Genomic DNA, 230,686 nt, shown 5'->3' on the forward strand with positions numbered 1-230,686 from the left:
TGATACGACCCGCAACAAGCTGGAAAGGGATTTTGATCTGGGTTTCTACCCACAGCAGCTTATTTCCTATGTCAAAGCCACAGAAGTACGCACTTTAGCAGGAATGCTTGAAGTTAAGCTCGAATTAAACTTTAAATAAGCTTTTGCCCACTTTCATTGTTCTGAACTTTTACGTGTACAAAACAAGAGACCCCGGGATATTCCCGAGGTCTTTATTATTGTAATAACGATAGGACTTTATAGCAAATCAGCTGCCAACTGCGCGAGCTTGGAGCGTTCTCCTTTTTCCAACATAATATGCCCGCTAATCCCTTCTTGCTTAAACCGCTCGACCACATAGGTTAAACCGTTGCTGGCTGCATCCAGATAAGGGTGATCAATCTGCTCCGGGTCTCCCATCAAAATGATCTTGCTTCCCTCACCCACCCGAGACACAATCGTTTTAATCTCATGTCGGGATAAATTCTGCGCCTCATCGACTATAATAAATTGCCCAGGTATCGAACGTCCGCGAATATAAGTAAGTGCCTCCACCTGAATACTGCCCAAGCCCATCAAAATTTTGTCGATATCACCTGATTTTTTGGCATCAAACAGATATTCCAGATTGTCGTAGATTGGTTGCATCCATGGACGAAGCTTTTCATCCTTTTCTCCTGGTAAATAACCAATATCCTTGCCCATAGGAACAACAGGTCGAGCAATCAGCAGTTTCTTGAAGCGATGTTCATCCTCTACTTTAAGCAAACCTGCCGCCAGCGCCAGCAACGTTTTGCCCGTACCCGCTTTTCCTGTAATGGTCACGAGAGGGATATCATCATTAAGCAAAAGCTCCAATGCCATCCTCTGTTGAGCATTGCGCGCGCTGATTCCCCATACTGATTCGTTACTTAAGTACAGCGGCTCTAATCGCTCTGCCTCCTGGTTAACTTTCAGCAATGCTGATTTTCCAGTTCCCATTTCATCTTTCAGAATGACAAATTCATGTGGATACAGTGTATAAGGTAGTTCCAGTGACTTGATTAGTAAAAAACGGTTAGAGTAAAATTCATCTATGATGGACGGGTGCACCTGTATTGCCGAGTATCCGGGGTATAGCTCACTTAAATCGCCTGTTCTATCGGAGAGGTAGTCTTCAGTCAGCAGTCCCAATACATCTGCTTTGATCCTGACCAGCACGTCTTTACTGACCAAAACGACCGAACGCGGCTCAGGCTGCTCCTGCTCTTCCAGATGATAATTCAAGGCGACCGCCAAAATCCGGTTATCGTTCGAAACCTCCCCGAACATCTCCTGAACTTTCAAAAAACTTCGGTGGTTCAACTCAACCTTAAGCCTTCCACCTTGGGGAAGTGGAACGCCACTATGCAGATGGCCCACTTCTCTCAACCCGTCCAACAATCGCGATACATTGCGGGCATTCCGTCCAATCTCATCCGCGTTGCGTTTTTTGGAGTCGATTTCTTCCAGAACTACAGCTGGAATAACAACTTCATGTTCTTTGAAGGTAAAAATGGCTTTCGGATCATGCAGCAGCACATTCGTATCCAGCACAAAAATTTTCTTCATTAAATCCCCTCCAAAGCGGCGTGGACAATCTCGTGTTTCATACCTATACCTATTCACCGGGTACCTAATACTTGCTGATTCCCTGAAAAAAGAACCCCAAAGCAGCATAAAACAACGAAAAGTTGTACTGAAGATAGCCTCTGAGCCTGTCCATTTTGAAATTAGACACAAAAGGCCCAGTGATTGCTCACTGGACCTAGACTTGGTTCACTATAACTTTAGACATACCTCAACCCCCTTATGTTATATAAGAGCTTTACTCGCTGCGAGTATAACATAAGCGGGAAGAAAGATACATACTCAGGAATTGGAAGAAGCTGCGGTATTGTCGCTTGCTTTTTTAGCTAACTCCTCTTGTAGCGCTTGTTTGGCCAAATCGAGCTGTTGCTCATCAATGTACACATACGGGCTACGCCATGTTCCTGCTACCGGATTGTATTTCACATTTTGCTTGGAAATATTCCAGTAGGTTTGTACGATATTTTTCATTTGCTGTGACTCAATATCTGTCATCATATTCTTATCAACCGATTTAATAATTGCACTAAACTTGGTCAAAGCGTTAAAGGATTGCATTTGGTCAATTAGAGAATGAAGCACCTGATTTTGTCGACGATTGCGATCAAAATCGTCAGATTCAGCTGTTCTCGGACGACAATTCGATTTGCGGTAGCGAACAAAATCAAGAGCCTGGTCACCGTTCAAATGCTTGGCTCCAGCTGTCAGATTAATATCGGTACCATCTGCACGGTCACGATAACACATGTTTTTATCAACCGTCACATCTACGCCACCCAAATTATCTACTACATCTCTAAAGCCCTGGAAGTTAATAACCGTCACATAATCGATATCAATGTTTAAATATTTGCCGATCATCTTCTTCATCTGTTCTTCAGCAACTTCACCAGATTCTTTTTCTCTAGCCTTAAACACCGGATAATACTCATTCAACTTGCGAGGTTTATATCCATCCATTTCTAGACGCGTATCGCGCGGTAGGGACACGATGGTAGACGATTTAGTATTGGGGTTCAATGTAGCTACCATAATAACGTCGGACAAATAAGTCGGATGATCAGGGCGGTAATCGGTTCCTAGCAATAAGATAGTCAAAGGCTTAGTTTCTGCCAATTGTGTTTTGGGTACTTCCTTGTTGATCCCCGTATTCAAAACTTCCTCTACCTGATTGTAAAGATAGTAGGTATAACCACCTGCTGCTAAAATACCTATAATGAGCAGAAACAAGACAAACTTCATAAACGATCTGAAAAAGCTTTTTTTCTTTTTCGTTTTTTTCGGTTTGGCGGATTTTTTCCCAGTTTGTGTCCGGGGAGGCAATCCGTTCGAAAGATTACTCATGCTTCAACACCTTTTCCTGCGTTTTGAGAAATATAGCTTTCTCCAAGTTTACAATCCTAAAACACACACAGCGGCGCATCCCGTTCCCGGGCGTCGCCGCTGTGGCCAAAGACCAATCCAATCAATTACATATTTGCTTGTGCTGTTTTACGTTGTTTCTCTGCACGCTCGCGTTCACCTTTGTTCAAAATCTTTTTACGCAAACGGATGGCATTAGGTGTAATTTCGCAATACTCGTCATCATTCAGGTATTCGAGCGCCTGCTCCAAAGAGAAGATTACAGGTGTTTTCAGTTTAACTGTATCGTCTTTTGTTGCTGAACGAACGTTTGTCAGTTGTTTTTCTTTACAAATGTTAACGACGATGTCGTTATCACGTGTGTGCTCTCCAACGATCATACCCTCATAGATTTCAGTACCTGGCTCTAGGAACAAAATACCGCGATCTTCTACGCCCAGCATACCATAAAATGTAGAGCTGCCGTTTTCTGTTGACACGAGTACACCCTGATGACGTCCACCTACTTGACCGCCAACAAATGGTCCATAGCTGTCAAACGCATGGTTCATTACGCCATAACCACGAGTCAAAGTCAGGAAGTTTGTAGTGTAGCCGATCAGACCACGTGCAGGGATCAGGAATTCCAAGCGAACTTGTCCGGTGCCGTTATTAATCATGTTAACCATTTCGGCTTTACGGGAGCCCAAACTTTCCATAACTGCGCCCATGCTTTCTTCCGGAATATCAATAAGGAGACGTTCGATTGGCTCCATTTTCTTACCATCAATTTCCTTGACGATAACTTCCGGTTTGGACACTTGCAGTTCGTAACCTTCACGACGCATGTTTTCAATCAGGATACCCAGATGCAACTCACCACGTCCGGATACAATAAAGGCGTCCGGGCTATCCGTTTCATCAACACGTAAGCTGACATCCGTTTCGAGTTCTTTCAGAAGACGCTCACGCAATTTACGGGATGTTACCCACTTACCATCGCGACCTGCGAATGGGCTGTTGTTAACCAAGAAGGTCATTTGCAGTGTCGGCTCATCAATCTTCAGTACAGGCAGCGCTTCAGGATGATTTGGATCAGCAATGGTTTCACCAATGTTGATATCTTTAATTCCCGCAATCGCTACAATGTCACCAGCGCCCGCTTGATCCGTTTCAATACGTTTCAGGCCTTGGAAGCCGAACAGCTTCTCAATACGCGCCGATTTACTACTACCATCACGTTGCATAACTGTGACTGCTTGCCCCTGCTTGATGATACCGCGGTTTACACGACCTACTGCAATTCGGCCAAGGTATTCGTTATAATCCATCAGTGTTACGAGGAATTGAAGAGGCTCATCTACATTCTCAGTTGGAGCCGGAATGTGCTCTACAACTGTTTCGTACAATGCTTGCATGTTATCGTCTTGCTTTTCAGCATCCATGCTGGATGTTCCGTTCAGCGCAGAAGCGTACACAACAGGGAACTCCAGTTGCTCATCATTCGCACCCAGCTCGATGAACAGATCCAGTACTTCGTCAATAACTTCTGCCGGACGAGCCGCCGGACGGTCAATTTTGTTCACTACAACGATAGGCGTCAGATTTTGTTCCAGCGCTTTACGCAGTACGAATTTCGTTTGCGGCATGCAACCTTCGTAAGCATCTACGACAAGCAAAACACCGTCAACCATTTTCATAATCCGTTCCACTTCGCCACCAAAGTCGGCGTGTCCTGGTGTATCTACAATGTTAATCAGATAATCTTTGTAAGTGATAGCTGTATTTTTAGCCAAAATCGTAATACCGCGTTCACGCTCCAGATCGTTGGAGTCCATGGCGCGCTCCTGAACAGCCTCGTGTTCTCTAAATGTTCCGGACTGTTGAAGCAGCTTGTCGACAAGCGTCGTTTTTCCGTGGTCGACGTGGGCAATAATCGCAATATTGCGAATGTTTTCTCTAGCATGCATGGTTTGTATCCATATCCTTTCCGTATATCAAAATAGTGTCTCTATCCTGAAGCAGTGCTGATTCAAGGCTAACAATCGTTCTTTAGGCCCACTCCCTGCCAGCCTTCTATATGTTTCAGGCTTTGTACAGACAGCTTCTCTCTCCGATTCGCGTGAAAACCTTAAAATAAGCGTCAGAAATCATTCCGACGCTCTTATCATATCCATTATATTATAGTTGAAATATGTCATAAAGCAAGACATTATTGCCTGTTCCGTAATTTACCGCCATAAAATCTCATTGCTTGTCGTTTACCATTTGCGTTTGCCACGGTTGTTTACGACCAACCAGATTCCAGCGCCGATCAGTAAAACTGCAATAACATATATGATACCCGTTCTTAACAGGGTAATGACCAATAAAAACACCGATACCAAGCCCAATATCACGCCCCCCGTATATACATTACGAGACAGCGAAATATCATTAATGGCGTACTCCCATAATCCAACCGCCACACCTAGAAGTAACAAAGGCCATAAATAGGCCATAAAATGCCAGCCCCAAATATTGCAGAGCAAAAATAAGAAGCCATAAACCGATAAAATCCCTGCTGGCAGCAACATAAAGGGTGAAACTTTACGCTTCATGTACATTGCATGCAGTACGATTCCAGGTATTAAAAACAGCAAAGGCCAAAAGTTTCGTCCCAAGAAGGAGAACGTCCCCAGTTTCCCCAACAAAATAATCAGTCCTACGGCAACAATGCCCACTCCGATCATACGCTCTTTTCCGGAATTCATCGTGGTCTCCTTTGTTTGCTGAATTTGTTTTTAGGTCGCTTAATGTGATTGTTTTTAAGTATATTTTAGCCGATGTTTTCCAAAAAAACTACGTTCAAATATGATGAGCACGTAGCTGACGATATATTCCTGCAATCACAACTGCTGAGGCTAAGAGTCCTGGTAACCATGCATGTATAAGCTCTCCCGTACCTGCTAACCATACACCCAATCGGGGATCACGCAGTAGCATTTCTCCTGCCGTAAAAGCCAGGATTGCAGATCCGAGCAAAACAAGTACAGGGAACCGGTGAAGCCAGATCGCAATTACGTTGCTGCCCCAGACAACTATCGGAATGCTAATCGCAATACCAATGACAATAATGGCGATATCCCCATCTGCTAGGGCTGCAATAGCTAATACGTTATCTAGACTCATCACAAAGTCCGCTACCAGAATCACCTGTATAGCCTTCCATATGGTTGTTTCTGCTCTGACTCCTACATGATCCTCACTCTCATAAAGCAGCTTAAACGCAATCCATAACAGAAGTAGACCGCCTGCCGCCTGAATAAAGGGTATGCCCAGCAAAATGACAGCTACAAAAGTCAAAACACAGCGCAGGAGGACTGCACCGACTGCCCCCCACCATATAGCTTGACTCCGCTGCCTTGCAGGCAAATTTTTGCTCGCCATGGCTATAACAACCGCATTATCACCGCTTAACACCAAATTAATCATTAATATTTTCAACAGCAAAATGATATGCTCCATGTGTACAAACACCCCCATCCTACTTGTATGCGAAATAGGACGAGGCTATGCTTATAAGCTTTGTCAAATAAGTCATCATTTATTAAAAAATGATGTCAAGTTCGTTGACTAAAGACCTTGAAATCAATAACAAACAGCAATATAATGAATCGTATTTCCGGAAAACGGGTATTAAAATAAACACATACAACGATTTTAGGATGTTTAATCAGGGAGATGAGAACGATTGATATGTCCGGACTTCAGTTCTTTTGGCTACTGCTTAATGTGATATTTATTGATCTTCTGCTCGCAGGGGATAATGCGATTGTAATTGGACTTGCCGCCAGAAAGCTGCCTCCTGCAACGCAAAAAAAAGCGATACTGTACGGCACCGGTGGTGCCCTGCTTATTCGCATAGCAGCCACCATTGTGGTACTCTGGCTGCTTCAAGTACCGTGGTTGTTACTCATCGGGGGGATTATGTTAGTCTGGATTGCGTATAAGTTGCTCGTAGACCAGGAGGACCATACCGAAGTCAAAGCGGGAACAACGTTATGGGGTGCTATCCGCACGATTGTTGTAGCCGATGCGGCTATGGGTCTGGACAATGTGATTGCTGTTGCTGGCGCTGCCCAACAGCATTTGCTACTTGTAGTGCTTGGCCTATTGATTAGCGTGCCGATCGTGGTATGGGGAAGCACTCTTTTTATCAAACTGATCAATAAATTCCCCTGGATTATCTATTTGGGATCGGCTGTACTTGGTTATACGGCCTCTAATATGATTACTGAAGAACGTAAGCTGGAACCTTACTTTACCGAGCACCCTGCGCTGCGCATCTTGTTTATTGCTACAGTTATGGCTGGTATTTTGCTCACGGGATATCTTCAAAATCGCAAAGCAGTGTCCAGTCGAGAAAAAGCTGTTTAAAACGATTCAAAAACTGTTTTAACTAAAATCAAAAAAGGCAGACCCCATAATAACAGTGGGTCTGCCTTTTTGTTTAAAACCAATCTTCCTGTATAACTTCCTCATTACGCCCCTCTATAGCTCCGCCTGCCTCCAGGACAAGCGTTTCCGTTGCAGCCACAGCCTGTTCAATCAAGGCATTTAAATCCCGAATAGAGGCTTCAATCTTTTGAACAACCCACAAATTTGGATTGGTCGTTGGGGATTTAGGAACAAACAATGTGCAGCAATCCTCATATGGAAGGATGGATAAATCGTAGGTGCCAATTTGCTTAGCGATTTCCGTGATCTCCTGCTTATCCATCATGACGAGAGGTCGCAGCAATGGTAATTCTGTTGAACGGCCAATCACATTCATGCTGGATAACGTTTGACTAGCAACTTGACCCAGACTGTCACCCGTCACGAGTGCCAGCGCTCCTTCACGCTCAGCCAGCATCGTTGCAATTCGCAGCATAGACCGTCTCATTAGCGTTATAATCAGATTGTCCTGTCCAGTGCGCGTAAAGGCCGTCTGCACCTCTGTAAACGGTACAAGGTGGATTTTGATCCGCCCTGCATAGCCTGCTAATACCCTTGCCAATTCAATAACCTTTTCTTTCGCACGCTCACTTGTAAACGGGTAGCTATAAAAATGTACACATTCAATTTCCAGTCCTCTACGCATGGAAGACCATCCTGCTACCGGACTGTCGATTCCACCAGACAACAGCAGCATAGCTTTACCGTTCGTTCCTAACGGAAAGCCCCCTACAGCCATAATAACATCGCTGAATATATAGGCCGCCTGCTCTCTGACCTCCACACGCAACTCAATATCTGGTTGATGCACATCGACCCTCAACGCTTGAAACTCTCGCAAAATAGGAGAACCAATTAAATGGTTCATCTCTTGTGAGGAATGAGCAAACTCCTTCCACACTCTGCGGGCATTTACCTTGAAAGTCGTTCCCTCGGCCACATTCAGCTCACGCATCAAAGCTACAGCGGTCTCAATTATAGCACCAAGCTCAACAGGAGCCATTTTGACAGGACTTATTGTCGTGATGCCAAACACTTTTTGTAACACTTGAATGATCTGTTCATAAGGTTCTCCTCCGAGTACCACATAAATCCGTCCAAATTCCTTCCGCAAAGAAGCGCCGGGAAACGGCTTGAGCAGCAGCTTCACGTGATTCAGTACTGCCTTTTCAAAACGAGTTCGATTCTTCCCTTTTAATGTAAATTCACCGAAGCGAAGTAACAGCATATCATAGTGCATTTAACGTTTCCACCTTTCAAGGGATTCCAGCTTGGCTACAGCCTGTTGCAGTGCAAGTATAAGCTCGTCGATATCCTGTTCCGTATGCTCGTCACCGAAGCTGATACGAATGCCGCCAGACGCTTCTGCTTCATTGCGGCCCATCGCCTGCAGCACCCGGCTGGGCTCGGCCAACTTCGAAGAACAAGCCGATTTGGTGGATACGGCCACACCTAGTTGCTCCAGCGTATGCAGCAGCACCTCGGCCTTCATACCCGGATATGAAAAGTGGACAATATGCGGTGCTTCCTCCCCGCTGTTTAGCCGCAGTTGAGGGATTGTCTGCACTTCTGCGACCACCCGTTCTCTCCACTCGGTCATACGTCGTGCTGTTTCTGCTTGTCGTTCGCCCGCTAGTCGTACCGCTTTGGACATACCAACAAGCAGTGGCACATTTTCCGTACCTGCACGAAAACCCTGCTCCTGAGAGCCGCCACTATGCAGTGGGAAAACCTCTACACCTTCCCGAACGAATAGTAGTCCAGCACCTTTAGGTCCACGCAGCTTATGCGCAGAGAGGCTGTACAGATCAGCCTGCCAGCCCAGGATATCAACCGGCAGCTTTCCAAACCCCTGTACACCGTCAATATGAAATAGAACACGGGGGAACTGTTTCTTCAGCGCAGCTCCGATATCATGCACCGGTTGCACCCTTCCCGTCTCATTATTGACATGCATAACACTGACTAAAATCGTATCTTTACGGACAGCGGCACAAACCTGTTCGGCGCTCACATGCCCTTCCGCATCGACAGGTAAAAATGTAACCTCAAAGCCCAGATTTGTCAGTTGTCTGCAAGCTTCATACACAGACGGGTGTTCTGTCGATACAGTAACAATATGCTTGCCTCTGGTCTGATATTGCAAAGCTACTCCCTTAATAGCAAGATTGTTGCTTTCCGTTGCCCCAGATGTGAAGACAATCTCTGATGGATACACTCCCAAAGCCGCAGCACATACTTCGCGCGAACGCTTAAGCAACTTATCCGCATCCTCTCCATACCGATGCATCGAAGATGGATTGCCATAGTGGCGTCTCATGATCTCGGCAACGGTTGTAATCACCTCTTCAAAAGGCGGAGTTGTCGCGGCATAATCAAAATATTTCATTAAACTCCCCTTTCTGCCCTACAACTGCTGCAACAAAAAAAGACCAAAACAGGGAAAGGCCGCTACATTATAGCGACACCCTTTCCCCATATTGACCCTGTTCTGCGGACCTAATCTAATTGAAATTACGCACTTTTTTCGTTATAAGCTATAGGGCTTAGATCGTATATTTTTCACGTGCATTTTGAATCTTGTTAATATATCTTTGCGTTTCCAGCGGAAGCTTATCCAGTACAGACATTAACTGTTCATCACTACTTACACCAAGCCGCTGCACCCGTCCGGGACCTGCATTATATGCAGCCAGCGCCATATTTTCTTGTCCGTTAAAACGTTTAATCTGATAAGACAAATAACGAACTCCAGCATCAATATTTTGTCCAGGATCATACGGGTCACTGACTCCCAGACCTTGAGCCGTAGCATCCATAAGTTGCATAAGCCCTTTGGCCCCGGCCGAAGAAGTGACCGACGGATTGAATGAAGATTCCGTATCAATAACTGCTTTAATCAACGCTGCTGGAACGCCGTATTTCTGACTAGCCTCGTTAATCAAATCATCATATGCCGTAGGTGTTGTAGGTCCGTCTGTTGCTGTGCTGGAAGGAGCGGGATACAATGACGAAGCCGTTCCCCTCGAAGGTCCCAATTGAAGCCAAAGCAAACCATTTTCGTCTCTGGTAACATCACTTGAATTTTCTCGAGTCACAGCACCATCTGTTTCCAACTGACCTACTTGTTCCAGTAATCCGGAAAAAGCGTCCGTTGTCCCCGTCTGGGTTGTAGCACTCATATTATTTAACAGCTGCATGTCTAACATGGACTTGGACACGCGCGGATCAATTTGCATGTGGTGTTCCCAACTTTCTATAGTTGTTATATCCCAAATAGCTTGTCGTTACTGCTATGATACAACTTTTTACTATGTACTTCCATACCTTTTAATGAAAAAAAGCTCCGTTTCTGTCGAAAAGACAGCGGAGCTTTATAGATCAGCTTAAATGTAATTATATCACTAAGATGATTTTTCTCGGATATACAAAAGAAAACTGTACTTTTTCCTCCAGCAAGGTCAGCGAACGAACGGGATAAAAGCAAAATAACTCAATGTCGCCAGCGCCCCAAGACCAATCGACCAAATGCCGGTCGTTTTGCTGCCATTCACATAAGCAAAAAAGCCTAAAACTGCAGCAATAGGCCCCAGTACAATGGACCACATAAACAATGAGGCAATTCCCGCAGCCAGACCAACATAGCCAGAAATACGACCACTATTGTTTATAACTTGCTCTTCACCCTTAACCTCATGTCGAGTCACAACTGAGCCGGGAGCAACCTCTGCTGCATATTCCTCACGATCATTACGGCGCTTGGCAGATCGTTCATGAATGTGACGGGGGTAATCTACACGTTTGCGGCTAACATGCTCTTCATTCTGATGCTTGTCGTTTTCATGATCTTCCATAATAAACTGCACCTCCAAATGCAAAATGAATCGCGTAATAAAATTTACACGGACTTCGGTTTAAAAGTGTGGCAACAGGTTGCGGCTGACGTGTCGGCCTTATCACGTTCTTCTGAACTGAAGCTTTCCCCCGCATATTCTTCTTTAAATTTCTTTCCGGCATGACCATCAACTTCAATCATGATCAAATCTGCCTTGCACAAGTTGTTTTCTCCCCAATAATGACAATTGGCTACGCTACACTTAACGATTGGCTTGGCCTCTTGGCTCATGATCATCACCTCGGATTCATTGTCCCCCCGCTATCCCGCACCTATGCGTTTATGGTATATGGCAGTTGGTGACATACGAAAAAAGCCGCTTCCTTCACCTCCTCCAAAATGGCAGGAAGCAAGTAGAAAACGGCTTGCTTGTCTTGTTTTAGTTTTTGATTAGAAATGATCTTCCCCGTTGAATGCTTTATGCATGAGTACGGCGAGTCTGCATCCGGCGCTGAGTCAAATAGTCACTTTCATAATAAGTCAGATCATCACGCAATTCTTCAAAATTTTTCGTAATGTCCATGATCACTTCGCGAGCGGCTGGCACTGGCGTTTTACGGAAGCGGATAGCATCTTGCCCCGTATACGCATAACGTCCATCCTCTGCGTAAGATTCATTTTTGGGATAAAAAAAGCTGTTCACGCAGTCATGGTAAACGTTATACAATGCCTTTTCCGCAAAATCGACGTCAAAATTGGCACGGCGTAAAGCCACACCCAACTTTTCATAAGATACTTCGGAAAAAACAAGGACATGACGGAGATCCGACAAAAAGCCTTTGTAAAAGAGCACGGACTCCTCATTGCCATCTGCAGCCAGTTGCGGCAGAGCATGCTCATTGAGGAATGTTTCCACCCGTTTCACGGCAGTTTTCAGTCTCTCCTGCGCCGACTCACATAATTTTTGTACGTTGACTGCTGACATCAAGGCAGCTCCCCCTTATTTGTTGCTTGTTCATCAATTTGGTTACCCGAAAATAGTCCCTTCTAACCGAAAGAGCTGTAATTTTCAGTATTTATCCTACCACAAATAAGCATTGAAAGGTATAAAAACATGCCAACCTCCTCACGCTAAACCATAAATTTATGAATACTCAAGGAGGACGGTCCCATGTCTCGGCGAAAATGGTTAAAACCCCTGCTAGGAGCAGCTGCCGGGGTGCTTCTCATCACACTGATGCTGCCTTCCCGTGATCACCGCCATACACCGCAGCCCGAATATACGGCCAAGATGGTGCCACAGCAAGAGAAGCAGCTCAAAAAAGGAATGTTGGCTTTGGACCTGTCCGCTACGGATACCCTCACACGCATGGATGCAAGGCAGGATATTCAGTACGTGATGCGGGAACTTGATGGTAAAACTGCTGATCAGAAAAGGCAATTTACCCGCACGCTACAGCAATCGCACAGTCATCTTCATACGTTACAGTGGATTCACACAAGCGACGGGAATACGAACACCTATACGGGCAGCAAAGCACAAACTCGTCTGCTCAGTCATCCTCAAATTAAAAGCAGCTTGGCTGCGGCTCGCCGTTCCGTCATGCAAAATAAATCCTACGAATCTGCTGCATTTCAGGCTGAAGGCGGTAAATATTTTGTCATGGCAGAACCATCGGCTGACGGAACATGCGGCGTTGCTGCTCTGGTCAGTCAGCAAGTATTGCGTGATGTGGAGAAGCACCAGCGGAAAAATTTGCGTTTGATTCCCTACCCAAAAGAAGGCAGCTACAAAATCGAATCCGTACATCCCGACACATTGCACGATATTACTGTCAAGACGGGCCACGACAACGAAAATGCAAGCCATTATTTTGAAAATGAAATTGTCGTTCGCTTCCGTCATAATCCTGATTCACGACAACTGCAGGAAATTGCAGCAGATTTACACTGTGCGCCAGGCCGCAAGCTTGGTTATACCTATGTATTTCATTCGGATAAGATGAACTTTAAGGAGCTAAAGCAATATTTTTCAAGAAAGTGGAACCCGCTTTATACGGAACCTCACTATATGTATCTAACCAATGAGAGCACACCTATCAAAGCGGACAGCTCTATTCCCAATGATTTGCTCTTTTCCCGCTATCAATGGAATCTGCCGGCAACTGAAACCAACCGAGGTTGGAAATTAAGCAAAGGCAGCAAGGACGTAATTGTCGCTGTCGTAGATACGGGAGTAGATTTGGATCACCCCGACCTAAAAGGTCAAATCCTTTCAGGTCATAACGTGGTAAACCCGTCTGAAAAGCCTTATGATGACGTAGGTCATGGAACGCACGTCGCCGGCATCATTTCTGCCCTCGTGAATAATGGTGAGGGGGTCGCTGGCATGACATGGTACAACAAAGTCATGCCGATCAAGGTACTTGACCAATCCGGCTCCGGTACGACTTACTCGGTTGCAGAAGGTATTATCTGGGCAGCTGATCACGGTGCCAAGGTTATCAATTTAAGTCTGGGCAATTACGCACAAGCTGAATTTTTGCATGATGCGATCAAATACGCCTATGATAAAGATGTCGTATTAATTGCAGCCACAGGCAATGACAATACGGAACGGCCTGGCTATCCAGCAGCGTATCCTGAAGTGTTTGCCGTTTCCGCTACAGATTCTTCTATGCACCGTGCATCCTTTTCTAACTATGGAGATTATGTAGACGTCATGGCTCCAGGTGCAAGTATTGCCAGTACGTACCCAGGGAATCAATATGCTGCACTGTCGGGCACTTCAATGGCCAGTCCCCATGTATCAGCACTTGCTGCCCTGATTCGATCCGTTAACCCCGATCTGACCAACAAAGAGGTTATGGATTTAATGAGAAGCAGCGTAATTGACTTGGGCACACCAGGGCATGACAAATATTTCGGGTATGGTCAAATTGATGTGTATAAAGCGTTGAAAGCAGCACAACGTCCATATGTTCCTTTGCAATTCTATCCACAGCATTTAAGTGACAAGTTAAAATCTATTTTAAAGAAACTGGAAACGTAAGATTCCTTATTGGAAAAAAGCAGCCATGTTGCTCCATGGCTGCTTTTTTGGGCTTTATTAACGCTTGGAACTGCTGCGAACAGGACGCTTGCTATGACTGCGAGTATGACAGCAAGGTTCTCCAGGATCCTTTATACTCACCGGAAATACGTGATGTGGTACAGGTACAATGTGCGTCTGATTAACAATTTCAATTGGATGAACCACAGGCACGACTTGTGGGAAAAATTGATGATTTACAAATTGGATCGGCGGGCACACGATCGGGTCGTAAGGGCAATGACTCATAATGTGCAACTCCTTTCGGTGAATTAGTACAGCATATTAAGAAGGCATGTGCTGCGCTTGGATGTTTACCCCCTAATACAAATATCCCTTATAAAATAGGCTTCCGTTCAACAATGACCGAATGATCAAGCAGTTCGCCCAACAAACGGCACAGTTTGTAAAGACCTGTTTTAAGTGTTTCCTTGTCCGCATACGAAAAGGAAATACGGATATGATTACTGTCCATACCACCTGCATAGCACACTGCACCAGGTAAAAAGGAAACGCCTTCTCGGTCAGCCAGCCGCTCCAATTCTGGAATATCAACATTAGGAGGAAGCTTAATCCACACATTTAAGCCGCCTTCGGGAGCATACCAGCTAACCTCTGGCGGAGCATAGCGCTGGAGCGTATACAATGCGACTGTCAACCGATCCCGCATTTGTTCCCGCAACCAGACAAGATGTCGATCAAGACGGTTCCTGATAAAGGGCAATAGCGCTTTTTGCGTTAATAGAGGGCTCCCCAAATCCGTAGTAGACTTGGCAGCCACCAAACGATCCATTACACTGCCAGTGGCCGCTACACAAGCTATACGGCAGCCGGGAGCAACGGTTTTGCTAAAGCTTTTGATATATATCACATGTCCGGATTGATCATGTGCCTTGATAGAGAGTGGCGGCTTTGTTTTATAGTAGAGGTCAGAAAATGGATCATCCTCAACAATGAGGCAATGATAACTTTGAGCTAGATCCAATAATTGTGTGCGTCTGGCCGTCGTTAAAGTTACTCCGGTAGGATTATGAAAGGTGGGTATCGTGTAGATCAGTTTTGGGGGATGAGTATCACAAAGACGCGTGAGGATATCAATCCGCATGCCCTGCTCATCCATCGGAATCATAATTACTTTGGCACCACGACTGGTAAATACATCAATGGCCCCCGTATATGTAGGAGCCTCCATGTAGACAACATCTCCAGAACCAACAAAAGTACGTGCCACCAGGTCAATGCCCTGTTGGGCACCACTGGTCACGAGCAGCTGTTCTGCAACAGTGCATAGGCCACGTTCGTTCAGGTGATCTACAAACACTTCCCTCAGCGCTAAATCACCTTCAAAAGTACCGTATGCTGCCATTGCATCAGGATTTCCAGAGGATAGACGTTGAGTATCAGCGATGATTTCGCGTGTAGGAAGAAGCTCCGGTTGAATTGCTGCTATATGAAAAGAATAGGGAAACTGTCTGCTATGGTTAAAGTTTCTCCATAACTGTGCGCGTGGCAAATAATCGATCAGCGACATTTGCCATGACAAATCCTGCGCTCCCTCACGTTGAACAGCTACCGAAGGCTCTGCTACATAGCAACCTTTTCCCTGTGTACAGGTAGCCAGATTAATAGACTCCAGCTCAGCATACGCCTTGCTTACAGTTACGGGACTTACCGCAAGCAAACTGGACAAATGACGGACAGAGGGAAGCTTTGTGCCCTGAGGCAACAGTCCAGACTGGATGCGATCTGCTAATGTTTTGGCAATCTGTAAATATAATTTAACACTGCTATTGCGGCTGAGATCAATATGCATCGGAACCGTCCCCTCCAAAAATCAACTGTTACATTTAGACGTTTACTGTTATACTTCATTATCGATATAATACAACAAATTTCATAGTACAGTATAGAACACAGGAGATGATTGGATTGGAACACAAATTTTCGGGTATGGCTCGTACTCAGGGCTCGTCCATGGTAAGGGACATTTTAAAGCTGACACAGGGAACAGATGTGTTATCTCTGGCAGGCGGCCTTCCTGCCGATGCCTTTTTCCCCATCGAAGCTGTTGCTAAAGCCTATGAGCAGGTATTTCGCCTCGGCGGTACTACCGCTCTTCAATACGGCCTAACCGAGGGCTACATTCCTCTACGGGAACGTCTTGCAGCAATCATGTCATCCCAAGGCATCTCCGTCACCAGAGATAACATCATCATGACGACGGGCTCACAGCAGACCATTGATCTGGTTTCGCGTGTATTGCTCGATCCGCAGGATACTGTATTGGTGGAGTCCCCTACTTATTTGGCAGCTCTTCAGGTATTTAATTCCTATGGTGCCAACATTGTAAGTGTAGATACAGACTCTAACGGTATGCGATTAGAAGATCTTGAAGCCAAGATCAAAAAACATCAGCCTAAATTCGTGTATGTCATCCCCACCTTCTCCAACCCGGCAGGAAGTGTTTGGAGTATGGAACGAAGAACAGGCGTTGTTGAACTATGCCGTAAATACGGCACTTTGATTTTTGAAGATGATCCTTACGGACGTCTTAAATTTGACGAAAACCTTAACTTTCCATCCCTTTTCTCAATCGATCAACAGCTAGGTGGAGACGGTCATGTGATGTACACTTCTACATTCTCCAAAACCGTCGCTCCTGGTGTTCGATCTGGTTGGCTGGTAGCTAATCAAGCGATTGTCGTTAAAGTCGCCAATGCCAAACAATCTGCCGATCTGCACTCCAGCAGTATTGATCAACGTGCTTTGAATGAGTTATTGGACTTTTTTGACTTGGACGGACATATTCGTACTGTGTCTGCTGAGTACCATACTCGTATGCTACGTCTCACGTCGCTGATGAAAGAACGCCAATGGGAAGGAATCACCTGGAATGATGCACTTGGCGGTATGTTTATGTGGGTTACTTTACCCGAGGGATTCCGTTCTGATCGGTTGCTGCAACTCGCAATTCAGGAAGGAGTGGCATTTGTGCCTGGACAAGTCTTCTATGCTGACCTAAGTGGCAGCAACCATATGCGAATCAACTTCACGCATACGGATCCTTCCTTGCTTCCAAAAGCAGTTGACCGATTGGATCGGGCACTGAAGATGTACACAGAGGAAAGTGTGGTAAACAGCGTGCGGTGATGGAGTTGGCAGGACACGTACGTGAGGCCGCTTCACGAATCATTTGATTTTCCGATCGCTGTTCCCTCTGATTCGTTTGGAATTTGAATAGTGAGAAGTAAAAATTAGAATGAAGCCCCCATAATTATGCTGGGGGCTTCATTCTAAGAATGCACTATATCTGCGTAAATACGGTATGTTAAAAAGGGTGTGCCATCATTCCCACAGGAATATGACACACCCTTTTTAATTCAATAAATACATTTGGATTAAAGGCTTTCATGCAAACAGGTCATTTACAAAAGTTAAATTCATACATTTTAAGGTGTTGCAGTGAGGAAAGTTTTCCGTAAGCCGGGTTCTGTGCTATTCGTGGTACAGACGGGAACTACCCTCCCACTACAAGCGACAATCATCTATCTAGGCCGAACATTGCTATCCAGCTCCAGCGACCAACCTAGACACGCCTCGGGCTAAGGCTGCTTCGCGAAGAAGCTGTGTCCCATTAGGTCTTGCTCCAGATGGGGTTTACCAGGAACGAAGTCACCAGCGTTCCTCGGGGTCTCTTACACCTCGGTTCCATCCTTGCCTGTGCCGCAAGCGGCCATCGGCGGTCCATTTCTGTGGCACTATCCTTCAACTCGCGCTGACTGGACGTTATCCAGCATCCTGCCCTATGGAGCCCGGACTTTCCTCTCGCGGCTTACGCCACCAGCGATTGTCTGTCAAACTTTCCGAACAACATTACATAGTATACAGGGAACGCGCGCATGATACAACCCTGAAAATATTGTAAAACGTATAGATCTCTGTTTACTTGCCCAAATAAAACGGATGTACCTTTCTCTGCAATGAATCATCCGCCACATAATAAGCAGACCTTCCCACGTATAGCGGGATAGAAAGCTTACTAAAATCAGGAACGTCCTCATCTAGGAACAGTTCATCATCTCGGTAGGTCTGCTGTATTTCACCGACGATCCAATCATGATCTCCATAGGTATGAATATCCACGACTTTACACTCATAAGCAAGATAAGCCTCCAGCAATATAGGCACATTGACTGAAATTCCATCCTCATATGCAATGCCAAACTGCTGAAACTTATCTACATCTTTACCACTAAAGGTACCTACAGCCTGAATCCATTCCGATCTGTGCGCAGGTAGAAACTGAATACCAAAGCCTCCGCTTTTCTCAATCAGTCCGTGAGAATATGTTTCCTTCCTCAGTGAAATGCCATACATGCCCGGTGATGCTCCGATATAGGTATGCCAGCCTGAGGCCATTACATTATTTTCCCCCTCATAGCGGGAAGTAACAACAGCGACCATACCTGGATAGGCATGAATTGCAGAATCAGCTATCAGCGTCCGCATAGAACCTCTCCCTACGAAAAAAATAATAGAACATCTTCATTTTCTCATAGATGTTGATATTTTACAAAAATTGAAAAGGCTCGGTTTCTACCTGAGATACATGTACTTCCGTTGAATAACGACCTTCTGTCAAGCGTTTGCGCATCCATTCTGCGGTTTTAGGCTTCATAATCTTTTCAGCATTATGTCCAGGGTCAATAATAGCAATCCCCGCCATCAGGGCATCGTGAGCCGTATGGTAGTCAATGTCCCCTGTGACCAATACATCAGCACCTTTGAAAAGCGACTTATTCACATAGCGGCTGCCTGAGCCCCCAAGCACGGCTGCCTTTTTGATCATACGGTCCAAGTCGCCCACCACACGTACATGCTCCACGTTGAGGCCATTTTTCACAACATCGACAAACTCCCGTAGCGTGCGAGTTTCCTTAAGCTTGCCCACCCGTCCCAAACCAAAGGAACGGCCCTGCAAATCCATGTGATACAGGTCATAAGCCACCTCTTCATAAGGATGAGCCTTCAGCATCGCTTGAATGACTTTGTTGCGTACAGCCTGCGGTACAATGGTTTCAATACGAACCTCTTCGCTACGTTCCATTTTGCCCGGCTCACCCAAAAACGGCTGTGTGCCTTCACCCGGCACAAAAGTTCCATAGCCGTCAATATTAAAGCTGCAATGGCTGTAGTTGCCGATATGTCCAGCTCCTGCCCCCAGTATGGCATCCAGTACCCGTTGATGATGTGTTTTGGGTACGAAAACAACAAGCTTGAATAATTGCTCGGTGTGAACATCCTCCAGCGTACCTTCACTTTGAATACCCAGTGCTTCTGCCATCCAGTCATTCATGCCGTCCTCAGCTGTATCCAGATTCGTATGACTGATGTAGACAGCAATATCATTCTTGATCAGTTTTTCATACAATCTACCCGCAGGCTGATCTGTGTTCAAAGCTTTAAGTGGGCGGAATATAATCGCATGATGTGCAATAATGAGGTCAGCTTTTATGCGGATTGCCTCTTCGACAACCTCATCATTAACATCCAGGGCTACTAATATGCTTTTGATTTCCTTTTGCAGACTACCCAGCTGAAGCCCGATTCTATCGTCCGGAACTGCCAAGTATTTCGGAGCCAGCTGCTCCATATAGCTAATTACTGTCTGTCCTTTGGCAAACATGCAAGTACCTCCTCTAGCTGTTCAATTTGCTTGCGCAATTGCTCCCGCTTATGCTGTGCGGATTCCTGATCTGACCGTGCCACTTGTGCCAGCACATCCTCAAGCTTGCGAATCTCCAATTTCCATTTATAAAAAAAGATTTCATTCGGTGCTTTGACCAATAGTGGTCCGAGTTGCATCAACAAATCCGGTGTCAGTACCAGCGAACTATCGGGAATTTTCCATGGTTGATACAGCGCATCCTGTTTCAGTGGGCTTACCGAATCAGGTACTGCCGTCAGAATCTCATATATTTTCCCATCTTCTTCCATAATATGTTCACTTGTTAGTACCCATTGATGTTCGATGAGCCAACGGCGTAAGATATCCTCGCCTACGTTAGGCTGTAGAACAAGTTGTTTCACTGAAACAAGCTTGTCTTTCCCTTGCTCTAAAATGGTAGCGATCAAGGCACCACCCATCCCGGCTATCGTAATAACATCAACTTCATCGACCTTAATTACAGCCAAGCCATCTCCCTTTCTAACCGCAATGCGATCCGTGAGACCTGCTTCGGCCACCTGCTTTTGAGCCGCACGCAACGGTCCATCATTGACTTCACCCGCCACAGCTTGCGGTACTCTGCCACTACGCACTGCGGCCACGGGGAGTAGTCCATGATCCGAGCCAATATCCGCAAGTCTGCTCCCGGCAGGAATTTGTTCCATAATATATTGTAATCGTTGAGAAAGTTTCATGACGTCACCCACGTAATCCATTTTTTTCGAGTCCAAAATAAAATTCCAACAACAAATGCTAACTTCAGTATACTGTAAAACACCACATCTCCCGCCGCTTGATGGCGCAGGATAAACGTGTCTGCTTCAGCCATGAATGCTAGCGTCATACCTATAGCGAAATAAACCAAAGCGAGACGCGGAAAGCGGCGATGTACCCACCAGCTTAACCAGATCAACAATACTGCGTGCAAAATCCAAAATGCCTCAAGCATCACTAAAGTTGCTGTAGGCCAGAAGCGGCCTATAAGGATCGCGTACACTAAAAGTAGCCCAGCAATGCCACAGTAATGAAGTAAGCTGTTGCGCAAAGTTAATCCCACAAGACACCATACCACACCGCATAGGCCTACGAGCAAAAGAAACCAAGCCTTAGCTTCACCTTGATGGAGCTGAATGATCCACACACCCGAACCCAGCATAATCGCACTGCCTAAAGTGCTCAACATCGCACTCATACTCTTTTCAGAAGACCGCCAAAATGCGGCCACTCCATAGCAAATCGTAGTAACTGCACTCGCCGAGAATATTTGCATTGCCAACGGAAAAGCGGTAAAATAAAAACCGATCAAACAAATGCAGGAAATAATGACAAAACCAAGAAGCCAGGCGATCCCATGCCCGTGTCTAAGATATGTAAGCAGCCCGGTGTTGTTACGGTTCTGGCTCTGCGACGGATCTTCGTCCTCCCGATACAGGTTAGACAAAAAATCGCAATATTGCTCAGGGAGCAGCCGACTTCGCCGCCAATGCTCAATTTCATGTAACAGTATTGCCCGCTTTTTCTCCTGGTCCAAGCTTCTTCCCCTCCACCAAGACTGCCATGAGATAAAAAAAGACCTCCTGCGCGCTTCAAGCCGCAGAAGGTCCGCAATGTAACGCTTCTATTCGAGGAAATCCTTCAGTCGCTTACTGCGGCTTGGATGGCGCAACTTACGTAGCGCTTTGGCCTCAATCTGACGAATACGTTCACGTGTAACACCAAACACTTTACCCACTTCTTCAAGGGTTCTGGTTCTTCCGTCGTCCAAACCAAAGCGGAGACGCAAAACATTCTCTTCCCGTTCGGTTAACGTATCCAGTACATCCTCGAGCTGTTCCTTCAGAAGTTCATAGGCAGCCGCATCTGCAGGCGCCAACGCTTCTTGATCCTCAATGAAATCCCCCAGATGTGAGTCATCCTCTTCACCAATTGGTGTTTCCAATGAAACCGGTTCTTGGGCAATTTTCATAATTTCCCGTACTTTTTCCACGCTCAGCTCCATCTCGGCAGCCACTTCCTCCGGCGTAGGTTCGCGCCCCAGCTCTTGCAACAGTTGACGCGATACGCGAATCAGCTTGTTGATCGTTTCCACCATATGCACCGGAATACGAATCGTTCTCGCCTGATCGGCTATTGCGCGCGTAATGGCCTGACGAATCCACCAGGTTGCATACGTACTGAATTTAAAGCCTTTTTCGTAATCAAATTTTTCTACTGCCTTAATCAAACCCATATTACCTTCCTGAATCAGATCCAGGAAAAGCATTCCGCGACCAACATAACGTTTGGCAATACTTACAACCAGACGCAAGTTCGCTTCTGCCAACCGGCGCTTAGCTTCTTCATCGCCGTTATTGATCCGTTTGGCAAGCTCCACCTCATCATCAGCAGAAAGCAACGGTACACGACCGATTTCTTTCAAGTACATCCGGACTGGGTCATTAATTTTAATACCGGGAGGCAGGCTCAGATCGTCATCGAAATTAAAATCATCCCCATCATTGTTTTCCGGGTCGTCATTTTGACGCAATCTGGTAACTTCTTCGTCGTTGTCATTCACAACCTCAATCCCCAAGTCACCCAGCTGCTCATAAAACTCATCCATTTGCTCGGGGTCCTGATCAAACGGCGATAGTTTTTCCATGATATCTTTGTAGTTCAGAGAAGAACTTTTTTTACCCAACTCAATCAGTTGATCTTTAACCTGATCCAGTGTTAGTTCTGTCTCCAGTTCAGTATGCTGATCATTCGCCATCTTTCGACTCCCTCCTCCCTAGAAACATCCGACCTCTGTGTGTTCATTGTCTCTCTAGGGCTATAATCTCACTTGCAATTTGTGCTGCGCGCAAAAAGTCACCTAAGCGCTCAGCGGCTCTCATTTCTTCCCTCTTCAAATCCAGTTGCTCCTGCAATGGAAATTTTCGCACTTGATGAATATAATCATCTAAAATGTGCGGTGCCCATACGCCTGGAGCATCCATCATCATGATCGAACTTACGTTCTTCTCCAGTCGGTCGTCTTGCAAAGATGAAATAAAACGGCTTGTATCCGGTAACTTCCCTTGCGCGTAATAGGCATATAGATAAGCAGCAATTGCTGCATGATCCTCAATATTAAAGGCGTCGCCCAGATGCTTTTCTACATACTCTGCAGCTTCTAAATCCTGCATCATCCAGTGAAGCAGTCTGCGTTCAGCCACATGGTAAGCCGGCAACAGATTAGGTGTGGAGACCTGCCCTTTTTTATGCCTACCATTATTCCACCCATTTTCGTTATTATCCCCAAAGTTCTGTTTTTTTTGCAGGGATTGACGTAGTAAATTGCATTCTTGCTTCAAGGTTTCAAAATCCACCTTGACTTCGGCTGACACTTCGCGCAGATACACTTCCCGCTCGGTCGGGGATGACAGAGGTGCAATGACATTTAATGCTTCGCGGGAATACGCGATTCTTCCTTCTTCCTCTTGCAGTATATGGTTTTTTTTCAGATATATAAGCTTAAATTTCACCGTTGAAACAGCACTTTCGATAATTTGGCGCTGGAATCGTTCGCCGCCGTATTGCCGGATAAAATCATCCGGGTCCATACCGTCACTGACCAGCGCTACTTTCACGTGAAGCCCCGCATTTTCCAACAGCGGAAAATTTTTAAGCGCAGCAGCTTGTCCTGCCCGGTCACCATCATAACAAATAATGACCTCGTCGCACAGTCCTTTTAACATCGTAGCATGGTGCTCTGTTAGAGCAGTGCCCATGGCGGCCACCCCATTTTGTACCCCAGCTTCCCATGCCGAGATGACATCACCGTAGCCTTCAAAAAGAACACTTTGGCGAAGCTTACGAATTGAGGTTTTAGCATGATGGAGATTGTACAGCGTTCGGCTCTTGTTGAATAGCTTGGTCTCCGGTGAATTCAAATACTTCGGCTGTCCCTCACCAAGTATACGGCCTGCAAAGGCAATAACTTTTCCGTTGCGATTCCAAATGGGAAACATGATACGATCTCTGAATCGATCCACATATCCATCACCCTCATGCCGGGGAGAAATAAGCCCTCCCTTTTCCATCTCCACGGGATCAAAAGAACGCTTATCCAGAAACTGAACGATCGTATCCCATCGGTTGGGTGCATAGCCAATTTGAAATTGATCAATGATCTTGTCACTGAATCCTCGTGAGCGCAAGTATTCCATAGCTGGTTTGCCGTGCTCCGTATTTTTAAGCAAAAAATGGTACATCTTAGAAGTTAACTCATACGCTTGCAACAGCCTGTCCAACTCAGGATGCTGATGCGATGAATCACGTCCCTGCCATTCGCCGAGCGGGATATGACTTTCTTCTGCCATTGTCCTGACAGCTTCGGGAAAGGATAGTCCTTCGATTTCCATCATAAACTTGATGGCATTGCCTCCCGCGCCGCAGCCGTAGCAGTAAAAAATCTGACGATCCGGTGTCACGGTGAATGAAGGGGTTTTTTCGGAATGAAAAGGACAGAGGCCTTTCATATATTTCCCCTGCTTGGTCAAATGCACGTACTTGCTTACCGTATCTACAATATCATGATGTTGTAAAACTGACTCAATGATATCGTCCGGTATGTTACCTTGTCCGGCACTCATATTAACCACCTTCATCTCTTTAGCACGTAAATATAATTCGATACCGTTACTCATTCTCCTGCAAGCGAAGTAAAAGTTTTGTCAGTTTATGTTGAAAAACTTCACGATCCTCTAATGAAAACGGTTTAGGACCTTTTCCATAACGTCCTTTTTTCCGTTCTTTGGCAGAAGTATGACGTCGGTCAAGCATGAAATCTATCGAATCGTTTCGATACATAGCTCCGCGAAAAGACATCACTTCACAACCTTTTGCCAAGGCAAGTGCAGCAAGACCATAATCATTGGTGGTTACAATATCTCCGCGGCGGATATGATTGGCAATATAGAGATCGGCACTTTGGTCGCTTCGGTCTACTTTAACGACGCTTACACCTTTGCTGCCCTGAATGAGATGATCATATGAAGATACCATAATAACCTCAATATGAAAACGGGAAGCTATCTCCGCAATTTCACTTTTAACAGGACAAGCGTCCCCGTCAACAACGATCCTCACACCCAGTAAAGTTCCGGTTCCCCCCATAAGCATCCCCCATCCGCATTCGAGTAAAATACGGAACGGCTGCAAGATTACTCTTACACCGTTCCGTATATTTATACCCATTTTTTCAAGTTGTTCATACTACCACAACTGACGTTTAAACTACAAGCTTGGAAAAATCGGCAAAACGCTTCAGTTCTGAGTCAATAACAGCCAGCAATGCCAAACGATTATTACGAACAGCGTCATCCTCAGCCATAACCATAACGGAATCAAAGAACGCCGTTACCGCAGGGGTAATGGATGAAACTAGCGCTAACGCCCGTGTCGCATCACCTTCCTGTAAAGCTACGCTGTAAGATTCATAAGCGCTATACCATGCTTCGTAAAGCGTTTTTTCGCCTTGTTCCGTAAACTCACCCGTATTAACTGACTTATGCACTGCTTTAGCAGCCAGATTACCTACACGATTAAAGGACTCAACTGTTGCTTTGAATACCTCACCTGTTTGTACGGCAGTCATTAACGCAGCTCCGCGGTTAACAACGGAAGCAACGTCGTCATATCCAGCTGCAAGCACAGCATCCACAACGTCATAACGAAGTGTCTCAGACAATAGTTTCTTCACGCGTAATCCAAAAAACTCATGTAATTCTTTACGTATTTCATCCGCGGAACGTTTCATATTTCCAAGGTTGCCGTGCACATCGAGCGCGATATTGAACACATCAGACAACGTAGCTGAAAGCTTACGATCCAACAAAATCTGCACAATACCTGCTGCCTGGCGACGAAGCGCGTAAGGGTCCTGTGAACCTGTTGGAATAATACCGATGGAGAAGCAGCCTGTAATAGTATCTATCTTGTCTGCGATACTTACAATCGCTCCAGCATTCGTTGAAGGAACCGTTTCTCCTGCATAACGCGGCTGGTAATGCTCAAACACCGCTCTTGCCACTTCTTCCTTCTCTCCAGCCTTACGAGCATAGTCCTCACCCATCACACCTTGCAGTTCCGGGAACTCATATACCATTTGTGTTACCAGGTCAAATTTACAAATATCCGCTGCTCGACTAACCGATTCCTGTGTATCTGGAGAAACGCGAAGCTTCTCTGCCAGAGCATCAGCAATACGGCGGATCCGGCGCACTTTGTCTCCAACCGTTCCCAGCTCTTCGTGGAAAACGATACTTTCCAGTTTGGAGAGTGCATCTTTAATTTCCAGCTTCTGATCTTCTTCATAAAAGAATTTGGCATCAGACAGCCGCGCACGTAATACTTTTTCATTCCCTTTAGCAATGACTTCCAGCGATTGACTTCCTCCGTTACGTACTGTAACAAAGTATGGCAGTAGCTCCCCTGAGCGATCCAGCACTGGGAAATAGCGTTGATGTTCACGCATGGAAGTAATGAGTACATCCTTCGGAATGTTCAGGAACGCAGGATCAAAACCTCCGAACAGTACTGTTGGGGTTTCCACCAAATACAGCACTTCTTCCAGCAAATCATCTTTTACCGCAATCGTCCAATCTTTTTCGGCAGCCAGCGCTTCAATCTGCTTCACGATAAGCGATTGACGTTCCTCAATGTCCACAATGACATGCTGCTTGCGAAGCACTTCAACATAGTCAGCGGGACTTTCTACTACGGCATCCTGTCCCAGGAAACGATGCCCTCTTGTCACATTTCCTGACTGCACGCCGGCAATCTCCAAATTAACAATATCGTTACCAAACAAGGCAATCAACCAGCGGATCGGACGAACAAATTTAAAGTCATAACTCGCCCAGCGCATAAATTTAGGGAATGTCATGGCATGTAAAATGTGCAATAAACCTTCGGACAGTACATCCGCCGTTGGAACACCTATGCTGCTCTTAGTTGCGTAAATATATTCCACGCCTCCAAGCTCCTTGAACGTAAACTGTTCAGGATCAACACCTTGGCTGCGAGCAAAGCCCAGTGCAGCCTTGCTCCAGTTACCAGCTTCGTCTAGTGCGATTTTGCGGGAAGGACCTTTAACCTCTTCGTTAATATCTTCTTGCTTCTCCGCTACTTCCTTCACAAGTACCGCCAAACGGCGAGGTGTAGCATAAGCCTCTACAGCACCATAAGCAATACGCGAGCTGTCAAGCCACGCCGTCATACGCTGCTTCAACTGCTGAATCGCATTCGGGATAAAACGTGCAGGGACTTCTTCCAATCCGATCTCAAACAATAAATCCTTAGACATTTGCCGTTCCTCCTTTCTTCAACAGCGGGAAGCCCAGCTTCTCGCGCTCCTCCAGATAGGTCGCAGCCACCTGACGCGCCAAATTACGCACTCGTATAATAAACCCAGTCCGTTCCGTCACACTGATCGCTCCGCGAGCGTCCAGCAAGTTGAACGCATGAGAACATTTCAGCACATAATCATAGGCTGGAAATACAAGATGCTGCGCCATCGCTTTATTTGCCTCTTCTTCGTACATATTAAAAAGAGTAAAGAGCATTTTGACGTCAGATACTTCGAACGTATACTTGGAATGCTCAAATTCAGGCTGGTGGAAGACATCTCCGTAGGTGATTCCGTTGACCCACTCCAAATCGAACACATTCTCCTTGTCCTGGATGTAGGAAGCAAGACGCTCCATACCGTACGTGATTTCTACGGCAACCGGACTGGCATCAATACCGCCCACTTGCTGGAAATAGGTGAACTGGGTAATTTCCATACCGTCCAGCCATACTTCCCAACCTAAACCCCACGCTCCCAGCGTCGGTGCTTCCCAGTTGTCTTCAACGAAACGAATATCGTGCTCCAGAGGGTTAATGCCTAAGCGACTCAAACTCTCCAAATACAATTCCTGAATGTTATCCGGTGAAGGCTTCAAAACTACTTGAAACTGATGATGCTGATACAGGCGATTTGGGTTCTCACCATAACGTCCGTCTGACGGACGACGAGAAGGTTCAACATAAGCTACATTCCACGGCTCAGGTCCGATCGAACGTAAATACGTCATCGGGTTCATCGTGCCTGCCCCTTTTTCCGTGTCATACGGCTGTACAATAATACAGTTGTGTTCAGCCCAAAATTGTTGCAGCGTTAAAATCATCTGCTGAAAATTCATTGGTACACACTCCCTTTCCAATTCCCTCAAATGTTGGTGATTTCTTCTCATTTAAGCTCGTATGTACAGGGCTATTTTATCTCAAGAGCCTTGTTAGAGACAGCAAAAAGCCCCCGCCTCTACGCCTGTACAGACGTAGGGACGAGAGCTGACTCCCGCGGTTCCACCCTACTTGATTGCGATCCTATATCACCAATCAGATCGTAATCCTCTTTTCCGTGTCCATTCAGACGCTCCCGAGTGCCTTGTTCACGAAGAATTCCCGCTGGGCTTACACCGTCCCCAACTCGCTATTTACAGAGAATACATCCCGCTACTTTCTCGTTCAATGCATCTGCTCCCGAAGGAGATATATAGTAGGATATTACACGGTTTCAGCAATACAGTCAAGAGAATAGGGCGTTTCACATATCGTACTTGTCGAGCTGATCCAAAAAATTGCGGGATTTTAGCTTGACCTCCAACTGCATATCCATGAACTGACGCATGACATGTTTGATCTCCAGCTTAGTGGAGTCCTTCACGTCAATGTTGCCGAGCCGATTCAAATCCATTCTGGCGAACAAGCGAAGCAACTTCAGTGTACGTGGAGTCACGCTCAATGCAGCTGGATCAAAATGCTTGTAGCTCCGACACAAAACTCCGCCCAGCCTCGGACTGACGAACATATCCTCATCAGCACATTGTTGACCACTTGAAATACATGCATCAAGCTGAGGAGCATATCCGGCCGCCTGCAATATTTTAAATTCATAAATACTCATGACAATCAGCGGATCTTTGCCACTCTCCAGCGCCTCCAAACATGCTTTAAGCTGCCTAAACCAGAATGCGCCTGTTTCCTCCTCCTGTAACACCCGATCGAGTAATTCACAAGCATAAGAAGCGTAAGCTGCCTTAGTAATATCCTCGCGTAATGTATGGTGGGATTGGATGATTTCACCGGCATTCAACGTGCCTAAGCCTGTGTTTCGAAAAAAAACGAATTCGCCGTACGTAAACGGCTGCGTTAAAGCAGCGTGACGGCTTTTGGACTTTTTTGCACCTCTGACCAGCACGCCTGCTTTGCCTCCGCTTTCGGTGCAAAGCGTAATAATTTTGTTCCCCTCACCGTAATCCATGCTGCGGATGACGATTCCTTCCACCCTGTAAAGCATGCCTCTTCCCCCAAACATTCGCGAAGAAGCCAGTGGCTTGTACTATTCACGGACTTCTTCATGCTCGTCCGACTCTCCTTCATCCGTATCTTGCTCCCTTGTCATGGCGCTTTCCCGGTATAACAGATACGCACCGACATCTCCAGTCATCGCAAAATACTTCCACGAAAAATCTCGCAATCGTATTCATCCTTTCTTCGGAAATGACGTTTGCATCTCAAAATTAGGATGATGCGAAGAGGGGGGAAGTATGCGATGAAATAAATGGATTGCTGTAAAAACGCTCCTTATTTCATCGCTGGAAGAAAAGGATAAAAAGAGCAAGAATTTAAGCGCCGCACATACGCGGCGCTTTAAGTGATCAGGAGACTGTTACTATCTCAGCCAAGAGATCGGAACGGCTTTTTTATGATGCTTACTACAACTATACATATTTATTTAATATCAATTTTTTTAGCCTCAATAAACCTTGAACTAAAGTGACATAGAATCGAGTTTTGTTTTTAAGCGTCGCGATGGAAGCCCAGGTCACGAAGAACGCGTTCCTGGTTCCGCCAGTCTTTTTTGACCTTAACCCACAGTTCCAAGAAAATTTTGGAGCCTAGCAGATTTTGGATGTCCTGGCGGGCCTGTTTGCCCACTTCTTTGAGCATGGCTCCCTGTTTGCCGATAATAATCCCCTTCTGGGAGTCACGTTCTACAAAAATAACAGCCATAATATGCACTACACCATTATCCTGCACTTTCATGTCTTCAATCATAACCGCAATAGAATGGGGTACTTCCTCACGTGTCATATGCAGAATTTTTTCCCGCACCAGCTCGGCAATGACAAACTGTTCTGGATGATCGGTAATTTGATCATCCGGATAATATTGCGGACCTTCTGGTAAGTATTTTTGCACCTGCTCCAGCAGGGTGTTTACATTGTTGCCCATTTTGGCCGAGATCGGTACGATTTCAGCAAAGTCGTACAACTTGCGATACTGCTCAATCAGGGGTAACAATGCTTCTGGCTCAATACGATCAATTTTATTCAGCACCAAAATAACTGGCGTTTTTACTTGTTTAAGCTGTTCCGCAATAAAACGGTCGCCACCGCCTAGACCTTCAGCAGCGTCAATAAGAAAAAGTACCGCTTCTACTTCACCCAACGTATTAAAAGCAGTCTGATTCATGTAATCGCCTAATTTTGACTGACGCTTATGAATCCCGGGTGTATCCAAAAATACAATTTGCGTGTCCTCTGTAGTAAATACGCCGTGAATTTTGTTGCGTGTAGTTTGTGGCTTGTCTGACATAATGGCGATCTTCTGCCCAATGACGTGGTTCATCAGTGTTGATTTTCCGACATTAGGTCTGCCAACAATTGCGACAAAGCCTGATTTAAAGTGTTTCTTAGCCATTTCATTTCCTCCAGCGCGATTAAGCACCTATTTTATTTTGGTTTTTCCATTAAAACAGTGAACTAATTAACGTCAACATAGGCCTATAAAACACAAAGATACCAATAATTACAGCAAAAACCGCTGCCAGGAGCACAGCTCCGGCGGCGGTGTCTTTAGCCGCTTTGGCCAGCGGATGAATATCAGGTGAGATGAGATCCACCGCTGCTTCAATAGCGGTGTTGAACAGTTCGGCTACAATGACTATAGCGATAGCCACGCAGACGAATAACCAGTCGAGCCGGGAGATGTGCAGAGTTAAGCCTGCTACAATGACAAGGAGCGCCACGGCCACATGTATCCGCATATTTACTTGCGTACGCAGAGCGTACATCACGCCTTCTGCCGCATAGCGAAAAGTCATTCTCCAAGGCTGACGTCTCATTACCTTGTCAACCCCGCTTGAGCCAGTACAGCTTCCTGTTTGCCCATCATTTCAGCTTCACTCACATCATCTTGATGATCATAGCCTAACAGATGAAGAAAGCCGTGAACAAACAAAAAACCGATTTCACGCTCAATCGAATGTCCGTATTCTTCACTCTGAGCTTGCGCTGTTTGTACAGAGATTATAATATCCCCCAGAACATCAGGTACATCATTCAATGAATTTTCATCATTCGGTTCGTAAATAATTTCAAGCTCTTCATCCAGTGTTTCCTTCATAGCAAAAGACAACACATCGGTGGGACGATCAATTCCCCGATAGTCCCTGTTCAACTCATGAATTTGCTCATCATTAACGAAGGTAAGGGCTACCTCACCGTCAGTGACTCCTTCCACTTTGCCTGCCTCCTCTAATAAGGTGTTCAGCAGCGTAATCAAGGATTCGTTAATTACCATATCGTTTTGTTCATTATTCCAAGCTAATTGAAGGCCCATGCCAACCGCTCCTTTTAATTCTAGTGCTCTAACCGTACTTCATGCACAAGTTATATTAAGCTTTTCCGTTTTCAGACTTGGGTCTTTCCTCCGGATACTCAATACGGGAATGAAAAATCCCCATTACTGTTTCCTTGAGGGTTTGAGCCACGATATCAAGCTCCCGCATGGTCAGCTCGCAGTCGTTAAATTGGTGATCATCAAGACGGCTCTTAATAATTTTCTCAATCATGGATTCAACCTGTTCCACCGTCGGCTTCCGTAAGGAACGAACTGCTGCCTCCACACTATCAGCAATTCCCACCACAGCAGACTCTTTAGACTGAGCCTTCGGTCCCGGATAACGGAAATCATCCTCCGTGAAGTCAGGCTCCACCCCCCGCTCTTCAGCTTCGCGCAACGCCTTGTGATAAAAATAGTGTAAGAATGTCGTTCCGTGGTGCTGCTCGGCAATATCGCGAATGGGCTTGGGCAGCTTGTAATCCAATTGCATTTCCACGCCGTCACGAGCATGGGCGATAATGATGGATTTGCTCAGCTTGGGCTCTATTGTATCATGTGGATTTTCCAACCCATTTTGATTTTCAATGAAGTACGAAGGCCTCTTGGTTTTACCAATATCATGATAATACGAACCAACCCGGCACAACAAGCCGTTTGCCCCTATAGCCTCCGCTGCGGCCTCTGACAGATTACCCACCATTACACTATGATGATACGTTCCCGGTGTCTCCGTAAGCAGCTTGCGGAGCAATGGATGGTTGGGATTCGACAGCTCAACAAGCTTCAGTGCCGACAAGATACCAAAAGTAGACTCAAAAAATGGCATTAGCCCAATAACAAGTATTGCTGTTATCAGACCGCCTGCAAAAGCAAAAGCTACCCCATAGAGCGTCGTCGTTTGAGTCCAATTCCCTTGGTCAATCAGTGCCAGAGAAAAAACAGACAGCGCACCGAACAGGCATACCATAATCGCCCCTTTGAACAGTGTTGAACGCTGGCTGGCTCGATGGGTAGAGAAAATCGCTGCCAGACAGACCACAATAGCAAAAAATCCAAAATTAAAGTCAAAAATTTGTCCCTGACGGACATTCAAAATAACACTTGCCAATATACTGAATATAACGGCACATACAAAAGCCAACGACATATCAAGCAACAGTGTTACGAGCATAGCTCCAAGCGCGATAGGCGCCAGATAGCCAAGATAGGAACGTTCACTGTTCTGCAGTATGGAAATTAACATCATTGCTCCTACTGTAATCACAAAGATTAATACTAGCATGAGCAACTGCGCATTATTATACTTGAAGTTTCGTGTTCGTGATTGAAATTGACGAATATACATAAACAGGCCCAATGCCAGCATCATAGACAACATCAGCAGTCCAAATTGTGGCCAATAATTGATTTTATCCGTGAGCAATTCATTTTCATCAAGCAGTGTATAGATTTCCTGGGTAATAATCTCACCCTTCTTGACGAGTACTTCACCCTGTTTAATGTAAACTGTCGGTGTATCTTCACGAGCCTGTACCTTTGCGTCCTTCGTAGCTGTATCATCATAAAACTTGTTGGCGGTAATCACAAGCCTTGCAAGTTCCTGAACAACCTCCCGTGAAGTACGCTTAGTAAGCGAGCTTGTACTAACCCGCTCAGCTACTTTCGCTCGGGCTGTCTGAGCATCCGTAATTTGATCATTCATCAACCCTGTCACAATCTCACGGGCAACAGGCCGCATTTCAGCAATATCCTCAGATGTAAGGCGCGGAATTTTAATGAATGTCTCCTCTGGAATTCGGTACGTTTGCTCTTTCGTTTTTTCCAGCACTTCATCCAGCAACTTATCTGGGTAGGCATCCGCATTACGGCTGTTATTCACAAAATTTTGTACAAATTCCCGTGCACGTTGCGGAATCTCATCCTTATAAATCGAAATCTTATCTGCTCTGGAGACCTGGTCATCCTGATTGAGCCGTTCAATTCGATCCAAAATACCAGTAATCAGGTTATCGTTGCGAACGGGCACAATGGTATACATGGGCTGCACACGTTCAGCTGATTCCTCTTGAGCCTTCAAAGTCGCCTTACTGTTAGGAAGCTGCATCGGGGCGACAATTTCCTTTTCACTCGGTTGATTTACCCGAATATCATAACGCTCGGGAAGCAGCTTGGACGCAAAGCCTACATAAAAAAGAACCACCAAAAATAAAAACAGAAGATAGCGTGTCGCCACGCTATACTTCCATCCATTCATTCTATGCTGGAACGTTTTCCCTTTAGATAATTCCTTCGAGGTCATCTAAAACAATCCCTCTCCATCATCTTTTTCAAGGCAGCTACACTGCTCATTTTATACTTTTTCTGGTCGTACACGACATACTCGTGATTGAATGACTATCCTTGATTTTCGGCAACTCGGTCATAAGCAACAATAATTTTCTGTACCAGGGAATGACGGACAACATCCTCTTCTGCAAACTGGACAAAGCCTATTTCCTCAATCCCTTGTAAAATCGCATTCGCTTCAATCAGACCGGATTTTTTGCCACGAGGCAAATCAATTTGCGTAACATCGCCGGTAATGACCATTTTGGAGCCGAAGCCAAGTCGAGTCAAAAACATTTTCATTTGCTCGGGTGTAGTGTTTTGCGCTTCGTCCAAAATAATAAAGGAGTCATCCAGCGTACGTCCCCGCATATAAGCCAAAGGTGCAATTTCTATTAATCCGCGCTCCAGTGCCTTTGCAGTCTGCTCTGGGCCCATCACATCGTATAGGGCATCATACAATGGGCGTAAATACGGATCAACCTTTTCCTGTAAATCCCCTGGTAAAAAACCTAAATTTTCACCTGCTTCCACCGCAGGACGAGTCAGTACAATGCGCTTGACTGAACCTTCCTTCAGGGCAGCTACGGCCAGCACTACAGCCAGATAGGTTTTACCAGTACCCGCCGGGCCAATTCCAAATACAATATCGCGTTTCTTAATCGTGGTTACATAGTGCTTTTGTCCAATAGTTTTGACGCGAATCGGTTTACCCCGGAACGTCGTCGTAATTTCACCCTTGAACAAATCGAGCAGCTGATCAGCGCGCAAATCTTTTGCCAGTTCAATCGCATAATGGACATCCCTTTCGGTCAGTATATACCCATTGCGAATTAACTGGAGTAATACGTCGAACAATTGTTCGAGCACTTCCACCTCGTGAGCATTACCAAAAACATTAACTTCTGCCTCACGAGATGCTATTTTTGCGGGAATAGCTGCTTCGATTAATTTCAAAAAGGAATCCTGCGGGCCAAATAACGCCTGTCCTTCTCCCGCATTGTTCAATGCAATTTGTATGCTGCGTTGTTGTTCTGCCAAATAGCCTCATTCTCCTTGGTTATGAACTAACGGAAGTTCTTCCGCAATATCCTGCTCCACTTCAAAAAGCACTTTCATATAAACTTTACCATTCTCTCTCTTCTCATGCAAAATTTTTTGGCTCATTATTTTCGTTCCTTTGCCGTATTTAGCTAAAATATCAGCTCGCGCGCCTTCTAAACCTGACATTTTCGCTTCTGCTTCCGTAAGCTTCTGCTCCTGTATCTTTGTCTCCCTCACACTTTCGGTCATCCAACCCATCGGAAGTTTGTAGGAACGCCATGTTAGCGGATCATGTTCAACTGTTGTTTTATGTGTAGAATAAGGTATTTTCCCATATCCCCACAATTGTATCGCACGGTTGCCTAGGACCAGATACAAGCGGTCATGACTGATACCTGTATACGTGCTGCTACGTTGCACCGTGGGACTGCTAATTTCGTATTCATGCCATACAAGACCCTTAACCTCTCCTTTGGCTACGACCTGCTGTTGGTTCTCCTCATCTCCAAGCGTTCCAGAGATGAGGATGGCTCCTTTTTTGACACGCGTATTTTTATGCACGACAGGACGACCCTGCTCGGCAAAAATTTCAGTGACCACCGCATCTGCCTTACTAATGATATGACGAGGGCTGTAGAGCGGCGCAGGGGTAGGCTGTGAAGCTTCAACAACCTGAATCGTCACCAAAGTACCCTGCTTTTCCACACCGATCCAGGATGCTTCTGGAAGCTTCTGCATGAGCGCACGTGAAAGCTTGTCTTGACTGGATAGACGAAAGCTCCATTGAAATGGATACAGGCCCTCCTGTCGAGCGGCTTTGAGAACGGATTCCGTCGATAGTTTATCATTCCCCTTTACTTCAATGTCCCAGATAAGCGAAGACATCAGCAGAAGACCTATCCAGAACAAAGCCAATCCAGCCAGGAAAAATTTACGTTTGGCAAGTCGTACAGCAGTAAAGGGAAGCCCTTGCCGCTTCAGAACATGCATTTTACAGCCTGTCCTTCTCAAAAGCGGGCGTAGGAGGAAGACGTGCGGCAGCAGAAGGTTCATTTCTGCATGTCTAGTACCCATCGGCCGCACGTTCCAAACAGGTATATGGTGATCGGTGAGTAAATTAATGAAAGCTTCCACACTTTCGCCCTTGATAGCAAGGGTAACCGTACCACGCAGCTTTGCTAAAGCAGGATGTTTCACGAGCCTTCCTCCGTTCCTTCCATTTGGATATCCGTTATATGTCCCTCCACACTTACCTGCTCTGGCAGAATAGACGTAATGACTAGATCATGGCCGGACACCCTCAGCCTGCCTTGCGCAAGTGCAAGTACGAGCTGATCCGGCGTGAAATCCACCACGCCCCGGTGATTCTCCACATAAAGCTGACGGCTGCCGATGAGGGTTAACCGCGGCAGGTCAAATAGAATGTCCTGCGGAAGCTCCAGCGTCTCGCTGGCCCACTTTCGCAGTTTGCGGCTCATCCTGCTCATACGGCGAAATCTCCCTTCCTGTCATCAAAATATTTGTTATCCAACGGCTTAGAGTTGTTTTGATGACAGCACGCTGCTATTTTTTCATCTTCTGTTATTGCCATCCGGTACCCATAGATGTTTCAAGGCAGCTACGCTGCTGGCTTTCCATCTTATATTCTTATTATCAGTGAACACCATTACACCAGCGCCACAGATATCTGTACTGTACATTTTATGATCCAGTCGCGGCATTTATGAGGCTAAACTTACAATTCGTAGTAGCTACTATATTGCAGAGGAACAAGATGTGTCCTTTCAAAATTCAACAAAAAAGACAACCTCGTTTTCATATTGAAAACAAAGGTTGTCTTTTTTTGAATTTCATTAAATGACACGGTTATTTTTCGGTATCTCGATTTAAAAGAGAATTTTTTCTAGAGTATAAGAAGTAAACAGCCATACCAATGACAAGCCAAATAATAAAGCGAATAAATGTCTGGCCATTCAAATTAAGAATGAGCACCCCACATGAAACGATAGCCAGGATCGGGATATACGGAACTCCAGGACATCGGAAGGCCCTTGGCAAATCAGGTTGTGTTTTTCTCATAACGATGACGGCGACCGAAATCAGAATAAATGCTGACAAGGTTCCAATGTTCACCAAACTTGCTAACTCATCCAGCGGAATCAGTCCACCCATTAATGCAGATAAAGTGCCGAAAAACAACGTGTTAATGTAGGGCGTTTTGTATTTGGAATGAACCTTGGATAATACTTTGGGAACTAAGCCGTCACGTGACATAGCAAACATAATACGAGTTTGACCATAGAGCATTACCAGCATGACCGTTGTCATCCCTAAGATGGCTCCTATATCTACAATACCTGCAACCCAGTTCTGGCCCGCAACCTGCAATACCAATGACACGGGGTGAGAGATACCTTCAAATTGCATAAACGGTACTATACCAGTCATAATCGCGCTAACAATGACATACAAAAACGTACAAATAATGAGTGAGAAAATAATGCCTCGCGGTAAATCAGTAGTGGGATTTTTAGTTTCTTCAGCCGCTGATGAAACAGCATCAAAACCAATAAAAGAAAAAAACACAAGAGCTGCGGCTCCAAACACCCCACTGAACCCAAACGGCATAAACGGTGTCCAGTTATCTGGCTTCACATATCTAAAAGCAACAATGATAAATAATAAAATAACAACAATTTTTACGATTACCATAATGTTGTTTATCCGTTTTGATTCTTTTATCCCTAAATAAAGCAAGAACGTAATACCCATCAAAATTAAAAAAGCTGGGAGATTAAAATAAGTGTTTGGTCTTTCAAAGCCCCCGGTGCGGCAGTGAATTCAAGCGGAATGTGAAGGCCAATTCCATTTAAAAATGATACAAAGTAACCCGACCAACCTGCGGAAACGGCGCTGGCTGCCAGCATGTATTCCAAAATTAAATCCCATCCAATAATAAAGGCCAATAGCTCCCCCATCGTAGCATATGTAAAAGTGTAAACAGAACCGGATACTGGAACGGTGGATGCAAACTCCGCATAAGCCAATGCTGCGAATAAACACGCGAGTCCCGCAATGACAAAAGAAAGAACCAAGCCTGGACCAGCCGTAACTGCTCCTGTACCTGTCAACACAAAAATTCCCGTTCCGATAATGGCTCCAATTCCAAGCATCGTTAAATCAAACGCACCCAGTTCCCTTTTGAGTGCTTTTTCCCCTCGCGTAGCGGCAATCAACTGATCAATGCTCTTCTTTCTAAACAAGCTATTTCCCATCGATCCCATCCTCCTAAAAATTAATTTTTCCATTTTTATGACCTTGTTGTATCACCTCGATATAAGCAAAATTTTAGGTAAATTTGGAGTGAATTTCATAAGTATCTATCATTGAGAACATTATATATAAAAAAGAAAAAATGAAAACTGCTTTCGGAAAGCTCCATTCATATTGTTACATTTGATCATTTTTCAGGAATATATTTTCATAAATGAGACGCTAAATTAGACAAAATGCCATCATTTTAGATGACAACAAATGTGAGAAAGCTAGAGCACACAAGGGATTATCACATTCGTTGTCAGGTAATTAGAGCATTTGTCGTTAATTCACTTTTTATTCCGAGCATGGTTATGTATTCCTAAAGCATCACAAAAAAAGATCCGCCACAGCCAAAGCCGTGACGGATCCACTATCATTTTAACTTCTTCCTCCACCCATGTAGCGCTTGGAACGTGGAGGACCTAATATTTCTGCCCAAATCACACCTCTGCGCAGATCAGCCGTATCCACCGTATTACGGTCTTGCGAAGCTATCTCTGGCGCATCTGTAATTTCCCCTGACTCCCTCGCATTGGATATACGATCGAGACGGGCTAAAACCATTTTTCGTTCTTCTTCCATAGCACGGATCCGATCCTCTAGAGTCGAACCGTTATCTAATGAATCCCGGTTCATTCGTTCTTCCGTTTCCGGCCGATCGCCCATTTCTTCTATGCGACGAGCTTCCATAACCGTCCGTCGTTCATTAGGAAATTGACGTTGCAACTCTCCAGCAATATCCTGCTGACGTTGCTCTTGCCCATGTTCCATTGTGAAGGGTCTGGATGACGTCGAGGGCCCACGAGAACCATGATCGCCACCAAAGGTAGGCATACCTTTTCGCGGCGGTGATTTCCGCCCTGTGCCTTGGATGCTTTTCCCCAAAAAAGACACCAAAGCAAAGCCAATCACGATCAGGATATACAAATGTTCAAAGATCCAGCTGATAAAGTTCATTACTCACCACCTAGCTGCCGTAATTCATCGGCTATGTCCCGTTATTAATCCCGGTTCTTGTTGTCATTCCCTGAGTTCTCATTCGGTTTGCCTAAGGAGCCACGCATTTGCGTATCCGCCTCAATATTTTTCAAATTCATATAGTCCATGACACCAAGCTTCCCGCCGCGTAGTGCTTCAGCCATTGCCAGCGGTACTTCGGATTCGGATTCCACCACGCGTGCTCTCATTTCTACAACACGCGCCTTCATTTCCTGCTCCTGCGCTACAGCCATCGCACGCCGCTCTTCCGCTTTTGCCTGCGCAATACGTTTGTCGGCTTCCGCCTGCTCTGTTTGCAGAAAAGCACCAATATTTTTACCTACATCAACGTCCGCAATATCAATGGACAGGATTTCAAATGCTGTCCCGGCATCCAAACCTTTGGACAATACGGTTCTTGAAATTGAATCCGGGTTCTCCAGCACGTCCTTATGCGAGTTACTGGAACCTACGGTCGTAACAATACCTTCACCGACCCGTGCAATAATCGTTTCTTCTCCAGCACCCCCAACAAGTCGATCAATGTTGGCACGCACGGTAACACGAGCTTTAACCTTCACTTCAATACCATCCTTGGCGACCGCAGCAACAATAGGTGTCTCAATAACACGCGGATTAACGCTCATTTGGACCGCTTGCAGAACATCCCGTCCAGCAAGGTCAATCGCTGCCGCACGTTCAAACTCAAGCGGAATGTTAGCACGCTGCGCAGCAATCAACGCATTGATCACTCGGTCTACATTCCCTCCTGCGAGAAAGTGGCTTTCCAGCTGGTTGATGTTCAAGCCCAGACCCGCCTTGGTTGCCTTAATGAGCGGATTGACAATTCGGCTTGGCGTGACGCGCCGTAAGCGCATAGCTACCAGCGTAATGATGCCAATGCGCACACCCGAAGCCAATGCTGAAATCCACAGCATCACCGGGAAGAAACTAAAAAATACGCTCAATACAATAATCACTACAACGGCAATCAGCAAAACGCTGACAATACCCGATTCGAACACTCGCATCATCCTCCATTAATCTAATTCTTTGTTGTTTGCTTGTTTAGACGCTAGTGTCTGCCTTGACCACAATTCGCCCGCCTTCTACTTTGGATACTATAATCGGCATATCTGTAGCAATAAACTCGCCGTTCGTTACAACATCGACTCGCTCATCAGCGATCAGCACCGTTCCGGCTGGACGAAGTGGAGTCAGACTGACACCCCTTTGACCTAATAGCATTTCCCGGTTCACAACTGAAGAAAAACCTTGTTCAGCCGTTAAACTTTCTTTAAGTATAAAACGGTTCCATATCCCTCGGTCCTTGAATACAACCGCGATGATCGCCACCACGGCAACCGCAGCTGCAAAGGCAATGCCCAAAGATATAAACGCATGCTGCATGTTATATGCTGCCCGAACAACTCCGGCGACAAGGCTGACGGAACCCAAAATGCCCAAAATACCAAAGCTTGGGATGAACATTTCAAGTATAAGCAGAGCCAGACCGATAATAAACAACAACCACGTCTCCGAACCTGCAAAACCAGCGATATAATTGCCGAAAAAATACAAACCAAATCCGAGTATGCCCAAAATTCCCGGTACACCAAAACCGGGTACGATCAACTCAATAACAATACCTGCGATACCGATAAATAAAAGCAACGTCTGTACAATTGGGTTGGTCAATATCTCGGCTGCTTTTTCAGCCCATGTTCGCTCCACATGAATGACATCATCCGTGCTGTAACCCATCCACTGGATAACCTCTTGTTCGGAAGACGCGATGTGATCCGCATAACCCAACTTCAGCGCTTCCTCACTGGTTAAAGAAATGATCTGACCACTTTCCTTATTAAAGTTCATCTCAGGAATAGATATGGTCGTTTTAGAGTCAACCATACCTCTGGCAATATCCGGATTACGTCCGCCAGCTTCTGCGGCAGATGCCATGCTACTCTTCCACCAGGCTATCGTTTTTGGATCTGTGATAGCCTGCCCCCCGCCGTCTACTAACGCTGCTGCTCCGATAATACTCCCCGGTTTCATAACAATCTTGTTTGCGCTCAACGCAATATAGCTACCCGCTGAGGCCGCTTCGCCCCTTATATAGGCTACGGTCGGAATTGGACTGTCTTTAATCAGTTTGCCCAGCTTCTCCGCTGTATCTACCCGTCCACCGGGAGTGTTAATATCCAGTAAAATCAGACCTGCTTTGGAATCTGCTGCTTCTGCAAATCCACGTTCCATAAATTTGCCCAGGCCATGCTCAATTTCCTGATCGACTGGTATAACAAACACAGCTCCACCTTTAGTTTGGGCCGCCGCTGATTCGGAATGAACTAAGGGCAACAGCAAAACGGATACCATAATCCACAACGTTAAAAGGATCCATTTGCGACTGGAGTGGTGATGTTCTCTATGCATTTCTCTCCCCCTTTCGATCTCTCTATGTTACAGCATACCAAACTTTGTTAGACAAACTATACAGTTTTCAGGATTTAATGTGAAATTATTGGGTATATTGCTAATCCTGACGGCTGCCAAATACTTTACGCACCCAACGGACATCACGTTTCACACAATTAACAATAGCGCTTACATAAAAGTATCTTCTCATCATTACATTCTATGGTAGGCAACACATATATAGAAATAACACCCTCTGTAAACAGAGGGTGTTGTGTTTTCCTGTTTGTCGCAGGTTTATTGCAGAAATTGCTGAACCGCTTGGTTCACGAGCTTACCGTCAGCGCGGCCTTTTACCTTAGGCATCAAGGCCGTCATTACTTTCCCCATCTCGGCTTTCGAAGAAGCACCGGTTTCCTGGATGGTCTGCTGTACAATAACTTTAATTTCTTCCTCAGAAAGTTGTTCGGGAAGGTACTGAGCGATGATCTCTATTTCTGCTTTAGTGCTTGTCGCAAGTTCATCACGACCGGCTTTTTCAAATTCATGGAGGGCATCTTTTCGCTGTTTGATCTCACGACTCAGAATATCAAGCACTTCGTTGTCGTCCAAATCCCGTTTCAAATCTATTTCAAGATTTTTAATCGTAGAACGAACCATTCGAATGGTGGAGAGTTTGAACTTGTCCTTACTCTTCATTGCTTGCTTCATATCTTCGTTCAATCGTTCGCTCAAATTCATGATTGCTTAGATCCTCCTAGAACTTTCTCTTACGAGCAGCCTCGGACTTTTTCTTGCGCTTTACGCTTGGCTTTTCATAATGCTTGCGTTTCTTCACCTCAGCCAATACGCCATCCTTAGCAATGGAACGTTTAAAGCGACGAAGTGCAGCATCAATTGTCTCGTTTTTGCGAACTTTAGTTTCAGACACCAGTTTTCCCTCCCTCCGACCAGACCGTCCAAGAGCAATAACACGGTTCATCAAATTTTATTATAGGTGAAACGGAAACCAGGTGTCAACCTATAAGAAAAAATGAATACATAAAGGGCCACTTTTCTCCATTCACATCCGTATTACTGAAAAGACAAGCTCTGTCATTTTTTAAGAATGTGAGTCCGAAATACCTGTCAGGGCACCCAATTTGGCGCCGCCCAGTAAGTGATAATGCAGATGCCCCACCGCTTGTCCACTATCCGGGCCACAGTTGTTAATCAACCGATAACCAGACTCGGCGATTCCTAACTTTTTTGCAACCTCAACCGCAACACGATGAATCTCCGCGATAAGAGGAAGATCCTCCTCCGTCACAGCGTTCATTGAAGGAATATATTTTTTGGGAATAATGAGCACGTGTACTGGCGCCGCAGGCTGGATGTCATGAAATGCGAGCACATTGTCGGTTTCCAACACCTTCTTGCTGGGGATGGTTCCATCCACAATTTTCAAAAACAGATCGTCCATTCAAAACCCTCCTTTGGCAGTGAGCCGATCCTAAGCAAATAGACACAAACACCCCTTGCTCTCGGCATTCAAAGTTATGTATTTCCCACACTGAATAGAAACATATACAGCCATGTTTGGTTATACTTATGTTTCTATATGTATCATAACGGAAAAAGGGTCTTAATACCAGTTTCCCTTGCTAACTTCCTCTATAATGGCTTTCACCCCTCCATCAATTTGATCCAGCTGCGCGCGCGAAATACTTATGCGCAAAAACTTCTCTTGTTCCCTATAGCCTGATAAATAAAAGCCTTTGCCAGCTACAACCTGGATGTTCCTCGCAGAAAGACACTGTACCAAGCGTTCCAAATTCACTGTCCGAGGCAGTTTAAACTGCATATAAACTCCTGAGGTTACAACTGAAGTCTGAACGTATCCGGCCTGATTGTATCGTTCCACGGCCTTGTTCAGAGTACGAATGCGCTCCGAATACAGTTTACATATCGTGTGCTTGTGGCGTTCATACATTCCATTTTTAATATAAATATCAAGCGCCGCCTGAGACAACATAGATGTGTCGACATATCTTTTATAAGCGTTAAACGGCTTTAATAGGACTTCTGGCAATACCGCAACTCCTAATCGCAAGCCGGGGAAAATGATTTTCGAGAAGCTTTTCAAATAAATAACATGGTCCGAATGGTCGTATGCATAAATGGGATCAAAAAGATGATCGGCCCCCAAATCTGCCATATAGTCATCTTCTACGATGTACACATCATATTTGGCGGCTAAGGCAGCTATCGCTTTTCGCTCCTCTGTGTTGTATGAGATTCCTAATGGATTATGATATCTTGACATGGTATAAAAAAACTTGATGCTTTCGTTCTTAAATTGATTCTCCAATTCGTAAAGATCCACACTTTCTGCTGTTCGGACGATGGTACTGACGGGTATGTTCTCTTCCTCCAGAAAGCGCAAATATATATCGTAACTTGGCTGCTCGACCAAAACCTTTTCTTTGCCATTGGGAAACGGCATTTTAGCGAGTATCTCCAATGCCTGCTGAACACCCGAAGTAACGATAATCCGATCCATTTTTGCAAACACCTGAGTATTAGCCAAATGGGAAACCAACGTATGACGCAGTGTTTCCAGTCCTTGCGAATCGCCATAAGTGAATAGATGATATTTGTAGGTATCAATAGCCTGATTCAAACAATGTTGGAAATCCAGATAAGGGAATACATTTAAATCCGGGGAGGCCGAAGCAAAATCAACGGAGTCTTGCATATGACTATGGTGTAAATCGCCCGAATTTTCCACTACATAGTATCCACTTTGCGGTATGGAATAGATGGCGTGTTTCTTTTCAAGTTCAGCATATGCCCGCAGAATCGTGCTTTTGCTGCATCTATATAATTCTGAAGCCTCACGGACCGACGGCAGCTTGTAACCTGATTTATATTGTCCCTCGCGAATTTTAAGCTCTATATCCAATAAAATTGAAACATATTTTTTCACAATATCCACCCACCTGCTCTTTACATACTCATTAAGTGCTCATTTCATTACATGCTTATTCCTCTTATGTTTCTTTACACGCTAGATGTTACCATGCTTTATGGATAAACAGGATACCTCATTTCATTGAACTGTACTGATACAGTTTCAATTATTGGATCATATTGGGGATAGAATATGTGAAAAAGAGGCTGTTTCTTCATGATGGAAGAAACAGCCTTGCATGGTGATGATGTATGGATGCGCCTTAAAGTCACTTGTACTGTACAAGAGCTGTAGGCGGGAGAGAGCAGAGAATTCACTATATCTGGCGACTAAGAAATTAGGATTAGTAATAAGGCAGCAAGCTGATCGCTGTCAAGGCTGCAAGTGGCAGAATCAAACGATTAAAGCGACGGCGTCCGTAGGGGAACCCATATGCATAAGCAGGTACTGGATACGGGTACGGATACGGATACGGATACGGATACGGAGGATAAGACGCATAGCCACCATAAGCACGGGAACCGCAGCCACAATTGTTAGGCGGATACGGGAGATTAACATTGACATTCTCCATCTCGTCTCCACCCATAGGAACGGCTAAGTATATCTTTTCATCATCCACATGCTCTACAATGCCGTCATACATTGTCCCGTCCTTCACCCATACGCATACATAACGATGCATATGCTTTTGACATAGTGTTTTAGCATCCGTCTGTTCCGGTGCTGTAACTTTTTCGGTTGTCATGCTTTTTTCCATGGTTGTTTCCTCCTAGGCTCTTGCATGTATACCGTATGTTATTCAAAAACGGGCTATTTGCTACATCAAATTGGGCGAATTCCGGCTTGCAAAAAAAAAGAAGCACCCCGGGAGCTCTTGGCAGAGCCCCTCTGAACGGACGTATGATGGGAAGATTTCTTCCGCAGCATACGTCCGCCGGGGTGCTGTATGATTAACTTGTCGGCTTGGCTGTATTATAACAATAGTTTGAAACTGTATCTGTGACCTGTATCACATTACTTCAAAAAGTTTCCATAATCACACGTGATCCGCCTCCAGCCTGCTCTGCTGGAAGAACAACCAACTTGCGCGGAAGACGGGCCCGTAGCTCAGGCACATGACTAATCACACCAACAGACAATTGATCGTGGTGCAGCTTTTCCAGTGAGGTGATCACCGTGTCAAGCAGCTCAGGGTCCAACGTTCCAAAGCCTTCATCCAGAAAGAAAAATTGCAGAGGGTACTGGCCCCGCAATTGAATTTGAGCCGACAGCGCAAGCGCAAGCGACAAGGAGGTCAGGAACGTTTCGCCACCGGACAAGGTCGATACCGGACGTTTGACCCCACCGTTGGCATCATCACTAATGACAAAACCACCGCTGGAATCTACCTCTAGCGCGTATCGCTGCTTGGTCAGAAAACGCAGGCGGCGTGAAGCCGATTGACTGACCTGCATGAGCTGCTCCTCAGCAATATATTCAACAAAGGCATTGCCGCGAAAAACAGTCTGGAGCTTGGACATTTTTTCCGCTTCACTACGCAAATGTACACGATTGGACTCCAGCTCCATCCAGCGGACGTGTCGCTGCTGCAAGTCCTCTAAATCACGCTCAGCCTTGGCGCGATTTTGAAGCGCCTCTTCATCGCGTGCACGGCAATCACGTAGCTGTGCAGTGGCCGCTTCCCACTGTTCCTCTGTTACCGTTGCTCCATTCAGCTGCTCTTCGACATGCTTTAAGCGGGAAGACATCTCTTTTTCCCGTTCTCGATGTAAACTCACTTCACGCTCATAGCGTGTGGCTTCTTCCGGTCCCAGGCAGCATTCCATAACCTCTGCTTCCGTAGCAAAAGAGGAGGCTTCCAGACGACTGCCCCAACGGGACTCTGCCATCTGACGTCTTTCTTCTGCCGAGTCGGAGGCCTGCCGGGCAATCAGTGAAACATGAACGGCTTGCTGCTTGCGTTCTTCCGCTTCAGTACGTTGTCGTGCCGCGGCTTCGGCTCCATTTTTCAGCCCCAACAGTCGCGAGGTCGCTTCTTCCAGCAATGAAGCCGCTTGGCCATCTCCAACCCACTTTCGGAGCTGGGCTAGCTTTTCGCGAAGCGAATCATCTTTGCTTTGGAGCCCTGTACGACGGGCAATAATGATTTTGTCTTCCTCGATGATACTCTGCTGTATCTGTTGAACACGCGCCGCCTTTTCTTCGAGGAAGGTCACACTCGTCTCCAGCCGGGACCGCAGCTCTTCCGCGCGCCCATCGCGCTCCTGCATGGCGCGGTAACGCTCCGCGGCTTCGTCCGGAGCGACATCCGTTAGCTGCGCCGCCCATTCGGCGCGCAGCCCCTCGCTGCGCGTGGTGCATGCCTCGCGCTTGCTCTGTGCCTGCGTCAGCGCTACAGCTGCTGCCTCCTGCTCGGCGGCGGCACGGATACGCCGCTGCTGTCCAGCGGCGTCTGCTTCGCGCAGCGCCTGTGCCTCGGCAGGCAGCGCATGCGCACGTGCGGCTAGCTCGGCTGCAGCACGTTCCAACGCCGCGCAGCGCTCCGCCCATGCTGCGGCACCACGCGGCTCTGCTGGCGCTGCCGCAGGCGTGAAAGGCTCGCCCGTGGCGGCAGCGCCGCTGTCTGCGGTGGCGGGCTGCGCCAGCAAGCTGCGTTGCTCGTGCAACTGCTGGCGCAGTGTGAGGCGCAGCTCCTGCAAACCGAGACGCAGGCGTTGCAGCTCATCCGGCACAGCGGCATCCGCGCTATGCGCTGCGGCAACGGCAGGCGCGGGATGATGCAGCGAGCCGCACACTGCGCACGGCTCGCCTTCGCGCAACTCGGCAGCGAGATGCTGAGCGAGACGCCCCAGCTCCTCGGCACGGAGCTCGTGACGCAGCTGTTCTTCCTCGGCAGCCAGTGACGACATATCGGCGGTGATTTCTGCCTCCAGCGTAAGCAATGCCTCAATGCCATCAGCTGCCTGTGCAGCAAGGGCAGAACGCCGTACCTCCGTCTCCTGTGTCTCCTGGTCCGTCAGCTTTAGACGTTCGTCAGCTTGCGCAAGCCGTTTCTCCTGAGTCACGTACTCCAGTTCAGCTTCACGCAATTGCTCATTCGCGATTTCCAGCTGTTGCAACCGTTGCACAGCCTCTTGCAGCATACGCCGCTCATCTGCTCGCACTTCATTTTGCTTTAGCTCGTGTTGAAGCTCTTGCTGTCGCTTCAAGCCTCGCGTCTGTAGCTCTTGTTCCTTTGCGAGTCCTTCTGCATGTTCAGCAAGGATTTGTTCGCTATGCCCAAGCTCGGCCGCCAGACGGTCTCGTTCGGTCCGCAACGCTTCCGTATCACGCTCCAGTTGAAGCGCCTGTTCTAGTTGGTCGATCCGAAGCAATAGCTTTGGTTCTTCGGCACTGAGTGCTTGCCGGGCCTGCTCATCTGCTTGCGCAGACACAAGCGCAGCCTCCTGCGCGGTAGCGGCCAGGACTGCCACTTCTTCAGCAGTCTTTTGCCGTTTTTCCGCTTCAGCAATGGCTTCCTTCCAATCCGTCAGCGCAGGCAGCAATGCCTCGGCTGCAGATGCTTGTCGAAGCTTGTGCTCCAGCAAAGCAATGCCCGGCTCCTGTGCTGCCAACTGCTTCAGCTCTTTCGATCTTTGGCTGAGCTCGATGACTAGCTCACGTGTTTTGTTTAGCGCCTCCGATTCACGTGAGACACGCTCTAGCTCGCGACGCGAAGCTTCTGCATTGGCAATCGCCTCTTTGAGACGCAACTCTACATGTTCAAGTGCTTCAGCACTCGCATCCCCCAGCCCTTGCTGCTCCGCCTCTAATGCTTTCAGTGCGATATCGTTATCTTTCACACGACGGCTTAGCTTCTGTGCAAGTTGATCTCCGTACTTCTCCAGATGGAACAAACGCTGTAGCATCTGTCTGCGTTCACTGCCCTTTAAGGACAAGAATTCCGCAAACTTTCCCTGCGGCAATACGACAGCTCGTGTAAAATCGTCCATTTTCAGGCCGATATACTCCTCCACACAGCGCGTCACATCCTGCACCTTATCGGCAAGCACTTCCTCGCCATCCTCTGTTAACGCAATAAAACGGCTAAGCGTATTATTAACCGATACGCCTCCAGCACGTTTGAAACGTCGTTCTACACGGTAACGACGAGGTCCTTGAGCTGACATTAATTCAAACGTAAAAGCAACAGACAACGTGTCCTCAGCATGATTCATAATGCCTTGTGTACCATTCACTGCCCGCTCCACTTTACCGTACATAGCCAACGTAATGGCATCCAGCAGCGTTGATTTTCCACTACCCGTTGGGCCAAAAATTCCGAACAACCCAGTTTCGGTCAAATCGTCAAAGCGAATTTCCTGCGACTCCCGGTAGCTTTGCAACCCCGCCAGTTTTAGAAGGATTGGTTTCATACGTCCTCCTCCTCAGCGTGATCTCTTGCATCATCCTGTTCCACCAGCTCCAGAAACAACTGCACTAATCCGTCATCTGGCTGTGCTCCGCCTGTCTGCCGCTGATAGAATGCCCGGAACAGCTCATGCACTGGCAGTTCTGATCGTTGGTGCTCCAGCTGTGCGGCAGCCATTTCTGGATACATGGGGCGAATATGAATGATACCTTCACGGCTTTTGCGCAGCCGCTGGATATCTCCCATCGACATCGCTTCATCCAGCGTAATTTCCAGATCAATAAAGGCATCGGCATCCAGTCCTTCATCCAGCCAGCGATATACTTCCTCCAGACCTCCCCGTGCGCGCCACCTCACTAATGGGCGTCCACTGGTAATATATAGTTCCTCGACCTGAGCAGGCTTGCCAGCAACTACGTCAATTAACGTAACCGATTTGGCTTGTCCGGCTTCGGAAAAGCTATAAGCCAGCGGCGAGCCACTGTAACGCATCAGCCCGTCTCCTTTTACATATTGGGGACGATGCAAATGTCCTAGAGCCGTATACTGTGCCCCAATGCTCAAAGCAGACGGATCTACGGTATACGCCCCCCCGACCTGAATCGGGCGTTCCGAGTCCGACTCCAGCCCGCCGAGCACATAAATATGGCTCATCGACAAATTAACGGTGTCAGGCCGAAATACTGTCCCCAGCTGTGACATCAGCAAGCCCACACGGCGACTGTATGCCTCGCGCAAGACTGTTTCATCTCCGTCTTCAGACAATAGCTCGTTCAAACGAGACTCGGAGGGATATGGCAAGGCTGCAATGCATGCCATTTCACCCGTTCGCGGTGTACGAACGCGTACCGCTTCCCCATGGGGCAGTCCCAGCAATGTAATTCCGCGCCCGCTCACCAGTGGTGTGACCGAGGATACCCTTTCCGGCTGATCATGATTGCCCGCAATGACGACTAGTGGTCTTCCTCCAGCCGTAAGACGGGCAGACGTTTCATAAAACAATTGCTCGGCTGCGGCTGAAGGATTGACTGAGTCGTATACGTCTCCAGCCATCATAATCAAATCGGCCTGCTGATCGTCAGCCATTTTCGCTAGTTCTTCCAAAAACGCCTCCTGCTCCTTCAAACGGCTGCGTCCTTCCAACGTGCGACCCAAATGCCAATCACCTGTATGCAAAATCCGCATGTTATTCCTCCTCTCCCTAGCTATATAACTACAGCTGTACACTCTCTCCAGCTTCTAAAAAATACAGCCACTTCTCAGCAACCTTTTTGCCTGTAATTTCTTCGATCACACGGGCATACAGCTCCAATTGAAAACGATATTGGTCTGTTAAATGGGACAGTGTACGATACTCAGATATCCGATCTGTTTTATAATCCACCAGCACGAGTCCTTCGGGAGTTTCAAATAGACAGTCAATAATGCCGTTCATCAGCACTTTATCTCCGTCCTGTCCACCTTCCGAATCTGTTTCTTGTCCTGGTGACATCGATGGTAAGCTGTGGTTCCAGTAATCGTTTGCCCGCATGGTATAAGTAAACGGAAGCTCTCTTTGAACATGCGATGCCCCCAACATTCTGCTACCCAGCTCACTAGTGAAAAAGCGTAATATTTTATTCGTATCTAGCGCCTTTGCATGGACATTCAGTAACATACGCTGATTGAGCAAACGAGCCTTTGTTTCCTCAATAACTTCGGCGCTCATCCCCCCATCTAGTGGCAAATGCAGCATCAACGTATGATAGACCGTTCCTCGTTCCGTTGGAGTCAGTCGCTGATTCCCCATAAACTTAGGTCTGCGCAAGTGTAATTGACTGCCCCCAGTGTGAGAATCCTCCCGATCCTCCGGTAACTCTGCTAGTACGGAGGTAGATAGATTCAACCAGTCGTCCGATCCCATCTCCTGCATTTCCAGCCATCTTTTCATCTCAGTAACCGATGTATTGGCTGCCGTCTTGCCGGCCCGCTCATACGGATAGGTCCAGGAAAGAGCAGCTTCAATGTCCGTTTCACTCTTTTCGTTCAAGTCGATTAGCTCCGCATTTCTCAGTGCTTCTGTCTTCTTTTGGCGCTCTTCGCCCGACACCTCTTCCTCATGATCTGAGTTCACACGAGAGCCGGAAAATGTTTCCGAGGCCACAATTTTAAATAACCAGTCTGTTCCCGGCATATGTTCCAATTTGTGATAGTACCCATCTTGATCACCTGCCGCTTCCCTCAACAAAGTAGCAGAAGGATGCCGAATCAAAGCGGGACCTACCCAGTCCAGATAGCTGCGGCCTGCCGCCAGCATATAGTCTGGTAAGACCGTTTCCGTATGCTCTTTGGCACGTGCCCAACCCGCTGCGCGTGAAGCTAGATCCTTCACGGTTCCGGTCATAATCAGCTTTTCACGCGGCCGTGTAAGCGCCACATATAACACCCGCATTTCCTCAGCCAATAGCTCCAGCTGTGAGCGTCGGCGGATCGCTAAATTGGGCAGCGTAGGGTAGCTGACACGATTTTGTTCCTCCACATATTTAGGACCAAACCCCAACTCCTTGTGCATAAGAAACGGCGCATTGAGATCCTGTTGATTGAACATTTTTGCCGTCCCGGCTATAAACACGATAGGGAATTCAAGTCCTTTACTTTTATGAATGGTCATAATGCGGACAGCTTGATCGGGTTCGGTCCCCCCGCTAATGGATCCTAAATCACCGCCTCGCTCCCGTAGACGGGAAATGAAGGTCAGAAATCGGAACAATCCTCGGTTGGACGTAGAAGTCTCATACTGTCTCGCTCGGTCATATAGCGCCCGCAAATTGCTTTGACGCTGTGAGCCGCCAGGCAGTCCACCGACCCAATCCAGATACCCTGTTTCCTCCAGCACATTCCAAATCAATGCACTTAAGCTACCTTGTCGGGCTTCCTGCCGCCAGGCTTCCAAATTATGCAAAAATGAACGTAGTCGGGCAGACAACGTATTCCCGTTATTTCTATTACCAAAGTCAGATGAAGATAAAGAGTCCTCAGGGAAAAGATCCAACTCCATGATGTCAGCAGTGGTCCCTTTTTCGCTCTCCTTCAGTGGGTCCGCCTCTGCCGCCGCCAGCAATGCGCCATAAAACAATCCATCCGGCTTCTCCAACCGAATTTGTGCCAGTTCATCTTCGGTCAAGCCGACAATCGGCGAACGAAGCACGGATGCAAGCGGGATGTCCTGCTGCGGATTATCAATAATATGCAGCAGAGACAACATTACCTCAACTTCTGTTGCTTTAAAAAAGCCAGTCGTCTGCTCCCCGGAGGCCGGAATGCCCTCAAGCCGCAGTTCCTCTACAATTAGGGGGGCCCACACGCTTGCCGAACGAAGCAAAATGACGATATCGCCGTAGACTGCCGGACGCATCGCTTTTAATCCTCTGTCGTAAATCAACAGTGGTTGTCCGGTATCTCCGGTCAGTTCTTTAATCCGTTGCGCAATCGCACGAGCCTCTAACTGTGCCGTTTCCAGCTCCACAAGTTCAGCCAGCTCACTTTCCTGAAAAACAGATTCGTCCTCCGTTTCGGACAGCTCCGAAGCCTCGGAAAGACCATGGCCACCCTTATCTACTAACAGCAGCTCAGGTGCGTATACAGATGCGGTGTCTTGATCCGACGGGTCGGGATAGGATGCGCCGTGTACCAGCCACGCTCGTTCATCGTACTCAATTTCCGCTACATCCACACTCATAATCTGGCGGAACACCAAATTGACCGCATCGACAACTTCCTCCCGACTGCGGAAATTACGCGCCAAATCAATTAAAAATCCATCTTCCTGCTCCTGCATGCCGTACCGTTCATACTTATTCAAAAACAGACCCGGCTCCGCCAGCCGAAACCGATAAATACTCTGTTTCACGTCGCCCACCATAAAACGGTTACCTGGTTCCTCCCGTGATACCAGCCTAACGATATCTTCCTGTACGGTATTCGTATCCTGATACTCATCTAACAGCACCTCGTCGAATTGCGCCTTGTATTCGAGCGCAGCGTCGGAAGGTAGTAGCTTGTACGGAGTAGAATCGGGATGTCGTAATATTTTCAGACAATAATGTTCCAAATCCCCGAAATCCACCAACCCTTTTGACTGCTTGTGCTGTTGAAAACGTTCCCCGAATACAATCACGGTTTCTACCAATTCGTCCATCAACGGAGCTGCGGCGTGTAGCTCCTCCCAATAGGCTTCTGCTCTCCTGCCAAACAGGGAAGCCTTCATATCTGTAATCATTTTTTTGGCTGCTTCGCGCAGCGTCTTAACCCGTTCCTGCAATGCAGGCTCAGTCTGATCTTTTTTGACCGGCTTGAGCTTACCGAAGGCAGCTGCCTGAAAATGATCATATAGAGATGCCCACGGCTGTGTCTCCAATTCCTGCAGCAATCCCTTCACCATCGCCGTATCCTCTTGCAGCGTCACTGCATAAGGTGCAGGACCGCCGGGCTGCATAGCAGTTTCATGCGCCTGTTCCAGCAAGCTCGCTGCTCCGCGCAATGAAAGTGCAGCATCCGCCAAAATGCTGCGAACCCAAGGCGTCTCTCCGAGAGCCGCTACATCCTGCACACGAAATGCAGCTGCTGTCTCCCGCAGCCAATGCTCCGGCCAAGGATGACTTTGAGAAAAATCATACAGCCGCTGAACAAGCACATACATCGCATCATCAGTGCGTTCTCCACTAAACCAGTCGACTAGTCTGCGGAATGTACTGCCTTCATCATGAGCCTCATATTTCTCTTCGAACAGTTCTTCTAGAAGCTCCTGGCGCAGCAATTCTGTCTCATGCTCATTCATAATCCGAAAACCGGGATCAAGAGGAATGGCCTGATAATGCCTGCGAATGACCTCCATACAAAAAGAATGAAGCGTCGTAATTGAAGCCCGATTCAGCAACGAGAGCTGACGACGTACATGTTCACTTTCCGGTTCCTGCTCCAGTACACGTTCCAACGCCTCACGTATCCGTTGACGCATTTCAGCAGCAGCAGCCTTCGTAAAGGTGGCCACCAGCAACCGATCCACACTGAAGCCAAGCTGGGGATCGACAATTTTACGAATAATACGCTCTACAAGTACCGCGGTTTTACCGGACCCTGCCGCTGCCGCGACCAGCATGTTGTTACCAGATTCCGAAATGGCACGCCACTGGTCATCGCTCCACATACTGCCTTCCGGCTTCGGTATTTCTTTCATGTTTGACGTGCCTATCATTGGTCCATTCCTCCTTTCCCTTCCTGTGTATGACCCAGCAGATTCCAGATCTGATCCTTACCGGGTTTACCCCATTGATTGTAGCCACTGCCCTCCAGACTGTCGTCAAATTGACAAACAGGCTTAAAAGAGCAGAAGGTACATGCCGTCTCTTGCTGGATACGATACGGTTCAATGGCCACATCGCCCTCTGTCATCCGTGTACCAATCGTCCGAATATTATTACGCACCGAAGCTAGCAGGCTGTCCCACTGTTCCGGCGAAGCAACCGAGGCACTGCTATAAAAACTACCGTCTGCTTTCACCGCAACAGGTAAAATAGAAGAATATCCCTTGTCCAATGATGTATCCATCTGTCCAACTACATCCCGATCCGCAAGCAATAATCCTTTCATCTTAAAACGTTTCAAAAGCTCCTGACGGGCCTGTTCTGCGCTAAGACCGTTAGGCGACTGTAACATCGGATTGTGGACGTGAAAATACAGCGTACCCGCCGGATAAGCAGTCTCGCCCAACCATTCCTCCGCCGCATTCAGCAGCACATCCAGGTACGTGAGCATTTGCAAGGACAAGCCATAGTACACTTCATGCAGCTTGAGATCCTTTTGGCTGGACTTGTAATCGATGACACGCAAAAGTAAACCTTTTTCTCCCTCTGCCACATCTACACGGTCGATCCTTCCGACAATTTCCATCACAACACCGTTATCTAACCGGAAGCTTAACGGAGGAAGCTGCTGACCCGGCCCAAAGTCCAACTCCAGCCCAATCGGCTCAAAACTACCTCTTCGCGCATGTTCACCTAAAATCAACGAAGCACGGCTCACGATATCTTTCAATTTGCGCAAAATGTACCCATACCGCTTGGAGCTCATTAGAATCTCGCCTTGCAGACGAGGAGCCAAACGCTCCACTGTACTTTCCGCCTCTTGGCGGCATTCCTCCGTGCTGAGACTGCCCCAGCTGACATTGCGATTACGCAGATTGATCGCCATCTCTCCAAGCGCTGCATGGAATAATTGTCCGATATCTGGGGCTTTCAGGCGATACATTTGACGTTCCTTCAAACGAAGACCATGAGAGGCAAAGTGCGAAAATGGACATGCCACAAAACGTTCCATACGAGATACGCTGGTACGCAACTTACTGCCGTACAGACGGCGGCTCGTTTCCTTCTGCATTTCGGCATGGTTCTCATAAAAAAGTGAGGTCAACAGCTGACGCAGCTTGTCCTTCTCACGCCCTTGCTGGCTGGCATACCAGTTATATACCTCCCACCAAGGAGATAAAATGTCACCGCCACGTCGCCAATTGCGTAATTGCGCAATGAGCTGCGGCAAAGCCTCGGACGGATGAGAAGCATACTCCCATTGCGTCGTCCAAGCATCCCCAGGCAAAGGGTATCCAGCCAGTGGGCGTTCGTCCAGACTAGGAAACAATTGCCGCACATGTCGTACTAACTCAGACGGCAACAATGACTTGCCTTCTTCATCAGTCACGGCATAGCTCATCCACAGGCTTCTACCGGCTGAAGTAAGAGCCGTATAAGCGAGAAAACGTTCGTCCAGCAGACGTCTTGTCATATCCGGCGCCAGCTCTACGCCTCGTTCGTTTAATGCCGTACGCTCCTGCTCATTCAGCACACCGTCCTCATGGAACACAGCCGGCATCACACCTTCGTTCATACCTAGCACAAAAGCATGTTGAATACCGGTCACACGTGTACGATCCGTGTTTCCGACTAGAACCTGATCCAGAGCTGGCGGAACAAGTCCCATACGGAATTCAGCCAATCCCGTTTCCAGCACACCCGCAAACAAAGAGGTATCCAGCCTCTCGTCACCCATCATTTCGACGATTTGATCCAGTAGTTCAAGCACTGCATCCCATACCTGACGATGCTCCTTGGCCTGCTCAGGATTTCCTGCTTCCTCTTCCTGATGAATGAAGGCGTCCAGCTTGTGGCCAATTTCTGCATCCTCCAGTAACAGATATACCGCTTCACACTTCTCAAGTGCAGTTCGTGCCTTGCCCACACGTTTCTCAAACGCACGTAAAGGCGTCACGATCACATCCCGGCACAGCTCCATCAAATCCAACGTTTCATCCCGCCTACGGTTCCGTTCCTGCTCCTCCAGCTCCAGTGACAAGCTGGGTACAGCCTGCCACGGGCGACCATCTGTCCAACGGCTACCTTGTATTCCGCAGGCCAGTACATAGTTTTCCAGACGATCCAGCTCCTCGCGGCTCACCCGACCGTCCAGCGGTAGGAGAAGATCTGTTTTGACCGCACGAAATACATCCTCATATCGCCAGCGTCGCTGCACGATATCCAGTGAAGCCCGAATCAATTCCACTAAGGGATGATGCAATACACTTCTCCGCTGATCCAGAAATACTGGAACCTCATATTGTTTGAATATCGGTTCCACCCATGGCTCATAATCTTCAATATGACGCACAAACAAGGCCATCTCCCGATAACGCGCGCCTTCATCTCGGGCTAAACGACGCATTTCGCGTACAGCCCCTTCCAGCTCTGCACGGCGATTAGCCGCAGTGTACAGTTTTATGCCCTCCGGTTGCTTTTCTGTCCACTGCTCTCGTAGATGCTGCTGACGCATCCGTTGTTCCTGATTCCGTAACCCTGTACGATATTCAAAGTTAGCCTCCAAATACGCCAACGCCGGACGCTCCTTAAATCTCGGCAGCGGATCAGGGCGCAGTAATTGTGTCTGCGTCTCTATCATCAGCTCGTCTGCCATTCCTTTGAGCTTTACATACGTAGCCGCCGAAGGATGAAACAAATCCAGCTCATGCGGAAGCTGTCCGCTCTCGTAGCTGCGGTTGCAAGTCAGCGCCACTGTCAACGAAGAGGCATGCAGCATAAGTTGCTCCACCACCTTATATTCATGTGGTGTAAACCTACGGTAGCCATCCATCCAAATGTCTGCTCCACGCACAAGGGAAGACTCTGCAATCTGTTCTGCCAGCATGCGCAGCGTATCTTCACCGTCAATATATTTAAGCGTCAGCTCTCGTTCAAAATCCTCGTAGATTAGACTGATATCTTTGAGCTTGCCGCGCAAAATCGGAGTTGACTCTCCAGCAGCGTTCATTCGCTCCAGTTGCTCGGGTACAGACCGAGTATCATTTCCGTACTGCTTTAGCTCCGTAAACAATGTATTCAACCGATCCACAAAGCCGAGCTGGTCTCCCGAATCCTTAAACAAACTCAGTTCATCCTTGCGACGACGAATAATTTTATATAAAAGCATCTTCTTGCCTTCTTCCGTTACAGGCACCAGCGCTGAACCCCCAGTTTCCTGCATAACTAAATAGGCAAGACGATGAAATCCCATCACTTGGGCGCGCACCGACCCCTGAATACCGTTTCCGGCTTCTGTAAGTAACGCATGCTCAGAAGCAAATGACGATTGCTCCGGTACAAGTAACAGCATAGGCTTACCTAGCGGCTCCTCGCGTAACATAGACGTCATTTCATTGCGGATTAACGTACTTTTACCACTCCCAGAGCGGCCAATCAACAAACGGACCGACATGATGCGGCCTCCTTTCCAACGAACAACATTCTATTAAACAGTATAGCATATCAGGCAAGAGAGAAAAGAACGTACGTTTGCCATGTTGTAGCAATTCTTTCTCCCTCTAAAAAATAAATCAGTCCCGCAGATTGGCTTGGTGCACGCCTTCTCTACAGGACTGATTTATACCTAAAACGAGTTTATTTTACCTATTTAATCACCAAAAAACGATTGACTTTGACCTTGTATGAAACTTACAGCTGTGTCCGGCTGCGCACCTCAAAGATAGCGAATTTCAAATAATGGCCTTCCTCCACACCCAAAATTTGAGGATGGTCCTTACCAGCTGCTCTCCAGTCTACCAGACGGAGGATTTTGCCGGCATCTGCCGCCGCTTCCTTAATGGTGTCCAAAAACAACTCCGGCCGCATATGGAACGAGCAGCTCGCCGTCACCAGATAGCCACCCTCATTGACAAGCTTCATCCCGTGCAGGTTGATATCTTTATATCCACGTGTAGCTCCTTTGACAGCGTTCTTCGTTTTGGCAAAGGCTGGCGGATCAAGAATGACCACGTCAAAGGTGCGTCCGCCACCCGCTGTCAGCGGCTTAGACGTATCTCCTTTGCCCCCGGCTCGTGCATTGCGTTCCTCTACACCTTTCACCTGATTGCGCAAATATTGAAAAGCATCGTCGACGACAAACTCGACGCGTTCCTCAAAACCGTTCAGCTTGACATTATCCCGCGCACTTTCAATCGCATGCTCAGAAATATCAAGACAAGTTACTTTTTTGGCACCATGTTTACAGGCATTGAGCGTAAAGCTTCCCGTATGTGAAAAACATTCCAATACGGTTGCGCCGTCCCAGAATGGGAATTCAACAACCTTACCACTTTTATTCACTGGCTTCATGACCGTTGTGCCAGCGTCCCCTGAGTCTGTAGTAACTTCTTGTAGCGTAATTCCACTACGTGCTCCCCAACCTGTCATCAACGGTGCTATGGCCGCACGATTTTCACGCTGGTCAAAGAAATAACCCGTCTTCTGGCCCTCTACGATATCAACCTTGATTTGCAGGCCATTTTCCGTCACCACCACATGACGCGGGCAATCACCGTACAAAGGACCCTTCGTTTGTTCCAATCCTTCCAGCTCTCGGATGGATACATCACTGCGCTCATATATACCAACAGGACCCAATACTTCAACGAGCGCATCCCTGATTTCTTCCCTGCGCCGATCCATGCCAAGCGTTAACAACTGCACGACCAACACATCACCAAATCGATCTACAATCAGTCCAGGCAAAAAATCAGCCTCGCCGTACACCAACCGATAAGCGTCTCCCCCGGTCACAAAACGTTCGCGGTGCTCCAGGCATTTGCGAAAGCGTTGGGCAAAAAAGTTTTGATCCATTGCTTCCAGCGGCTCATAGGACATCACACGTACTGTAATTTGTGAAGCCGGATTATAGTAACCTGTCGCCAAATAACGCCCCTGATGGTTAACGATGCTGACCAAATCGCCTGCCTCTGGGTCTCCTTCGATCTTGGCTATTTCGTTTTTAAACACCCAAGGGTGTGCGTGCTCCAGCCTTTTTTTACGGCTGCGTTCTAATATTACTGAAGGCAAAATCCTTCACTCCTATTCTTAAGTTACTCAAAGTATTAAAACGTTTTGTTCGATAGGGGCACGGCTCCGCGATTCATTTGATCTTACGATCGCTGTTGCAACGGGATTCTTGGGATTATGTAACACATTTAAAGGTAAGAATCTCGTTGCAAAGGCGAACGCTGGCGCTTCTCCAGATTCAAATGAACCGCTCCGCTACTGCCCGCCTTTATATCGACGTCACGCTTTTAAAGCTTGCGAAGATACTACAAAATTATCGCTCCGTAAAAAAGAGCTCAGCCATGCTTGTCATGGCTGTCCTCTACAGATCATAGGCTGTTTACATAAGTATTCTAGAAAAGGGGGTTATGCCCGTGTTTATACATGTCATACTCCCGCTGTGCGGCGGACTGTTTATTTTTTTGGGCGGGATGAAGCTGATGGAAGCAGCCCTCCGGCATTTGGCTGGCCCCTTCCTCACACGCTGGCTGAACCGCGCCACCGTTTCCCCTTGGCGGGGTATGCTGTTCAGTTCAGGCATTACCGCCCTGTTGCAAAGCAGCACCGCTGTAACGGTGCTGACGATCGGACTGGTCAACGCCGGGCTGTTGACCTATGGCCGCACGCTCGGCATCATTCTCGGCACCAATATCGGTACCTGTCTCACCACCGAGCTGATGGGGCTCCAGCTTGGCAAGCTGGCTGTTCCGCTGCTCTGCGGCTCACTGCTCTGCTGGAGCGTCGCCGTACTGTGGGGAGAATCCGTCTCCGTTCGCCAGTACGCTTCTGCCGGAGTTTCACCCGGCTCCAATGGGCTTAGCCGTCCGCAGGCTGTACAATATATCAGCCTCGTATTTGCTGGATTTTCGCTGATTCTGGCGGGTATCCGCGTAATGCAAACGGTCGGCCCATGGATTGAGCAGGCCGGACTATTCCGCTGGTTTCTTGATCACGCTGCGGCCAACATGTGGTGGGCCTTCGCTGCTGGTGCCTGCCTGACCGCACTGGTTCACAGTAGTGCAGCCGTTATTGGCATGGCGATCAGCCTTGCCGCTGCGGGTGCCTTGCCAGCCGATGTGGGGATCGCCATCGTCATCGGCTCCAATGTAGGCACCTGCGTAACCGCCCTGATTGCCGCTGTTGGTGGCAGCGTGTCCGGCAAATTTGTAGCCTGGTCCCATGTGCTGCTGAACGTAGGCGGAGCCTTGCTCTTTATGCCGTTGATCCCTGGGCTAGAAATGGCCGCCGCCTGGATATCTACCGAGCCCGGAGCCAAGGTAGCCCATGCCCAAACCCTGTTTAACGTCATTAGCTCTCTACTGGTCTTGCCTCTGTGCTACCTACCTGTATGGACTCGTTTAGAGGATCGTATATCTCCCCACAGAATCAAACGTTAATTCCTAGCATGGACAGCGCCTTGCTCAAAATGACATCATTATTGTCATATCCGCCCTGGCGCTGGAGAAGCCATGCTTCCTCAGGCTTATGCCATGCAACTCCCTTAATTTCTTCGATTTGTGCCTGTAAATCCCCATCCAGTGCCTCTACAAGATAATAGTGTACTTCTTTATCCACTTCCCCAAATTCCGGATGCTGATACGTATAAGCAATCATATCTACATGCTGGATAATCCGCCCGTTCAACCCTGTTTCCTCGCGAATTTCACGTAAAGCCGTCTGTTCGATTGTTTCTCCCAACTCCATTTTTCCTTTAGCCAAGGATACCTTGCCATATCGGTCAGTAATGAGCTGAATTTCAAGCTGCTCCCCCTGTTTGCGAAACACAACACCGCCTGCTGAAATTTCCTTTTTTGCTGCCATCCTGTAATCTCCCTTCCTTGCGCAACAAGGATTCCGTCCTCTCTGTAAGGAAAGGCGAAATCCTTGTTTGCCATCTCTATTGCCTTTTCAGGCTTTTTTTGTTCTTACAGAGCTGTTTGCAGCCCATTCTCCAGTACGCGAACCAATTGGCCTTCACTTTCATTAATGCCTGCCTTCGTTAGCTTCACGCGGCATACCTTGCCAACCAGATCCTCAGTACCTTCAAACGCCAGTTGAATATAATTGTCACTATATCCATGGAGTATGCCGCTATCTTCGGTCCCTTTCGGCGCAACTTCCGGAATGACCTCCAGTACCTGACCTACAAACTTCTCAGCATACGCCAGTTGCATTTGCTCTGACAGTTGTATCAGCTCATGCACTCGTGCATTTTTCACGTCTTCGTCCACCTGATCCTCCATACGCGCCGCAGGAGTTCCACTACGCTTGGAGTACGGAAACACATGCATTTCTGAAAAACCGATTTTTTTCATCAGCTCATAGCCATTGCGGAACATTTCATCCGTCTCCCCAGGGAAGCCGACAATTACGTCCGTTGTAATCGCAACATCGGGCATTGCTTTGCGAATCATAAGCATTTTGTTATAAAACTCTTCTGTGGTGTACTTACGACGCATCCGTTTCAATACAGTGTCGTCCCCCGCCTGAAGCGGTATGTGAAAATGACGAACCAGCTTGGTGGAACGGTTCAGTACATCAAGCATTTTTTCATCAATCTGGCTGGCTTCAATCGAACTGATGCGGATACGCTCCAGGCCTTCCACCTTCTCCAGATCCCACAGCAGATCAGATAGGTCATAATTATCCATGTCGTCACCATAACCGCCAGTATGGATACCAGTGAGTACTATTTCCTTGTAGCCTGCGTGTACCAGTTGACGCGCCTGTGCAATAATGCTCGCAGCGTCACGACTGCGGGATAGCCCCCGCGACCATGGAATGATGCAGAAGGTACAGAAGTTATTGCACCCATCCTGAATTTTCAAAAAGGCCCGAGTATGATTAGCAAAATCAGGCACATCCATTTCCTCAAATACACGCGTTTTCATAATATTGCGCACGGCGTTCACTGGTTGACGCGTCCCTTGAATTTCCTGCACGAACGGAATGATTTTGTCCCGATCTTGAGTCCCGATAACGAGATCAACGCCAGGAATATCCATAATTTCGGCAGGAGAAGTTTGGGCGTAGCAGCCCGTCACTGCCACAATGGCATCTGGATTGCGGCGAATCGCGCGGCGAATGATCTGACGACTCTTTTTATCACCGGTATTCGTAACGGTACATGTATTAATAAGATAGACATCCGCGGTCTGCTCATCAAAGTCCACCTGTTCATAACCTTCATTTTTAAACAGCTGCCAGATCGCTTCTGTATCATAAAAGTTTACCTTACAGCCCAATGTGTAAAATGCCACTGACGGCATATTAAACCCCTCCCATTTCTCCTGTCTCATATAAAATGCAAGCCAATGCAGCCATTCCTGCGGTCTCAGCACGCAAAATACGTCTTCCCAGTCCTGTAGACTGGGCCCCAGCCTGCTCGGCCTCCAGGCTTTCCGCTTCAGTAAAGCCGCCTTCCGGGCCTACCACCAGCAGAACACGCGGCATGTCCGTCGACGCCCATTGTCCTACCAATGGCTGGATTACATCCCGTAGCTGCTGACCCTGCTCTTTTTCATAACAATAACATATCAAATCATACCCAGCAAAAGAAGCCAGAAGTTCTTTCCACGTCATGGGCGCACTAATTTCTGGAATCCGGTTACGGTGGCTTTGTTCAGCCGCTTCCTTCACAATCTTGCGCCAACGCTCCAGTCGCTTGCCTTCTTTTTTGGCATCATACTGCACGACCGTACGCTCGGACAAAAACGGTACAAACCCGGTTGCTCCGATTTCTGTACATTTTTGCATCACCGTCTCCATCTTGTCTCCTTTAGGAAGACTCTGAGCGATGGTGACCTGCACATGCGGTTCAGAGGTCATCTTCAGCGGCTCAATAATCGTCGCCGTAACATGATCCTGCTCTATCGTATCCAATGCAACCAGTGCTTCCCTAGATACCCCGTCACTGACTATAATTTTGTCACCACTACGGCCCCTCATGACTTTAGCGATATGCCGCGCGTCCTCACCCGCAACAATCACGTGATCTTCTAGAAATTGCTCTGCCGGAATAAAATAACGCTGCATTCTCTCTCACACCTATTCCTGGATTTTGCAAAAATCCTCATTCTAAAAATAACTGTTATCCACTAATGTTCCGTACAAAATCCGAATAAATCACCAAGCAACATCATATCATCTTTTGCGCCTGTATGACCAGTCTGTTCACTCTTCTATTCAAGGTATACCTACCATTCTCGTAAAAAAAGGAGCCCTTAGGCTCCGAATAATCCAGTGATATAAAAAGAGAACTGCAAAAACTGTATATAAATCATCTGGGCCAGCGTGTAAAGAGGTTCAATCGTTACAGCTCGAACCTGCGGAATGACCAGGATAAGCAGAAAAATAAAGATCGACCACTGTTCAAACTGCTGGAGTTTGCGACGTACAGGAGTGGGGGCCACATCTTCCACAATCCGGTATCCATCCAGTGGAGGCAGTGGGATCAAATTAAAGATAAACAAAAACAGATTTAAATTGATCAATGCATTGATAAACAAATAGATTGCTTGAGCTACCCGTTGGTTCTCCATCCCCGGCAATACTTGAAAATGAAGGAGCACGGCATAGATTAAAGTAGTAACAAATGCAAGCAGCAGATTGCTAAGCGGACCCGCAGCCGATACGATAATGCCCATGAGGCGCGGACGACTAAAGTTGTCACGATTAACCGGAACTGGTTTGGCCCAGCCAAAGCCTCCGATCAGCAGCAGTAGCGTACCCAGTAGGTCAATATGCACTGCCGGATTTAAAGTCACGCGCCCAAGTAGCTTGGCTGTAGGGTCACCAAATTTATTGGCATAAAATGCATGTGCAAACTCATGAACCGTGAACGATATGATCACAGCCAGCAAATAAAATGGAAGAACATTTAAATTTACACGAAAAATATTTTGTAAAAAATCCATACTTACCTCTTTCTCGCCACAAACGCCAGCCAATCTTCATCCCGGCTTATTTCGGCAATCTCAAAGCCAGCTGCCTTCAACGCAGTTTCGACAACTTCTTCTTTGTTCTTCCAAATCCCTGAAGCAATATAAATACCACCTGGTTCCAGGGCTTTATATACATCGTCAATGAACAGCAAAATAATCTCTGCTAAAATATTAGCTACCACCAGCTTGACCGGTAACTGGATACCCAGCGTTGGATCACTTGCATTAAGCACGGATAGCAAATCACTTTCTTTAATGGTAATGCGTTCCTCCAGCCCGTTCAGACGCGTATTTTCCCGCGCACTGGATACTGCCACCGGATCCAGATCCAAGGCAAGTACATGCTTCGCTCCCAGCTTTACAGCTCCAATGGCCAAAATACCGGAACCCGTGCCGACATCAATGACTTCTTCCCCGCCCTTAATCACAGATTCCAGCGTTCTCAGACAAAGGGATGTCGTAGGATGCGTTCCAGTCCCGAAGGCCATACCAGGGTCCAGCTCAATGATTTTTTCCTCTTCACTCGCAGGCTCATAGTCCTCCCAAGTAGGTTTAATCGTCAGACGGTCCGACACACGCAAAGGCTTGAAATATTGCTTCCAAGCATTTGCCCAGTCATCCTCATCAACTGTTTTCAGTTCATACTGAACCTCACCAGGGTCAATATCGAAAGTTCTCAATTCTTCGACGCGCGGCTCAATTTGCGAACGAATACTATCCATGTCCACTTCTTCGGCAAAATAGCCTTTGATGATCGCTTGTCCTTCAGGTATGTCGTTCAAAGGTCGATCATACCACTGTCCATAGGACGTATCCCGCGGCTTGTTGAGCGAACCGGATTCTTCAATGGAAACCCCTCCTGCACCTGCTTCGTGCAGAAAATTCGAAATCATTTCGATGGCTTCTTCGGTTGTATGTATTGTAATTTCATTCCACAACATGGTTTTCATTTCCTCCTCATTTCACATGCATACATTACATTGTACTATATACATGCACAGGAGTTCAAAAAAGCTGGTAATCGTCCTTTTCCGATTTCTCCAGCCGGACTTGGAATTGCTACGACGTCTGTATTTATTGATCCTGCTATTTCTGGTGCTGTCAACAACCGCTTAGAGTTAAAAGCCTCGATTGGACTACGTTTCGTCGGTGTCGGCAACATTAGAGTACTTGTACGTATATGGAGAACCGGCAAGGAAATTTATTACGGACTGGAATCCAATGTCTTCGATAACAATATTATTCTTAATGTCGAAACGGTAGACGTTGCGCCTCTGGGCGTGCAAAACTACCAACTAATTATTGAAAATCAAACGCCTGCGACTACTACTTTCGTCGCCGGTCCTCTTGTTTTTAGTGCAACAGCATACAGCGGATAATGAATAGAAAAAGGAAAGAACACAAATAAGACGGGCTATCCCACAAATCATCCTATTGATGGAGATAACCCGTCTTATTAAATTCTACTCATTGTCGTTTATGATACGCTGCTGACGACGGTCAGCTACTTCGCTACGTCGGATCGCTTCCAGATCCTCAGCATCTGCCTGATCTGCTGAGAACTCAACATCTTCATTTTTAGCAGATTGCATGCGTTTGATTTTCTCTGTTTTGGTTAGCACTTTATCAAACCGTTTGTTTTTAGACATCGGTCACTGCCCCTTCCAAACTTTTCACAGCATTCCACCCGCTTGTTCCACGATGGACATTGCCTGATGATGAATGGATTCATCCACCACAGCAGTCAACAAAATATCGCGGCCTGTCGGTCCGCCCTGTCCTCCATCACTCATGCCACTGGCGGACGGATCAGCCGCAGCCAGTATTGCTGGAGTTGCATCTGTAAAGTCCACGCCCTGTGTCAATGAGGACAAGCTGCTAATCTGTCCTGAAAATACAGGCAATCCGGCGTTGCCAGTAGACTGCCGCGGATACCGGCTAAATCGGTCTATCGACACATCGGCTGCCCGGAGAGCTTCCAGTTTTCTAGCAGCTCCCTGTGCTTCCTCAGGACTTTTGAAATACGCCAAAATATTTTTTTCGCCCATCTCAAAATCTCCCTGTGTAGTATTGAGCGCAACTGCTCTTCAAGAGCATAGAGCGTTACGCTTTGTTATATCCTGCTCATTGGCACGATTTTATATTCCGACGGATGCAGACGATATCAAGAACAGTAGGCCAAGACAGTGAACCAGAGTTTGTGAAGAGCATAACTTTTACGGGTGTAAAACAGCTGCTGGAGCTTCACCTGACTTAGCTACTCCTGTCTCCCAAGCAGCGCGAATAACTGCATCCCGTACCTTTTGAACCACCTTCGGATTAAAGACATTCGGTATGATATAAGTTTCACTTAGCTCCTCAGGACAGATCGCATCAGCGATGGCAAGTCCGGCAGCTAGTTTCATTTCCTCATTAATCGTCGTAGCATGGCAATCTAGAGCACCCCGGAAAATTCCCGGGAAGCACAGCACATTGTTAATCTGATTTGGAAAATCGGAGCGGCCAGTAGCGAGCACACGTACATAAGGTGCAGCTACAGCCGGATCGATTTCCGGAATCGGATTCGCCATGGCGAACACAATAGGATCAGTTGCCATGCTCTGTATATCCTCTACAGTCAGTATGTTCGAGCCTGACACACCGATGAATACATCAGCTCCCAAAATCACCTCGGATAAACTCCCACTTAAATTGTGCGGATTAGTCATGTTCGCATACTCTGTCCAATGCGGATTACTGTACTCCACATCACGGTGAATAGCTCCCTGTCGATCAACGCCAATCAGATTGCGCACACCTGCCTTAAGCAGCATACGGGAGCAGGCCATACCCGCTGCACCAATTCCTGCAAATACGACTTTGACATCCTCCATTTTTTTGCCACATACCTTTAATGCATTGACCAGACCCGCTAACACAACGACTGCCGTACCATGTTGATCATCATGAAATACTGGAATGTCCAGTTCCTGCTTCAACCGTCTCTCGATTTCAAAACAACGTGGCGAAGATATATCCTCCAAATTAATGCCGCCAAAAGCAGGAGCAATCATTTTAACAATTTGAACAATTTCATCAGCGTCCTTCGTGTTGAGACAAATCGGAAAGGCGTCGACACCTGCAAATTGTTTGAACAACACCGCTTTACCCTCCATTACAGGCATAGCAGCCTCCGGCCCGATATCTCCTAAGCCCAGTACCGCTGTTCCATCTGATACGACCGCTACAGTATTTTTTTTGATCGTTAATTGATACGCTTTGGCTGGGTCATTGGCGATTTCCATACAAATTTCAGCTACACCCGGCGTATACACTTTGGACAACCCTTCCATCGTTTCAATTGGCTTCTTTGGTAAGGTCTCCATTTTGCCACCTGCGTGTAATTCTCTAATTTCATCTATTAAACTGCTCATATTTTTCTCCATCCTTTCATGTCTCTATTTGGATATGAAACTCAATCCTGTGTATAAAACTCATCAGCTCCATAATTGGAGTAACAAAGTTGCTAAAATGACCGTGCCTGCCCCTCCAATACGTGTTGCAATTTGCGCAAAAGGCATCAGTTCCATCCTATTGGATGCAGACAGAATGGCTACATCTCCCGTGCCCCCTAATCCACCGCGACAACTGGTCACCAAAGCAGCTTCTACGGGATACATGTGAATCCATTTTCCTGTGAAGTATCCTGTAACAATCAATGCAACTACAACAGATGCGCAGGTGATGGCATAAGGAACCGTTAAGATCCCAACCACACTATCCAAAGGTACATACAAAATACCCAATCCCACCATCAAGGGCCATGTCAGACTTGCCGTTATACACTTGTATAAGTGAAAAGCTCCCTGCTCCAATGTGTTCGGCATGATCTGAATGCACTTAATTAATGCCGCCGCCAGAATCATGAGAATCGGACCTGGAATATGGAGATACGGCTCCAACAGCTTACCCACAATAAAGAAAGTACAGGCCAACAGCAGACCTCCTCCCATCAATGGAAAAGAAATCGATTGTTCCAGAATTGCCGGAGCTAACTTGTCTGCATCTTTCTCAAGTTTTAGTAACCTTCCGTTACCTGAAGTTTTTGGATTTTTCTCTGCTAATCTCTTCAGAACACCCGCACCTATGATTGCAACAATGTTCCCGATAATAGCAGCCGGGATAAACTGGGATACGAATACTGCCGAATCCTTGCCCAGCACCAATCCATACGAAATGGACAACGGTAAAATGCCTTCCCCAATCCCACCGGAGATAATCGGAATGATGATGAAAAAAAATGTATGATAGGCACTATAGCCAAAAGCCATACCCACCACCATTCCCACGCCAACAGCTGCAATAGATCCTATAATAATGGGGGCAAAAATTTTGACAATTCCGTTTATCAGCATTTTCCGATCCATACCAAGAATACTCCCGGTTACTAGACATGCGATGTAGAAGTAAAGAAAATTCGAGGTTTTCATAAGCGTGTGTACAGCACCCATCGCAGATGGACTAAACATATTCCAAAATACCATTAACGATGGAACCATAAGAGATAAAATGGCCGGCCCGCCAATATGCTTAAGCAAAGGAAGTTTGGCCCCTAAATCACTGAGCAGTATACCTAAAATCATGATGACGGCAAACCCGCCTAACAGATCGTTCGGAAGTCTTTCAGTGATTGCAGCTGCATAAACAATCAGCGCGATCACGGCATAGAGCGGAAGAGGAATAACCCCCACCTTTACCCTGCCCAGCATTCTCATGCCATCTACAAAATTTTTGCTCCATCTTTGCCCCTTTTGAATGACAGGCTGGTTCGTAGCATTTTCCATAAATCTCCCTCCATAAAGTGAAGAATGATGATCATGTTTCCATTCTACACCTTGGAAAACGCTTTATTTGGTTTTAAAACTAATCATTCACTTTTGTAATTAAAGTAATCGGAAAGAAGGCTTAAATAAAACTATTCATGATGTCTTCTGCCTGTGGCAATATTCGGTATTGGTAAACAGGGCGTCCTATGGTTCCGTATATGGTTTCCATGGAAAGAGCCTCAATCTCTGTCATAAAAGCCAGGTACTTGCGCATAGACACCCTGGATATCCCTGCACTCTCCGCAATATCCTCAGTGGAAAATAGTACCTTATTGTGCCGCTGGATACAATTCCATATCATAGCCAGCGTGGATTTAGTTATGCCTTTGGGCAATCGTGCCAAGTCTTTAGTCAAGCTTTTATGATAAATCAGTCGGTCCAACTCCTCCTGAGAAAGTAGACTACGCTCACGCACGATGCTAATGTGCTCTCGGTACCCCGTGAGGGCCTCCAAAAAACGGTTAAAGTGGAACGGCTTAATTAAGTAATCCACCGCGCCGAAGTTCATTGCTTTTTTGACACTGTTCATGTCACTTGCAGCCGAGATGACAATGACATCTATATTTACACCTGTCTCCCGTATGAATGACAGTAAATCGAGGCCATTGCTTTCCTGCATATACACATCAAGCAATATCAGATCAATGGCCTGTTCAGCTATATATTTCTTCGTCTCTTCCACAGAAGAAGCCCAACCCTCACATCGAAAACCTTCCACCTGCTCCGTATATTTTCGGTTAAATTCCGCAACCATCGGATCATCTTCTACAATCAGGACATTAATCATGTTCATCATTCCCCGCTATAATGTATGGAATCGTAATCTGAAAACAGCACCCTTGCTCGGCTGGGATCAACTTTATACTTCCCTGTAATCTTTTCACGCTTTGCGTCACCAGATAAAGACCCATCCCTCGTGACTCTCCCTTGGTCGAAAAACCTTTTTCAAATATAGCCTTCACAAGCCCTTCCGGTATACCTGGACCATTGTCGCACATGATACAGGTCAGATAACCGTTCTTCTGGCTTTCCTCATAATAAAGTGAAAGGGTAATCCGCTTGTGCTCGAAAGATTCCATCGCCTCCACAGCATTATCAAACAGATTGCCAAGAATAGTAATCAGTTCATGTGTCGTTTGAGTTTGACTGGATTCGGGCAAGTAACTACCTGGAGTCAGTTCAAAACTTACCGCTACCTCTCTGGCCCGGCTTAATTTTCCCAACACAAACCCTGCCATAACCGGGTCCCTAATCTGCCGGGTGATAGAGCCAATTTCCACTTGATGATGCTCGACGGCATCCATAATGTAATGCTCCAGTTTATCATACATTTGCAAGTGCACCATCCCCATAATGACATGCAGCTTGTTCATAAATTCATGAGCCTGCGCACGTAGTGCTTCCGTGTACAGGGACACTCCTGTCAAACGTTCTGCCAGCTGGTTCATTTCGGTTTTATCTCGAAAGGTTACAATTGCTCCCACAATTTCCCCTTTGACCCGTATCGGAACACTGGTAGTCAGCAAAGTTATTCCACCCAGCTCCATTTCCTCATCCATTTGTGGAGTACTCGCTTCCAGGACCTCTTGCAATCGAAAAGCGGATAGATAAACGGTAATTTCCTGTCCGGAGAATGAGAAATCTTCAATCCCCGCTTGTCTAAGTAGACGAATCGCTTCTGCATTCATCAGCATGACGCGACCGAATTCATCTACCGCAATAACTCCTTCCTTGATGGATTGCAGCATAGCGCTGCGTTCCTCCAGCAAGCGTGCGATTTCCGGCGGCTCCAGACCGACCAGCATATTTTTAATTTTACGAGCCAGCACTACCGCACCTCCAGTGCCGATCAATATTCCGATGCCAAGGGCGATAGCAATAAGACGGTTGTTGCCTTCCTGAGCCATCTGTACATCTTGCATGGATATACCAACAACAATCGCCCCTACCTGCTTCCCCGTTGAACTGAACACGGGGGAAAAGGCTCTCATGGACAAGCCCAATGTACCCTTCGCAACGGACACGCTCTCATGGCCATGAAGTGCAGTATACTCGTCTCCGCCGACAAAGGCTTTGCCGATCATCCTAGCATCCGGGTGCGTTTTACGAATTCCCTTCATATCCATAGCCACGATGAACTGGATGTGATTTGCTGCTGAGACCCTCTTCACATACTCCTGCATGGAAAGAGACGAACCCGTCCCTTGCAATTGCTCGACAATAAGCGGCGTATGGGCGAGTGTACGCGCGATGGACATTGCCTTTTCTTCCAGTCCCTTCTCAGTTTCCTGCTCCACTCTCTCCGCAAATAACAGGGTTACAGGCAGAAGCACAAGTGCCATAACTAGACATACTAGCAGTGTAATTAGGCCTCTGAGCTTTAATAGTGGTTTACCCCGACGCAGCTTGAGCTGTACATTTCCGATGGAACTCACCCCTTTCTACTTGATATTAAGTCTCGATAGTTCAACATGCCTATACAAAAATGGTTATGTATGTGTTTACCTGAATATAAAAAAAGGAACTACCCCGCAATTGCGGAATAGTTTCCTTTGATTCATGGTTGAAGCTCCGCGATTTCTAATTGGGCTTAGTCGCCTCGGAAGGCGCGCTTCACACGGTCAAAAAAAGACTGCTCATTCTCATGTGTCTGTTCTCCGCTAAGCGAAGAGAACTGACGCAGCAAGTCCTTTTGTTCCTCACTCAGCTTGCTAGGCGTTATCACAACTACCTTAATATGCTGGTCACCCTGACCAACGCCACGCAGTTTTGGCACACCTTTTCCTTTAAGACGGAAGTAAGTACCTGTTTGCGTACCTGCTGGAACTTTCAACTTCACTTTCTCGGTCAACGTCGGGATCTCGACTTCATCTCCCAATGCTGCCTGTGAGAACGTCAGCGGAATTTCGCAGTATATATCGTCTCCCTCACGCTCAAAGAAGTCGTGCGATTTCACACGGAACACGACGTACAAGTCACCTGCCGGTCCTCCGTTGACACCGCCTTCGCCTTCACCGTTAATACGCATTTGTGCGCCGTCATCCACACCCGCTGGAATGCGAATATGAATTTTACGTTGCTTGCGTACCCGACCGGAACCGCTACAAGTCGTACATTTTTCTTTAATGATTTTACCGGAACCGCCGCAATTAGAGCAGGCGCGTCGATTAACCATACGACCAAACGGTGTATTCTGCACCACTTCTTCCTGTCCGCTGCCGTGGCAGACGGAGCAGGTTTGTGGTTGAGTACCCGCTTTGGCTCCCGTACCGTGACACGTATCACATGTTTCAGTACGTTCAATATGAATGTCGGTTTCTTTACCGAACACCGCTTCCTTGAACTCAATCGTCATCGTATATTGAAGATCGTTCCCACGCTGTGGTGCATTCGGATCACGTCGACCATTGCCGCCGCCACCAAAGAACATATCAAAAATATCACCAAATCCGCCACCGAAGTCGGCACCACCACCGAAGCCGCCTCCCATGCCCTGGTTCGGGTCTACATGTCCGTACTGGTCATATCTTGCCCGCTTCTGACCATCGCTGAGAACATCGTAAGCTTCTTTGACTTCTTTAAATTTAGTTTCCGCGTCCGCAGCCTTGTTCACGTCCGGATGATACTGACGCGCAAGCTTACGGTAAGCCTTTTTGACTTCATCATCCGAAGCGCCCTTCGCGACGCCCAGCACCTCATAATAATCACGCTTATCAGCCAATGTTCCACCCCCATGCCTACAACGTGTCTGCACTACATATAAAAGGAAAGCCAAAGGCACGGGATGACCCGGCTTTGACCTTCCCATCATTTCAAGGCAGTACAACCCGTAATATGCTTATTTATCTTGGAAATAACTATTACCCTTCGGCTAATTGTTATTTATCAAGGCAGCTACGCTGCAATTACTATTCAGTATATCATAACGCATCGGTGTACCGTAAAGCTACCACTACCCGATCCGTAGCTTAGTCTTTCTTCTGGTCTTCGTCAACAACTTCATAGTCCGCGTCAACCACATTGTCACGGCCTTTGCTGTCTGCTGCGCCGTCTTGGCCTTGTTGAGCCTGTGCTTCTTGAGCAGCTTGCTCATACAGCTTTACAGACAATTGCTGAACGATTTCAGTCAGTTCTTCAGTAGCTTTTTTGATATCTTCCAGGTTGTCGGTTTCCAGCGTTTTTTGCAGATTTTCTTTAGCTGCATTTGCTTTTTCGACTTCGCCTGCGTCCGCTTTTTCGCCCAGATCTTTAATCGTTTTGTCTACAGAGTAGATCAGTTGATCCGCAGCGTTTTTCGCTTCTACCAAATCTTTGCGTTTTTTATCTTCTTCCGCATGCAACTCGGCATCCTTCATCATACGTTCTACTTCCTCGTCACTCAAGCCGCTGGAAGATGTGATCGTAATTTTTTGGCTTTTGCCTGTGCCTTTATCTGTAGCGGATACGTTCACGATACCGTTCGCATCCAGATCAAAGGTAACTTCGATTTGCGGTACACCACGTGGTGCTGGAGGGATATCTCCCAATTGGAAGCGACCCAGTGTTTTGTTGCCTGCTGCCATTTCACGTTCACCTTGCAGCACGTGAATTTCTACGCTAGGCTGATTGTCGGCATATGTCGAGAATACCTGCGATTTGCTCGTAGGGATTGTCGTGTTACGATCAATCATTTTAGTAAATACGCCACCTGCGGTTTCAATACCGAGGGACAGTGGAGTTACGTCAAGAAGAACGACGTCTTTCACATCACCAGTCAGTACACCCGCTTGAACTGCCGCGCCCAAAGCTACCACTTCATCAGGGTTTACGCCTTTGTGAGGCTCTTTACCTGTCAGCTTTTTGATTGCTTCTTGTACAGCCGGAATACGTGTGGAACCGCCGACCAGAACGATTTTGTCGATGTCGCTGGCACTCATGCCTGCATCTTTCATCGCTTGACGAGTAGGTCCCAAAGTACGTTCTACCAGACCTTCAGACAATTCTTCAAATTTCGCACGAGTCAGGTTCAACTCCAAATGCTGTGGAACGCCATCAGCTACTGTGATAAACGGCAAAGAAATCGTCGTTGTCAGTACGCCAGACAGTTCTTTTTTCGCTTTTTCCGCTGCGTCTTTCAGACGTTGTACAGCAGCTTTATCTTTGCTCAGGTCAATGCCTTGATCTTTTTTGAACTCATTTACGAGGTAATCAATAATCACTTGGTCAAAGTCATCGCCACCCAGCTTGTTATCGCCGCTTGTTGCTTTAACTTCGAAGAAACCGTCGCCCAGTTCCAGAATGGATACGTCGAATGTACCGCCACCCAGGTCATATACCAGGATCGTTTGGTCTTCGGATTTTTCCATACCATATGCCAATGCAGCTGCTGTTGGCTCATTGACAATCCGCAGAACTTCCAGACCGGCAATTTTACCTGCATCCTTGGTTGCTTGACGTTGACCGTCATTGAAGTAAGCTGGAACAGTGATAACAGCTTGAGAAACGGTTTGTCCCAGGTAAGCTTCAGCATCGGATTTCAGCTTTTGCAAAATCATAGCGGAAATTTCCTGTGCGGAATATTCTTTGCCGTCGATGCTTTCTTTATGATTTGTACCCATGTGACGCTTGATGGACATGATTGTACGATCCGGGTTTGTAATTGCTTGGCGTTTTGCTGTTTCCCCTACAGTACGTTCTCCATCTTTTTTGAAACCAACAACGGAAGGGGTTGTGCGTGCGCCTTCCGGATTTGGAATAACGACTGCTTCGCCGCCCTCCATAACAGCCACACAAGAGTTGGTTGTACCTAAGTCAATACCGATTACTTTGCTCATCGGACAATTCCTCCTTCTGTATATACGAGGCCCGCAGGCCAGAATGGTTGAATCAAAATGATGTATTTCTAATGTCAGAATTTTGAAAAATTCGATTCCAGTCGCTCCAAAGTGCAATATATAGACGAATTTAGATCATTTCGATCTATATATTGTTCATTGAAAGTCGCTTATGGGATTTTTGCAAAATCCTCATGTATATTGAAAAAGCTACATGCTCACTTTTACCATCGCTGGACGAAGCACCTTGTCCTTCAGCATGTACCCTTTTTGTACCTCTTCAACAACAATGCCTTCCTCATGCTCTTCGCTCTCCACCTGCATAATAGCCTGATGGAAGTCAGGATTAAACGGTTGTCCCACCGAATTCATGGCCGTTACTCCTTCTGCCTGAAGCACACTCTCAAACTGGCGGAAAATCATTTCCACGCCTTTGCTGAATGACTCAGACTCCGCTCCTTGCGGTGCTGTTGCCAGCGCACGCTCGAAGTTATCCAAAACAGGCACCAACTCGGTAACCAGCTTCATAGATGCATATTTGGCAAGGTCTTCTTTTTCTTTCAGCGTACGACGGCGAAAATTATCAAAATCCGCCTGAGCGCGTAATAACCGTTGCTGATGCTCTTCCGCCTGAGCGCGAAGCTTATTCAGCTCTGTTTCGCTTTCTTGGTCTTCCAGTGCCGCCGCTTCATTAACCGGCTCTTCCTGCTGGCTAGCTTCGGCGGCTTCCTCTGTGCTTACATTTTGTTGTTTTTCTTCTTGGAACGCTTGTTCTTCCTTCAAAATGTTTCACCTCCTTCAAGTCATAACTACCTTTACAAAAACACGCAACAATGCACCCGCGCAGGATACGAGCCGTATCCCGACGCGGAACATGTAGTACCGCAACCTATGCGGCTTTGTTCTATTTAAACCGCTGCGTTAGCATTGCGGTCAAATCCTTAGACAGGATACCCAAAATATTAATAACTCTCGCATATTCCATCCGTGTCGGACCCAGTATGCCTATAGTGCCCAACGCTTCTCCGTCTACTGCATACGTAGCAGTAATCAGGCTGCAATTGGCAAACGCCTCATGATCATTTTCAGTGCCGATGCGGACTTGAATTTCAGGTGCCCCGACAACAGGTGTCATTAGTTTAAGTAGCGTTGGTGTTTCCTCCAGCAGATCGAGAATATGTTTAACCTTTTCTACATCTTTAAATTCAGGTTGATTAAGCATGTTTGTCGCACCGCTCAAATACAAGCGCTGATCCGATTCATTATCCAGTGCTTTATCCAGCACCTTCATAGCGTCCTCAAAATGAGACACATGCTTCTCCATCTCCTGACCAAGTGCGGTGTAAAGGCGTGATTTAAGCTGATAAATCGGCACACCGACCAGCTTGCTGTTCAGTAAATTCACAACCTTCTCCATCTCGGAAATCGAAATTCCCGGTGGAATATCTACCGTTTTATTCTCCACCTGACCGGTATTGGTCACGATTATCGCCACAGCCGTCGTTTCGTTGAGCGGCAGCAGCTGAAAATGACGCAATGAAGTATGAAAAACCTCCGGCCCAAGCAGGATGGAAGTATAATTGGTCATATGGGACAAAATGCCTGACGCATGCTGGATCACTTGCTCCATTACATTCAGCTTTTCGGCATAAAAGGCTTTCAGTTCCCGCATTTCCATAGGCTTCAGTGTATTCAGTGGTACCAGATGGTCCACATAATAACGATAGCCTTTATGAGACGGGATGCGTCCCGCAGAAGTATGGGGTTGCTCCAGATAGCCCTGTTCCTCCAAATCCGACATTTCATTACGGATCGTGGCCGGGCTGAATCCGACATCCTGCCTTTTGGATATGCTGCGGGAACCCACTGGCTCAGCCGAACGAATGTAGTCATCAATAATCGCATTCAGAATGAGTCTCTGACGTTCGGTTAACAAGCGAATCCCCCCTTGTTGTTTATCCATAATAGCATGATTGTTAAATGGAATCATTAGCACTCGTTCGCGTTGAGTGCTAACCGATAATACAAAAATACCAAACCGACCTGATCATTGTCAAGTCAGATCAGTATTTTCAATAAACAAGATTTATCACAACAGTTTAGTTTACTGGAATGAATCCAGAACGTTTACACTTTTTCACGAAAAACCTCAATATCCAGCGTATAAAAACCGTATTTATGTATAGTGACACAGAAAATAGAAAAATTCGAGACTATGTCTCCATACCATTATAACTTCTTTGTCCTTGAGGAGGAATTAAATTTGAGAACTAATCGCCGCAACCTTTTATACGCATCGATCGCACTTTTACCTACAATTTGTATGTTTCAGATTTTAATCGAGTTGTTTCCGTATACAGGACTAGGAAGAATAGTTGCTTTGCCATTGGTTTTCATCCTGAATGCAGCCCTTATTATTTCAGTCATCCATTTAATTCGTAAATTAAGCCCCCTATGTTGTGCCTTACTCTTGGTTCCTACAATACTTTTAAGCATATGGAATACCATTTTGTTTTACCCTCAAGAATTCAGTCCAAGTATTCCCAAGCAAATAAAATACAGTATATCGGCAATACAACATTACGATGATTTAACACTAGCCGATTGGGAAGGATATACACATAGTCCAAGCAGAAGCGGAGAGTCTGAAAGATATGTTGTCGCCTTGTATAAATATAAACAGCGAGTTCCATTAGACGGCACTGCATATTTTTATAATGATACTGATTATCATAAGGACCATCCCATAAGAAGCCTGAATGGAATACCTTCCGAACTGGAGCCTCATCATCAATTCATTTGGTGGTTGCTCAAAACATATGAGAAATAAACCCGTATTAAACAATGTAGGCTGTATAATATACGCATGATTAGGTCCTGATGAAAAAAAGAACTGACCTCATTATTGACAGGTCAGTTCAGTACTTTTAACACTGCGATTTCATCACAATTGTTTTGTTTACTACAGTGAATGCAGTCGGTCCATACCTTTTCAGGGAAAATCTCTTTGCTTACTACATCAAAACCGTTTTTTATAAAAAAGGAGACCTCGTAGGTCAATGCCATAATTTTAGGAATACGTTGCCGCCGTGCTTCTATCATAAGGCCCTCCACGAGCTTAGAGCCAATACCCATACCTTTGTGTCCCTCAGAGATGCCAAGGGAGCGAATCTCTACCAGGTCAGCGCCCAATTTGCATAAAGAACCACAACCAACAACTTCGCCGTCCACCTCTGCAACAATAAACAGCTCCAGTTGGCGCGTTAGCACTTCCCTCGAACGTGGCAGCATAATCCCCCGCTCTGCATAGCCGCTAATCATTTGATATAAAGGCTCCACATCCTCAGGAACCGCACTTCTGCACAATACATCTTTACACACTGAAGCCATCTTGCTCTCCTCCTACCGCTTGCCGCATATAATGAATAAATATACAACATCACGCATAGAATCGCAATACTCCATTTACCCTGCTGTGACAGAATGGTGTAATAAAATGATGGTCCCAGCTTACGAAGTTGAAACGTGCTGTATTGAAGCCTACAACTTATGAATTTACCGTGATTGAACCAATAAACTCTGCAAATACATCATTTCCGAATAAAATGCCACGTTCACTCAAACGATAACCGTCCTCAATCGATTCGATTAACCCCGCATTGAGCATTTTTCCAAGAGGAGCAGTAAACGTATCCTCCAACGCCTGACCGAATTGAGCTTCAAAGCGAGACTTGGAAACGCCCTCTAGCATTCTCAAACCGACCATAAGAAAATCCTCCATAGCTTCCGCTACTGGCACCTCAAAGCTATCCAGACGTGGCAAACCATTACGACTAGCCTCCACATAAGGGTTAATGCCCTTAATGTTCATATGGCGCTCTCTGCCAACATATCCATGTGCCCCAGCTCCGAGACCGTAATAGTCCTCATTTCGCCAATAGGTCATGTTGTGCTTGCTTCCCAAGCCTGGTTTTGCGAAATTACTAATCTCATACTGTTCATAGCCCGCTTCTTTCATGCGACGCATGAGGAGTAAGTACATTTCCAGTTCGTCATCCTCATGTGGAAGCGGTAGCTGATTTTTCTGGTACAGCGTGTGGAAGAGCGTGTTTTCTTCAACCTTCAAACTGTAGATAGAGTAATGAGGAAGCTCCAACTCTAGCGCTCTACTGACGCTTTCATGCAGCATCTCCACTGTTTGATTCGGCAAACCGAACATCAGGTCAATCGACAGGTTGTCCAAGCCAACCTTACGTGCGTTTTCCAAACTACGATATACGTCATCTGTACTGTGAATACGACCTATGCCTGTGAGTAGCTCATTCTGAAAAGCCTGTACGCCAAAGCTGAGTCGATTGACGCCGCCTTCTTTCATCACAGAGAGTTTTTCAAAATCAGTGGTACCTGGATTAGCTTCCATAGAGAACTCAATATCTTCCGCCCAATGCGGGAAGTAGGTTCGGACGCTCTTCAGGAAATATTCCATTTCCTTCGGATTTAGGGTAGTTGGTGTTCCACCCCCGACAAAAATGGTTTTAATCTCTCCTGGTGGGTGAAGCTTGACTGTATGTTCCATCTCCCGTTCCAGTGCATACAGATATTCCATAACAGGTTGATCCTTGAGCACATAAGAGTTGAAATCACAGTAAAAGCATTTATTCGTGCAAAAAGGTATATGCAGGTAAACCGCTTGAGGCGCGGATGAATGTTCATGTTTTTGTATGGATGCGGTCATGCCGATCCTCCTTGTCAATTCAGGGAATAGTGAAAAAATGCGCCGAGGTCTCGACAACCGCTTCGTGTTCCATTTGATCTTCTGATCGCTGTTACTCCAGATTCAAATGGACCACTCCGCTGCTGCCTACCACCATCGATCATTTTTTTTGTGATGTAGGTGTTGCAGTAAGAGTAAAGCAACTATAGAAGTACGCTAAGATACTGTTGCTATACTATTTTTGCAACCGAAATAACAAACACTCCATCTCTGGATAGCTTGCTCAAATAAATAACGTCCATTCTCCATGCACGGCAAATGCCCCATGAAAGAATGGACGAATACTTCAAACAACTTTACTCATCTATTTTCAGTACCGCCATAAATGCTTCCTGAGGTACTTCTACGTTACCGACCTGCTTCATACGCTTTTTGCCCTCTTTTTGCTTTTCAAGCAGCTTCCGTTTACGAGAAATATCGCCGCCATAACATTTGGCCAAGACGTTTTTACGCATCGCCTTAACGGTTTCACGCGCCACAACCTTTGTTCCTACAGATGCCTGGATCGGCACCTCAAACATTTGACGCGGAATTAGCTCGCGCAGCTTCTCACAGATAATACGTCCGCGATGATAAGCCCGATCTCTATGCACGATGAACGACAGCGCATCGACCTGCTCGCCATTCAACAAAATATCCATTTTCACCAGGTTGGACTGGCGATAGCCTGAAATCTCATAATCAAAGGAAGCATAACCTTTGGTACTCGATTTAAGCTGATCGAAGAAATCATATACGATTTCAGACAGTGGAATTTGATACGTAATGGTTACCCGTGTTGTATCCAGGTATTCCATATTTACGTACTCACCACGTTTGGTTTGACAAAGCTCCATCACCGTACCCACGTAATCATTAGGGACGATAATGCCTGCTTTTACATAGGGCTCTTCCACATGTTCAATCCGTCCGATTTCCGGATAATTCGATGGATTGTCGATCTGGATCGTTTCCCCATTCGTCAACTTTATGCGGTAAATAACACTTGGTGCCGTTGTAATCAGCGGAATGTTAAATTCACGTTCAATCCGTTCCTGGATAACGTCCATATGAAGCAGACCAAGGAAGCCGCAACGGAAGCCAAAACCCAACGCGCTTGATGTTTCCGGCTCAAAACTGAGCGAAGCATCGTTCAGTTGTAGCTTTTCAAGCGCCTCACGCAGATCGTTATACTCCGATGTTTCGATTGGATACAAGCCACAATATACCATCGGATTAATTTTCCGATAACCTGGCATCGGTTCTAATGTTGGATTTTTTGCATCTGTCACTGTATCCCCGACACGCGTATCACCCACATGCTTGATACCGGCAACGATAAAGCCAACATCACCGATGTTCAGCTCGTCCACGATGTTCATACGCGGCATAAAAGCACCAACTTCAATAACCTCAAACGTTTTGTCAGTCGCCATCATTTTAATTTTCGAACCGGCTCGGATACTACCATCCACAACGCGAACATATACGATAACGCCTTTATAAGGATCATAGTGCGAATCGAAAATGAGTGCCTTGAGCGGATTATCCGGATTACCTTGCGGAGCAGGCACACTTCTGACCACCTGTTCCAAAATTTCTTTGATGCCGATTCCAGCTTTGGCTGAGGCATGTACGGTCTCGCTCGTATCCAAGCCGATAACATCCTCGATTTCCTGCTTTACCCGCTCAGGATCAGCACTTGGCAAATCAATCTTGTTAAGCACAGGCAAAATCTCCAGATTGTTGTCCAACGCCAAATATACGTTAGCCAACGTCTGTGCCTCGATTCCCTGCGCGGCGTCTACTACCAGCAAAGCACCTTCACAGGCTGCCAAACTACGGGATACCTCATACGTAAAATCGACGTGTCCCGGTGTATCAATCAAATTCAAAATGTACTCTTCGCCGTCATCGGCCTTATAAGTGAGTCGCACTGCCTGGAGCTTGATCGTAATTCCGCGCTCCCGTTCCAGCTCCATCTGGTCAAGCACTTGCTCCTGCATTTCACGGGAAGTGAGTGCACCGGTATATTCTAGAATCCGGTCAGCCAGCGTGGATTTACCATGGTCTATATGTGCAATGATACTAAAGTTCCGAATTTTACGTTGTCTTGCCAAAATGTCAGTCATGCCTTACCCCCACACAATGCCTAGTGTCAATCAGCTTATTATAGCAGTTGTAAGGGGGGTCAGCAATATTTCTATTCTGTTACTCCATCAAATACAGATACGACCCATCGAATGCCCTGTCTCGACAGGTTTTGAAGCAACCCAGCTGTTTTGTCCGCCATGGTATCCACCGAGGCTTGCTGTCCCTTGACGGCCAGCAGTTCACGCGGTGTCTCCAGGCCCTGAGTATTGACATGTTGCGCAGTCGTCGAATACCATCTGGATGCTTCGAGCTCCGTCTGTTCCTCATTTTCTTCCCTTCCACCAGCTTCATTTATACCCGCTTCCGTTTTCGGCTCAACCTTAACTTCTCCACTTGTGCTATACGTACCGCTATATGCACGAGTGTTAGCTGCGGGTGTGTCCTCAATAATCGTCTGTTCATATCCAACTTTCTGTTGATTTACCGATTGAATCGTATCCCCTCCGTTCCATTCCGGCCCATACACTGAACGCAGACCAGATCCTGCCAGTTGCATACCAAGAAGAATACCTGCCCCCATAAGCAGTATAAATCCAAGTGCTTTCTTACGAAAATGTCCAGACATTACCTTCCCCCCTTACCGCTACCTCATTTAATTGCCGCTGTTGCTCTTTTTTGTACCCGATACATTAGTGCCCGCTTTCTGAGCTTTCTGATCTTCCCAATACACTTCACCGATCATGTCCGCCAAAACGTCCGAGGTCCGTTTCAACTCCTCCTCGGTGTTATCAATACCCCCGATTTCAATTAAAATGCTATGCGAAGACAAGCTTTGATTGTATTCACCGTTGTTGCCTTTGCCACCATCTTTCCCCCATACACCACGTGATACGCCATGATACGATTTTTCCAGCTTTTCATGAATACGAGCAGCAAAAGCTTCATTTTCGCGCCAATTTTTGTTGTCATGTCCGATAATAAAATACACCTTGGCATAAGAAAGTCCATTAATGGTTGCTGTTGTTTTTCCATGACGTTGTGAATCCCGATGGATATCAAGCAAATAAGTTAAACCTTTATTTCCAGCTAAAGCTTCCTTAACCGTTTCGCGTGAATATTTATAGGAATAGTTCCAATTGTAATTTTGAACTGTAGTAGCATAATCCTTGTTTACATGCAGTGTGGATATCCCTTGCTTTTCCAGCCTCTTCTTTACAAAGTCCCCTACCCTTGACACATTCGCTGATTTAGAACCTGAATTGGGATTGGAACTAGTTTTGCTGAGTAGTGGGTTATATGCTTCTCTGGGATGAGAATGGTAGATTAATATGCGCTTGTCCCCTTTGGCCGTATCACCTGGATGATCCTCACGTACCGGATCTGTTTCCGGCGTTGTCGGAATATTCAGCGTGTTAGTCGGTGGGTTCTCAGATGCATCTGAGCCACCAGGAGCATCCGTCGTTCCCTGATCGGGCTGATAATCCGTAGGACCCTCTACCTTGATGTTCCCCGAACCCTTGCGCAGCAAGACAGGTGCTCCTGCAGACATGCCAGGAATCTCACGAGAAATGAGACTTTTGGGATCCTGCGGATTAATGCCTGTAAGCATCTGAAAAACAAAAGGCGACCATTGTTCACCCGACAACGAAGATTGCTGCTTCTTTTGTGCCAAATGAGGTACTTCCATACCTAGCATATCCGCAAAAAAACCGCTGGACACCGAGCCTGCCAATCCTTTCATCGAAGAAACAGGAGATGTTTGTAGACGATTTTCTGCCAATCCCCCTAGCCCCAAAATGACAAATAAAAGCGCCGAGCCCATGATCAGCAGCACAAGCGTATGTCCCATCGCCAAAATTTCGATCCCTTTTCTTCTCCATCTTCCGACGTTCCAGGTCTGAATTTTTTTCATGTGAGCCTTGTCCTCCTTCGTCCCGTCGAAACCCGCTTTATACTTGGAACATAGGGTTCCTATCTGCTGCGGAAATCTCTTATATTTCAACTCTATGAACGGAGAACAATTACTAGAACACAAAAAATCTCTACCACAGGTATATTACCTCCCTTTTTGAAAGAGATTAGATTCCTGTTAAATAGAGACTTTTGTGTGAAATACGATTTTATCAACCCTTGATTAATGCGTATATGCGGCGACATTGCCAGGATCCACAGCTTCGTGCAGAGCAGCGTTCAATCCAGTAGCAATGATGTTCGCGATATCTTCAATAAATTCATCGATTTCTTTAGGAGTCACAATCAGATCATGTCCCAGCGGTTGCAGTACCTCTCTCACCAGCCCAAGTCTCTCAGGTTCTGAAATATCGTCCAGCATCCCCAGGATTGCTTTTGTAGAAGCCTTTTCTTTGGTAAAATGTGTTTTCATCAGTTCAATTACGTTATTGACAATGGTCGAAGCGTAGCATACCGTTGGAACGCCGATAGCGATACACGGAACACCCATAATATCCTTGGTGATACCGCGCCGCTTGTTGCCAATACCTGAACCCGGATGTATCCCGATATCGGCCACCTGAATGGTCGTATTGACACGCTCCAGTGAACGTGACGCCAGTGCGTCAATGGCAATAATCAGTTCTGGCTTTGTGCGATCCACGATGCCTTGAACGATTTCACTGGACTCAATCCCCGTAATACCCAGGACGCCCGGCGCAATTGCGCTCACATCCCGATAGCCCGGGTTGATTTGATCAGGTGTCAGTTCAAAAAATTGACGAGTCACCATCAAATTCTCAACGACAAGCGGACCCAGTGAATCGGGAGTGACGTTCCAGTTGCCCAGACCTACCACCAGTACCTTTGCCGTATTAGAAATCCCTATTTTTTGTATAAAATGCTCCATTTCTTTTGCAAATGCAATAGCTACACGTTGCTGGAGCCCCGTATCGCCTTCACGCAAGCCGGGTACTTCCAGTGTAACGTAATGCCCTTGTACCCGCCCGATACGGTTGGCTCCTTCTTCATTCAGTACATCCAGCCGTGTGATTTTGATTCCGTCATCTTCCTCCACGTTCTCACTTATGCCCGCCAGAGGTACAGGCTGATCCCGTTCGGCCAATTCTCTTGCCTCTAATGCCAAATCCGTGCGTACCGCGTACTTCTGCAAATCCAGATCCATCTTTTGAGCCTCCTTGGATGCCATCTTTGACTATAGTGTGCGAGACACCCAACAGGTTTATGCACATCCATTTTCATCCTGTAATTCGCATCGCCTCAGAATGTTTTCTTATTGCAATTTGAGGTGTGGCATGCTAAAATATTTTAAGTTGTGAAACGTTTGTGTTCATAAGTAATGCCTTTACAGGAGGTGAATGTAATGCCAAACATCAAATCCGCTATCAAACGCGTTAAAACTAGCGACAAACGCCGTGCGTTGAACGCTTCCCAAAAATCCGCGCTTCGTACAGCAGTAAAAGCTGCCGATACAGCGTTGGTAGGTAACGAAGCTGAAACTGCTGCTGCTGCTTTCAAAGTAGCTTCCCAAAAGCTGGACAAGGCTGTAACTAAAGGTCTGATCCACAAAAATGCAGCTGCTCGCAAGAAATCTCGCTTGGCGAAAAAACTTAACGCTCTTACAGCTCAAGCGTAAGCAAGAGCTACTTTCATACGTTAATGAAAAAAACCTGACCAGCCTTGGCTGATCAGGTTTTTTTAGTTTATAACTTTTATTCGTTTACAGCATCAGCGTTCTGCGCTACATAAGCTGACTCTATTAGCAGCACATGAGTGGAATTAGATCGAAGCCCCCGCACCCATTTTCATCAAAAATAGCTCCAGTCCCAGTACCTTGTCAACGACACCTGTTTTCATATGATAATCCAGCTCGCCCAATTCGTAGAGAAGCTGACGTAGCTGCTCAGGGCGGAACCTCCGCGCTTGGTCCCCTGCAACTTTCACTCCATAAGGATGCAAACTAAGCTGACTCGCAATTTGTTGCTGGGAATAGCTTTGACCTGCCAGCTCTTTGACCTGCAACATAATACGGAACTGTCGCGTGATCAAAGCAGCAATCTTGATCGGTTCCTCTTTTTGCTTAAGCAACTCATAAAAAATACTGAGCGCCTTATCCAGCCGCAAATTAGCCAGATCCTCAACCATCGCAAATACGTTTTGCTCTGTGTTACGAGGCACCAGAGATTCTATATCAGCGGATGAGATCGTTCCCTGTGCTCCTGCGTACAAGCAGAGCTTGTCTATCTCGGCAGCCAAAGATTGTAGTCCGGTACCTGTGAATTGAATGAGGCTTTCAGCAGCTCCTGCAGCCAATTGCACTTCTCTTTCTCCTGCACGCTTATGGATCCAAGCCACAAGATCATCTCCACCCATTGGAGCAAAGGCAATAACCGAAGCATCACTTTTTAGCTTTTTGACAATCTTTTTCCGTTCATCCAACTTTTCAGCCTGAACCGTAAAAACGATGACGCTATAGTCAGTCGGGTTATCCATATAAGTCAACAGCGTCTCAAGCCGGTGCTCTATCTTACCGCTATCTTTGCCTGCTGCAAATACACTGGTATCCCGTACAATAATCAGCTTCTTTGGCACAAGAAAAGGCGCTGTTTCCGCCTCCTCCACAACCACCTCAATTGGCGTTTCGGTTAAATCATAAGGAATGATGGCGAAGTCACGATGCTCCTCTTCCACCACTTTCTCTTTAAGCATCTCAACAAACTGCTTCATTTGGTATTTTTCACTACCGTATAGCAAATACACTGGCGAAATGTCGCCTTTGCGAATAGCCTTAGAGGCTGTTTTTACATCCATTTTCCGTTCCCCCCACCCACTGATCGTACCTGACATCCGAGCGGAAGGCAAGTCATGACACAAACGAAGGGACCCTACCTATAGGCAGGATCCCTTCACCACCATCTATATCAACACGGCAGCAGAAAGCTCTAGAAACTTTCGGCCGTCGGGATACGACGTCGGTTCATATAGTTTATTCCCTGTTTTTAAAAGTGTGTCAACTTCGGGAAACTATTTTCCAGTGCTGCGCGGAACGGTGTACGTATATTTACTTGCAGTCCCATCCTGCTCCGTCTCATACATAAAGGTCTGGCTGTCTTCCGACCAGCTTCCTTTGACCCAGGCACCTTTTAGAGTACGGACTTCCAGTGTTGTTCGGTCTACACCGTTATCGGAAAGCTTATACACTTTCAGCTTTTTGCCCTCAATAGCCACCGCATAGCTACCATCAGGCGAGTTGAGCTGATCTGTAGAGGCAGATTGGGCACTATAGTTGGAAGCATTATTGTTGTCCGGAGAGACCAGTGAATTAGATACAAAGCCTTCTTTACGAACCGGGTCTTGTGACACGGATGATTGCTGATCATTAGAAGCCGCATTGCTGCTATCCGTTCCCAAGGCATTGTCCGAATCCTTGGTGATGCTTCTGGAAGTCGCTTCTTTCGACGCTTCATTTGACGCAATTCGATCCTGTACCTTCAAATCCTGACTAAGCGACGAAGATGAATCATTCGTACTTGTGTTACCATTATTATCGTCCTGAGCAGTGCCCGTACCCGCTATGGGTGCTTTTTCCATTTTCGGTTCCAACTGTTCATCAGGAGCAATCGTGGATTGATCAGATTTTTCCTGACTTAGCTGTTTATCCTCAGATTTAGGAGCATCTCCAGCAGACGGATTTTCCTTTGTCACCTGACGATCCGTACGTAGCTGTCCCTGCCCTTCATCCTGACGAGAAGAATGTTCGGCTGGTGCAGACTTCGTCGAATCTTCCTCCCCAGCTCGCTGATCGTCACGTTTCCCAGCATCCCATTTGGAAGAATTCTTTTCATCGTCTGCATTGGTTGCACCTTGTTTACTCAGGCCAGGATCTTTATCCGCAGGTGGCTGAGATGCATCCGTTTCTTGCCCCTGCTCTGACGGCTGCTTTGTAGAATCCGAACCAATGGCTGCATCATGTCCTCCACTGCCATTGGCTGTACCTGGAAGAGTTTCCGTCTGATTCTGCGGATTCGTCACTTCGGGCGACTGGGTAGTAAGTATGCCTTCCGCATCTTGTACTGTTTTAGGCTCGAAGTTAAATACTACAATCCCCAGTACAACAGCAGCGGCAGCCACGCCCATAGCAGCGCGCCCAGCCATTCGATTCCACCAAGGTATAGGCTGGGTACGTTGTCTAGGCACTGGTCCAGGCTCTACAGCCACAGGCTGCATTTCCTGAAGCGCACTTCCCTGCTCTTCACGTGCGCGGTCAATGGCATCAAGCTGAGGCATGATGGAATCCACCAGGCTGAACGCCGGGGAAACCGCAGGCAATTCCTCCAGCTCGCGAGAGAGTGTCTGGAGAATAAGAAATTTTTCCGCACAGTCCGGGCAAGTCGTAATATGGTTCATTAATTGGGACGTCTCTTCTTCGCCCAGCTCATGATCCACATAACGCTGCATCCAATCCATCACCTCTTCCCCACACTTCATCCTGATACACCACCTTTCTGATATTCCTGAAGTAGCCCTTGCAATTGCTGTCTTGCACGATACAAGTATGACTTGACCGTATTTAGCGGCAAATCCAGAGAATCTGCAATCTCGTTATAGGAGAAATCCTGCAAATATCTTAAGACAATTACCGTCCGGTGGTGCTCCGGAAGCTGTTGTATAGCCTCACGAACATCCTGTGCCATGTAAGAGGTCAACACCTCGACCTCCACATTTTGGGGATCGTTGAATATCATGTCGTGCTCGTCAATGGAAACCGAGGGCTTGGTTCTTCTGAATTTGTCGATGCATATATTCGTTACAATGCGTTGGACCCAGGTTTTAAACTGCGCTTTTTCCTCATAAGAGTTAATTTTGGAATAGATCCGTATGAGGGCTTCTTGTGAAGCATCCATGGCGTCCTGCTCATTGTTTAGAATGTAATATGCCGTACGGTACACATGCTGTTCTATCTCTCTTAATAGGGTAATGAGAGCGTCGCGATCGCCCGATTGAGCGGCTCGAATGAGTCCCTGCTCTACCACAAAGGATCCCCCTCTCCCTGCAATATTACAGACGTATCCCTTTTACAAATTGTTGCAGGATAGACGTCTGACACTAATTTTATTTTTTCAACAAAAAAAATTATACCAAAAAGCCCAGAATCCCCAGCGTATCCTCCCTTAGAATAACAGAAAAAGGGAAGGTAGTCACCTTCCCCTAGCTCCTACTACATCTAAATGCTAGCCTATCGAGCTGCAAGATCATATTGTTACTTCTTGGAAATCAAAAAATCCGATATGCATTTTAATTGATAAGTCAGAGCAATCGGATCTTGAAAATAAAAATCTTCGATTGAGTATTGATATACTTTACCTGATTTAACGGCAGAAAGGTTCTTCCACACGCTTTTAGATAAAATATCTTTCCTTGGTCTGCTCCGCCACCTCTAATACCTAACATTAAATAAGAAGAGTAATTGTACCTTTATCACTTTCATATGTACGCGTGGCAGCTTCATCTCCAGTTGATGTGGTCTTGGCAGCAGCCGATTGACCGCTTTCCGTTGTAGTCTCACCCCCACTTGTAGCACATGCGCTCAATACCAGCATGAACGAAATGATGAACAAACAAGCTGAAGCTCTAAATTTAAAATAACTCACACTATTTCCCCTATTAATAATGATTCTCATTTTCATAACTCATTTGATTCTATCAAAGCTTACAGCTACTGTCCATGTAGATTGGATTAAAAGCAAACAACACACTCCTAAGAGTGAGCACCCGTTTTAGTGTGTTGTTGTATTCGTATCTGTTTTGTACTGTTTGCGTTGGTACCGCACACTCAGTTTTCCTTGCTGTGCTCGAATCTGTATCTCTCCCATCGTATCGGTTCGATATATAGCAGAATCAACTGCTGACAAACGTTCCAATACCGCTTCATTCGGATGTCCGTAAGTATTGGTCGCACCGACCGAAATGACAGATACTCTCGGCCGCCAGTAGGATAACCACTCTTCCGAGGTAGAATACTTGCTGCCGTGATGTGCTATTTTCATGACATCTATAGCTTTCCTTGCCCCTCCCGTTGCTCCCTCATCTTTCAAACGGAATGAAGAAGGGGTTAATTCAGCAAGCAACAATGACTCTGCTGCATCATCCATATCTCCTGTGAACAAAAAGGAGGCTCCCTCCATCTCCAATATCATGGCAACAGAGTAATGATTTTGTTCCTTCATAACAGGCAGCTGTTCAGATTCGTTATCCGGTAGCGTAAACGGATAGAGAAAGCGGATTTTCGTAGCCTGGTCTGGTTCCCATTCCATGCTATGATGTGCCCCGTACAGCTTGATCTGCTTATCTAAAGCCGTGTTCAACAGCTTACGGAATGGAGCTTTATCTGTCAGGGTACCATTAAAAAACAAGGTAGATACGGGAATCTGGTCAAGCACAGCTTGTAATCCTCCGGCATGATCATGATCTCCGTGTGTTAAAATGACAGCATCTAGTCGATGCACACCTCGTTGCTTTAGTAAGGGTACAAGCGTATCTTTACCTACCTCGTAGGGATCTGCACGCTTGCGCCAAGCATTTTTCCCTGTTGCAAAGTCCATTGTCCCCCCGCCATCAACCAAGATATGTTTCCCGGCCGGCGTTGTGATTAAAATGCTGTCACCTTGGCCCACATCCAGATATTGAACAATTCCCGTATTCCCCTCACCAGGAGATTGGTAACCTGTATACAATATTCCAAGCCAAGCAATAACACTTAGAGCCAGTGCCAAATGACGATAACCATTCCACTGTCGACGCGCAAATCTCCCTGCTCCCTCAGGTTCAAGAGCCGTATGCAATATAGCCGCCCACTCTGAAGAAGCTGCTAATCCTGTATAGATAGTTGATGAATTGGGAGTAGAGTCCAAGACGGTAATGTCGTTCGTTTTTCTGCGGGATGTCAGCCACGTTGTGAGCCAGTACAAAACACTGTACAAAGCTACGTAATACGCTATGACCCACAGAATGGAGGAAGACGGCCAAATACTCACATAAGCATCATCCACATTCAGCCATTTTACTAGTAAAAAGGTCAAATCGTTCAATTGCTCTGCCGGCCAAGCAAAAATGCGAGCCCCATCCCCCCACAAAAGGGCAACTCCCATCGCCACCGTACCCAATGGAAGCACGATATATGTAATAAGGGGTACAAGCACAAAATTGGCCGCAAATGATAGCAGCGAAAATTGATTAAAGTAGAATACCGTCATTGGAAACGAAACAAGCTGTGCCGTAATTGTAATCGCAACTTCACCGCCGATCAGGAAAGGCCATTTGGCGAAAAACGGCTTCATAAGCGGCATATAAATGAGCAACCCACCTGTCACCAAAAAGGAAAGCTGAAAGCTGACGCTAAGTAGATAATATGGATTCCAAATCAGCATGAGCAGCGCGGATATACTTAGAATATTAAGTCCGTCTTTGAGCAACCCTCGTCGGGCTGCAAACAAGCCGATCATCGCCATAATTCCTGCCCTCACAACAGAGGGAGAAGCACCAGTCAGCAGGACATAAGCCGGAATGAGTATCATCACGACCGTAAGAGATGTCTCGCGGCTAACTCGTAACAGCTTGAGTAGATATAATAGTGTAGCTGCATATACCGCCACATGCATGCCCGATATTGCTAAAATATGCGTTAAACCAAGCTGCGTAAACTCGTTATAGGTTGCTGGGTCCAACTCATCTGTTACCCCAAGTACCAGTCCTTTCATATATCCTGCGTGATGAAGCGATGTAAATGCCAGTTCCATTCTCTGTCCTAGCTGCTCCCTAAGCTGGTCATTCCACCTGAACAAAGTGTAGCGGTTCCATAGTGAAGCATCCTGCTTCTGTAACGAGGCTGCCCCATCGCCTTTGAAAAGCCAGTGGATTTCCTGTGTGTGCAGGTATTCACTGTAATCAAAGCCACCAAAGTTCCCCGCTTTTGCAGGAGCCTTTAAGGTGCCACGCAGTAGGATCGCATCTCCACGTTGCCATGCTGCCGCAAGTTGCTGTTCCTGCTTGGCAGCCAACTTGATATGAACAATGACCTGTTCAGAAATTGGTGCACGATTCTCGTCCTTGTTCGAATGATTTCCGAAGTGATTGATTGAAGTAACTCTCATCTCAAACTGTGTTCGATCACCATCTACCTGTACTTCAGAAGCGATAAACCCTGCTGCTTGAACAGGCATGTCTTCCACCATAGAAGGCGATACATGAAGAGCATCGGGAATACTGCTAACATTATGCATATCATGCCAAAACCAATGAAACCCACCTCCGCTGAATACAAGCCAAAGTAACACCATGTGCCGGATGGGGATTTTCATCAATAAAGCTATAAGCGGAAAGATCAGAGTAATCCCCGCCCAGAGTAACAAAAGCATACGTCCAGAATACAGACATGCTCCCGCACTTCCTGTAATCCAACAAACAGTAAGGGTCAATATAGGTCTAGTTAACACAAGCTTAGCTTGAATACGATCACCTTCCGGTAGCAAACATTGCTTTCTGTTTAAAAACACAAAACAAAAAGAACCTCTGACAAAATAGCATTCGTCAGAGGTTCTTCCTCGTTTACTTTTTAATTCATAACATCCATCAGCGTTTCTTTTGGTGGATGATAGGTCTTCAGCATACGAAAAGCGATGCCCTTTTCCTCCATCATAGCACGAACCTTGTCGGCATCTTTGGGATAAGGTCGGTGGTATACAATCTCCACAATACCGCTGTTCGCCAACATATTGGCACACGTCCAGCATGGCTGGTCGGTGACATATACTGAAGAGCCTTCACGATCAATTCGGTCAGTAAACAGCAGCAGGTTCTGCTCTGCATGAATAGTGCGAATACAACGCTGCTTTTTAACCATTTCCTCGTGCCCATCACGGTGAACGACCTCATACTCCTCTGAAATCATACAACCTGCCTCTGAACAGTCAGGCACCCCCGATGGTGCTCCATTATAGGCCGTCCCCAAGAGCTTTTTACCTTGTACAAGTACGGCTCCAACATGACGCCGCGCACAGCGCGAACGGGTGGATACCATATAAGCGATATCCATGAAGTAGGTGTCCCAGTCCTTGCGTACATCTGCACTCATTTCCATCTCTCCCGTATAAACAAGTTAAAACGCAAACCATATCCGCTACCGTCGTTCTCAGGGCATGTACAATGTAATTATTACATAAGTTACAAGCTGACATACGGCTTCATTTTCGCCAACATTTTAGCTCCGATTCCCTTTACATGATCCAAATCATTCACACGTTTGAACGCCCCGTGCTGATTACGGTAGTTCAAAATAGCCTCGGCTTTTTTAGCCCCAACCCCTGGTAGCTCCATTAACTCGGCAGCAGTCGCCGTGTTGATGTTTACCTTCTTTTCGCCGGAAACGGGTGTAGTAACCGAATCACTTACCGTATTGGTCCTACTCGTCCTTGCACCACTCGAACTGACAATACCTGTGTCTGAGGTCGGATCCGCAACACCTGACTGCTTTACGGCACTCGAATTTCCCGCAATAGAGTTTCCGCTCAGAGCAGCAGATACACCAGTAGATATCTGCACAGTATCACTTTTCACTTTGTAAGCGGCTTCGGCATTCCTACTGCGCTCAACTTTGTCTGAAGGTTCTTTTACAGCAGGCTTTTCCTGGGCATAGTCACTGCTGCGCTGCGACCCATTTGGCTCTGAATCCATCGCCACAGCCTGCTCCACCTTATGGTTAAGTAAAGTCCACTCTTCTTGCGGCTCAGAACGCTGTCCTCCGGCAAATAAAATAAGTCCACTGCCAATTACAGCAAGCGTTATCGCTGTTCCTGTCCATACGCGTTTCATTTCCGTATCGTCCCCTACTCCACATGGATTCGGGAAATTGAGCCGACTGAAAACACCGCCTCTTTCAAACAGAGCAAGTCTGTCCAATTCCCGTTTAGCCGGAGGGTGTAAACAACCTCCATACGGTCTCGCTGTGAGCATTTTTACAATAAAGTGGTACGACCCCGGGCACGATCTAACATGCTCAGACATAAAATTCGTCATGTCGGCCAAGACCAGGCGCATACACTAAGAAGAATGACAGCTGACAGCACAGCGTCTATACCGCAAAGTATGAAAGGAGGACGTTGAACAATGAAAGTTGGATTTATCGGGACTGGCAGCATGGGAAGTCTGCTAATTGAGTCTTTTATTCATTCTAACGCACTCAAGCCGCAGCAAATATCAGCAAGTAATCGAACGCATTCCAAGGTAACCGAGCTAGCCCGTCGTTATCCAGGTTTGCATGCAGTCCAAAGCAACCGTGAAACGGCAGCGGAAAGCGATGTTCTGTTTATCTGTGTGAAGCCGCTGGAATCAAAAGCCGTAACGGATGAAATACGCAACGTCATTACAGAAGAGCAAATCGTCGTATCTATCACAAGCCCGGTGCAGATTCGTATTTTAGAGCATGCACTGAAAGCTAAAGTGTCCAAAATTATCCCCAGTATCACCCACCAAGTAGGCAGCGGAGCCTCACTATGCATCCATGGAAGCCGGATTACAGAGGAGGACCGCTTCCTTCTGGAAGAGCTTATGTCCCACATCAGCAGGCCGATTCGGGTTAAAGAATCTTATACTCGGATCACGTCGGATTTTTCGAGTTGTGGTCCTGCTTTCTTGGCCTTTTTTATGGACCAGTGGATTCAAGCCGCAGTTCAAGCTACAGGTATGGACCGCACGGAGCTATGCGCTCTGGCCGGTGAAATGATCATCGGCACTGGAAAGCTGCTCACGGAAGGCGGGATGACACCAGCCGAGTTACAGGCCAGAGTAGCGGTTCCCGGAGGTATTACCGCCGAAGCTCTCGCACTGTTGGACATCAGCCTGCATAGTGTCTTTCCCGAGCTGATACAGGTAACGCACAACAAATATGAAGAGGACATGCAAAAGATAGATGTCTCCTTCGGCTTAAAGCCAATTAACCGGCAACAATATTAACCAGCTTACCTGGAACAGCAATTACCTTGCGGATCGTTTTGCCGGCCAGTGCCTGCTGAACATTGTCCAACGCCACAGCGAATGCTTCCATCGCTTTAGCATCAAGATCCTTGGCAATCGTTGCACGCTGCACAATTTTACCATTCACTTGCACAACAATTTCCACTTCGGCGTCCACCGTCCATGCTTCATCATAAGCAGGCCAAGCCGCGTAGGTAATGCTATCATTGTGCCCCAGCAGCTGCCACAATTCCTCGGCCAGATGGGGTGCAAGCGGCGACAGCATCTGCACGAAGTTTTCCATTGCTGCACGCGGCAGAAGGTCTGCTTTATATGCATCGTTGGTGAAGATCATCAGCTGGCTGATCGCTGTATTGAAGCGCAGTGCATCCAGATCTTCGGTTACTTTTTTCAGCGTTTTATGCCAAGTACGATTGAACTCATCGCTACCGCCGTCATTTGTAATTTTATCGTTCAGGCTACCATCCTCGGAAACAAACAGGCGCCATACGCGGGACAGAAAACGATGTGCTCCCTCTACCCCATTCTCATTCCATGGCTTGGTCGCTTCCAGCGGCCCCATAAACATCTCATAAATACGCAGCGTATCGGCGCCAAACGTATTGACAATATCATCAGGATTAATGACATTACCGCGTGATTTACTCATTTTTTCATTGTTGTTGCCCAAAATCATACCCTGGTTGACCAGCTTATAAAAAGGCTCTTTCGTTTCCACTACGCCGATATCATACAATACCTTATGCCAGAAACGGGCATACAGCAAGTGAAGAACCGCATGTTCAGCTCCGCCAATATACAAATCAACAGGCATCCATTCACGTTGTTTCTCTTTGGATACAAGCTCTTTGTCATTTTTCGGATCAATAAAGCGCAGGTAATACCAGCAACTTCCTGCCCATTGCGGCATTGTATTCGTCTCGCGACGTGCTTTCATACCTGTCTCAGGATCAATGGTTTCCACCCAATCTGTTGCGTTCGCCAGCGGGGATTCACCTGTACCTGAAGGCTTAATATTGTCCATCTCCGGCAGTACGAGCGGAAGTTGGTCCTCAGGAACCGTTTTGATCGTTCCATCCTCCAGATGAATTACCGGAATCGGCTCGCCCCAATAGCGTTGACGGCTGAACAGCCAGTCACGCAGGCGGTAAGTGACTTTGCCGTGTCCTTTGCCCTCGGCTTCCAGCCATTCAATCATCTTCGGAATCGCTTCCTCGTTGGTAAGTCCATTCAGCGGGCCTGAATTCACGTGCGGTCCATCCTCAGTATATGGCTCATTAGCCACATCTCCACCTTGGACAACCTCAATGATATTCAATCCGAATTGCTTGGCAAATTCCCAGTCACGCGTATCGTGAGCAGGTACAGCCATAATCGCTCCAGTTCCGTAGCCTGCCAGTACATAGTCAGCAATCCAGATCGGCAGCTTTTCGCCGTTCACTGGGTTCACTGCATAAGCTCCTGTGAATACGCCTGTTTTATCCTTGGCCAGATCCGTACGCTCCAGATCGCTTTTACGAGCAGCTTGTTCACGGTACTGTTGTACAGCATCCTTTTGCTCAGGCGTAGTGATAATATCCACCAATTCCTGCTCTGGTGCCAGCACACAGTAGCTTGCGCCGAACAGTGTATCTGGGCGAGTTGTAAATACTGTGAGTTGCTCGTCATAGCCTTCAATTGGAAAACGAACCTCTGCCCCGGTAGACTTACCGATCCAGTTCCGTTGCATATCCTTAATACTCTCAGACCAATCCAGTTCCTCCAGATCATCCAGCAGACGATCCGCGTATTCCGTAATTTTCAGCATCCATTGACGCATTGGTTTACGGACGACCGGATGACCGCCACGCTCACTCTTACCGTCAATAACTTCTTCATTCGCCAGCACCGTTCCCAGCGCTGGGCACCAGTTCACAGGTACTTCAGCTACATATGCAAGGCCGCGCTTGTACAGCTGGATGAAGATCCATTGTGTCCATTTGTAATAATCAGGATCCGTCGTGCTGATTTCACGATCCCAGTCGTAGGAGAAGCCGAGCGATTTGATTTGACGGCGGAAGTTATTTACGTTTTTCACCGTAATTTCGCGTGGATGCTCCCCTGTATCCAGCGCATGCTGCTCCGCAGGCAGACCGAAGGCGTCCCAACCCATCGGATGCAGTACGTTGTAGCCGCGCATTCTTTTATAACGTGAAACAATATCCGTAGCTGTGTAGCCCTCTGGGTGGCCTACATGCAGACCGGCTCCAGATGGGTACGGAAACATATCCAAAGCATAAAACTTCGGTTTGCCCGGTTCTTCCCCGGTGCGGAACGTCTTGTTCTCATCCCAATATTTCTGCCATTTTGGTTCAATACTTTGCGGTTGATAGCCGTGCTTCGGCTGTGTGTCTGTCATTGTCTTTTCCTCCTCAAACGGTATGCAACAAAAAAACCTCTGCATCCCGTAGCGTGTCAGCGCTAGGGACGAGAGGTTATATTCCCGTGGTACCACCCTAGTTAGCAGAAAGCGTTCTTCGCGTTCTACTCCCTTTGCACCTGATAACGGAGGTGATCCGATGCGGGTTAATAACAGGATACAAGCACCAGTATAGGGCGTTCCTGCGTTGGACGCATATCTCCGAGGCGAGTTCACTTTGTGCTGTCAACCGGCTTGCACCACCCGCCGGCTCTCTACATGTCCAGACAAAGCTACTATTCCTCATCAGCGATTGTTTAACCGTTAATAATGGCACTATTATATTGAAAACCGCGAAAAAAGTCAAATAAGGACTACCTTTGGTGTTAAGAACCCTCTCCATACTAATTGTTCATGACACATGCATACGAATGTTTTATAATAATTCCGAGTTAAATCGCTTCAAATTGAGATGAGTTGAGATAAGAAAGGTGAGCTGAGAAATGGCACAGATTAAAATTTACGGAATAAAAGAGACTCTAAATCCAATCAAAAAGCAACTTTCAGAGGTGATTCATTCTGCTGTGATGGATGCGCTCAAATATCCTCCTGACAAGAGGTTTCATCGTTTTTTTCCTATGGATCAGGAAGATTTTATATATGCCGATGGTCGCTCTGGGGCGTACACCATTATTGAAATCAGTATCTTTGAAGGCAGAACGATAGAAGCTAAGAAGCAACTCATTAGCCTGTTATTCCAAAGAATTAACGATCTTTTGGGTATTTCTCCACAGGATCTTGAGATTACTATATTTGAAACACCCAAACAGAACTGGGGCATTCGGGGTGTACCGGGTGATGAGCTTCAGTTGAACTATAAAGTGAATATATAAGTGCAAAAAGACGCCCTTCATGTCATCATGAAAAGCGTCTTTTTTTTCCCATATTCGTTCAATGAATCTTTGCTATTTTACAGCAACATAAAACAGTCTCGCCGCGTCATCTTCTGCTTCTACCCATTCAAAATCCGCATATACCTTCACATCGCGAAAACCCGCTTTGGACAATTCTGCCTTCATCCAGTCTGGGTCATAGGCACGTTGTACATGTATTTCCTCGAAACGCTGGTATAGATCGCGTCCTTCATGTTCTGCTTTCGCAAAGATACTAAGATGATGCTCAATTTCACAACGGGGAGTGTCCAACGCACATGTCCAGATATATGAGATAGAGCGTTCGTCCAGTACGAAAGGCTGCTCTTCATCATAACGTAAAAACGTCTGGGGATGATGCACATCGAACAAAAAGGTTCCGCCAGGCTTCAGACCAGCATGCGTTCTGCGAAAAGTAGAAATGATATCTTCTTCCTCCAACAAGTAATTCAGACAATCGCAAAAAGAAATTACAGAATCCACAGGCTCGGGTAAAATCCATTCTCTCATATCCTGCTGTATCCAGCGAACGCTTCCCTCACGAAACAATCGCTGTCCCTGTGGAGTAGTTTCCATTTTGCGACGGGCTACTGCCAGCATGTCAGAGGATAAGTCGATTCCAGCCACTTCGAACCCAGAGTTAACCAGGGGAATCGTAATTGAACCCGTTCCGCAGCCCAGCTCGGCCACCGTATGCGGCATCCCGTACTGATCCCAAGCCTGCCGTGCAAAGCGCAACCAGTCCGGGTACGGCATGTCCTGCATCAGCTCATCATACACATAGGCAAACTTCCGGTAAGAAGCCATTTTTCATTCCCCATTCCCGTCCTTCGGTTTCGGCATTTTCTCCACCAGGTAGGTCCAGTTTTCCTTTTGTGTAACCATTCCTTCCTTCATCAGCTTGCCCATCGCACGCTTGAAGGCGGATTTACTAATACCAAACCGTTGCTTGATAATATCGGGTGGTGTTGCATCGGAGTAAGGCATGCCGCCGCCCGGACGCTCTTTCAGAAAAGCAATCAATCGATCCGCATCCTCATCACGGCCCACTTCCTTGCGTGGCGACATCGCCAGATTGACCCGACCGTCTTCGCGAACAAGCGTGACCCGTACCTTAACCTCTTCGCCCAAGCGAAGCATCCGGTTGCGTTCCGAGGAGTGAATCATCCCAATCGCGCCAAAACCAAGCACCCCTCCGTCTACCAGAACGAATGTGCCCATTTGAAGCGGCTTGTACACAGTCGCCTGCACCCACGTATTCAGCCACGAATCAGGGGCGTGGAAGCACAACGGAGCCAGTTCCTGTTCCCCTGCCAGCTTAGCCCGCAATCTGCCTTGCTTGTCATGCTCCATAATGGCATACACGTAGTCGCCCACCCGAGGATGCAAATCTCGGTTTTCTGGCAACTCACGAATCGGCAGCAAAAGCTGACGACCCAATCCCATCTCCAGGAAACAACCCAAACGCGGATGCACATCGGCCACCTCAAGCTTAGCCATTTCGCCCAACGACAAGAACGGCTTTTTCATGGTTGCGGCCAAACGGTCCTCTGTATCGTGAAAAATAAATACCTCCAACCGTTCACCAACTTCAATTTCACGTGTCAGTTCCGTATAGTGCAGCAGCACATCCTGCTCACCAACAGTGAGAAAGTAGCCGAAAGGAGATACCTCACGATCCACCATAATGGTGACATAAGTACCGGCGATCAAACTCATACCTTTTCCACAACCTTAGCATCCGACCAGAGTCGTTCAATGTTGTAATATTCGCGCTCGTCGCGATGGAAGACATGCACTACGACATCCCCCAAATCCATTAGAACCCAACGGGCGGAATCCATTCCTTCGATTCCTTTGATAGTTACACCTTCATCATGAGCGCGTTTGCGAATTTCTGTTGCAATCGCCTGTACCTGTGTATCCGAATTACCGTGGCAGATGACAAAATAATCAGCTACTAGTGATATTCCCCGCAAATCCAGTGCGACAATATTCATTGCTTTTTTATCATTTGCGGCATCAACCGCTGTTTGCATTAATTGCTCATTAGTTAGGGTCATTCATGAACCTCCGTTTTCCTCTGTTTTAGTTGTTGAATCAAGTCATTGCGCGACAAGACTGTCAGTGGAAAAATAACCTTTTTCTTCTCCAGCAACAATGAAATTGTGGAGTCAAATCCAGCGACAAGGCCCTGCTCCAAGCTTTTCTTTGCCTGTTTACGGATATGCTCAACCCCGGGAAAATCCCGTCCCGGTTCGATGTAATCAGCGAGACACACGACTTTGTCCAGCAGGCTCATACCTACGCGTCCTGACGTATGCCAGCGGATCGCATTCCTTATTTCAGGATCATCCACTCCGTAATCTCTTGCTGCAACGCAGTATCCTACCTCTGAATGCCAGAGCTGCTTGTCATGTTCCAAAAGCTCCTGATCACATTCGGGATGACTGCGAATCACCTCTTCCATCTGCTGAACAGGCCAATATTTCGCTACATCATGCAAAATAGCCGCCAGTTCGGCCTTATCCGGATCTGCTCCATAGCGCTTTGCAAGCTCCACTGAGGTATGCATAACACCTAGTGTGTGCTTCCAGCGTTTTTCAGGCATTTGACCAGATACGGCTTCCATTAATTGCTCACGGCTGTACTTCATACAAACCGCCCCTTGTAATATAGTCATGCACTCGATCAGGCACAAGATAACGGATAGTGCGCCCTTCCGCAGCACGCTCTCGAATATCCGTGGACGAAATGTCCACCACTGGCATATCTGCCAACAGTACCTTGTCCTGCAAATAATGTGGCAACTCATCCATTGCAAGCTGGAATCCTGGTCGCCGAACACCAATAAAACAAATTCGCTGCGCCAGTTCCTCAATTCCCTGCCAATGAGGCAAGTAGTTCACCATATCCGCACCAATAATAAAATAAAAATCCACAGCAGAATGCAACTCCTGAAGCTCCTTGATCGTGTCAATGGTATAGGATACTCCCCCGCGAAGCACTTCAATATCCAGCACTTCAAAAGCAGGATGACCCGCCACCGCTTCACTCGTCATCTCCAGACGCTCTTTACCGCTCGCCCCCGCCTGATGCTTGTGCGGAGGAATATGAGAAGGCATAAACCATACTTGATCCAGCCCATAGGCATCTCTTGCCGCTTCTCCAGCCAGCAGATGTCCAATATGAATCGGGTCAAATGTACCACCCATAATACCGATTTTCATAATTTTCTCCCCGCATGTTATCCTCTAGGCAACTCAATTTCCTTATGATCACGGGATTCTTTGTACAAAATAATAGTGCTCCCGATGATCTGTACGAGCTCAGAACCTGTCTCCGCGGCCAGTTCTTCCGCAATTTCATGCTTGTCGTCCAAACAGTTGTTCAAAATTTGTACTTTCATCAGCTCACGCTTTTCAATCGCATCGTTGATGTGACGCATAAGATGCTCATTCGTACCGTTTTTGCCTACTTGAAAAACCGGGTCCAAATGATGCGCCATTGAGCGCAGATATCTTTTTTGTTTACCTGTTAACATGTATATTTAACCCCTTCGTCGCCACATATGCAATGCAGCATTTCCATAATTTTAATGTACCCTCTTACTTACGACAGGCTACTCAGCACAGCCGCTCTCATTTGCTCTACAGCAGGGACAACCCCTGTAAAATACTCAAAAGCCACAGCCCCCTGGTACACGAACATGCCCAAGCCCCCATGTACAGTGCAGCCGCGCTGTTCACGGCTTTCCTGTAAAAGTCTCGTTTCCAACGGGTTGTAGATCAAATCACTCACAATGATTCCCTCCGGAATCAAGCTCGTTTCCAGTGGAAGTTCATCCGATAAAGGAGACATTCCCACCGAGGTTGTGTTAATCAACACATTCACTGTGGCGAGCACGCTCTTGGCATCCTCGTTGGAATAACCCCTCACTGGGATCGTTTCCGTCGTCCACTCTAATGCCAGTTGCTCAGCTTTGTCACGTGTTCGGTTCAAAATAATGACCGATTCCGGTTGCTCCTCCAACAGAGCATGAATCACGCCACGAGCAGCCCCTCCGGCTCCAAGCACAGCAATTCTTGCTCCCTTCAACTCGACAGAAGTCTCTTCTTTGAGGGAACGTACGTAGCCAATTCCGTCCGTGTTATACCCCTTAAGCCGTCCATTATCATTTACTATCGTATTGACAGCGCCAATGAGTCTGGCACCTTCATCAATCTCATCCAGATATTTCATAACCTCGACTTTATGGGGAATCGTCACATTGACTCCGCGGAAATGCAAAGCGCGAATCCCCTTCATGGCATCTTTCAGCTGATCCGGTTTTACATGAAGAGGTACAAAATCTCCTTCAATCCCCGCTGCCTGCAAAGCTATTTTATGCATAAGAGGCGATTTGGAGTGCTTGATTGGATCACCCAATACGCCCAATAGTACAAGACCTTGTTCAGTCGCTTCAGACTCCCCGCTGTTCATCGTCGCTCTCCCCCATATTGCAAAATATTAGGCCGCACAAATACATGAATGGCGGCAGGAACCAGTACAGTACCTGTTCCTTGCCGCCCTATAACATGGTTACAGCAACGTTATATCAACGCAGGCCGCAAAAGCACACGGACTCCCCGAGGAGCATGAACCGCAACCAGAGCTCCGTTCTCGCTATTTACCCTGATCCATCCCAAACCGGAAATATAGATGTCCGATGGAGACTTGCGTGGCACGCGGAACTCATGTCTTGTCCATTCCGGCATCTCTGCCAATTGATCGCGTGTTGGCGGAGATAACAATTCCCCGGCATGATCAGCGAACAACTGATCAGCTCGCTCCAGCTTCGTGCGATGTATCTTAAGACCACCGTTAATGTAGCAGGTAAAAGATTGGTGCTGACCGTCGACAAAATCAAATCGGGCCATACCGCCGAAAAACAATGTTTGTCCGGCATCAAGCTGATACGCAGCAGGCTTCAGCGGCTTGTCCGGCATAATAGCGCTCAAGTCCTGACGGGAGACGATCTCACTGAATCGCCAAGGGTATACAATACCCGGAGTATCAATAATGTCCTTGCCGTCGTCGAGCGGAATATTCACCATATCGAGTGTAGTTCCCGGGTAACGGGACGTTGTGAGCTCCTGCTCCATGTCGCTATAATCACGAATCAAACGGTTAATGAGCGTGGATTTACCCACATTTGTCGCTCCAACCACATATACATCGCGGTTACCACGGAGCTCAGATACCACATCCAAAAGACGGTCAAAGCCCTGATTTTTTTTAGCTGAGCACAGTACGATTTCTTCCGTGCGAAGCCCTTGCTCCTTCGCTTGCTTTTGTACCCAGTTACGTACCTTGTTCCAATTCGTTACCTTAGGCAGCAAATCGGTCTTGTTTACAGCCAGTATAACCGGATTAGAGCCTACAAAGCGTTGCAGACCGGAAATCAAGCTGCCTTCAAAATCAAAAATATCTACAATGTGGATAACGAGTGCATCCTTGTCGCCAATCTGGCTGAGCAGCTTCAAGAACTCATCTTGATCCACTGTCACTGAAGACGTCTCATTATAGTTTTTGATTCGGAAACAACGCTGACAAATGACAGGTTCGCGAGTAAGCAATTTTTCAGGAATAAATCCCGGAAGCTCCGGGCTAGTGGTCTGCACGGTTATACCGCAACCACTACATTTGACGGCAGTGCCGCCGTCAGGTCTTTCAGTCATTCTTCTTTTCCTCCTCAAGCCATAAGCCTTTCTTACGTAACCTTGTGAGCGCGATTCGCTCCAACCGCCGATTAAATCGAGTCATGACTCCTTCATCATGAATGGATATCGGTAGCACCAACACCGTATGCAACCCCAGTCGGTTACCTCCCAATACGTCCGTCAACATTTGGTCTCCGACCATAATAGTTTCTTCCGGAGTCAGCCCCATCATACGGATGGCTCTACGAAAAGACGAGTTGGAGGGCTTCCGTGCGGCATGTATAAATTCAATGTCCAAAGGCGTAGCAAACACGGATACACGGTCCATATTGTTGTTAGACACGATGACAAGCTTAAAACCCGCCTGTTTGACCTTCTCAAACCAGGCCACCAGCTCGGGAGTTGCATTCGGCGCTTTTGCGCCGACCAGCGTGTTATCCAGATCCGTAATAATGCCGCGATATCCTTGAGCATATAAGCCTTCAAGATCAATATCAAAGACGGTATTCACCCGTAATTTGGGCATCAGCATTTCAAACAACGTCGGTCACCTCAGTTTCATACGACAAACTATACCATATTACTATGGCTTAGTAAAAAGCTATCCGCAACAAACGGACAGCTTTTTCACTAAATATATAGCTAAAGACTAAAATAGACGTTTTATCCAGCCTTCTTTGTGTAACAGAGAGGCTTGCTTGCGAACCATATGCCAATCTTCTGCGGTTACGGATGAGGGACTATAACGCGCCTGTTCAAATCGTCCAAGCAGCTGATGTAAAATTGAAGCCTGTTCCGGTACTTCTAGCGACCATCTATCAACTGATTCCCTCAGTGTCTCGTGACTGGCGCGGACAAATCCCCTTCTTCGCATGTACCTTAACCAGTGCTCAGTTTCGACGACCACCTTTTCATCCGGAGTCAACGGCTTACCTCTGCGTAAACGCAGCAGGTAAAAGTGAAGGTCTGCCCGATTACGCCAGACGATATAAGCAGCCCACAACAGCAGAATTGCAGCAGCAGAACCTATAATTACAGGATGAATCTTTGAAGCTTCCTCCGGATTAGTCTGCGGGGTCTGCTCAGGCTGTTCCGGTTCAGACTGATCTTTAACCTCTGGGGCTTCTGGAGTCTTTGAATCCTCCTGTTCCGTAAGCAGCGGCATATCAAAGCCAGGCGTTGCTTCTACAGGAACCCAACCGTATTCACCTAAATATACTTCCGCCCAGGAATGAGCATCCGCATTTGTCACGGAGTAAGAGGACATATTTTCGTCACCTTCACCCGTTGTTGCATCATCTGAAAACGTCTGCTGACCAGGTGCATACCCTTTAACCCAACGGGCTGGAACCCCAACGGAGCGAGCCATCATGACTAATGAGGTGGAATAATAATCGCAATAGCCCTCCCGAATCTCAAACAGAAAGGCATCCACAAAATCTCTGCTTCTTTTCCGTGAGAGATCCGGATTGTTCGTATATGCATAATTTTGCTGCAAATACTGCTGTAGTAATCCGACTTTTTCATATGGCGTTTTCGCCGTTGACGTTACGTTCTGAGCCAAATCACGAACCCGCTGTGGCAACTCATCTGGAATTTGTAGATAGGCTTCCTGTTTGTTTTTTCCGTACAACTCATTAAAAGTTTTTGTGCGTAGCTCTTTCTCAGGGATCACAGGGACATGCGATACCAGAGTATACGTTTTAGGATAAGCAGTTCTTCGGGAGGATGGATTCCAAAGCAGTTCCGCCTGTTCCGGCTTCCAACGTAACCCGTCTGCCCGTGAATCTCTGTCCACCGATTGAACACGCTGCACCGAATAAGCGCCAAATAAAACAGGATAGCTTTGGTCGTTTTGCATCGTAATGGTCTGAACGACCTGCTCAGTCGAATGCCGCGTTTCTTGTGTGTTTTCAAGCTCTGCGGTCATTGGAACATCATTTAACGTTTGATCATCGTTGCCCTTGTCACTCCAGCCTGTACCGGAATAGGTTCGTTTCGTTTCCCCCCGCCAATAGCTTCGTTGAGTGGTCGTGATGGTCATGACAGGAGAATAGTCAAAATTAAAACCTCCCCCCAACCGATTATCCTGGCGACTATAACCCGATGCAGTGTTCATCCGCTGATCCAGTGCCCCAGATCCATTGTTGATCCCGGCGGTAGTTGAGCTATTTCTCTGGGTCCACGCTGTATAGGGATCCGTCAAAGCGGGCTGTACCTCGGGCATATTGACACCAGCCATAATAATGAGCGCAAAAATGACCGCAATATTGGCTACTATTTTATATGGATAGCGCCGAATATGCTTCCATCCTTGAGGATAATGCTGCCGAAAATACTGCAGATGCTGCGTCACCAGCCAACCCATACCAGCAAAGACGATCCAAGCAACCTCCTCCCACAGCACAGTTGGCGTGAAGGAATCAAGTACTGCCAGCGCGGCAATGTTAATACCCACAAAAACAAGAATCCGCTGCTTCGTTGTAACGATGAGCGGCACCATTTCAATAACTAGCCAAGCGATGAGGGAAAACCAAATATAAGGTGACATATTGGAAATAAACTGGTCCAGGCGATTGGCTACCCCTCCGAAGGGGATAATGATTGAATAAGACACCAATGTCCGATACAAAATAAAAAACAGCGCCATCGCCTTAACAATAAATTCAATCCAGGGACGAAATGGTAGTACAATCTTCACCAGAGCCAGCATTGTAATGGTCATTAGTACGAGTGCTCTTGTCTCTTCCAACCATAATTCGGAAGCAAAAGAAACCCATTGCATGGCAATAATAATAATCCATAAAAATGTAAAAGCGGGGACCCAGGAACCCTTTAACGATTGTAACCAGCTCTTCATAGTGTCCCTCCCCCCATTACAGCCGGGAGCTCTTCAAGGCTCTCAACATCGTAGCCCTTAATTCCCCTTGCACGAAGCATGCTCATCCATTCTTCAGCTTCTCCCTCAGCAGAACCTTCTCCAATATAGACATGGCACGGAGTCATTCCCCGGGTATCGGCCCAGCGAAGAAGCTCCATCGCCTGATAATCCTTCAGCGGACTAATCAGTATAAAATAACAGCCTTGCGGAAACTGGCGCACACTGCTTTCTACAGCGGATTTCAAGCTACCTTGTGAAGTGGTGTGTATGTCTACCAAGTGATGCATCATTCGTTGTCGTTCCATTGTCTGCTCACTTGGTTGAAAGACGGTGCCTTTCTCTCCAGCTGTGCACAATCCAACCCCCATTCGCTCCCGTCCACCATATTCCAGCAATGAAGCGGTAGAGGATACAGCTAGCTCAAACTGTTCGGCGTTCACATAATGCTTCATGTGTACGTCCAGCACAAGCATCGTTTTGGGAACTGTCTCATGCTCAAATTCCTTGGATTTCCAGCTACCTGTACGCGCCGTCGCATTCCAGTGGATGCGCGAAAACCGATCTCCATATACATAATCCCGTACACCGTTAATTTGTGTCGTTTCACGCCGCGTTCGAGTTTGAACGGTCTGCGGTCCAGACATTCTTGAGCGACGGTCATTCATCTGCCAATACGGAATGAATACCGTTCGGGGCAGCACCCGAAATTCACCGCGTGCGTTCAAGCTGCCTTTGTGCTCCAACAGACCGAAGATGTCCTCACTCACACATTCCGTTTCCTCAAAGTGATAGCTTCCTCGCTCTAAAGCGGGAGTCTGAAATGTAAGCTGACCGCCCCCTTTTAGACTGGGAATGACACTATCCTCAAACGACCAGGACTCACCTGTATGTCGCTTAAGGACCTCACGGACAATGACATAGGGTAACGGAAGAAATCCAGGAATGCTGAGGCTCAGCTTTACATGCACTTGATCTCCTGCATGCAGCAGTTCTCCAAACTCCGAGCCTTGCGAAAGCTGCCGGGAGCCTTGCACACGGCGAACTCCGCTCAAACCAACGATCCATAAATAAACGATTAACAGCGTAACCATAGACAACAGCATGACCGACGTCTTGCCGCCCTGAAACAACAAATATAGCAGGCACACCACCCATATGACCACCAGAAGCCAGATGCGGCCTGACAGCCGGGGAAGCCTGCGCTTCCTTTTGACCATATTCATTCCCTAAGGACGCTCCATTCGTACGGGTACATGTACGTGCCGAAGGACAGCCTCCAGCACGGACTGGGCATTGGAACTATCCAGGCGCGCCTCGGGACGCAGCAACAAACGATGCGTTAGCACATAAGGTGCCAGTGCCTTCACATCATCAGGCAGCACATAGTCACGGTTGTCCAGAAAAGCGTATGCCTTCGCAGCCATTACAAAAGCAAGCGCCGCCCGGGGGCTAGCTCCCAGCAGCACGGATGGATGTTCTCTTGTCGCACGTACGATATCAAGTAAATAGGACGTCACTGCTTTGTCCATATAAATCCCTCTAATTTCCTGCTGGATGTCAGCAATCTGCTCCATATGAGCTACAGCCTCCAGACGATCTGCTGGCTGGCCTGCCTGATGATGGAGCAGCATGTTTCGCTCCGTCTCCATATCAGGATAACCCAAGCTGATTTTGAGCATAAAACGATCTAACTGTGCTTCCGGCAGCATATAAGTGCCTTCAAAATCAATCGGGTTTTGTGTCGCACACAACATAAAAGGATGAGGCAACATATGAGTGTCCCCATCCACCGTCACACTGCGTTCCTCCATAACCTCCAGCAGAGCTGACTGGGTTTTCGTCGTCGCTCGGTTAATTTCGTCCGCCAGCAAAATATTAGTCATCACAGGACCCGGACGGAAATAAAAACGCTCGTCCCGTGGATGAAATATGGATACCCCTGTAATATCACTCGGGAGAATATCAGGATTACATTGAACACGGCGGTAATCACCACGCATGGATTTGGCAAGAGCCTTGATCATTTGCGTTTTTCCCGTACCCGGAACATCCTCGATCAGAATGTGTCCACCCGCCAGCATAGCCGTAAGCAGTAATTTTATTTCAAAGGATTTACCTAATATACATGATTCCAGATTAGAACGGATTGCAGATACAATCTGCACAGATTCTTGACGTACGGGCATAGCTCTGTAAACCTCCTAGATAGCAACCTGTTTCCTATTATTGTACATGAAGGTGGACACAGAGTACACTTAACCCCCTGCCATATTATTCAAGCTCCATCCTTCTTTCGATCTCTCATGTGCAGAACAATCAAAAACCCTTCGGTCATTAGATCCGAAGGGCACATGTATACAATTATTTATCTTACGATGTCAAATCTAAAGTACGCTGCTTTTATATGCTTCCTTTTGGACGAACAAACAAGCATGCCAGAAAAGAGAAAATAATCGCAGAGGAAATCCCTGCACTTGTCAGACTAAAAATCCCTGTAATGACACCCAACCATCCGTCCTTCTCCAATTCGGTTAATGCGCCGTGTACAAGTGAGTTACCAAAACTGGTAATTGGAATGGTCGCACCCGCCCCTGCAAATTTAATAAGCGGATCGTATATCCCAACAGCATCAGCAATTGCACCTGCAACTACCAACGTACTCATCGTATGTGCCGGCGTCATTTTGAACACATCCATCATCAATTGGCCCACGACACAAATGGCACCACCCACTAAAAAAGCCCATAGAAATATCATACTGTTCCTCCCGCCTCAAAAGCTACAGCATGTGCAACACAAGGAATGCTCTCACCCTGCTGTGTAGTCAAAGGAGATAATAACGCTCCAGTCGCCACCACCAGTACCTTTTGTAGCTCTCCTTTTTCGATCCGCTTCAACAAATGCCCGTAGGTTACAACAGCCGAGCAGCCACAACCACTGCCTCCTGAAATGACTTTCTTTTGCTTATTAATGTCGTAAATCAGTAAACCGCAATCATTAAATTCCGTCTGATTCATATCGAACCCATCTTTTTTGAGCAGCTCCTTGGCAATCGGTAGCCCCACAGAGGCTAAATCGCCCGTTACAATGAGGTCATAGTAACTAGGGTCACGGCCAGTATCTCGAAAATGAGACAACAGCGTGTCCGCAGCCGCGGGAGCCATGGCTCCACCCATATTAAAGGGGTCCTTAATGCCCATGTCCATTACACGTCCAATGGTAGCACAATCCACCACCGTCCCTGACTTGGCATGGCCCACTATTGCGGCGCCGGAACCGGTAACAGTATACTGAGCCGTAGGGGGCTTCTGTGATCCGTATTCATTAGGATAGCGGAATTGTTTTTCCACAGTACAATTATGGCTAGTCGTACCCGCCATCACGTAGTCACCGGCCTCTGAGTCCACAATAAGTGCGGCTAAGGCTAAGCTTTCCATTGATGTTGAGCAGGCTCCAAAAACACCCAAATAGGGAATGGCCAGCTTGCTAGCCGAGAAGGAGCTACTGATAATCTGATTCATCAGATCACCACTAATAAAAAACTGCACTTCTTCTTTGTTCAAATTGGCATTAATTAGCGCCAGCTCTGTAGAATGCTCAATCAATCTACGTTCCGCTTTTTCCCACGTTTTCTCGTTGATTTCTATATTGTCATAAATATAATCAAAATCTGTGGACAACGGCCCCTCTCCTTCATCCGGGCCCACAACAGTGGCACTTCCAATGATGCGCGGTCTCGATTCAAACTTCCAGGTTTGTCCTCCCTGTCTTCTCATAAGTGATTGCCTCCCACACCAAGGATGGCATATATAACGCCTACGATAAATGCAGCCACCACCCCGAATACGACAACCGAACCAGCAAGTTTGAACATATTCGCGCCCACTCCGAGCACCAGTCCCTCAGAACGATATTCCAATGCAGCCGAACACATGGAGTTAGCAAAGCCTGTAATTGGCACAGCGGTTCCTGCTCCTGCCCATTGAGCAACCTTATCGTAAACCCCGATACAGGTTAATATGACCGCCAGCAAGATCATCATGGATGAGGTCGGCGGGGCGGCCTCCTTGGCTGATATGTGCATTCCTGCCATAAAAGCCTCTTGAATCGCCTGTCCAATCACACATATCCCGCCTCCAACCAGAAAAGCGCGCACACAATTAGCAAATACTTTTCTCGAGGGCTCATGCTTTTGTGAAATATTCTGATAGTCCTTCTCATTTATGGACAGCGGCGACGTATTGGTACGAAAACCGCGCTGCCCGGATTTAGCTGGCATCATTCACCACCCCTTATCTGTAAGTTTTCGCGCTTGGCGGTTCGAATTGCTTGGGTCTTTTTCATTATGAGCTTTTTGGAGAAATGTTATGTCAGGAAAATGATATCGTGGACATTCCGTACAAATCCATTCATACTAAATACATGACGACCACTGGTTAATTAATAAGGAGTGAGGTATACATCATGGAATCAAAAACATTGGAATTGTTTAAAACCTTAACGGAGTTTCCTTCCATTCCTGGGCATGAACGAGAGTTGCGGGCATGGGTTAAGGAACGGATATCCGGCTATACCGATGAAATCGTGCAAGATCGATTGGGCAGTCTTTTTGGGGTGCTGCGCGGTCAAGAGAGTGGACCACGTGTAATGGTGGCAGGCCATCTGGATGAAGTCGGTTTTATCGTGAATGGTATTACGGAAAATGGAATGATTCGTTTTCAGCCGGTTGGAGGCTGGTGGAGCCAAGCCATCATGTCACAACGTCTTCAAGTATTGACTCCAAAAGGCCCAGTTATCGGTGTAGTTGGCTCTGTCTCGCCTCATTTGCTGGATGAATCGCAACGCAGTAAACCTATGGACATCAAGCATATGTATCTGGATATTGGCGTAGACAGCAGACAGGAAGCTCAGGATCTGGGGATCGTACCAGGAACAGCCATAGCGCCAATCTGTGATTTTACACCACTGGCAAATCCTAAAAAAATCATGGCTAAAGCGTGGGATAACCGCTACGGTGTAGGCTTGGCTATTGAACTGCTTGAAGCGTTACATAAAGAAAAAGACAAGCTTCCCAATACATTGTATGCGGGGGCCACTGTTCAGGAGGAAGTAGGACTGCGCGGTGCACGCACAGCGGCCAATCTGATTCAGCCCGATATTTTCTTTGCACTGGATTGCAGTGCAGCCAATGATATGGGCGGTGACCCGAATGCTTACGGACACCTCGGTAAAGGCGCACTGCTGCGGGTATTTGATCCGGGTATGATTACACACCGCGGAATTGTGGAATACGTGCAAGACATGGCGGAAACTCACAAAATCAAGTATCAATATTTCATCTCCACAGGGGGAACCGATGCCGGCCAAGTGCACTTGAGCGGAATTGGCGTACCATCTACCGTCATAGGCATCTGTGGACGATACATCCATACTTCCTCGTCTATTATTCACACTGATGATTATGATGCAGCCAAAGAGCTGATCATCAAGCTGGTTCAAAACCTGGATCGTACAACGCTGAATACCATTATAGAACGAGCTTAAGGTGTAATAGAGAATCGCTATCTATAAAAAACAGTCAAGAGACTGAAGTGACCCCTTAAAGTTAGACAACTATTTTTATGCAACCAGTTGGGCATGAGCTCGGTATTGTACCGGGCTCATGCCTTTTAATTTTGACTTGATGCGCTTGTGATTGTAGTAATTAATGTATTGCTCTAGTTCTTGCTTGAAGTGATCTACACTTTCAAACTCATTTAGATAAAGAAACTCCGACTTCATGATGCCAAAGAAGTTTTCCATTACAGCGTTATCGTAACAATTTCCTTTACGAGACATGCTTTGGGTAATTCCTTGTTTCTTTAAAGCGTGTTGATACTGCTTCATCTGATAGTGCCAACCTTGATCCGAATGCAGGAGCAGTTTATCCTTTTCGGATAAGCGTTTAAATGCCTCATTCAGCATCTCGGAGACTAAGGAATAAGTGGGGCGAGCCCCTACTGTGTAGGTGATAATTTCACCGTTAAACAAGTCTAAAACAGGGGATACATAAAGCTTTTCTCCAAACAACTTAAATTCCGTAATATCGGTAACCCATTTCTCGTTTGGCTTGCCTGAATGAAAATTACGATCGAGTACATTGGGTGCAACTTTACCCACTGATCCCTTATAGGAACGATATTTCTTCATACGCACTGCCGATTTCAGGCCTAATTCGGCCATAATACGCTGTACTTTCTTATGATTAACTTGATGCCCCCGATTAAATAGTTCGTCACGGATACGACGATAGCCATAGCGACCCTGATGTTCCTCGTAAATAGATTGGATAAGGAGTTTCAGACCTGCGTCCGGATCTGGCCTATCAAACTGTTTGATCCAATAATAAAAGGTGCTACGTTTGACTTCAGCGAGCTTTAGTAATGCAACCACCGGGAAATCATGCCTTAATTCATAGACGACTTGCGCTTTGTCTTGTTTGGTGATTTTTCCTTGTTTTGAACTAAGGCATTCAACTTTTTTAGATAGGCGTTTTCCATACGTAAACGTTCTAATTCAGCTTGTAGAGCCTCCATTGAATCCTTGGCAGGTTCTTGTTTCTTTGTGATGTTTTTATTCTTATCTGTCATGCGTGGACGCCCCTTTTTCTTTGAATTCAGGGCGTCTATTCCATGTTCATTGAATTGACTACGCCATTTCCTAATGACTCCAGGTGAAGAAATTTTGAAAATGACAGCTGCTTCATTCGGAGACGTCCCATTCTCGTTCATGTAGTTGAGTACGTCTAGTTTATATGCCGTGGAGTAAGCTGTATAGGTTTTTTCAAAAGCTTTTACCCCGTGAGATTCGTATTGCCTAATCCACATACGTAAAGCTTCATGATTCATCCCTAATGATTGTGCAATGCTTTTGACTCCCTCAGTACCACGCTGATACCTACGAATGGCCTCCAATTTCAATTTCTCATCTAAACTGAATTTAGGCAAAAAACTGCACCTCCATTGTTAGTCGTGTCTAACAAATGGGGTGCAGTTCAGACACGTACAACGTGCATTGACTGTTTTTTTAATTTAATAGAAACAAAAGATAGAACATTTCAAATCAAATGCTTATAACGAAGCAAAGCAATCACTACAAGTACAGTAGTTAGAGCAATGCAGACGTTTTCTACCTTAGCTCCCTTCCGGGTTCCGGTACTCATCAATTTAAATCGCAGCTTCCATTTGAACGGCGGCAAAGGTTTAATTCCATTATTCGTCAAGGAATCTGCCAGTAAATGCAGCAAGTACGCCATACCTCCAGCCAGCCATATGCTGTCACCGTGCAAACGTGTCGTACCATAAAGCAGCGCAGTCCATGCGACTGTCCCGTATACCGTATGAGTTAACCCCCGGTGTGGGACTAGCGTACAAATGATCAGCAGACACCCAGCGATATAATTCCACGGTGCATATGATTCTCCATACCAGGCGAGGCCGATACCAATTAGAAAGATAATAACCTTGCGCATGGATCGTGAAGGCATAAAAGAAGCACTAATCATCAGCAAAGCCAGAACAAGATTCCATGGCGGCGGAGCCAAACGGGTGAAAAATACCCAACCAGCAGCCCCAATCATTAGAAGCTGTATGAGTCTAAGCATTTTGGTTGGCAGCGCACGGCTCACGAGCATGGAGTTAGGCTCGTCAATATCCGGCAACAATGAACCGACCACAGCAGCTGCCACGGCAGCCGGGGTCACTTCGTATCCACTTAGAGCTAATACCGACAGGGAGACCCCGGTTCCAATAATCAAATGGGCTCTTCCCATCATGGTGCAAAACATCCTTTCGTTGCAGCATACAACAGAGTTCAACATCACTCCATTTGAATCAGCATGATTCGATTGTATACGACAAACAAAAGGAGAACAATAGTTCGCTTATTCTATTTAAAAGACTTCATTCAAAAGTCCTAGTTTAATCGCTCTAAAGTATTTTACTGGCGGTGCATAGAAGACATTCGTCCTTATTATTAACCCCCTCCTCTGTCCTTACTCTCCAGTCAGCCCTGTCCTGTGTTATAAGGATACATCTTCCTGAAATTATCGGCTGCCCTGCAAACTTTCTGCGAAAAAAAGCACCGTTCAACCATTTCCCAAAAAAACAAGACATATGGCCTATGAGTAAGTTGACAAACATCTTCAATATTTTCTTTTTGCCTCAAAGTCCTATTGTACAATTTGAAATATTAGGTAATATAGTGTTTATATTTACTATATGAATCTATTAAATGAATAAGGAGGAAATGATTATGCAAAAAAAATCGACGTTCCGAAAGTTCAAAACCATCGGTCTGACATCGTTGTTAAGTCTTGTATTATTCGCCCTTCCCGCTTCAGCTGCTTGGAATGATACATACACAGGCTACGCCACATATACGGGATCAGGTTACTCTGGAGGGGCATTACTACTTGATCCCATCCCTTCGGATGCCAAAATCACAGCGCTTAACCGCACACAACTGAATTATAATGGAATCAAAGCTGCATTAGCTGGAGCCTATTTGGAAGTTCAAGGTCCCAAAGGGAAAACAACCGTATATGTAACTGATCTTTACCCCGAAGGTCCAAATGGCGCACTCGATCTGTCCCCAAACGCGTTCAACCTGATTGGCAACCAATTAGACGGAAAAATTAATATTTCGTGGAAAGTTGTCAAAGCTCCGGTTAGCGGCAATGTCTCCTACCGTATTAAAGAAGGCAGCAGCCAATGGTGGGCAGCCATTCAAGTACGCAATCATAAATATCCGGTCTTGAAGATGGAAGTCCAACAAAACGGACAATGGCTCAATCTCGAAAAACAGGATTACAACCACTTTTTGGGTACCAACTTAGGAAAACAGCCTCTGAAAATAAGGATTACGGACATTCGTGGTGTCGTGCTCAACGATACCATCCCAGCTCTAGCGGAAAATGGCACAGGCCAAGCCTATATCGTTAAAGGTAACGTTCAATTTCCAGACTGATGAAGTACTGCCTCTCTTTGCTTACGTTATTTCAGGATCGATCCCCTAGGCTAATGGGAGTGTTTTACTTCTAGGCCATTTTCTCCGGGGAAACGGTTTTTCGTAAATCGGTAAAAGTTTCAAACCATGTAAAAAAAGCGCTGATCCAGGTTGGTCCCAGCGCTTTTTCGTGGTTTCGGATTACGAACTTTCTCAGGCCAAACAGGCCGGGTTGGCGACTTATTTCCTAAAATGACGCATTCCCATCCGTTCGCCGCTATTCTTACTGGGCCGTTAAAATCAGCGGTCCGTCCGGCGTGACTGCGATCGTATGCTCATATTGCGCCGACAACTTGCCGTCGGCCGTCCTCGCCGTCCACTGATCGTCGTCGATCGTGATACGAAACGTACCTTCGTTGACCATCGGTTCAATCGTAAACACCATGCCTTCCTTTAACCGAATGCCTTTGCCGGCTACGCCGATATGCTCGTAGCTCGGCTCCTCATGCAGGCTCCGTCCGATCCCGTGGGCCAGCAGATCGCGTACGAGCGAAAACCCGTTCGCTTCCGCATGCTGTTGAATCGCCGACGTTATGTCGCCGAGCCGGCCCCCAGGGAGGGCCCGGGAGATCCCCAGATCCAAGCATTCCTTTGTCACCTTCATTAATTTTTGCGCCTCCGGCCGGATATTGCCCACCGCATAGCACCAGCACGAATCGCCGAACCATCCGCCGTATTCCACGACGATGTCGAGCTTCAGCAAGTCGCCGTCCATAAGCATCTGGTTCGAAGGAATGCCGTGAGCCACCACATCATTGACCGAAATGCAGGTTTCGGCGGGGAAACCGTTGTACCCTTTCGTAAACTGCTTGCCGCCCAGCTTGGTGATGTGTCTGGCAACAAAGTCATTGATTTCCCGGGTGGTGATCCCAGGCTCGATCAGTTTGGCCACCTCGCGGTAGCAGTCCGCAACGATTTGGCTCGCCGGCTTCATCTCTTCGATTTCCCTAGGTGATTTTAAAATAATCATTTTTGTTTGTTCGCTCCTTATCCATTCTATAATTTTAAAAATCGGACGATATCCCTGGCCTCCTCGTGCAACTTTCCGCGGCGAAGCGAAAGCGCGGCGCAACCGACCAAAGCGGCCAGCAGCATTTCCGCGCGCTGTAGCCGATACGACGGCTCCGTCGCGTTTTCGCTGGAAGCGGTAGACCCGTCCGCCACACACCCGGTTTCCAGCAGCGCGGCAAACGGCGCGAGCACCTCCCGGCGAAAGGCCGCCGAGAGCGGGGCCGAGCGCGCTTCAGGCAGCGAGGCAAAGCCCTCACCGGCCAGCTTATGCAGCAGGTACAGGGCGTGGTCCTCCGCCCAAAGCTGCAGCAGCCGGACGCTGGCAGCGGCGACGGGGCCAAGCTCTGCGGCAGCCGAGATCCCGGTGTCTGCCGCATCAGCCAAGCCAAAATGCCCGCCCGCCGGCGCCTCTCCCGAAGCCGAAACGTGCGGGACCTCCGGCGGAACCTTCAGCGGAGCCTCTAACGAGGCCTCCAGCCATCCCCCGGCCCGCTCCAACGCATCCCATAGCAGATCGTAGAGCAAATTGCCCTTATTGCTGTAATAATGGTATACCGTGCCATAGCCGAGTCCCGCCTGCGCGGCCACATCGCGGATTTCCAGTAAAGGCCCCTTATTCAAAAATACATCGGCAGCGGCTTTCCGGATTTGCTCCAGACGCCGCAGTCGAATCTCTTCGTTTTGTTCCTTCGTGCGTGGACTCATCTCGTCCGTTCACCTCTTTTATTTTTGACCTACTCTTATGTCAATATAAAACATCGGTATGCAAATAACAAGAGATTAGCTGGAGGATTTCCAGCTCAACCTAGAAATCGGTACTTGACCAACGGGTTAGCTGCTTAACGAAAAAACATTATTTTTCACAAAGAATCGGTTTGTTCACTGTCTTGTTCACAAGATCACACGTATAATGAATACATAAATAGGGTGTACTTTACAGCTACGTGCACACAGACAGGAGGCCTGTTCAAATGAGCAATTTCAAAAAGCATCATAAGCTTCACAGCAAATTGCTGGTCAGCATTACGTTATGTATTACGCTAACGTTGCTGGTATCCACCACTGTGTATTATTTTTACTATATTCGTGTGGAAAAGGAGCAGGCATTCGAGGCCAATCACAACAGCTTGACGTTGAGAAGCAGAGAGGTTATTAACATGACATCTATCGCTCAATCGTTGGCATTCCAAATGTATCGCAGCAGTACCCTATCCAAGTTGTTGTATTATCCCAAACCTAATGTATATGATGTAACCGCTGCCATGACCGAATTGAACAATTATCTTAACTCCATGCCGTATATCGAATCCATCTACGTGTTTAATCCTAAAAGCGGCACCTTCTACATTGCGTCTTCACAAGGTCAAAACGGGTTATTCAGCAAACATGAACTGGCTGATACAGATATCATTCGCGTACTGGATCATTATCAGGACTATAAACCCTTTACGCCTATTCCACGCACGTATCCGCTGCTGACTGCCTCAGACTCCAGAGCTGGAGTAGAGCAAGCAAGCCCAGATATCGCAGCCTATACGTATTTATGTTATGACGCAATTAACTCGAACGAAGCGATAAATTCGGCTGTGATTGTGAATGTGTCGGCGGCCTGGATGAACAAGGAAATGGCGGCGAATCCAATCTCAGGCGGGACCGCTTATATTTTAGACGATCAGGGCAGGCTGTTGTCTGGTACAACATTGACAGACGAAACTTTGAACGAAAAAGAGCAGCTATGGTTGCATACGAGAGTCAAAAAACAAGAAACAGGCTATTTTGTAGAAGACTTTCATGGTAAAAGATCACTCATTTCCTACACCTCCCCGGACGGACTAGGTTGGCAGTATATTAGTGTCACACCATATGAAAACGTTATCAAAATGGCAAGTGTTATTCGTAATGCGATGTTACTGATAGCCGCCATCATTGCATTGGCAGGATTCGTGGCTTCGTGGCTGCTGTCCAAAATGCTGTATACGCCTATTGGCCAAATCGTTGTGCATATGAATTCACTGGAATCGGAGAAACGAAACAGTATGTACACGATCCGGCAAAACATTTTAAGAAATGTGATTCGGGGAATTCAAAATATCCCTGCCAGTGAAGAACCGGAACGATTGCGCGAGCTTGGGATTACGTTCCAGTTCGACAAAGACTACCGCCTTGTGCTGCTGCGCATAGATGAATATACCCGATGGCAAAGCGAACGTGGACCTGATCTGCTACCCTATAAGTTTGCAATTATGAACATTGCTTCTGAAATATGCGGACAGACGTACCGGGTGGAGACTGTTGATATGGATGAGGACAGTGTACTGCTGATGCTTAACATTCTCGATCCCGCAGAACATACAGACACTGTACTACTAGAAACTTTATTACGCCAAATACGCGAAGCTTGCTTTGAATATTTGAAGCTGAGCGTTTCACTGACTTACAGTGCCATCACGAGTCAACCAGAACGGCTACATTTGCTGTACCGCCAGGTACAAGACGCATCTATGCACCGATTTTTTCAGGGACATGGCTGCATTATTAATGCGCAAAACACTACAGACGAAGATATCCAAAATACTTACGTATATCCAGCCGATAAAGAGAAAAAAATGCTGGATATGCTACTGTCTGGTCATACGGAGGATGCACACAGTATGATCAAAGAATTATTGATGCATATGGAAAAATATCCGTTTTCCTCTGTTCGAGAGGCGATATCCCGGCTCATCATGAGTGTGAATAATGCTGTTCGGCATATCAGTGAGCTCAATGGATTTGCTATAGAATCTAAACCTGAATTACCATCCGCAGATCGGTTAGAGACCGCTGAAAACCTTATTGATCATTATCAATTGGTCTTTGATCATATTCGCTCCAGTCTATCGGAAAAACGAAACACGAAACAGGAACGTTTGGTGCGACAAATTAATGAACGAATGGAGCAGGCCTATACGGATCCCAATTTTTGTCTCAATCAGATTGCGGAAGAGCTGGATATGTCGCCGATCTATGTCAGCAGGCTATATAAGCAACAGACCATGTCTACTGTCGTGGACGTCATCCAACAACTCCGTATTCGCAAGGCATGTGAGTTACTGGAACAGACCGACTGGTCCGTGGCCGACGTAGCAGAACAAACCGGATTTGCGAGCAGCTCTTATTTCCATCGCATGTTCAAACGTAGCTTGGGCGTAACACCGACAGATTTTCGCCGTTCTAGAGCAAATGCGCAATAAGTAAACTGACATCAAAAAAGCAAGCCTCCAACTTTCTGGAGACTTGCTTTTCTTCTTTATCACAATTCTTTATGTTTTATTTAATCCCCTTCTCCTTTACATAAGCTTCCCATTGTTTTGTATACTCGGTTTGAATTTTCTCCAAACCAGCTTGATTTGCCTTTTGCAAGAAGGTCTGCAAGCCTTGATCCACATTATCAATCAGTCCAGCTTGGAGCGGATACAGATATTGCTTCTCAACCTGTTCTAGAGCTGCTTTTTCTGCTTGGTAGGTTGTGTAGTCCTCTGCAAAGCCGGTAAACAGGTCAGGCTTCTGAATTTTATCCAGCTCAGCAAAAATCTTTTTCACACGGTCAAAGCCTGAATCAAACAGCATATATTCCGGGTTACGCCAAGCCCAACTGTTCATACCTTCGCGTGAAAATCCATTAGAACTGCCGCTACCTATCATATGGTAGTAACCATCTTTGACTTCGTAGTTTTTGCCTTCAATACCATATTGCGTGAGCAAGTTATAGCGTTTGTCCGTCACAAGCTTTTCATAAAAAGCTAATGCGCGCGCCGGATTTGGGCTGCTTTTTGGAATTGCAAAGCCGTTATGAATCGGATGCACTGGAGTTGCATAACCTGTCGTCAAAGGGAATGGGTAATACTCGAGCTTCCAGTCCGGGTGAGATGCTTTGAGCTTAATGACCATATCATTAAACCGGGTTGGGTTGTCACCGAAAATACTCGCTGCTTTACCAGAAGTCACTTGATCCTGAAGCGTATCTTTTACGTTTAATACGTTTTTGGGAATGAATCCTTTATCGGCCCAGCGTTTGTAAGTGTTCAGCTCTTCCTTTTGTTCATCCGAGCCCCAATATTTATAAACCTCTGTTGGTTTTTCATATTTAATACCAATGCCATAAGGCAAGGCACCTATACTCTTCGTTACTAATTCGGTATATCGGTCATGCAGATTTCCCTTGATATCGCTGTTCAGAGATACGGTTTTCATATTTGGCTCATGCTGACGTATCCCATCCATATAAGCCTCGTAACTTTTGATATCTGTCGGTTTAGGCAAATTGTACTTCTCTCGTAAATCCTCACGCCATACAAAGCCGTTAGTGACATACTCTTTATACGTGCCAGGCACGGTATAAATTTTGCCTCCGATTTTAACTCCATCCCACATGTCCTGAGGCACAAATTTTTGCAGGGCAGGTGCGGCCTTAGGCAGCAGATCGTCTAGCGGCAGGAATGCGCCCTTCTTGGCATAGGCCTGATACTGCGTCCAATCTGCAGTGAATATCAGGTCGATAGGCTGACCCGAAGACAATAACAGCTTATATTTTTGATCCCAGTCTGTCCACGTCGTATAGTTAAATTTGACGGTGGCATTCAGATCTTTTTCCGCCAACTTATTAATCTCTGCCTCAATGGTAGACAGATCCTTAGGAGCATCACCCAGCATATAAAATTGCAGCTGCACTTTTTGGGATTTATCATCCTCTCCATTTGCTTTTTGTGCGCTGTTTCCGCTACCGCCTCCACATCCGGCTAATAGCCCCATGATGACCATTACTGCAATCAGGATGGACATGCGTTGTTTTCTTTTCTTTGTGAATGTCATGTGAATCCTCCCTTTGAAATGGTAGTCTGTTTAAATAAAACGCTTACAAAAAGTGCTGCTTTGATGGCATACCGTCAGCACGTTATGCCATCTCAGCCCGTTAGTGTCGCTTCAGCCTTTTACCGCGCCAATGGTCAGCCCCTTGACAAAGTAACGCTGAATGAACGGGTACAGCAGCAAAATGGGTCCAGTAACCACGATCGCCATTGCCATTTTCGTCGATTCTGTCGGCATATCACTGGAAAGGGATACGCCAGTACCTGCACCCATTTGAGCGATAAATTGCATGGAGTTAATTACATTATACAGATAATATTGCAACTGGTATTTATGCGGATCGTTAATAAAGAGTGAGGATGAGAACCAGTCATTCCAGTAAGCCAAGGCCAGAAACAGCCCCACAGTGGCAATACCCGGTGTGGATAAAGGCAGTACAATTCGATAGTAAATTTTAAAATCACCTGCACCATCTATTTTAGCGGACTCGAACAGCTCTTCCGGCATGGAAGAACGAATGAAGTTTTTCATTAAAATGATCAGAAACGGAGTCATCAATCCCGGAAAAATAAGCACTGTATACGTATCAAGCAATCCTAAATACTTCGTCAGCATAATGTACCAAGGTACCAACCCGCCCCCGAACAGCGTCGTAAAGTAAATATAGAAGGAAAACGCATTGCGGTATTTAAAATCTTTGCGTGCCAGCACATATCCTGCCATCGTCATCAGGAACAGGCCCAACGTCGTACCTACAACCGTGGTAAAAATCGTCACCCCGTACGCCCTTAACACCTCTTCAGGAAAGGTGAACACCGTCCGGTAACCTTCCAGTGAGAATTGCTGTGGTATAAAGTGATATCCATCCCTGATAATCGATTCATTACTGGTCAGTGAAGCCGAAATAATAAGTAGGAACGGGAGTAAACAAGCAATGGAAGCAATAATGATAATCACATAAGAGATAATTTTAAAAATTCGGGTGTATACATCCTCTTTGATCGCCATCCGTTTGGGTCCTCCTTTCTAGAATAAGGCATACTCGTCGTTCAACTTACGGATGATATAGTTCACGGTCATGATCAGTACAAAGCCGAACAATGATTGGTATACGCCTGCCGCCGAAGCCATACCCACATCAAAAGTCACTTTCAGCGATCGGTACACATAAGTGTCCAAAATATCCGTCGTATTGTACAGCACCCCATTGTTGCCGATTAACTGATAGAAAAGATCAAATTGTCCTTTCATAATACTACCAAGCGCAAACAACAGCAGCACAACGAATGTCGATTTAAGCATAGGAACGGTAATGTACCAGATTCGTTGGAAAATGTTGGCTCCATCCATTTTAGCTGCCTCATAATATTCGTCACTGATACCTGTAATCGCTGCTAGATAGATCACCATACTGTAGCCAAGATTTTTCCATAAATAGAACAGGATAATCAGGAAAATCCATACCCATGGTTTGTTGTATACATCCACGCGTTCACCACCAAGTTGCAGCAGCAGCGTATTCAGAAAACCATTATCATAATTAAATATGTTATACACGATGACACTTAGAATAACGAAAGAAACAAAATAAGGCAGGAACATCACGGATTGAGCGATCTTTTTAAAGTAGCGGCCTCGCAGCTCATTTAGTAAAATAGCGAGAACAATCGCTAACACGTTACCAAGTAAAATAAACGCTGCGTTGTATCCGACCGTATTTAATGTCAGTTTTGTCAGCGTGCCGGATTGCCATAAAAAGCGAAAATTTTGGAGTCCGACGAACTTGGCATCAAACAGGCTGGTATTAAAGTCGAACTGGGTAAATGCATAATAAATACCCACCATAGGAATGTAGGAATTAATGAAGAAAAAAATTAAAGTGGGCAACAACATCAGAAATAATACTCGATTGCGGAACAGTTCATAGAAAAAACCGTGTTTTCTACCCGTTCCCAGCCTCTTACCGTTCAGGCGGGAATCCGCTGTAAGCATTGCAGAATTTTTGGGCATAGGCTGATTCAATGTGAGTCACTCCCCCTCTGTATACGTTGCCGACAGCAAGGTTTGTAGCACTGCCGCCGTATAGCTATATTTTATGTAAGCGCATTCAAAATAAAAAGTGAAGCCTCTCATGCTTCATGAACAAAGGAGTGCCTGAGGAGTGAACAATTCGGATATTTGTGAAGTTTTATGTAATAAGAGGCGTCTGATCGACGCCTTAAACCCATTCACAAAGCATATTTGAACGTTTGAGGCCGTCCTTTACTATCATGTAGCTCGAAGCGCAGTTCACCGTCATTTTTGTTCTGACCGATAAACTTAATACCATCTTCCCTGAATCCGTTCAGTTGCTCAGGAGCTAATCGAAGCAACTCATACACCAACAATGACTGGTGGGTTTTAAGATTAAATAATATTAAAAAGCCCTCATCATTCGATCTGGCAAGAATAAACCCCTCGCCCATGCCTTCCACCGCAAAGCTGTCCTTCAAACGACCGGAAAGCTTCCCCATATTCCATATTTCTTTTACAGAACCATTAGCGTCAATCAGACGAACGGTCTGTCCATCGTTCATGACTGCTTTACCATTATAAAGCTTGATATTGTTGGCATTAAAATTCCAATAATGAGCCTTTGCCTGACGAAGTACCTTTCCTTTCTGGACGAACAGCGTATAAAAATCGTCATTAATCATGGGCTCGCCGTACGCTTGCCATACCGTAACCAAATCTGCATCCTCCGTAACCTTGGTTGAAATGATTTTCGTCATGCCAAAATAATCTTCTTTCAATTTAATATTTGTTGGACTGAGCGCACGGATACGGCCGCCATCCTCTTTGCGGTACAATACTCCGCTGCTTGCATCCAGCAAATAGCCCTTGCTTTCCTCCGATTCCCCAACCAACTGAGGATAGCTTATGCTAGCCATTCGTTCGTTTTTCTTCCATTCGAGCTTGCCTCCGACCACATCACTGATAAATGCCAGAGGAACATAAAGCGTTCCACGAATGCTACTGGCTGAAACGTCGTAAGTAACCTTCCTGTTATGTACAAAACCTATATTGGAGTTAGCCTTTATTCGACCGGAACCCAGACTGGCTATACCATTGGTGAGTGTAAGCGTCTGTGTTTTGGGGTCATAGTCCGTGGCTATTCCTGGCAGAGCAGCATCTGTAATAGGAATCATGACCTGTCCCTTGTTAATGAATGGCTCTCCTTTGGGAAACGACATCATATTTCCGTTAAAATAAACACGGACACTTGCAGTTTCCTGACCTTGCTTTATAGATGCAGAAGTTCCCGCTGCCTGAGCAAACTCTCCATCGTTCAGTCCGATTGCCACACTTGCCAATAAAACAAATGCAACTATTATCCGCTTGGCAGGCTTATACCGTTTGACATTTTGAAGCTGGATCATGCTTGGCCCCCTCCTTATAGATCAAATTCGTTTCAGCCGAACCCGTTTCATTCTTCCTAAATTCGCCGGACAGGTATTAAAATCCTCTAAAAAAGGACCCTGCTACCTGCGCAGAGTCCTTGCTTGTACCATATCCTATTTTCAAGCTTGTCGTACTACTCTCGCTCTGCGATTAACCAGATAAATGCTAAGCCCGATTAAGATCAACCCGATCAGCAGGAAAGCCGTAATCGCTTCGCCCAGCACCAACGAGCTGACAAACACCGAGATCACAGGCACCAAAAACGTATAAGACGCAACCTTGCTCGCATCCCCTGAATTAACAAGTGTGAAATACAGCAACCAGGAAAGTGAAATTCCCAGCACCGTGCCGAATATTAGCCCTGACACATACGGGACATTCCATACGATATCCGACCAGCTTTCCGTCACCGTTCCAGCTCCCGTCAGCACGATGCCTCCCAGTGTACATTGAAATGCAACCAGCCACAGCGAATCCACACGCTGGTTTACTTTTTTCACATATACCGTTCCCAATGCCCAGCTCACGGCTGTAATAATGGCGAGGATTACACCTGCCACAGCCACATGTCCTGAAAATCCACCGACACTGACAGCCGCAACGCCCAAAAATCCGATGACCAATCCAAGCACTTTAAGTCTGGACATCGCTTCCCCTAGCCACATCCATGCAAAAATGCCGACCAGTACAGGCTGGAGATATACCAGCACAGAAAACAAGCCAGAGGGAACGTACATCAATCCCACCGTTTGCAGACCATAAAACAATACTACGTTAAAAATACCTGAAATAGCATACACCCGCCAATTTTCTTTCCAACGAATGCGATTCCATCTCGGTACTAAAATCACTCCCAATAGCAGACCGCCCAGCAGTGTACGTAGTCCTGCAAACAATAGTGGAGGTGTGAATTCCAATGCAACTTTATAAATGGGCCAAGAAATGCCCCACAACACAACCAGTAGCGCGATCATCATCATCCGCTTGGCTGTCGTTAACTCTCCCATGACGCTATCGCTCCTCTATGAAAAAAATCACTAGACTTTATATACTACGCCTACAGAACAACTTTATCAAACAAAAAATATGTATTGGAAAGCTCCAACTTTCATGCCCGCTTGTTCATCGAGGTATGTCTTCGGACAGAGGAATCCAGTCAGTTGCCTATGTTACAATATACCAAAAAGACAGATAAAGCTTATAAGGATAGGAGGTTGTCTGCACTTGATTTATATCATCAAATTTTTGTACAGCTTTGTGCTCCCTCCCGGTTTGTTCATCCTCGTGATGGCAGGGCTCGTGATTTGGCTATGGAAAAGGGCACGTATACCTGCGGTCGTACTGCTTCTTGTCACATTGCTGCTGTATGTTTCCTCGACCAATCTGGCTGGAGATTTGTTAATCAGTAGCCTGGAAAAACAGTACCCACAACCCCGTACTGTTCAAGGCGATGTCATTGTTGTGCTTGGGGGCGGAGCCACACAGGGAACCCCCGACATCAATGGACAAGGCAATCTGCTAGGATCTGCGGCTAATCGACTGCTCACTGCGGTCAGATTGCACGAAGCAACAGGCTTACCCATTCTTTTCTCCGGCGGGCAAGTGTTTGGAGACAGTGGTAATGAAGCAAATATTGCGCAAAGGCAGCTACTAGGACTCGGTATTCCAGCAAAAGACATCCTGATCGAAAACCGTTCCTTGAACACACAGCAAAATGCCGTGTATACATCGCAAATTTTAAAAAAACATCAACTCACTAGACCTGTTCTGGTGACCTCCGCTTTCCATATGCCACGTGCTGCACTGGAATTTCAGCGTGCAGACATGCAGGTCGTAGCTTATCCTACCGACTATCTGGCAAGTGAAAAGCTGTCACTGTATGCTGGCAAACTCTCGCCGTCTGCTGGAGCCATGTCTACAACCGGAACAGCCCTCAAGGAATACTTGGGGATTCTTGCATTAAAGCTTAAATAATGTGATGTCTATATCATATAGCGGCATACAGCACAAACAAGCGTCTTGACTCGCAGGTATAAGCCTGTAAGCTAGCAAGGCGCTTGATCTGCCATTACATATTCTAATCCAAGAAAATATCCGAAATTTGTTCTTCCGATATGACCTTAAAGCCTTCCTTTTTTAACAAAGCCGAGGTTACCCCGTTACCAGCTATTTTACGATTTTCGAATGACCCATTATATATTGCTGCTGATCCGCAGGACGGGCTGTTTTCTTTTAAAACAACATGCGTTGCGTTAACCTCTCTGGCTATATTCAAGGCTTCGTACGCACCCCTAATGTACATATCGCTGACATCGTTGCCTGAAAACTCGACCACCTTGGCTGTGCCGTTCAGCACATCCTCGCCTGTCCCTCCAACAATCTCAGCAGGCTCTCTCGGAGTCACAAAGCCCCCCAAAAGCTCAGGACAGATTGTCACAGCTTTCTTTTCCTCTACCAACTTCTGTATATATACATCCAGGCTATCCGTCCCGTTATATCGTACCTTCATGCCCGCCAAACACGAACTTACCAGAATCATTAGTTCCACCTCATATCGATTGCATTCCTATTAAGTAGTTAAAGTATAAACAAATTTCCTCGTAGAGTCATCGTACGAAAATTTTGACTCGCCTCTACGTCTGCGTTCCGTAAGAGTGATACGTCTTTGCATGTTTTTCAGAGATCGCAAATGCATCAGGATTTCATTTTCTATACAACGGGCTGCAAATGTTGCCAGCTTGGTGCCTTTCCCGGTCTGAAAGCTTTCAATGGCCTTCATCAGGCCGATGGTACCGAAGGGTATGAGACCCTCCAAATATTCATTGTTTTATTCATTTAAGGAAGGTGGAGCGTGTACTCATCCAAAATAACCTGATAAAACAAGCCGGAGGCGAATGTTGGGCAGCCTTCGGCTTATTTTTATATGTTGAGGTTCATCCTGCTCGTAAGTAAGATAAATTTCACTCTTGCTATAAGTCATAATTTAAGATATATTATTAATTAAATAATCATTCATTTAATTAATAAAAGTTTAGTTTAAAGAGAGGGGAATACATTTGGCAAGACCCATCAATGAAGAAAAAAGACTGGAGCGGCGTAAACGTATCCTAGAAGAAGCTGTTGTCCTGTTCGCAGAAAGTGGATATTCTAATACCACAACGGCGATCATTGCGCAGAGTGTGGGAGTGACTCCTGGAACCATTTTTCAATATTTCCCCAGCAAAGAAGCTTTATACTACGCTGCTGTCCTTGAGCCGCTTGCTGATATTCAGGCGAAATCACTTGCTTGTCTACAACAAGAGGGGACGCCGGGCGTATTGATTAAGAGCATGGTGGCAGAACAATTCAACCATATCTACTCCTATATAAATGAATTGCGACTTGTTCAATCTGTCTTAGGACAACGAGTAAAATTCCCCGAACTTACACAGAAGGTCCTTGAAAGTATAAAGGTAATGACAGATGCGATCGAATGCGTCTATGCCAAGGGGCAGTTAATGGGAGAATTCAACAAAAGCTTTTCTCCAGCAATGATCTCTCGTGCCTATATCTCTTTCTTAAATGGAGTGGGCTTAACTCTTGGAGAAAGTATTATTCATCATCCCGAGTGGGAAAATCTGAAGAGGCATGCCTTTTATTTGTTCGCACCCATACAACCTAAAGAAAAACTGGAGGAGTCTGAATGAGTCAAGCATCATTACAACCCGATCTGACATTTAACGTTCGTGTGAAAAAACGAAAGAACATTTTATGGAGCCTTGGAATCGTGCTTTTGCTTGTGATGGCTCTTGTATTTTTTATATCTTATAAAGTAGTAGACACCTTGTTGCACCATCCTAGAGACACTAATGTCAGCTACGGATTGAATATCGATAAAACTCCCTACGAAGAGGTCGAGTTCAAGAGTTTGAAAAATGATAATACGATTAGAGGTTCCTTCTTTCCTGCAAGTGGTCTTTCTGGTAAAGCAAGTAATAAAACGATTATTGTCGTCCATGGATATACGAGCAATCGTTTAGTCAAAGGGCGGACCCAAAAGTTAGTAGAGCACTTCGTTCCGAAAGGCTACAATGTATTGGCATTTGACCTCAGTTCACAAGGTAAGTCCGATGGTGATTTGATTACGCTGGGCCTCAATGAAAAATATGATTTGCTAGGAGCTGTAAGCTATTTAAAATCGAGAGACCATACGGGTGATAACATTGGAGTTATCGGTTTTTCAATGGGTGCTGCTACTTCTTTGCTAGCCGCAAGTGAAAGTGATGACATCAAAGCCGTAATTGCGGATAGTCCTTTTCGTAATGCTGGTCTATTTCTGAGAGAGGGTTTGCCCTTCTTTTCAGGTTTACCTGCGTTTCCATTCAGTTATACATCGACATGGATGGCAAATTGGGCCTTTAAGGTTGATCTTGATTCCATATCTCCTATGGATGCGGTAAAAAAGATGCAAGACAAGCCAGTTATGCTCATTCATGGTACTGGAGATCAGCAAATTAGTTATAAAAATACAGAAATTATTTACGAGTCCTTAAAAGATAACCCAAAAGCAGAAGTATGGTACCCGCAAAATACGGAGCACATCGATGCCATCAACCATTACCCCACTGAATATTTCAAAAGAGTAGATCGCTTTTTGGATGAGTATGTAGGGAAATAAATTCAATCCAAGAGAGCCAACTAGCTGAACGAGTAACCACACTTATAGGAAAATTTCCTAGCGCTTTTCAGCGTAAAGGAGCAAGTAATTGAATTGTATTATGAAAAAGACCTAAAAAGGCCCTGTAAAGGGCCTCAAGCGGGTTCATGTATCTCCTTATCCATTACCCCTTCTGCTTGTAAAATTCATGGTACAGCTTCATTAATGCACGCTTTTCAATCCGGGACACATACGAACGCGAAATCCCCAGCTCTCTGGCAATTTCCCGCTGTGTACGTTCTTCACCTCCGGCTTCCAGGCCGAATCGACCAATAACTACTTCTTTTTCACGCTCATCTAAAATATCCAGGTTGCGATAGATTTTACTCTTCTCGATTTTGAGCTGTACTTTATCTACAATATCGTCCGCCTCGGTGCCGAGGATATCAATCAAAGTAATCTCGTTGCCTTCCTTATCAGTCCCTATAGGATCGTGAAGTGATACGTCTTTGCGTGTTTTTTTCAGGGATCGTAAATGCATCAGGATTTCATTTTCTATACAACGGGCTGCAAATGTTGCCAGCTTGGTGCCTTTCCCGGTCTGAAAGCTTTCGATGGCCTTGATCAGTCCGATGGTGCCGATGGATATAAGGTCCTCCAAATCTTCGCCGGTGTTATCAAATTTTTTCACAATATGGGCCACCAGCCGTAGGTTATGCTCAATGAGTGTGTTACGGGAGTGTGCATTGCCTTCGGCAAAAAGCTTTAGGTGTCGAGCTTCCTCTTTCTCAGTCAATGGCTGCGGAAAGGCGTTGTTTTTCACGTAGGAAACGAGTAGCGTCAATTCCTTGATGAACAGAGCGATAGCGCTAAATAGTCCGGGCACGGATGACACCTCCTGAGGTAGTTGCGAACTTACCGGCCTTTGTTACTTACCGGGCTTGCGATCTGTTTATTGTATGTAGGCAGGTGCCCATCCGTGCCTGTACTCCGAAAACTGCTCCGTAACAATTGCCGGATATCTTGCTGGAGCAACCTCCAATACTCAATTCGAAACGTAGAAATCTCTTCGACACAAATCAACGCGCTCCATGTAGCCAGAGGGAAACACGGGATAGCTTTACATTATTCATCACTTGGTTTCCCATTTTCTTTCAGCAGAGTATTAACTTCTTTCTAAATATGACAATGGGAGTGGAGAATAGACCATTGTATCTCCATCTTCATCACGTTTTAAAACAATAGCAAACTCAGCACCATTACTTTCATCACCTCTTGGCAACGGGAATATCATAGCCGGACAACGCAACTCATAATTATGAGGAAATTCTTTTCGAAAGTTCTCTAAAGCATAATTCAAAATCGCATCTATTTTGTCGGTAAGCACATTAAATCCGCCTATTACAAAATCATTGTATTCTTGGGAAGCGTTGTACTTCTCAAATAATTTTCTTTTATATTCCTCAACAGTACTAAAACAAACTTCCCAATCCAAAGGGAATATGCCATTTCCCAAATAATAAGTGTATATTCTCATATTCAATCCATTTCCTTTCTCTCACCTCATTTAGTTATTTATATTCTAAACATGCAACTCCCCGCCCGCAAATGAGTTTGCTATTATGATGTCAGACCGCTTAAACACTAGTATGCATTCCATGATCAAGGAATATATTCATAGAGAGTTTCATATAAATGATATATATCAACCTTTTCAACACATTCAAAAATTAAACTTAAGGAGGAATTTCAACATGGCAAAATTCAGTCAAAATCCAGACAACTATACTTTTTCCATGGATCCTGTTGTTATAGCAGAGGAAAATGTATCAACCAACGGAGATTCCGAAAATACTTTTCCGAAAAATGTTTTAATTGATAATAATCTCTATTGGGAAAGCAGCTTAAACGGTAAAGGTGGAGAAATCATCTTTAAATTAGATACAGGTAAGACGATCAATGATATTCTTTTAGCTCAGCCATCCTCTCGAGCTTTTATACTTTCATTTTCTTTTCACGGCTCTAGAGACGGAGAAAATTGGTTTAGGTTAGGTGAAGTCGAAACTTTGCCAACCACTGCAAAAACAACCTATCAATTTAGTAATGAGATTCCTTTTTCATATTATAAAATAACTGTACTTTCATCGGGAATGAGTAGTACAACCTCCTATTATGGTTTACGATATGTTCAGCTAAGAACCGCACTCATTAATGGCGTTCCTGCCTACAGAGCATCCAATCTAAACCCCGCTATTGCGGAATAAGTTAGTATACACAAAAAAAGGGGCTGGCCAACGCCGCCCCTTGATTCATTCTATTTCATTTGAAGCATGTTATAAATCATCTCTGCTGCTTCTGCACGTGTGACCTCCTGCTTGGCACGGAAGCTACCATCTGGATATCCTTGTACTAAATTAATTTCGGTTAGACCAAGTACATCCTTTCTGGCCCACTCTACAATTTGAGAGGAATCCGAGTATGCACTGCTTTCTTGCTGTGGTGTAGCTTTGATAATGTTATTCACCATTTTAGCCGCTTGCTCACGGTTAATGACACGATCTGGGCCAAACTCTCTATTACTAAACCCGCGAGCGACCTGATCTTTAATCGCCGTTTTGAGCAGATCCACGTACCACGCCGATGGATTGATATCCTCGAAGCCTAAAGTCACATCCGTTTCGAGCGGTAATTTCAAGGAACGGACCAGCATAGAAGTGAACTCCATACGCGTTACAGGTCTGTTCGGCTCAAATAGCGTGTGGGTTGTTCCCTTTACTACACCCAAATTGGCAAGCACATTTATTTTTTCTTTATTAAATATCCGATCAATGTCACTAAAATGATTTGGCTTCTTCTCAACGGTTGAATCTTGAATGTGCTCTGTTACTATCGGTTCCTTTATAACAGGCTGAATCGGTTTTACACTCTCCGCTCCTCCTGCTCCGCCACCTGCGTCCACAGTATTACCCGTTGTTTTTCCATTCGCTTGTTTTGCCTCTGTGCGTTTTCCTTGACTATTTTCTGCCCAAAGTTGAACTCTATACAACTGCTTCTCTTTAAGTTGTCTCCAGATATAGCCTCGATCCTTACCACGATATAGCTCTGTTCCTCCTTCACTGGAGAGGACGAAAATATCATTCTCATGGTCAGATTCCCAATGGATAATAAACTCACTATTCGTTGTTTCCGTCTTCGAAAACGCAAATGCTGGAGACGGCAGCGTCTCCACTTCACCTTCTGTCTGCTTACCTTCACCACTTGTGTTCAATGGCTTGATGGTAATACGATACAATGTAGAACTATCCAGTCCATCTACTTTAAATTCATGGGTGGCCGTATGACCGATAAGCATCTCGTTTTGGTAGACATTGTAAGCATCTGCACCCGGAGCTTCTTTCCACGTAACAACCAAATCGGTATCTGTTACTTCTTTCACAGTCAATCTATTGTCTGATATCTGACCTGGCAAAGCGCGATACGTAAACGGAGCTATATTACCTGCCCCCGTTGTATTCACGGCCTGTATACCAAACGAGTAAATCATACCAGGCTGGATACCTGAAAGCTTAATATGGGCATCTCTGGTGTTAAAAACTTCCCCCGTATCTTTACGGGTTACAGTATATTGATAAGCGCTCTTGATTTCATCCCAGGTCAGTGAAATCTGGCCAGCCTCAAGTTCTGTAACATTAACATTTTGTACTTCAGGAGGACGTGTCAGCAGCTCACCCAACGCTGGCTGGCTGAAACCACTACTGTTCCCACTGCTCACTTGAAAATCATAGTTTCTCCCACCTGTTAAACCAGATATAACCACACGTGGTTCCGTACTATAATAATCTTGACCGTTGATCGTCACCTTATATTGAATTGCCCCATCAACCGGGGCCCATATCAATGTGGCATCGTGCTCGCGAACATCTACAGTTGCAAGTTGTACAGCCGAAATCGGTAGTGTTAATGCGTTGATAGAAGTATCTTTACCCGTACCACTTCGATTGTAGGCTCGTATTTTAATATTGGCAGACCTGCCCGCTGGCAAGCCCTCAAAAGTATAAGAATGAATACCACGCGCAACCCGCACCTTCGGTTCATCGTTAACATTCAAGATGTATCCTTCAGCCCCCTGCACATCCTGCCACTCAACACCGATAGCATACACATCCTTTGTCACACCCGATAATGTAGTTACTCGATCAGGTAAAGTGATGACTCCCAGATGAGCAAAGTCTCCGAATCCTGTTGCATTTTCAGCGGAAACATTATAACCATACTCTGTTCCCGCCTGAAGATCAGTATCGGTGAATTCTGTATACACATCGTTATAAACCGATACTTCATTACGTTCTAGGGCATAGTAGGTGGCAGTGATTACAGAATTCCACTTCAAGTCGATTCCATCTTCTCTTACAGTTACATTCCGGAATCCGTTCGGGCTGTCTGGTAGGCTTAGAAAAGATACATGCTTTGCTGTACCCTCTCCAGTGTCATTCATAGCTGATACAGAAACATCGTAATATTTACCAGGCTTCATTCCCGTAATTGGATTATACACATCCTGTGTAACCGTATCCTTAAATATGATTTCTCCCGTACTTACGTCTGCTGCTGTAATATTATATCTGTTAGCTGATGAAACTGGCGTAAAGTCAGCCATGATTTCTGTAGAATGACGAGAGACAGGTCGTAACTGGATATGATCAGGAGCATCAGGTAACGTTAATACACGGACTCGATTGGAATACGCATTGCCTCCTACATGATTACTAGAACGCACTTCATATTCGTATTGCCGTCCTCCTTGTAGCCCTCTATCTGTAAAAGAATTTGTCGGATGCGTAACATCCCAAACCTCATTAGTTGTTATATTTCGGACTGTATAGACGTAACCATCATCAAGGCCCGACGGGAGTGTCCACTGCAAATCAGCTTCTGTATTTCGTACAGATGTCACAGAAAGCACTACCGACTGGGGCTGCTTTTGAATACGAAGTGCACTGCTGACTGTTTCATAAGTGTTACCCACCCTGTCTTTGACCTTGGCATGAACATACCATTCACCTTCATCTGAAAGATCCATCTGGATTGTTGCATCGGCTGCAGCATCCCAGTTTTCGGGTGAATCAGGGCTGTTCGTGATTTTATACTGCATTGTGGATGACTCAATCCCCGAATGCTGATCGGCATATCGTATCCTTACAGGAATATGAGTATCTTTCCATTCACGCGAATCCGGCGTCAGTTGGATCGTCGGTGGTTCCAAATCAATATAAGACACCGCGGACACCGGATCGCTTCGATTTCCAGCTGCATCTACAGCTTGTGCAGTCAATTGTATGATCCCTGAACCCTTTAATATTCCCGATGAACCAGACACATAAGCGCCAGAACCTAATTGATATTCATAATGTACTGCTGTAGTATCCGCCGCACCCGATAGAGCAAACTGAACTGGCTTATTGGTATATCGAGTAGGTATCGTCACCTCGGAAAACGTAACTTTTGGAGGCGTTGGCTTGGTTCGATCAATCATAACCGATTGAGTCACGATTGAACTAGACACATCAAGATTATTGATCGTCCGTGCTGATAATTCGTAAATTCCTTCTGCGTTTAATGTAAAAGTACCCTTGTAGGTCAACCACTCCCCAGATGGACTCAAGCGATACTGTGTCATCTTAATTCCATTTATAGGGTCACTTCCTGAATCAATGGTAATATTCACATCACGGTTCGTTGGGCCTGTTTCACTAGTCCGGATGACAGGAGCAGTCGGTCCCTTTTTATCAATAGTGACTTCTTTGCTTACTTCTCGGCTCACATTACCCACGCTGTCAATGGAGCGTGCATGTACCGTGCTTTTACCATCTTTATTCACATGAAACGCTTCACTATAATCCTGCCAATCCTGATTCACAACGCCTGTCATACGAAATTGAGTATGGGCTAGTCCAGAATAATCGTCTACACCCGATTGTAATGAAATCGTATAGTCATTACTATTCCCTGTTGCTTCTATGCTAGGGGGAGTTGGTGGCATCTTGTCTATTCGGATATTCCCGGAAGAAAGGCCACTATACTGGTTATTCACGTCCACTGTTCGGGCATAGATTGTATTTACACCATGGTCATAGACAGTGAAGGACCCAGTGTATTGCTGAAATGCTCCTCCGTTCAGACTATATTCATAGTATTTTAATCCTTCAGGAGCCACATCTCCATCGATCCACACAGTTACAGGCTTTTTGGTCCACCCTGTAACAGCTTGTCCCTCTGAGTCTGCGTGAATCTGGGGTGGTTTAGGCATGAGGTCCGATTTGGGAATAACACGGACCCCAAACTTGGATATTTCATTACTTGTCTGTTGGTTAGTTCCCATCGCTCTGAAATAGCGAACATCCCTTAATGTAATTGAGTCGGTGATATCTATCCATTTTCCCTGGTAATAGCTATCAGCATAGAATTTCCTTACATTAATCCATGTATATAGATTCGTTCCGTTAGGCCTCCAACTGTCGCCTGCGGCGGCATTAGACGTATATATATCGGTATGATAAGACCCCTCAATATAAACAAAAATCTTGTAATCCGAAGCCTTAATAGATCTTCCAATATCAATAAAACGATTTGTCGGCTGTGTAGTCCCATCACATTTATACCTCGCCGAACCCGTGCCAGTGTATACTTCTGTTGCTCCTATCCCACTTCCTGACCAAGAGCCCCAACTGTCTCCCCCACCTGGCAAATTGTTTTGGCAAAAAGGACCTCCAATGATCTCCTGAGCAGCAGCGGATACCCTTTCCGGAAATATGGGAATCATCGTTAATAGTAGGACTACAGCCAAAAATCCATACACCCACTTCCTATACTTCCTTACCTTTCGCTTATTTTTTCGATACATACACTTCTCCTTACTTTATTTTATTTTCAAAGAGTTTTACAAACTCGCTTCGAGTAAAATAGAAAAAGCACCTCAAACGAAGGCGTTAATGCCTAGGTTTGAGGTGCTTCCTCTATATCACGAGTATGTTTTGAAGCTATTATACTTCGTTCCAAGCAGGATGTAAACAGAACTGACAAATTATTTAAGGGTGTTAATGAACTTGAACGCCTAAGCTCCGAAAAAATCCTCGCATATTCTGCATGTAAGAATCCTGAGTAGCGGAAGATTCCTTAAGAAGATTTTGCATGCTGTTCATAAAAGTAGAAGCTGATGTCGTATCCGCTTTGTCAAAGCGATTGTTTAACGGTGTGTTATTTAGCAACTCTGTATTCTGTCCCATACGTTCCTTGTATTTCTCAATCCAATCAGGATGTTGAGGAACCTTTTGCGCAAAATTTAACAGTTGGCCAAGCCCATTTCCTCCACCTTTAATATCATTCATGTACGCCGTATATTTTTGAGGATCGACCTGCTTCATCACTTCTGATAGCTTAACATAATCCTCAGGAGCACCTGACGGACGATCCATTGGAGTCGTGTAGCTAATATCTCCGGTCTCTGGATCAGTGGATCGTGTTAAAGCAATACCAGCGATCTGGTTCATGGTTTCCAGAAATTCTTTGGCCTTGTCGCCTTCCATGTAATGATCGGCAATATACTTGGATTGGGTAACTCCCATCTCCAGCAGCACAGCTCGCTGACTCTCATCGGTTACTGTTCCGTCGACGATAAAATTAGATTCAATCATACTGTACACTGCATTAGACACTTCTTCTGACTGACCTTCCAAAACCCGGTTTAATGAATCATTGATTTGGGTTGTACCGAAATACTTGGCAGCCTGTGATACAATAGCTCCTTCGGCCAACTGTCTGCCGGCTTCACTGATCTCCACGGAGTCTTGAACTACGAATCCCGAGACCTTTTCTTCATGAAGCTGGGATGATGGAACTTGCTTACTTGTCGGATTGATCCGTAAGCTACTCGCATTAAGAATCGCTTGCTGTGCTCTAAGAGGCCCAAAATTCATCCTATTTCCTCCTGTCATGTTTGTAACAGGCAATCTAAGGCGTATGTATAGTGTAATGTGACCCTGTTTCTATATATATCGGACAAAGCATATATGGAATGAATATATACTTTGTCCCAAAAATGAACAAATATTGAAGCAAACTACTTTTGATTCAAATATAAAATACTCAAGCAACAAGTTACCTTAAGGGTTAGCTTAATAACCTATCTATCAACCGCCATAAATACTATAGGCAAAGTGATATACAATATCCGTATCTATAATCGAAGTACCTGACACCTGAGCGGCTACCCCTGATAGATCATAGTAGTGTGTAAAACTGATGGCTCCAGACAGGTATTCCGCTATACTTCCAGTGGAAGATGGCAGGGAAAGAGTCACACTAAAGGCTCCATTCTGGTCCGTATAAGCTGTGCCTGTACGAGTACGATTCCCGCTGCCTTCAGTCCAGTTCTGATTCAACCATGTCACATCAACAGGTGCATTTGCCACTGGATAACCATCAGTTGTCTTAACTACACCCTTCACGGTAAGGTTACTGCGTTGATTAACCCGATAATGACGACCATATGAGTAGTTCGGATAATCATTAGGGCCATTAGCAGAATCATAGCCGGTAATTTCAATTTTGCCAGCCCGAAGCACCGGCTTCAGTGTAAGTGTGTACAAATGATTGGGTGAATACTGATTGGTTGTGTACACTCGCACATAGTAGGTTCCTGTATTTAAGCTAACATTATGGTTCGTTTGCGGCAAAAGCACCATTTGGTTTCCGGTAAGGACTCCGTAGACTTCCGCTTTGTAGCCATAACCGTCCGAAACACTGTCAAGCTTGACGTTCAAAGCGTCATAATTGCGGCTGGCTGGGATCGTAACTTGGTACCAGTCATTATCAATGCCTGAATGAATGGAGCGTGAATTAAGCGATGAACCGCCCGTACTAAAGGTAAAGTTGTAGGCATGGAAAGCACTCTCATCTGGTTCATATGCATCGTAGCTGGAACTTGTATCGACCGTTAGATAGAAAGGATCATTGATACTGGAACCTTTTTTGGCATGGACAGCAATCGCATATGCCTTTTCATTTCCAGAAGCGTTGCGGGTTCCTACGTTTTCAGGAAGTGAGGCAGCCCCCTGTTCATAATTGTTAAAATAAGTACCATAGGTGGATGCGTCAATGGCATTAGGATTAATGTCCCCTGTCGTCATATCAAACTCATATAAGTATAAGTCATAGTCAAGCTGGGCTGAAAATGGACCATCCAACTGGGACTGCAACAGTTCACCAGGCTGCAAATAGATCGGATATAAAAATTGTGTGCCTCCCTCTTGCGTAATCGTGCCGGAATACGTAGCAGAAGAAGCTGTGGCTGAAGCAGCTATTGAGTTTGCTTTCAGCGAAGAAACGGGTTCCCTTTTCAATGAGGTTGTCTCTGGTGTCTTGAAGTTGAGATTTTCTTGCATGACATAAACCGAAGACGTAACGCTGTCTGGCTTGTCTGCCCGCGTCAAACGCTTAATCACGTCTTCATTGTCAGTTGTTAGCTGAATCTCAGATTCTGCTTTAATCGCTTGATCCGATGTAGCCTCCGTACTTTCACTCGCATTCGCAGTCATTCCGAAAGCAAACAGGAGCATCATGCTTAACATCACTGCAATAGCCTTTTTGAACCTCTTCATACTGAAATCCCCTCTCAAATGGTTTAAGGAATTCCCGCTATCCCCGGATAAACCAGGGTGATTTCTAGGCTGTATGGCTCTATCATAAATCATCTTTGATTCTATTGGAATATATTATGCAAAAGATTTTCTGGTTTTAATCTATGAAAACAAGACCATTTTCTTATTCTTGGTGAATAAATATGAAAAGTCGCTCTTTCAGAAATAGAAAGCCTCAGCTAACCATTCAAAAAAAGCGACTCTCATGAATCAAAACTACATTAAAGCATATCTTAATTTCTCAAACTATAAGCAAACAGATAAACAATGTCCGTCGCACTAATCGAAGTTCCATCGACCTGAGCGGCAACTCCTGTAAGATCATAGTAGTGTGTGGAACCAATTTCACTTGTATAATCTACATTTTTTCCTGTCGATTGTGGAAGAGAAAGGGTCACACTGAATTTACCGCTATCATCGGTGTACGTAGAAGCCGTTCTCGTACGGTTACCGCTGCTCTCGCTCCAGTTCTTATCCAGCCATACGACCGTGACAGGAGCATTGGGAACCAGTTGGCCATCTGTTGTTTTCACAACACCGTTCACGATCAGACTGCTGCCTCCATTAATACGATAATGACGACCATAAGAATACGTCGGATAATCATAATAGCCATTGGAGTTATAGCCGGTAATTTCAATTTTGCCAGCTCGAAGCACTTGTTTAATCGATAATGTATACAAATGGTCGGCTGAATACTGACTTGTGCTGTACACTCGTACATAGTAGGTCCCTGTGTTTAAGGTAACATTATGATTCGTTTGTGGCAGAAGCGCCATTTGATTGCCAGTAAGAGCTGCATATACTTCCGCTTTGTACCCATAGCTTTCCGAAGTGCTGTCCAGCTTCACATTTAATACATCATAATTACGGCTGTCCGGTACTGTAACTTGATACCAATCGTTGTCTAAAGCGGAATGGATGGTGCGGAAGTTAATCGAGGAGCCTTTGTCGTTAACAGTTCGCCATATCAAACTCATACAGGTATAAGTCACAGTCAAGCTGGGCTGAAAATGGACCATCCAACTGAGCCTGTAACAATTCACCCGGCTGCAAATAGATCGGATATAAAAACTGTGTGCCTCCCTCTTCTGTAATCGTGCCGGAATATGTAGCAGTAGACGCAGTCGCTGCGGCTTTAGCTGATACTGATTTTGTGCTGGCTTTGAGCGAAGGGGTAACTCTCTTTTTCAATACAGATTTCTGTGGTGTCACCAAGTTAATATTTTCTGTAATGGTGTACACCGAATCTGTGATACTGGCAGGCTTGTCCGCGTGTGTTAATTGTTCAATAACACTTTCCTTATCAGTTGTTAGCTGCACATTGGAAACTATTTGAATCGCTTGATCCGTCTTCACCTCTGGGCTTGCACTCGCGTTCGCCGTCATCCCGAATGAAAGCAGGAGCATTGAGCTTAGTGTAACTGAAATCACCTTTCTGAATCTTTTCATACTGAAATCCCCTCTCAAATGTGTTAAAGAAATTCAGCTATTCCCCAAATATATACAGGAAAATTCTAGGATGTATAGTTCTATCATAAAACAATTCTTGCTTTAATGGTAGATACTGTCTTGGTATTTTTTTAATACTCGGGATTAGTATCATGGAAGGATCCTCTATTTTTCTGCTTTTTCTGTCTATAAAAACCTCGACGAAAAAGGCTCTCCTGATTTAAAAGGGAGCCAGATTAAATAAGATTTGTATCCATACTTGGCGAGAATACGTCATACTCCCTTAAAAAGAGTAACAACGTAAAGTAGTCGTAAAATCTTCAATTGCTCGCGATTTTAATGCGTCGCACCCATGTAGAGTGCGACCCAAAGCATTATCCGCTAAAACGATGGCAGATGATATTTTAATCCGCCGCACTCATATAGAGTGCGACAGCGAAAATGCAGTAATTCATATCCATAGGATATGTTTTCCACACATTGTCGCAAAAACTGATGCCCAATAAGCTTGAATCAGCTATTGACTTTTACGGATAGTTAGCTGCTCCAATACTTTTCGACAATTTTCGAGGTGCGAAGGACCCGGGATTTTCATGTGCTCTTGGGGTTCGCACCAAGTTTATTTATTATATTTTGCAATCCATATACAATGCAACCCATACTATATTTGACCTGCTATATATCCGTGTGGTTATTCCTATCTTCAATCCAGTCAAGCCCTGTTTTATACTTAGAAATGTAATACGTTAGAATATTTTTAGGTACAAGCATACCTCTCCCCTTCAGCCCTCTCAATAGCCTGAGTTAGCGTCATGAAAGGAGCTTCTCTTTTATACTGAATAGCCTTTTCGCTTGTACCACCAGCATTAAGCCATTCCCAATGGATATGGATATCAACCGACTCCAAAAAATAAATAGACAATGCTTCTACGGGATTCATTCCGTATATATGTATAAATACCTCGTCTGAAAGCTGATTATGTTGGAGATATTCATTTTTCATGGTGTAGAGAAGCTTACAGATATCCTCTCTGTTCACATTGATGAGACGACTCACGAATGCATTGCGCCTTTCCACTGAATTCAGTATGATTTGCATAGCATTACGAACATGCCAAGCATCAGGGCCGATACGGAGCATGTTAATTAAATCGTTAGCGGTCAGCGTAGGATCAAATGGGGCTGGCTCCAAAATGCGTGTCCATGTATCGTTATGTCCTTTTTCGAACACCTCGATAGCATCAGAGACGTTTATACCAATGGTTTGCCATTTGCGATTAAGAGCATCCATAATATAATAGTAGTGTAGCTCGTTTTCTCCATTTCCACCTTTTTGCGCCCAAACTGGTCCCATACGTACAATGTCCTTGATTGCTTGTTCATTCACTTTGAATTTTGTAGTCACGGTATCTTCCTCCTTTTGAAATCTGGTAAAATGGCAATAGCAAAGCTAAGGGTATGTTATAGCATCCCTTTAGGATGATAAAAAACCATTTCCTTTTAATGACCTTAGGGTCATAAAATAAATATAACCTTATGGTCATATTTTGTCAACTATATATGGAGGATCATGAATGTTAAAACTTAGAATCAAGCTAAAAGAAGTACTCAAAGAAAAAGGCATAACTCAAAAGCAATTAGAAGAACTATCAGGTGTATCACAAGCAAGAATTTCTAAACTAAGCAGTGGCGATCGACAAGAAGTAAACCTTCTAATGCTTGAGAAAATTGCTCATGCTCTAGATATCAAAGATATATCCGTTTTGTTACAGTTTGAGGAAGAGAAGATCTGATTATTGTACACTCGGTGTACCCTAAAGTTCAGCACCACGAAGCTATTTAATAATCGGGCTTCTCTTCTTCATTTCAAACAAATCCTTTCGTACATCCCCCCTACGCTTTGTCCTCCACATCTACTTTTCTATTTTCAAATATGACAAAGAAAGGCTCGCCTCACTTTGATAGGGAGTCGAACCTTTCAAGTTTCAATCTGCACTCCCTAATAGTTCTCTCTAGTGGCATATTTTAAAAAAGCAGGTCTATTAATTTAATTCCGACATTAATTTACCATAAAAACCCTACCATTCTCTTATTTATACGATATAATAAAATAATATGGATAGTTCTTTTCGACTATAAATCACATCGAATTACCCATAAACATACATAGAAAAATTATTGAAATCATTTTATCGGAGGCATACAGCAATGGTAGGATCAACAACTGAACTATCGACGTTTCATAGCATTGTATACAACAGTCTTGACGGTATCTTGAAAAAAGCAGGTATCAAATCTAACATCAAATCATACGCAATAATAAATCAGGGATCGGAGATCAAGGGTATTGTGAGAATGAGAAAGACCCTCTCTGAAAAGAAGCATGAGAAGACTAAAATTAATCTAGAGACATTAAATAAAGTGGAAGATATTTCAACAGAACTGGATATAGAAATGGAAGATGCTAAGCAGTATACAGAAGATCTATTAGAAAATATAAAAAAGAGTATGTTAATTACTCCTAATTCGGAGTCAATAAGAAGTGAAATAACAATAAATGAGTCTAGTAGTGAATCATTTATTGAACCTATTAATAGCAATTCAAACAGTAAGCTATTAAAGTCAAGGGTTCTCTACACAAACAATTTCACAATAAAATGTGGTAAGGAAATGTTCACTGTTACATATATTCTGGAATTAAGAAATGTTGAAAAAGAAACATATGAGCTTTTTTGCGAATTTCCCGATATATCTTTTTTGAAGATGATATTGAATTATTTTTTTAATGACTATTTCGAAGATAATAAAGGGAAATACTTGAAGATAAATAATAACTCATCGATTGATAGAAAGTATAATGAGGATAGTATTCAATTCATAAGGAGAGTGACAAGATTATTTTATAGTAAAATACAGGTGTTGATGCAAAACGAGACTAATATAACGACTCTGTCGTCTGCTTTTGATCAAGAGGGCAGTAAACAGTTTTACATAAACAATTTTCTTGAAAAAATAGATGACATATCAACAAGAACATATGAGGGCAGTAATCCATTTGGTTGCATTGTATTTTTTAAACGTCACTTACTTGAAATTGAAACTAAGATAATAAAATTTATAATTAGATTTTCTGAGGAAGAATTAGTTTCACTTGATGATTCAAAAAGAATTAGAAAGCTCTTAGAAATAAGTAATTGTAAAAATGATTTGTTTTTAATATCAGATCATGAATATGTTTATGGTCTTGGAGAGATAAATTGGAATAATTTAAATGAAAATAAATTTTTCAAAATTGAATTTAAAGGCCTTTCTAGGTCCACTCTTCAACTAGTCTCTATATTAGAAAGACCATTAGAAAAAGGGTACATTGCAACAGATAATGGAAAAAAGATTTATAAAGCGGAAAAAAAGCTAGAAATTCGATCCTTGAAATTAATTAGCATTATGTTTAAGACCCCTATATTGGGGGATGAAGGGTACAAGCCTGATAGTTTTAATAAAATAATGAGACACCAGTTTTTAGAACAAGAAGAGGTTGTGGATTTAAAGGGTATCAGTCTTTTGCAGGATATCGTAAGCATAGCTACGGAGCAAAAACACGGTACAATGGTTGTTATAACGGAATATAAAACAGCAGTTAGTGAACTAAAGAAACTAAAAAAGCAATCTACCTTAGTAACACCAACATTAATTGATGCTAAATATATTAGATATATCACGTCAATAGATGGTGCTATTTATTTTGATATCAACGGCTATTGTCATGCGATTGGTGTAATATTGGATGGGAAGGCTGCTGAAGACATTGGAGATTCAAGTAGAGGTGCTAGGTATAATTCTGCACTTCGTTATATGCACAAACTAAAAGAATCGAGCAAGAAATGCGTAATTGTAATTATATCTGAAGATGGAATGGTTAATATAATTCCGGAGATTGACAATGAAGAACAGATTCAAACAATATTCCACCAAATAATAGATGCTTTATCTGGAGAATACAATATAGAAGAGCTAGCGGAGCTAGAAGAACAATTTAATTCATATAAGGACATAGACTATCAATTATATTTTAAGATGGCTGAAGTGTGTTTCTCTAAAAAAAATTACAAAAAAGTAATTGAGTATACTGGGCGAGGTCTTTCTTTGTCAGGAAATAATTACATTCCGGTTAATTATTATAGGAAAATGGCAAATTCATATTTTTACTTAGCAAGAACCTATAAATATAAAGATAAGGAGCGTAAAGTTAACTATATTAAAGCTATTAATGTTTATGACAGCTTCATGGATTCATCTAGTAGTGCTGATTTGAATCATCACGATTACAATAACAGAGCGATATCTCTAGAGTCCCTCGGGGATTTAGAGAAGAAGGAAGAAATAAAAAATAGTTATTATTATAAAGCGATGTCCGATTACACCAAAGCCATTGAGGTTAATACACAGAGTAATATCTTATATTCAAATCGTGCTGGTTCTTACTTGAATTTAATGATGTTGGAGGAAGCACTAGAAGATTTAATAGCAGCCGAGCTAATAGAGCATGATGAAGATTATGTAAAAGGAATTTTTGAGATTTTAAATAATAATAATTATTTATTTGAAAATGCTTTAATGAAATTCAATCAAATCAAGAATTCTAGTAACAAGGAAGGCATTGAATTACGTAATAAGTTCAAAGAATATCTTCAAATTCTTCAAGAGAATAATCCTGAAGTTGCAGGGACCTTAGAGAAAAGTTATTTCAATGAATAACTTCTGGTGATACTAGCTCTTTAAGTATAATGTTCTAAAATATGGAATTGGAAGAGAGGTTAGGAGATCTGTCTTCAGGCTTCTACCATCTATTCGTCCATATACCCGATGTAGGGGCTAACCTATAGTAGTATACGCTATCACATCTCCACCTGGGGTGTGCCAAAGAAGACAACCATACTGACCTAAAGAGAATCCGGTGACAGGGGGGGCGACTCCCCTCTCTTTCATATGTAATCTTAGTGAGACCATCTTAAAAGGTGGTCAGGCTGTCGAGAAAGTCTCACAGCCTATTTTATGTTGATGTTGTTTAATACGGCACCGCGTTAATGTTTCATAATATAGGTAACTATCTTATAGATTGGTCATAAAATAAATAGACGGAATCCGCCCCAAACGCTAAGGAACCAGTATAGGTAAAAGTCTCACCATTGGGACGCTTAGGCACATGAAGCAGATTGGTTTGCTCGAACTGGAGCATCTCTTCCAGAGATTCATCATATTCCTTGATGTAACTTTGAGCCTTGTCAGACTGAAAAGCGATATCATCTAAAATTCCGTTAACTTCAGGGTAACTCAGCCCCCAACCACTGGATTGCTTTTCCTCAAAATCGTGGGTGAGCTCTTCCACAGACTTTTTGGCCTCTCCAAAGGAGGAATAAGGATAGATTTTATTATTTTCTAAGAAAAATGCTTTGCGAGCTTCGTAATCTTGTTCATTAGCTGTGTACACCTGCTCCAGTCCGTCCAACGCCATGACTTCCCTCTTCATACGTAGGTACGCTTTATCCCCGGTTGATTTCAGCGTTTCATAGGTAGCTTCCAATTGCTCTTTCTGATGAAGACTAAAATAATTCCAGTCTGCTTCGAATTTGTATTTGCCGTCAATTACATCGAATCCCAGCATATCTTGCTTGGTATATGAGGTATGAAAGTCCTGAGTATTTTCACCCACACAGCCTTCGAAGATTTCTTTTACGGAAACAAAATGCAGCCACTCATCTTGCTCCGGGAATAAAAACTGAAGATTTATCGAGCAAATCGGCAGAAAATGCTTGCGATGATGTTCAAGATCGCTGGCAAATACGTCCTCGTATGCTGGAAAACGTTTGATGAATCTCTCAGGTATGTTCATGGTAGTCCCCCTATATTGTATGGTTTTCCGGCAGCCTTCTAATCTGAAACGTTCCTTCCATGGAAATCACGCTATAGAGTTCATCAAATCCTTCTTCGTAGCTCGGAACCTCCAGTTTACTCATTACATTCTTAATACCAATCTCAGGAATATACTCTTTGCCTGTGCGCTGCTCATTACGCTTAATAGATTCTGCAAAATCGGGCTCAAAATAGTAGCCAATAATTTTAAATCTCTTATTTTTACAAGCATCGATATATTTCTTCCGTTCGATAACAGTGGCATTTGTATTGTCTACAACAAAGCGCTGCATGGTTTCGATGGAGGCCTGCAGATAAATATTTTCCCTATTCCGTGTTTTAAGCATATCAAGGTTTATTCGCATATGTGTTTTGAAGAAATGTTCTTTATAAAATGTCGACTTGCCCGAAGCCTGAATTCCTATAAAAATAACACACTCCAAATCTACACATCCTTGTCCAAGTATACATATTGGTTAATATAATCTCTATTCTGCGAAAAAATCGGTGTCTCATGATCAACATCCCACTTGCTTCTGAGTGCTTCGCCTTTGTTGTACTGTTGTTTGGTAATGCAAATTCCCCGCTTTTGCCAGACCGGAAGATCGTTCCAGTTTATCCCTTTTTCCACAAAAAGCTTGTCTTGGAGCTGGTTTCCGTTCAATCCTACTAGTTCTGAATGCCTGAAATGGGCTTGAGCTACCATAGAAATGCTGTTTTTAGTAGCATCTTGTTGTCTCCATAGGAAGTAGTTTGTAACCTCATCCTGAGGCAAAACCCAAGCTCTCGCATCAAAAGTGGCTAAAGGCTGACCTGGGTAAACCTTTTGGATTTCCTCATTAAATTTGGCTGTAGCCAGAGAAGCAGATATGGACACCATCTTTTGAAGATTATTTTCAAACCAGGGTTTCGTCGTTAATTTGTCATCATTCGTAAGAAGCAGTGAAATTTCATCGCTCTGATGATACACCAGTTTACATCCCATAATGTTATAGGCCAAATATTTACATGTCTCCCATAATGCAAAAATTAGTTTCTCATCAAAAGGTTTCGTCATCCCACGTGTAAAGGTATGAAAATGCGCACCATCAATTCTGATGATTACGGGTAAACGGCGTGGTAGGCTTAATCTATAGGCATTTTCATATTCCTTCATCCTATTTCCAAAATCATTTTTTTTCATAAACTATGTAGGTTCCTTTCATGATCCGTGATTTACGTACGCAGTACAGGGGGACATGGGGTACGGATAGCCAAGCTTTTCTTGAAGAAAAGCCCCTCCTCGTATGTGCAGGAGGACCGAAAACAGCAAAGATTTAATCAGCTTCTTGCCGTCTTTTTTCTGCTGGTCGCTTGGGTTAGGACATCGTTAATTAAATCGAGGATGAAGCCGAACTCTCCAACAATATGGATTCGATGTCGGTTCCGCTTTCTTTTTTATTTTGCAGTAATATTATCTTCAAATACAAAAACGGATATGGCTATATCTTCCTCCACTTTAATATCTGAAAAGAGGTGTAGCAGCCGGGAATCCATGTAATCCTCCAGTTCTTTATTGAAGTGTGTGGGATATATTTTTTGAACCATTTTGGTTCGGGCTGCATGCACCATCTCTTTCCCGGATTCTTCTTGTGCCAGAAACTTTTCGGATGGGGTTAAATTTCCATACAGCATCGTGATGGCCATATTATCTACAAAGGTTGTATGTATGCGCTCCGGGCCTTTCCCAAACAGCTCTTTACGTACTTTTCGAATAATTTCGTTAAAACCCGTTTCCCTTCTCATATCGCACCGCTCTCCTAAAATCTACTAAAATCCCTATTACTATTTCCATCATAACCGATTCCTATCATATAAAACAGAGACTAGCGAAAGTGATTTTTGGAACATGATTTTATCTAAAATTATAAGCGTTTATTAATTTTGAGTAACATTTCCTCTAAAATTCGCTTCTCCTCTTCAGTCAGGGCTTGAACAATTTCGTCCTCCACCTTTTGGAAAGAATCACTAAAAGCTTCAATCAATTCAATAGCTTTTGGTAAAACATAAATATTTTTTTGCCGTTCATTATTGGCTGGGATTTTGCGCTCGATGAATCCTTTTTGCTCAAGACCTTGAAGTATGCTTGTAATGCTGGCTCCGCGCAGATGAAACCGATCTGCAAGATCTTTCTGAATTAAATTATTTTCTTGATTCTCGTAGATATATCTAATCATTTTTCCTTGTTGAGCATTTAATCCCAACTCTTTTATGCTCTCGTCCGCTCTTTTCTTTAACTTAAGACCGATAACCTGAAACAAATCCAGAAAAACCGTATCCTTTTGGGTTTTCATCATCGTACCTCCTCAAATTATTAGAAGTCTAATTGTCAGTAAATAAACTATATAAATCTCTAAACTGTTTGTCAAATGAAAATTAGTTTATTGACAGTTATATAACTAACAGTTAGAATTCTAATTGTTTAAAGATAAACATTAAGGAGGAACGACATGCAGAATGTAACTCAAAGCTCTACGGTAGAAAAAGTTACAGCGATTACGAATGTACGTATTTTCGATGGAGAAAAAGTTATTGAGCCCAGAAATGTTATCATCCAGGGGGAAACCATTATTTCGGTAGGCGGAGACCTTCCGACGCATGCAACGATCATCAATGGGGAAAATGGGACATTATTGCCCGGCCTGATTGATGCGCATGTCCATACTTCAATCGGTGGGTTAAGAGATGCTTTAAAATTCGGCGTCACGACAGAACTCGAAATGAACGGCAGTTTTACAGAAAGAGGGCGCAAAATCCAGTTGAAAAACGTGAATGATGCCGCTGAAGTCCGTTCCGCCGGCACAGCGATCACTGCTCCAGGTGGTCATCCGGATGAATTATTGCAGGATGAGGATGAAATTCCTGAGTTCGTATTAAAGGAATTGGAGAAGTTACCCAAGAAAGACCGGGAAGCTATGCTAGCCGCTTACGCTCACGATCACGAAAAAGTGCCCCAAGTGACGACAGTGGAAGAAGCGATCAAACATGTGCATACCCAAGTGGAGAGTGGCGCCGACTTTATTAAAATCATGATTGAAGAAGGGACGGTCTTGGGTGCCCCTGGACTGCCTATTTTAAGCGACGAGATTTTAAAAGCAGCTGTGGTAGAAGCCCATAAGTTCGATAAAATAGTCATAGCCCACGTCTTGACGGCTCATTCTTCGCAAACCGCCATCGATATTGGAGTCGACGGATTGGGTCACTTATTTCTCGACAGGCCCGAATACACATCTGAGTTGGTGAAATCCATAGCGGATTCAGGCGCATTTGTTATACCGTGCTTAGTATTGAACTCATCCATTCTGGGGAATCCGGCATCAGAATTGGCGAATGATTCACGTGTTTATTCCAAATTAAGTCCGGAATGGATCGATATTTTGAAATCAAGCTTCCATACTTTCCCGCAAGGCAATTTGGAGAATAGCTTTAAAAATGTGATGGATCTTCACCGTGCCGGTGTGGATATTCTGGTCGGGACGGATGTCGCCCCCGTTCCTGTTCCCAATCTTGGCGGCCTTGCTCATGGAGCCAGCGTTCATCATGAAATGCAATTGCTGGTTGAGGCCGGATTTACTCCCATAGAAGCGCTTCAGTCGGCTACCGTGAAACCGGCCCGTTGCTTTGGGCTTAACGATCGCGGCTGTATTGCCGAAGGTTCGCTCGCTGACCTTATACTAGTAAACGGTGATCCGACAACCAACATCTCTGATACTTTGTCGATCAAATCCGTATGGTTCAAAGGTGTGCAACAACTATGTTAATCGGAGCCTATCGAACAGGAACAACTTTCTAATCTCATTTATATGACTTCCATTTTTACTTTGATAGCTTAATCTTGTTGCCAACGCAAAAACACCTCCAAGGTTATCTCCATATCTTACGACATGGGGTTTCCCTTTGAAGGTGTTTTAATTGCAAGGAACATTGTAAAAATGTACAAACAGTGGTCCCAAATAATTTCGCCATGCTCTGTTTGTCATAAAATATACGGCTTACTCGTAGGCACCGATGTTCACAGCGGCTCCCTGTACTCTTGGCTTCCCGTCGATATCCAGTGTTCCAATGATGGCAAGGTCCGTGTTCCCGGCATCGATCGCAGGTGACGAAGACTGCAAATGGAAGTCGCTGTTCGCGGCATTCGCGAATTTAGGATCTGCAAATAGAGAATGCGTATCGTTGCCCGTCCCCGATTTGTACGCGGAGAAACCCGTATACTCCTCATTTTTCCAGATCCAATTTGCATCCGAGCTGCCGCTCGGAGCAAAATATAAATTATAATCCACAACATTGCCGGAATTTTTGGTGTATCCATTGGAGATCAGCATATCCGTGGAGCTGGCCACGAAAATATTGTTTTGGATCACGTTGTTTCGCGTATCATATTGAACCAAAAGCTGACCGCTTCCGTCCTCAAACGTATCGTTCTTGTATAGTGTATTGTTCACGATCTTGCAGTTAACCGTGGAGCCACGCTCCTCATTGTAACCGCCCATGGCAATGCCGGTCAGTCGGTTGTTATATATCACGTTGCTGCGGACCGTAATATTGCTGGTGGCTTTACCGGCGTGCTCGGAGGCAATTTCGACGCCGATATCGTTGTTGTAGCTGTAGTTCTGCTCAATAATACTGTCCTTGCCCCCATCTACATAAATGCCCCCGGCCGAGTTGTCATCGCTCTTGTAAGATGGGTTATTTTGAACTGAATTATTATACACCCGATTGCCCTTCACCAACCCGTTCCGCGCCTGATCGTAAGTCGTATTCGGCGCGGTGCCCTCAAAGCCGATCAAATCAATCCCGATGTTGTCATTATCGTGAATGAGGTTGTCGGTCACCGCAAAGCCATCCACGTTGCCGTTTAAAACGAGCGATTCGCTGGAGCCCAGCACGAGATTGTACAGCTCATTGCCGCTGATCGTAAGGTCGTGAATCGAAGCCGGAGCTTTCGTACCGTAAACAGCGATACCGTGAGCGTCCCGGCCCAGCCGATCTTTGCCGGTCGGAGTGACCGTGTTTTTGATGTCATGGATTTTATTGTTGGATAGATTAATGAAGCCGCCCGAACCGTGGACATAAATACCTACAGGCACCACGTTCTTGGAAGCAGTGGTAAAATTGCGGATTTCAAACCCCTGAACAGTAACGTAATTGACATCGGCCAGTTCGATCAGCCCTTCATTCCCGCTGACCGAAAGTCCGCTGCCATCAATAATGGCGGTCTCTGTCCCATAATTGGTGAACACAATGGGACCTTGCGAAGCGGAGCCAGAGCGGGTAATCTTTACTTTCTGCTTGTACACGCCGCCCCGGACGTAAACCGTGCTGCCCGCAGGAGCCACGTCGGCCGCGTGCTGCAACGTCTTCCACGGCGCATCGTTCGTTCCGGCGTTAGAGTCGCTGCCGCTCGTGGCCACATAATATTCTGTACCGGCCGCGGAAGCGACGGGAGGTTGCACATTTCCGGCCACCAGACCAAGCCCGAAAACCACGGCTAAACCTACCAGAAACATTTGCCCGAATTTCTTCATGTTCCTCATCCCCTTTGTTTTTCTTGTAAATTGTACCATAATTCCACTAAATCTGGTTCTTTGGCATCGGCCATTAGTGAACCTAATGCGCCATACCAAAGAACAGGAGGTCACCGTAATCGCTGTCGAAAGAAACAAGAAACCCTGCGTTTTAGTAATCGCAAGGTTTCTTGGTGATCAAAGCTGCTAACGTTGCCGCAGCTGCCCTATCGGCAGACTACGCATATTCTTACTCCAAACGAACTAATCCTTTACCAGTCGATTAGAAAGCATCAACATGATAAAAGAGAATAAAATGATGACAGCTACCCAGCTCCAAGAGAGTGTCATATTTCCGACCTCGGACGCGGTGTAAATTGCTGTAGGCAGGGTTTGAGTCTGTTCAGGAATATTACCTGCAAGCATCAGCGTAGCACCAAATTCCCCTAACCCTCGGGCAAATCCGAGAATGTATCCTGAAATGAGGGGGCGGTAGGCAAGGGGCATCGTAATGTGGCGAAACACTTGCCATTCGTTGGCACCTTGCGCACGTGCAGCCTGCTCTACCTCCGGGTCTACAGCTTCAAAACCTGCTTTAATGGTGCGGTAAGCCAGTGGAAAAGCAACAACTACGGCCGCCACCACTGCAGCTCCCCATGTAAATACAATCGTCTGCTGAAACAGGCTTTCGAAGGCAGTGCCAATCCAGCTTTTCCTTCCCAGCAAGATGAGCAAAATAAAGCCGACAACAGTGGGAGGCAAAACGAGCGGAAGAAGTAGGACGGTCTCAATCACGCTGGTTCCCCTCCGCGACGTGCAGTTCGCCATCATCCGCGCTACCACAGTAGCTAATAAAAAGACGATGATGCTGGCGACGACAGCGACTTTAACAGATACGATAACCGGAGGAAGAAAAGCTGACCAATCCAACGGGACCCCCTCCTTTATCTGTAAATTCTATTTTCCCGTCATTTCTGTAGGGGCTGAAAATCCATCTTTACTGAACACACTCATAGCTTCATCTGTTCGTAGAAAATCAAGAAACTCGCCTGCTTCCTGGCTGTGTTTGGTTGCTTTTACAATGCCTTCAGGATACAGGATGGGTGCATGCAATTCCTCAGGCACTTCCAGTGCTATGACCATTTTATCGGATGATTTGGCATCCGTCAGATAGACGAGCCCTGCATCGGCGTTGCCTGTTTCAACATAATTTAATACCTGTCTTACGTCCTTGGCGAATACCATCTTAGGTTCCAGCTTGTCCCATAGCCCAGCCTTCGTTAACGATTCTTTAGAATACTGTCCGGCGGGAACGGTAGTAGGCTCCCCAACAGCCACTTTCAGGAAAGAAGGACCCATCAAGTCATTGAGCGTAATGCTTTTGTTATCTGTGCTTTTCGCCTTATCTTGCGGAATAACCACAACCAGTTTATTTTGAAGTAGCACGTTATCCTTTTCCACCAATGAAGCATCGGTTAATGCCTTCATTTGCTTCATGCCTGCCGAAATAAATACGTCAGCGGGTGCGCCTTGCTCAATTTGTTTTTGTAATGTACCAGATGAAGCGTAGTTAAAGGTAAGTTTGATATCTGGGTGCTGTTTCTCATACTGGCCCTTGAGCGTATTCAGACTATCTTGAAGACTCGCAGCGGCAGATACGACTAGTTCTGTCTTGGGTGCGGACTGTGCCGACTGTACAGCAGCCGGAGACGAACACCCAGCCAGAACCCATGCCAACAATCCAGCGAGCGTGAATATGTACCCAAATTTCTTTTTCAACTTGTTCTTCCCCTATCCTATAAATTCCAAATGAGATAACAAAATGTGATAGCGAAAATAAGGAAGCATTGTACATCTCATAACGGGTCGAATCTATTGGGTCAACCCAAATATTTGTGATAAATTGATCTCGCCTCGGCGATGTCCTTCGTGCCATGAATTAAGACGCGACCATCCTGAAAAAGAACGATTCGATGCGTCCCGATAACAACGGATACCAGGTATGGATTATGCTCCACTTTGCCCCCCTGACGGGATAACAAACGTGCCGCTTCATTCAGATCACGTACAGCACCCGAAGCCGGGCGGATTTGAACCGTATCTCGTCCGCACAAGACAGCCGTTTTAGCCTGATGCTCCGATTGTAAAAAAGGATACACTGGGTGCTCACCACACGTTGGACAATCGGCTTTCTTCATGGCGCTGATTTGGATTGCCTGATGCTGATTGTTCCACAGATCGAAAGAAATCAGCTTATTTTGCAAAGCCGAATCGTCCCCTGTGAGCAGCTTCAATGCCTCGGCGCTTTGATAAGCCGCCACCATCTGTACAGCCGGGCTAATCACACCGACCGTATCACAGGTTGCACCGCCGAGCGGTACAGTTCCGAGCAGGCAATGCAGGCACGGTGTCTGCCCCGGCACGATGGTAAAGGTTGTCCCATAACTACCTACACATGCCCCGTAAATCCAGGGTATTCGGTGCTTGACCGCATAATCGTTCATAAGCAAACGTGTATCGAAATTGTCAGTGGCATCTACGATGAGATCCACCCCTGCTGCGATATCGTCGATTTCCTCCAGCGAGACGTCCCGGACTAGCGCACGAATGTCCACGTCCGAATTGATTTGCTGCAATCGCTTCTGCGCGGCCACTGCCTTGGGGATCTGATCACGGGCATCCGCTTCGTCATAGAGCTGTTGGCGCTGCAAATTACTCCAGTCTACATAATCACGGTCTACCAACGTCAGCCGTCCGATGCCCGCTCGCACCAGCATGTCAGCATTGGCAGTGCCTAGTGCGCCGGCCCCCACCATCAGCACGTGCTTACTACGGATATTTTGCTGGCCTGTCGGTCCAATTTTCGAGAATAATTCCTGTCTAGAATAACGGGCATGAGACGTATGCGCATGTGCAGCAACTTCTATTTTCTGGATCTTGTCCATTTCTGACATCGTTGATTTACGCCTCCATACTTATCCATTGATAGCTACAAGTTGATCAGACAAGCTAAAAGTTCAAATGTCCTCGCCCTTATTTGAAAGCTTTGGGGTACTTTGAGGGTTCCAGCCACCCAGCTGATGCCCCTTCCATTCTGAGCCGTCCTCCCACACTTCCTTTTTCCAAATCGGTACGATTTGCTTTAACCGTTCAATGGCATGGCGGCTGGCTTCATAGCAAGTATCGCGGTGTGCAGCTGAGACAGCAATCACCACACTCGTCTCTCCAATTCTTACCGTGCCAAGCCGATGTGTAATCGCAGTACGTGTGGAAGGCCAACGTTCTGCAATTTCGTCACCAATCTGCTTCATCGTGTTCATGGCCATCGGGACATACGCCTCATATTCAAGCAACACCGTTCGCTGACCTTGCGTAAATTCCCGAGTCGTACCATTAAAGGTCAGCGAGGCGCCATGAGAAGGGTCGAGTACCTTTGAGGTTACTTCATCGGCATCAATCGGGTCGTACGTAATGGCAAATAAACCACATTTTGAAACGACCGTCTCCATCCCGGATGCTGACTGATGAAGAGCAATTGCATCTGATGGAAGCACAAGTTCATTTGGAGAAGCCAGCTTTTTATGATGGGTAAAAAAAGAACCTGGCAGTTGTGAAGCCACTTCCGGGTACAGCTCATTCAGCCTTTTTCGAATGTCTGCAATGGTCACCGCTTCCTGTGAAAGTTCTACCGTGATCACATCACCAAGTTGCTCCGCCATATCTGCGAATAGTTGAATACGATATTGCATATGATCTGCCCCCTTGCACCTATTCTATCGAATTCACCTATCCTATTAAATAAAATCTACCCTCCTGAAACCGGAGGAATAATCGCAATCTCATCATGTATACTCACGAGGTCCTCAGGAGCGGCGTAGGCTTGATTTCTGGCAACAAAAGAACCCTGCAACTGAGCTGCTGATTCAGGGAAACGCTCGGATAGCAAGTCTTTTAATGCGGCAACGGTCATCGTTTCTTGCTCAGTAGGCACCATAATTATAGGCCCTCCCATCTGTTCCGCAAGTCCAGCAAATACTTGAATATGATAGTTCATTTAACATCCCCTCCTTTTCAGTACAGTGACTGCCCACCACATATGTACCAAGAAAAACCAACATGAATGAATACCTCGAAAGGTTTTATTCCATGCTGGTTAACTATGACGGTGTACATTGAAGATTATTATATTATATTTTAGATTCGACCAGTTCATCAATCCGTTCGGTATGCGTATATACATTCAGAGAACGACTGCGTATAAAGCCAACGGTCGTAATCCCCAGGTCCTCAGCCAACTCAAGTGCAAGCTCTGTGGGAGCTGACTTGGACAAAACAACTTCACAGCCAATCTTCGCAACCTTCAACAAAATTTCAGACGAAATGCGTCCGCTGAATACTATGATTTTGTCTTGTAATACAATATCATGTTTTAGGCAATGCCCATAGATTTTATCTAGCGCATTGTGTCGGCCGATATCTATTCTGGATAGGATCATCCCGTTTTTATCGCACAGCGCTGCATTATGAACACCACCGGTCTCCTGAAACGTAAGTGCCGAGTTTTGCATTAAATTCATCAAACGGAAACAATCGTCAAAAGACAGCGTAACATGGGTGTCATTCATTCTTTTTGCCACTTTGGCATCATTTATAAAATAAAAGCCCTGTCTACTTTTTCCGCAACAGGAGGTAATGTACCGTTTGGAATGAAAGTTTTGATAAAACTCATTCATTCGACGGGTTTTAATATGAACAAAGCCTTCTTTTTCCTGAACCCAAATATCTTCGATATCATCGTACCGTTGAATGACGCCTTCAGAGGCCAAAAAACCTACTGCCATATCCTCCACATACTCCGGTGTACAAACCATGGTAGCAAATTCCTGCTGATTGATTTTGATGGTCACCGGATGCTCCGTCACCACCGTGTCTTCAAAACGCTTGATCTGACCGTCACGATAACGGAAAATCTCACGTTTTACCTCAGCTGGCTTTTCCATGTGCTCCACTCCCTCATTTCTGACAGGCTGGCTCTTCGGCTCACCCGCCGATGTGTGACATTTCAATTTTAGACGTTGCTTGCTGTGTATGATTCAGTCGTTCCTCTGAATAACGATCGGTACGTTCTCTCCAAACACGCTCAATGTAAGCTCTAATCTCGTCATCGGACTGTTCGGAACGTAGCATCGCGCGAAGCTTGTACCCTTGAGAGGCAAACAGGCACGTGTACAAGGAGCCTTCAGCAGAAATTCTCGCTCGTGTACATGTGGAGCAGAAGGCGTCCGTAACAGACGAAATAATACCGATTTCCCCGTCTCTGTCCTGATACCTGTAGCGCGTCGCCACCTCACCTTTGTACTGGGGTGCGACAGGCTCTAACGGCATATGCTCGTGAATGGCTTCGATGATCTGCTGCTTGGAAACGACCTGATCTAATTTCCAGCCATTGGTGTTGCCTACATCCATAAACTCAACAAAACGTAAAATATGCTTTTTCTTTTGGAAATAGTCGGCCATGGGTACAATATCCTGATCGTTAAAGCCCTTTTGCACGACCATATTTATTTTCACCTGCATCCCTGCTTGATCCGCAGCCTCAATACCATCCAGCACCGCCTTTACACTGCTTCTGCCCCCGTTCATTTGGCGGAACCGATCATCATCGAGCGAATCCAGACTAACCGTCACTCTCTTCAGTCCCGCCTCTCGCAGTGCTGCAGCATATTTAGGCAAAAATACGCCGTTTGTCGTCATTGCAATATCTTCAACCCCATCGAGTTGAGTTAACGAATGAATAAGCGAGGACAAATTTTTCCTCAGCAACGGCTCACCACCAGTAATACGCAGCTTCGTAACGCCCAGCGAGACAAAAATACGGGAAAGGCGTGTGATTTCCTCAAAGGTCAATATTTTTTCTTTTGGCAAAAACGGATAGTCATGGCCAAATATTTCTTCCGGCATACAATATCGGCACCGAAAATTACATCGGTCTATGACGGATATTCTTAAGTCCCGTAACGGACGATTCCATTGATCGTCGCTCCGGTTCGCCATCCTGTTCACCTCAATCCGTCTTCATTAATAAAACTCTTTACCCTTTAAATCGGAACGGTATTTCCGTTCATTTTATACTGAACCAAAAAACCGGCATCACAACAACTTCTTCGCTTATGAATATCGAAGAATCTGCTAAATGCCGGTTAATTTATCTACATCAGGATTTTACGAATCCCACATCATGCGATATAGAAAAATCAAACTAACAAGCGCTGCGACAAATAAAATATACGCGATTCCCACGTACACTCCATTTACGATTGCTCAGAAATAGACTACATTCCTATTGTTAGCAATCCTGGAACGTTTGTCAATGATTTTTCGTTTTCTCAAACGATAATCATTATCAATTAAAAAATTAGTAATGTACCGTTGAACTATCTTAAATTTTACGTTATAGTTACACGAGATAACATGCAGAAAATGACATATCTAAGTTATTCAGAAGTTATTGATATACAGACGGTGCGTACTGTTTGTTATTAATACATATTCAAATGGCGGATTGGCCTCCAGGACCTAGAGCTTGGTCACTACTCCACCATAAACACAAGTGCTGGAACATGAGCACTTGTGTTTATGGTGGAGTTTTTTTATTCCTAATTTTTAAATTTAAAATCTGAAAGGAGCCTGAACCGTGACTGATAGTACGATCAAAATTACATTAAACGGACAGGAACTGAAAACGAAGAGCAGCGCAACGATTCTTGAAGTGATTAACGAAAACAATATCGCCCATCCCCAGCTGTGTTACGTTCCCGAAGTCGATCCGATCCGTACCTGTGACACATGTATCGTGGAAGTGGACGGAAAACTTATGCGTTCTTGCTCGACATTGGCTTCGGATGGAATGAATATTCATTTACATTCGGATCGCGCGAAAGCAGCTCAAACCGAGGCTATGGACCGATTGCTGGAAAATCATCTCCTCTACTGCACCGTATGCGATAATAACAACGGTAATTGTACTTTGCATAATACAGCAGAGCTTATGGAAATTGAACATCAAAAATATCCATATCAACCGAAAGTTGACCCAACAGAAGTAGATATGTCTCATCCCTTCTACCGATATGACCCCAATCAATGTATTGCATGCGGCCAATGCGTAGAGGTATGCCAAAACCTTCAGGTTAATGAAACACTGTCCCTCGACTGGGAGGCTGAACGTCCTCGCGTCATATGGGATGACCGGGTTGCGATTAACGATTCCTCCTGCGTTAGCTGTGGTCAGTGTGTAACCGTCTGTCCATGTAATGCCTTGATGGAGAAATCTATGCTGGGAGAAGCAGGCTTCATGAGTGGCATGAGCAAGGATTTATTAAATCCGATGGTGGATTTAATAAAGGAAGTGGAACCGGGCTATAGTGGGATTTTTGCTATTTCCGAAGCCGAAGCAGCGATGCGCGAAACCCGTACGCAAAAAACGAAAACCGTCTGTACGTTTTGCGGTGTAGGTTGCAGCTTTGAGGTTTGGACCAAAGGTCGCAAAATTTTGAAGGTACAACCTACCTCTGAAGGACCTGTTAACGGCATCTCGACATGCGTAAAAGGTAAATTTGGCTGGGATTTTGTGAACAGCGATCAGCGTCTGACCTCCCCTTTAATTCGTCAAGGTGACGAATTTGTGGAAGCAACCTGGGAAGAAGCACTGAGCCTGATGGCCAGTAAAATGGGAGCTATTCAAGAAACTTACGGTGGCGAAGCACTCGGCTTTATTTCTTCGTCCAAATTTACCAATGAAGAAAACTATTTGATGCAGAAGTTGGCTCGTCAGGTCTTCCAAACGAATAACGTCGATAATTGCTCACGGTATTGCCAATCTCCTGCGTCATGGGGGCTGCAATACACCGGAGGCATCGGTGGGGACAGCGGTACGATTAAAGATATTGCCAAAGCAGGTTTGGTCGTGCTGGTCGGTTGCGCGCCGGGAGAAGGACATCCGGTGCTGGCTACGCGTATCAAACGTGCGCATAAGCTGCACGGTCAAAAGTTAATCTCGGTCGACCTGCGCAAGCATGAAATGGCAGAACGCGCAGATCTGTTCATTCGTCCGAAGCAAGGTACTGATTATGTATGGTTATCCGCTGTAGCCAAATACATCATTGAGCAAAACTGGCATGATGCAAAATTCATTGAAAAGCATGTAAACTTCTATCCTGAATATTTGAAATTGCTAGAGCGATTCACCCTGGACTTTGCCGAACAGGAAACTGGTATTTCCAAAGAGACACTGATTCAGGTAGCGACTATGATTCACGAAGCCGACGGCACTGCCATTTGCTGGGGCATGGGTGTGACGCAAAACATTGCAGGCTCTTATACTTCAATTGCGATTGCCAATCTGCTGCTGGTGACCGGAAACTTTATGCGTCCAGGTGCGGGCGCATATCCGCTTCGCGGACATAACAATGTTCAGGGTGCTGCCGATATGGGTACGATGCCGGATATTTTCCCGGGCTATCAGCCCGTGACAAACGATGTCGTTCGTGCCAAGTTTGAAGCGGCCTACGGCGTACAAATTCCAGGTCAACGCGGACTGGACAACATTCAGATGCTGGAAGCCATTGAAACAGGTAAGCTTAAAGCGATGTATATCGCTGGAGAAGAGATGGCATGGGTGGATGCCGACTCCAACCATACCCAAGAAATGCTGGCGAATTTGGATTTCCTTGTCGTTCAAGATGTATTTCTGAGCAAGACAGCTGAATTCGCTGACGTTATTTTGCCAGCCGTACCTTCACTTGAAAAAGACGGAACCTTTACGAACACCGAACGTCGTGTCCAGCGTTTATACGAAGCACTCCGCCCTATGGGAGACAGTAAACCGGATTGGTGGATTTTCAGCCAATTTGCCAAGCATATGGGATTTGATTGGGATTACAGCCATCCAAGTGAAATTTTTGAGGAAATGGCGTCGCTCACTCCATTTTTCTCCCAATGTAATTATGACGTATTGGAAGGCTGGAACAGCTTCCACTGGGGATCGCCGGATGGTAGCAATACACCGCTGCTGCACACCAACGGCTTTAACTTTCCAGATAAAAAAGCGCGTTTGGGACTTTTCGAATATGTACCACCAAAAGAGTACCCTGTTGAATTCGATCTGACCTTAAATAATGGTCGACTGCTCGAACAGTTTCATGAGGGAAATATGACGACCAAATCGGCAGGCATTCAGCTCAAACTCCCAAAAGTATTTGTGGAAGTGTCACCTGAATTGGCTGAGGAGCGCGGAATCCATAATGGATCGCTGGTTCGACTGGAATCCCCTTATGGTGCGGTCAAGCTACGAGTTCTGGTGACAGACCGGGTGCAAGGAACTGAAATTTATGTGCCGATGCACTCTACCAGCCATGATAGTGCGGTCAATCTGTTAACTGGTGGAGCATTCGATGTGGTCACTCGCACACCGGCCTATAAACAAGCCAAAGTAAGGATGCAAATTTTGGAGGTAGACGGTCAAAATCCATTACCACGTATCAATCCGCGTTACAAAAAGCGTCATCCGCAAAATGGGGTTGAAGTGGACCGTAAGTGGAATCGTCCCGGTTACGTCGATTTGGTGGATCAAAAATAAGGAGGTCGAACCGTGGCTAAGCCTATTTCAATTGTGAGAAAACGCATTTTGACAGAAGAAGAACGGCAAAAACAATCGCTAGATCAGCTTACTGCTGATCTGGCGGACAATGGGGCGGCACTGCAGAAGACACTTGAAATCGTACGTGAGCTGCACGATAGTGGTCTTCTCGAAGCAGCCCAGTCTATGCTAAAGGCTAAAGAAAGCATCGCCAAAATCGCTGTAGGACAAGCGACGCGTAAGCCTGTGACGAACAGCATCAATAATCTCATGGGAGCAGCCGGAATGCTGTCTGAGGTGGACCCCGAGCTGATGAAAAAGCTGACAAACAGCGTTACTAATGGCCTGAACGAAGCCAATGAACATCTAAAACAGAATAAAAAGACTCGTCTGCGCGATCTTATGAAAGCGATGAATGATCCAGATGTAAACCGGGCAATGGGATTTGGCATTCATTTTCTCAAAGGAGTGGGAAAAAGTTTGTCAGATAAATAACTTATAGAGCGTGAAGGTTGAAGACTAGTAACAATGACAATAAAAAGAGCTGGCTCCGAAAACGGGGGCAGCTCTTTTTATTTATTTTTTATCCACTTGCAATAGCGTCACCGTTTTAAGAGAAACAGCATCTTTTATTTGCTCCTCTGCGATGACCTTGAGCTTAAGCAAACTGGCAATCTTCGACGTATCCGGCTTGGAAAACAAGCGCCATAGCTGCGGATCAGGCAGTGAATCATACAGCTTTGTATGATCGTATTCCTTACGGTGCTGCTGCACAATCTTGACCCGATAGTTGCCAATTTCCCAATCTGACACTTCCTGCTGCGCACAATGAGCGGTAATGTCATTACGCAAATCAGTCAGTTCACCTTCAATTTCTTTTTGCTTTTGCTTTAACTGATAGTAGCGACGCACTTTGTTTTCCAATCCCATCACGCTCCTCTGCAAACATATATATGTTTGCAGAAGCGTTTTAGGACAAGTTTTGTGATGTTAGGATTGAAGGTATACCTGCAAAAGCATTTCCCGGGTAATGGAAAGATTCATAAGTTGAACCATCACCATCCAAACTTTATTTCAGGATTTTGCAAAATCCTCATTTAGGAACATTCGTCCCTGGATTTACAGGCCCTGCTCCTCGAGATTTCCCCTTACGCTTCATATAATTGGCCCAGTATGCCGTCAGAATAGGTACTAAAATCGAGGTCACAATGACTGAAGCGGCAACTAATGCCGTTGCAGATTGCGCAACAGGCAGGAACTCAGGCTTGATATTGGCGACAATGACTGGGTTCGCTACTGCTGCACCTGCTGTACTGGAAGCTGCAATTCCTGCTGTACCGTTGCCACCACCGATATATTTGTCCGCCAAAATTAGTGGAATACCTGTAACGAGAATGACAAAAATACCCAATAAAATACCAAGCATACCTGTCTGGACAATGACACTCAAGTCAATGGAACAACCAAGTGCAAAACCGAAAAATGGAATTAAGGCTTGCGTTGCGTTCCCAAAATACTTTCGGAAATCATGATCCAGATTGCCCAACATAAAGCCGATCAAAAATGGTAATACCGCCCCCACAAATGTCTGCGGTTCGAAAACGGCCAGTCCGGTGCTACCCAAAATAATCATGGTCACTAATGGACCCGATTCCAGTGACATCAGTACAAATGCTCCCGCCTCTTCCTTGGAGCCATACTGCTGCATAATGGAGGCGTATAACCCGCCGTTCGTCATATCCATAGCCGAGATCAGCGCCAGCACCGACAAACCTGCAAATAGCCCACTTTCTACACCCCCAACAGGCAGCAATCTGGATGCAATGATCGCCACTACCCACGCGACCGCGATTTTAGTCAATACGAGCGTTCCTGATTTACGCAGCACAGTACCCGTCGCTCGCACATCTATAGAAGCCCCCATACAAAAAAACCACACTGCTAAAATGGGTACCGTACCTGTCATCAGCCCCTTGGTAAAAGATCCAAAATAGTCGCCTGCCCATGGAGTAAATGTATGAAAAAGTGCGCCAATAAACAGCGGCACCAGCATAATGCCCCCTGGAATTTTATCAATGTTTTGTTTGATTTTCATAACTTCGTTCAACCCTTTCGTTTTTGCCAATGCAAAAACAAGGCCGTGTCACTTGCGGCTCAAACCGAGCTCGGGAATCAGTCTCGCGAAGGTATCATGACTCTCCTTCAGTTGTCGCGCGAATGCCTCTGCATCCTGGACACGCAATCCCAACCCATGCTTACGCATTTCCTCCCTGAATTCCTCGTCTTTCGTCCCCTTGATCAGTGCATCCGTTAGCGTTTGAGCAACTGCATCCGGTGTATCCTTAGGCACAGCCAGCCCTCTCCAAGTGCCGATAAAATGTACACGCAGCCCAGTGGCTTGCTGTAGTGTCGGCACTTTTGGAAACGCTTCCGAAATAGTGTCTGACTGGATCGCCAGTATGCGAAGTTTCCCTTCGTCCACGTATTTCTTCACTTCTGCGGGACTGACGGGTACAGCATCCACAAATCCGCTCATTAAAGCGGAGACGGCTGGGCCTGCCCCCTCATAAGGGATATGGGTAAAGCGGACTCTGCTTTTCTGCTCCAGCATTGCGGCAGCAAGGTGCCATATGCTCCCTGTGCCTGCATTCCCCATTTTAAGCTTGCCGGGATGGGCCTCAGCATCCTCCAGAAATGCCTCCGCTGTCTTCCATGGTGCATCCGCCCGGACCGTAATAGCGGAAGGGTCCATATTGGTTTGAAGCAGAGGTTTAAATCGCTCATAGGTGAGCGGCAGCAGTCCCAAATGAGGCAACGTAGTCAGCTCAGCGACCAGATACGTTACAGTATAACCGTCCGCCTGCGCCTCAGCCCCTTCCATCAGCCCGACAGAACCGCCTCCTCCCGTTCGATTAACGACGATGATCGGCTGACCGAGATGCTTTTCGGCAGCTTTCGCCAACGCTCTCGCGGTAATATCCGTACCGCCTCCGGCTGCATAAGGAACGACGAGGGTTATTGGCTTCGTAGGAAATATACGGCTGTGATCCTGCAAGGTGCGGTGATCCACATATTCACTGATACTCAAGGCAGAAAGCATAGCTACTCCCGCCGCAACCAGCACATATTTTTGCCATGGCTTTTTCTTCATTACGTTTCCTCTTCTCCAAAAATGGACTGGGCCCGTCATGCGCCCGTTTTCACCTCCAACGTTTTCGGTCTTGTTGTTTGCGTTTACATGAAGTCAATGTACCGCAACGTGGAGGGCTACAGCTATCGCTTAATCTTCGTATTTATCTTCTATTTCGCCAAAGTATCGGCCTTTTGACCGATCTGCATATTCATTGGAAGATTTGCTGATTTGTCTGAATTTCCCTGGGGTCACTTGCTTATGCTTGCGGAATACCCGAATAAAACTGTTCTCATTTCGGTATCCGACCTGCTCTGCAATTTCACTGATTTTCAAATGGGTTTCACATAGTAGAGTGCTTGCCTTTTTTACGCGTAATCCAGTCAAATAATCGTAAACGGTAGTCCCTGTTTCTTCCTTGAACATACTGCTCACCGAGGACACGCTCATGTGAACATGATCCGCAATTTCCTGAAGTCCGATGTTCAAATGCAAATGATGTTCCATATACTCGATCATCTCTTGTACACGCACAAAATCTTTGGACTGAATGCGTCCGTGCCATTTTTCTTCAATATCAGTCAACATAGTGACCAGCAATACCTCAATGTCTTGAAGGTCTAGCGTCAGAATCTGATTCCAGTGGTAATCAGCAAGCTGATCCGGCGGCGTCACACTCTGAGTGGCACACCATTTTAGCAAATCTTCCAGCAATTCATGAACAAACAAGTAGACCTGGGCTGGGGATGTTCTGTGGAGTCGAAGTTCTTCTACCCAGTGGCTGATTAGCTTTACACTTGCACCAGGTTCCTGCGACTCCAGGGCATGAATTATTTCCACACGCCGATTGTCCAACAATGTTGAATCCTGAATTTGCTCCTTTGACTGTTCATCCACTGTATTATCCTTTTTCACACTTAGGCTGCTGTCCATATTCGTGTATGAACGTCCATACCCCTCGTACAAACGCAAATTAAGGGCCTCTTTTCCTTTTATAAAAGATGCCCGTGCCTCTTGAATATCCGTGACCATATGACCAATCCCTATAGAAATGGTCAAAGGAAGATACTCACCGACAACCTGAATCAGTCTATCAACGCTTTTGTGAAGCAAAATACTCTCTTGGAGGGCAGTCTCCGAACCAACTTCAACTTCATTCGAACTCTCGCTGTACTGTAACAGCCCAATAAAACCACTTTCCTCTTCCGGCGAGCATACTGCTTTCCAGTAAGGTTCGAGCATCTCTAGCAAAATATTGTTCAGCGCATACTTGAGCAGCATTTTATCCTCTTCTGGAAAGCTTGCAGCCCACGCAGAATATCGGTCGATGGACACGATCATGACAAACAAAGAATTACCGTCCCAATCGGAAAAATACTGTTCCCATTTCATACGCATTTCCTGTATGCCCATTCTACGCTGGATGACATCTTCCATATATTTGGAACGCAGCTCCGGCAGGCTTCGCTCTACCACCAATGATTTGCGATGAAACTCTCCAACCAGTTTGCTAATCACAGGTTCCAGGTCATACAATCCTCCTTGGCGCGTTCCCTTATTGCCCGAATTCAACAGGCTATTAATTTTTTTCATGGGGCGAAAAGCTGCATAATTGTAATAGTAAACTGCTGAGCACCCAGCCAGTATGGAGATAAAGGCCAGCCACAGCATCATATTGCGCGCCAGCTTTACATTTTTCAGCAGCTTGTCCATCGGAACGAGCGAGACTAGACGCCAGCCCGTTACATCAGAAAAGGTTTGGTTCGCCATATATTCCATATTCCCTATCTCCACATAAGCATAGGGGCTCACATCCAGCTCTTTCAAAACCCTGCCCATATCATTTAAGGGTAAGGACGATCTCAGCTTGGGATAGATCAACTCGCCCTCCAGATCATACACGTATTGCGAGTTGGATAAATGAATATATAGTTTGGAGAAAAAACGGTCGTAATCCAGATTGATTAGCACCGCACCCATGACCTGACCATTCTCTACTATGGGCCTGGCCAGCGAAAGCAGCTCTAACGTCCCCTGCTCACGATCGGTGCCGTACCATCTCCGCTTAATCAACAACGGCTTTTTTTGAATGTCCTGAATCCAGGGAACCCATGTGGTATCCGGTGCCTGCTTCCAATCAGGCATGTAACCATAATTGCTGGATACGAGAGCATGATTGTCCAAAGAAATCACTTCAACCGAATAAATTTCTTCGTGTGAAGAAAGGGTTTTCAAGTATTTCTGAAGCCGATCTATGACGGAGGCGTTATCTTCCAGCGATTTCCTATCCGTTTGGACACGTACAAAAGCCTCTACATCCGGATGATATGCTGCATCCAGCGCCTTGTTATCAGACTCACGAAAAGCCCGATTGGTTACATCCAGATTGATTTGCAATAATTCTATATTGGGTGTGTTCAGCTCGGTATCCAAACCTTCACGGTATCCTGAATACGATAGCAAGCCGATCACGCTAATCACGAGCGACACACACAAAGTGAGCAGTAGAATCAGTCTTGTCTGTTTATTTTTCAGTATCAATCGAAGCTTAAGTCGCAACATTCCCGTAACTTCATCCTTCCGGACTTCGTTGTCCATCTTCCTCTTGCCCATATACGTGGTGACATATTCTCCCTAAATCTATTTGACGTAAGAGTTGGAATTCCCTGCCTATGTAAATCAAACTTAATAAAACTTCATATAAGTACATCATTAAAATAAAAAAAGAAGAAGTCTCCCTGTGTTAGGTAGAACTTCTTCTTTGGCTGCTTATATTCATTATTTAGCAAAAACAGATACTCGCTTCACAGGTTTTAGTTTGTCTTTTCCACCTGAAAACGATCCAGTTCCCGCTGCATTTCCTCGCGAATCTGACGAAGCTCTTTTACCTTCTCAGCCGATTCCTCAAATGAACGCTTCTGCTCTACCGTGGAAGCCGTAATCTCTTCGCTGCCTGCGGCGGATTGCTGAGTGATTGCGCTGATATTTTCGATTGCTTGCTGCACCTGTACGCTCAATTCTCGCGATACATTCATGTCCGTTGATAGCTTGCTGACTTGGCCGGCAATTTGCTGCACCTTGCCACTAATCTCTGTAAACGATTCTCCGGTCGAGGAGGTTGCCTTCTCCTGCTCACGGAACAGCTCCTGACTTTGCGCCACAGAAGTCTTCACTTTATCCATAGCCTGCGTAATACCGTCAACTGCGGTATAAATTTTCTTTACAGCAGACTCTGATTGATTCGCCAGCTTTTTCACTTCATTGGCAACCACAGCAAAACCTTTTCCTGCTTCACCCGCACGTGCAGCCTCAATAGAAGCATTCAAGGACAACAGCGATGTTTGGCTGGCAATTTCGGATACGTATCCAGTCATGGTTGTAATCTCGGCTGCATTAGCTTCCAGCTCCTTGACTGTCTGCTCCACTTCGGACATGGCTGAACGATTTTCTGCAACAATACGCAGTTGATCGCTCATGACCCGCGTACCCTGCTCAATGACACGCAAAGCATCCTCACTATACGCGGTCGATTGAGTGGTCTCCAGCAGATTCGATTCAAACTTTTGTTGCATCTCGTCCACAACACCAACTGTCGACGACAGATCCTCAGCAATTTTCTGACTGCCTATCGCCAGTTCCTCTGTTGACGTGCTAACTTGTGTCACAATTTCCTTCATGGCCTCATTATGGTGATCAATATCCTGAGCCATCAGATCGACACGATTACCCGCCTGATCAATGGAGAGTACAATGCTGCGCAAGTTCCCGATCATTACCCGGAAAGATTCATTGAGCTCGTCCAGCTCATCGCGTCCCTTCGTTTGTGCGAGCTGAACGGTCAGATTCCCCTCGGCAATTTGCTTTGCGGCATCCGTTAACTTGCGTGTTCTAAGGGCAAGCTGCCTGGAGGTGTATGTATTATATAGCCCAACTGCCACCAGAAGTAGAACTGCACCTGCTAAGGCCAATTGCCAAGTAAAACGAATGCTCTTGGTCAAATCTTCTGTGTATTGGTCATAACGTGCCTTGGTCAGCAGATCCAGCATAAATACATCGTTCTGAATCCCCTGAGCGCGCATGGCCTCCCGCTTGGACTCCGGACTGTTTTGGGTACTCATTGCTTTCTCCGTTGCTACTTTCAATTGGCTGAATTTTGTTTTAATCGTATCCAGTCGTTTTTGCTGTTCTTCGGTCTGCATCATGCCCTGTGAAAGCAAAGCAATCGTCTTTTCAGACTGAGTCAGTTGATTTTGCACATCAGCTTTGTTGCTCTCTGTCATGGAAGCAGAATAATTTTGCAACGCCTGTCCCGACTGAATCAAATAGGCATTGAGCTGCTGTACATTCAACATAGCCGGAACCAAATTACTACTTTGCGAGTTAATACGAATTAATTCAAAAATGATATATGCCACTAAAGCCAGACAAGCGATCAAGGAAATCATCGCATTCAGCACCAGTTTACCTTGCAGTTTCATCAGCTTTCATCCTCCGTTTGCGAAAATTTATTGGGTGGGAACAGTAAGTGTGCCGGATTTGATTTTTTCCTTTAAATCATCCAACAACTTTTGCTGATCTGGACTCAGTGTCACGACACGAATAGGCGCTAAACCTACGCCATCTTCTGCAAGACCAAACACCATATCCTTCTCCGTAAATTTTCTTTGATGATCTGCAAAGCCTGTGACTGCTGTATAAATTGCAATGTCTACATTTTTAAACATCGAGGTCACTACCGCCTTTTCCGCAATAAAAAACTGGTCGCTATCGACCCCGATGGCTAATTTTTGCTGTTTTTGCGCTTCCTGTAGCGCACCTACGCCCGTGAGACCTGCGGCTGCAAAGATAACATCAATCTGATCCTGATTAATCATGTCATCTGCAATTTTCGTACCCAGTTCCGGCTTTCCAAAATCTCCTGCATACGTTGCAGTAACTTTGGCATTAGGCTTGACTGATTGCACCCCTGCGCGGTACCCAATTTCAAATTTTTTCAACAGAGGAGATTCCGCACCTCCAAGAAAACCCACCTGTTCGGTGCGACTCGTCAAACCGGCAACGACCCCAGCCATAAAACTGCCCTCTTCTGCTTTGAAGCTAATAGAGGCCACATTCGGTAAATCTGATTTCTCATCCACGATTAAAAATTTACGGTCTGGGTATTTTTTGGCAATGGATTCCATACTGTCCTTCACCATATAACCCAACCCAATGATTAAATCCGCTTTTTCTTGAGCAAGCTGCTCAAAAGCCGCATCATACGTCTTGGTCTCCGTTATTTCCCGGTATTCAAAAACAATCTTCCCCTCATCCCGTGCCTTGACCAAACCTCGAAAAGCCGCGTCGCTGTAAGATTGGTCACCCAGACCAATATCTGACAGTACGATTCCCACCTTAATGGGTTCGGCCTTGGTTTGTACGTCTGATTGCCCACATGCACTTACCAATAATGCAAAGATCGTGACAATGGGAATCCACCTAAAAGTTAATAATAGAGCTCGTTTCTTCATGACATATCACCTCAACATAAAATGCAAATCCCCAACATCTTTATATCGGTTATAAAAGCATATTTTTTCATAAGAGTTTCTGTAAATTCATTGTTAATAGAAGTGTGATAAGTGTGATGTCTTTGTTTATTATGTAAAAAATGTATATTTTGCTTTGTTTTTATTATACGAACTGTCCAAATTCATTTATTTTCGTTTATACCGGAAGAATAAAGTGTAATTTGGAAAACATAGGTACTCTGAAACCATCACCCTATTTCAATCTGAAAGGAGCAACATTTAAAATGACTTCGACCCATTTAATTCCACAACCCAAAACATATGGTCCCTTAGGAAATCTGCCCTTGATCGATACACATGCCCCTGTCCAGTCTCTGGTTAAGCTTGCTAATGAGTACGGTCCCATCTTTCGCATGGATCTGCCTGAAGGAACGAACATTTATATTTCCGATCATAAGCTGGTGGCAGATGCTTGTGATGAATCCCGTTTCGATAAGCAGGTGTGGGCTCCCTTACAAAAAGTACGAGCTTTTGCTGGAGACGGACTATTCACAAGCTGGACTGAGGAACCGAACTGGCGCAAGGCCCACCAAATATTGCTACCAAGCTTTAGCCAGCGGGCTATGAAGGGTTACCACAATATGATGCTTGATCTTGCGGTTCAGCTGGTGCAGAAATGGTCTCGGCTCAATCCAGATGAAAGTGTAGAGGTACCGGAAGATATGACCCGGCTGACTTTGGATACCATCGGATTATGCGGCTTTAATTATCGTTTTAACAGCTTTTACCGCGACCAGCCCCATCCGTTCGTGACCAGTATGACACGCGCACTGGATGAAGCAATGGGTCAGTTGCAACGCCTCAATTTGCAAAACAAGCTGATGTTATCGAAGAAAAAACAGTTTAAACACGACATCGAAACGATGTTCTCTCTGGTGGACAGCATTATTCAAGAACGCAAAACCCTGGGCAACCAAGGTGAAGAGGATTTACTGGCACGTATGCTGGAAGGCAAGGACCCGGAGACAGGTGAAACGCTGGATGATGAAAATATCCGTTATCAGATCATCACCTTCCTCATCGCCGGTCATGAAACGACCAGTGGGCTTTTATCCTTTGCCATTTACTATTTGCTTAAAAATCCACGAACGCTAACCAAAGCCTATGAAGAAGTGGATCGCGTGCTCACCGATTCGCTGCCTTCCTATACTCAGGTGCGTGAGCTCAAGTACATAAGGATGATACTGAATGAAGCTCTGCGGCTATGGCCGACAGCACCCGCCTTCTCGCTCTTCGCCAAAGAAGATACACTGCTCGACGGAACCTATCCGCTTAAAAAGGGCGACAGTGTAAATGTACTCATCCCGAAACTGCACCGTGATACCGAGGCTTGGGGTGAAGATGTTGAGGAATTTAGACCGGAACGCTTTGAGGACCCATCCGCCATTCCACAAGATGCCTATAAACCGTTTGGCAACGGTCAACGGGCCTGTATTGGACAACAGTTTGCCTTACAGGAGGCCACCCTTGTGCTGGGTATGGTACTGAAACATTTTGAGCTGATTGATCATACTCATTATGAGTTGAAAGTCAAAGAGACGCTCACACTCAAGCCTGAGGGCTTCAACCATTCAAGTACGACCGCGTAGCACACAGACTGCCGTCATGCTGCCAGGTGCCGCTCAAGAACTTCATGAACATGAGGAACAAAAAGTTGCAGCTCCTCATGCCGAAAAACATGATACTTCTTTGCTGTCTTTGTACGGCTCGAATCTGGGTACAGCTGAGGGACTTGCGGGTGAACTAGCCGATTTAGGTCGGAATTGGGGTTTTAACAGTAGCATAGCAACTCTGAATGAACATGTGGACCATTTGCCTAAAGAAGGCGTGGTACTTATTACGACTGCATCTTATAACGGACATCCGCCGGATAATGCTGATGCCTTTGTAGAATGGTTGAAGCAGGTAGACGAGGGCCAACTGGCAGGCATAAGGTACGCTGTCTTTGGTTGCGGTGACCGGAATTGGGCCAGCACGTATCAGCGCATTCCAAGGATGATTGATGAGCTAATGGCTGCCAAAGGGGCAAAGCGACTGTATGATCGGGGCGAGGGCGACGCCAGTGGTGACTTCGAGAAGGATTGGGAAGTCTGGAATCGCGGCCTATGGCCGGAATTGCTGAATGCTTTCGGGATAGAGCACAGTGATACAGAACCACAGGACACCAGCAGTCTGAGCATAGAGTTTGTAAGCGACGTACTTAGCGCTCCTCTGGCGGCCAACTATGAGGCAACTACTGCCGTTGTTACCGCGAATCATGAATTGCACGCTGCTGAAAGTGAACGCAGTACACGGCATCTGGAGATCCAATTACCAACCGGATTGTCCTATCGTGAGGGTGATCATCTGGGTGTTTTGCCGCGTAATCCTGCTTCGTTGGCGAATAGAGTAATGCAACGCTTTAAGTTACAGGATCAAGACTACATCGTATTGAGAGGCAGTGACCGGGATGCGGCGCATCTCCCCTTAGATCGGCCTGTCAGCGTAGGAGATTTGCTCACTCTCAGTGTGGAACTGCAAGAACCGGCAACGAGAGCCCAGCTACGGCAACTAGCATCCTTTACAGTGTGTCCACCGCACAAGAAAGAAATCGAAGCTTTGCTAGAGGATGCTACCTTTGATCAAGAGATACGACAGAAGCACGTCACGATGCTGGATATTCTGGAGAAGTATCCAGCCTGCGAGCTGCCATTTGAAAACTTTATCTCGCTGTTACCACCACTCAAGCCTAGGTACTACTCCATCTCAAGCTCTCCGCTTGAATCGGAGAATTCAGCGAGTATAACCGTGGGCGTCGTGCGTGGGCCAGCCCGTAGCGGACAGGGCGAATACCTGGGAATTGCCTCCAACTATTTGGCGCAGCTCCAACCAGATGATCCAATTGTCATTTTTGTGCGTAAGCCTCAGTCGGACTTCCGTTTGCCGGAAGATCCGACGGTGCCTGTCATCATGGTCGGTCCGGGCACTGGAGTGGCACCATTCTACGGATTCCTCCAAACCCGCCATGTACTTAAGGAAAGAGGGGAACAGCTCGGCGAGGCTCACCTATACTATGGCTGCCGTAATCCTAAGCTTGACTATCTGTACAAGCAAGAGCTGCAAGCCTGGGAGCAGGAAGGAATCGTTACGCTTCATACAGCCTTTTCACGTCTGCCCGATCAACCCAAAATATACGTGCAGCATGTCATGAAAGAAGATGCAGACACTCTGATTCACTTGCTTGATGAAGGAGCGCATCTGTATGTATGCGGTGATGGTAGCCGGATGGCTCCCGATGTAGAAAACACCCTTTGTGCTGCTTACGCGGAAGCACACCATACCAGTAAAGAAGAAGCACAGCAATGGTTGGATCGTCTCCAACAAGAAAAACGCTATGCCAAGGATGTCTGGACAGGCATCTAATGATAACAATATAAGAACAAGCAACATGTTAAAAAATAAAAGGGGCTGCTTACTGGCCTTCAAACTCGTCGCCAGTAGTTCAGTCCCTTTTATGATTATCTTTCGCTCCATTTGGAAGCAATCACATCTACTTTACTTTCTAATAGGTCCATAACCTCCTCACGGTGCCTAGCCTTGAATAAATCTATGATGTCGATCAAGTCGTTGCGATCTAATAATTTAACCCCGTTGACAGCAGCAAGTGTTTTACAGGATTCCGTATAACGTCCGGAGGTGATGACGATAGACTTGTCGGCCGCATAATAACGCATAGAGGTGTAAATTTCCTGTACTGCTCCCAAGCCCACCGGATGTTGTACGCCATAACGTTTGGCCTGTATGACAACTCTGACGCCTTCACGGTCTGTAAAAACCAGATCCGCTCCAAAATCCCGGCTACTGGTTGTTTTATAGATGTCCTTATAGCCAAGCGCGGATAATAACCGTTGCAAATAAAGCTCAAATTCCGAGCCATCCTCCATACGATCTATATCCTGAATTCCAATTTTGCGTGGGTCCAGATCACGTAAAATCCGATTTCTGCGACCGCGTATCAGTCCTCTGATGATGAGCGCAAACAACACTAAAAGTACAATGAGCCCTATTCCTAATTCCTTGTATGCCAATAATTTCTCTAGCAACATCCAACTCTCCCTTTTCTACCATAAGCGTAGCCGTATCATCCTTAACAGGGAACTCCCCTATGCACGCTGGCTCCCCTATTACATCTCTCTTTATCACATAACAATAGCCCCGCCAGATTCGACGGGGCTATCTTCGTCTTGCCTCAAAGCTGTCTAAGTTCCATACTCCGCATCATTATTCGCGATTCAGCAAAGATTCTCCGGCAATACCAGGCTGAGTCATTTGGTACGGGTCCAATATAATGTCCAACTCTTCCTCGGTCAGTACATTATACAGCAGGCACAGCTCGCGCACCGATTTCCCAGTCGTAATTGCTTCGCGGGCAATACGTGATACTACCTCATATCCAAGGTGGGGATTGAGTGCTGTAATAATACCTACACTGTTCTCCACATATTCACGGCACCGCTCCACATTTGCTTCAATTCCTTCTACACAATGTATACGGAAAACGTGGAAGCCCTGCTTCATAATTTCCAGCGATTGCAGCAGATTGTAGACAAGCACAGGCTCCATCACGTTCAGCTCCAGCTGGCCCGCCTCTGAAGCCAGGCAGATCGTATGATCATTACCAATGACCTGAAAAGCAATTTGGTTAATGACCTCACACATCACCGGATTTACCTTGCCTGGCATAATGGATGACCCTGGCTGACGAGCAGGCAGACTCAGTTCTCCCAGACCTGCACGAGGTCCGGAAGCCATTAAGCGGATGTCATTTGCCACCTTAGACATATTCATCATACAAATTTTCAAGGCGGCAGACACTTCAGTATAAGCATCCGTATTTTGTGTAGCATCTACAAGATTTTCGTCAGCTTCCACAGGGAAGCCACTGACGTCTGCCAGTACCTCTGCAACACGCTGAATATAACGACGGTCTGCATTCAGGCCAGTACCCACCGCAGTTGCACCCATATTAATCGTTAGCAGGTGCTGCTTGGTCGCACGCACGCGTCCGATATCACGACCCAGCACACGCGCATAAGCCTGAAACTCCTGTCCTAATCGGATTGGCACTGCATCCTGCAAGTGGGTTCTACCCATCTTAATCACACTATCAAACTCATTGGCCTTGCGGGAAAATGCTTCCTGAAGCTCACTCATGGTAGCCAACAGCTTATCAATCATGCTTAATACAGCCAAGTGTACGGCTGTAGGAAAAGCATCGTTCGTCGATTGCGCCATATTAACATGATTATTAGGACTGATCTCCTGATAATCTCCGCGTTGCTTGCCAATCAGCTCCAACGCGCGGTTCGCAATCACTTCATTTGTATTCATATTAATGGACGTGCCTGCGCCGCCCTGAATTGGATCGACGATGAAATGATCATGCAACTGTCCTTGTATAATCTCATCAGCAGCCTGAATAATGGCCTCTGCTTTGGAGCGGTGTAAACGAGTTAGTTCCATATTTACCGTCGCTGCTCCCTTTTTCACGATCGCCATGGCTTTAATCAACTCAGGGTGCAGTCGTTGGCCTGTAATTGGAAAATTTTCTTTTGCCCTCAGCGTTTGTACACCGTAATAGGCATCTAATGGTACTTCCTTGGTACCTAAAAAATCATGCTCCAACCTCATATTCTCTGATTCCTCCGCTGTGTTTGCTACGTTCTTCAATTCAGTACAGCCAAATTGACATAAAAAGACCTGTTCTGATCCCCTCTTCATTATACTTTCCGATTCCCGTGCTTTACCAGTCGAATAAACGCGGAAAAAGGTTATGTAATCCTATGACAAGTTATGATTACCCGTATATACCACGGTTATTCGGCAAATGCTCAGCTATGACTGGAATACGGATTTAATGGCTTATAATAATATCGAGTGGCATGCAGTTGACCATCGGCTGATTGAGCATAACCCGGAATAACACCAGCTTCCACGAACCCGATCGACTCGTATAGTCCATTGGAGGGATCACCCACCCTCGTATCTAGCACCAGTAACGTTCTATCCTGACTTAGTGCCTCTTCTTCCGCTGCCTTCATTAACTGACGTGCGATCCCAAGCCTGCGCCCGGACGGATGTACCATAAGCTTTGCAATTTCCGCACGATGAATAGCGTTAGTTTTTTGAGCCAAATGGAGCTGGACCGTCCCTACAGGTACTTCGTCCTTCTCGGCAATCCACAGAACTACGCCATCCTCAAGTACATTGTTCCAATAAGCTGCTGCTTCCTGATAACCTAATGGAGGTAAGAAACCTATAGATGCACCGTCTGCAACCACGTCGATTAACAGTCGACTCAGTGAATCTGTCAGGGCTTCGTTCAGAACTTGAACAGGGTAAATTCTCACTTCGTTAGACATTGTGATTCCTCCCGGTGAGTTCGATAACATACAATAAAGAAAGTAAACTATCTTTTTAGGATAGCTTACTTTCCATAATACTTTGTTTACTACTTAATCACCCTTACTTCTATTACTGCTCTGCCATATAAAAGAACTCCCACAAATGACCATCCAAATCCTGAAAGCTCCATCCATACATAAAACCATGATCTTGAGGTTCATTCGAGGGCTTGCCGCCTGCTTCCAAAGCCTTGCGAACGATCTCGTTCACCTTTTCTCGGCTCTCCACCGATAGAGCAACAATCGCTTCTGTGCTTTTCGTGGCATCTGAAATTTCCTTTGTAGTGAACTCTTTAAAACGTTCTTCAACCAATAGCATGACAAAAATATGCTCACTAACAACCATGCAGGTTGCATGTTCATCAGTGAACTGAGCGTTAAATTCAAATCCAATTGTAGTGAAAAAATCAATGGAGTGCTGTAGGTTTTTAACTGGTAAATTCACAAAAATTTGTTTAGCTGTTACTCCCACGATGCTTCACCTCTTCATTCTACTTTATCATACGACTTCTCCACAAAAGATAACTTAACTGTCTCACAAAGTCAATCAATCTGACATTTGCAATTAAACTAACAACTCTTACCTTGTCCCTTAGCTTTACACCAAGAATAGGCTTGTACAACAAAATGGCTTCAGATGTTTTTTCATCCTGATCCACTTGATCATCCACTCTTGGATTTAGAAGCTGTTCCCTTCCCCAATTTCTCCATGATTACGCTTACAAACATATCCTATATTTAAGATACCACAAATTAGCCAATTTAGTACTTAAATTATGTAAAAATGAATTCTTCTTGTCGTAGCATAATCAGATCATATTATTGTAAACTTGTTCTAATACAGAAAAAGGTGGCACACACGCTATGGAGCATTTGCTTAACGATCAGGTCAAAAATATTCAAATCAGCGGCATCCGCAAAATCGCAAATAAAGTTGCCGCATTACCCGGAACGCTCTCCTTAACGATTGGACAGCCGGATTTCCCTACCCCTGCGCATATTATGGAAGCTGCCCATCGGGCGATTGATGAAGGCCGGACCACTTATACACCTAATCCGGGACTGCCGGAATTACGAGAAGCCGCAGCAGCGTTTGTAGCCCGTAAATACGGCCTAAATTACCGTGGACAGGATGAGGTTATCGTAACGAACGGAGCCAGTGAAGCGCTGGATATTACCTTACGCACGATTTTGTCACCCGGTGATGAAGTCATTCTACCCGTGCCAATCTACCCAGGGTACGAGCCATTGATCCGTTTGTCAGGCGGCATTCCTGTGTTTGCCGATACCCGCAGTAGCGGATTCAAGCTCACAGCCGAGGTGCTGGAGCCTTATCTGACCGAACGGACAAAAGCAGTCATTCTCGGATATCCTTCGAATCCAACCGGACGAGTGATGAGCCGTGAAGAACTGGAAGCGGTCGCCGATTTACTGAAGGAGCGCGATCTGTTTATCATTTCGGATGAAATATACAGCGAACTGATTTACGATACACCCCACGTGTCCATTGCAGCTCTACCAGGTATGCGTGAGCGCACCATCGTCATTAACGGTCTGTCCAAATCACATTCCATGACGGGATGGCGTATTGGTTTTACACTTGCACCCGCTGAAATTACACAGCACATGGTCAAAGTCCATCAGTACAACGTGACCTGCGCTAGCTCAATTAGCCAATATGCAGCACTCGAAGCCCTGACCGTCGGGGTGGATGATGCACTTCAGATGCGCGAGGAGTACCGCCAACGTCGCGACTATGTACACGGAAGACTGACTGATATGGGAATTCCACTAGAGAAGCCTGAGGGAGCCTTTTATCTTTTCCCTTCCATCGCCCATTTTGGATTAAGCTCGATGGATTTTACCTTGAAGCTGCTGGAAGAGCATGGAGTGGCTGTCGTACCTGGAGATGCCTTTTCTTCCTATGGCGAAGGATACATTCGCTTGTCCTATGCTTACGGACAGGATGTGCTGGAGCAAGGGTTGGATAAAATAGAGAAGTTTGTTAGGGGAATTGTGAGGAGTTAAGGGGGAGAGGAGGCGCTATGCGGTCCATTTGATCTTCCGATCGCCGTTGCGGTGGGATTCTTGAATTGGATAAAACATTTATAGGTAAGAATCCCTCAGCAAAGGCGAACGCTGCCACTTCTCCAGATTCAAATGGCCCGCTTCGCTCAATGCCCGCCTTAAAGTTCCTCATTCCACTAACATGTGTGTAGAGTAAGGGGAGCAGAAGTACAATACTCACCCGCCTCGCGCGGTGAGTAAACAGAATAGGCCTCTGAGGCACCCCTACGGGTGGCTTAGAGGCCTATTCTTCCACTACTCGCACGCGCTATCGGCGTAGGGATTCATGGGTGACTAGCTTTAAGCACGGTGCAGCGGAGGGGGCGGAATGGTGCTGGACAAGCGAAGCGGTCGCCTTTAAATTCCGATTTTCACCTTTATGCGGTAATCATAAAAATCGGAATTTAACAGCGATGGTAAGCACCATCCGCCACCGCAGCGACCTTTAAAGCACCACTCCCTAATCCCAACGCCCCTCCCCTATTTTAAATGCATTTTGAATTGCAGGAACAATTCGTTGTAATGAGCGAGCATGCGCTTGCCCAGATTGTCGTACACTTCCAGCTTATCTGTAATATCGGACGGAGGGTAAAAACGCTCGTCACCAGAGATATCTTTAGGCAGCAATTTCTTTGCATCCTTGTTTGGCGTGGAGTATCCTACAAATTCGGCATTTTGAGCGGCTACATCGGGCTGCATCATGAAATTGATGAACTTATGGGCCGCATCCACATGGGTAGCGGTTTTTGGAATAACTATATTATCAAACCACAGGTTGGAGCCTTCATCCGGCACGATGTAATCGAGCTTATCGTTCTCATCCATGATTTCAGACGCATCACCGGACCAAACAACCCCGGCAGCAGCTTCCTCGTTTGCCAGCAGCATTTTAATCTCGTCACCAACAACCGCTTTGACATTGGGCGCTAATTTCTCCAACTTCGTCAAAGCCTGCTGCAAATGTGCCTCATTCGTGTCATTCAAGGAATAGTGGAGACTGTTCAGCGACATGCCCATAATCTCCCTTGCTCCATCAACCAGCAACAGGTTATTACGTAGCTTCGGGTCCCACAGGCCATCCCAGCTATGAAAATCAATGCCTTTCGTCAGCTCCGGGTTAAACACAATCCCGACTGTACCCCAAAAATACGGAACCGAATATTGGTTATTCGGATCAAACGAAAGGTTTAGATAATGAGCATCTACATGCTTCAAATTCGGCAGCTTGCTATGGTCCAACGGGAGCAACAAGTGCTCCTGCTTCATTTTAGCCAAAGCATATTCTGAAGGAACCGCTACATCAAACGAAGTTCCTCCCTGCTCGATTTTTGTCAGCATCGCCTCATTGGAATCAAATGTCTGATAAATGACAGTAATTCCTGTCTCCTTCTGAAACCGTTCCAGCAGTTCAGGATCAATGTAGTCTCCCCAGTTGTACACCGTCAGTGTGTTGCCACCAGAGTAGCCTTGGCTGGAATTCAGCCATGCCGCTACCCCCATCAGCCCAAACGAGATGATGAAAATGGACAGAAACACGCGCACAAGTGACTTCATCTAGGCACCCCCATTTCTGCCGCAGGCTCTTTTTTACCATTGCGATTCGCCTTGCGCATAATAAAGTAGTAGCCCACCACCAGCAGCACAGTAAATAGGAATATGAGCGTGGATAGCGCATTGATGGACAAGGAAACCCCTTGACGGGCACGTGAGTATATTTCCACCGATAAGGTCGAATAGCCACTACCTGTCACAAAAAAGGTCACCGCAAAATCATCCAGCGAGTACGTTAACGCCATAAAGAAGCCCGCATAAATCCCTGGCTTGATAAAGGGTAGAATCACCTTGGTCAGCACATCCATTCGGCTGGCACCCAAATCACGCGCGGCATCGACCAGAGATGGACTCATTTCCTGCAGCCGCGGCAAAATCATAATGACCGCAATCGGCACACTAAATGCAATATGGGACAATAAAACGGAGTAGAAACCCAGCTTAATCCCGACCATCGTGAACAAAATAAGGAAGGAAGCGCCAATAATGACGTCCGGGTTCACGATCAATACATTATTGAGCGATAGCAGCGTATTTTTGACTCGACGGTTCTGCATCTGATGAATAGCCAGCGCACCCATGATACCAATAATCGTAGCCAACGCAGACGACAGCAAAGCAATCACCAAGGTGTTAATGACAATAATGATCAAGCGAGTGTCTGCAAACACCTCTTTGTAATATTGGAGTGTAAAACCTTCAAACTCATGCATCGTCCCGCCACTGTTGAAGGAATAGTACATCAAATACAAAATAGGTGCGTACAACACGAGAAAAACAATAACCAAATATATATTCCCAAATCGGTTTTTATTTACCATGCCGCACCCTCCGTTTCGTTCCCGAGGTGAGCAGCATAATGATCCCCATCGCCAAAATCAGGAACACGGCGACCGTAGAGCCCATACCCCAATCCTGAGTAACCAGAAAATGCTGCTCTATCGCCGTTCCCAGTGTAATTACACGGTTACCTGCAATCAGGCGGGTAATCATAAACAGCGACAACGCTGGAATAAACACAGCCATGCAACCAGATCGCACACCCGCAAGCGTTAACGGAAAAATAACCCTGCGAAACGCGGTCCACTTGGAGGCTCCCAAATCACGGGCTGCGTCCAGCAATGAAGGGTTTAACCCTTCCAACGCGTTATAGATGGGTAAAATCATAAAAGGCACAAAAATATAAACCGACACAAACACAAAGCTGGAGCTGGTAAATAATAATTGCTGACCTCCCAACCCAACCATACCTAACACCGCATTCACCGGACCATAGGTTCCGAAAATCCCAATAAAAGCATACGTTTTGAGTAACAGGTTAATCCAGGTCGGCAAAATAATGAGCAACAGCCACAGCTGCTTATGCTTGGTGCGTGTGAGTAAATAGGCTGCCGGGTAAGCAACTAACAGTGAAAATACAGTGATCAGAAATGCATACCAAAACGAGCTAAGCGTCATGCTCAAATAAACAGGTGTCAGAAACTGAGCATAGTTGTTGAATGTGAGATGACCACCCACATCAAATAGTGAATAGTAAAACACAAGTACAACCGGCGCCGCCACGAACAGCACAATCCATAAATAGTAAGGCAGCAGATACGCTGCTCTTGTATTACCGGACATGCTGATCCACCTCTTCATAGGCTTCCAGACGCCGATCAAATTCTTCCTCTGTTTCCCCAAACCGCATCACATGGATCGCTTCCGGGTCAAATCGCAGACCGATTTCACTGCCCAGCTCCGCCTTTTTGGTAGAATGCACGAGCCACTCCTGTCCCGAATCATCATAGCAGCTTATTTCATAGTGAACACCACGGAACAATTGGGTATCCACTTTTACACGCAGCTTGCCTTCAACAACACTCGTAATCTCTAGGTCCTCCGGCCGAATCACAATTTCAATGGGTTCGTTCGGACGCAGTCCCCCGTCGACACATTCAAACTGTCGACCGTTAAATTCCACTTGGTAATCCGCAATCATCCGTCCTGGGACAATATTGGATTCGCCGATGAAATCAGCAACAAACCGATTGATCGGCTCATCATAAATATCATTAGGCGTACCACTCTGCTCAATCTTACCTTTGTTCATGACAAAAATTTCGTCCGACATGGCCAGCGCTTCCTCCTGATCATGCGTAACGAAAATAAAGGTAATTCCAAGGCGCTGCTGCATTTCGCGCAAAATGTACTGCATTTCTGTTCGCAGCTTTAAATCCAGTGCAGACAACGGTTCATCCAACAAGAGAACATCAGGCTCATTGACGATAGCCCGTGCGATGGCAACACGCTGACGCTGTCCTCCGGACATCTCAGAAATTTCCCGCTCGCCGTAGCCTTCCAGATTGACAAAGGACAACGCCTGTGTCACCTTCTCCTGGATGTCCTTTTTATTCATCTTTTTGATTCGCAGACCAAAAGCTACATTTTCAAACACATTCAGATGCGGAAATAGCGCATAATCTTGAAAAACCGTATTAACCTGCCGTTCATTGGCTGGTACACGATTAATGAGTTTTCCATTCAAATAAATAGAGCCTTCTGTCGGCTCCGCAAAACCTGCAATCATACGCAGAATCGTCGTTTTACCACAGCCGGAAGGCCCCAGCAGTGTATAAAATTTACCACGCTCAATTTCAAAGCTGACGTCCGCCAGCACTGGGGGATCGTTGTCATATTGCTTGGTCACCCGTTCAAATCGGATGATGGTTTGCTCTCCCATAACACCCTCCTTCAAAAATTCGACTTCATTCCATTTCATTCTTCTCATTAAACATAATTATTCAGGGCGTATCATTTACCCTTGAGACTTCCATGTAAAGTAGTCTGTCAGCACACGAATGGCTACACCAATCGCTTCTTCCGCAGGCTCCAGCTTCGCATGATGCAAACCATAAGGCGTATCCACGCCAAGCCAGAACATCAGACCGGGAATTCGCTCCAGAAAATACCCGAAGTCTTCTCCGGTCATCGCTTCTCCGCATTCAATAAGCTGCACATCCTGCCGGTTACTGACCCAGTTCATAAATTCCTCGGTCACCTGAGCTTCATTGTACACTTGCAAATAATTGGAGCCATAATGAATCTCTGCATGACATTCAAATCCAGCTTCCACACCGCGCACCAGCGCTTCAATCCGCGATTTAACCAGCGCCATCGTATCGGCAGACAACGTTCGGATCGTACCCTCCAACCGAGCGGTTTCTGCGATAATATTCTGCTTCGTGCCTCCGCTAACCTTACCCACAGTAATGACTGCTGCATCCAGTGGATTCACATTACGGGCTACAACCGTTTGTAATTGTCCCACCAGTTGGCAAGCAGCCACTACCATATCATTCGCCTTGTGTGGATACGCAGCATGCCCGCCCGTACCCTTCAGGTCGATGAAAAGCTCCGACGTATTGGCAAATAGGATGCCCGGGCGAGTCGCAATTGTACCGACAGGATATTCAGGTGCAACATGCAGCGCGACAATTTCATCGGGTATCCAGTCTGCCAGCTCTGTGCTGTCCCGCATAGGCAAGGCTCCGCCCGGCCCTTCCTCAGCCGGTTGAAACAATACAACCAGATCATCCTTAATCGGATGGCTTGCAAAGTGAGTAACAATTCCCAATCCAATCGTCATATGTAAATCGTGTCCACAAGCATGCATATAGCCGGGATGGGTCGAACGGAAATCGTAACCTGTCTCTTCTTCAATCGGTAAACCATCCATATCACAACGATATCCATAGCGGCGTTCAGGAGCTGTTCCATGAATGAACACTAACACGCCCGTACGCCATGTACGAATTTCCAACCGCTCCTGAGGGAGCGTTTCCAAATAATTCAGCAAATATTGTTGTGTTTTGTACTCCTCAAAACCCGGTTCGGGAATTTGGTGTAAATCTCTTCGTATTTGGACAAAAGAACGATAGTCGACCGTACTCATTGCTGCCACGCCTCCTCTTTATAGCTCATCAGCTCTTATCGGGCAAAAGAACAAAAGGACAAAAGCCCGGCGCAGCCGCCGAGCCTTGTCCGTTGTGCTTCGTCCCTAAGTTATGCTGTCAGTGCATCATGCTTCTGACAAGGAATCGTTCACCTTTGGTACATAAAAAACTTTTACCTTCTTACAGAACGCGCAGTTCTTTCAAAATCTCAGTTTTAGATTTGGTCTTATCGTCGACCTGTTTGATCACACGTGCAGGTGTACCCGCCACTACGGAGTATTCAGGCACATCTTCAGTTACAACCGCTCCGGCTGCAACAACTGCACCTTTACCAATGCGTACCCCTTCCAGTACAACCGAGTTCGCACCGATCAATACTTCGTCTTCTACGATAACAGGCTGTGCGGACGGTGGCTCAATGACACCCGCCAGGACAACGCCTGCACCGATGTGGCACATGTTGCCTACTTTAACACGACCGCCCAGCACAGCATTCATATCAATCATCGTGCCTTCACCAATGGTGACACCGATGTTAATCACTGCACCCATCATGATGACTGCGTTGTTACCGATGCCAACCATATCACGGATATATGCGCCTGGCTCAATGCGTGCATTAATGCCTTTCAGATCCAACATTGGAACAGCGGAGTTACGGCGGTCATTTTCCACCACATAATCTTCTTCTTTAGCGTTTGCGCTATCCAGTACCGGCTTGATATCAGCCCAATCACCAAATACAACACCACTGTCTCCAGAAATAAAAGCTTGAACATTCTCGCCAAATGATGCGGAAGCCAAAGCTCCTTTTACATATACTTTAACAGGCGTCTTTTTCTTGCTGTTTTTAATCACGTTGATGACTTCTTGTGTATTCATTTCGATGGACATAGTAAATCTAACAACTCCTTCATCGCTTCATACGACTTCGCAAGCCGGAATGATCTTATTCTCTCATCCTTTATAGCACAAAAGTGCAGGTCTCGCAATTATAGATTAGACCCTTATAGCTCTAACCTAGCCCTTAAAATAACCATTTTCAGCGGCATGACTGCCTTAAATTCATGATTGTAAGCCGCCGATCATCCCGCATCAAAGTAGGGTTATTTATTAGCTTGCAGGCTCTCCAGCGATGTATAAATGTAGGATTCTAATCCTTCAGCAGGTTCACCTTGTGGAATGTTCACTTTCACGATGAAACCGCCTGTTTTATTTTCTACAACTATATATTGCTGTGTCATCTTCGAACTGCTCGCTTGTAAGAACAGACGGCTACTGGATAACGCTTCAGGTATGGCTGCTTTGTCCAGCTTTTGCACCTTACCGATGGAAGCTAGATCCTTTTCGCCTTCTTTCTGAAGTTCATCCAGATTAAAATCGGAGGGCAGCTTCGTAATTTCAGCATAATAGTTATCATCTACAGCCAAGGCAACACGGTTTTGATCGGGAAAAAGGGACATCGAATCAAACACATACAGCGAATATCCCTCTCCTTTTGCCAATGTCGCAGTCTGCTTTTCCTTTTTTCCTTCAAGGGCGAGATCAAAAGTTTGAGTCTTTGTGCGTTCTCCGCCTACTGCTTGACCAGAACTTCCGTTTTGATTGCCATCTGTTGCAGCCTCTGTTTTTTGTATTTTCGTTAAAGTCAGTTGCTTCGCCGTCGCGTCGCCCTCTACTGCTTTTTCGTTGTATTCAAACGCTACTGTATCGCCTTCCTTAAGTCCAGCTATTACCGTGTCCAGTCCGTCCCCCAATTGGAAGGATTGGGCTTCGCCATTGGTTTCAATCTCTACCGTATGCGGGTCAGCAGCTCCATTGTATACACCTGTGCCTTTTTTTACCTCCGACTCAGCGACCGGCTCCGGTTTAACCTGCGTCTGCTGTTGCGTTTGCGGTTGGTCTGCCCCTTGAGGTGCGGTGTTATTGGTTTGCGGTTTCGTTCCACAGGCTGACAGAGCCAGCACTGCCACTACAGTCAGTAGTATAATTGAAATTGTGTTTTGTTTTTTCATAAAATCCACCTCCACTATGATAGACGAGCTTGTGCAGCAAAAGTTCTACGCAGCATCTCACTTAAAATCCTACCTCCTGCTCCCGTTTATTATATTCTCAGGATTTTGAAAAATCCTAATACCACGGGAATGTCAGGTACGGTATAATGGGCTGTATTGAACCTAATTTTGAGATACCGATGGAAGGACATAGACGTATTTACTTTCTTCCATACGGATGGAGCTGCCACATGAATCAAGCACACAAGCCGTCGTTTTCCTTTGAATTATTGTACATCATAGGTATTATCGCTATTTCGTTCTCCTCGATCTTCGTAAGATGGTCTGAAGCCGAGGTGTCCGTCATCGCTATGTACCGTTTGTACCTAACCAATCTGATCATGCTGCCTTTGGTCTGGAAGTACCGCACTGAGCTGTTTAGCCTGACCCGCAAGCAGTGGATGCTGATCCTCTGGTCCGGTATTGCGCTGGGGCTGCATTTCTTGCTCTGGATGGGCTCACTGCGACTGACCACCGTTGCAAGCTCTACCGTTATTATGACATTGGAGCCGATCCTTGTCATGCTCGGTTCTTTTTTGTTTTTCCGGACGGGCACGAATCGCGCCATGCTCATCGGAATGGGTATGGCTTTTATCGGCTCGCTGGCCATCGGAGCTGGAGACTTCCATGTCTCAGGACAAGCCCTGCTCGGGGACGCACTGTCCTTCTTGGGTATGGTAGCCGTGTCCATCCATATGCTGATGGGCAAGCATCTGCGCGAGCATTTGAGCGCGTTTGTGTATAATTTTTGGGTTTTTGCCATCGCAGCCACATCACTTGCGCTGTATAATGTGGTCAATGCCATTCCTCTTACCGGATACGCTCCACGGGAATGGGGACTGTTCCTGCTGCTTGCCATTGTGCCTACACTGTTCGGACATTACCTGTTTAACTGGTTGCTCAAATACATTAACGCAACTGCGGTGTCGATGGCGGTACTCGGTGAGCCCGTTATTTCTTCCCTGCTAGCTTGGATGCTGCTCGGGGAAAGGCTGTCTGCCTTACAATTTGGTGCAGGCTTTTTCATCCTGTTCGGGGTATGGATTTTTATCCGATACGGAACGGATTTTAAAAAGAAAGTTGTCCATCAAAGTGAGTTGCCCGACACTGAGCACCCCCTGAAGGCCAGCTCTTAACTTATTTACCCCATTTTCATAAACCATACTCAATGAATTAAATTCACTTCTAAAAAAAGGAAGGCGGAATTCTCTATGAAATCCATCGTATCCAAACGCTGGCTGCTAGCCCGATTGTATGAGCCGGACATGATCATCGCCGACTGCCGTTCCCTGCTCGGACAAGCCGGAGCTGGGCGGACTCAATTTAGTGAAGACCATATACCAGGGGCGGTTCACTTCGATTTGGAAGAAGACCTTACCGCTCCTCTTGGTGAGCATGGGGGTCGCCATCCATTACCTGATGTGGATACACTTGCTGCACGTCTGAGCCGTGCCGGGGTTAACGCATCTTCCCGCATCGTCGCTTATGATGACCAAGGCGGCATGATGGCTTCCCGCTTCTGGTGGCTCCTGCGCTATCTCGGGCATGAGCAGGTATATGTGCTGGAAGAGGGCTACAGCGCTTGGAAAGAAGCGAAGTTCCCCGTTACGGTAGACCAGCCGATTCGCATTCCAAGTACATTCACACCAAATGTACAGCCACAAATGCTCACAAGTATGCAAGAGGTACACCGTGTATCCGAAGATTCTGTTCCTGTTGGCTCCTATATCGGTTTTTCACCTATATTAATCGACTCCAGAGAGCGGCCTCGCTACCTGGGGCTGGAGGAGCCCATTGATCAAGCAGCGGGACATATCCCCGGTGCAGTGAATTTCTTCTGGAAAGAGGTCTTGGACGAAAAAGGCAGCTTTAAGAATGCGGAACAATTGCAGCAGCACTTTGCCGATCTTGATCCAAACGCAGAAATTATCGTGTATTGTGGTTCTGGCGTATCCGCCTGTCCCAATGTACTGGCCCTGAATGAAGCTGGATTTAGTAAGGTCCGTTTATATCCGGGAAGCTGGAGCGACTGGATCAGCTATGAGGAGAATCCGGTGGCGACCGGAGAGGAATAAAAAGTTTCAACGGATATACAGGTTCAAAAGACAAATAAACTGCCTTAAGCGATTTGGCTCATGGCAGTTTATTTGCTTTGTTAAAAAGTACATAAAAAATCAACTTGAGCCGAGTGAAGCGACCTTATATAGAATTCCAAAGCTGATTTTTTTCTACGTCCTGACGATTTGGCGTAAGTTTCTGACTGGTTCCACATCTCCCGAAATTCTTCTACCAGATTGAGATGATAGCCGGTACAAAAATACGCTGTTAACTGGAACTTATTTCGCCTTCGAATAGCATCGCATTGCTCTATGCACTATACGTTCACCTCATCCCATCTATAAATAACATAGCCGAGTTGACATATAACTAGTAATAAATAAATTACGTTTATACATAGATATATTTTAATTTTTTTCTTGTATTTATGTAAATCTACTTCTTCGTTCACTTCTCTTTTCTTTATTTTCTCTCTCCAACTCATTAATCTTGAGAATTCTACTGCGCCTAATACTCCCCATAGCAATGTAAATACTAAAAATACGGCATTTACTAGAGACAATAATATCCCCATTCCTACATCCATTGTTCTTATTGATCTAAAACAAATGTGCACCACTAGTGTCAGACTAAATAATCCCAAGCCTATAATACTTACTATCGGTTTATCTTGCATTCTCATCTTTTTATTCCCTTCGGTTCCAATTACTTATAACGTTTATTCACGATGTCCCACCGCTTAACTGCCACTTGCGGCAGTTAAGCGGTGGGACATGTCTGTTGAATTACTTCCTCGAAATAGCTATCCAATATTTTGAACAACTATATATCTTAATTCATATTCTTTCTGTTGTTTCTCTGCATATATCAGAGTTTCTCTTATAGAACCCCTTTCTAATATATTCAAATCATTAAAATGTTCTATTAAATCTTCTTCAGTAAAGAAGTGAGCATATTTCCCTTTCTTGTATTCATATGTTCCTTCCTCAATTTCCCTACCCACACCATTATTAAAATACAATCAGAAAAACATGTGAAATACATTACACCTAATTCCTTCAAATGCTTCACGCAATTCTGTATCAGTTTTTTTCGGTCTTCTAACAAAAATAAATGTAATAAATCATAACAATATATTCCATCATACCTTTGGCTTGTAGTAAACTCTAATACCGATTCTTGAATAAAATTCGTTTTTAAATCCCATTCTTTTGCTAGATTTATAGCTGAACTAGATATCTCAATTCCATCAACCTGAAAATAAGAAGAGAACGCCTTTGTATTTCTTCCATATCCAGCACCAGGAACCAAAATATCATGTACATTATTTTTTTTGAACAAATCCATAGCTTGGGTTACAGTTTGACTTGGTTCACAACCCCAAATCATTCCTTCTTCAGTAAATCTTTTGTTCCAATAATCCCCCATATTATTCACCCGCCTATATACTCACATTGCTCTTCTTTTAAGCTCATCAATCTGTCTGATATGATGTTGATCATGCCAGATAAAATCTCTTAAATATGATATTACAGTAAACTTCCCATCAGCATATTCTTTAGTAAACCTGTCGTCTTCAAAACTTTCTATACTCTCCAATATCATGTTACGGTACTGAATAGTCATTTTAATTAATTCTTCCTTCGTTTTTGTTTTCCCATATTCAACAGCATCCTGATTAAATTGTTCAAAATCCATATGTGTTAATGTCAAAGGTGAATTGTTTAATATCGGATTTATGGCTGCATCAAAAAAGTATTTATCCCACAGCAGTATATGACTTACGATATCGTGAACTGACCATTTATCTTCGGCAATCTTTATTTGCCAATCCATTTCACGAATCTCAGAAACAAAACATATCCATTCCTTGAACTCCTCTAGTAACTGCGAATTCTCATTCATGGTTTCACACTCCTTTTTTCAAATTATTCATTGTTCCTTTGCCATTCATCTGTTAAAATCGCATGTTGATATGCATTATGCCAAATGGGTTGTCCTTCTTTTCGCATCAACAAGCGCTCCAATAATCTCCACGATGAAGCGTTTTCTGGATTACACATCGTAATAATCCGATGAGCCTTTAACTCTTCAAATCCATATTGCAATACTCTTCTACTTGCCTCAGTAGCATATCCATTCCATAGTATCTTGGGTTGAATATGTATCCTATTTCCCATGTTAAAAACTCAAACGGTACGGTTTGATTAAAGTAAATGTGTCCTATCATTTTATAAGTAATCATGTAGATCATTCCAATCATCAGATCGAAAATTTCTTATAAGTAATCTTTCTGACGCTAAATCTATCATAATTATCGCCTCTAATACGTTTATTTAGCCTTTGCCTGAATTACTTTTACCGATCATTTAAACCCTCTCCATTGAGAATTTTCTGCATACATTTTTCAACCCTTGACTCCCGAGTTTTGGATTGTTTGGGTGCAGAAAAATACATAATAGAACTACTACGACCTGGTATTCTTCATTCATTCTATCTGCTCGTATCCTATCCAGCTCATTTCCTCAATGTTTAATAATTCTTTAAACTCTTCTACTAACTGATGCTTAGATTCCAGTTGTGTATAGTAATTATTATTCAAAATATCGTCTAATTGTTTTATTCGCTCATTATCTAGTTCAAAAAATCTAAATGTTTTTAGATTGCAATTTGTAAACTGTTTTGCTATTTTCTCATTGTATTCATTAGATCTCAGAACTTCTTCAATTAATTCAGTTCTGATTTTGTCCCCTCTAGGGTCGACATATAAAAATTCAATGTGATCTTCCTCTGGATATCTTTCTTCTGCAAGCTTAATAATTGAAGTATCTAATAACACATATGATATATGAAGACTTGCTATCTCTTGTGAATTATAAACTACACGGTATCCCCAACAGTGATCTTCAAAATTATAAAAATATAACACTGGGATTTTTTCTGAGATTTGAAATAGACTTTCTGGAATTTCTTCACTTTCTTCTGTATCTTTGGTTACGAAAACAAACCATTTGTCATTTAAATCCTCCGCGTATATAGGATCATGCTCAAGAATTGCTTCTTTATATTTCAATAGTGATAAGCTTCCTGAAGTCAATTCACTCATTGTTTTGGCCCCTTTTTGTTTTTTAGTCATATTTCAGCTAACGTTCTTGTATTCATGAACCACTAAGGGGTTGTCTGCTGAAATGCCTCTCCGAAATCCACCTCGCAGACCCATACTCCGTAAGGACCGCTGCTTGAATATGATGTTAGGCGATACCCTTGATCTCTTTTGAGTTCCTTAAAATAATCCCTATTACTACTGTATTTTAACTTCTCAAATCGACAACCATCGTGATTGATGAATCAACTTTCCCAACTTCTTTAAATCCGAATCTCTCGTAGAGTTTCATTGCCGCTGCATTGCTCGGATCAACACTGAGGGATAATTTTTTTATATTCCTCTTCCTAGCTTCTTTAAATAATTCATCCATTAAGGCCATTCCGATTTTTCTTCCCCTGTATTCTTTTAACAAAGCCATTCCTAGTTCGGGTACATCATTATCAATAAATCCAAATCCCTTATTATCCTCGTTAAAATATCGAACTGTTATTGATCCGACGGGTTCACCCTCATGGTTCATTGCTATAAATCCAAAATCCCCATCCCTTCCCCAACCTTCAATATACTTTGATATATAAGGGTCTTTTATTATCGCTTTATCGAATGGCTCTTGACCTTCTGGGATAAATAATGATTCATATAACATCTCCCATAAAAATAACACATCATCTTCTATTATTGGTCGAATTCTGTATTGCATCATTGAAGTTACCTCATTTTTAGATTCTCAAAGGTTTCACCTAACGTTTCTGTATTTTCCATAAAAGCTGTAGCTTGAATATTATGTTATGCAATTCCTCCATCCTCTCCGAATCAACGTTCCAAAGATTGGCTTGCTTCTGTTAATTCATCATTTACCTCTAAATATTTCAATGTTTTTTCAATATCGTCGTGGTCCATTGTTTTCGTTATAATTAGATGTTTAATATTAAATCCTGGTGGTTCCATTTCTTTTTTAAAGTGATTTACTAATTTTTGAGGGGTTGTCACCAAACTCCATCGTTCACTTCCATCCGAAAAAGTAAGGGTCACCTCCACCAAATCAAACTCCTTTGGATCATCATCAAACTTCCATCTTTCTAAATAAGGCACTTCTATATTTCCTTCAATAAAATGAGCTTTTGATATCCAAACTGCTTTTCCATGGTTTCCAATAATTCTATACTTGTCCCTATCTTCTTTTTTTACGATGTATTTATTGCCTCGTGTAAGTGCATGAGCATAAACGCCTATACTCATACAAGTTATGATTGGTCCCTCCATCAATTCACTTCCATACCGTATTTAACTTACTGAGGTTTCGCATAACGTTCCTGTATTCATGAACTCCAAAAGGGGGTGTCTGCTGAAATTCCTCTTTGAAATCGACCTATCAGACCAAGGCTCCGTCAGGAGCCGCTGTTTGAATATGATGTTATATGACGGTACTTTGGACTACTTTCAAAATACATTATTTCTTTAAGTATTTTCCCATGTTCTTTTTCGACTTGAATTTTATAATCATTGTTTGTCATCTATGAAGCATCACCTTGAGAGTTATTCATCATACTGTCATATAGCGTCATGTATTCACGAGCATTCACTACCTCAACCAACCGAAAGGAGCGGCTGCGACGCAGTTAGGCAGTAAAGGGTTATCCGGCTGAATATACTCTCCTGCTAATGAATCTACTTCTTCGAAACCGCTACTTTAAACTTCGGTCCGGACCAAGAAGCCATAGCCACACAACGTTGAATATGTTGTTATAGGATAGGGACGCCTACTGATATACTTACTAATATTCTTCAAATTTATATTTTGTTAATTTATTTATTTCAATTACTTGTTCTTTATTAAAATAGCCCATTAGGCAACCTTGATCTAAAATTGAAATATACAATTTCATGGATTGTTCAGTCTTTATTAGTTCGTTAAATTTCTTGAATATCTCCATATCCAACCAATCATCATATACTTTCATTTCCCATCTGATAAGTTCATTCATATATTCAAAAGAGACCCATGCAGTACCATTCTGAATATCTACGTAATCCGTTATATTATTTAAATTAAGTTTTGTCATATTCTCTAATCGTATTATTATTCTTGCATAGTCTCCATGGTCCTCAATACATTCAGTATCTAAATACCAAATTTCCTCAGATACATTTATAAATTCACCATTCACTTCAACTTCTCCACCTAAAGTAAGTAGTAGCAAGTTGTAGGGATCTTCTTCATATTCATTTCTCGAAAATTCTTCCAAAAGTAATTCTTTTTTTAAATCTGCACTCATGAAGATGCCCAATTCAGAAAGTTTGTTTAGTTGATCTTCAAATATTTTCTTCTTCTTAAATAAACCAAACAACTTAAACACCTTCTTTTTATGGTTTGCGTCCCTTTTCTATAACGCTTGTATTCATGAGCTCCGTCAGGGGTTGTCTGCTGAAATGCCTTCTCGAAATCTTTCTCGCAGACTAAGGCACTGTAAAAGTCGCTGCTTGAATATGATATTAAGTGATGCCTTTGCCTTTTACAGTGTACATTATTATTTTTCTATTATTCTAAAAGTATTATTAATAACTCTTTCATAGTTTTCCCATTCAAAATAAAAGGGACCTAGATTTATTGATTTGTTCTCATGCTCCAACTTGAAATCCTTCCATATTACAATTTCTTCTTCCCTGTCAATTTTCACTGAGATATAACCACACTCTTCATCTCCACACCAAGGACATACAAGTATTGGATATCTATGATACATATGCTCATGTGGTTTCTTTAGCAAAAAGTATTGAATTATTTCTTTTTGGTGATCTTCGCTTCCCCATCCTAAGGATGGAACCAGATCGTGCTTCTTAAGCATTTGGTAAAGTGATCTTCCATCAATAATTAAATCTGCAAATTTTCTGTTCTTATTCCCATCTTGCTCTGGGTCAAATTCATCATATCGGCTGGAAAGTTTAGTTTGTAGAGTATTTATCGTTGTCATTGGTTTCTCCTTGTTGATTATCATATATAGATTTCACTTAACGTTGATGTATTCACAAACCCTCACCGACTTAAAGGCCGAAGGCCTGGCGTGATGCGGTTAATCAGTTCAGGGCTATCCCGACAGTCACTTCCTCGCCTAATGCTTCTTGGACCGATGGTCGACTTGCCTCGGCCCTTAGCATAAAATAAATTGTTAGGCGAAGCATTGTAACATCTTTGAATTTTCTTTAATTTTTATTCTGATCTGCTCGCTCTTTTATCTCTTTAATTATTTCTCTATATCTTTCTACATCATATTGAAAATTTAAGCCATGCGTAATCATTATGCTCTTTAGGTCATTAAATTTATGTATTAATTCTTCCAAAAAATAGATTATTTGGTTTCAAGAGAAAGCAAATTTATTAGAAGTCTTAACGAATTGTTCCTTAAAAGGCGATTGCTCAGTTAACCAAAACAATCTATCATCCTCATGACTGACTTCAACATAGTATCCCCCACAACCAAATATACCGCAAGTACAAGTGAACATAGGATACTTTCCTGGACAAATTAATGATTTTAAAAATTCGTCTTCTACAAACACTTCATCTTCGTGCAACTTATTTCCATTTATATATAAAGCTATCCTCCAATCAATAACATGGACCATTCGCCCAGAATGTCTTGTAATATTTTTGTATTCTTTTCTTATGTCAATTTCCATATTTACTGACAGTACATCAAGTTTATTTTCATCTGCTTTTTTCAAGAAAATCTTCATCGCTCTCCCCGAACTTCATTGTATGATCACAATATTTCGCCCAACGTTTCTGTATTCATGAACTCCCTCAGGGATTGTCTATCTGCTCCAGCCTCTTCGAAATCCTTCTGCAGACCAAGGGCACTGCATGACCCGAAGCTTTGAATATTATGTTATATGATTGCCATCATCTTCTATGGAATACCTACAGTCCTTAATTCAGCTTCCATTATTGCAAAGTATACATCCATGGCAATTTAAATAGATATCATGTTTTTCGCATTTGGGATAACCTCTTGGAATTGTAGGGTTATCATCCCCCTCTTCAATTTCTGACCATTCTGTATAATTATTCATGTCAACATCTTCTTTATTGAATGCTTTAATCATTAAGCCAAATTGATTCAAACAATTAACAACCCAATCTTGGCGTGGTTTATAGCTTAATTTCTCCCACCCTAAACCATCTACTGCATTTGAAATAGTATCTAGTATAAAATCTTTCTCGCTTTCAAAGGAGTCTATAGTCCAAGGCATTTCATCAATATCAAAACCAACTGTTCCTATTTCAACTACAGACTGATCCCTTTGTGCTAGCCAAATAATTAATTCTTTTTCTCGATTCGTTTTAGCTATTAGTGATCCACTAATAGCTAAGATTTCAATAAAAACTGAAGTTAATCCATTTGACATACCTATGGGTTCAACTACATCATTTAATTGTTTTGGTAATGAAATGGTGTTCGCCATACTATGCTCCCCACTTTTCAACTTGGTTTATATGGTGATTTTCTCTAACGCTTCTATATTCATGAACCCTGTCAGGGGTTGTCTGCTGAAATTCCTCTTCGATATCCAGCTCGCAGACCAAGGTTCCATAGGAGCTAACGAAACATAACTTCTTCGATTCACTTACAAAATCAGCCCTTTATGATCCTCGCCTTCGAGCTGTTTATAATTCTCAATCAACTATCTATAAGCAATTCTCTTAATCGTAGACAAAATTGCTTCGTATGAAAATGCCAACATTTATTTGTAATCATAATCCCTTAATGATAGTTCTTGAACAATTTTTCTACTGTCCTTTATTCTTAGAATTTGCTTCGGTTTATCATATATCCAACCAAGCTTTATACAATATTCAATTAATATGGATTTTATTAAAGGTCTATATAAGTTAATGTAATAACATTCTTTCCAGTCGAACGAAATTTCAATAAAAGAAGTTTTATACTTCCTTGAATAAGCTCTAAACAATACCTCATAAGGTTTCTCGTCAACAATGCAAATAAATTGATAATGTCTAACAATGATTGGGATTGCTTTTTTTTGAAATACTTTCATCATTCACCTCAACATTACTTTATCAGCAATTATGTCTAATAGCGTTCTTGTGTTCCTGAACCCGAGAAGCTTAAAGAAGCGTAGCGACTGGCTAGCTTCGGTTCTTAGCCTCGCAGGATTGTCTACCTGACTTTCACCTTCAGGAAAACGATGTTATGTGATACCTCTAGTTCTTATTTAATATATTCTTCAATCCTTGTTTAATATTATTTGGTCTCGTCTATTCTAGATTACTCTATTAAAAAAATCTCTGTAGTCTAAAGTCAATTCCTTTTTTAGTTCTATATTGGAAGAAATACACCACATATTATTAGCACTCTCTTCTTAAAATGCTTTTTACATTGATTTACTCAACGTCAATTTTTGTTTAAATCCTTTGTCAGTATTATTTCCAGAGGTTCGTTCTCAAGCATTAAACATCCAGCATCTCTATATCCAAGCTTTCTATAAAAATGTTGAGCTTCTTCATTTGAAAGTGTTGAGGTCATAACCATTTCAAATCCTTTTTGTTTCATTAATTCCTCCCAATAGTGGACAACTTTTTTACCAATACCTGTTCCTCTATACTCCTCATCTATCCATATCATATTCATAAATGGTGTGTTGTCCCAAAAAAATCCGTATCTCATCCAACCTATTTCTTGATTGGATTCTCTGATTATTAGAATTTCATTTTCTTTTATTTTTGGTCTTATCAGTGTCTTATGTATGTGCTTGTCTCTTAACAAGATGTACTCATAATCTGATTCAATCGCAAAATCAATCTTCATTGTAAATCCTCCCTTTCACTCTTTTCTTCGAATATCTTTTTGGTAACACTCAGCACTGATGTCTCATAACGTTTGTACATTACATAAGTTTATAAAGTCTTTTTAAAAATGTATAAGTCACCTTCTTCTCTAACTTTAGTAAACCCACACTTTGAATAGAAGTGATGATTCTTCACACTCCAGCTAGGAGTATCCAGCCACCATTCTGTGCTGTCTGGAAATTCACTTTCAATTTTCTCCATCATCTTCGTTCCGATTCCTTGATTTTTAAAATTCGGATCAATAAAGATCCTTCCTAGATTATGCACTTGATTACATTCTACAAATATCATAGCTCCCCCGATATTTCTCCATTAAAGAGCACCTTGAAATATTCGCAATTTTGCATCATCTCTTCTTGCCAACTTATGGAGTCATATCCTATGGGCCCAACGGTTTCGTTATTATTAAAATGCTTTGATTCATCCTCAAAACTGGCCTTTTGTATTTCAGCAAGTCTTTGCGCATCATTTTTTCCAGCTTTTTCTAATGTCAGCACCAAACATACCTCCATTGTCTTTTTATTTTTTCCAGGGTTGTCTGCTGAAATGCCTCCTCGAACTCCATCCCAGCAGGTCAAGGTTCCGTGAGGATTCTTATGCTTGAATATTATGTTATCAGAAGTTACCGAACTTCTTCACTATGCATTCAAAATCAATCTGTAAATTTTTTATCAGTGAATTTTCTTATATGGTCTTTTTTCATTTTGTAGCTTGATTATTAGTTCATATGCATCTCTTTCGCTTCTCTGAGCTTTTAGCGACTCTTCTTCTGTTATTTCTATTTCTATCATTTGAACCACTATTCCACCAGCATCAAAACTAATGAATATTCCCCCATCTCTTCGAATTATATTAATCCCGTAATTGGCAAAGAGTATATCCACATTATGGGTGCCAGCCTCAAAAAAGCCCAAATTTAGAGACTCAAATGGACGATGTTGGTTCGTCTCCCTCGACACCACAATTCAGCAATTTCCAAAATTGTTCAACCATGACCGATGCCGGATACGGCATCGAACGGGTAATCCACCATTCCAATACCCCCACTGCCGCTGAAATTAAAAATTGCACCGTAATGTCCCTGTTCATATCCTGATCGAGGTTGATCGAATCCAGATGCTCGCACAGACTTTGCCGGAACATTGTCTCTATTTGGTTTCGAAAAACCGTACTTCCCTTGTTCGTCAGCATTATTGAGTAGAATGAAGCATGCTGCTCCAAATATTCAAACGTACGCAGTAGTGCGGTTTTGGAAGGGAGATGAAAGAAGTTATCTTCAGACATACAATTGCGTAGTAACTCTTTAATTTGAGCTTCCATGCATTGATCGCGCAGATCGTACTTATCAGCGAAATGCAAATAAACCGTTCCGCGATTGACATTCGCTTCCTCCGCAATTTGATTGATCGTAATTCTCTCGAATTCCTTTTCTGACATCAGCCTCATAAAAGCATCAATAATGGCTTGCCTCGATTTTTGAATACGCCTGTCCATATCCTTCTCCCCTTTGTACCATCCGAAAAAATGAACATTTCGAAGTCTTCTGTTGAAAAATCAACAACCACGCTTGTTTTAACCATTGAACCCCACATACCGCTCTGATACATTCACTTTATAAAATTTATGTTGATGATTCAACATATGTTCAATTTTAGAGGAGCTGTAATCATGAAATCTATTGTTTTACAATCTTTGGAATGATTTAAATCACATTGAACTAGGAGGGTTTAAAAATTGAAACTTACAGGAAACACGATTTTTATTACAGGCGGCGGTTCGGGAATTGGACGTGCGTTAGCAGAAGCTCTCCACAATCTTGGAAACAAAGTTATTATCGCCGGTCGACGTAAAGAGCGTCTGGAGGAGACGATCAAAGCGAATCCCGGCATGTCCGCAGTGGAATTGAATGTACAAGACCCTGCCAGCATAAAGGCGGCCGCCAAGCAGTTAATCAAAGAATACCCGGATGTTAATGTCTTGATTAACAACGCCGGCATCATACAGTCCGATGACGCGGCGGGCGTGATCGATGAGGATGTTTTGGTTTCGACTGTCACTACAAACTTGCTAGGTCCCATTCGGTTGACTTCTGCATTTATTGAGCATTTGAAGTCCAAAGAAGAAGCGGTTGTCATCAACACGACTTCAATACTCGGATTTGTACCATTAGCAACAACTGCTGTATACTCCGCGACGAAAGCAGCACTTCATACCTATACGCTGTCCCAAAGGTACTTGCTTAAAGACACATCGGTAAAAGTAATAGAAATTGTGCCCCCATGGGTTCAAAGCAACAACGATGAACCACGGGCGATGCCACTTACTTCATTCATTGATGCAACAATAAAGATACTTGGCACGGATACAGACGAAGTTTTGGTGGAAGAAGCGAAAATGTTTCGAAATAACCCTGGCCCGAACGAAAATGTTTTTGTGACCCAGCTTAACGATACGATGAATTCTGAACCTCCAAAGATCCATTGATCCATCTGTAATTTAATTTGCAAAAATTTAGGCGAACATGAAGTAGGCACTCAGCTTCGTCTACTTCATGTTCATTCTATTGCAACTTACTCGCGGAGTAAGAAAAAGCGCCAAGCAGTCATGCCAATGTTTGCCTCTTAAATAATTTCGTTGATTTCACATAACGTAGGTATTCCCGAAGTTCAAGCAGCCCTTTGTTAGGTGATGTCGGGGACATCCTCGATTTACTAAAAAAATATTTTCATGATCTTACTTCATTTAAAAATCTTGTTATTATCGGTAGGTCAGGAGGACATATTTGATTGGGTATCTTGTTTAAATCAAAAAATTGTACATCTTGTACTTCATTTCCATCGCCTCTGATTATTCCACTGTATTCTTTACATATATAAGCTGCAACTACGTTATATACTTCATCTCCATGAGGATATCGATAATAAAGTTCCGGGCCTGAAAATATATCAAGTAATTCTAACTCTTCGGCTTCTAAGCCTACCTCTTCAAAAAGTTCCCGGCTTGCAACCTCCTTCATATTCTCACCAGGCTCCATTGAACCTCCAGGTAATCCCCATAGACCATTGTCAGTTCTTTGTTGCAATAATAATCGTCCCTCATCATCTATGAGAATCACACATGCTCCTGCCATAATTATAGGTCGGGTACCTACTAACTCTCTTAATTCTCTTATGTAATTCAATATCTTCACGCCCCTTCGAGATCCTCCAACAGACCCAGGCTCCGTTAGGAGCCTGCTGCTTGAACATTATGTTATACGATAATTGTGCCATCTCTGATTAAGCCACAAAAATAAGTTTATAGAGTCTTTTTAAAAATGTATAAGTCACCTTCTTCTCTAACCTTAGTAAACCCACACTTTGAATAGAAGTGATGATTTTTCACACTCCAGCTAGGAGTATCCAGCCACCATTCAGTGCTGTCTGGAAATTTACTTTCAATTTTCTCCATCACCTTCGTTCCGATTCCTTGATTTTTAAAATTGGGATCAATAAAGATCCTTCCTAGATTATGCACTTGATTACATTCTACAAATATCATAGCCCCCCCCTATTATTTCTCCATTAAAGAGTACCTTGAAATATTCGCAATTATGCATCATGTCTTCTTGCCAACTTAAGTCATATTCTATTGGCCTAACGGTTTCGTTATTATTAAAATGCTTTGATTCATCCTCAAAACTGGCCTTTTGTATTTCAGCAAGTTTTTGTGCATCATTTTTTCTAGTTTTTTCTAATGTCAGCACCAAACATACCTCCATTATTTTTTTCTTGCACGGGTTTCGTCTAACGATCTTGTATTCACGAATCCTCACCACCTTAAAGGAGAAGAGCGACTGGCTGCAATGCAGCTAAGTGGTGCAGGGTTGTCAGCCTGATACGATTTCTTCGAAATGCCTCCAGCAGACCAAGGGGCATAAGCCTCGAAGCGTGAACATATTGTTATCAGATAATGATTGCCTTCTTCGAGTTACTCTACAACGCATTTCATTAATTACTTTATTTACTTGGTTCTTTACATTTCTTATTGTATTGAATTAAAATAATATCCCTCTTTCTTAGTTAGAAAGTGCTTAGAAAAAGGGAATGTATTTGCGTAAAAAGCTTATTATATACGGTGATAAGTCGAACTATATTATCGCTTATATTCAGGCTCTTCCAAAGTAATAGGATTCGGATTGCTGAGTACCCAATGCACTGCCAGTTCACACAGTCTCGCAGGTTCGTCACTACCATTTCCGTTATGAAGTTCTTTCACTAATGTTACTGCCTCCTTAAGTGAAGCGGGATTTAATGGTGTACCCAAGCTAAAGTAATGTATCGAACTATTGAGCATTTTACGATATTGGTTATCCCAGTTAATACCACCATTATCTAAAATTTCGTATGACACTTTACCAGTAATACGGATAACCTCACCCTGTACGGTTTGCGCATGTCCCTTTGAAGGAATTAGTAAATTCCAGAGTTCATTATATTGTGCCTGCCATTCTTTTGTTGATACTATTATTGAAGAGACGCCGTCGTGCGTCTTTCGCTTCTCTACTGGGGGAACATCAAATAGCTCATATAGACGTAAAAGTGCCTCATCGGTTTGATTCAAATATTCTTTATTAAAGCCTTCTCTGTGAAATTCAAAGTCATTTCCGATTCGCTTAATAGAATCTTTCATTTCCGGCGTTACAGTTGTTCCAGCGTTAAGCAAAATATCGGCAACTTCCGCCGTATTGACAATATCCGCGTTTTTGCACAATGCCAAAGCTTTCTCTAATGGAGTCTGTCTCATCTTATTTTTTGCGCTGATATTTGCGCCTTTAGTAACCAACGTGTAAACCGCCTTTGGTTTAAATGAACCTGCGGCGGCAAATAAAGGAGTCTCGTTTTGATAATCAACGGCTTCTACATCTGCACCCAAATCAAGCAGCAACTCAGTATTACCACACCAACTCATTGCATGTTTGTGCAAAGGTGTTTTTCCGTAATTGTCTCTAGCATTTATATCAGCACCCTGTTCCACGAGCCAGCGAACCAATTCATTCGGTACTTGGTAAAAGCACAAGGCTGTTGATTTACTATAACCGCCACGGGCATCCAATTCGCATCGGGTAAATACCTCTTTTAGTGCTGATATGTCACCTACATTAATTAGTTCATCAAAATTTTTCGGTAGGTTTTTTTTCTTCTTGCCCATATGTATTTTCTCTCCTTATGTCAGAGTTTATAAATTTTCTTCATCACCATATAAACTCTACATTTTACCATCTTTTTAATTTCTGTAGTATTAATAAAAATTGCGCTCTGAAATCCATCTCGCAGACCAAGGCTCCGAAGGAGCCACTGCTTGAATTTAACGTTATATGACGGATTCACTTCTAAAATCTACTTTCGTCAATGGATAAGGCACGTAGTCCGGGTGGCTCTGCCACTTAACCGGTTGAATGTTTCCGGTGAATCCGCCCTTCCGAAATGCATCTTCCGGGCTAAGGGTCGGGATTGTCCCGGCCAGATGAGTTGAATGCTATGTTAAATAACGTTGACTTTTTTCGAGTTAAGTAATTATTATTCTCGTTTCCATTTATGTGTTTCGAGTAGTTTTCCAGTTTCATAATAATACTTTATTACTTCAAGCATAGGAATTAATTCTATACAAATATTATGCAATAATTGCCTAACTGACCACCAGCAACCAGAAGAATTTCACTGTTTCCCTGTTTATCGCTCATAAGAGTATATATATTACCATCAATTGTAATTGACACTATGAAATATTCCGGTCCGCCTCCAACCAATGCTGAATCTGTATCTGATACCTCAAAAAAAACTAATGTAAATTTATCTCCATCAAGTTTTTTAAAAAAACTTAAAGTGTCTGCCCATGTAGGATTCATAACTATTTCTTCATTGAATGTGGTCCCAATCCATTCATCAATACTAATAGATTTTATCACTTTTTCTTTTCATCCTTTATAGATGGTTTTATTTATTCGGGGGCTTTCATCTAACGATTCTGTATTCACGATCCCAGCGAATGCTCGGGTGTCCTGCAGCTATCTCCTTTTCCAAAATCCTTCTGCCGGGCCGAGGGCGTATGCCCGATGCGTGATACTATGTTATCAGATGGACTATGACAATTTTGAGGGTATCTACAAAATTTCTTTTCCCTTTAATATTTCATTTGAGAACTGGTCCACAGCCAACCACGTCGAAACATCCTCTTTGATATTCTTATTCCAAGCAACTAAAAAATGTACTTGGCATATCTCATTAGAATCAATTAGTGTCATAGGAATTTTAATGCCTTTATCAGAACTTAGGATAAAACCGTGCTTTTCAAAGTCAGAGTTTAAACATAGCGATTTAGGAATCATATCTCCTTGATTTCTTCTTGCCATTAACATATCCCCGTCTTGTGTCCCCAAGTGTAAACGGTATATCTGATTCTCGTATTCGACAGCTTCAAGATCTTCCCCAGTATTAGATCCATAATCTGTCCAACTGTAACCCTCCTTCCAAGAAGCAGAAAAGCTGCACGTACTTATTTGAGTATTCGCATGAGGCTTTATTCTAAAAACTGCTCCCCAACATTCTTCTACTGTCAGATGTAAAGCGAGATTGAGCTTGGGTCTACAGACAACTAGCTCACAATCAAATGAATCATAATAATATTTATATAATGATCCACCATTTTTGAGTTTATAACTTTGTTCTGGATGATAGAAGTGATCAGAGACTGTGAGTGAAAATTCAATTATTCCAAGAGGAGTATGTATTTGTGGCTGTAAGAGATTGTTTTCTTTAATTAAGAGTTGTTCTCCATGAAATAGCTTCATTTTTTCCCTCCTCATAGTCTTTCTAATAACATTCCTGTATGCATGAAACCCAAAGGGGTCGTTCTGCTGAAATCCCCCTTTGAAACCCAACTCGCAGACCTAGGCTCCGAAGGAGACGCAACTTGAATATTATGTTATATGATGGGGATGTCTTCTTCGAATTTTCTACAGTCTATTTTAGTATTCTCCATTGTATTCCATAAAACTGGTTTGTTTAAAGAGTGTAATATGATATGGGGTATAAACATACTTTGAATTTGGACTTAAGACTTCAATAAAACTAATTGCTGCATCTATATAGTCATCTGATGAGAAAACATCTTCATCTAGAAATCCACTTAAGAGTGCTGCATCTCCTTTATATTTCAAACAAAGATAGCCATACCCAGGGTCAACTATAACTAAATTTATTATGTCATCTTCTTCTTGTTCTTTGGAACTATCGAAAAATCTAACTATTATGTCCTTATCTTTGTAATAAATCTCGGTGTCACAGGATAATTTATTATGACTAAACTTCATTGTGCTATTCCCCCCTTTTGGATTTTTTTAGCTGTTTTAAAAACTAATTTTTGCTTCCCTTTCACATAACGTTCTTGTATCTACGAATCCGAGAGGCTTAAGGCGCAAAGTGCCGGTTCCAACGGACTTAGCCTCGCAGGGTTGTGAGCTGATCCCGCTTCTCTCTCTGCTTTCCACTTCTAGTGAATCAAGGGCAACGGCCGCAGCGTAGATGCGATGTTATATGAGGTCAGTTCTTCTTCGAGCCAACTAATAATTATGCTTCCTTGCTAGTTCCCACTTCATGAATAAATTTATATCACTTATAGCATCTAATATTATTCCTTTATGTTCTATATTATTTTTTAATTCTTTCAAAATGATTGGTTTTACTAGTCTTTTATCTAACTGTTTTTTAGTTCTTGCTATATGTGCTAATCCCAATACAGAATTCGCTCTTACATTTGGATTATCATGTTGTGCTGATTTAAGACATATATCTTGAGCAAACTTCCAATTGTGATGATACATTCCAACTGAAAGTGGTAAATATATAAGTTCTTCTACTTCTTGACGAGTTAAAATATCTTTTATTTCCTGATCTGTGTATTCCTTGATATGCTTGTAAATTCGCTCCATAGTACTTGCTCCTAAATATAATCTTTTATACCTAGCTGATTTCACGTAACGTTTCTGAATTCAAGACGTCCGGCGTATGCCGGATATGTTCGGCTGATTCTACTTCATGGCTTCTCAACTTCTGCCGAACCGAGGAGCGAATGCGACGATGCTTGAATGTGATGTTATGCAAAGTACCATTACTTCATTGAATCTACTTAAAAATCCTGTATAATTCACCATCACCATTCTCTCCATTCTTCTGTAATATCTTGATCCTCCTCAATTTATAATCCAGCTAGTCTTGCTGCCTTATCTATAAATTCAGCCAGTTCTTCACGTTCCATCGTTTCAATAAAATAGTCGTTCTTTCCATTCAATTCATTAAACGTAATTACAATTTCTTCTACAGCCTTCATAATACTTTCAGGATGTTTAGTTTCTTGTAATAATATTAATTGGTTTAGATAGTTATTCAGGACTTTATCAGACATTAATAATCTCTCTTCCGTAAAAAGGTCATCTCCGTATTCAACCATTCTTTTGTTCCACAATTGAGTTGGTTTTTCATTAAATAGGTCCTGTAATGTCATTGGGCATATCCATCATTTTCTTATCTTTGTTTTAATAGATTTTTAAATTTGTTGCATAGTATTTCGCATATGAGTTTGCTTACTAACTTGCTTTTCACTTCACTTATCTAATTTTTTCTTTGATTCATCTTTTTTCATCTGTTAGTACACCCTTAATGAAAGACCAAGTACGGTCAACATCTAGTCAGTACAATTGGCTTGGAGGGTTTATTCCCTTCTAAGTCTCAGGTAATAAAAACCCACCTTCGGCTCTTAACCTTTAGGTGATTTTTTACCTTCTCTTGTTGTTATTGATGCATGTTAAAAATGCAAGAATAGATATCCAAAATAGTAACATTAGAGTCACCGCATCTTTTACTTCCATGGTCTCACTTTTCGAAGGATAACCATACCCACCCAAGAGTCAATTGTATCTATATTTTACCTGTGTTTACGCCTGCAAACAAGTGTTCTCATTTATTTTCTTGCATTTTTTCTTTTATTCTATTTGTTGTCCATCATTTCTAGCATATAACGCTTATGTGTTCACGATGTCCCTCTGACTTATGCGAACGAAATGAGCGGCCGCGGTGCGTATGTGTCCGCCTGTCCCTCCCTGGCATTCCTTTTTGCCGGACCAAGGAACCGGCAGGCTCCGATGCGTGGATATGATGTCATCTGATGGATTGGCCATAAAAAAACAGTTCAACTTTCCCTCTATGACATAAGGCAAAGATGAACTGTCTTTAGTTCCTGTTAAAATCTCTATGCGCACAAGTAGCAACTTCTTCTCTCATCAAGCCAACAAAGCCTGAGCGATCTGATCCACAATGCCATTGATGCCTGTGGGTCCATAACAGCCGATCCATGTCGCGGCATCGACCGAGTGTATGTGCTGGCGCTCAACGGTATCAAGCATTCCCCAGACACGTTGCTCTGTCGCGGATATTCCCTCCTGCATGAGTTCATGGCTAAGCAAGAAGTAATGGCTGGCATGTACAGCCGGTAGTCTGTCAACTGAGATGTGATAGGCCGTGTCGGAGGTATCTGCCACAAATAACGGAACAGGCAGACCTAGATCATGGTACAGCACAGCCCCTGTACGATGAGAGGCAGAATGCACGCGAACCAGAGAATCCAGCGGACGGATCAGTGCCACGCTCTTGCCTGCCAGAACGGGAGCAAGTTCTTCGGACAGCAATGTGGTTCGTCGGTGATAATCTGCTATAATACGCGTTGCCTCTTCTCGTTTGCCTGTCAGTTCACCGAACAGAGTCAGAATAGTCTGCCAGTTTTCATTGCGCTTAAACATGAGAACTGGAGCGATCCGGCTTAACTGTTCATAGTGCGGCTCATGTACCTCGGTGCAAATAATTAGATCCGGAGACAGTCGTTCCACTGCAAGCAGGTCGGGGTACTCATATGTTCCGAGTAATTCAGTATTCTGAAGTCCTGCCCTGATTGTTTGAGGGAAATGTAACACTGCATTGCCTAGTCCTACACTACCTGCTGGAGAGAGCCCCAGCGCAAGCAAATGATCGGCATATTGCACATCGAGTACAGCGATACGCTTCGGAGATCCGATAACATAGTATTCCCCTCGCATATGGCATATCACCGAGCCTTGGGCCGACTCATATGAAGAAGCTGTGCGGTTCCGCTGCAAGGAATGGGCATAGTCTATATCTGTTTTCGAAGCGGCATCAAGCCTATAACGCAGCGGAGGGACGCCATAATATTTCTTAAACGCCCTACTGAAATAATACATGTCGCGATAGCCCATTCTGTCAGCAATTTCACCGATGGGAGCATCCGTGTGACGCAGCATCCGCGATGCACTCTCCATGCGCAACTGAATGACATACTCAGTCAGTCCGAGCTGCTTCTCTTGTTTGAATCGTCGCTGCAGCTGTCTTAAGCTGCATCCAGCAAGGGCTGCCAGCTCTTTAAGCTCCAGATTCTGGCGATAATGCGACGCTATATATGAAGCGACAACATCCACCATGTCAGACGCTTCTCCTCCCTGATCACGTTCGTAATCCATGATCAGTTCGTAGATCATGTCCTGAAGCAACGCATTGGCATGAAAACGTTCCATCCCTTCGCCACGACGCCATTTGGCAACGATTTTTTCTGCATTCTCGATCCATTCTGCTTGGGTTACCGAATTTTGCACAAATGAAGTGCGCAACGGATGTTTTCGATATGAAGGCAAAACAAGAGAGGCTCCCTCCATAGAAGAAGCCTTGTACATGATCACGATATAATAAATGTCGTCTGATCTGGCCGTCAGCGTTAAGGATGTCCCCTTAACAACATGACCAGCAAAAAAAGCTCCAATGTGGCAAACCTCACCATTCATTGCAAGCTCTCCTTCCCCTCCGTATGCCAGCAACAATACATTCGAGGTTAATTCCGTTTCGCGAAGAACACTGCCTGTCTGCAAAGTACCGCTATACTCGTCAAGCATCTTGATCGTTGTATCACTCCATAGACTTGTCTGTTCTTGTAGCGGCATTTCTCTCATCTCCTGACAATAGCATCCTTTGCTAGAGTGACTCTCATGACTGGGCTTAACCAATTAACTACAACCAGGCCTGTTAGCAAAGTAAAATTGTTGCTGTTGTCATTTTAATTGAGATTTATTCTCATTGTCAATTTTCGGACATTTTTTGCAATATTCCCCTGACATCTGGTAATAAAAACAACAGGTGGTACGCTTGCTTTTCACGGCTGGAATGCTGTCCTTATTTTTTGTGAACCGGGTGAACGGATTTCTTTTTACACCGAACAAATGTCCGGGCGCTTCTTGCGTCAGATATGAAAAATCTGCCTGGATGTGCTGACTTTCTTGCTCATCATTGTCTACTTCAGGAGTATATAATGGCACAATGCGTATCATGATATTCTCCCAAAGGATACTCATCGAAAGAGGAGCAATCGCAGCAAGCGTCTTTAACAGCGGTGCAAGGTGTAACGCAAATATCTCCTTTACCACCTTTTCCCGCCACACTTCCCTGTCTCCAGTTAGTGCTTCTGCCCGAAGCCCGTTCATAGCTAGAAAAGGAAAATGCGTCCCCCCCTCATTAGCTGTGAGCGTCGGATGATAGAGAAAGCTGTTGTCTAGCCGAAAAGAAACATGCTGATGATGAACGGTCATCGCGGTCAGCAACGGAGCAATCCACAGGTAGCCGATTCGCTTAGCTAACATCGAAGCAGCTACCCTCATGTCAGGCGCACCAATATACTCTTGAAGCCAACTTAAATACTCTCGGCATGCAGCTTCTTCATGTAGTTGACTCAAAGCAATAATACGGACATTATCTTCAGACGGCTCACCAAGCCGAATCGAGTGTTCATCCACCGTTTGCCGCCATAAGTCAGTCGATAGATAATGGTCCATTTTAATTCGATCCCAACAGTGCTTCCGATGCCTGATCTACAATAATATTAATTGCAAGTGGGCCATAATAAGCGATCCAAAGTGTAGAATTAACATCATATGCACGGTTATTCTTGACTGCATCAAGGGATTTCCATACTGAACTGCTATCCAAAGCCTCTGCCTCTGCCGCAAACAACTCATCAGACAGAACAAAATAATGATCTGCACCAATCTCAGGAACTTTCTCCATCGAGATTTCAACGGAGGTATCATCTTTGATCTTCTGGACTAATGCAGGCATTTTTAAGCCCAAATCCTCATACAGAATGCCGGCTGTTCGATGCTCAAGACCATGAACACGAATGCCTTCTTTTCTCGGACGAATAAGTGCTACCGTTTCCTCTCCCAACTTCTCCGACAGCTTCTCCTTCAGTCCTGCAATTTTGTCCTCATAAGCCTTACGCACAGTTTCTGCCTCTGCCTGCTTACCTGTGATCGCAGCCACCGTAGCTAACGTATCTCGCCAATCCTCGTAGAAGTCAAGTACGATTGTGGGTGCTATTTTGCTTACACTCTCATACTCTTTCTCTTGAAAATCAGTCATTAAAATAAGATCCGGGTCCAATGCTACAATCGCTTCCAGATTGGGCTTGTCCCGTGTACCTAAAACCTGTACGTCACCCGGCTTATCGCCTAAATATTCTGGAAATGTGGTATTGCCCTCAGCGATAACACTGCCTGCCGGCTGCTCGCCAACGGCTAGCAATTGATCCAGAAATTTGACATCAAGCACAGCAATTTTCTTTGGCTTCTCGTTAAGCGTATACTGACCCTTCTTATGCGAGATCGTAACCGGGAAAGCTCCGGCAGTCTGAGACGCTTCATTTGAAGGCGTGTCCGTTGGAGTTGTAGCAGACTCATTGCCGCCATTTGTACCTGCTCCGGCACCGCAAGCCGTCAGTACAAGAACAAGGGCCAGCATCCAGCCCATTAAGAATCGTGATTTATGGTCACCATGTGCCATGCTTCCGGCAGCTTGCCTCTTTGTTCCTTTATTCATGGTGAATCCTCCTTATGTATGATAATGATTTTCATTATCGAAATATAAGGCGAGTATAATATATCTCCACATTGCGTTACCATGTACTTTTGCGACATTTCAGTCGGACTAATGCGACATGTAAACCGCTATATCTTCATTTACAATTCTATCAGCTCTTTTACTAATTACTGCATAATCATCGTCTAATGTATCAAGCCAATAAAACCAAGAATCTCCCATTTTTTCTTTCCATTCATTTGGGAGTTCCGTTATTTCTAATCTAGCAACAACTATTTAATCTTCATTTTCTTCAAAAGAATATTTTTCTTTTCATTGATTTCTACCTCTTGCGTCAATGTACATTCCATATCCATTTGTTCCATTGAAACTACAACAGAGGTTTGTATGATAAATTTGTGGGTACTCTTCATTAAATTCTGAATGTGGAAACTCATAAAATGTTCCTTTGGATTCATAAGCCATATTCGGTGAAACATCTATCTTTAATACCCTTTCGTCCGCAGATATTTCTAAAACATTTTGCTTTCTCCTTTTATCAAGTATCTCCTATAACGTTCTTGTATTTATGAACCCGTTAGGGGGTGTCTGCTGAAATTCCTCTCCGAAATTCATCCCGCAGACCAAGGTTCCATCGGAAACATAGTGTGAATATTATGTTAAGTGAAGTTCAACTTTTTTTTGAATAACCTTTTTAAATTTAATGGCTTTATGAACGAGAGAGTTTAAAGTTCTCTAGATCTACATTGAATTTGCCTTTTACCAATATGTCTAATCCCAATAATCCGTTGATATTGTGATATTTAAATGAAGTAAAATCTATGAGTACATCTCTTAAAATAAAATCTCCTACCTGTATTCCCTTGATCCGTTTGGAAAATGCGTGTTCTTTCCCTCCAATTCCGTAACTTGTTATGATTTCGTCATCCATCCCGACCTGAATCCCAATATCATCTACTTCATCCTGTGAAATCAATGTATGGCTTGCTCCTGTGTCAATAACTATGTTATTTATGACTTTCTTTTCTCCATTAAAATGGACTGTTATTTCGGTGAACAACAGCCCATCCCTATATTCAATTTTCATTTATAGATTTCTCCTTAAACCAACATTCTTCCGAACCTTCACAATGACCTGGTCCTTAGAAGTATGATAAACCAAGGTTTTGTCTCGGCTATTCAACAACTCTCTTGTTGCTTCTTCGTCACTTACAGGACCAATCACAGCGACGTCATCTATGATTTCTTTATTTTCTGTCTCTTCGAAATGAAGAATTTCAAACTTTACAAATTGATTCGGGAAGATTTGTTGTACTTCTTGCCACTTCACATTAATCCCTCCTGTCCTTTTATGGTTACATTATATCATTTAATTAGAATTTCACTTAACGTTCCTGTATTCACGACCCTAGCGAATGCTGGGATGTCTGGCCTCTGCCGGACCGAGGGTACATGCCCGGTGCGTGAGTATATTGTTTAAGTAAAGTCACTTATCTTCGAGTTATATTCGTCACGATTTAGAAAAATTCTCAATATAATGTTTCATAAAAATTATATAATTATCATGACTTGAATCAATATTAAATATCTGTCTATCTGTTACACCTTTCTCTCTTACTTCTATTTTTATGTTTCTTTGGTTACGTTTAAACTTGATATCTAGAAAAACTTCTTTTATTAAATCGTGTTCTATTTGACTATCTCCCGGGAAATTAAAAATATGTTTTTCTGTACTTGCATTGAATAGTGCAACAATATCTATAAAGTCTGACACTTGTTCTTTATTTGGAACAACAAATTCATGTTCAACTAAATTCCTTACAGAATTTATTTTATTTAATATTCTAGGAGCAATAATTCCTAAGTTTTTTAAAGTCTCTATCTTCTTAGGTACATTCCATTTTTTTGAATTTCCAAAAAAACCAAATGCAATCATCAAACAATCAATTTGGCAGTCAAGAGATCTCTTTGCATTTGAGAGAGCATTTATTAAACTGTGTTTTTCAGTTCCCGATTCTAAATCAAATTCAGCAAAGGACAAGTATTCTGAAGGCGTAACATCAAATGGTATATCTATTTCTTCATGTCCACGAGAACTCCAATAACTATTATCATTACTTAGAAAATCAATCACCTCAGAAAATTCCATAAGATCAACTCCAATTTAGTATTTAGGTGATTTCACTTAACGTTCTTGTATTCTCGAACCCGAGAACCTTAAGGTCGGCTTGACCGGCCGGGTTCGCTTGCAGACTTAGGTTCGCAGGGTTATCTGCCTGACTTCACTTCCTCGAAATGCCTCGGGCAGATCAAGGCTCCGCCAGGAGCCGCAGCGTGAATATGTTGTTATCTGATGTATCTGCCCCACATCTCCGAATTAAGACAGGACGTCGACCCACATTTAATTACTAATGTTATAATATATTTCAACTGAATATCTATTTACTCGTCAATTTCATTTAATAATTCTTTTTCAATTTCCTTTTCAAGCAAAAAATATCTTCTAATTTCATCCCAGCAATCCGAAAAGATTTCTTGAATCTCTACTTCCTCTACATTGTAATCACTAGAATCTGTATATATTTTAAGTTCATCATTAGCAACGTCGAATTCAGAATTAAATATTGTATCACCCATTGGGTGTAGGCCTGAAATTTTTAAGGATAGCCCCAGAGAAACAGTTATTTCTCTCGTTTTGTCATCTTCGTAAAGAAATGCACTAATGTTGAATTTATCATCACTTCTCTCAAATATAACTTCTTCCTCCCACTCGTACTCCATTAGAAAATCCATAATTTCTTCTAATATCTTTCTTATTTCATTCTTAACCTTACTAATCCTTATACAATACGCCTCTACATCTATTTCTTTCAATCCTTCATAATCATACATTGGAAAATGTCTTCCATCATTCTCGAGACCTCTAAGATGAGCAATTATCAAGTCATTTTCAAAATCAATAATAAGCCTTTCAGGAATAAATATAAAATCAATATAATTATTACTTACTTCAGAATTAGCTCCTGAAACTTCATAAATAATAAATGTATTTGAGCTAGAGACTTCGGCCCATGGTTTTTGAGTTCCTCTTATGTCTGTACTAGATTTAATATAATCCGGAACTATTTTGCCTAAATAATTCTGCAATGATGTACTAGTAATAAATCGTTCACGTTCAACTGCTTCGGGGGCTTCTCCATTTAATGCCTTTATCAGAAAATGTGTCCATATTCCATGTTCTAGTTCTGGACTACCGTATGATTTCTCTCCACGTGAACATGACAGAAACATAGCTCTATAGTTGCTTGATCGCACAAAATCGCTAAACTCTTTGGTATTCATATCAGCAATAAAATCTCTGCTAACTAATTGCTCATCAATATAACTCGCACATGCATCTATAAATATCAAACATTGATTACATCTTGAGTTTCTTAGTGGCTCCATTAATATTCGGTTTAGTGAAACAGTAGTTTCTTGTATATTATTTGGGTGAGTGTCCCACGTTGTTATTTTGTTATATCCTCCATCATAAAATCCATGACCAGCATAATAGAAAATAAATCGATCACTTTCAGTAAGATTTGATATCTCATATTGAAGTTCTTCATTAAGCGCGGATTTTGTCGCATCAACATCAAGCCAAAGCTTAATATTTTCTTGAGGTACTTTAAGATTATTTATAAGCCATTGTTGAAATGCTATTGCATCATTCCTCGCATAATCAACTGTCTTGATTCTAAATTGATAATTTTCCACTGCTATTATTACTGCGAATGTATTCCCATGAAATCCTGAATTCATAAAACACCACCCATGAATCTGAATAATTTCTTCGAGCAACAGGACGTTGCGAATATAATACTTTCACTCTCTCTGGGGCAGATCTTTCAGATAACGTTCTTGTATTCTCGAACCCTCACTGGTTTAAGGAGCGAACGTGCCGGGTCCGACGGACTTAGCCAGTGCAGGGTTGTCCGGCTGCTTCCACTCCCCCAAAATGTCTCTGCCGGACCGAGGGCCGAATGGCCCGATGCGTGAATATTTTGTTATCTGATGCCAATGCCTTCTTGATTAACTTTCAAATGTTGCTTTGACTCGTTTTGAGTTTTTAAAATACAAAATCCATATTGATCCAAAAATAATTGTAGAGATTAAACTTGGGAGTTCATCTATTTTGTTAATTGTGAGAATGAAGTTTAAAAATCCAAATATTATAGTGATTATTTCAATTTGAATTATTATATTTGGTCCTTTCCTTTTCTTCTTCAATATAAGCACTAGAGAAACAATAATTAAGACTTCAGAAAATAAATATATTCCGACAGAAATAGTTCTAGCAAGATTCCAACCAATTGTTCCAACTAACATATAAATATAAAATTCGAAATAAAGACCTATTAAATTACTTATAAGTAGATAAAAAGAATAGATCACAAAGAAAAGCAGCCAGCCTTTAATTCCACTCATACTATTCTGAGATAATTGCATTATTGGCTCCTTAATTTTGTCTTTTATTTGCATTGAGCATTGGTTTCAGATAACGTTGTTGTATTCACGACGCTCCACCACCTTAAAGGAACGAGGTGACTGGCCGTAACGCGGTTGGGTGGTGGGGGTGTGTTCGCCTGAATCCACTTTCAGCTTTGCCTCATCGGGCGAACCGAGGGCCGAAGGGCCCGAAGCGTGAATATTTTGTTATCTGAAGGATCGGTCTGCTTGAACTACTATCAATAACTATTCAACCTTTACTTCAGCAATAAAGAAATTCTCTCCAGGTATTGAATCTCCAGCCATTCTTCTTATCATTGACAATTGACCAACATGTGTCATTGCATCTGATAATGGTCCTTGAATCAGTTTTTCGATAATTCTATCTTTGTTTGGTATTCCATTTGATTTCATTAAATTGTCTAAGTTATGCAGCTCATTAAAAAATGTCTGTACTTCGTCATTCCAGTTTCCTGATTCTTTCTTAAGTTGTACTTGGTTATCAAAAACGGATTGGGCATATCTTATGACATCAGACATGTGTGCCAAAATTTCAATTGGAGTTCTTACACCGTTACCGAGCTCATAATTCGGGTAATTACTTGGAGCATTTAGAATTGCTTTTGAATATCGATACCTGAGAGACGAGAGGTAATGTCTTAAAAAGTAAATTTCATCCATTTTTATTATCCCCTTTTCTAATTCTTCTCTTTTTAAAGGTCTACCGATCTTTCATATAACGTTCCTGTATTCACGACGTCTCAGCGCCTTAAGGCCCGTATAGGGCCGGCTGCCGCTTGCGGCAGTTAGGCGGTGGGATGTGTCCGGTGAATTCACTCCCCCGAAATGCCTCTTCCGGACCAAGTGGCGGACTTGACCCGCCACGCAGCGTTGAATGCGATGTTAACAGATGTCCACGACCTCTTCGAATTACATACGATAAATCTTTATATATTCATTTCTTTAATATGTAATCAATAAATCCTTGTCGTATTTTTTTGCCCTCATAGATTCTTTCCAAAACTCGATCTTCTTTATAGATTAATTTCATATCATTAAACATCGCATCAGCTTCATTGTAATCATAATACGAATGGATAACTGGCTCATTATCTTCAATCTGTTCATATTGGTTATCTCCTAAATCAACACCTTCTCCAACCCGAAAATCCTTAACGGTTAGGAAATTCACAAATAATACTCCATTGGGTTTCAATACCCGTTTCATTTCATTGATTGATTGTTTCACATCTTCTTTTCTCATATGAAACACCGAGTTATATGAATACACAAAACTAATCGACTCGTCACTAAATGATAAAGATCTCATATCACCATGTTGTATATTTAAATTCTGTCCTCTCATTTCTGCAAATCGATTCGCTTTTTGAAACTGTTCAACATTCATTTCTATTCCAATAGTTTTGTATCCATAATGGACAAATAGACTTAATGGAGGGGAATCACCTCCCGCCCCGCAGTCCAATACCGTTCTTTCCATACCGCTTTCATTACATAAAGCTAAAAATCTATACAGTGGTACTTGTCTGAAAAGCTCCACAACAATCGTCTCCTTCGTCTTTTGGTTTTATAGTTTTATTGTTTCGTGGATTTCTGCTAACGTTTCTGTATTCACGACACCCAGCGAATGCTGGGTGTGTCCGACTGTTCCTGCCTCCCAGAAACCCCTCAGCCGGACCGAGGGCGCATGCCCGCAGCGTGAATATTATGTTAAGTTGAAGTTACCGACCTCTTTGAAATTCTATCTAAGTCCTTATTATCTTTACATATGTCCTTACTGAATCAGACTCAGCCTCAATATTTTTATCATTTGTTTTATTTTCAATTATTTGTAGCCCATTAAAACATGCGTTTTCTTTATACCATTCAATTAATTCAAATAGTGGTATACTTTGTTCTACCACACTCGTATCTTCATAATAAGAAGCTAATGTAATTATAAATGTCGGCGCCAGAGCGTCGGCACTTAAGTAAAATACAAATTCCTTATCTGTATAATGCTTTTTAAGATATAACTCTACTTCTTTCTCAAGAAAAGAAAACGCTTCTAATAATTTATCTGATGGTACTCTATCCTTCTTTATAAGCCTATTAAATCCATGAATATAAATAAAATTATGACTTTCTTCAATGCCAATTAGCTTAGGATCATTTGAAAATAAAAAAACTGGCGAAGTTATTATTTTAGTGATTTCTCGGTATGCCTTCTCAGCGTGTTTTTTTAAGTAATCTAGAATCAAGTTCTTACCCTCTCTTTGATAATTTCACTTAACGTTCAGGCATTCACGAACCCTCACTGCCTTAAGCGACCAACGGGAGCGGCCGCGATGCGGTTAGGCAGTGCAGGGTTGTCCGCCTGTTAATCTTCCCTGAAAATCCTCGGGCGGACCAAGAGGCGCGACAGCGACCCGCAGCGTGAATGTTTTGTTATCGGATGTCAATACCTTCCTCGAACCTCTAAAAATCTTGGAGTCAGTTTCGCTTTTGTTTTTATATCTTATAGTTTTCTTGCCTTTATCACAAAAGTTACTGGAAGCATTTTTGCTCTCTTTGCCATATCGCTGTTATCATCCCGCAATTGCATAAACTCATAATCACATTCCTCAATCATTAGCTCAATTACAAACCCAGCTTTTGCAAGTGCGTTTACATAAGTTGACAGCATACGGTCCGCTAACAATAGCTCACCTTCATCAACTGCCACCGGATACCAACCTTCATTAAAGTAACTCTTATTAATTACAAACCTATCATTTTCTGTAGTAACCCATCTGTGTATAGGGTGAGACCAACTGAAAATAAATAGCCCGTCTTTTTTAAGGTAAGAAGATATTCGTCGAAAGGTACCCTCAAGATCGGTGGTCCAACCTATGGCATAAATTGAATAAACATAGTCAAAATAATCCGTCGGGATGCCGCATTCTTCTTCCATGGGAGAACATATCAATTTTGCTGCTATTCCACATGACTTCAAATGTTGCGCTGCCTTTTCAATTTGTCTTTCTGAAATATCCACAGCCCATAGTTCAGATGCGTTTCGTTCCCCTTGATATTGCAAGGATTGACCATTTCCGCAGCCGATCTCCAGCAGTTTTTTTCCTGAGATATCACCAAAGAGCTGGCAATTTTCTTCTGAGATAAATGCTCCATAATAAGGGAGCACGATTGCTTTTAAGAAGTCATTGCCTTTGGTATCCCAATATAGGCTGTTTGTTTTATGAACAACATTCTTTTTTAAGTCTTCCGAGCTGCCGACACCATTTTCCCCGTCAACAATAATGCTTCTTCTATTTAATGAATTCTTGTCCATGAAGGCACCTTCTCTTAGTAGATATTTATATTTGAGCATTTCAGATTTGCATTAATTTCTGATAACGTTTGTGTATCTACGAACCCTCACCACCTTAAGGACCGTAGGTCCGGCCGCGATGCGGTTAGGTGGTGCAGGGTTGTCTGGTGAATAGGCTTCCTCAAAATCCCTCTTGCAGACCAAGGCCGTCAGGACGCAGCGTATATACGATGTTAACTAATGTTCCGGCCTCCTTCGAAATAATCAATACTCTGGTCTTTAAATAGTTCTTTCAATTCCCTTGATGTTTCACTAACAAAGATCTTAATAATTTCTGCTTTAAAATAGATAGGTGCTATATGAGGTTCATTCTTTAGATCTTGCAGCCATCTCACCTTATTATCCCTATACTGATTGACTTCAAGCTGCGTAATGTAAGGATTTATTGTATATCCCTTAGCTTTTAAGAGTTTTGTAAACAGTTTTTCAGTACTTCCCATTGATCTTAAGAGATCAAATTCTACTTGGCTAACTTCAAGGTTATATGTCTTTCTAATATCATTCTTTTCGCCTCTGTAGTTTTCTCAAAATCGAAATAGACGGTATCTGTCCACCTTAAATCTGTATAAATATGTGAAAAGTAACCTATAACAAAGTCCTTCCATTCTGGCCCTGCTTGCTTCAGTAAATATTCCTTGCACTTCTCCATGATCAATTCCTTGGCTGGTAATTTATCGTTATGTACGAGATGAGTCACACCTTTTTCTTCCCTGGATACCTTCCCTCTCATATGAATCGCATCCGGAGCAATACTGCCTAATAAAAAATTGGGTGAGGGGTCATTAATAGAAAGGTTTTCTGAAATTGCAAAGTGTACCATAGGCCAAGGCAAATTAATTCCTCCTTTGATATTTCCTTCAATCATGAACTTGTCGGAATTTCAGTTAACGTTCCTGTATTCATGAACCCCGAAGGGGTTGTCTGCTGAAATGCTTCCCTGAAATCTTCTCGCAGACCAAGGCTCCAAAGGAGCCGCTGCTTGAATATTATGTTATATGACGGAATCGCTTCTTCACTACTGGTTTTCTTCGGGTACATACTCAATTAAATCTGATAATTTGCAGTTAAATGTATCGCATAGCTTGAATAAAGTTTCCAGCTTTGTTGTTTCTATATTCGTTTCCCTATACAACTTGTTGATTGAATTCCGACTTAAGCCCGATTTCGCCATCAATTCTGTTATATCATCTATTCGATGTTCTGCCATGAGTTCTCGTATATTGCACTTGATTACGTTCATCTTTTCCCCTCCATAATTCTATCTTATCTCCCATACCAGCAATCATCAACGAAAAGCGAAGTTTTAACTCTATAACGTCAAATATTCACCTTACAATTAACTTTATAAGGTTATATAATAACTCTGTAGAGTTAATTAGAAGAGGGATAACATATGATTAATAAATTAGAATCATTAACAGAGCCGCTTATAAGAATACGTTTAGAATTACTCTTCGCTGAGCTTCTGGAGTACCATACGGGGTATAATCAGCTTTCTTCGGAGACAGATCGATACTTTAGAACGCTTCGCGAAGCGTTACCCGATCAACTTCAACATACGGTTTTTCTGTACGAAGATGCTCAAATATCTCTCCAATCCATCTTAGAAAGAAGCATCTACATACAAGGTTTCAAAGACGCTCTACAACTCTTTAGTGAATTGAAAAATTCTAACATCTAGAGGATCATATGATCCTCTTTTTCTATTTCTATTATTTCTGATTCTGTCGTATAACGTTCCCGTATTCACGACGTCCGACGAAGTCGGATGTGTCCGGCTGCCTCTACTTCTCCGAAATCCCTCTGCCGGACCAAGGGTCGGGCTTGTCCCGCCCCGCTGCGTTGAATGCAATGTTATCAGATGTTGGGGCCCTCTTCAAAATACCTACATTATCTCTTGTATTATTGTTATTTCCATATCTTCATTCTTTCTTCTAAATTTGAAGTATGTAATTCAAGCTGTATTCCATCTGGATCTAAGAAATTGATTGTCCAACCTAATCCTCTCTGTATAGGGCCTCTCACTATGTGAACCTCATTCTCTTGAAGTACCTTAACAGCATCCATGAAATACTCCTCTTCAATATAAAAAGCTATATGGTCAAATCCTAACTTTCTCTCTATATTCTCAGAGTAATTTTCTTGTTCAACTAGGCAGATCCAAGCAGTTCCCCATTCTAAATATGCATCTTTATTTCCTTTATGTCTAATCATCAATCCAAGAATCTGAGTATAAAAATCCAATGATTTATCCAGATTCTTGACATTAATGGTCAAATGATTGAAACCTTTAACTAACATTGTCTGTGCCTCCTCGAATTACCTAGATGTGGATCTCTGATCTTATATATATTATACTTAAAAGCCCCAATTTCTGATAACGTTTGGCATTCCTGACGTTCAAGCAGCTTAAGTGACCGCAGGAAACAGGTCGTCAGACTTAGCTGGTTGAATGTATCGCCTGAATAATCTTCTTGCAAATCCTCCTAGCGATCAAGGGCGAATGCCCGCAGTAGGAATGTTGTGTTATCGGATGTTCGGGACTTCTTCGATTTAACTAAAGTTTAGTTTTTTTAGAGCTGGTTTAATGTTTTTAGTATTTCTTTAGTTATATCCTCAGATCCGCTAATATTCAGTAATTTAAAATATACACTTCGCAAAAGATTCTTGATGTTCCCTCTAATTGTGTCATATTGTGGATATATTTCTAATCTTTCAATGCCCCCAAGCTGTTGCACCCAATTAATTAAAATATCTTTCATAAGGATATCACGCTTTACAATTTGAATTACTACTTCTGCCATTCTTTCATCTTCATCGTTTATAAAATAATAGTTATTAACACAAGCCTTTTCCCCTATCAACTCTAAAATAACCAATAAATGTTTCTGAGAATAATAAGATGCGGCTGAAATAGAATCTAAACCATCAGCAGCATGTGCAATCGAATGTGCCCATCCCTTATCTAATATATATCCTCTAAAATCCTTCTCAAGTTCAAAATATAATGTCATTCTAGAGTAAATATATTCATATTCATGTTCAGTTAAATAATTAAAAATATCGTTATAATGTAAAGCAAGCGGAATGAACAGGGCTGAAAAAGAACGTGTAAACACTGTATCTTGATCGTTATCACCAATTCCATAGAATAAATGATCATCATCTAAAGTCACGTATAATACTTGTCTGACTAATTCTATACTTAGTTCTTGATTCATTATCCATCTATATAAAGTTCTATAAATGAGCTTATCCCTTAATTCGTCATCAATCGACCCAATGTGTTTAATCATTTCATGAACTACTTGATCTATGTCTGTTCCATTAGGAACTTTATAATTATTATCTCTTACATCTTTTAGAAAGCTTTTAATGCTGTTCATTTATTTCTCCTTATTTTTAGGGTTCCCCCCGAATTTCCGATAACGTTCCTGTATTCACGACCTAGCACATGCTGGGTGTCCGGCGAATGCCGGACCTAGGACGAATGTCCGCAGCGTGAATATTATGTTAAGTTATGTTCCTCTGAATTACCTATCAAATACGTCTTGAAAATATTTATCCATTAATTCTTTATTCTTAAATCTGTCTTTAATATGTTCTTTTGCTCTTAAACAAGCATTTTTATAACCTTCACTTCTCATACTGTCCGCAAGAAAAACCATTTCAATTATTGGATCATTTGGTTCCAACTCGTATGCTTTTGACAGCATGTTTTTCCCCATGCTTTCCCAATGCTCATAGTCTCCAAAATGATGAGGAAACAAAGTGATCATATAACCGAAAATCAATAAAAACTGCGTCTCTTTCGAGAAATTATGTATCCCTTCTTCTGTAATTTCGTTTAATGTCAATTCAATCATTTCATAATCGTTATCATCAAGCCCCTGAGTAACAAACGTATTTCCAGATTCGACACTCAAATACCAGGATATAAAACCTAAATTCAAGCATATACTCAAGTCACGCTTCCCTTTGTCCCACTCTCTTTTCGTTGACAGAAAGGCTTCTTGATAATTTTTTGCAGTCTCAAATTGATTTAATTGATCTCCATTAATCATCCTTTAGCTTCCTTTCAATTTTGCCTCGGAATTTCACTTAACGTTCCCGTATTCACGACTCAGCGTAAGCTGGGTGTCTGGCGAATGCCGGACCAAGGGCGTATGCCCGCAGCGTGAATATATTGTTATCTGCTGTTACTACTTCTTATGAATTAACTCTGGATTATTTCTTTTCTATTTATTTGTTTGTGATAATTCTTCAATGTGTTTTTTAATGATTTCGCCCCCTTCATTTGAACTTAAAAATTCTCTAATTTCGTTCTCCTTTGTCTCTTGTCTCACTATTGAAATAGGTTCTTTTCTCTCGGTTTTAAAACCAATTAACGTTATTGCTATGCCTAAACTAATTAATGTAATTGCATCACCAAAAGCATTCACTTGCTTAACAGATAGATCTATTTTTATATTTGGTAAAACAATAATAGCCAGTACAGCACAACTAAGAAACAAAGAACGTAGACTCGTAAGAAATTTATTTGATTTTAATTTCTTATTTTCCATTATTCTCTCAATCATGAATTCAATGAGATCGCATAGGATAAGAAAAAATGCCGCTATAGATATATATAGCAACCACTTCCCGGTAATATCAATAAGAGGCGTAAGTCTCAATATAGCTAAAAGAACAAATCCAATTCCGACAACTTTAGTGAAGGTTGCGGTCAAAGCTTCTCACTCCCCAGTATATTTTAATTTATTGTAATTGCAGATAACGTTTCTGTATTCATGAACCCCAATGGGGTTGTCTGCTGAAATGCTTCTCCGAAATCCACCTCGCAGACCAAGGCTCCAACGGAGCCGCAGTTTGAATATTATGTTATACGATGGAATCGCTTCTTTGATTAACCAGCATTCATTCTTGATGCTTTAACTAATTGGTCATTCCTCCACTATGTGTTCCAACAAATCCCTTGGTTTACAACCTAAAGCAGTATATAATTTATCAATCACTTCTAAATGATACAAACTCATTAGTATTGAGCTTCGCCATTATAGCGGACGAAATACCCATCATTTTCATTAAATCCTGCTTCTTAATCTTCTGTCGATCAATAATTTTTAAAAAGGTTTGTAACTAATCATCTGACATTCCTTTCACACATCAAGTAAATTTTTCTTTAATTCTTTTCCATCAGACCAAGGAGTGTAAGAGCGCAGTGTGAATGGTATGTCAGACGAAGTCGAGGAAATCTGAGAATTACAGATCCAGAAGATGCATGTTTATTTTAAATGGATCTTTTTTCAAAGAAATAAAATCATCAAGTAGTAAAACAGTCCGAATAAGACATCTTCTTGCTTCTTCTCTATATACTTCTGTATGGACTCCTTTATTTACTAGCCCTACCAATTTATCAATTTGTTCACTGAGCAAATTTGTACTCGCAATGACAACATCAATATTAGTATCACTTCTTCTTTCAACATCTGCATAGGCAAGTAAGCGATTTTTATAGTGAGGCCCTTTCAGCTTTCTTCCTTCGTGTTCTTCATCTGTTGGGGGGAATAGGCTATCGGCAACGTATTCGATAATCCTTCTGCAAGATGCAGTAACTTGAGCATACTGTTCTTCTGTCTCTGCAACATCAAATGTTTTAAATGCAGCCCATAATTTATTTCCCAAATCCGGTGCAGCGTCCGAAAGTCTAGTTACTACTTCATCTGATACAAATGCTAAAAAATTATTACTCCGTTTTTTCCATTCTGCAACTCTTCGTGCATGTTTGAAGTTATGGTATTTATCAAAAATAGAATATTTCCCTTCTAAACTCTCAAACTCAACTCCTATAAACCCACACTTTACCAAAAAATCAAACCAACCATTATCTTTACTTCCTTCATTTATTCCGTCCCAAAAGATATTTATTCTATCATTAATAATTCTGTACTTTGGCGACAGTGATTGAGAGTATAATTCCCAATGTAACTCAGAAACCTCATCGACTTCAATCGCTCCTAAATACGGTGGGTAATCCTTTAGTTCCATATGTAAAAATTCGGCTAAATCAAAATCAATATTCTCAAAGCATATTGCAAATACATTAGAGCTTATAACTTCCTCAATTCTGTCATAATCGAAGTTTCTCCAAATGTTATTGCCGGTAAAAATCCATCCATTAATTACTTCAAAATATTTTTCTTTGTTAAAGTTTCCTATCGTTCCAGAACTCGTTCTTTCGTATTCATATGCAAGATTTAAAAGTAGCAAATCTCCAATAAATATTTTAGTCGAAATATTTAAATTCCTATATTTCAATAAACTTAAAAAAACTTTTTCAAGGAGCGGTATTCCATAAAAACTTGTATTGATCGTGGGATGGTTTGCATTAAAATGAACTGCGATCTTCATCGTCAGGCCCCCAAATTTATTTTTTTCGGTTTCATCAACATTCTTGTATTCAAGAACTCTCACCACCTTAAAGGAGCGTAGCCACTGGCCGCGACGCGGTTAGGTGGTGCAGGGTTGTCCGCTGACTTCGCTCCCCTATAAATATTTCTCGCGGATCGAGGGCCGCATGGCCCGATGCGTGAATGTATTGTTATACGCTGTTGCAGTCTTCTTCCAATTATCAAGCTTGTAGTTCAAAATGATTTTTGATCTCCTTTTCTAACAATAAACATAAAGCACGTAATTTATTTATAAGTTTTTCTTCATTAAAGCTACCATTAATAAACTTTAACTTTCTACTAAACATTATTTTATCATAATAACGATTGATTTTATCTAACTCTGTATTTGACCAGTTCGTCTTTGAGAGATCTACTTCTACAAGCGGGGGTAATGCAATTTCACTGCCATTATTAATCATAACTCTAATTTTCATAGCATCAAAAATCTGCCTTAATCTTTCATCTGCAGTCACGAATACAGGAATTGTATTATTCTTAATAAATTGTTGACTAACTAATGCAGGAAAGGTTAGATCTATTGCTGCATTCCAAAAAGTATGAATCCTATCCTCAATTTTTTTACTCTTAGATTTGTGAAGTAAATTAGTAATAGATGAATTACCACTCATATAAAAGTGAGCAAACAATGTGGTCGAGGTACTAAATAAGTCAACTTCACTCTGAACAAATCTTAAATAGTCAATCATCAAATCGGCATTATTCTCAGACGGATTACTATTCCGAAGTAAAAATAGCTTCATAAGACAAGCATAATTAACAAATAACAGGCCTTGAAATGTACTAACACTTTCTAAGCTGTCAAGCTTTGAAGGACTCTTAAATGTCTGATCTTTAATCGGGGGATCAAATTTAATTAGCTTACTATGCTCCAACATCTCAAAATAATTCATTTCAAAGAGATGTTTAATAGAGTTTTTCATATCATTAAGTTTATCAAAATTAATCTCAAAATTACTTAAGCTTCTACATGCTTCCTCGATACCTAGAGAATAATCTATCAAAACATCATTATTCTCAATATTTCTAAGCAGATCCCTTAATTCATTCCATATAGCCTCTCTCTTAACAATTGAGCTAGGTTCCTTATAAAGGTCTCTCAAATAAATGCAAATATTGGTGTCAGGTATAAGCTCAACTAATTTAATATCAACCTTATTAACAAGATCTTCAAAACTCATTATTTCCTCATGAATATACATTGAGCTAAAAAAGAACTTCATAATTTCTCCTCACTTTTTCAGTAATTGCGTATAACATTCCTATATTCATGAACCCCGAAGGGATTGTCTGCTGAAATGCTTCCCTGAAATCCTTCTCGCAGACCAAGGCTCCAACGGAGCCGCTGCTTGAATATTATGTTATACGATGGAATCACTTCTTCGATTAACCAACATTCATTCTTGATTCTATTCTGTCATTGTTCTGCTATATGTTCCAATAAATCTCCTGGCTGACAACCTAAAGCCGTACATAATTTATCAATCACTTCTAATGACACATATTCGTTCGTATTGAGTTTCGCCATTGTTGCAGACGAGATACCTGTCATTTTCAATAAATCCTGCTTCTTAATCTCCCTGTCGATCAATAATTTTTGAAAAGGTTTATAACTAATCATCTAATATTCCTTTCACACATCAAGTGAATTTTTCTTTAATTATATGAAAGTATATTTTCTTTATCAAAAACATCTTCAACATGCATTGGCTTAATTATTTGTTATGTTAAAATTATATTTAATAACTTGAACTTTTATTCATAAAATCAAATACATTGGATGGTGTTTAAAATGCATAATTCTTTAGAAGTCTTACTTGATTCACTGATTCAGACTCGAATTGAATCTTTATATGGCGAGCTTATCAAAAACAACTCCAGCTACAACCAGTTCTCATCCGAGCGGAATCTCTACTTCAAGCAGTTACATGAAGAAGTACCGGAGAATATACAGAAGACCCTATTCCTTTACGATGATGCTGAGCTTTCTGTTCAAGCTATTTTAGAACGTGAAATTTATTTGCAAGGTTTTAAGGACGCTCTTCACCTGCATAACGAATTACATATATCTTTAGATTGAGAGCCTTCTGGCTCTTTTTCATTTTGATTCTGTCGTATAACGTTCCTGTATTCACGACCCGACGTATGTCGGGTGTCCGGCAAAATGCCGGACCAGGGCCGCATGGCCCACAGCGTGAATATATTGTTATCAGAAGTTCATTCTTTTAAGATTTTTCTATGATTCATTGATCATTTGAACTGTTGATGATCTGATTTAGTAAACTGGTTGCTGATTTTAAATTATTTATTAAGTCTTCGTAAGAACTTACTTCTTGATGCAGTTTACCTTCGTGTATTACAAAGCTACTATATTGATATAATTTTTTTAAAGAGTAGGCCAAGTTTTGATCTAATATGTTCTCTCTAACTAATAAAGAAATCATTCTAGAAATAGATAATCTAGATCTTTCATCAAAAATTTTCGCATAAAGATTAGTTAGAATCTTTTCAAGGATCATTCTTTGTTCTATAACTTCATGAATGTATTTTCTGTTTTGGAATAATTGTTCAAAGCTCACCTCAACTAAGGTATCAGGATCTGATAAGTTAAGTTTATTCTCGTTAACTTGTAACATTCTCTCTGGAAGTTTATTCTTTTCTTCTTTTTGCCCTTTACCATTAATGAGTTTTTCGAGCCAGCTATTTAATGTTGGGGTAATATACGCATACCCAAAAAATAAGGTCAACATTATTATAGTAGAACCAAAAACATTCATATTCGCTTTTTCTGTAAGGAAATTAACTAGAGCCAGTACAAGCATTAAAACTGGAAAAGATAGCAAAACAGTCATTCGTGAGTTTATATTTATTTCATCATCTTCATTGAGTTTATTCTCTAATAAACCAGTTGAATAACTATTTAAGATACCTTCAAGTTCTTTAAGTAATTGAACTCGCATCTCGTTACTTATATGCTCATTTTCATACACTTTTGCATATACCATTTCTATTACTTCAACAGTACTCAATTTTAATGAACTATTTCTAAGTGACTCAAATCCATCTATCACAATCTGCAAATCAACCTCAGAAATAGGAACTCCATTACTAACATGGTTTCTTATTATTAAATTTGTAATCTCATCTCTCAATCGCAATCTTTCTCTTGTATGTTCCTTTCTAGAACGTTGTTCTTGATATACGAAAAAAATTACTGTTAAAAACAACGAAAATATTGTTACTGTATTCACGAAAGAGGTAGAGCTTATAATGCTATTCCAAATGGTTTCCACTATTAAATCTCCTTTTACGAATTGCTGATAACGTTCACTGTATTCACCACCCCGGCGAATGTCGGGGTGTGCGGTTCCTGCCGGACCAAGGGCATATGCCCGATACGTGAATATATTGTTATGTGATGCTTCAACCTTCCTAAAGTTATCTAGAGCCAATTATTTTCTTTAAAGACCTATTCCATACATCTATAATTACTTTCTCACTCAGACTAGGAAAAAGTATTCTAAGAAAGAAAATATGATCTTTTATTTTTTTGTCTGTTAAACTCTCTTCATTATCAATATATTTATGCAGATACTTCTCTGTGATTTCAGTGACTATTAATTCAAGAGAATCTTTATTATGCTCTTTATCTAATTTAGATCTAATTGAAGGCAATATATGAAGAGATAGCGATAAAACTGACCATATATCTTTAATGTTGTTTTCAATACTAGTAATAGCATTTTCTACATTATCTGAACTCGATTCTGCACTAGATGCGCTACTCTCTATGCTATCTAACGTAGGATAAACTGTCTCTTCAAAGTTAGTGAGTGTAGATGCCATTTTACTTGTTTCTTCTACAATTATAGTTCTCGTTTTTTCTAATTGAGTTTCAATTGAAGTTGTTGCATCTCTGAAACTCATAATGAATTTTTCTCTTTCACTTTCCATAAATAAAGATAATAACTCATTGGGATACAATGAGCGCTTTCTTCCATCTGCTCTTATACGATAGGTTCCTCCTTCAGTACAATAGGGTTTATATTCTCCGCCTGGAATTTCAATCACATAAATATTTTTTCCGTCTATTCCATGACTAGTTATATTAAGATTTACAGCTGGCCTGCAGCTTTGTGCTTTATCTAAAATAGTAAGTCTTGCAGAGTCATTGACCTTACAGCCAATAATAGACCCAATTTGCCTACCATCAGAAGCGGCTCCATCTCTTACACCAATAAGGATTACTCCGCCGCTTTTAGAATTGGCAAAGGCAACAATATCTTCTGCTTTTAAGCCTGAAATTGATTCTTTGAACTCAATTTCTTTATTTTCTTCACTATTGATCATTTTTACTATATCTTCTTTGCTGAACAATTATACTATCTCCTTCGTTTCTTAAGTTTCACATAACGTTTTCCCGATTCACGAACCCCGTCAGGGGTTATCTGCCGTAAAGGCAGACCAAGGAACGAAGTGACGCGGTGTGAATCGGAAGTTATAGGATGTCAGTGCCTTCATAGAGAAGCTTATTACAGAAGCTAATTTTTAATAGTTGAATTACAATAAGGATGGGCCAATTGACCATTCTCAACTGAACCATTGCCGCCATCTTGTGCTCTAATTTTATGATCTATTGTTATTGAATTTTTATGCAAATACCCTCCACAAATTGCACATCTTGGTGCTGTTTTTAGGGCTTCAAGAATAAATACATTAGACTTTCTCCCATCTGTAAATCTATTACTATTTACTTCATCTAGTGTCATGATTTCTTTTGACAGATATCCGAACTCTTTTGAATTAACTAGAATAGAATATGCATAGTTTCTCCAATATCTTTATTACTCAATAATAAATCCATAATTGTAATGTAATATTGAGTTATAAATTTTCTTCCGCGTGTAGATTGTCTGTATCGCCTTACAATGATCTGGACTAAATATTCATAATGAATCATTATTTCCTCGAATTTATCTCTTACTTTTGTAAATTCTTCAAACTTATTTTTCTCCTCTAAGTATTTGATAAATCCCAAAATTGAATAGTACGACGCAATTTTATGATTACCCCTCATGTTATAAAAAAATACTACAGGATGAAGTCCTAGAGATGATGGATGCATCGAGTTGACCCTTCTAACAACTTTACGACATTCTTTCAGAAATTCAAGTGTATTTTCTCCAGTTGAATCGACTTCTAAAATATCGTTATCTTTTAGTCCCTTTGCAATATTAATAGTCTCTAGTATGAGATGTTGACCTTGATCCGATAATAACGAGCCACCTATCGGCAAGTCCAAAGTCTTAATAGGACTTTTATATTCTGGTAAAAATAAAATTTCATTTATCTCTTTTGCAATCTTATATATTTCGGTCTGAATGTTTTCCTCAAATTTAGCCCAATA

The 230,686-nt window shown here is 44.2% G+C and carries 207 protein-coding genes, 1 other RNA gene, 7 pseudogenes and 1 other annotated feature (2 of these 216 only partly in view); of the genes and pseudogenes, 29 read left to right on the top strand and 186 right to left on the bottom strand.

The genetic code is table 11. The features are described 5' to 3' along the window. A protein-coding gene (locus MKY35_RS16955) for a hypothetical protein (RefSeq protein ID WP_342444305.1) crosses the window boundary here: on the top strand, nucleotides 1-139 show its 3' portion. 947 nt of this gene lie to the left of the window's left edge; the window shows 139 of its 1,086 coding nt (coding positions 948-1,086); the start codon falls outside the window, past its left edge; it ends in the stop codon at nucleotides 137-139. Between the two features lie 98 nt (nucleotides 140-237). On the opposite strand, the gene MKY35_RS16960 is transcribed toward MKY35_RS16955, so the two are convergent. The 5 genes from MKY35_RS16960 to MKY35_RS16980 form a co-directional block, all read right to left on the bottom strand. Continuing rightward, nucleotides 238-1,569, bottom strand: coding sequence for a PhoH family protein (locus MKY35_RS16960; protein WP_029517767.1), 1,332 nt, complete (start codon nucleotides 1,567-1,569; stop codon nucleotides 238-240). Between the two features lie 300 nt (nucleotides 1,570-1,869). Next, nucleotides 1,870-2,931, bottom strand: coding sequence for an LCP family protein (locus tag MKY35_RS16965; protein ID WP_342444306.1), 1,062 nt, complete (start codon nucleotides 2,929-2,931; stop codon nucleotides 1,870-1,872). A 125-nt stretch (nucleotides 2,932-3,056) separates the two neighbouring features. After that, entirely contained in the window at nucleotides 3,057-4,898 is a 1,842-nt protein-coding gene (typA, locus tag MKY35_RS16970; protein WP_029517769.1) for a translational GTPase TypA, read from the bottom strand. A gap of 291 nt (nucleotides 4,899-5,189) precedes the next feature. Then, nucleotides 5,190-5,681, bottom strand: a complete 492-nt coding sequence (locus MKY35_RS16975) for a hypothetical protein (RefSeq protein ID WP_342444307.1) — start codon at nucleotides 5,679-5,681, stop codon at nucleotides 5,190-5,192. 94 nt (nucleotides 5,682-5,775) lie between these two features. Next, a complete protein-coding gene (locus tag MKY35_RS16980; protein ID WP_029517771.1) occupies nucleotides 5,776-6,435 on the bottom strand; it encodes a TerC family protein in 660 nt (219 codons plus the stop codon). Between the two features lie 216 nt (nucleotides 6,436-6,651). Between MKY35_RS16980 and MKY35_RS16985 the strand changes: the two genes are divergently transcribed. After that, nucleotides 6,652-7,347 carry a TerC family protein gene (locus tag MKY35_RS16985; protein ID WP_342426583.1) on the top strand — a complete coding sequence of 232 codons (696 nt, stop codon included), beginning with the start codon at nucleotides 6,652-6,654 and terminating at the stop codon, nucleotides 7,345-7,347. A 73-nt stretch (nucleotides 7,348-7,420) separates the two neighbouring features. Here MKY35_RS16985 and thiI read toward each other — a convergent pair whose 3' ends face one another. The 6 genes from thiI to MKY35_RS17015 all read right to left on the bottom strand — a co-directional run bounded on the left by thiI (nucleotide 7,421) and on the right by MKY35_RS17015 (nucleotide 12,227). Further along, nucleotides 7,421-8,647, bottom strand: coding sequence for a tRNA uracil 4-sulfurtransferase ThiI (gene thiI, locus MKY35_RS16990; RefSeq protein WP_069010273.1), 1,227 nt, complete (start codon nucleotides 8,645-8,647; stop codon nucleotides 7,421-7,423). Next, nucleotides 8,648-9,796 carry a cysteine desulfurase family protein gene (locus tag MKY35_RS16995; RefSeq protein WP_342444308.1) on the bottom strand — a complete coding sequence of 383 codons (1,149 nt, stop codon included), beginning with the start codon at nucleotides 9,794-9,796 and terminating at the stop codon, nucleotides 8,648-8,650. Nucleotides 9,797-9,953: 157 nt separating this feature from the next. Continuing rightward, nucleotides 9,954-10,646: a lytic transglycosylase domain-containing protein gene (locus tag MKY35_RS17000; protein ID WP_342444309.1), complete on the bottom strand. Its 693-nt coding sequence runs from the start codon at nucleotides 10,644-10,646 to the stop codon at nucleotides 9,954-9,956. A 222-nt stretch (nucleotides 10,647-10,868) separates the two neighbouring features. Continuing rightward, complete coding sequence (locus MKY35_RS17005; RefSeq protein ID WP_029517776.1) at nucleotides 10,869-11,261, bottom strand: hypothetical protein; 393 nt, start codon at nucleotides 11,259-11,261, stop codon at nucleotides 10,869-10,871. A 44-nt stretch (nucleotides 11,262-11,305) separates the two neighbouring features. After that, complete coding sequence (locus tag MKY35_RS17010) at nucleotides 11,306-11,533, bottom strand: DUF1540 domain-containing protein (protein ID WP_029517777.1); 228 nt, start codon at nucleotides 11,531-11,533, stop codon at nucleotides 11,306-11,308. 187 nt (nucleotides 11,534-11,720) lie between these two features. Further along, nucleotides 11,721-12,227, bottom strand: coding sequence for a YpuI family protein (locus MKY35_RS17015; RefSeq protein WP_029517778.1), 507 nt, complete (start codon nucleotides 12,225-12,227; stop codon nucleotides 11,721-11,723). Nucleotides 12,228-12,413: 186 nt separating this feature from the next. Here MKY35_RS17015 and MKY35_RS17020 point away from each other — a divergent pair, with 186 nt between their 5' ends. Continuing rightward, nucleotides 12,414-14,294, top strand: coding sequence for a S8 family peptidase (locus MKY35_RS17020; protein ID WP_342444310.1), 1,881 nt, complete (start codon nucleotides 12,414-12,416; stop codon nucleotides 14,292-14,294). Nucleotides 14,295-14,351: 57 nt separating this feature from the next. Here MKY35_RS17020 and MKY35_RS17025 read toward each other — a convergent pair whose 3' ends face one another. Both MKY35_RS17025 and MKY35_RS17030 read right to left on the bottom strand, forming a co-directional pair. Continuing rightward, complete coding sequence (locus MKY35_RS17025) at nucleotides 14,352-14,582, bottom strand: hypothetical protein (protein ID WP_080658632.1); 231 nt, start codon at nucleotides 14,580-14,582, stop codon at nucleotides 14,352-14,354. A gap of 88 nt (nucleotides 14,583-14,670) precedes the next feature. Further along, nucleotides 14,671-16,146, bottom strand: a complete 1,476-nt coding sequence (locus tag MKY35_RS17030; protein ID WP_342444311.1) for a PLP-dependent aminotransferase family protein — start codon at nucleotides 16,144-16,146, stop codon at nucleotides 14,671-14,673. Between the two features lie 116 nt (nucleotides 16,147-16,262). Here MKY35_RS17030 and MKY35_RS17035 point away from each other — a divergent pair, with 116 nt between their 5' ends. Next, nucleotides 16,263-17,483, top strand: a complete 1,221-nt coding sequence (locus MKY35_RS17035; RefSeq protein WP_342444312.1) for a PLP-dependent aminotransferase family protein — start codon at nucleotides 16,263-16,265, stop codon at nucleotides 17,481-17,483. A 314-nt stretch (nucleotides 17,484-17,797) separates the two neighbouring features. Here the strand turns inward: MKY35_RS17035 and rnpB are convergent. From rnpB to MKY35_RS17200, 33 genes and pseudogenes are all read right to left on the bottom strand, one after another. After that, an RNA gene (gene rnpB / locus MKY35_RS17040) (RNase P RNA component class A) lies at nucleotides 17,798-18,196 on the bottom strand. 79 nt (nucleotides 18,197-18,275) lie between these two features. Further along, nucleotides 18,276-18,842, bottom strand: a complete 567-nt coding sequence (locus MKY35_RS17045) for a flavin reductase family protein (RefSeq protein ID WP_342444313.1) — start codon at nucleotides 18,840-18,842, stop codon at nucleotides 18,276-18,278. Between the two features lie 61 nt (nucleotides 18,843-18,903). Beyond that, the gene (locus MKY35_RS17050; RefSeq protein WP_340932671.1) at nucleotides 18,904-20,019 is read right to left on the bottom strand and encodes a Nif3-like dinuclear metal center hexameric protein; all 1,116 of its coding nucleotides are present in this window, start codon (nucleotides 20,017-20,019) and stop codon (nucleotides 18,904-18,906) included. Next, entirely contained in the window at nucleotides 19,995-20,756 is a 762-nt protein-coding gene (locus MKY35_RS17055; RefSeq protein ID WP_029517784.1) for a tRNA (adenine(22)-N(1))-methyltransferase TrmK, read from the bottom strand. The genes MKY35_RS17050 and MKY35_RS17055 overlap by 25 nt, the downstream gene beginning before the upstream one ends. Then, nucleotides 20,753-21,592, bottom strand: coding sequence for a hypothetical protein (locus MKY35_RS17060; RefSeq protein ID WP_342444314.1), 840 nt, complete (start codon nucleotides 21,590-21,592; stop codon nucleotides 20,753-20,755). Before MKY35_RS17060 ends, MKY35_RS17055 begins: the two co-directional genes overlap by 4 nt. Nucleotides 21,593-21,679: 87 nt before the next feature. Next, a complete protein-coding gene (gene rpoD, locus MKY35_RS17065) occupies nucleotides 21,680-22,813 on the bottom strand; it encodes an RNA polymerase sigma factor RpoD (RefSeq protein ID WP_007431230.1) in 1,134 nt (377 codons plus the stop codon). 43 nt (nucleotides 22,814-22,856) lie between these two features. Further along, nucleotides 22,857-24,731, bottom strand: coding sequence for a DNA primase (gene dnaG / locus MKY35_RS17070; RefSeq protein ID WP_029517786.1), 1,875 nt, complete (start codon nucleotides 24,729-24,731; stop codon nucleotides 22,857-22,859). Beyond that, nucleotides 24,724-25,200 (bottom strand): YaiI/YqxD family protein, encoded by a 477-nt coding sequence (locus MKY35_RS17075; protein ID WP_029517787.1) that lies wholly within the window; start codon nucleotides 25,198-25,200, stop codon nucleotides 24,724-24,726. Before MKY35_RS17075 ends, dnaG begins: the two co-directional genes overlap by 8 nt. A gap of 115 nt (nucleotides 25,201-25,315) precedes the next feature. Then, nucleotides 25,316-27,391, bottom strand: coding sequence for a glycine--tRNA ligase subunit beta (gene glyS / locus MKY35_RS17080; RefSeq protein WP_342444315.1), 2,076 nt, complete (start codon nucleotides 27,389-27,391; stop codon nucleotides 25,316-25,318). Then, a complete protein-coding gene (gene glyQ / locus MKY35_RS17085) occupies nucleotides 27,384-28,271 on the bottom strand; it encodes a glycine--tRNA ligase subunit alpha (RefSeq protein WP_342444316.1) in 888 nt (295 codons plus the stop codon). Before glyQ ends, glyS begins: the two co-directional genes overlap by 8 nt. Nucleotides 28,272-28,675: 404 nt before the next feature. Then, nucleotides 28,676-29,428, bottom strand: coding sequence for a DNA repair protein RecO (recO, locus tag MKY35_RS17090; RefSeq protein WP_029517790.1), 753 nt, complete (start codon nucleotides 29,426-29,428; stop codon nucleotides 28,676-28,678). A gap of 42 nt (nucleotides 29,429-29,470) precedes the next feature. Further along, nucleotides 29,471-29,608 (bottom strand): YqzL family protein, encoded by a 138-nt coding sequence (locus tag MKY35_RS17095; protein ID WP_342444317.1) that lies wholly within the window; start codon nucleotides 29,606-29,608, stop codon nucleotides 29,471-29,473. 323 nt (nucleotides 29,609-29,931) lie between these two features. Further along, nucleotides 29,932-30,834, bottom strand: a complete 903-nt coding sequence (era, locus tag MKY35_RS17100; protein WP_029517791.1) for a GTPase Era — start codon at nucleotides 30,832-30,834, stop codon at nucleotides 29,932-29,934. 49 nt (nucleotides 30,835-30,883) lie between these two features. Further along, entirely contained in the window at nucleotides 30,884-31,258 is a 375-nt protein-coding gene (locus MKY35_RS17105; protein ID WP_342444318.1) for a diacylglycerol kinase family protein, read from the bottom strand. Further along, nucleotides 31,258-31,755, bottom strand: coding sequence for an rRNA maturation RNase YbeY (gene ybeY / locus MKY35_RS17110; RefSeq protein ID WP_029517792.1), 498 nt, complete (start codon nucleotides 31,753-31,755; stop codon nucleotides 31,258-31,260). The genes MKY35_RS17105 and ybeY overlap by 1 nt, the downstream gene beginning before the upstream one ends. 55 nt (nucleotides 31,756-31,810) lie before the next feature. After that, nucleotides 31,811-34,057 carry an HDIG domain-containing metalloprotein gene (locus MKY35_RS17115; RefSeq protein WP_342444319.1) on the bottom strand — a complete coding sequence of 749 codons (2,247 nt, stop codon included), beginning with the start codon at nucleotides 34,055-34,057 and terminating at the stop codon, nucleotides 31,811-31,813. Nucleotides 34,058-34,152: 95 nt separating this feature from the next. Further along, nucleotides 34,153-35,124, bottom strand: coding sequence for a PhoH family protein (locus MKY35_RS17120; RefSeq protein WP_029517794.1), 972 nt, complete (start codon nucleotides 35,122-35,124; stop codon nucleotides 34,153-34,155). A 6-nt stretch (nucleotides 35,125-35,130) separates the two neighbouring features. Continuing rightward, nucleotides 35,131-36,324 carry a sporulation protein YqfD gene (yqfD, locus tag MKY35_RS17125; RefSeq protein ID WP_029517795.1) on the bottom strand — a complete coding sequence of 398 codons (1,194 nt, stop codon included), beginning with the start codon at nucleotides 36,322-36,324 and terminating at the stop codon, nucleotides 35,131-35,133. Next, nucleotides 36,321-36,614 (bottom strand): sporulation protein YqfC, encoded by a 294-nt coding sequence (yqfC, locus tag MKY35_RS17130; RefSeq protein WP_029517796.1) that lies wholly within the window; start codon nucleotides 36,612-36,614, stop codon nucleotides 36,321-36,323. The genes yqfD and yqfC overlap by 4 nt, the downstream gene beginning before the upstream one ends. Before the next feature lie 379 nt (nucleotides 36,615-36,993). Then, nucleotides 36,994-38,402: pseudogene (locus MKY35_RS17135) on the bottom strand (amino acid permease). A 421-nt stretch (nucleotides 38,403-38,823) separates the two neighbouring features. Then, entirely contained in the window at nucleotides 38,824-39,402 is a 579-nt protein-coding gene (locus MKY35_RS17140; RefSeq protein WP_340956126.1) for a hypothetical protein, read from the bottom strand. A 44-nt stretch (nucleotides 39,403-39,446) separates the two neighbouring features. Continuing rightward, nucleotides 39,447-40,448, bottom strand: coding sequence for a flotillin-like protein FloA (gene floA, locus MKY35_RS17145; protein ID WP_029517799.1), 1,002 nt, complete (start codon nucleotides 40,446-40,448; stop codon nucleotides 39,447-39,449). A gap of 43 nt (nucleotides 40,449-40,491) precedes the next feature. Next, nucleotides 40,492-41,859, bottom strand: coding sequence for an NfeD family protein (locus MKY35_RS17150; RefSeq protein WP_342444320.1), 1,368 nt, complete (start codon nucleotides 41,857-41,859; stop codon nucleotides 40,492-40,494). A 279-nt stretch (nucleotides 41,860-42,138) separates the two neighbouring features. Continuing rightward, entirely contained in the window at nucleotides 42,139-42,582 is a 444-nt protein-coding gene (locus MKY35_RS17155) for a GatB/YqeY domain-containing protein (RefSeq protein ID WP_013311146.1), read from the bottom strand. 16 nt (nucleotides 42,583-42,598) lie between these two features. Next, a complete protein-coding gene (gene rpsU / locus MKY35_RS17160; RefSeq protein WP_005547957.1) occupies nucleotides 42,599-42,772 on the bottom strand; it encodes a 30S ribosomal protein S21 in 174 nt (57 codons plus the stop codon). 171 nt (nucleotides 42,773-42,943) lie between these two features. Next, the gene (locus MKY35_RS17165) at nucleotides 42,944-43,303 is read right to left on the bottom strand and encodes a histidine triad nucleotide-binding protein (RefSeq protein ID WP_025722131.1); all 360 of its coding nucleotides are present in this window, start codon (nucleotides 43,301-43,303) and stop codon (nucleotides 42,944-42,946) included. A gap of 162 nt (nucleotides 43,304-43,465) precedes the next feature. Next, on the bottom strand, nucleotides 43,466-44,809 hold the full coding sequence (locus MKY35_RS17170) for a PLP-dependent aminotransferase family protein (RefSeq protein WP_342444321.1): 1,344 nt from the start codon (nucleotides 44,807-44,809) through the stop codon (nucleotides 43,466-43,468). Between the two features lie 328 nt (nucleotides 44,810-45,137). After that, nucleotides 45,138-45,554 carry a hypothetical protein gene (locus MKY35_RS17175; RefSeq protein WP_342444322.1) on the bottom strand — a complete coding sequence of 139 codons (417 nt, stop codon included), beginning with the start codon at nucleotides 45,552-45,554 and terminating at the stop codon, nucleotides 45,138-45,140. A 262-nt stretch (nucleotides 45,555-45,816) separates the two neighbouring features. Further along, on the bottom strand, nucleotides 45,817-49,212 hold the full coding sequence (locus MKY35_RS17180; RefSeq protein WP_342444323.1) for an SMC family ATPase: 3,396 nt from the start codon (nucleotides 49,210-49,212) through the stop codon (nucleotides 45,817-45,819). After that, nucleotides 49,209-50,393 (bottom strand): exonuclease SbcCD subunit D, encoded by a 1,185-nt coding sequence (locus MKY35_RS17185; RefSeq protein ID WP_342444324.1) that lies wholly within the window; start codon nucleotides 50,391-50,393, stop codon nucleotides 49,209-49,211. Before MKY35_RS17185 ends, MKY35_RS17180 begins: the two co-directional genes overlap by 4 nt. Nucleotides 50,394-50,421: 28 nt before the next feature. Continuing rightward, nucleotides 50,422-54,441 (bottom strand): helicase-exonuclease AddAB subunit AddA, encoded by a 4,020-nt coding sequence (addA, locus tag MKY35_RS17190; RefSeq protein WP_342444325.1) that lies wholly within the window; start codon nucleotides 54,439-54,441, stop codon nucleotides 50,422-50,424. Then, on the bottom strand, nucleotides 54,438-58,004 hold the full coding sequence (gene addB, locus MKY35_RS17195) for a helicase-exonuclease AddAB subunit AddB (RefSeq protein WP_342444326.1): 3,567 nt from the start codon (nucleotides 58,002-58,004) through the stop codon (nucleotides 54,438-54,440). The genes addA and addB overlap by 4 nt, the downstream gene beginning before the upstream one ends. Nucleotides 58,005-58,240: 236 nt before the next feature. Continuing rightward, nucleotides 58,241-59,620, bottom strand: coding sequence for a class I SAM-dependent rRNA methyltransferase (locus MKY35_RS17200; protein WP_342444327.1), 1,380 nt, complete (start codon nucleotides 59,618-59,620; stop codon nucleotides 58,241-58,243). Between the two features lie 353 nt (nucleotides 59,621-59,973). Here MKY35_RS17200 and MKY35_RS17205 point away from each other — a divergent pair, with 353 nt between their 5' ends. Next, the gene (locus MKY35_RS17205) at nucleotides 59,974-60,996 is read left to right on the top strand and encodes a Na/Pi symporter (protein WP_340957579.1); all 1,023 of its coding nucleotides are present in this window, start codon (nucleotides 59,974-59,976) and stop codon (nucleotides 60,994-60,996) included. On the opposite strand, the gene MKY35_RS17210 is transcribed toward MKY35_RS17205, so the two are convergent. The 5 genes from MKY35_RS17210 to prmA all read right to left on the bottom strand — a co-directional run bounded on the left by MKY35_RS17210 (nucleotide 60,986) and on the right by prmA (nucleotide 65,483). After that, the gene (locus MKY35_RS17210; RefSeq protein ID WP_029515343.1) at nucleotides 60,986-61,420 is read right to left on the bottom strand and encodes an NUDIX domain-containing protein; all 435 of its coding nucleotides are present in this window, start codon (nucleotides 61,418-61,420) and stop codon (nucleotides 60,986-60,988) included. The genes MKY35_RS17205 and MKY35_RS17210 overlap by 11 nt on opposite strands. Before the next feature lie 104 nt (nucleotides 61,421-61,524). After that, nucleotides 61,525-62,868 carry a tRNA (N(6)-L-threonylcarbamoyladenosine(37)-C(2))-methylthiotransferase MtaB gene (gene mtaB / locus MKY35_RS17215; RefSeq protein ID WP_103049601.1) on the bottom strand — a complete coding sequence of 448 codons (1,344 nt, stop codon included), beginning with the start codon at nucleotides 62,866-62,868 and terminating at the stop codon, nucleotides 61,525-61,527. A 1-nt stretch (nucleotide 62,869) separates the two neighbouring features. Beyond that, on the bottom strand, nucleotides 62,870-63,634 hold the full coding sequence (locus MKY35_RS17220; protein ID WP_342444328.1) for a 16S rRNA (uracil(1498)-N(3))-methyltransferase: 765 nt from the start codon (nucleotides 63,632-63,634) through the stop codon (nucleotides 62,870-62,872). 188 nt (nucleotides 63,635-63,822) lie between these two features. Further along, a complete protein-coding gene (locus tag MKY35_RS17225) occupies nucleotides 63,823-64,515 on the bottom strand; it encodes a site-2 protease family protein (RefSeq protein ID WP_250239591.1) in 693 nt (230 codons plus the stop codon). Between the two features lie 2 nt (nucleotides 64,516-64,517). Further along, nucleotides 64,518-65,483, bottom strand: a complete 966-nt coding sequence (gene prmA / locus MKY35_RS17230) for a 50S ribosomal protein L11 methyltransferase (protein ID WP_029515347.1) — start codon at nucleotides 65,481-65,483, stop codon at nucleotides 64,518-64,520. Here prmA and MKY35_RS17235 point away from each other — a divergent pair. Continuing rightward, nucleotides 65,457-65,921: a hypothetical protein gene (locus tag MKY35_RS17235; protein WP_342444329.1), complete on the top strand. Its 465-nt coding sequence runs from the start codon at nucleotides 65,457-65,459 to the stop codon at nucleotides 65,919-65,921. The genes prmA and MKY35_RS17235 overlap by 27 nt on opposite strands. 84 nt (nucleotides 65,922-66,005) lie before the next feature. Here MKY35_RS17235 and MKY35_RS17240 read toward each other — a convergent pair whose 3' ends face one another. The 10 genes from MKY35_RS17240 to hrcA all read right to left on the bottom strand — a co-directional run bounded on the left by MKY35_RS17240 (nucleotide 66,006) and on the right by hrcA (nucleotide 77,156). Next, nucleotides 66,006-66,191, bottom strand: coding sequence for a YfhD family protein (locus tag MKY35_RS17240; RefSeq protein ID WP_069290020.1), 186 nt, complete (start codon nucleotides 66,189-66,191; stop codon nucleotides 66,006-66,008). Nucleotides 66,192-66,215: 24 nt separating this feature from the next. Beyond that, nucleotides 66,216-66,590, bottom strand: coding sequence for a hypothetical protein (locus tag MKY35_RS17245; protein ID WP_069012560.1), 375 nt, complete (start codon nucleotides 66,588-66,590; stop codon nucleotides 66,216-66,218). A 168-nt stretch (nucleotides 66,591-66,758) separates the two neighbouring features. After that, on the bottom strand, nucleotides 66,759-67,955 hold the full coding sequence (locus MKY35_RS17250) for a malic enzyme-like NAD(P)-binding protein (protein ID WP_342444330.1): 1,197 nt from the start codon (nucleotides 67,953-67,955) through the stop codon (nucleotides 66,759-66,761). A gap of 63 nt (nucleotides 67,956-68,018) precedes the next feature. Beyond that, nucleotides 68,019-69,365: a 2-hydroxycarboxylate transporter family protein gene (locus MKY35_RS17255; RefSeq protein ID WP_342444331.1), complete on the bottom strand. Its 1,347-nt coding sequence runs from the start codon at nucleotides 69,363-69,365 to the stop codon at nucleotides 68,019-68,021. Nucleotides 69,366-69,486: 121 nt separating this feature from the next. Further along, nucleotides 69,487-70,194, bottom strand: a complete 708-nt coding sequence (gene dcuR, locus MKY35_RS17260) for a two-component system response regulator DcuR (RefSeq protein WP_342444332.1) — start codon at nucleotides 70,192-70,194, stop codon at nucleotides 69,487-69,489. Beyond that, nucleotides 70,187-71,842 carry a DcuS/MalK family sensor histidine kinase gene (dcuS, locus tag MKY35_RS17265; protein WP_342444333.1) on the bottom strand — a complete coding sequence of 552 codons (1,656 nt, stop codon included), beginning with the start codon at nucleotides 71,840-71,842 and terminating at the stop codon, nucleotides 70,187-70,189. Before dcuS ends, dcuR begins: the two co-directional genes overlap by 8 nt. Nucleotides 71,843-71,997: 155 nt before the next feature. After that, nucleotides 71,998-73,128 (bottom strand): molecular chaperone DnaJ, encoded by a 1,131-nt coding sequence (gene dnaJ / locus MKY35_RS17270; RefSeq protein ID WP_029515355.1) that lies wholly within the window; start codon nucleotides 73,126-73,128, stop codon nucleotides 71,998-72,000. 247 nt (nucleotides 73,129-73,375) lie between these two features. Continuing rightward, the gene (gene dnaK / locus MKY35_RS17275; protein WP_029515356.1) at nucleotides 73,376-75,220 is read right to left on the bottom strand and encodes a molecular chaperone DnaK; all 1,845 of its coding nucleotides are present in this window, start codon (nucleotides 75,218-75,220) and stop codon (nucleotides 73,376-73,378) included. Nucleotides 75,221-75,430: 210 nt separating this feature from the next. Next, on the bottom strand, nucleotides 75,431-76,003 hold the full coding sequence (gene grpE / locus MKY35_RS17280) for a nucleotide exchange factor GrpE (protein ID WP_342444334.1): 573 nt from the start codon (nucleotides 76,001-76,003) through the stop codon (nucleotides 75,431-75,433). 121 nt (nucleotides 76,004-76,124) lie between these two features. Then, the gene (hrcA, locus tag MKY35_RS17285) at nucleotides 76,125-77,156 is read right to left on the bottom strand and encodes a heat-inducible transcriptional repressor HrcA (RefSeq protein ID WP_029515358.1); all 1,032 of its coding nucleotides are present in this window, start codon (nucleotides 77,154-77,156) and stop codon (nucleotides 76,125-76,127) included. 327 nt (nucleotides 77,157-77,483) lie between these two features. Here hrcA and MKY35_RS17290 point away from each other — a divergent pair, with 327 nt between their 5' ends. Then, on the top strand, nucleotides 77,484-78,050 hold the full coding sequence (locus MKY35_RS17290) for a hypothetical protein (protein ID WP_342444335.1): 567 nt from the start codon (nucleotides 77,484-77,486) through the stop codon (nucleotides 78,048-78,050). 83 nt (nucleotides 78,051-78,133) lie between these two features. Here MKY35_RS17290 and MKY35_RS17295 read toward each other — a convergent pair whose 3' ends face one another. The 6 genes from MKY35_RS17295 to gpr all read right to left on the bottom strand — a co-directional run bounded on the left by MKY35_RS17295 (nucleotide 78,134) and on the right by gpr (nucleotide 85,203). Further along, nucleotides 78,134-78,610 carry an N-acetyltransferase gene (locus MKY35_RS17295; protein WP_029515360.1) on the bottom strand — a complete coding sequence of 159 codons (477 nt, stop codon included), beginning with the start codon at nucleotides 78,608-78,610 and terminating at the stop codon, nucleotides 78,134-78,136. Nucleotides 78,611-78,767: 157 nt separating this feature from the next. Beyond that, the gene (hemW, locus tag MKY35_RS17300; RefSeq protein ID WP_340956161.1) at nucleotides 78,768-79,955 is read right to left on the bottom strand and encodes a radical SAM family heme chaperone HemW; all 1,188 of its coding nucleotides are present in this window, start codon (nucleotides 79,953-79,955) and stop codon (nucleotides 78,768-78,770) included. A 335-nt stretch (nucleotides 79,956-80,290) separates the two neighbouring features. Next, the gene (gene lepA, locus MKY35_RS17305; protein ID WP_029515362.1) at nucleotides 80,291-82,105 is read right to left on the bottom strand and encodes a translation elongation factor 4; all 1,815 of its coding nucleotides are present in this window, start codon (nucleotides 82,103-82,105) and stop codon (nucleotides 80,291-80,293) included. A gap of 71 nt (nucleotides 82,106-82,176) precedes the next feature. Continuing rightward, nucleotides 82,177-82,692 (bottom strand): hypothetical protein, encoded by a 516-nt coding sequence (locus tag MKY35_RS17310; protein WP_342444336.1) that lies wholly within the window; start codon nucleotides 82,690-82,692, stop codon nucleotides 82,177-82,179. 27 nt (nucleotides 82,693-82,719) lie between these two features. Continuing rightward, a complete protein-coding gene (locus MKY35_RS17315) occupies nucleotides 82,720-83,979 on the bottom strand; it encodes a stage II sporulation protein P (RefSeq protein ID WP_342444337.1) in 1,260 nt (419 codons plus the stop codon). 222 nt (nucleotides 83,980-84,201) lie between these two features. Continuing rightward, nucleotides 84,202-85,203 (bottom strand): GPR endopeptidase, encoded by a 1,002-nt coding sequence (gene gpr, locus MKY35_RS17320; protein ID WP_029515365.1) that lies wholly within the window; start codon nucleotides 85,201-85,203, stop codon nucleotides 84,202-84,204. Between the two features lie 198 nt (nucleotides 85,204-85,401). Here gpr and rpsT point away from each other — a divergent pair, with 198 nt between their 5' ends. After that, nucleotides 85,402-85,674 carry a 30S ribosomal protein S20 gene (rpsT, locus tag MKY35_RS17325; protein ID WP_013311181.1) on the top strand — a complete coding sequence of 91 codons (273 nt, stop codon included), beginning with the start codon at nucleotides 85,402-85,404 and terminating at the stop codon, nucleotides 85,672-85,674. 143 nt (nucleotides 85,675-85,817) lie between these two features. Here rpsT and holA read toward each other — a convergent pair whose 3' ends face one another. The 7 genes from holA to MKY35_RS17360 all read right to left on the bottom strand — a co-directional run bounded on the left by holA (nucleotide 85,818) and on the right by MKY35_RS17360 (nucleotide 93,905). Then, entirely contained in the window at nucleotides 85,818-86,849 is a 1,032-nt protein-coding gene (gene holA / locus MKY35_RS17330) for a DNA polymerase III subunit delta (RefSeq protein ID WP_029515366.1), read from the bottom strand. Nucleotides 86,850-87,062: 213 nt separating this feature from the next. Then, on the bottom strand, nucleotides 87,063-88,526 hold the full coding sequence (locus MKY35_RS17335; protein ID WP_342444338.1) for a zf-HC2 domain-containing protein: 1,464 nt from the start codon (nucleotides 88,524-88,526) through the stop codon (nucleotides 87,063-87,065). Beyond that, nucleotides 88,523-89,071, bottom strand: a complete 549-nt coding sequence (locus MKY35_RS17340) for a sigma-70 family RNA polymerase sigma factor (RefSeq protein WP_013311184.1) — start codon at nucleotides 89,069-89,071, stop codon at nucleotides 88,523-88,525. The genes MKY35_RS17335 and MKY35_RS17340 overlap by 4 nt, the downstream gene beginning before the upstream one ends. Nucleotides 89,072-89,488: 417 nt before the next feature. Further along, the gene (locus MKY35_RS17345; RefSeq protein ID WP_342444339.1) at nucleotides 89,489-89,689 is read right to left on the bottom strand and encodes a hypothetical protein; all 201 of its coding nucleotides are present in this window, start codon (nucleotides 89,687-89,689) and stop codon (nucleotides 89,489-89,491) included. A gap of 126 nt (nucleotides 89,690-89,815) precedes the next feature. Then, a complete protein-coding gene (locus tag MKY35_RS17350) occupies nucleotides 89,816-92,446 on the bottom strand; it encodes a ComEC/Rec2 family competence protein (RefSeq protein ID WP_342446663.1) in 2,631 nt (876 codons plus the stop codon). A gap of 203 nt (nucleotides 92,447-92,649) precedes the next feature. After that, nucleotides 92,650-93,168 (bottom strand): cytidine/deoxycytidylate deaminase family protein, encoded by a 519-nt coding sequence (locus MKY35_RS17355; protein ID WP_069010453.1) that lies wholly within the window; start codon nucleotides 93,166-93,168, stop codon nucleotides 92,650-92,652. Between the two features lie 89 nt (nucleotides 93,169-93,257). After that, a complete protein-coding gene (locus tag MKY35_RS17360; RefSeq protein ID WP_342444340.1) occupies nucleotides 93,258-93,905 on the bottom strand; it encodes a helix-hairpin-helix domain-containing protein in 648 nt (215 codons plus the stop codon). A 294-nt stretch (nucleotides 93,906-94,199) separates the two neighbouring features. On the opposite strand from MKY35_RS17360, the gene comER reads away from it, so the two are divergent. Further along, nucleotides 94,200-95,045, top strand: coding sequence for a late competence protein ComER (comER, locus tag MKY35_RS17365; RefSeq protein WP_340932695.1), 846 nt, complete (start codon nucleotides 94,200-94,202; stop codon nucleotides 95,043-95,045). Here the strand turns inward: comER and leuS are convergent. Beyond that, nucleotides 95,026-97,464 (bottom strand): leucine--tRNA ligase, encoded by a 2,439-nt coding sequence (gene leuS, locus MKY35_RS17370; protein ID WP_165148967.1) that lies wholly within the window; start codon nucleotides 97,462-97,464, stop codon nucleotides 95,026-95,028. The two genes, comER and leuS, sit on opposite strands and share 20 nt — an antisense overlap. A 61-nt stretch (nucleotides 97,465-97,525) precedes the next feature. Beyond that, nucleotides 97,526-97,783, bottom strand: a binding site (T-box leader). 184 nt (nucleotides 97,784-97,967) lie between these two features. Here leuS and MKY35_RS17375 point away from each other — a divergent pair. After that, nucleotides 97,968-98,357: a tautomerase family protein gene (locus MKY35_RS17375; RefSeq protein ID WP_342444341.1), complete on the top strand. Its 390-nt coding sequence runs from the start codon at nucleotides 97,968-97,970 to the stop codon at nucleotides 98,355-98,357. Nucleotides 98,358-98,429: 72 nt separating this feature from the next. Here the strand turns inward: MKY35_RS17375 and MKY35_RS17380 are convergent, their stop codons facing one another. The 15 genes from MKY35_RS17380 to spoVAC form a co-directional block, all read right to left on the bottom strand. Next, nucleotides 98,430-99,203 carry a class I SAM-dependent methyltransferase gene (locus MKY35_RS17380; protein ID WP_307347115.1) on the bottom strand — a complete coding sequence of 258 codons (774 nt, stop codon included), beginning with the start codon at nucleotides 99,201-99,203 and terminating at the stop codon, nucleotides 98,430-98,432. 3 nt (nucleotides 99,204-99,206) lie between these two features. Next, the gene (locus MKY35_RS17385) at nucleotides 99,207-100,115 is read right to left on the bottom strand and encodes a S1-like domain-containing RNA-binding protein (RefSeq protein WP_029515375.1); all 909 of its coding nucleotides are present in this window, start codon (nucleotides 100,113-100,115) and stop codon (nucleotides 99,207-99,209) included. Further along, the gene (gene rsfS, locus MKY35_RS17390; RefSeq protein ID WP_013311194.1) at nucleotides 100,112-100,459 is read right to left on the bottom strand and encodes a ribosome silencing factor; all 348 of its coding nucleotides are present in this window, start codon (nucleotides 100,457-100,459) and stop codon (nucleotides 100,112-100,114) included. The genes MKY35_RS17385 and rsfS overlap by 4 nt, the downstream gene beginning before the upstream one ends. Beyond that, complete coding sequence (yqeK, locus tag MKY35_RS17395; protein ID WP_342444342.1) at nucleotides 100,456-101,052, bottom strand: bis(5'-nucleosyl)-tetraphosphatase (symmetrical) YqeK; 597 nt, start codon at nucleotides 101,050-101,052, stop codon at nucleotides 100,456-100,458. Before yqeK ends, rsfS begins: the two co-directional genes overlap by 4 nt. Then, nucleotides 101,036-101,626 carry a nicotinate-nucleotide adenylyltransferase gene (gene nadD, locus MKY35_RS17400; protein ID WP_029515377.1) on the bottom strand — a complete coding sequence of 197 codons (591 nt, stop codon included), beginning with the start codon at nucleotides 101,624-101,626 and terminating at the stop codon, nucleotides 101,036-101,038. Before nadD ends, yqeK begins: the two co-directional genes overlap by 17 nt. A 17-nt stretch (nucleotides 101,627-101,643) precedes the next feature. Next, a complete protein-coding gene (gene yhbY / locus MKY35_RS17405) occupies nucleotides 101,644-101,940 on the bottom strand; it encodes a ribosome assembly RNA-binding protein YhbY (protein ID WP_013311197.1) in 297 nt (98 codons plus the stop codon). Between the two features lie 68 nt (nucleotides 101,941-102,008). After that, nucleotides 102,009-102,878: a shikimate dehydrogenase gene (gene aroE, locus MKY35_RS17410; RefSeq protein ID WP_342444343.1), complete on the bottom strand. Its 870-nt coding sequence runs from the start codon at nucleotides 102,876-102,878 to the stop codon at nucleotides 102,009-102,011. Nucleotides 102,879-102,988: 110 nt separating this feature from the next. After that, nucleotides 102,989-104,116: a ribosome biogenesis GTPase YqeH gene (gene yqeH / locus MKY35_RS17415; RefSeq protein ID WP_342444344.1), complete on the bottom strand. Its 1,128-nt coding sequence runs from the start codon at nucleotides 104,114-104,116 to the stop codon at nucleotides 102,989-102,991. Next, on the bottom strand, nucleotides 104,109-104,639 hold the full coding sequence (locus tag MKY35_RS17420; RefSeq protein WP_013311200.1) for a YqeG family HAD IIIA-type phosphatase: 531 nt from the start codon (nucleotides 104,637-104,639) through the stop codon (nucleotides 104,109-104,111). Before MKY35_RS17420 ends, yqeH begins: the two co-directional genes overlap by 8 nt. 108 nt (nucleotides 104,640-104,747) lie before the next feature. Next, the gene (locus MKY35_RS17425; RefSeq protein ID WP_342444345.1) at nucleotides 104,748-106,958 is read right to left on the bottom strand and encodes a transglutaminase domain-containing protein; all 2,211 of its coding nucleotides are present in this window, start codon (nucleotides 106,956-106,958) and stop codon (nucleotides 104,748-104,750) included. Beyond that, nucleotides 106,955-108,202 (bottom strand): DUF58 domain-containing protein, encoded by a 1,248-nt coding sequence (locus MKY35_RS17430; protein ID WP_342444346.1) that lies wholly within the window; start codon nucleotides 108,200-108,202, stop codon nucleotides 106,955-106,957. Before MKY35_RS17430 ends, MKY35_RS17425 begins: the two co-directional genes overlap by 4 nt. A gap of 3 nt (nucleotides 108,203-108,205) precedes the next feature. Then, nucleotides 108,206-109,165 carry a MoxR family ATPase gene (locus tag MKY35_RS17435; protein WP_165148948.1) on the bottom strand — a complete coding sequence of 320 codons (960 nt, stop codon included), beginning with the start codon at nucleotides 109,163-109,165 and terminating at the stop codon, nucleotides 108,206-108,208. Between the two features lie 214 nt (nucleotides 109,166-109,379). After that, a complete protein-coding gene (spoVAE, locus tag MKY35_RS17440) occupies nucleotides 109,380-109,736 on the bottom strand; it encodes a stage V sporulation protein AE (protein ID WP_013311204.1) in 357 nt (118 codons plus the stop codon). Beyond that, complete coding sequence (spoVAD, locus tag MKY35_RS17445; protein WP_342444347.1) at nucleotides 109,733-110,755, bottom strand: stage V sporulation protein AD; 1,023 nt, start codon at nucleotides 110,753-110,755, stop codon at nucleotides 109,733-109,735. The genes spoVAE and spoVAD overlap by 4 nt, the downstream gene beginning before the upstream one ends. Then, nucleotides 110,752-111,258, bottom strand: a complete 507-nt coding sequence (spoVAC, locus tag MKY35_RS17450; RefSeq protein ID WP_025723396.1) for a stage V sporulation protein AC — start codon at nucleotides 111,256-111,258, stop codon at nucleotides 110,752-110,754. Before spoVAC ends, spoVAD begins: the two co-directional genes overlap by 4 nt. A 185-nt stretch (nucleotides 111,259-111,443) precedes the next feature. On the opposite strand from spoVAC, the gene MKY35_RS17455 reads away from it, so the two are divergent. Beyond that, nucleotides 111,444-112,523, top strand: coding sequence for a M42 family metallopeptidase (locus tag MKY35_RS17455; RefSeq protein WP_029515385.1), 1,080 nt, complete (start codon nucleotides 111,444-111,446; stop codon nucleotides 112,521-112,523). Nucleotides 112,524-112,598: 75 nt separating this feature from the next. On the opposite strand, the gene MKY35_RS17460 is transcribed toward MKY35_RS17455, so the two are convergent. Then, nucleotides 112,599-113,965, bottom strand: a protein-coding gene (locus MKY35_RS17460) for an IS3 family transposase (protein WP_342444348.1) whose coding sequence is annotated in 2 segments (ribosomal slippage) — nucleotides 112,599-113,503 and nucleotides 113,503-113,965 — 1,368 coding nt in all. Because the reading frame shifts where the segments join, the coding sequence is not laid out codon by codon here. A 110-nt stretch (nucleotides 113,966-114,075) separates the two neighbouring features. Beyond that, nucleotides 114,076-114,792, bottom strand: a complete 717-nt coding sequence (locus tag MKY35_RS17465; RefSeq protein ID WP_039272325.1) for a metal-dependent hydrolase — start codon at nucleotides 114,790-114,792, stop codon at nucleotides 114,076-114,078. Nucleotides 114,793-115,271: 479 nt separating this feature from the next. On the opposite strand from MKY35_RS17465, the gene MKY35_RS17470 reads away from it, so the two are divergent. After that, complete coding sequence (locus tag MKY35_RS17470) at nucleotides 115,272-115,985, top strand: expansin EXLX1 family cellulose-binding protein (protein WP_342444349.1); 714 nt, start codon at nucleotides 115,272-115,274, stop codon at nucleotides 115,983-115,985. A 262-nt stretch (nucleotides 115,986-116,247) separates the two neighbouring features. Here MKY35_RS17470 and map read toward each other — a convergent pair whose 3' ends face one another. Together map and MKY35_RS17480 are read right to left on the bottom strand one after the other, a co-directional pair. Beyond that, nucleotides 116,248-116,994 (bottom strand): type I methionyl aminopeptidase, encoded by a 747-nt coding sequence (map, locus tag MKY35_RS17475; protein WP_342444350.1) that lies wholly within the window; start codon nucleotides 116,992-116,994, stop codon nucleotides 116,248-116,250. 26 nt (nucleotides 116,995-117,020) lie between these two features. Beyond that, complete coding sequence (locus MKY35_RS17480; RefSeq protein WP_342444351.1) at nucleotides 117,021-117,740, bottom strand: TetR family transcriptional regulator; 720 nt, start codon at nucleotides 117,738-117,740, stop codon at nucleotides 117,021-117,023. 266 nt (nucleotides 117,741-118,006) lie between these two features. On the opposite strand from MKY35_RS17480, the gene MKY35_RS17485 reads away from it, so the two are divergent. Then, on the top strand, nucleotides 118,007-120,268 hold the full coding sequence (locus MKY35_RS17485) for an AraC family transcriptional regulator (protein ID WP_342444352.1): 2,262 nt from the start codon (nucleotides 118,007-118,009) through the stop codon (nucleotides 120,266-120,268). A gap of 76 nt (nucleotides 120,269-120,344) precedes the next feature. Here the strand turns inward: MKY35_RS17485 and MKY35_RS17490 are convergent, their stop codons facing one another. The 5 genes from MKY35_RS17490 to MKY35_RS17510 form a co-directional block, all read right to left on the bottom strand. Next, the gene (locus MKY35_RS17490) at nucleotides 120,345-121,886 is read right to left on the bottom strand and encodes an extracellular solute-binding protein (RefSeq protein WP_342444353.1); all 1,542 of its coding nucleotides are present in this window, start codon (nucleotides 121,884-121,886) and stop codon (nucleotides 120,345-120,347) included. 111 nt (nucleotides 121,887-121,997) lie between these two features. Beyond that, complete coding sequence (locus MKY35_RS17495; protein ID WP_342444354.1) at nucleotides 121,998-122,891, bottom strand: carbohydrate ABC transporter permease; 894 nt, start codon at nucleotides 122,889-122,891, stop codon at nucleotides 121,998-122,000. 18 nt (nucleotides 122,892-122,909) lie between these two features. Continuing rightward, on the bottom strand, nucleotides 122,910-123,905 hold the full coding sequence (locus tag MKY35_RS17500; RefSeq protein ID WP_029515393.1) for an ABC transporter permease subunit: 996 nt from the start codon (nucleotides 123,903-123,905) through the stop codon (nucleotides 122,910-122,912). A gap of 206 nt (nucleotides 123,906-124,111) precedes the next feature. After that, nucleotides 124,112-125,302 (bottom strand): copper amine oxidase N-terminal domain-containing protein, encoded by a 1,191-nt coding sequence (locus MKY35_RS17505; protein ID WP_342444355.1) that lies wholly within the window; start codon nucleotides 125,300-125,302, stop codon nucleotides 124,112-124,114. 141 nt (nucleotides 125,303-125,443) lie between these two features. Beyond that, on the bottom strand, nucleotides 125,444-126,331 hold the full coding sequence (locus MKY35_RS17510; RefSeq protein ID WP_307347183.1) for a DMT family transporter: 888 nt from the start codon (nucleotides 126,329-126,331) through the stop codon (nucleotides 125,444-125,446). A gap of 217 nt (nucleotides 126,332-126,548) precedes the next feature. Here MKY35_RS17510 and MKY35_RS17515 point away from each other — a divergent pair, with 217 nt between their 5' ends. Next, nucleotides 126,549-127,298 carry a YdcF family protein gene (locus tag MKY35_RS17515; protein ID WP_342444356.1) on the top strand — a complete coding sequence of 250 codons (750 nt, stop codon included), beginning with the start codon at nucleotides 126,549-126,551 and terminating at the stop codon, nucleotides 127,296-127,298. Between the two features lie 103 nt (nucleotides 127,299-127,401). Here the strand turns inward: MKY35_RS17515 and MKY35_RS17520 are convergent, their stop codons facing one another. After that, nucleotides 127,402-127,863 (bottom strand): DUF523 domain-containing protein, encoded by a 462-nt coding sequence (locus MKY35_RS17520; RefSeq protein WP_039272334.1) that lies wholly within the window; start codon nucleotides 127,861-127,863, stop codon nucleotides 127,402-127,404. A gap of 113 nt (nucleotides 127,864-127,976) precedes the next feature. After that, nucleotides 127,977-128,139 (bottom strand): annotated as a pseudogene (locus tag MKY35_RS17525) (sigma factor); the annotation flags it as partial. A 241-nt stretch (nucleotides 128,140-128,380) separates the two neighbouring features. Here MKY35_RS17525 and MKY35_RS17530 point away from each other — a divergent pair. Both MKY35_RS17530 and MKY35_RS17535 read left to right on the top strand, forming a co-directional pair. Beyond that, the gene (locus MKY35_RS17530) at nucleotides 128,381-129,010 is read left to right on the top strand and encodes a TetR/AcrR family transcriptional regulator (RefSeq protein WP_039272335.1); all 630 of its coding nucleotides are present in this window, start codon (nucleotides 128,381-128,383) and stop codon (nucleotides 129,008-129,010) included. After that, nucleotides 129,007-129,981 (top strand): alpha/beta hydrolase, encoded by a 975-nt coding sequence (locus tag MKY35_RS17535; protein ID WP_342444357.1) that lies wholly within the window; start codon nucleotides 129,007-129,009, stop codon nucleotides 129,979-129,981. The genes MKY35_RS17530 and MKY35_RS17535 overlap by 4 nt, the downstream gene beginning before the upstream one ends. Before the next feature lie 163 nt (nucleotides 129,982-130,144). Here the strand turns inward: MKY35_RS17535 and sigK are convergent, their stop codons facing one another. Together sigK and MKY35_RS17545 are read right to left on the bottom strand one after the other, a co-directional pair. Next, nucleotides 130,145-130,846 (bottom strand): RNA polymerase sporulation sigma factor SigK, encoded by a 702-nt coding sequence (gene sigK / locus MKY35_RS17540; protein WP_013311218.1) that lies wholly within the window; start codon nucleotides 130,844-130,846, stop codon nucleotides 130,145-130,147. 279 nt (nucleotides 130,847-131,125) lie between these two features. Beyond that, nucleotides 131,126-131,476 carry a hypothetical protein gene (locus MKY35_RS17545; protein WP_342444358.1) on the bottom strand — a complete coding sequence of 117 codons (351 nt, stop codon included), beginning with the start codon at nucleotides 131,474-131,476 and terminating at the stop codon, nucleotides 131,126-131,128. A 238-nt stretch (nucleotides 131,477-131,714) separates the two neighbouring features. Here MKY35_RS17545 and MKY35_RS17550 point away from each other — a divergent pair, with 238 nt between their 5' ends. Further along, nucleotides 131,715-132,224 (top strand): discoidin domain-containing protein, encoded by a 510-nt coding sequence (locus MKY35_RS17550; RefSeq protein ID WP_342444359.1) that lies wholly within the window; start codon nucleotides 131,715-131,717, stop codon nucleotides 132,222-132,224. 50 nt (nucleotides 132,225-132,274) lie between these two features. On the opposite strand, the gene MKY35_RS17555 is transcribed toward MKY35_RS17550, so the two are convergent. From MKY35_RS17555 to MKY35_RS17575, 5 genes and pseudogenes are all read right to left on the bottom strand, one after another. Continuing rightward, complete coding sequence (locus tag MKY35_RS17555) at nucleotides 132,275-136,861, bottom strand: fibronectin type III domain-containing protein (protein WP_342444360.1); 4,587 nt, start codon at nucleotides 136,859-136,861, stop codon at nucleotides 132,275-132,277. Between the two features lie 193 nt (nucleotides 136,862-137,054). Continuing rightward, complete coding sequence (locus tag MKY35_RS17560) at nucleotides 137,055-137,933, bottom strand: hypothetical protein (RefSeq protein ID WP_342444361.1); 879 nt, start codon at nucleotides 137,931-137,933, stop codon at nucleotides 137,055-137,057. A gap of 213 nt (nucleotides 137,934-138,146) precedes the next feature. Further along, the gene (locus MKY35_RS17565) at nucleotides 138,147-139,616 is read right to left on the bottom strand and encodes a hypothetical protein (RefSeq protein WP_342444362.1); all 1,470 of its coding nucleotides are present in this window, start codon (nucleotides 139,614-139,616) and stop codon (nucleotides 138,147-138,149) included. A gap of 272 nt (nucleotides 139,617-139,888) precedes the next feature. Continuing rightward, nucleotides 139,889-141,107: pseudogene (locus MKY35_RS17570) on the bottom strand (Ig-like domain-containing protein). A 757-nt stretch (nucleotides 141,108-141,864) separates the two neighbouring features. Beyond that, complete coding sequence (locus MKY35_RS17575) at nucleotides 141,865-142,512, bottom strand: hypothetical protein (protein WP_307347214.1); 648 nt, start codon at nucleotides 142,510-142,512, stop codon at nucleotides 141,865-141,867. 169 nt (nucleotides 142,513-142,681) lie between these two features. Here MKY35_RS17575 and MKY35_RS17580 point away from each other — a divergent pair, with 169 nt between their 5' ends. Next, nucleotides 142,682-142,900, top strand: a complete 219-nt coding sequence (locus MKY35_RS17580) for a helix-turn-helix transcriptional regulator (RefSeq protein ID WP_043891115.1) — start codon at nucleotides 142,682-142,684, stop codon at nucleotides 142,898-142,900. A gap of 415 nt (nucleotides 142,901-143,315) precedes the next feature. Then, complete coding sequence (locus MKY35_RS17585) at nucleotides 143,316-145,862, top strand: diadenylate cyclase (protein ID WP_342426636.1); 2,547 nt, start codon at nucleotides 143,316-143,318, stop codon at nucleotides 145,860-145,862. Nucleotides 145,863-146,211: 349 nt separating this feature from the next. Here the strand turns inward: MKY35_RS17585 and MKY35_RS17590 are convergent, their stop codons facing one another. The 5 genes from MKY35_RS17590 to MKY35_RS17610 form a co-directional block, all read right to left on the bottom strand. Next, a complete protein-coding gene (locus MKY35_RS17590; RefSeq protein ID WP_342444363.1) occupies nucleotides 146,212-146,997 on the bottom strand; it encodes a siderophore biosynthesis protein in 786 nt (261 codons plus the stop codon). Nucleotides 146,998-147,007: 10 nt separating this feature from the next. Beyond that, nucleotides 147,008-147,460, bottom strand: coding sequence for an AAA family ATPase (locus tag MKY35_RS17595; protein ID WP_342444364.1), 453 nt, complete (start codon nucleotides 147,458-147,460; stop codon nucleotides 147,008-147,010). Nucleotides 147,461-147,462: 2 nt separating this feature from the next. Beyond that, entirely contained in the window at nucleotides 147,463-148,200 is a 738-nt protein-coding gene (locus MKY35_RS17600; RefSeq protein ID WP_342444365.1) for a tRNA(His) guanylyltransferase Thg1 family protein, read from the bottom strand. A 254-nt stretch (nucleotides 148,201-148,454) separates the two neighbouring features. Beyond that, the gene (locus MKY35_RS17605; RefSeq protein ID WP_013311231.1) at nucleotides 148,455-148,802 is read right to left on the bottom strand and encodes a DUF2294 domain-containing protein; all 348 of its coding nucleotides are present in this window, start codon (nucleotides 148,800-148,802) and stop codon (nucleotides 148,455-148,457) included. Between the two features lie 119 nt (nucleotides 148,803-148,921). Continuing rightward, nucleotides 148,922-149,350, bottom strand: a complete 429-nt coding sequence (locus tag MKY35_RS17610) for a MarR family transcriptional regulator (protein ID WP_342446664.1) — start codon at nucleotides 149,348-149,350, stop codon at nucleotides 148,922-148,924. 156 nt (nucleotides 149,351-149,506) lie between these two features. Between MKY35_RS17610 and MKY35_RS17615 the strand changes: the two genes are divergently transcribed. Continuing rightward, nucleotides 149,507-150,817, top strand: coding sequence for an amidohydrolase family protein (locus tag MKY35_RS17615; protein WP_342444366.1), 1,311 nt, complete (start codon nucleotides 149,507-149,509; stop codon nucleotides 150,815-150,817). Nucleotides 150,818-151,048: 231 nt separating this feature from the next. On the opposite strand, the gene MKY35_RS17620 is transcribed toward MKY35_RS17615, so the two are convergent. The 8 genes from MKY35_RS17620 to moaA form a co-directional block, all read right to left on the bottom strand. Further along, nucleotides 151,049-152,584, bottom strand: coding sequence for a right-handed parallel beta-helix repeat-containing protein (locus MKY35_RS17620; RefSeq protein ID WP_342446665.1), 1,536 nt, complete (start codon nucleotides 152,582-152,584; stop codon nucleotides 151,049-151,051). A gap of 243 nt (nucleotides 152,585-152,827) precedes the next feature. Next, nucleotides 152,828-153,493 carry a molybdate ABC transporter permease subunit gene (gene modB / locus MKY35_RS17625; protein WP_039274516.1) on the bottom strand — a complete coding sequence of 222 codons (666 nt, stop codon included), beginning with the start codon at nucleotides 153,491-153,493 and terminating at the stop codon, nucleotides 152,828-152,830. Between the two features lie 27 nt (nucleotides 153,494-153,520). Then, the gene (gene modA / locus MKY35_RS17630) at nucleotides 153,521-154,342 is read right to left on the bottom strand and encodes a molybdate ABC transporter substrate-binding protein (protein WP_342444367.1); all 822 of its coding nucleotides are present in this window, start codon (nucleotides 154,340-154,342) and stop codon (nucleotides 153,521-153,523) included. 101 nt (nucleotides 154,343-154,443) lie between these two features. Then, the gene (locus MKY35_RS17635) at nucleotides 154,444-155,517 is read right to left on the bottom strand and encodes a thiazole biosynthesis adenylyltransferase ThiF (RefSeq protein ID WP_342444368.1); all 1,074 of its coding nucleotides are present in this window, start codon (nucleotides 155,515-155,517) and stop codon (nucleotides 154,444-154,446) included. Nucleotides 155,518-155,580: 63 nt separating this feature from the next. After that, nucleotides 155,581-156,312: a molybdenum cofactor biosynthesis protein MoaE gene (locus MKY35_RS17640; protein ID WP_029515415.1), complete on the bottom strand. Its 732-nt coding sequence runs from the start codon at nucleotides 156,310-156,312 to the stop codon at nucleotides 155,581-155,583. Nucleotides 156,313-156,368: 56 nt separating this feature from the next. After that, a complete protein-coding gene (locus MKY35_RS17645; protein WP_039274509.1) occupies nucleotides 156,369-156,617 on the bottom strand; it encodes a MoaD/ThiS family protein in 249 nt (82 codons plus the stop codon). Nucleotides 156,618-156,750: 133 nt separating this feature from the next. Beyond that, nucleotides 156,751-157,563 carry a formate dehydrogenase accessory sulfurtransferase FdhD gene (fdhD, locus tag MKY35_RS17650; protein ID WP_039274507.1) on the bottom strand — a complete coding sequence of 271 codons (813 nt, stop codon included), beginning with the start codon at nucleotides 157,561-157,563 and terminating at the stop codon, nucleotides 156,751-156,753. Between the two features lie 40 nt (nucleotides 157,564-157,603). Continuing rightward, nucleotides 157,604-158,617, bottom strand: coding sequence for a GTP 3',8-cyclase MoaA (moaA, locus tag MKY35_RS17655; protein WP_039274505.1), 1,014 nt, complete (start codon nucleotides 158,615-158,617; stop codon nucleotides 157,604-157,606). Nucleotides 158,618-159,257: 640 nt separating this feature from the next. Between moaA and fdhF the strand changes: the two genes are divergently transcribed. Both fdhF and MKY35_RS17665 read left to right on the top strand, forming a co-directional pair. Then, nucleotides 159,258-162,200 carry a formate dehydrogenase subunit alpha gene (gene fdhF / locus MKY35_RS17660; RefSeq protein WP_342444369.1) on the top strand — a complete coding sequence of 981 codons (2,943 nt, stop codon included), beginning with the start codon at nucleotides 159,258-159,260 and terminating at the stop codon, nucleotides 162,198-162,200. A gap of 12 nt (nucleotides 162,201-162,212) precedes the next feature. Further along, the gene (locus MKY35_RS17665; RefSeq protein ID WP_342444370.1) at nucleotides 162,213-162,695 is read left to right on the top strand and encodes a DUF1641 domain-containing protein; all 483 of its coding nucleotides are present in this window, start codon (nucleotides 162,213-162,215) and stop codon (nucleotides 162,693-162,695) included. Nucleotides 162,696-162,776: 81 nt separating this feature from the next. On the opposite strand, the gene MKY35_RS17670 is transcribed toward MKY35_RS17665, so the two are convergent. The 6 genes from MKY35_RS17670 to MKY35_RS17695 all read right to left on the bottom strand — a co-directional run bounded on the left by MKY35_RS17670 (nucleotide 162,777) and on the right by MKY35_RS17695 (nucleotide 170,840). Next, the gene (locus MKY35_RS17670) at nucleotides 162,777-163,130 is read right to left on the bottom strand and encodes a hypothetical protein (protein WP_029515421.1); all 354 of its coding nucleotides are present in this window, start codon (nucleotides 163,128-163,130) and stop codon (nucleotides 162,777-162,779) included. 163 nt (nucleotides 163,131-163,293) lie between these two features. Then, nucleotides 163,294-164,295 carry a 2-keto-3-deoxygluconate transporter gene (kdgT, locus tag MKY35_RS17675; RefSeq protein WP_342444371.1) on the bottom strand — a complete coding sequence of 334 codons (1,002 nt, stop codon included), beginning with the start codon at nucleotides 164,293-164,295 and terminating at the stop codon, nucleotides 163,294-163,296. Between the two features lie 48 nt (nucleotides 164,296-164,343). Further along, nucleotides 164,344-165,351 carry a tripartite tricarboxylate transporter substrate binding protein gene (locus MKY35_RS17680; protein ID WP_342444372.1) on the bottom strand — a complete coding sequence of 336 codons (1,008 nt, stop codon included), beginning with the start codon at nucleotides 165,349-165,351 and terminating at the stop codon, nucleotides 164,344-164,346. Between the two features lie 129 nt (nucleotides 165,352-165,480). Then, nucleotides 165,481-167,928 (bottom strand): AraC family transcriptional regulator, encoded by a 2,448-nt coding sequence (locus tag MKY35_RS17685; RefSeq protein ID WP_342444373.1) that lies wholly within the window; start codon nucleotides 167,926-167,928, stop codon nucleotides 165,481-165,483. A gap of 215 nt (nucleotides 167,929-168,143) precedes the next feature. After that, nucleotides 168,144-169,808 (bottom strand): HAMP domain-containing methyl-accepting chemotaxis protein, encoded by a 1,665-nt coding sequence (locus MKY35_RS17690; protein WP_342444374.1) that lies wholly within the window; start codon nucleotides 169,806-169,808, stop codon nucleotides 168,144-168,146. 27 nt (nucleotides 169,809-169,835) lie between these two features. Next, nucleotides 169,836-170,840, bottom strand: coding sequence for a BMP family ABC transporter substrate-binding protein (locus tag MKY35_RS17695; RefSeq protein WP_342444375.1), 1,005 nt, complete (start codon nucleotides 170,838-170,840; stop codon nucleotides 169,836-169,838). 284 nt (nucleotides 170,841-171,124) lie between these two features. Between MKY35_RS17695 and MKY35_RS17700 the strand changes: the two are divergent. Then, nucleotides 171,125-174,302, top strand: a pseudogene (locus tag MKY35_RS17700) (bifunctional cytochrome P450/NADPH--P450 reductase). A gap of 95 nt (nucleotides 174,303-174,397) precedes the next feature. On the opposite strand, the gene MKY35_RS17705 reads toward MKY35_RS17700, so the two are convergent. The 4 genes from MKY35_RS17705 to MKY35_RS17720 all read right to left on the bottom strand — a co-directional run bounded on the left by MKY35_RS17705 (nucleotide 174,398) and on the right by MKY35_RS17720 (nucleotide 177,815). Next, nucleotides 174,398-174,985: a restriction endonuclease gene (locus MKY35_RS17705; RefSeq protein ID WP_029515428.1), complete on the bottom strand. Its 588-nt coding sequence runs from the start codon at nucleotides 174,983-174,985 to the stop codon at nucleotides 174,398-174,400. Nucleotides 174,986-175,160: 175 nt separating this feature from the next. Then, nucleotides 175,161-176,570: an aspartate ammonia-lyase gene (aspA, locus tag MKY35_RS17710; protein WP_322252254.1), complete on the bottom strand. Its 1,410-nt coding sequence runs from the start codon at nucleotides 176,568-176,570 to the stop codon at nucleotides 175,161-175,163. Nucleotides 176,571-176,770: 200 nt separating this feature from the next. Further along, nucleotides 176,771-177,301 carry a GNAT family N-acetyltransferase gene (locus MKY35_RS17715; RefSeq protein WP_342444376.1) on the bottom strand — a complete coding sequence of 177 codons (531 nt, stop codon included), beginning with the start codon at nucleotides 177,299-177,301 and terminating at the stop codon, nucleotides 176,771-176,773. A 112-nt stretch (nucleotides 177,302-177,413) separates the two neighbouring features. Then, nucleotides 177,414-177,815, bottom strand: coding sequence for a VOC family protein (locus MKY35_RS17720; protein WP_342444377.1), 402 nt, complete (start codon nucleotides 177,813-177,815; stop codon nucleotides 177,414-177,416). A 392-nt stretch (nucleotides 177,816-178,207) separates the two neighbouring features. Between MKY35_RS17720 and MKY35_RS17725 the strand changes: the two genes are divergently transcribed. Next, nucleotides 178,208-179,371 (top strand): aminotransferase A, encoded by a 1,164-nt coding sequence (locus MKY35_RS17725; protein WP_342444378.1) that lies wholly within the window; start codon nucleotides 178,208-178,210, stop codon nucleotides 179,369-179,371. A gap of 519 nt (nucleotides 179,372-179,890) precedes the next feature. Here MKY35_RS17725 and MKY35_RS17730 read toward each other — a convergent pair. The 7 genes from MKY35_RS17730 to MKY35_RS17760 all read right to left on the bottom strand — a co-directional run bounded on the left by MKY35_RS17730 (nucleotide 179,891) and on the right by MKY35_RS17760 (nucleotide 186,911). Next, nucleotides 179,891-180,964, bottom strand: coding sequence for an ABC transporter substrate-binding protein (locus MKY35_RS17730; protein ID WP_069010414.1), 1,074 nt, complete (start codon nucleotides 180,962-180,964; stop codon nucleotides 179,891-179,893). Then, a complete protein-coding gene (locus tag MKY35_RS17735; protein ID WP_013311255.1) occupies nucleotides 180,961-181,782 on the bottom strand; it encodes an ABC transporter permease in 822 nt (273 codons plus the stop codon). The genes MKY35_RS17730 and MKY35_RS17735 overlap by 4 nt, the downstream gene beginning before the upstream one ends. Beyond that, nucleotides 181,772-182,584 carry an ABC transporter permease gene (locus MKY35_RS17740; RefSeq protein WP_342444379.1) on the bottom strand — a complete coding sequence of 271 codons (813 nt, stop codon included), beginning with the start codon at nucleotides 182,582-182,584 and terminating at the stop codon, nucleotides 181,772-181,774. Before MKY35_RS17740 ends, MKY35_RS17735 begins: the two co-directional genes overlap by 11 nt. Continuing rightward, nucleotides 182,574-183,683: an ABC transporter ATP-binding protein gene (locus MKY35_RS17745; RefSeq protein ID WP_029515434.1), complete on the bottom strand. Its 1,110-nt coding sequence runs from the start codon at nucleotides 183,681-183,683 to the stop codon at nucleotides 182,574-182,576. Before MKY35_RS17745 ends, MKY35_RS17740 begins: the two co-directional genes overlap by 11 nt. A 75-nt stretch (nucleotides 183,684-183,758) precedes the next feature. Next, entirely contained in the window at nucleotides 183,759-184,895 is a 1,137-nt protein-coding gene (locus MKY35_RS17750; protein WP_342444380.1) for an N-acetyldiaminopimelate deacetylase, read from the bottom strand. A gap of 181 nt (nucleotides 184,896-185,076) precedes the next feature. Further along, on the bottom strand, nucleotides 185,077-185,790 hold the full coding sequence (dapD, locus tag MKY35_RS17755; protein WP_029515436.1) for a 2,3,4,5-tetrahydropyridine-2,6-dicarboxylate N-acetyltransferase: 714 nt from the start codon (nucleotides 185,788-185,790) through the stop codon (nucleotides 185,077-185,079). A gap of 212 nt (nucleotides 185,791-186,002) precedes the next feature. After that, complete coding sequence (locus MKY35_RS17760) at nucleotides 186,003-186,911, bottom strand: hypothetical protein (RefSeq protein WP_342444381.1); 909 nt, start codon at nucleotides 186,909-186,911, stop codon at nucleotides 186,003-186,005. A gap of 230 nt (nucleotides 186,912-187,141) precedes the next feature. Between MKY35_RS17760 and MKY35_RS17765 the strand changes: the two genes are divergently transcribed. Beyond that, the gene (locus MKY35_RS17765) at nucleotides 187,142-188,086 is read left to right on the top strand and encodes a DMT family transporter (protein WP_342444382.1); all 945 of its coding nucleotides are present in this window, start codon (nucleotides 187,142-187,144) and stop codon (nucleotides 188,084-188,086) included. Nucleotides 188,087-188,161: 75 nt separating this feature from the next. Continuing rightward, nucleotides 188,162-189,025, top strand: coding sequence for a sulfurtransferase (locus MKY35_RS17770; RefSeq protein ID WP_342444383.1), 864 nt, complete (start codon nucleotides 188,162-188,164; stop codon nucleotides 189,023-189,025). Between the two features lie 299 nt (nucleotides 189,026-189,324). Here MKY35_RS17770 and MKY35_RS17775 read toward each other — a convergent pair whose 3' ends face one another. From MKY35_RS17775 to MKY35_RS17840, 14 genes and pseudogenes are all read right to left on the bottom strand, one after another. Beyond that, nucleotides 189,325-189,684, bottom strand: coding sequence for a hypothetical protein (locus tag MKY35_RS17775; protein ID WP_342444384.1), 360 nt, complete (start codon nucleotides 189,682-189,684; stop codon nucleotides 189,325-189,327). A gap of 248 nt (nucleotides 189,685-189,932) precedes the next feature. Continuing rightward, the gene (locus MKY35_RS17780) at nucleotides 189,933-190,436 is read right to left on the bottom strand and encodes a class I SAM-dependent methyltransferase (protein WP_342444385.1); all 504 of its coding nucleotides are present in this window, start codon (nucleotides 190,434-190,436) and stop codon (nucleotides 189,933-189,935) included. A 21-nt stretch (nucleotides 190,437-190,457) separates the two neighbouring features. Continuing rightward, complete coding sequence (locus tag MKY35_RS17785) at nucleotides 190,458-190,913, bottom strand: DinB family protein (RefSeq protein ID WP_342444386.1); 456 nt, start codon at nucleotides 190,911-190,913, stop codon at nucleotides 190,458-190,460. 583 nt (nucleotides 190,914-191,496) lie between these two features. Then, nucleotides 191,497-192,114 carry a hypothetical protein gene (locus tag MKY35_RS17790; RefSeq protein WP_342444387.1) on the bottom strand — a complete coding sequence of 206 codons (618 nt, stop codon included), beginning with the start codon at nucleotides 192,112-192,114 and terminating at the stop codon, nucleotides 191,497-191,499. 205 nt (nucleotides 192,115-192,319) lie between these two features. Then, nucleotides 192,320-192,817 (bottom strand): GNAT family N-acetyltransferase, encoded by a 498-nt coding sequence (locus MKY35_RS17795; RefSeq protein ID WP_342444388.1) that lies wholly within the window; start codon nucleotides 192,815-192,817, stop codon nucleotides 192,320-192,322. 110 nt (nucleotides 192,818-192,927) lie between these two features. Next, the gene (locus tag MKY35_RS17800; protein WP_341039695.1) at nucleotides 192,928-193,353 is read right to left on the bottom strand and encodes a hypothetical protein; all 426 of its coding nucleotides are present in this window, start codon (nucleotides 193,351-193,353) and stop codon (nucleotides 192,928-192,930) included. A 536-nt stretch (nucleotides 193,354-193,889) separates the two neighbouring features. Beyond that, entirely contained in the window at nucleotides 193,890-194,471 is a 582-nt protein-coding gene (locus tag MKY35_RS17805) for a hypothetical protein (protein ID WP_342444389.1), read from the bottom strand. Nucleotides 194,472-194,642: 171 nt separating this feature from the next. Next, a complete protein-coding gene (locus MKY35_RS17810; RefSeq protein ID WP_342444390.1) occupies nucleotides 194,643-195,086 on the bottom strand; it encodes an oxidoreductase in 444 nt (147 codons plus the stop codon). Nucleotides 195,087-195,471: 385 nt separating this feature from the next. Beyond that, nucleotides 195,472-195,837: a hypothetical protein gene (locus MKY35_RS17815; RefSeq protein WP_342444391.1), complete on the bottom strand. Its 366-nt coding sequence runs from the start codon at nucleotides 195,835-195,837 to the stop codon at nucleotides 195,472-195,474. Between the two features lie 210 nt (nucleotides 195,838-196,047). After that, on the bottom strand, nucleotides 196,048-196,578 hold the full coding sequence (locus tag MKY35_RS17820) for a hypothetical protein (protein ID WP_342444392.1): 531 nt from the start codon (nucleotides 196,576-196,578) through the stop codon (nucleotides 196,048-196,050). Between the two features lie 950 nt (nucleotides 196,579-197,528). Continuing rightward, entirely contained in the window at nucleotides 197,529-197,942 is a 414-nt protein-coding gene (locus tag MKY35_RS17825) for a GNAT family N-acetyltransferase (RefSeq protein ID WP_342444393.1), read from the bottom strand. Nucleotides 197,943-198,031: 89 nt separating this feature from the next. Then, nucleotides 198,032-198,480, bottom strand: a pseudogene (locus MKY35_RS17830) (GNAT family N-acetyltransferase). 174 nt (nucleotides 198,481-198,654) lie between these two features. Continuing rightward, nucleotides 198,655-198,897, bottom strand: coding sequence for a hypothetical protein (locus MKY35_RS17835; protein WP_342444394.1), 243 nt, complete (start codon nucleotides 198,895-198,897; stop codon nucleotides 198,655-198,657). Between the two features lie 10 nt (nucleotides 198,898-198,907). Continuing rightward, on the bottom strand, nucleotides 198,908-199,477 hold the full coding sequence (locus MKY35_RS17840) for a TetR/AcrR family transcriptional regulator (protein WP_342444395.1): 570 nt from the start codon (nucleotides 199,475-199,477) through the stop codon (nucleotides 198,908-198,910). Between the two features lie 240 nt (nucleotides 199,478-199,717). On the opposite strand from MKY35_RS17840, the gene MKY35_RS17845 reads away from it, so the two are divergent. Continuing rightward, a complete protein-coding gene (locus tag MKY35_RS17845; protein ID WP_342444396.1) occupies nucleotides 199,718-200,467 on the top strand; it encodes an SDR family NAD(P)-dependent oxidoreductase in 750 nt (249 codons plus the stop codon). A 241-nt stretch (nucleotides 200,468-200,708) separates the two neighbouring features. On the opposite strand, the gene MKY35_RS17850 is transcribed toward MKY35_RS17845, so the two are convergent. From MKY35_RS17850 to MKY35_RS17955, 22 genes and pseudogenes are all read right to left on the bottom strand, one after another. Continuing rightward, complete coding sequence (locus MKY35_RS17850) at nucleotides 200,709-201,164, bottom strand: NUDIX domain-containing protein (protein ID WP_342446666.1); 456 nt, start codon at nucleotides 201,162-201,164, stop codon at nucleotides 200,709-200,711. A gap of 116 nt (nucleotides 201,165-201,280) precedes the next feature. Then, a pseudogene (locus MKY35_RS17855) lies at nucleotides 201,281-201,728 on the bottom strand (GNAT family N-acetyltransferase). 389 nt (nucleotides 201,729-202,117) lie between these two features. Next, nucleotides 202,118-203,173, bottom strand: coding sequence for an ankyrin repeat domain-containing protein (locus MKY35_RS17860; RefSeq protein WP_342444397.1), 1,056 nt, complete (start codon nucleotides 203,171-203,173; stop codon nucleotides 202,118-202,120). Between the two features lie 451 nt (nucleotides 203,174-203,624). Next, nucleotides 203,625-203,930: a hypothetical protein gene (locus MKY35_RS17865; RefSeq protein WP_342444398.1), complete on the bottom strand. Its 306-nt coding sequence runs from the start codon at nucleotides 203,928-203,930 to the stop codon at nucleotides 203,625-203,627. A 195-nt stretch (nucleotides 203,931-204,125) separates the two neighbouring features. Next, a complete protein-coding gene (locus MKY35_RS17870) occupies nucleotides 204,126-204,812 on the bottom strand; it encodes a hypothetical protein (RefSeq protein WP_342444399.1) in 687 nt (228 codons plus the stop codon). A 177-nt stretch (nucleotides 204,813-204,989) separates the two neighbouring features. Then, nucleotides 204,990-205,334, bottom strand: a complete 345-nt coding sequence (locus tag MKY35_RS17875; protein WP_342444400.1) for a hypothetical protein — start codon at nucleotides 205,332-205,334, stop codon at nucleotides 204,990-204,992. A gap of 249 nt (nucleotides 205,335-205,583) precedes the next feature. Beyond that, nucleotides 205,584-205,952 (bottom strand): hypothetical protein, encoded by a 369-nt coding sequence (locus MKY35_RS17880; protein ID WP_322252230.1) that lies wholly within the window; start codon nucleotides 205,950-205,952, stop codon nucleotides 205,584-205,586. Nucleotides 205,953-206,218: 266 nt separating this feature from the next. After that, nucleotides 206,219-206,524, bottom strand: a complete 306-nt coding sequence (locus MKY35_RS17885; protein ID WP_342444401.1) for a hypothetical protein — start codon at nucleotides 206,522-206,524, stop codon at nucleotides 206,219-206,221. Nucleotides 206,525-207,299: 775 nt separating this feature from the next. Continuing rightward, nucleotides 207,300-209,021, bottom strand: coding sequence for a helix-turn-helix domain-containing protein (locus MKY35_RS17890; protein WP_342444402.1), 1,722 nt, complete (start codon nucleotides 209,019-209,021; stop codon nucleotides 207,300-207,302). A 108-nt stretch (nucleotides 209,022-209,129) separates the two neighbouring features. Next, nucleotides 209,130-209,906: a (2Fe-2S)-binding protein gene (locus MKY35_RS17895; protein WP_342444403.1), complete on the bottom strand. Its 777-nt coding sequence runs from the start codon at nucleotides 209,904-209,906 to the stop codon at nucleotides 209,130-209,132. Nucleotide 209,907: 1 nt separating this feature from the next. Next, nucleotides 209,908-210,948 carry an iron-siderophore ABC transporter substrate-binding protein gene (locus MKY35_RS17900; protein ID WP_342444404.1) on the bottom strand — a complete coding sequence of 347 codons (1,041 nt, stop codon included), beginning with the start codon at nucleotides 210,946-210,948 and terminating at the stop codon, nucleotides 209,908-209,910. 709 nt (nucleotides 210,949-211,657) lie between these two features. Continuing rightward, on the bottom strand, nucleotides 211,658-212,035 hold the full coding sequence (locus MKY35_RS17905; RefSeq protein ID WP_013372313.1) for a retropepsin-like aspartic protease: 378 nt from the start codon (nucleotides 212,033-212,035) through the stop codon (nucleotides 211,658-211,660). Then, nucleotides 212,036-212,278, bottom strand: a complete 243-nt coding sequence (locus tag MKY35_RS17910; protein ID WP_013372314.1) for a hypothetical protein — start codon at nucleotides 212,276-212,278, stop codon at nucleotides 212,036-212,038. It abuts the gene before it with no gap. A gap of 180 nt (nucleotides 212,279-212,458) precedes the next feature. Continuing rightward, entirely contained in the window at nucleotides 212,459-213,097 is a 639-nt protein-coding gene (locus MKY35_RS17915) for a hypothetical protein (protein ID WP_013372315.1), read from the bottom strand. Nucleotides 213,098-213,390: 293 nt separating this feature from the next. After that, the gene (locus tag MKY35_RS17920) at nucleotides 213,391-214,752 is read right to left on the bottom strand and encodes a caspase family protein (protein WP_209950159.1); all 1,362 of its coding nucleotides are present in this window, start codon (nucleotides 214,750-214,752) and stop codon (nucleotides 213,391-213,393) included. A 270-nt stretch (nucleotides 214,753-215,022) separates the two neighbouring features. Continuing rightward, the gene (locus tag MKY35_RS17925) at nucleotides 215,023-215,418 is read right to left on the bottom strand and encodes a DUF2569 family protein (RefSeq protein ID WP_174822156.1); all 396 of its coding nucleotides are present in this window, start codon (nucleotides 215,416-215,418) and stop codon (nucleotides 215,023-215,025) included. Between the two features lie 267 nt (nucleotides 215,419-215,685). After that, complete coding sequence (locus tag MKY35_RS17930) at nucleotides 215,686-216,120, bottom strand: hypothetical protein (protein WP_342444405.1); 435 nt, start codon at nucleotides 216,118-216,120, stop codon at nucleotides 215,686-215,688. A 274-nt stretch (nucleotides 216,121-216,394) separates the two neighbouring features. Next, a complete protein-coding gene (locus MKY35_RS17935) occupies nucleotides 216,395-217,000 on the bottom strand; it encodes a class I SAM-dependent methyltransferase (protein ID WP_342444406.1) in 606 nt (201 codons plus the stop codon). A gap of 205 nt (nucleotides 217,001-217,205) precedes the next feature. After that, a complete protein-coding gene (locus MKY35_RS17940; RefSeq protein WP_058711397.1) occupies nucleotides 217,206-217,700 on the bottom strand; it encodes a hypothetical protein in 495 nt (164 codons plus the stop codon). A gap of 257 nt (nucleotides 217,701-217,957) precedes the next feature. Further along, a complete protein-coding gene (locus MKY35_RS17945; protein ID WP_013372320.1) occupies nucleotides 217,958-218,770 on the bottom strand; it encodes a class I SAM-dependent methyltransferase in 813 nt (270 codons plus the stop codon). A gap of 499 nt (nucleotides 218,771-219,269) precedes the next feature. Continuing rightward, entirely contained in the window at nucleotides 219,270-219,674 is a 405-nt protein-coding gene (locus MKY35_RS17950) for a hypothetical protein (RefSeq protein WP_342444407.1), read from the bottom strand. Nucleotides 219,675-219,824: 150 nt separating this feature from the next. Next, nucleotides 219,825-220,049: a helix-turn-helix transcriptional regulator gene (locus tag MKY35_RS17955; RefSeq protein WP_010345209.1), complete on the bottom strand. Its 225-nt coding sequence runs from the start codon at nucleotides 220,047-220,049 to the stop codon at nucleotides 219,825-219,827. Between the two features lie 153 nt (nucleotides 220,050-220,202). Here MKY35_RS17955 and MKY35_RS17960 point away from each other — a divergent pair, with 153 nt between their 5' ends. Then, the gene (locus tag MKY35_RS17960; protein WP_342444408.1) at nucleotides 220,203-220,490 is read left to right on the top strand and encodes a hypothetical protein; all 288 of its coding nucleotides are present in this window, start codon (nucleotides 220,203-220,205) and stop codon (nucleotides 220,488-220,490) included. Between the two features lie 227 nt (nucleotides 220,491-220,717). Here MKY35_RS17960 and MKY35_RS17965 read toward each other — a convergent pair whose 3' ends face one another. The 8 genes and pseudogenes from MKY35_RS17965 to MKY35_RS18000 form a co-directional block, all read right to left on the bottom strand. Next, nucleotides 220,718-221,110, bottom strand: coding sequence for a VOC family protein (locus MKY35_RS17965; protein WP_209950156.1), 393 nt, complete (start codon nucleotides 221,108-221,110; stop codon nucleotides 220,718-220,720). Nucleotides 221,111-221,382: 272 nt separating this feature from the next. Continuing rightward, nucleotides 221,383-222,195, bottom strand: a complete 813-nt coding sequence (locus MKY35_RS17970) for a DUF2785 domain-containing protein (RefSeq protein WP_342444409.1) — start codon at nucleotides 222,193-222,195, stop codon at nucleotides 221,383-221,385. Nucleotides 222,196-222,342: 147 nt separating this feature from the next. Continuing rightward, entirely contained in the window at nucleotides 222,343-222,873 is a 531-nt protein-coding gene (locus tag MKY35_RS17975; protein ID WP_342444410.1) for a hypothetical protein, read from the bottom strand. 174 nt (nucleotides 222,874-223,047) lie between these two features. After that, the gene (locus MKY35_RS17980; protein WP_342444411.1) at nucleotides 223,048-223,539 is read right to left on the bottom strand and encodes a hypothetical protein; all 492 of its coding nucleotides are present in this window, start codon (nucleotides 223,537-223,539) and stop codon (nucleotides 223,048-223,050) included. Between the two features lie 213 nt (nucleotides 223,540-223,752). Further along, nucleotides 223,753-223,926, bottom strand: a pseudogene (locus tag MKY35_RS17985) (helix-turn-helix transcriptional regulator). A 145-nt stretch (nucleotides 223,927-224,071) separates the two neighbouring features. After that, on the bottom strand, nucleotides 224,072-225,220 hold the full coding sequence (locus tag MKY35_RS17990) for a hypothetical protein (RefSeq protein WP_342444412.1): 1,149 nt from the start codon (nucleotides 225,218-225,220) through the stop codon (nucleotides 224,072-224,074). Between the two features lie 220 nt (nucleotides 225,221-225,440). Further along, entirely contained in the window at nucleotides 225,441-226,460 is a 1,020-nt protein-coding gene (locus tag MKY35_RS17995; protein ID WP_342444413.1) for a hypothetical protein, read from the bottom strand. A 236-nt stretch (nucleotides 226,461-226,696) separates the two neighbouring features. Then, nucleotides 226,697-226,900 carry a helix-turn-helix transcriptional regulator gene (locus MKY35_RS18000; RefSeq protein WP_019686344.1) on the bottom strand — a complete coding sequence of 68 codons (204 nt, stop codon included), beginning with the start codon at nucleotides 226,898-226,900 and terminating at the stop codon, nucleotides 226,697-226,699. A gap of 171 nt (nucleotides 226,901-227,071) precedes the next feature. Between MKY35_RS18000 and MKY35_RS18005 the strand changes: the two genes are divergently transcribed. Then, nucleotides 227,072-227,359: a hypothetical protein gene (locus tag MKY35_RS18005; RefSeq protein WP_341039712.1), complete on the top strand. Its 288-nt coding sequence runs from the start codon at nucleotides 227,072-227,074 to the stop codon at nucleotides 227,357-227,359. A 163-nt stretch (nucleotides 227,360-227,522) separates the two neighbouring features. On the opposite strand, the gene MKY35_RS18010 is transcribed toward MKY35_RS18005, so the two are convergent. The 4 genes from MKY35_RS18010 to MKY35_RS18025 all read right to left on the bottom strand — a co-directional run. Continuing rightward, nucleotides 227,523-228,572, bottom strand: a complete 1,050-nt coding sequence (locus MKY35_RS18010) for a hypothetical protein (protein WP_342444414.1) — start codon at nucleotides 228,570-228,572, stop codon at nucleotides 227,523-227,525. Nucleotides 228,573-228,717: 145 nt separating this feature from the next. Then, nucleotides 228,718-229,656 carry an ATP-binding protein gene (locus MKY35_RS18015; protein ID WP_342444415.1) on the bottom strand — a complete coding sequence of 313 codons (939 nt, stop codon included), beginning with the start codon at nucleotides 229,654-229,656 and terminating at the stop codon, nucleotides 228,718-228,720. 164 nt (nucleotides 229,657-229,820) lie between these two features. After that, nucleotides 229,821-230,048, bottom strand: a complete 228-nt coding sequence (locus MKY35_RS18020; protein WP_342444416.1) for an HNH endonuclease signature motif containing protein — start codon at nucleotides 230,046-230,048, stop codon at nucleotides 229,821-229,823. A 38-nt stretch (nucleotides 230,049-230,086) separates the two neighbouring features. Next, a protein-coding gene (locus MKY35_RS18025) for a DUF262 domain-containing protein (RefSeq protein ID WP_342444417.1) crosses the window boundary here: on the bottom strand, nucleotides 230,087-230,686 show its 3' portion. Its footprint extends 693 nt past the window's final position; 600 of the gene's 1,293 nt are visible here — the last part of the coding sequence; its start codon lies off the right edge, out of view; the stop codon is at nucleotides 230,087-230,089.

The sequence above is a fragment of the Paenibacillus sp. FSL L8-0638 genome (assembly GCF_038593075.1).
In the GTDB taxonomy this organism is placed as follows: domain Bacteria; phylum Bacillota; class Bacilli; order Paenibacillales; family Paenibacillaceae; genus Paenibacillus; species Paenibacillus polymyxa_D.

What these genes read in the sequence shown, in the direction of transcription:
- MKY35_RS16960 (WP_029517767.1), bottom strand. Translation starts at nt 1,569, where the DNA reads ATGAAGAAAATTTTTGTGCTGGATACGAATGTGCTGCTGCATGATCCG.
- MKY35_RS16965 (WP_342444306.1), bottom strand. Translation starts at nt 2,931, where the DNA reads ATGAGTAATCTTTCGAACGGATTGCCTCCCCGGACACAAACTGGGAAA.
- typA (WP_029517769.1), bottom strand. Translation starts at nt 4,898, where the DNA reads ATGCATGCTAGAGAAAACATTCGCAATATTGCGATTATTGCCCACGTC.
- MKY35_RS16975 (WP_342444307.1), bottom strand. Translation starts at nt 5,681, where the DNA reads ATGAATTCCGGAAAAGAGCGTATGATCGGAGTGGGCATTGTTGCCGTA.
- MKY35_RS16980 (WP_029517771.1), bottom strand. Translation starts at nt 6,435, where the DNA reads ATGGAGCATATCATTTTGCTGTTGAAAATATTAATGATTAATTTGGTG.
- MKY35_RS16985 (WP_342426583.1), top strand. Translation starts at nt 6,652, where the DNA reads ATGAGAACGATTGATATGTCCGGACTTCAGTTCTTTTGGCTACTGCTT.
- thiI (WP_069010273.1), bottom strand. Translation starts at nt 8,647, where the DNA reads ATGCACTATGATATGCTGTTACTTCGCTTCGGTGAATTTACATTAAAA.
- MKY35_RS16995 (WP_342444308.1), bottom strand. Translation starts at nt 9,796, where the DNA reads ATGAAATATTTTGATTATGCCGCGACAACTCCGCCTTTTGAAGAGGTG.
- MKY35_RS17000 (WP_342444309.1), bottom strand. Translation starts at nt 10,646, where the DNA reads ATGCAAATTGATCCGCGCGTGTCCAAGTCCATGTTAGACATGCAGCTG.
- MKY35_RS17005 (WP_029517776.1), bottom strand. Translation starts at nt 11,261, where the DNA reads ATGGAAGATCATGAAAACGACAAGCATCAGAATGAAGAGCATGTTAGC.
- MKY35_RS17010 (WP_029517777.1), bottom strand. Translation starts at nt 11,533, where the DNA reads ATGAGCCAAGAGGCCAAGCCAATCGTTAAGTGTAGCGTAGCCAATTGT.
- MKY35_RS17015 (WP_029517778.1), bottom strand. Translation starts at nt 12,227, where the DNA reads ATGTCAGCAGTCAACGTACAAAAATTATGTGAGTCGGCGCAGGAGAGA.
- MKY35_RS17020 (WP_342444310.1), top strand. Translation starts at nt 12,414, where the DNA reads ATGTCTCGGCGAAAATGGTTAAAACCCCTGCTAGGAGCAGCTGCCGGG.
- MKY35_RS17025 (WP_080658632.1), bottom strand. Translation starts at nt 14,582, where the DNA reads ATGAGTCATTGCCCTTACGACCCGATCGTGTGCCCGCCGATCCAATTT.
- MKY35_RS17030 (WP_342444311.1), bottom strand. Translation starts at nt 16,146, where the DNA reads ATGCATATTGATCTCAGCCGCAATAGCAGTGTTAAATTATATTTACAG.
- MKY35_RS17045 (WP_342444313.1), bottom strand. Translation starts at nt 18,842, where the DNA reads ATGCGGACGCTGATAGCTGATTCTGCAATTCATGCCTATCCAGGTATG.
- MKY35_RS17050 (WP_340932671.1), bottom strand. Translation starts at nt 20,019, where the DNA reads ATGTTTGCCAAAGGACAGACAGTAATTAGCTATATGGAGCAGCTGGCT.
- MKY35_RS17055 (WP_029517784.1), bottom strand. Translation starts at nt 20,756, where the DNA reads ATGAAACTTTCTCAACGATTACAATATATTATGGAACAAATTCCTGCC.
- rpoD (WP_007431230.1), bottom strand. Translation starts at nt 22,813, where the DNA reads ATGGCGAATGATCAGCATACTGAACTGGAGACAGAACTAACACTGGAT.
- dnaG (WP_029517786.1), bottom strand. Translation starts at nt 24,731, where the DNA reads ATGAGTAACGGTATCGAATTATATTTACGTGCTAAAGAGATGAAGGTG.
- MKY35_RS17075 (WP_029517787.1), bottom strand. Translation starts at nt 25,200, where the DNA reads ATGGGGGGAACCGGAACTTTACTGGGTGTGAGGATCGTTGTTGACGGG.
- glyS (WP_342444315.1), bottom strand. Translation starts at nt 27,391, where the DNA reads ATGTCTAAGGATTTATTGTTTGAGATCGGATTGGAAGAAGTCCCTGCA.
- glyQ (WP_342444316.1), bottom strand. Translation starts at nt 28,271, where the DNA reads ATGAATTTTCAGCAGATGATTTTAACGCTGCAACAATTTTGGGCTGAA.
- recO (WP_029517790.1), bottom strand. Translation starts at nt 29,428, where the DNA reads ATGCTTTACAGGGTGGAAGGAATCGTCATCCGCAGCATGGATTACGGT.
- era (WP_029517791.1), bottom strand. Translation starts at nt 30,834, where the DNA reads ATGGCTAAGAAACACTTTAAATCAGGCTTTGTCGCAATTGTTGGCAGA.
- MKY35_RS17105 (WP_342444318.1), bottom strand. Translation starts at nt 31,258, where the DNA reads ATGAGACGTCAGCCTTGGAGAATGACTTTTCGCTATGCGGCAGAAGGC.
- ybeY (WP_029517792.1), bottom strand. Translation starts at nt 31,755, where the DNA reads ATGGGCCTTCAATTAGCTTGGAATAATGAACAAAACGATATGGTAATT.
- MKY35_RS17115 (WP_342444319.1), bottom strand. Translation starts at nt 34,057, where the DNA reads ATGACCTCGAAGGAATTATCTAAAGGGAAAACGTTCCAGCATAGAATG.
- yqfC (WP_029517796.1), bottom strand. Translation starts at nt 36,614, where the DNA reads ATGAGCAGGATGAGCCGCAAACTGCGAAAGTGGGCCAGCGAGACGCTG.
- MKY35_RS17140 (WP_340956126.1), bottom strand. Translation starts at nt 39,402, where the DNA reads ATGAACTTTATCAGCTGGATCTTTGAACATTTGTATATCCTGATCGTG.
- MKY35_RS17150 (WP_342444320.1), bottom strand. Translation starts at nt 41,859, where the DNA reads ATGCATAGAGAACATCACCACTCCAGTCGCAAATGGATCCTTTTAACG.
- MKY35_RS17155 (WP_013311146.1), bottom strand. Translation starts at nt 42,582, where the DNA reads ATGAATTTGAGCGAACGATTGAACGAAGATATGAAGCAAGCAATGAAG.
- MKY35_RS17165 (WP_025722131.1), bottom strand. Translation starts at nt 43,303, where the DNA reads ATGGACGATCTGTTTTTGAAAATTGTGGATGGAACCATCCCCAGCAAG.
- MKY35_RS17175 (WP_342444322.1), bottom strand. Translation starts at nt 45,554, where the DNA reads ATGGAAAAAAGCATGACAACCGAAAAAGTTACAGCACCGGAACAGACG.
- MKY35_RS17180 (WP_342444323.1), bottom strand. Translation starts at nt 49,212, where the DNA reads ATGAAACCAATCCTTCTAAAACTGGCGGGGTTGCAAAGCTACCGGGAG.
- MKY35_RS17185 (WP_342444324.1), bottom strand. Translation starts at nt 50,393, where the DNA reads ATGCGGATTTTGCATACAGGTGATTGGCATTTGGGTCGCACGTTGGAA.
- addA (WP_342444325.1), bottom strand. Translation starts at nt 54,441, where the DNA reads ATGATAGGCACGTCAAACATGAAAGAAATACCGAAGCCGGAAGGCAGT.
- addB (WP_342444326.1), bottom strand. Translation starts at nt 58,004, where the DNA reads ATGTCGGTCCGTTTGTTGATTGGCCGCTCTGGGAGTGGTAAAAGTACG.
- MKY35_RS17210 (WP_029515343.1), bottom strand. Translation starts at nt 61,420, where the DNA reads ATGGCAGCAAAAAAGGAAATTTCAGCAGGCGGTGTTGTGTTTCGCAAA.
- mtaB (WP_103049601.1), bottom strand. Translation starts at nt 62,868, where the DNA reads ATGCCGTCAGTGGCATTTTACACATTGGGCTGTAAGGTAAACTTTTAT.
- MKY35_RS17220 (WP_342444328.1), bottom strand. Translation starts at nt 63,634, where the DNA reads ATGCAGCGTTATTTTATTCCGGCAGAGCAATTTCTAGAAGATCACGTG.
- MKY35_RS17225 (WP_250239591.1), bottom strand. Translation starts at nt 64,515, where the DNA reads ATGGATTTTTTACAAAATATTTTTCGTGTAAATTTAAATGTTCTTCCA.
- MKY35_RS17235 (WP_342444329.1), top strand. Translation starts at nt 65,457, where the DNA reads ATGTATTGTAATTTCATTCCACAACATGGTTTTCATTTCCTCCTCATT.
- prmA (WP_029515347.1), bottom strand. Translation starts at nt 65,483, where the DNA reads ATGTTGTGGAATGAAATTACAATACATACAACCGAAGAAGCCATCGAA.
- MKY35_RS17240 (WP_069290020.1), bottom strand. Translation starts at nt 66,191, where the DNA reads ATGTCTAAAAACAAACGGTTTGATAAAGTGCTAACCAAAACAGAGAAA.
- MKY35_RS17245 (WP_069012560.1), bottom strand. Translation starts at nt 66,590, where the DNA reads ATGGGCGAAAAAAATATTTTGGCGTATTTCAAAAGTCCTGAGGAAGCA.
- MKY35_RS17250 (WP_342444330.1), bottom strand. Translation starts at nt 67,955, where the DNA reads ATGAGCAGTTTAATAGATGAAATTAGAGAATTACACGCAGGTGGCAAA.
- MKY35_RS17255 (WP_342444331.1), bottom strand. Translation starts at nt 69,365, where the DNA reads ATGGAAAATGCTACGAACCAGCCTGTCATTCAAAAGGGGCAAAGATGG.
- dcuR (WP_342444332.1), bottom strand. Translation starts at nt 70,194, where the DNA reads ATGATTAATGTCCTGATTGTAGAAGATGATCCGATGGTTGCGGAATTT.
- dnaK (WP_029515356.1), bottom strand. Translation starts at nt 75,220, where the DNA reads ATGAGCAAAGTAATCGGTATTGACTTAGGTACAACCAACTCTTGTGTG.
- MKY35_RS17295 (WP_029515360.1), bottom strand. Translation starts at nt 78,610, where the DNA reads ATGGCTTCAGTGTGTAAAGATGTATTGTGCAGAAGTGCGGTTCCTGAG.
- hemW (WP_340956161.1), bottom strand. Translation starts at nt 79,955, where the DNA reads ATGACCGCATCCATACAAAAACATGAACATTCATCCGCGCCTCAAGCG.
- lepA (WP_029515362.1), bottom strand. Translation starts at nt 82,105, where the DNA reads ATGACTGACATTTTGGCAAGACAACGTAAAATTCGGAACTTTAGTATC.
- MKY35_RS17310 (WP_342444336.1), bottom strand. Translation starts at nt 82,692, where the DNA reads ATGTCTGGACATTTTCGTAAGAAAGCACTTGGATTTATACTGCTTATG.
- MKY35_RS17315 (WP_342444337.1), bottom strand. Translation starts at nt 83,979, where the DNA reads ATGAAAAAAATTCAGACCTGGAACGTCGGAAGATGGAGAAGAAAAGGG.
- gpr (WP_029515365.1), bottom strand. Translation starts at nt 85,203, where the DNA reads ATGGATCTGGATTTGCAGAAGTACGCGGTACGCACGGATTTGGCATTA.
- rpsT (WP_013311181.1), top strand. Translation starts at nt 85,402, where the DNA reads ATGCCAAACATCAAATCCGCTATCAAACGCGTTAAAACTAGCGACAAA.
- holA (WP_029515366.1), bottom strand. Translation starts at nt 86,849, where the DNA reads ATGGATGTAAAAACAGCCTCTAAGGCTATTCGCAAAGGCGACATTTCG.
- MKY35_RS17335 (WP_342444338.1), bottom strand. Translation starts at nt 88,526, where the DNA reads ATGAAGTGTGGGGAAGAGGTGATGGATTGGATGCAGCGTTATGTGGAT.
- MKY35_RS17355 (WP_069010453.1), bottom strand. Translation starts at nt 93,168, where the DNA reads ATGAGTGCAGATGTACGCAAGGACTGGGACACCTACTTCATGGATATC.
- MKY35_RS17360 (WP_342444340.1), bottom strand. Translation starts at nt 93,905, where the DNA reads ATGAAACGCGTATGGACAGGAACAGCGATAACGCTTGCTGTAATTGGC.
- comER (WP_340932695.1), top strand. Translation starts at nt 94,200, where the DNA reads ATGAAAGTTGGATTTATCGGGACTGGCAGCATGGGAAGTCTGCTAATT.
- leuS (WP_165148967.1), bottom strand. Translation starts at nt 97,464, where the DNA reads ATGACAGACACACAGCCGAAGCACGGCTATCAACCGCAAAGTATTGAA.
- MKY35_RS17375 (WP_342444341.1), top strand. Translation starts at nt 97,968, where the DNA reads ATGGCACAGATTAAAATTTACGGAATAAAAGAGACTCTAAATCCAATC.
- MKY35_RS17380 (WP_307347115.1), bottom strand. Translation starts at nt 99,203, where the DNA reads ATGGCTTCTTACCGGAAGTTTGCCTATGTGTATGATGAGCTGATGCAG.
- MKY35_RS17385 (WP_029515375.1), bottom strand. Translation starts at nt 100,115, where the DNA reads ATGAGTTTGATCGCCGGTACTTATGTCACCATTATGGTGGATCGTGAG.
- rsfS (WP_013311194.1), bottom strand. Translation starts at nt 100,459, where the DNA reads ATGACCCTAACTAATGAGCAATTAATGCAAACAGCGGTTGATGCCGCA.
- yqeK (WP_342444342.1), bottom strand. Translation starts at nt 101,052, where the DNA reads ATGAAGTACAGCCGTGAGCAATTAATGGAAGCCGTATCTGGTCAAATG.
- nadD (WP_029515377.1), bottom strand. Translation starts at nt 101,626, where the DNA reads ATGAAAATCGGTATTATGGGTGGTACATTTGACCCGATTCATATTGGA.
- yhbY (WP_013311197.1), bottom strand. Translation starts at nt 101,940, where the DNA reads ATGTTAACAGGTAAACAAAAAAGATATCTGCGCTCAATGGCGCATCAT.
- aroE (WP_342444343.1), bottom strand. Translation starts at nt 102,878, where the DNA reads ATGAACAGCGGGGAGTCTGAAGCGACTGAACAAGGTCTTGTACTATTG.
- yqeH (WP_342444344.1), bottom strand. Translation starts at nt 104,116, where the DNA reads ATGACTGAAAGACCTGACGGCGGCACTGCCGTCAAATGTAGTGGTTGC.
- MKY35_RS17425 (WP_342444345.1), bottom strand. Translation starts at nt 106,958, where the DNA reads ATGAAGAGCTGGTTACAATCGTTAAAGGGTTCCTGGGTCCCCGCTTTT.
- MKY35_RS17430 (WP_342444346.1), bottom strand. Translation starts at nt 108,202, where the DNA reads ATGAATATGGTCAAAAGGAAGCGCAGGCTTCCCCGGCTGTCAGGCCGC.
- MKY35_RS17435 (WP_165148948.1), bottom strand. Translation starts at nt 109,165, where the DNA reads ATGCCCGTACGTCAAGAATCTGTGCAGATTGTATCTGCAATCCGTTCT.
- spoVAE (WP_013311204.1), bottom strand. Translation starts at nt 109,736, where the DNA reads ATGATATTTCTATGGGCTTTTTTAGTGGGTGGTGCCATTTGTGTCGTG.
- spoVAD (WP_342444347.1), bottom strand. Translation starts at nt 110,755, where the DNA reads ATGAGAAGACAGGGAGGACAAACCTGGAAGTTTGAATCGAGACCGCGC.
- spoVAC (WP_025723396.1), bottom strand. Translation starts at nt 111,258, where the DNA reads ATGCCAGCTAAATCCGGGCAGCGCGGTTTTCGTACCAATACGTCGCCG.
- MKY35_RS17455 (WP_029515385.1), top strand. Translation starts at nt 111,444, where the DNA reads ATGGAATCAAAAACATTGGAATTGTTTAAAACCTTAACGGAGTTTCCT.
- MKY35_RS17465 (WP_039272325.1), bottom strand. Translation starts at nt 114,792, where the DNA reads ATGATGGGAAGAGCCCATTTGATTATTGGAACCGGGGTCTCCCTGTCG.
- MKY35_RS17470 (WP_342444349.1), top strand. Translation starts at nt 115,272, where the DNA reads ATGCAAAAAAAATCGACGTTCCGAAAGTTCAAAACCATCGGTCTGACA.
- map (WP_342444350.1), bottom strand. Translation starts at nt 116,994, where the DNA reads ATGATTATTTTAAAATCACCTAGGGAAATCGAAGAGATGAAGCCGGCG.
- MKY35_RS17480 (WP_342444351.1), bottom strand. Translation starts at nt 117,740, where the DNA reads ATGAGTCCACGCACGAAGGAACAAAACGAAGAGATTCGACTGCGGCGT.
- MKY35_RS17485 (WP_342444352.1), top strand. Translation starts at nt 118,007, where the DNA reads ATGAGCAATTTCAAAAAGCATCATAAGCTTCACAGCAAATTGCTGGTC.
- MKY35_RS17490 (WP_342444353.1), bottom strand. Translation starts at nt 121,886, where the DNA reads ATGACATTCACAAAGAAAAGAAAACAACGCATGTCCATCCTGATTGCA.
- MKY35_RS17495 (WP_342444354.1), bottom strand. Translation starts at nt 122,891, where the DNA reads ATGGCGATCAAAGAGGATGTATACACCCGAATTTTTAAAATTATCTCT.
- MKY35_RS17505 (WP_342444355.1), bottom strand. Translation starts at nt 125,302, where the DNA reads ATGATCCAGCTTCAAAATGTCAAACGGTATAAGCCTGCCAAGCGGATA.
- MKY35_RS17510 (WP_307347183.1), bottom strand. Translation starts at nt 126,331, where the DNA reads ATGGGAGAGTTAACGACAGCCAAGCGGATGATGATGATCGCGCTACTG.
- MKY35_RS17520 (WP_039272334.1), bottom strand. Translation starts at nt 127,863, where the DNA reads ATGATTCTGGTAAGTTCGTGTTTGGCGGGCATGAAGGTACGATATAAC.
- MKY35_RS17535 (WP_342444357.1), top strand. Translation starts at nt 129,007, where the DNA reads ATGAGTCAAGCATCATTACAACCCGATCTGACATTTAACGTTCGTGTG.
- MKY35_RS17550 (WP_342444359.1), top strand. Translation starts at nt 131,715, where the DNA reads ATGGCAAAATTCAGTCAAAATCCAGACAACTATACTTTTTCCATGGAT.
- MKY35_RS17555 (WP_342444360.1), bottom strand. Translation starts at nt 136,861, where the DNA reads ATGTATCGAAAAAATAAGCGAAAGGTAAGGAAGTATAGGAAGTGGGTG.
- MKY35_RS17560 (WP_342444361.1), bottom strand. Translation starts at nt 137,933, where the DNA reads ATGAATTTTGGGCCTCTTAGAGCACAGCAAGCGATTCTTAATGCGAGT.
- MKY35_RS17565 (WP_342444362.1), bottom strand. Translation starts at nt 139,616, where the DNA reads ATGAAGAGGTTCAAAAAGGCTATTGCAGTGATGTTAAGCATGATGCTC.
- MKY35_RS17580 (WP_043891115.1), top strand. Translation starts at nt 142,682, where the DNA reads ATGTTAAAACTTAGAATCAAGCTAAAAGAAGTACTCAAAGAAAAAGGC.
- MKY35_RS17585 (WP_342426636.1), top strand. Translation starts at nt 143,316, where the DNA reads ATGGTAGGATCAACAACTGAACTATCGACGTTTCATAGCATTGTATAC.
- MKY35_RS17590 (WP_342444363.1), bottom strand. Translation starts at nt 146,997, where the DNA reads ATGAACATACCTGAGAGATTCATCAAACGTTTTCCAGCATACGAGGAC.
- MKY35_RS17600 (WP_342444365.1), bottom strand. Translation starts at nt 148,200, where the DNA reads ATGAAAAAAAATGATTTTGGAAATAGGATGAAGGAATATGAAAATGCC.
- MKY35_RS17605 (WP_013311231.1), bottom strand. Translation starts at nt 148,802, where the DNA reads ATGAGAAGGGAAACGGGTTTTAACGAAATTATTCGAAAAGTACGTAAA.
- MKY35_RS17610 (WP_342446664.1), bottom strand. Translation starts at nt 149,350, where the DNA reads ATGAAAACCCAAAAGGATACGGTTTTTCTGGATTTGTTTCAGGTTATC.
- MKY35_RS17615 (WP_342444366.1), top strand. Translation starts at nt 149,507, where the DNA reads ATGCAGAATGTAACTCAAAGCTCTACGGTAGAAAAAGTTACAGCGATT.
- MKY35_RS17620 (WP_342446665.1), bottom strand. Translation starts at nt 152,584, where the DNA reads ATGAAGAAATTCGGGCAAATGTTTCTGGTAGGTTTAGCCGTGGTTTTC.
- MKY35_RS17635 (WP_342444368.1), bottom strand. Translation starts at nt 155,517, where the DNA reads ATGTCAGAAATGGACAAGATCCAGAAAATAGAAGTTGCTGCACATGCG.
- MKY35_RS17640 (WP_029515415.1), bottom strand. Translation starts at nt 156,312, where the DNA reads ATGCAATATCGTATTCAACTATTCGCAGATATGGCGGAGCAACTTGGT.
- MKY35_RS17645 (WP_039274509.1), bottom strand. Translation starts at nt 156,617, where the DNA reads ATGAACTATCATATTCAAGTATTTGCTGGACTTGCGGAACAGATGGGA.
- fdhD (WP_039274507.1), bottom strand. Translation starts at nt 157,563, where the DNA reads ATGGAAAAGCCAGCTGAGGTAAAACGTGAGATTTTCCGTTATCGTGAC.
- moaA (WP_039274505.1), bottom strand. Translation starts at nt 158,617, where the DNA reads ATGGCGAACCGGAGCGACGATCAATGGAATCGTCCGTTACGGGACTTA.
- MKY35_RS17670 (WP_029515421.1), bottom strand. Translation starts at nt 163,130, where the DNA reads ATGGGATTGGAAAACAAAGTGCGTCGCTACTATCAGTTAAAGCAAAAG.
- kdgT (WP_342444371.1), bottom strand. Translation starts at nt 164,295, where the DNA reads ATGAAAATCAAACAAAACATTGATAAAATTCCAGGGGGCATTATGCTG.
- MKY35_RS17680 (WP_342444372.1), bottom strand. Translation starts at nt 165,351, where the DNA reads ATGAAGAAAAAGCCATGGCAAAAATATGTGCTGGTTGCGGCGGGAGTA.
- MKY35_RS17685 (WP_342444373.1), bottom strand. Translation starts at nt 167,928, where the DNA reads ATGGACAACGAAGTCCGGAAGGATGAAGTTACGGGAATGTTGCGACTT.
- MKY35_RS17690 (WP_342444374.1), bottom strand. Translation starts at nt 169,808, where the DNA reads ATGAAACTGCAAGGTAAACTGGTGCTGAATGCGATGATTTCCTTGATC.
- MKY35_RS17695 (WP_342444375.1), bottom strand. Translation starts at nt 170,840, where the DNA reads ATGAAGAAACGAGCTCTATTATTAACTTTTAGGTGGATTCCCATTGTC.
- MKY35_RS17705 (WP_029515428.1), bottom strand. Translation starts at nt 174,985, where the DNA reads ATGTTGCTAGAGAAATTATTGGCATACAAGGAATTAGGAATAGGGCTC.
- aspA (WP_322252254.1), bottom strand. Translation starts at nt 176,570, where the DNA reads ATGAGGTTGGAGCATGATTTTTTAGGTACCAAGGAAGTACCATTAGAT.
- MKY35_RS17715 (WP_342444376.1), bottom strand. Translation starts at nt 177,301, where the DNA reads ATGTCTAACGAAGTGAGAATTTACCCTGTTCAAGTTCTGAACGAAGCC.
- MKY35_RS17725 (WP_342444378.1), top strand. Translation starts at nt 178,208, where the DNA reads ATGGAGCATTTGCTTAACGATCAGGTCAAAAATATTCAAATCAGCGGC.
- MKY35_RS17730 (WP_069010414.1), bottom strand. Translation starts at nt 180,964, where the DNA reads ATGAAGTCACTTGTGCGCGTGTTTCTGTCCATTTTCATCATCTCGTTT.
- MKY35_RS17735 (WP_013311255.1), bottom strand. Translation starts at nt 181,782, where the DNA reads ATGGTAAATAAAAACCGATTTGGGAATATATATTTGGTTATTGTTTTT.
- MKY35_RS17740 (WP_342444379.1), bottom strand. Translation starts at nt 182,584, where the DNA reads ATGTCCGGTAATACAAGAGCAGCGTATCTGCTGCCTTACTATTTATGG.
- MKY35_RS17745 (WP_029515434.1), bottom strand. Translation starts at nt 183,683, where the DNA reads ATGGGAGAGCAAACCATCATCCGATTTGAACGGGTGACCAAGCAATAT.
- MKY35_RS17750 (WP_342444380.1), bottom strand. Translation starts at nt 184,895, where the DNA reads ATGAGTACGGTCGACTATCGTTCTTTTGTCCAAATACGAAGAGATTTA.
- dapD (WP_029515436.1), bottom strand. Translation starts at nt 185,790, where the DNA reads ATGTCCATCGAAATGAATACACAAGAAGTCATCAACGTGATTAAAAAC.
- MKY35_RS17760 (WP_342444381.1), bottom strand. Translation starts at nt 186,911, where the DNA reads ATGAAAAAACAAAACACAATTTCAATTATACTACTGACTGTAGTGGCA.
- MKY35_RS17765 (WP_342444382.1), top strand. Translation starts at nt 187,142, where the DNA reads ATGAATCAAGCACACAAGCCGTCGTTTTCCTTTGAATTATTGTACATC.
- MKY35_RS17770 (WP_342444383.1), top strand. Translation starts at nt 188,162, where the DNA reads ATGAAATCCATCGTATCCAAACGCTGGCTGCTAGCCCGATTGTATGAG.
- MKY35_RS17775 (WP_342444384.1), bottom strand. Translation starts at nt 189,684, where the DNA reads ATGCAAGATAAACCGATAGTAAGTATTATAGGCTTGGGATTATTTAGT.
- MKY35_RS17780 (WP_342444385.1), bottom strand. Translation starts at nt 190,436, where the DNA reads ATGGGGGATTATTGGAACAAAAGATTTACTGAAGAAGGAATGATTTGG.
- MKY35_RS17785 (WP_342444386.1), bottom strand. Translation starts at nt 190,913, where the DNA reads ATGAATGAGAATTCGCAGTTACTAGAGGAGTTCAAGGAATGGATATGT.
- MKY35_RS17790 (WP_342444387.1), bottom strand. Translation starts at nt 192,114, where the DNA reads ATGAGTGAATTGACTTCAGGAAGCTTATCACTATTGAAATATAAAGAA.
- MKY35_RS17795 (WP_342444388.1), bottom strand. Translation starts at nt 192,817, where the DNA reads ATGATGCAATACAGAATTCGACCAATAATAGAAGATGATGTGTTATTT.
- MKY35_RS17800 (WP_341039695.1), bottom strand. Translation starts at nt 193,353, where the DNA reads ATGAGTATAGGCGTTTATGCTCATGCACTTACACGAGGCAATAAATAC.
- MKY35_RS17810 (WP_342444390.1), bottom strand. Translation starts at nt 195,086, where the DNA reads ATGACAACGATAAATACTCTACAAACTAAACTTTCCAGCCGATATGAT.
- MKY35_RS17820 (WP_342444392.1), bottom strand. Translation starts at nt 196,578, where the DNA reads ATGGCGAACACCATTTCATTACCAAAACAATTAAATGATGTAGTTGAA.
- MKY35_RS17825 (WP_342444393.1), bottom strand. Translation starts at nt 197,942, where the DNA reads ATGAAGATTGATTTTGCGATTGAATCAGATTATGAGTACATCTTGTTA.
- MKY35_RS17840 (WP_342444395.1), bottom strand. Translation starts at nt 199,477, where the DNA reads ATGGACAGGCGTATTCAAAAATCGAGGCAAGCCATTATTGATGCTTTT.
- MKY35_RS17860 (WP_342444397.1), bottom strand. Translation starts at nt 203,173, where the DNA reads ATGGGCAAGAAGAAAAAAAACCTACCGAAAAATTTTGATGAACTAATT.
- MKY35_RS17870 (WP_342444399.1), bottom strand. Translation starts at nt 204,812, where the DNA reads ATGAAGCTATTTCATGGAGAACAACTCTTAATTAAAGAAAACAATCTC.
- MKY35_RS17875 (WP_342444400.1), bottom strand. Translation starts at nt 205,334, where the DNA reads ATGAAGTTTAGTCATAATAAATTATCCTGTGACACCGAGATTTATTAC.
- MKY35_RS17880 (WP_322252230.1), bottom strand. Translation starts at nt 205,952, where the DNA reads ATGGAGCGAATTTACAAGCATATCAAGGAATACACAGATCAGGAAATA.
- MKY35_RS17885 (WP_342444401.1), bottom strand. Translation starts at nt 206,524, where the DNA reads ATGACATTACAGGACCTATTTAATGAAAAACCAACTCAATTGTGGAAC.
- MKY35_RS17890 (WP_342444402.1), bottom strand. Translation starts at nt 209,021, where the DNA reads ATGCCGCTACAAGAACAGACAAGTCTATGGAGTGATACAACGATCAAG.
- MKY35_RS17895 (WP_342444403.1), bottom strand. Translation starts at nt 209,906, where the DNA reads ATGGACCATTATCTATCGACTGACTTATGGCGGCAAACGGTGGATGAA.
- MKY35_RS17900 (WP_342444404.1), bottom strand. Translation starts at nt 210,948, where the DNA reads ATGAATAAAGGAACAAAGAGGCAAGCTGCCGGAAGCATGGCACATGGT.
- MKY35_RS17905 (WP_013372313.1), bottom strand. Translation starts at nt 212,035, where the DNA reads ATGAAAATTGAATATAGGGATGGGCTGTTGTTCACCGAAATAACAGTC.
- MKY35_RS17915 (WP_013372315.1), bottom strand. Translation starts at nt 213,097, where the DNA reads ATGGAATTTTCTGAGGTGATTGATTTTCTAAGTAATGATAATAGTTAT.
- MKY35_RS17920 (WP_209950159.1), bottom strand. Translation starts at nt 214,752, where the DNA reads ATGAATTCAGGATTTCATGGGAATACATTCGCAGTAATAATAGCAGTG.
- MKY35_RS17925 (WP_174822156.1), bottom strand. Translation starts at nt 215,418, where the DNA reads ATGAGTGGAATTAAAGGCTGGCTGCTTTTCTTTGTGATCTATTCTTTT.
- MKY35_RS17930 (WP_342444405.1), bottom strand. Translation starts at nt 216,120, where the DNA reads ATGGATGAAATTTACTTTTTAAGACATTACCTCTCGTCTCTCAGGTAT.
- MKY35_RS17945 (WP_013372320.1), bottom strand. Translation starts at nt 218,770, where the DNA reads ATGGACAAGAATTCATTAAATAGAAGAAGCATTATTGTTGACGGGGAA.
- MKY35_RS17950 (WP_342444407.1), bottom strand. Translation starts at nt 219,674, where the DNA reads ATGATTGAAGGAAATATCAAAGGAGGAATTAATTTGCCTTGGCCTATG.
- MKY35_RS17955 (WP_010345209.1), bottom strand. Translation starts at nt 220,049, where the DNA reads ATGAACGTAATCAAGTGCAATATACGAGAACTCATGGCAGAACATCGA.
- MKY35_RS17960 (WP_342444408.1), top strand. Translation starts at nt 220,203, where the DNA reads ATGATTAATAAATTAGAATCATTAACAGAGCCGCTTATAAGAATACGT.
- MKY35_RS17965 (WP_209950156.1), bottom strand. Translation starts at nt 221,110, where the DNA reads ATGTTAGTTAAAGGTTTCAATCATTTGACCATTAATGTCAAGAATCTG.
- MKY35_RS17970 (WP_342444409.1), bottom strand. Translation starts at nt 222,195, where the DNA reads ATGAACAGCATTAAAAGCTTTCTAAAAGATGTAAGAGATAATAATTAT.
- MKY35_RS17975 (WP_342444410.1), bottom strand. Translation starts at nt 222,873, where the DNA reads ATGATTAATGGAGATCAATTAAATCAATTTGAGACTGCAAAAAATTAT.
- MKY35_RS17990 (WP_342444412.1), bottom strand. Translation starts at nt 225,220, where the DNA reads ATGAAGATCGCAGTTCATTTTAATGCAAACCATCCCACGATCAATACA.
- MKY35_RS17995 (WP_342444413.1), bottom strand. Translation starts at nt 226,460, where the DNA reads ATGAGTTTTGAAGATCTTGTTAATAAGGTTGATATTAAATTAGTTGAG.
- MKY35_RS18000 (WP_019686344.1), bottom strand. Translation starts at nt 226,900, where the DNA reads ATGATTAGTTATAAACCTTTTCAAAAATTATTGATCGACAGGGAGATT.
- MKY35_RS18005 (WP_341039712.1), top strand. Translation starts at nt 227,072, where the DNA reads ATGCATAATTCTTTAGAAGTCTTACTTGATTCACTGATTCAGACTCGA.
- MKY35_RS18020 (WP_342444416.1), bottom strand. Translation starts at nt 230,048, where the DNA reads ATGACACTAGATGAAGTAAATAGTAATAGATTTACAGATGGGAGAAAG.